This window comes from Bacillus xiamenensis, from assembly GCF_001857925.1.
In the GTDB taxonomy this organism is placed as follows: domain Bacteria; phylum Bacillota; class Bacilli; order Bacillales; family Bacillaceae; genus Bacillus; species Bacillus xiamenensis.
Genome location: NZ_CP017786.1, coordinates 173015 through 403700, shown reverse-complemented (window position 1 = coordinate 403700; position 230686 = coordinate 173015). Strand labels below are relative to the sequence as shown.

Annotated in this window: 240 protein-coding genes, 1 pseudogene, 6 riboswitches and 1 other annotated feature (2 of these 248 cut by a window edge); of the genes and pseudogenes, 188 read left to right on the top strand and 53 right to left on the bottom strand. The window is 40.9% G+C overall.

What is annotated here, in order from left to right:
- The 5 genes from proB to BK049_RS01955 form a co-directional block, all read left to right on the top strand.
- On the top strand, positions 1 to 151 hold the final stretch of the coding sequence (gene proB, locus BK049_RS01975) for a glutamate 5-kinase (RefSeq protein WP_071169173.1). It extends 947 nt beyond the left edge of the window; the window shows 151 of its 1098 coding nt (coding positions 948–1098); the start codon falls outside the window, past its left edge; it ends in the stop codon at positions 149 to 151.
- A 12-nt stretch (positions 152 to 163) separates the two neighbouring features.
- Positions 164 to 1411: a glutamate-5-semialdehyde dehydrogenase gene (locus BK049_RS01970; RefSeq protein WP_008359427.1), complete on the top strand. Its 1248-nt coding sequence runs from the start codon at positions 164 to 166 to the stop codon at positions 1409 to 1411.
- 125 nt (positions 1412 to 1536) lie between these two features.
- Positions 1537 to 2673, top strand: a complete 1137-nt coding sequence (locus BK049_RS01965; RefSeq protein WP_008359430.1) for a Rap family tetratricopeptide repeat protein — start codon at positions 1537 to 1539, stop codon at positions 2671 to 2673.
- The gene (locus tag BK049_RS01960) at positions 2663 to 2797 is read left to right on the top strand and encodes a phosphatase (RefSeq protein ID WP_071167732.1); all 135 of its coding nucleotides are present in this window, start codon (positions 2663 to 2665) and stop codon (positions 2795 to 2797) included. Before BK049_RS01965 ends, BK049_RS01960 begins: the two co-directional genes overlap by 11 nt.
- Positions 2798 to 2982: 185 nt before the next feature.
- Positions 2983 to 3411, top strand: a complete 429-nt coding sequence (locus BK049_RS01955; RefSeq protein WP_008359435.1) for an organic hydroperoxide resistance protein — start codon at positions 2983 to 2985, stop codon at positions 3409 to 3411.
- Between the two features lie 32 nt (positions 3412 to 3443).
- On the opposite strand, the gene BK049_RS01950 is transcribed toward BK049_RS01955, so the two are convergent.
- Positions 3444 to 3890, bottom strand: coding sequence for a MarR family winged helix-turn-helix transcriptional regulator (locus BK049_RS01950; RefSeq protein ID WP_008359437.1), 447 nt, complete (start codon positions 3888 to 3890; stop codon positions 3444 to 3446).
- A gap of 160 nt (positions 3891 to 4050) precedes the next feature.
- Between BK049_RS01950 and ohrB the strand changes: the two genes are divergently transcribed.
- On the top strand, positions 4051 to 4470 hold the full coding sequence (gene ohrB / locus BK049_RS01945; protein ID WP_008359439.1) for an organic hydroperoxide resistance protein OhrB: 420 nt from the start codon (positions 4051 to 4053) through the stop codon (positions 4468 to 4470).
- Between the two features lie 83 nt (positions 4471 to 4553).
- Here the strand turns inward: ohrB and guaD are convergent, their stop codons facing one another.
- The 3 genes from guaD to BK049_RS01930 form a co-directional block, all read right to left on the bottom strand.
- Positions 4554 to 5024, bottom strand: coding sequence for a guanine deaminase (gene guaD, locus BK049_RS01940; RefSeq protein ID WP_071167731.1), 471 nt, complete (start codon positions 5022 to 5024; stop codon positions 4554 to 4556).
- A gap of 140 nt (positions 5025 to 5164) precedes the next feature.
- A complete protein-coding gene (metE, locus tag BK049_RS01935) occupies positions 5165 to 7453 on the bottom strand; it encodes a 5-methyltetrahydropteroyltriglutamate--homocysteine S-methyltransferase (RefSeq protein WP_071167730.1) in 2289 nt (762 codons plus the stop codon).
- Between the two features lie 152 nt (positions 7454 to 7605).
- Positions 7606 to 7798, bottom strand: a riboswitch (cobalamin riboswitch).
- Between the two features lie 112 nt (positions 7799 to 7910).
- Positions 7911 to 8870 (bottom strand): S8 family peptidase, encoded by a 960-nt coding sequence (locus BK049_RS01930; protein ID WP_008359446.1) that lies wholly within the window; start codon positions 8868 to 8870, stop codon positions 7911 to 7913.
- A gap of 514 nt (positions 8871 to 9384) precedes the next feature.
- Between BK049_RS01930 and BK049_RS01925 the strand changes: the two genes are divergently transcribed.
- From BK049_RS01925 to BK049_RS01900, 7 genes are all read left to right on the top strand, one after another.
- Entirely contained in the window at positions 9385 to 10071 is a 687-nt protein-coding gene (locus BK049_RS01925; protein WP_008359448.1) for a response regulator transcription factor, read from the top strand.
- Positions 10072 to 10074: 3 nt separating this feature from the next.
- A complete protein-coding gene (locus BK049_RS01920; RefSeq protein ID WP_071167729.1) occupies positions 10075 to 11424 on the top strand; it encodes a sensor histidine kinase in 1350 nt (449 codons plus the stop codon).
- A 66-nt stretch (positions 11425 to 11490) separates the two neighbouring features.
- Positions 11491 to 12180, top strand: coding sequence for a PepSY domain-containing protein (locus tag BK049_RS01915; protein ID WP_071167728.1), 690 nt, complete (start codon positions 11491 to 11493; stop codon positions 12178 to 12180).
- A 93-nt stretch (positions 12181 to 12273) separates the two neighbouring features.
- Positions 12274 to 12792 (top strand): PepSY domain-containing protein, encoded by a 519-nt coding sequence (locus BK049_RS01910; RefSeq protein ID WP_071167727.1) that lies wholly within the window; start codon positions 12274 to 12276, stop codon positions 12790 to 12792.
- A 75-nt stretch (positions 12793 to 12867) separates the two neighbouring features.
- On the top strand, positions 12868 to 13011 hold the full coding sequence (locus BK049_RS19455; protein WP_167358852.1) for a hypothetical protein: 144 nt from the start codon (positions 12868 to 12870) through the stop codon (positions 13009 to 13011).
- A 292-nt stretch (positions 13012 to 13303) separates the two neighbouring features.
- Positions 13304 to 13467: riboswitch (M-box (ykoK) riboswitch) on the top strand.
- A gap of 209 nt (positions 13468 to 13676) precedes the next feature.
- Positions 13677 to 15035 carry a magnesium transporter gene (gene mgtE / locus BK049_RS01905; RefSeq protein ID WP_071167726.1) on the top strand — a complete coding sequence of 453 codons (1359 nt, stop codon included), beginning with the start codon at positions 13677 to 13679 and terminating at the stop codon, positions 15033 to 15035.
- Positions 15036 to 15136: 101 nt separating this feature from the next.
- On the top strand, positions 15137 to 15535 hold the full coding sequence (locus tag BK049_RS01900) for a metal ABC transporter substrate-binding protein (RefSeq protein WP_071167725.1): 399 nt from the start codon (positions 15137 to 15139) through the stop codon (positions 15533 to 15535).
- A 33-nt stretch (positions 15536 to 15568) separates the two neighbouring features.
- Here the strand turns inward: BK049_RS01900 and BK049_RS01895 are convergent, their stop codons facing one another.
- Entirely contained in the window at positions 15569 to 15898 is a 330-nt protein-coding gene (locus BK049_RS01895; protein ID WP_008361347.1) for a MerR family transcriptional regulator, read from the bottom strand.
- Positions 15899 to 16090: 192 nt separating this feature from the next.
- Between BK049_RS01895 and BK049_RS19450 the strand changes: the two genes are divergently transcribed.
- The 3 genes from BK049_RS19450 to BK049_RS01885 all read left to right on the top strand — a co-directional run bounded on the left by BK049_RS19450 (position 16091) and on the right by BK049_RS01885 (position 17274).
- Positions 16091 to 16246: a hypothetical protein gene (locus tag BK049_RS19450; protein WP_008346151.1), complete on the top strand. Its 156-nt coding sequence runs from the start codon at positions 16091 to 16093 to the stop codon at positions 16244 to 16246.
- A gap of 38 nt (positions 16247 to 16284) precedes the next feature.
- Complete coding sequence (locus tag BK049_RS01890; protein ID WP_071167724.1) at positions 16285 to 16449, top strand: stress protein; 165 nt, start codon at positions 16285 to 16287, stop codon at positions 16447 to 16449.
- A gap of 360 nt (positions 16450 to 16809) precedes the next feature.
- Positions 16810 to 17274, top strand: a complete 465-nt coding sequence (locus BK049_RS01885; protein WP_145939385.1) for a MarR family winged helix-turn-helix transcriptional regulator — start codon at positions 16810 to 16812, stop codon at positions 17272 to 17274.
- A 68-nt stretch (positions 17275 to 17342) separates the two neighbouring features.
- Here the strand turns inward: BK049_RS01885 and BK049_RS01880 are convergent, their stop codons facing one another.
- Entirely contained in the window at positions 17343 to 19766 is a 2424-nt protein-coding gene (locus BK049_RS01880; RefSeq protein WP_071167723.1) for a bifunctional diguanylate cyclase/phosphodiesterase, read from the bottom strand.
- Between the two features lie 247 nt (positions 19767 to 20013).
- Between BK049_RS01880 and BK049_RS01875 the strand changes: the two genes are divergently transcribed.
- The 4 genes from BK049_RS01875 (at position 20014) to BK049_RS01860 (ending at position 23859) form a co-directional block, all read left to right on the top strand.
- A complete protein-coding gene (locus BK049_RS01875; RefSeq protein ID WP_071167722.1) occupies positions 20014 to 20628 on the top strand; it encodes a DedA family protein in 615 nt (204 codons plus the stop codon).
- 77 nt (positions 20629 to 20705) lie between these two features.
- A riboswitch (yybP-ykoY riboswitch) is annotated at positions 20706 to 20875 on the top strand.
- Between the two features lie 31 nt (positions 20876 to 20906).
- The gene (locus tag BK049_RS01870) at positions 20907 to 21698 is read left to right on the top strand and encodes a TerC family protein (RefSeq protein WP_008361360.1); all 792 of its coding nucleotides are present in this window, start codon (positions 20907 to 20909) and stop codon (positions 21696 to 21698) included.
- Positions 21699 to 21913: 215 nt separating this feature from the next.
- Entirely contained in the window at positions 21914 to 22669 is a 756-nt protein-coding gene (gene sigI / locus BK049_RS01865) for an RNA polymerase sigma factor SigI (RefSeq protein ID WP_071167721.1), read from the top strand.
- Entirely contained in the window at positions 22666 to 23859 is a 1194-nt protein-coding gene (locus tag BK049_RS01860; protein WP_071167720.1) for an anti-sigma factor domain-containing protein, read from the top strand. The genes sigI and BK049_RS01860 overlap by 4 nt, the downstream gene beginning before the upstream one ends.
- Positions 23860 to 23897: 38 nt before the next feature.
- Here the strand turns inward: BK049_RS01860 and BK049_RS01855 are convergent, their stop codons facing one another.
- Both BK049_RS01855 and BK049_RS01850 read right to left on the bottom strand, forming a co-directional pair.
- A complete protein-coding gene (locus BK049_RS01855) occupies positions 23898 to 24092 on the bottom strand; it encodes an alpha/beta-type small acid-soluble spore protein (RefSeq protein WP_008361366.1) in 195 nt (64 codons plus the stop codon).
- A gap of 126 nt (positions 24093 to 24218) precedes the next feature.
- A complete protein-coding gene (locus tag BK049_RS01850; protein ID WP_008361368.1) occupies positions 24219 to 24935 on the bottom strand; it encodes a DUF1836 domain-containing protein in 717 nt (238 codons plus the stop codon).
- A gap of 278 nt (positions 24936 to 25213) precedes the next feature.
- On the opposite strand from BK049_RS01850, the gene htpX reads away from it, so the two are divergent.
- The 5 genes from htpX (at position 25214) to BK049_RS01830 (ending at position 28566) form a co-directional block, all read left to right on the top strand.
- On the top strand, positions 25214 to 26113 hold the full coding sequence (gene htpX, locus BK049_RS01845) for a protease HtpX (RefSeq protein ID WP_008361370.1): 900 nt from the start codon (positions 25214 to 25216) through the stop codon (positions 26111 to 26113).
- A 144-nt stretch (positions 26114 to 26257) separates the two neighbouring features.
- Complete coding sequence (locus tag BK049_RS01840) at positions 26258 to 27604, top strand: TrkH family potassium uptake protein (protein WP_071167719.1); 1347 nt, start codon at positions 26258 to 26260, stop codon at positions 27602 to 27604.
- Positions 27605 to 27701: 97 nt separating this feature from the next.
- On the top strand, positions 27702 to 28220 hold the full coding sequence (locus BK049_RS01835; RefSeq protein ID WP_008361375.1) for a DUF421 domain-containing protein: 519 nt from the start codon (positions 27702 to 27704) through the stop codon (positions 28218 to 28220).
- 6 nt (positions 28221 to 28226) lie between these two features.
- A complete protein-coding gene (locus tag BK049_RS19445; protein WP_008361377.1) occupies positions 28227 to 28391 on the top strand; it encodes a hypothetical protein in 165 nt (54 codons plus the stop codon).
- Positions 28384 to 28566 (top strand): hypothetical protein, encoded by a 183-nt coding sequence (locus tag BK049_RS01830; protein WP_071167718.1) that lies wholly within the window; start codon positions 28384 to 28386, stop codon positions 28564 to 28566. The genes BK049_RS19445 and BK049_RS01830 overlap by 8 nt, the downstream gene beginning before the upstream one ends.
- A 194-nt stretch (positions 28567 to 28760) precedes the next feature.
- Here the strand turns inward: BK049_RS01830 and BK049_RS01825 are convergent, their stop codons facing one another.
- Entirely contained in the window at positions 28761 to 29780 is a 1020-nt protein-coding gene (locus tag BK049_RS01825; RefSeq protein ID WP_071167717.1) for an acyltransferase family protein, read from the bottom strand.
- A 293-nt stretch (positions 29781 to 30073) separates the two neighbouring features.
- Here BK049_RS01825 and BK049_RS01820 point away from each other — a divergent pair, with 293 nt between their 5' ends.
- The 3 genes from BK049_RS01820 to BK049_RS19930 all read left to right on the top strand — a co-directional run bounded on the left by BK049_RS01820 (position 30074) and on the right by BK049_RS19930 (position 33001).
- Complete coding sequence (locus BK049_RS01820) at positions 30074 to 32284, top strand: PAS domain-containing sensor histidine kinase (RefSeq protein ID WP_008361470.1); 2211 nt, start codon at positions 30074 to 30076, stop codon at positions 32282 to 32284.
- A 1-nt stretch (position 32285) separates the two neighbouring features.
- Positions 32286 to 32777: a methylated-DNA--[protein]-cysteine S-methyltransferase gene (locus BK049_RS01815; protein WP_008361472.1), complete on the top strand. Its 492-nt coding sequence runs from the start codon at positions 32286 to 32288 to the stop codon at positions 32775 to 32777.
- Between the two features lie 89 nt (positions 32778 to 32866).
- Positions 32867 to 33001, top strand: a complete 135-nt coding sequence (locus tag BK049_RS19930; RefSeq protein ID WP_264431089.1) for a hypothetical protein — start codon at positions 32867 to 32869, stop codon at positions 32999 to 33001.
- A 24-nt stretch (positions 33002 to 33025) separates the two neighbouring features.
- Here BK049_RS19930 and mtnA read toward each other — a convergent pair whose 3' ends face one another.
- Positions 33026 to 34087, bottom strand: a complete 1062-nt coding sequence (mtnA, locus tag BK049_RS01810) for an S-methyl-5-thioribose-1-phosphate isomerase (protein WP_008361474.1) — start codon at positions 34085 to 34087, stop codon at positions 33026 to 33028.
- Between the two features lie 6 nt (positions 34088 to 34093).
- Positions 34094 to 35287, bottom strand: a complete 1194-nt coding sequence (gene mtnK / locus BK049_RS01805) for an S-methyl-5-thioribose kinase (RefSeq protein WP_071167716.1) — start codon at positions 35285 to 35287, stop codon at positions 34094 to 34096.
- A gap of 80 nt (positions 35288 to 35367) precedes the next feature.
- Positions 35368 to 35525: riboswitch (SAM riboswitch) on the bottom strand.
- 164 nt (positions 35526 to 35689) lie between these two features.
- Here mtnK and BK049_RS01800 point away from each other — a divergent pair.
- From BK049_RS01800 to BK049_RS01775, 6 genes are all read left to right on the top strand, one after another.
- On the top strand, positions 35690 to 36880 hold the full coding sequence (locus tag BK049_RS01800; RefSeq protein WP_071167715.1) for a pyridoxal phosphate-dependent aminotransferase: 1191 nt from the start codon (positions 35690 to 35692) through the stop codon (positions 36878 to 36880).
- Between the two features lie 44 nt (positions 36881 to 36924).
- Positions 36925 to 37026: riboswitch (SAM riboswitch) on the top strand.
- 99 nt (positions 37027 to 37125) lie between these two features.
- Complete coding sequence (gene mtnW, locus BK049_RS01795) at positions 37126 to 38343, top strand: 2,3-diketo-5-methylthiopentyl-1-phosphate enolase (protein WP_071167714.1); 1218 nt, start codon at positions 37126 to 37128, stop codon at positions 38341 to 38343.
- Positions 38344 to 39039 (top strand): 2-hydroxy-3-keto-5-methylthiopentenyl-1-phosphate phosphatase, encoded by a 696-nt coding sequence (locus tag BK049_RS01790; RefSeq protein WP_071167713.1) that lies wholly within the window; start codon positions 38344 to 38346, stop codon positions 39037 to 39039.
- Positions 39003 to 39641 carry a methylthioribulose 1-phosphate dehydratase gene (locus BK049_RS01785; RefSeq protein WP_071167712.1) on the top strand — a complete coding sequence of 213 codons (639 nt, stop codon included), beginning with the start codon at positions 39003 to 39005 and terminating at the stop codon, positions 39639 to 39641. Before BK049_RS01790 ends, BK049_RS01785 begins: the two co-directional genes overlap by 37 nt.
- 16 nt (positions 39642 to 39657) lie before the next feature.
- Positions 39658 to 40188 (top strand): 1,2-dihydroxy-3-keto-5-methylthiopentene dioxygenase, encoded by a 531-nt coding sequence (locus BK049_RS01780; protein WP_008361485.1) that lies wholly within the window; start codon positions 39658 to 39660, stop codon positions 40186 to 40188.
- A 298-nt stretch (positions 40189 to 40486) separates the two neighbouring features.
- The gene (locus BK049_RS01775; RefSeq protein WP_008361487.1) at positions 40487 to 40729 is read left to right on the top strand and encodes an aspartyl-phosphate phosphatase Spo0E family protein; all 243 of its coding nucleotides are present in this window, start codon (positions 40487 to 40489) and stop codon (positions 40727 to 40729) included.
- Between the two features lie 50 nt (positions 40730 to 40779).
- Here the strand turns inward: BK049_RS01775 and BK049_RS01770 are convergent, their stop codons facing one another.
- Positions 40780 to 42279, bottom strand: coding sequence for a sporulation kinase KinD (locus BK049_RS01770; RefSeq protein WP_071167711.1), 1500 nt, complete (start codon positions 42277 to 42279; stop codon positions 40780 to 40782).
- A 241-nt stretch (positions 42280 to 42520) separates the two neighbouring features.
- Between BK049_RS01770 and mhqR the strand changes: the two genes are divergently transcribed.
- Entirely contained in the window at positions 42521 to 42976 is a 456-nt protein-coding gene (gene mhqR, locus BK049_RS01765; protein ID WP_003211701.1) for a MarR family transcriptional regulator MhqR, read from the top strand.
- 232 nt (positions 42977 to 43208) lie between these two features.
- On the opposite strand, the gene motB is transcribed toward mhqR, so the two are convergent.
- The 4 genes from motB to BK049_RS01745 all read right to left on the bottom strand — a co-directional run bounded on the left by motB (position 43209) and on the right by BK049_RS01745 (position 47239).
- A complete protein-coding gene (gene motB / locus BK049_RS01760) occupies positions 43209 to 43973 on the bottom strand; it encodes a flagellar motor protein MotB (protein ID WP_071167710.1) in 765 nt (254 codons plus the stop codon).
- Positions 43966 to 44760 carry a flagellar motor stator protein MotA gene (motA, locus tag BK049_RS01755; RefSeq protein WP_008361746.1) on the bottom strand — a complete coding sequence of 265 codons (795 nt, stop codon included), beginning with the start codon at positions 44758 to 44760 and terminating at the stop codon, positions 43966 to 43968. The genes motB and motA overlap by 8 nt, the downstream gene beginning before the upstream one ends.
- Before the next feature lie 147 nt (positions 44761 to 44907).
- Complete coding sequence (locus BK049_RS01750; protein ID WP_008361747.1) at positions 44908 to 45105, bottom strand: hypothetical protein; 198 nt, start codon at positions 45103 to 45105, stop codon at positions 44908 to 44910.
- 31 nt (positions 45106 to 45136) lie between these two features.
- Complete coding sequence (locus tag BK049_RS01745) at positions 45137 to 47239, bottom strand: ATP-dependent Clp protease ATP-binding subunit (RefSeq protein ID WP_008361749.1); 2103 nt, start codon at positions 47237 to 47239, stop codon at positions 45137 to 45139.
- 245 nt (positions 47240 to 47484) lie between these two features.
- Here BK049_RS01745 and BK049_RS01740 point away from each other — a divergent pair, with 245 nt between their 5' ends.
- The 6 genes from BK049_RS01740 to BK049_RS01710 all read left to right on the top strand — a co-directional run bounded on the left by BK049_RS01740 (position 47485) and on the right by BK049_RS01710 (position 51619).
- Complete coding sequence (locus BK049_RS01740) at positions 47485 to 48528, top strand: YkvI family membrane protein (RefSeq protein ID WP_008361751.1); 1044 nt, start codon at positions 47485 to 47487, stop codon at positions 48526 to 48528.
- A 71-nt stretch (positions 48529 to 48599) separates the two neighbouring features.
- Positions 48600 to 48644: riboswitch (PreQ1 riboswitch) on the top strand.
- Between the two features lie 159 nt (positions 48645 to 48803).
- Entirely contained in the window at positions 48804 to 49460 is a 657-nt protein-coding gene (queC, locus tag BK049_RS01735; RefSeq protein WP_071167709.1) for a 7-cyano-7-deazaguanine synthase QueC, read from the top strand.
- Positions 49461 to 49898 (top strand): 6-carboxytetrahydropterin synthase QueD, encoded by a 438-nt coding sequence (queD, locus tag BK049_RS01730; RefSeq protein ID WP_071167708.1) that lies wholly within the window; start codon positions 49461 to 49463, stop codon positions 49896 to 49898.
- A complete protein-coding gene (gene queE, locus BK049_RS01725; RefSeq protein WP_008361757.1) occupies positions 49895 to 50626 on the top strand; it encodes a 7-carboxy-7-deazaguanine synthase QueE in 732 nt (243 codons plus the stop codon). Before queD ends, queE begins: the two co-directional genes overlap by 4 nt.
- Before the next feature lie 15 nt (positions 50627 to 50641).
- Positions 50642 to 51139, top strand: a complete 498-nt coding sequence (gene queF, locus BK049_RS01720; RefSeq protein ID WP_003211403.1) for a preQ(1) synthase — start codon at positions 50642 to 50644, stop codon at positions 51137 to 51139.
- Between the two features lie 261 nt (positions 51140 to 51400).
- Positions 51401 to 51619 (top strand): hypothetical protein, encoded by a 219-nt coding sequence (locus BK049_RS01710; RefSeq protein ID WP_071167706.1) that lies wholly within the window; start codon positions 51401 to 51403, stop codon positions 51617 to 51619.
- 124 nt (positions 51620 to 51743) lie between these two features.
- Here the strand turns inward: BK049_RS01710 and BK049_RS01705 are convergent, their stop codons facing one another.
- Positions 51744 to 51932 (bottom strand): YkvS family protein, encoded by a 189-nt coding sequence (locus BK049_RS01705; protein ID WP_003211747.1) that lies wholly within the window; start codon positions 51930 to 51932, stop codon positions 51744 to 51746.
- 156 nt (positions 51933 to 52088) lie between these two features.
- Here BK049_RS01705 and BK049_RS01700 point away from each other — a divergent pair, with 156 nt between their 5' ends.
- The 6 genes from BK049_RS01700 (at position 52089) to BK049_RS01675 (ending at position 58828) form a co-directional block, all read left to right on the top strand.
- Positions 52089 to 52283 carry a hypothetical protein gene (locus BK049_RS01700; protein WP_008361762.1) on the top strand — a complete coding sequence of 65 codons (195 nt, stop codon included), beginning with the start codon at positions 52089 to 52091 and terminating at the stop codon, positions 52281 to 52283.
- Between the two features lie 307 nt (positions 52284 to 52590).
- Entirely contained in the window at positions 52591 to 53253 is a 663-nt protein-coding gene (locus BK049_RS01695; protein WP_071167705.1) for a cell wall hydrolase, read from the top strand.
- Between the two features lie 300 nt (positions 53254 to 53553).
- On the top strand, positions 53554 to 54870 hold the full coding sequence (locus tag BK049_RS01690; RefSeq protein WP_008361162.1) for a polysaccharide biosynthesis protein: 1317 nt from the start codon (positions 53554 to 53556) through the stop codon (positions 54868 to 54870).
- Between the two features lie 54 nt (positions 54871 to 54924).
- Positions 54925 to 55413, top strand: a complete 489-nt coding sequence (stoA, locus tag BK049_RS01685) for an endospore biogenesis thiol-disulfide oxidoreductase StoA (protein ID WP_008361164.1) — start codon at positions 54925 to 54927, stop codon at positions 55411 to 55413.
- 296 nt (positions 55414 to 55709) lie between these two features.
- The gene (locus tag BK049_RS01680) at positions 55710 to 57629 is read left to right on the top strand and encodes a heavy metal translocating P-type ATPase (RefSeq protein ID WP_071167704.1); all 1920 of its coding nucleotides are present in this window, start codon (positions 55710 to 55712) and stop codon (positions 57627 to 57629) included.
- Between the two features lie 104 nt (positions 57630 to 57733).
- Positions 57734 to 58828: a M24 family metallopeptidase gene (locus BK049_RS01675; protein WP_071167703.1), complete on the top strand. Its 1095-nt coding sequence runs from the start codon at positions 57734 to 57736 to the stop codon at positions 58826 to 58828.
- A gap of 55 nt (positions 58829 to 58883) precedes the next feature.
- On the opposite strand, the gene BK049_RS19440 is transcribed toward BK049_RS01675, so the two are convergent.
- Complete coding sequence (locus BK049_RS19440; protein WP_167358851.1) at positions 58884 to 59027, bottom strand: hypothetical protein; 144 nt, start codon at positions 59025 to 59027, stop codon at positions 58884 to 58886.
- 93 nt (positions 59028 to 59120) lie between these two features.
- On the opposite strand from BK049_RS19440, the gene BK049_RS01670 reads away from it, so the two are divergent.
- From BK049_RS01670 to BK049_RS01625, 11 genes and pseudogenes are all read left to right on the top strand, one after another.
- Complete coding sequence (locus BK049_RS01670; protein WP_071167702.1) at positions 59121 to 60110, top strand: LacI family DNA-binding transcriptional regulator; 990 nt, start codon at positions 59121 to 59123, stop codon at positions 60108 to 60110.
- A 55-nt stretch (positions 60111 to 60165) separates the two neighbouring features.
- On the top strand, positions 60166 to 61020 hold the full coding sequence (gene glcT / locus BK049_RS01665) for a glucose PTS transporter transcription antiterminator GlcT (RefSeq protein WP_034739792.1): 855 nt from the start codon (positions 60166 to 60168) through the stop codon (positions 61018 to 61020).
- Positions 61021 to 61222: 202 nt separating this feature from the next.
- Positions 61223 to 63322: a glucose-specific PTS transporter subunit IIBC gene (gene ptsG / locus BK049_RS01660; RefSeq protein ID WP_008361175.1), complete on the top strand. Its 2100-nt coding sequence runs from the start codon at positions 61223 to 61225 to the stop codon at positions 63320 to 63322.
- 93 nt (positions 63323 to 63415) lie between these two features.
- Positions 63416 to 63682, top strand: a complete 267-nt coding sequence (locus BK049_RS01655; RefSeq protein ID WP_003211078.1) for a phosphocarrier protein HPr — start codon at positions 63416 to 63418, stop codon at positions 63680 to 63682.
- Positions 63682 to 65400: a phosphoenolpyruvate--protein phosphotransferase gene (ptsP, locus tag BK049_RS01650; RefSeq protein ID WP_008361177.1), complete on the top strand. Its 1719-nt coding sequence runs from the start codon at positions 63682 to 63684 to the stop codon at positions 65398 to 65400. The genes BK049_RS01655 and ptsP overlap by 1 nt, the downstream gene beginning before the upstream one ends.
- Positions 65401 to 65513: 113 nt before the next feature.
- A complete protein-coding gene (locus tag BK049_RS01645) occupies positions 65514 to 65741 on the top strand; it encodes a transcriptional regulator SplA domain-containing protein (protein WP_008361179.1) in 228 nt (75 codons plus the stop codon).
- A gap of 82 nt (positions 65742 to 65823) precedes the next feature.
- Complete coding sequence (splB, locus tag BK049_RS01640; RefSeq protein ID WP_008361181.1) at positions 65824 to 66852, top strand: spore photoproduct lyase; 1029 nt, start codon at positions 65824 to 65826, stop codon at positions 66850 to 66852.
- Between the two features lie 115 nt (positions 66853 to 66967).
- Positions 66968 to 67990: pseudogene (locus tag BK049_RS20060) on the top strand (HAMP domain-containing protein); the annotation flags it as partial.
- Positions 67982 to 68929: a methyl-accepting chemotaxis protein gene (locus BK049_RS20055; protein ID WP_425304332.1), complete on the top strand. Its 948-nt coding sequence runs from the start codon at positions 67982 to 67984 to the stop codon at positions 68927 to 68929. The pseudogene BK049_RS20060 and the gene BK049_RS20055, both read left to right, overlap by 9 nt.
- Positions 68930 to 69002: 73 nt before the next feature.
- The gene (locus tag BK049_RS01630; protein WP_071167700.1) at positions 69003 to 69788 is read left to right on the top strand and encodes an SDR family oxidoreductase; all 786 of its coding nucleotides are present in this window, start codon (positions 69003 to 69005) and stop codon (positions 69786 to 69788) included.
- Between the two features lie 13 nt (positions 69789 to 69801).
- Positions 69802 to 70674 carry an NAD(P)-dependent oxidoreductase gene (locus BK049_RS01625; protein WP_071167699.1) on the top strand — a complete coding sequence of 291 codons (873 nt, stop codon included), beginning with the start codon at positions 69802 to 69804 and terminating at the stop codon, positions 70672 to 70674.
- Positions 70675 to 70910: 236 nt separating this feature from the next.
- Here BK049_RS01625 and BK049_RS01620 read toward each other — a convergent pair whose 3' ends face one another.
- A complete protein-coding gene (locus BK049_RS01620; RefSeq protein ID WP_008356857.1) occupies positions 70911 to 71711 on the bottom strand; it encodes a CAP domain-containing protein in 801 nt (266 codons plus the stop codon).
- 337 nt (positions 71712 to 72048) lie between these two features.
- Here BK049_RS01620 and BK049_RS01615 point away from each other — a divergent pair, with 337 nt between their 5' ends.
- Complete coding sequence (locus BK049_RS01615; protein ID WP_071167698.1) at positions 72049 to 74172, top strand: peptidoglycan D,D-transpeptidase FtsI family protein; 2124 nt, start codon at positions 72049 to 72051, stop codon at positions 74170 to 74172.
- 156 nt (positions 74173 to 74328) lie between these two features.
- Positions 74329 to 76158, top strand: coding sequence for a PAS domain-containing sensor histidine kinase (locus tag BK049_RS01610; protein ID WP_071167697.1), 1830 nt, complete (start codon positions 74329 to 74331; stop codon positions 76156 to 76158).
- Between the two features lie 24 nt (positions 76159 to 76182).
- Here the strand turns inward: BK049_RS01610 and BK049_RS01605 are convergent, their stop codons facing one another.
- Positions 76183 to 77355, bottom strand: coding sequence for an aminotransferase A (locus BK049_RS01605; RefSeq protein WP_071167696.1), 1173 nt, complete (start codon positions 77353 to 77355; stop codon positions 76183 to 76185).
- Positions 77356 to 77649: 294 nt separating this feature from the next.
- On the opposite strand from BK049_RS01605, the gene BK049_RS01600 reads away from it, so the two are divergent.
- Positions 77650 to 78534: a cation diffusion facilitator family transporter gene (locus BK049_RS01600; protein WP_071167695.1), complete on the top strand. Its 885-nt coding sequence runs from the start codon at positions 77650 to 77652 to the stop codon at positions 78532 to 78534.
- A 64-nt stretch (positions 78535 to 78598) separates the two neighbouring features.
- Here the strand turns inward: BK049_RS01600 and BK049_RS19435 are convergent, their stop codons facing one another.
- The gene (locus BK049_RS19435) at positions 78599 to 78751 is read right to left on the bottom strand and encodes a hypothetical protein (protein ID WP_008356868.1); all 153 of its coding nucleotides are present in this window, start codon (positions 78749 to 78751) and stop codon (positions 78599 to 78601) included.
- Positions 78752 to 79052: 301 nt separating this feature from the next.
- On the opposite strand from BK049_RS19435, the gene BK049_RS01595 reads away from it, so the two are divergent.
- From BK049_RS01595 to BK049_RS01585, 3 genes are all read left to right on the top strand, one after another.
- Positions 79053 to 79592 carry an RDD family protein gene (locus tag BK049_RS01595; RefSeq protein ID WP_008356870.1) on the top strand — a complete coding sequence of 180 codons (540 nt, stop codon included), beginning with the start codon at positions 79053 to 79055 and terminating at the stop codon, positions 79590 to 79592.
- 126 nt (positions 79593 to 79718) lie between these two features.
- Positions 79719 to 81029 (top strand): MFS transporter, encoded by a 1311-nt coding sequence (locus BK049_RS01590; RefSeq protein ID WP_071167694.1) that lies wholly within the window; start codon positions 79719 to 79721, stop codon positions 81027 to 81029.
- 73 nt (positions 81030 to 81102) lie between these two features.
- On the top strand, positions 81103 to 82011 hold the full coding sequence (locus tag BK049_RS01585) for a chemotaxis protein (RefSeq protein WP_008356874.1): 909 nt from the start codon (positions 81103 to 81105) through the stop codon (positions 82009 to 82011).
- A gap of 35 nt (positions 82012 to 82046) precedes the next feature.
- Here the strand turns inward: BK049_RS01585 and BK049_RS01580 are convergent, their stop codons facing one another.
- From BK049_RS01580 to BK049_RS01570, 3 genes are all read right to left on the bottom strand, one after another.
- Complete coding sequence (locus BK049_RS01580) at positions 82047 to 82508, bottom strand: YkyB family protein (protein WP_008356877.1); 462 nt, start codon at positions 82506 to 82508, stop codon at positions 82047 to 82049.
- A gap of 361 nt (positions 82509 to 82869) precedes the next feature.
- Positions 82870 to 83235, bottom strand: a complete 366-nt coding sequence (locus BK049_RS20050; protein WP_071167693.1) for an HAD family hydrolase — start codon at positions 83233 to 83235, stop codon at positions 82870 to 82872.
- Between the two features lie 222 nt (positions 83236 to 83457).
- Entirely contained in the window at positions 83458 to 83670 is a 213-nt protein-coding gene (locus tag BK049_RS01570) for a hypothetical protein (protein WP_244887362.1), read from the bottom strand.
- Positions 83671 to 84104: 434 nt separating this feature from the next.
- On the opposite strand from BK049_RS01570, the gene BK049_RS01565 reads away from it, so the two are divergent.
- Complete coding sequence (locus BK049_RS01565) at positions 84105 to 85238, top strand: Rap family tetratricopeptide repeat protein (protein ID WP_071167692.1); 1134 nt, start codon at positions 84105 to 84107, stop codon at positions 85236 to 85238.
- Positions 85239 to 85585: 347 nt separating this feature from the next.
- Here BK049_RS01565 and BK049_RS19430 read toward each other — a convergent pair whose 3' ends face one another.
- The 5 genes from BK049_RS19430 to BK049_RS01545 all read right to left on the bottom strand — a co-directional run bounded on the left by BK049_RS19430 (position 85586) and on the right by BK049_RS01545 (position 89739).
- Entirely contained in the window at positions 85586 to 85744 is a 159-nt protein-coding gene (locus BK049_RS19430; protein WP_157292634.1) for a hypothetical protein, read from the bottom strand.
- 530 nt (positions 85745 to 86274) lie between these two features.
- Positions 86275 to 86490 carry a hypothetical protein gene (locus BK049_RS01560; protein WP_008356886.1) on the bottom strand — a complete coding sequence of 72 codons (216 nt, stop codon included), beginning with the start codon at positions 86488 to 86490 and terminating at the stop codon, positions 86275 to 86277.
- A gap of 386 nt (positions 86491 to 86876) precedes the next feature.
- Entirely contained in the window at positions 86877 to 88154 is a 1278-nt protein-coding gene (locus BK049_RS01555; RefSeq protein ID WP_008356889.1) for an MFS transporter, read from the bottom strand.
- A 73-nt stretch (positions 88155 to 88227) separates the two neighbouring features.
- Positions 88228 to 88725, bottom strand: coding sequence for a L,D-transpeptidase family protein (locus BK049_RS01550; RefSeq protein ID WP_008356892.1), 498 nt, complete (start codon positions 88723 to 88725; stop codon positions 88228 to 88230).
- A 156-nt stretch (positions 88726 to 88881) separates the two neighbouring features.
- Positions 88882 to 89739: a metallophosphoesterase gene (locus BK049_RS01545; RefSeq protein WP_071167691.1), complete on the bottom strand. Its 858-nt coding sequence runs from the start codon at positions 89737 to 89739 to the stop codon at positions 88882 to 88884.
- 145 nt (positions 89740 to 89884) lie between these two features.
- Here BK049_RS01545 and fadH point away from each other — a divergent pair, with 145 nt between their 5' ends.
- The 15 genes from fadH (at position 89885) to BK049_RS01470 (ending at position 100954) form a co-directional block, all read left to right on the top strand.
- Entirely contained in the window at positions 89885 to 90649 is a 765-nt protein-coding gene (gene fadH / locus BK049_RS01540; protein WP_008356896.1) for a 2,4-dienoyl-CoA reductase, read from the top strand.
- Between the two features lie 64 nt (positions 90650 to 90713).
- The gene (locus BK049_RS01535) at positions 90714 to 91934 is read left to right on the top strand and encodes an EAL domain-containing protein (protein ID WP_071169172.1); all 1221 of its coding nucleotides are present in this window, start codon (positions 90714 to 90716) and stop codon (positions 91932 to 91934) included.
- A gap of 261 nt (positions 91935 to 92195) precedes the next feature.
- Entirely contained in the window at positions 92196 to 93092 is an 897-nt protein-coding gene (locus BK049_RS01530; protein ID WP_071167690.1) for a manganese catalase family protein, read from the top strand.
- A gap of 186 nt (positions 93093 to 93278) precedes the next feature.
- Positions 93279 to 93521, top strand: coding sequence for a YkuJ family protein (locus BK049_RS01525; protein ID WP_003212254.1), 243 nt, complete (start codon positions 93279 to 93281; stop codon positions 93519 to 93521).
- A 139-nt stretch (positions 93522 to 93660) separates the two neighbouring features.
- Positions 93661 to 94176 (top strand): ribonuclease H-like YkuK family protein, encoded by a 516-nt coding sequence (locus tag BK049_RS01520; RefSeq protein ID WP_071167689.1) that lies wholly within the window; start codon positions 93661 to 93663, stop codon positions 94174 to 94176.
- A 149-nt stretch (positions 94177 to 94325) separates the two neighbouring features.
- On the top strand, positions 94326 to 94517 hold the full coding sequence (gene abbA, locus BK049_RS01515) for an antirepressor AbbA (protein ID WP_003210802.1): 192 nt from the start codon (positions 94326 to 94328) through the stop codon (positions 94515 to 94517).
- 146 nt (positions 94518 to 94663) lie between these two features.
- A complete protein-coding gene (cbpB, locus tag BK049_RS01510) occupies positions 94664 to 95107 on the top strand; it encodes a cyclic-di-AMP-binding protein CbpB (RefSeq protein WP_008356907.1) in 444 nt (147 codons plus the stop codon).
- 96 nt (positions 95108 to 95203) lie between these two features.
- Entirely contained in the window at positions 95204 to 96085 is an 882-nt protein-coding gene (locus BK049_RS01505) for a transcriptional regulator CcpC (protein WP_071167688.1), read from the top strand.
- A gap of 101 nt (positions 96086 to 96186) precedes the next feature.
- Positions 96187 to 96612: a DUF4275 family protein gene (locus tag BK049_RS01500; RefSeq protein WP_071169171.1), complete on the top strand. Its 426-nt coding sequence runs from the start codon at positions 96187 to 96189 to the stop codon at positions 96610 to 96612.
- A 181-nt stretch (positions 96613 to 96793) separates the two neighbouring features.
- A complete protein-coding gene (locus tag BK049_RS01495; RefSeq protein ID WP_008356912.1) occupies positions 96794 to 97270 on the top strand; it encodes a flavodoxin in 477 nt (158 codons plus the stop codon).
- Positions 97260 to 98153 (top strand): WD40/YVTN/BNR-like repeat-containing protein, encoded by an 894-nt coding sequence (locus BK049_RS01490; protein WP_071167687.1) that lies wholly within the window; start codon positions 97260 to 97262, stop codon positions 98151 to 98153. Before BK049_RS01495 ends, BK049_RS01490 begins: the two co-directional genes overlap by 11 nt.
- Positions 98154 to 98202: 49 nt before the next feature.
- Positions 98203 to 98628, top strand: coding sequence for a flavodoxin (locus BK049_RS01485; RefSeq protein WP_034738594.1), 426 nt, complete (start codon positions 98203 to 98205; stop codon positions 98626 to 98628).
- A gap of 109 nt (positions 98629 to 98737) precedes the next feature.
- Entirely contained in the window at positions 98738 to 99448 is a 711-nt protein-coding gene (dapD, locus tag BK049_RS01480; protein WP_008356921.1) for a 2,3,4,5-tetrahydropyridine-2,6-dicarboxylate N-acetyltransferase, read from the top strand.
- Between the two features lie 37 nt (positions 99449 to 99485).
- Positions 99486 to 100661 (top strand): N-acetyldiaminopimelate deacetylase, encoded by a 1176-nt coding sequence (locus tag BK049_RS01475; protein WP_071169170.1) that lies wholly within the window; start codon positions 99486 to 99488, stop codon positions 100659 to 100661.
- A 50-nt stretch (positions 100662 to 100711) separates the two neighbouring features.
- The gene (locus BK049_RS01470) at positions 100712 to 100954 is read left to right on the top strand and encodes a YkuS family protein (protein ID WP_071167686.1); all 243 of its coding nucleotides are present in this window, start codon (positions 100712 to 100714) and stop codon (positions 100952 to 100954) included.
- Between the two features lie 21 nt (positions 100955 to 100975).
- On the opposite strand, the gene BK049_RS01465 is transcribed toward BK049_RS01470, so the two are convergent.
- Complete coding sequence (locus tag BK049_RS01465; protein WP_008356927.1) at positions 100976 to 101785, bottom strand: mechanosensitive ion channel family protein; 810 nt, start codon at positions 101783 to 101785, stop codon at positions 100976 to 100978.
- 272 nt (positions 101786 to 102057) lie between these two features.
- Here BK049_RS01465 and ahpA point away from each other — a divergent pair, with 272 nt between their 5' ends.
- The 3 genes from ahpA to rok all read left to right on the top strand — a co-directional run bounded on the left by ahpA (position 102058) and on the right by rok (position 104402).
- Positions 102058 to 102600 (top strand): biofilm-specific peroxidase AhpA, encoded by a 543-nt coding sequence (gene ahpA / locus BK049_RS01460; RefSeq protein ID WP_008356930.1) that lies wholly within the window; start codon positions 102058 to 102060, stop codon positions 102598 to 102600.
- 280 nt (positions 102601 to 102880) lie between these two features.
- Positions 102881 to 103339 (top strand): TlpA disulfide reductase family protein, encoded by a 459-nt coding sequence (locus BK049_RS01455; RefSeq protein ID WP_008356933.1) that lies wholly within the window; start codon positions 102881 to 102883, stop codon positions 103337 to 103339.
- Between the two features lie 481 nt (positions 103340 to 103820).
- Positions 103821 to 104402, top strand: coding sequence for a transcriptional regulator Rok (rok, locus tag BK049_RS01450; RefSeq protein WP_008356936.1), 582 nt, complete (start codon positions 103821 to 103823; stop codon positions 104400 to 104402).
- A gap of 62 nt (positions 104403 to 104464) precedes the next feature.
- Here the strand turns inward: rok and BK049_RS01445 are convergent, their stop codons facing one another.
- The gene (locus BK049_RS01445) at positions 104465 to 105382 is read right to left on the bottom strand and encodes a sigmaE regulated sporulation protein (protein WP_071167685.1); all 918 of its coding nucleotides are present in this window, start codon (positions 105380 to 105382) and stop codon (positions 104465 to 104467) included.
- Positions 105383 to 105464: 82 nt separating this feature from the next.
- On the opposite strand from BK049_RS01445, the gene BK049_RS01440 reads away from it, so the two are divergent.
- The 6 genes from BK049_RS01440 to moaD are packed head-to-tail and all read left to right on the top strand — an operon-like array spanning position 105465 to position 109599.
- Positions 105465 to 106046, top strand: coding sequence for a molybdenum cofactor guanylyltransferase (locus BK049_RS01440; RefSeq protein ID WP_071167684.1), 582 nt, complete (start codon positions 105465 to 105467; stop codon positions 106044 to 106046).
- 29 nt (positions 106047 to 106075) lie between these two features.
- A complete protein-coding gene (locus BK049_RS01435; RefSeq protein ID WP_071167683.1) occupies positions 106076 to 107092 on the top strand; it encodes a thiazole biosynthesis adenylyltransferase ThiF in 1017 nt (338 codons plus the stop codon).
- Positions 107093 to 107101: 9 nt separating this feature from the next.
- Positions 107102 to 108376 carry a molybdopterin molybdotransferase MoeA gene (locus BK049_RS01430; RefSeq protein WP_071167682.1) on the top strand — a complete coding sequence of 425 codons (1275 nt, stop codon included), beginning with the start codon at positions 107102 to 107104 and terminating at the stop codon, positions 108374 to 108376.
- Positions 108358 to 108882 carry a molybdopterin-guanine dinucleotide biosynthesis protein B gene (gene mobB / locus BK049_RS01425; protein ID WP_008356945.1) on the top strand — a complete coding sequence of 175 codons (525 nt, stop codon included), beginning with the start codon at positions 108358 to 108360 and terminating at the stop codon, positions 108880 to 108882. The genes BK049_RS01430 and mobB overlap by 19 nt, the downstream gene beginning before the upstream one ends.
- Complete coding sequence (locus tag BK049_RS01420) at positions 108879 to 109373, top strand: molybdenum cofactor biosynthesis protein MoaE (RefSeq protein ID WP_008356946.1); 495 nt, start codon at positions 108879 to 108881, stop codon at positions 109371 to 109373. The genes mobB and BK049_RS01420 overlap by 4 nt, the downstream gene beginning before the upstream one ends.
- Positions 109366 to 109599, top strand: a complete 234-nt coding sequence (gene moaD / locus BK049_RS01415) for a molybdopterin converting factor subunit 1 (protein ID WP_008356948.1) — start codon at positions 109366 to 109368, stop codon at positions 109597 to 109599. Before BK049_RS01420 ends, moaD begins: the two co-directional genes overlap by 8 nt.
- Before the next feature lie 46 nt (positions 109600 to 109645).
- On the opposite strand, the gene BK049_RS01410 is transcribed toward moaD, so the two are convergent.
- Complete coding sequence (locus tag BK049_RS01410) at positions 109646 to 110023, bottom strand: Rok-like winged helix domain-containing protein (protein ID WP_071167681.1); 378 nt, start codon at positions 110021 to 110023, stop codon at positions 109646 to 109648.
- A gap of 519 nt (positions 110024 to 110542) precedes the next feature.
- Between BK049_RS01410 and yknW the strand changes: the two genes are divergently transcribed.
- From yknW to lepB, 8 genes are all read left to right on the top strand, one after another.
- Complete coding sequence (gene yknW, locus BK049_RS01405) at positions 110543 to 111169, top strand: YknW family membrane protein (RefSeq protein WP_008356952.1); 627 nt, start codon at positions 110543 to 110545, stop codon at positions 111167 to 111169.
- Positions 111170 to 111178: 9 nt separating this feature from the next.
- Positions 111179 to 112288 (top strand): efflux RND transporter periplasmic adaptor subunit, encoded by a 1110-nt coding sequence (locus tag BK049_RS01400; protein WP_071167680.1) that lies wholly within the window; start codon positions 111179 to 111181, stop codon positions 112286 to 112288.
- Positions 112285 to 112986: an ABC transporter ATP-binding protein gene (locus tag BK049_RS01395; RefSeq protein WP_008356956.1), complete on the top strand. Its 702-nt coding sequence runs from the start codon at positions 112285 to 112287 to the stop codon at positions 112984 to 112986. Before BK049_RS01400 ends, BK049_RS01395 begins: the two co-directional genes overlap by 4 nt.
- The gene (locus BK049_RS01390; protein WP_008356958.1) at positions 112973 to 114166 is read left to right on the top strand and encodes an ABC transporter permease; all 1194 of its coding nucleotides are present in this window, start codon (positions 112973 to 112975) and stop codon (positions 114164 to 114166) included. The genes BK049_RS01395 and BK049_RS01390 overlap by 14 nt, the downstream gene beginning before the upstream one ends.
- A gap of 349 nt (positions 114167 to 114515) precedes the next feature.
- Positions 114516 to 115271, top strand: coding sequence for a DeoR/GlpR family DNA-binding transcription regulator (locus BK049_RS01385; RefSeq protein WP_071167679.1), 756 nt, complete (start codon positions 114516 to 114518; stop codon positions 115269 to 115271).
- Complete coding sequence (gene pfkB, locus BK049_RS01380; protein WP_071167678.1) at positions 115268 to 116179, top strand: 1-phosphofructokinase; 912 nt, start codon at positions 115268 to 115270, stop codon at positions 116177 to 116179. Before BK049_RS01385 ends, pfkB begins: the two co-directional genes overlap by 4 nt.
- A gap of 13 nt (positions 116180 to 116192) precedes the next feature.
- Positions 116193 to 118082: a PTS fructose transporter subunit IIABC gene (locus BK049_RS01375; protein WP_071167677.1), complete on the top strand. Its 1890-nt coding sequence runs from the start codon at positions 116193 to 116195 to the stop codon at positions 118080 to 118082.
- 210 nt (positions 118083 to 118292) lie between these two features.
- Entirely contained in the window at positions 118293 to 118865 is a 573-nt protein-coding gene (lepB, locus tag BK049_RS01370) for a signal peptidase I (RefSeq protein WP_034738595.1), read from the top strand.
- Between the two features lie 63 nt (positions 118866 to 118928).
- Here lepB and BK049_RS01365 read toward each other — a convergent pair whose 3' ends face one another.
- A complete protein-coding gene (locus BK049_RS01365) occupies positions 118929 to 119204 on the bottom strand; it encodes a hypothetical protein (RefSeq protein ID WP_008345136.1) in 276 nt (91 codons plus the stop codon).
- A 144-nt stretch (positions 119205 to 119348) separates the two neighbouring features.
- On the opposite strand from BK049_RS01365, the gene BK049_RS01360 reads away from it, so the two are divergent.
- Positions 119349 to 120968 carry an ABC-F family ATP-binding cassette domain-containing protein gene (locus BK049_RS01360; protein ID WP_008356968.1) on the top strand — a complete coding sequence of 540 codons (1620 nt, stop codon included), beginning with the start codon at positions 119349 to 119351 and terminating at the stop codon, positions 120966 to 120968.
- Positions 120969 to 121005: 37 nt separating this feature from the next.
- On the opposite strand, the gene BK049_RS01355 is transcribed toward BK049_RS01360, so the two are convergent.
- The 3 genes from BK049_RS01355 to mreBH all read right to left on the bottom strand — a co-directional run bounded on the left by BK049_RS01355 (position 121006) and on the right by mreBH (position 123558).
- Positions 121006 to 122238, bottom strand: coding sequence for an aminopeptidase (locus BK049_RS01355; RefSeq protein ID WP_071167676.1), 1233 nt, complete (start codon positions 122236 to 122238; stop codon positions 121006 to 121008).
- Positions 122239 to 122344: 106 nt separating this feature from the next.
- Positions 122345 to 122476 (bottom strand): protein YkpC, encoded by a 132-nt coding sequence (locus BK049_RS19425; protein WP_008356975.1) that lies wholly within the window; start codon positions 122474 to 122476, stop codon positions 122345 to 122347.
- Positions 122477 to 122550: 74 nt separating this feature from the next.
- Complete coding sequence (gene mreBH, locus BK049_RS01350) at positions 122551 to 123558, bottom strand: rod-share determining protein MreBH (RefSeq protein WP_008356978.1); 1008 nt, start codon at positions 123556 to 123558, stop codon at positions 122551 to 122553.
- 276 nt (positions 123559 to 123834) lie between these two features.
- On the opposite strand from mreBH, the gene BK049_RS01345 reads away from it, so the two are divergent.
- The 5 genes from BK049_RS01345 to ade all read left to right on the top strand — a co-directional run bounded on the left by BK049_RS01345 (position 123835) and on the right by ade (position 129104).
- Entirely contained in the window at positions 123835 to 124113 is a 279-nt protein-coding gene (locus tag BK049_RS01345; protein ID WP_008356980.1) for a transcriptional regulator AbhA, read from the top strand.
- A gap of 147 nt (positions 124114 to 124260) precedes the next feature.
- Entirely contained in the window at positions 124261 to 125556 is a 1296-nt protein-coding gene (locus BK049_RS01340) for an ATP-binding protein (RefSeq protein WP_008356982.1), read from the top strand.
- Positions 125557 to 125574: 18 nt separating this feature from the next.
- Positions 125575 to 126408 carry a gamma-glutamylcyclotransferase family protein gene (locus BK049_RS01335; RefSeq protein WP_008356984.1) on the top strand — a complete coding sequence of 278 codons (834 nt, stop codon included), beginning with the start codon at positions 125575 to 125577 and terminating at the stop codon, positions 126406 to 126408.
- Positions 126409 to 126445: 37 nt separating this feature from the next.
- Positions 126446 to 127114 carry a potassium channel family protein gene (locus BK049_RS01330; protein WP_008356985.1) on the top strand — a complete coding sequence of 223 codons (669 nt, stop codon included), beginning with the start codon at positions 126446 to 126448 and terminating at the stop codon, positions 127112 to 127114.
- A 259-nt stretch (positions 127115 to 127373) separates the two neighbouring features.
- The gene (ade, locus tag BK049_RS01325; protein ID WP_071167675.1) at positions 127374 to 129104 is read left to right on the top strand and encodes an adenine deaminase; all 1731 of its coding nucleotides are present in this window, start codon (positions 127374 to 127376) and stop codon (positions 129102 to 129104) included.
- Between the two features lie 105 nt (positions 129105 to 129209).
- Here the strand turns inward: ade and rnjA are convergent, their stop codons facing one another.
- Together rnjA and BK049_RS01315 are read right to left on the bottom strand one after the other, a co-directional pair.
- Positions 129210 to 130877 (bottom strand): ribonuclease J1, encoded by a 1668-nt coding sequence (gene rnjA, locus BK049_RS01320; RefSeq protein WP_008345116.1) that lies wholly within the window; start codon positions 130875 to 130877, stop codon positions 129210 to 129212.
- 5 nt (positions 130878 to 130882) lie between these two features.
- On the bottom strand, positions 130883 to 131092 hold the full coding sequence (locus BK049_RS01315) for a DNA-dependent RNA polymerase subunit epsilon (RefSeq protein WP_008356990.1): 210 nt from the start codon (positions 131090 to 131092) through the stop codon (positions 130883 to 130885).
- Between the two features lie 394 nt (positions 131093 to 131486).
- On the opposite strand from BK049_RS01315, the gene BK049_RS01310 reads away from it, so the two are divergent.
- Positions 131487 to 132266 carry a Cof-type HAD-IIB family hydrolase gene (locus BK049_RS01310; RefSeq protein ID WP_071167674.1) on the top strand — a complete coding sequence of 260 codons (780 nt, stop codon included), beginning with the start codon at positions 131487 to 131489 and terminating at the stop codon, positions 132264 to 132266.
- 38 nt (positions 132267 to 132304) lie between these two features.
- Here the strand turns inward: BK049_RS01310 and def are convergent, their stop codons facing one another.
- Together def and BK049_RS01300 are read right to left on the bottom strand one after the other, a co-directional pair.
- Positions 132305 to 132862 (bottom strand): peptide deformylase, encoded by a 558-nt coding sequence (gene def, locus BK049_RS01305; RefSeq protein WP_008356994.1) that lies wholly within the window; start codon positions 132860 to 132862, stop codon positions 132305 to 132307.
- A gap of 112 nt (positions 132863 to 132974) precedes the next feature.
- Positions 132975 to 133148 carry a YjcZ family sporulation protein gene (locus tag BK049_RS01300; protein ID WP_117590933.1) on the bottom strand — a complete coding sequence of 58 codons (174 nt, stop codon included), beginning with the start codon at positions 133146 to 133148 and terminating at the stop codon, positions 132975 to 132977.
- A gap of 234 nt (positions 133149 to 133382) precedes the next feature.
- Between BK049_RS01300 and BK049_RS01295 the strand changes: the two genes are divergently transcribed.
- The 5 genes from BK049_RS01295 to lpdA all read left to right on the top strand — a co-directional run bounded on the left by BK049_RS01295 (position 133383) and on the right by lpdA (position 139416).
- Positions 133383 to 134048 carry a YkyA family protein gene (locus BK049_RS01295; protein ID WP_071167673.1) on the top strand — a complete coding sequence of 222 codons (666 nt, stop codon included), beginning with the start codon at positions 133383 to 133385 and terminating at the stop codon, positions 134046 to 134048.
- Between the two features lie 408 nt (positions 134049 to 134456).
- Positions 134457 to 135572, top strand: a complete 1116-nt coding sequence (gene pdhA, locus BK049_RS01290; RefSeq protein ID WP_008361877.1) for a pyruvate dehydrogenase (acetyl-transferring) E1 component subunit alpha — start codon at positions 134457 to 134459, stop codon at positions 135570 to 135572.
- Positions 135573 to 135575: 3 nt separating this feature from the next.
- A complete protein-coding gene (pdhB, locus tag BK049_RS01285; protein ID WP_008361876.1) occupies positions 135576 to 136553 on the top strand; it encodes a pyruvate dehydrogenase complex E1 component subunit beta in 978 nt (325 codons plus the stop codon).
- Between the two features lie 108 nt (positions 136554 to 136661).
- Complete coding sequence (locus BK049_RS01280; protein ID WP_071167672.1) at positions 136662 to 137999, top strand: dihydrolipoamide acetyltransferase family protein; 1338 nt, start codon at positions 136662 to 136664, stop codon at positions 137997 to 137999.
- 4 nt (positions 138000 to 138003) lie between these two features.
- Entirely contained in the window at positions 138004 to 139416 is a 1413-nt protein-coding gene (lpdA, locus tag BK049_RS01275; RefSeq protein ID WP_008361871.1) for a dihydrolipoyl dehydrogenase, read from the top strand.
- Positions 139417 to 139751: 335 nt separating this feature from the next.
- Here lpdA and BK049_RS01270 read toward each other — a convergent pair whose 3' ends face one another.
- Positions 139752 to 140150 carry a hypothetical protein gene (locus tag BK049_RS01270; protein ID WP_237739242.1) on the bottom strand — a complete coding sequence of 133 codons (399 nt, stop codon included), beginning with the start codon at positions 140148 to 140150 and terminating at the stop codon, positions 139752 to 139754.
- Positions 140151 to 140448: 298 nt separating this feature from the next.
- Here BK049_RS01270 and BK049_RS18645 point away from each other — a divergent pair, with 298 nt between their 5' ends.
- Positions 140449 to 140568, top strand: a complete 120-nt coding sequence (locus BK049_RS18645; protein WP_003212464.1) for a GapA-binding peptide SR1P — start codon at positions 140449 to 140451, stop codon at positions 140566 to 140568.
- A 43-nt stretch (positions 140569 to 140611) separates the two neighbouring features.
- On the opposite strand, the gene BK049_RS01265 is transcribed toward BK049_RS18645, so the two are convergent.
- The gene (locus tag BK049_RS01265) at positions 140612 to 142084 is read right to left on the bottom strand and encodes an aminotransferase class I/II-fold pyridoxal phosphate-dependent enzyme (RefSeq protein WP_008361867.1); all 1473 of its coding nucleotides are present in this window, start codon (positions 142082 to 142084) and stop codon (positions 140612 to 140614) included.
- Between the two features lie 190 nt (positions 142085 to 142274).
- On the opposite strand from BK049_RS01265, the gene BK049_RS01260 reads away from it, so the two are divergent.
- Positions 142275 to 142544 carry a UPF0223 family protein gene (locus BK049_RS01260; protein WP_008361865.1) on the top strand — a complete coding sequence of 90 codons (270 nt, stop codon included), beginning with the start codon at positions 142275 to 142277 and terminating at the stop codon, positions 142542 to 142544.
- Between the two features lie 228 nt (positions 142545 to 142772).
- Here BK049_RS01260 and BK049_RS01255 read toward each other — a convergent pair whose 3' ends face one another.
- Positions 142773 to 143408: a DUF1054 domain-containing protein gene (locus BK049_RS01255; RefSeq protein WP_008354772.1), complete on the bottom strand. Its 636-nt coding sequence runs from the start codon at positions 143406 to 143408 to the stop codon at positions 142773 to 142775.
- 288 nt (positions 143409 to 143696) lie between these two features.
- Between BK049_RS01255 and BK049_RS01250 the strand changes: the two genes are divergently transcribed.
- Together BK049_RS01250 and BK049_RS01245 are read left to right on the top strand one after the other, a co-directional pair.
- On the top strand, positions 143697 to 143885 hold the full coding sequence (locus BK049_RS01250) for a hypothetical protein (protein WP_008354770.1): 189 nt from the start codon (positions 143697 to 143699) through the stop codon (positions 143883 to 143885).
- A 132-nt stretch (positions 143886 to 144017) separates the two neighbouring features.
- Positions 144018 to 144824, top strand: a complete 807-nt coding sequence (locus tag BK049_RS01245) for an inositol monophosphatase family protein (protein ID WP_071167671.1) — start codon at positions 144018 to 144020, stop codon at positions 144822 to 144824.
- A 576-nt stretch (positions 144825 to 145400) separates the two neighbouring features.
- Here BK049_RS01245 and BK049_RS01240 read toward each other — a convergent pair.
- Both BK049_RS01240 and BK049_RS01235 read right to left on the bottom strand, forming a co-directional pair.
- A complete protein-coding gene (locus tag BK049_RS01240; protein WP_008354767.1) occupies positions 145401 to 146036 on the bottom strand; it encodes a hypothetical protein in 636 nt (211 codons plus the stop codon).
- 274 nt (positions 146037 to 146310) lie between these two features.
- Positions 146311 to 146490 (bottom strand): DUF5325 family protein, encoded by a 180-nt coding sequence (locus BK049_RS01235; protein ID WP_008354764.1) that lies wholly within the window; start codon positions 146488 to 146490, stop codon positions 146311 to 146313.
- 113 nt (positions 146491 to 146603) lie between these two features.
- On the opposite strand from BK049_RS01235, the gene typA reads away from it, so the two are divergent.
- Positions 146604 to 148442: a translational GTPase TypA gene (gene typA / locus BK049_RS01230; RefSeq protein WP_008354762.1), complete on the top strand. Its 1839-nt coding sequence runs from the start codon at positions 146604 to 146606 to the stop codon at positions 148440 to 148442.
- Between the two features lie 97 nt (positions 148443 to 148539).
- On the top strand, positions 148540 to 148821 hold the full coding sequence (locus BK049_RS01225; protein WP_051009092.1) for a YlaH-like family protein: 282 nt from the start codon (positions 148540 to 148542) through the stop codon (positions 148819 to 148821).
- 30 nt (positions 148822 to 148851) lie between these two features.
- On the opposite strand, the gene BK049_RS01220 is transcribed toward BK049_RS01225, so the two are convergent.
- On the bottom strand, positions 148852 to 149082 hold the full coding sequence (locus tag BK049_RS01220) for a YlaI family protein (RefSeq protein WP_008354758.1): 231 nt from the start codon (positions 149080 to 149082) through the stop codon (positions 148852 to 148854).
- A 103-nt stretch (positions 149083 to 149185) separates the two neighbouring features.
- Positions 149186 to 149803: a YhcN/YlaJ family sporulation lipoprotein gene (locus BK049_RS01215; RefSeq protein WP_008354755.1), complete on the bottom strand. Its 618-nt coding sequence runs from the start codon at positions 149801 to 149803 to the stop codon at positions 149186 to 149188.
- A gap of 140 nt (positions 149804 to 149943) precedes the next feature.
- Here BK049_RS01215 and BK049_RS01210 point away from each other — a divergent pair, with 140 nt between their 5' ends.
- Entirely contained in the window at positions 149944 to 151266 is a 1323-nt protein-coding gene (locus BK049_RS01210; protein WP_034738124.1) for a PhoH family protein, read from the top strand.
- Between the two features lie 15 nt (positions 151267 to 151281).
- Here the strand turns inward: BK049_RS01210 and BK049_RS01205 are convergent, their stop codons facing one another.
- Positions 151282 to 151764: a hypothetical protein gene (locus BK049_RS01205; RefSeq protein WP_071167670.1), complete on the bottom strand. Its 483-nt coding sequence runs from the start codon at positions 151762 to 151764 to the stop codon at positions 151282 to 151284.
- 120 nt (positions 151765 to 151884) lie between these two features.
- On the opposite strand from BK049_RS01205, the gene glsA reads away from it, so the two are divergent.
- From glsA to BK049_RS01180, 5 genes are all read left to right on the top strand, one after another.
- Positions 151885 to 152814: a glutaminase A gene (glsA, locus tag BK049_RS01200; protein WP_008354749.1), complete on the top strand. Its 930-nt coding sequence runs from the start codon at positions 151885 to 151887 to the stop codon at positions 152812 to 152814.
- A gap of 122 nt (positions 152815 to 152936) precedes the next feature.
- Positions 152937 to 153218: an Fpa/YlaN family protein gene (locus BK049_RS01195; RefSeq protein ID WP_008354747.1), complete on the top strand. Its 282-nt coding sequence runs from the start codon at positions 152937 to 152939 to the stop codon at positions 153216 to 153218.
- Between the two features lie 206 nt (positions 153219 to 153424).
- Positions 153425 to 154636: a putative lipid II flippase FtsW gene (ftsW, locus tag BK049_RS01190; RefSeq protein ID WP_008354745.1), complete on the top strand. Its 1212-nt coding sequence runs from the start codon at positions 153425 to 153427 to the stop codon at positions 154634 to 154636.
- A 79-nt stretch (positions 154637 to 154715) separates the two neighbouring features.
- Positions 154716 to 158162, top strand: coding sequence for a pyruvate carboxylase (pyc, locus tag BK049_RS01185; RefSeq protein WP_071167669.1), 3447 nt, complete (start codon positions 154716 to 154718; stop codon positions 158160 to 158162).
- A gap of 99 nt (positions 158163 to 158261) precedes the next feature.
- On the top strand, positions 158262 to 159695 hold the full coding sequence (locus BK049_RS01180) for a cryptochrome/photolyase family protein (RefSeq protein WP_071167668.1): 1434 nt from the start codon (positions 158262 to 158264) through the stop codon (positions 159693 to 159695).
- Positions 159696 to 159732: 37 nt separating this feature from the next.
- On the opposite strand, the gene BK049_RS01175 is transcribed toward BK049_RS01180, so the two are convergent.
- Positions 159733 to 160656 (bottom strand): COX15/CtaA family protein, encoded by a 924-nt coding sequence (locus tag BK049_RS01175; RefSeq protein ID WP_008354740.1) that lies wholly within the window; start codon positions 160654 to 160656, stop codon positions 159733 to 159735.
- A 550-nt stretch (positions 160657 to 161206) separates the two neighbouring features.
- Between BK049_RS01175 and cyoE the strand changes: the two genes are divergently transcribed.
- The 6 genes from cyoE to ctaG all read left to right on the top strand — a co-directional run bounded on the left by cyoE (position 161207) and on the right by ctaG (position 167394).
- On the top strand, positions 161207 to 162124 hold the full coding sequence (gene cyoE / locus BK049_RS01170; protein WP_008354737.1) for a heme o synthase: 918 nt from the start codon (positions 161207 to 161209) through the stop codon (positions 162122 to 162124).
- A gap of 279 nt (positions 162125 to 162403) precedes the next feature.
- Entirely contained in the window at positions 162404 to 163471 is a 1068-nt protein-coding gene (coxB, locus tag BK049_RS01165; RefSeq protein WP_071167667.1) for a cytochrome c oxidase subunit II, read from the top strand.
- A 190-nt stretch (positions 163472 to 163661) separates the two neighbouring features.
- Positions 163662 to 165533, top strand: coding sequence for a cytochrome c oxidase subunit I (gene ctaD, locus BK049_RS01160; RefSeq protein ID WP_034738121.1), 1872 nt, complete (start codon positions 163662 to 163664; stop codon positions 165531 to 165533).
- On the top strand, positions 165533 to 166153 hold the full coding sequence (gene ctaE / locus BK049_RS01155; protein WP_008354731.1) for a cytochrome c oxidase subunit III: 621 nt from the start codon (positions 165533 to 165535) through the stop codon (positions 166151 to 166153). The genes ctaD and ctaE overlap by 1 nt, the downstream gene beginning before the upstream one ends.
- Positions 166154 to 166155: 2 nt before the next feature.
- Positions 166156 to 166485 carry a cytochrome c oxidase subunit IVB gene (gene ctaF / locus BK049_RS01150; RefSeq protein ID WP_003211520.1) on the top strand — a complete coding sequence of 110 codons (330 nt, stop codon included), beginning with the start codon at positions 166156 to 166158 and terminating at the stop codon, positions 166483 to 166485.
- A gap of 30 nt (positions 166486 to 166515) precedes the next feature.
- A complete protein-coding gene (ctaG, locus tag BK049_RS01145; RefSeq protein WP_071167666.1) occupies positions 166516 to 167394 on the top strand; it encodes a cytochrome c oxidase assembly factor CtaG in 879 nt (292 codons plus the stop codon).
- Positions 167395 to 167478: 84 nt separating this feature from the next.
- On the opposite strand, the gene BK049_RS01140 is transcribed toward ctaG, so the two are convergent.
- Positions 167479 to 167844 carry a YugN family protein gene (locus tag BK049_RS01140; RefSeq protein ID WP_071167665.1) on the bottom strand — a complete coding sequence of 122 codons (366 nt, stop codon included), beginning with the start codon at positions 167842 to 167844 and terminating at the stop codon, positions 167479 to 167481.
- A gap of 161 nt (positions 167845 to 168005) precedes the next feature.
- Between BK049_RS01140 and BK049_RS01135 the strand changes: the two genes are divergently transcribed.
- From BK049_RS01135 to coaD, 9 genes are all read left to right on the top strand, one after another.
- Positions 168006 to 168428: a CBS domain-containing protein gene (locus BK049_RS01135; protein ID WP_034738137.1), complete on the top strand. Its 423-nt coding sequence runs from the start codon at positions 168006 to 168008 to the stop codon at positions 168426 to 168428.
- A gap of 121 nt (positions 168429 to 168549) precedes the next feature.
- On the top strand, positions 168550 to 169593 hold the full coding sequence (locus BK049_RS01130) for a CAP domain-containing protein (RefSeq protein WP_008354724.1): 1044 nt from the start codon (positions 168550 to 168552) through the stop codon (positions 169591 to 169593).
- A gap of 110 nt (positions 169594 to 169703) precedes the next feature.
- Complete coding sequence (locus BK049_RS01125; RefSeq protein ID WP_008354722.1) at positions 169704 to 170123, top strand: YlbD family protein; 420 nt, start codon at positions 169704 to 169706, stop codon at positions 170121 to 170123.
- A 19-nt stretch (positions 170124 to 170142) separates the two neighbouring features.
- Positions 170143 to 170391, top strand: coding sequence for a YlbE-like family protein (locus BK049_RS01120; RefSeq protein WP_008354720.1), 249 nt, complete (start codon positions 170143 to 170145; stop codon positions 170389 to 170391).
- 72 nt (positions 170392 to 170463) lie between these two features.
- Entirely contained in the window at positions 170464 to 170871 is a 408-nt protein-coding gene (locus tag BK049_RS01115) for a hypothetical protein (RefSeq protein WP_008354719.1), read from the top strand.
- A gap of 57 nt (positions 170872 to 170928) precedes the next feature.
- Entirely contained in the window at positions 170929 to 171378 is a 450-nt protein-coding gene (ricF, locus tag BK049_RS01110) for a regulatory iron-sulfur-containing complex subunit RicF (RefSeq protein WP_008354717.1), read from the top strand.
- A gap of 65 nt (positions 171379 to 171443) precedes the next feature.
- The gene (locus BK049_RS01105; protein WP_003212137.1) at positions 171444 to 171716 is read left to right on the top strand and encodes a YlbG family protein; all 273 of its coding nucleotides are present in this window, start codon (positions 171444 to 171446) and stop codon (positions 171714 to 171716) included.
- A 281-nt stretch (positions 171717 to 171997) separates the two neighbouring features.
- Entirely contained in the window at positions 171998 to 172585 is a 588-nt protein-coding gene (rsmD, locus tag BK049_RS01100) for a 16S rRNA (guanine(966)-N(2))-methyltransferase RsmD (protein ID WP_412096186.1), read from the top strand.
- 4 nt (positions 172586 to 172589) lie between these two features.
- Positions 172590 to 173072, top strand: a complete 483-nt coding sequence (gene coaD, locus BK049_RS01095) for a pantetheine-phosphate adenylyltransferase (protein ID WP_008354711.1) — start codon at positions 172590 to 172592, stop codon at positions 173070 to 173072.
- A 13-nt stretch (positions 173073 to 173085) separates the two neighbouring features.
- Here the strand turns inward: coaD and ylbJ are convergent, their stop codons facing one another.
- The gene (ylbJ, locus tag BK049_RS01090) at positions 173086 to 174294 is read right to left on the bottom strand and encodes a sporulation integral membrane protein YlbJ (RefSeq protein WP_008354710.1); all 1209 of its coding nucleotides are present in this window, start codon (positions 174292 to 174294) and stop codon (positions 173086 to 173088) included.
- A 158-nt stretch (positions 174295 to 174452) separates the two neighbouring features.
- Between ylbJ and BK049_RS01085 the strand changes: the two genes are divergently transcribed.
- Both BK049_RS01085 and BK049_RS01080 read left to right on the top strand, forming a co-directional pair.
- Positions 174453 to 175232 (top strand): patatin-like phospholipase family protein, encoded by a 780-nt coding sequence (locus BK049_RS01085; RefSeq protein ID WP_008354707.1) that lies wholly within the window; start codon positions 174453 to 174455, stop codon positions 175230 to 175232.
- A gap of 4 nt (positions 175233 to 175236) precedes the next feature.
- Positions 175237 to 176265: a SepM family pheromone-processing serine protease gene (locus BK049_RS01080; RefSeq protein ID WP_071167664.1), complete on the top strand. Its 1029-nt coding sequence runs from the start codon at positions 175237 to 175239 to the stop codon at positions 176263 to 176265.
- A gap of 82 nt (positions 176266 to 176347) precedes the next feature.
- On the opposite strand, the gene BK049_RS01075 is transcribed toward BK049_RS01080, so the two are convergent.
- A complete protein-coding gene (locus BK049_RS01075) occupies positions 176348 to 177595 on the bottom strand; it encodes a nucleotidyltransferase (protein WP_071167663.1) in 1248 nt (415 codons plus the stop codon).
- A 205-nt stretch (positions 177596 to 177800) separates the two neighbouring features.
- Here BK049_RS01075 and BK049_RS01070 point away from each other — a divergent pair, with 205 nt between their 5' ends.
- The 3 genes from BK049_RS01070 to gerR all read left to right on the top strand — a co-directional run bounded on the left by BK049_RS01070 (position 177801) and on the right by gerR (position 179192).
- Positions 177801 to 178319 carry a YceD family protein gene (locus BK049_RS01070; protein WP_071167662.1) on the top strand — a complete coding sequence of 173 codons (519 nt, stop codon included), beginning with the start codon at positions 177801 to 177803 and terminating at the stop codon, positions 178317 to 178319.
- Between the two features lie 21 nt (positions 178320 to 178340).
- Positions 178341 to 178514: a 50S ribosomal protein L32 gene (gene rpmF, locus BK049_RS01065; protein WP_008354700.1), complete on the top strand. Its 174-nt coding sequence runs from the start codon at positions 178341 to 178343 to the stop codon at positions 178512 to 178514.
- 138 nt (positions 178515 to 178652) lie between these two features.
- On the top strand, positions 178653 to 179192 hold the full coding sequence (gene gerR / locus BK049_RS01060; protein ID WP_071167661.1) for a sporulation-specific transcriptional regulator GerR: 540 nt from the start codon (positions 178653 to 178655) through the stop codon (positions 179190 to 179192).
- A 47-nt stretch (positions 179193 to 179239) separates the two neighbouring features.
- Here the strand turns inward: gerR and BK049_RS01055 are convergent, their stop codons facing one another.
- A complete protein-coding gene (locus BK049_RS01055; protein ID WP_008354696.1) occupies positions 179240 to 179719 on the bottom strand; it encodes an N-acetyltransferase in 480 nt (159 codons plus the stop codon).
- A gap of 208 nt (positions 179720 to 179927) precedes the next feature.
- Between BK049_RS01055 and BK049_RS01050 the strand changes: the two genes are divergently transcribed.
- From BK049_RS01050 to carB, 47 genes are all read left to right on the top strand, one after another.
- On the top strand, positions 179928 to 180827 hold the full coding sequence (locus tag BK049_RS01050) for a 2-dehydropantoate 2-reductase (protein WP_071167660.1): 900 nt from the start codon (positions 179928 to 179930) through the stop codon (positions 180825 to 180827).
- Positions 180828 to 180892: 65 nt separating this feature from the next.
- Entirely contained in the window at positions 180893 to 182512 is a 1620-nt protein-coding gene (gene bshC / locus BK049_RS01045; protein WP_071167659.1) for a bacillithiol biosynthesis cysteine-adding enzyme BshC, read from the top strand.
- Positions 182513 to 182639: 127 nt separating this feature from the next.
- On the top strand, positions 182640 to 183071 hold the full coding sequence (gene mraZ / locus BK049_RS01040; RefSeq protein WP_008354691.1) for a division/cell wall cluster transcriptional repressor MraZ: 432 nt from the start codon (positions 182640 to 182642) through the stop codon (positions 183069 to 183071).
- A gap of 66 nt (positions 183072 to 183137) precedes the next feature.
- Positions 183138 to 184070 (top strand): 16S rRNA (cytosine(1402)-N(4))-methyltransferase RsmH, encoded by a 933-nt coding sequence (rsmH, locus tag BK049_RS01035; RefSeq protein WP_071167658.1) that lies wholly within the window; start codon positions 183138 to 183140, stop codon positions 184068 to 184070.
- A 36-nt stretch (positions 184071 to 184106) separates the two neighbouring features.
- Complete coding sequence (ftsL, locus tag BK049_RS01030; protein WP_008354688.1) at positions 184107 to 184454, top strand: cell division protein FtsL; 348 nt, start codon at positions 184107 to 184109, stop codon at positions 184452 to 184454.
- 7 nt (positions 184455 to 184461) lie between these two features.
- Positions 184462 to 186612, top strand: a complete 2151-nt coding sequence (locus BK049_RS01025; protein WP_071169169.1) for a penicillin-binding protein — start codon at positions 184462 to 184464, stop codon at positions 186610 to 186612.
- Positions 186613 to 186736: 124 nt separating this feature from the next.
- On the top strand, positions 186737 to 188656 hold the full coding sequence (locus BK049_RS01020; protein WP_008354685.1) for a stage V sporulation protein D: 1920 nt from the start codon (positions 186737 to 186739) through the stop codon (positions 188654 to 188656).
- 211 nt (positions 188657 to 188867) lie between these two features.
- Complete coding sequence (locus BK049_RS01015; protein WP_071167657.1) at positions 188868 to 190343, top strand: UDP-N-acetylmuramoyl-L-alanyl-D-glutamate--2,6-diaminopimelate ligase; 1476 nt, start codon at positions 188868 to 188870, stop codon at positions 190341 to 190343.
- Positions 190344 to 190478: 135 nt separating this feature from the next.
- Positions 190479 to 191453 carry a phospho-N-acetylmuramoyl-pentapeptide-transferase gene (mraY, locus tag BK049_RS01010; protein ID WP_008354681.1) on the top strand — a complete coding sequence of 325 codons (975 nt, stop codon included), beginning with the start codon at positions 190479 to 190481 and terminating at the stop codon, positions 191451 to 191453.
- A gap of 9 nt (positions 191454 to 191462) precedes the next feature.
- Positions 191463 to 192809, top strand: coding sequence for a UDP-N-acetylmuramoyl-L-alanine--D-glutamate ligase (gene murD, locus BK049_RS01005; RefSeq protein WP_051009091.1), 1347 nt, complete (start codon positions 191463 to 191465; stop codon positions 192807 to 192809).
- A gap of 60 nt (positions 192810 to 192869) precedes the next feature.
- The gene (gene spoVE / locus BK049_RS01000; protein WP_008354677.1) at positions 192870 to 193970 is read left to right on the top strand and encodes a stage V sporulation protein E; all 1101 of its coding nucleotides are present in this window, start codon (positions 192870 to 192872) and stop codon (positions 193968 to 193970) included.
- A 198-nt stretch (positions 193971 to 194168) separates the two neighbouring features.
- A complete protein-coding gene (gene murG, locus BK049_RS00995) occupies positions 194169 to 195263 on the top strand; it encodes an undecaprenyldiphospho-muramoylpentapeptide beta-N-acetylglucosaminyltransferase (protein WP_071167656.1) in 1095 nt (364 codons plus the stop codon).
- 31 nt (positions 195264 to 195294) lie between these two features.
- Positions 195295 to 196206 carry a UDP-N-acetylmuramate dehydrogenase gene (murB, locus tag BK049_RS00990; protein WP_008354672.1) on the top strand — a complete coding sequence of 304 codons (912 nt, stop codon included), beginning with the start codon at positions 195295 to 195297 and terminating at the stop codon, positions 196204 to 196206.
- Between the two features lie 131 nt (positions 196207 to 196337).
- Positions 196338 to 197117 (top strand): cell division protein FtsQ/DivIB, encoded by a 780-nt coding sequence (locus tag BK049_RS00985; RefSeq protein WP_008354671.1) that lies wholly within the window; start codon positions 196338 to 196340, stop codon positions 197115 to 197117.
- Positions 197114 to 197803, top strand: coding sequence for a DUF881 domain-containing protein (locus BK049_RS00980; protein ID WP_008354670.1), 690 nt, complete (start codon positions 197114 to 197116; stop codon positions 197801 to 197803). The genes BK049_RS00985 and BK049_RS00980 overlap by 4 nt, the downstream gene beginning before the upstream one ends.
- A 20-nt stretch (positions 197804 to 197823) precedes the next feature.
- Entirely contained in the window at positions 197824 to 198549 is a 726-nt protein-coding gene (locus BK049_RS00975) for a DUF881 domain-containing protein (protein WP_071167655.1), read from the top strand.
- On the top strand, positions 198549 to 198917 hold the full coding sequence (locus BK049_RS00970) for a small basic family protein (RefSeq protein WP_003210988.1): 369 nt from the start codon (positions 198549 to 198551) through the stop codon (positions 198915 to 198917). The genes BK049_RS00975 and BK049_RS00970 overlap by 1 nt, the downstream gene beginning before the upstream one ends.
- Before the next feature lie 159 nt (positions 198918 to 199076).
- Positions 199077 to 200399: a cell division protein FtsA gene (ftsA, locus tag BK049_RS00965; protein WP_008354665.1), complete on the top strand. Its 1323-nt coding sequence runs from the start codon at positions 199077 to 199079 to the stop codon at positions 200397 to 200399.
- A 33-nt stretch (positions 200400 to 200432) separates the two neighbouring features.
- Positions 200433 to 201578: a cell division protein FtsZ gene (gene ftsZ, locus BK049_RS00960; RefSeq protein ID WP_071167654.1), complete on the top strand. Its 1146-nt coding sequence runs from the start codon at positions 200433 to 200435 to the stop codon at positions 201576 to 201578.
- Between the two features lie 302 nt (positions 201579 to 201880).
- A complete protein-coding gene (locus tag BK049_RS00955; RefSeq protein ID WP_071167653.1) occupies positions 201881 to 206197 on the top strand; it encodes a S8 family peptidase in 4317 nt (1438 codons plus the stop codon).
- 250 nt (positions 206198 to 206447) lie between these two features.
- Complete coding sequence (gene spoIIGA, locus BK049_RS00950; protein WP_008354660.1) at positions 206448 to 207377, top strand: sigma-E processing peptidase SpoIIGA; 930 nt, start codon at positions 206448 to 206450, stop codon at positions 207375 to 207377.
- A gap of 58 nt (positions 207378 to 207435) precedes the next feature.
- A complete protein-coding gene (sigE, locus tag BK049_RS00945; RefSeq protein ID WP_008354658.1) occupies positions 207436 to 208155 on the top strand; it encodes an RNA polymerase sporulation sigma factor SigE in 720 nt (239 codons plus the stop codon).
- A 143-nt stretch (positions 208156 to 208298) separates the two neighbouring features.
- Positions 208299 to 209078 carry an RNA polymerase sporulation sigma factor SigG gene (gene sigG, locus BK049_RS00940; RefSeq protein WP_008354657.1) on the top strand — a complete coding sequence of 260 codons (780 nt, stop codon included), beginning with the start codon at positions 208299 to 208301 and terminating at the stop codon, positions 209076 to 209078.
- Positions 209079 to 209229: 151 nt separating this feature from the next.
- Positions 209230 to 210168 carry a sugar-binding transcriptional regulator gene (locus BK049_RS00935; RefSeq protein ID WP_008354654.1) on the top strand — a complete coding sequence of 313 codons (939 nt, stop codon included), beginning with the start codon at positions 209230 to 209232 and terminating at the stop codon, positions 210166 to 210168.
- 243 nt (positions 210169 to 210411) lie between these two features.
- Complete coding sequence (locus BK049_RS00930; RefSeq protein ID WP_008354651.1) at positions 210412 to 211656, top strand: NAD(P)H-dependent oxidoreductase; 1245 nt, start codon at positions 210412 to 210414, stop codon at positions 211654 to 211656.
- A 12-nt stretch (positions 211657 to 211668) separates the two neighbouring features.
- The gene (locus tag BK049_RS00925; RefSeq protein WP_008354650.1) at positions 211669 to 212100 is read left to right on the top strand and encodes a transcriptional regulator GutM; all 432 of its coding nucleotides are present in this window, start codon (positions 211669 to 211671) and stop codon (positions 212098 to 212100) included.
- Positions 212101 to 212118: 18 nt separating this feature from the next.
- Positions 212119 to 212649, top strand: a complete 531-nt coding sequence (gene srlA, locus BK049_RS00920; RefSeq protein WP_003210918.1) for a PTS glucitol/sorbitol transporter subunit IIC — start codon at positions 212119 to 212121, stop codon at positions 212647 to 212649.
- A 13-nt stretch (positions 212650 to 212662) separates the two neighbouring features.
- Positions 212663 to 213673 (top strand): PTS glucitol/sorbitol transporter subunit IIB, encoded by a 1011-nt coding sequence (gene srlE, locus BK049_RS00915; protein WP_008354647.1) that lies wholly within the window; start codon positions 212663 to 212665, stop codon positions 213671 to 213673.
- A 26-nt stretch (positions 213674 to 213699) separates the two neighbouring features.
- Positions 213700 to 214056, top strand: a complete 357-nt coding sequence (locus BK049_RS00910) for a PTS glucitol/sorbitol transporter subunit IIA (RefSeq protein ID WP_008354645.1) — start codon at positions 213700 to 213702, stop codon at positions 214054 to 214056.
- 131 nt (positions 214057 to 214187) lie between these two features.
- Positions 214188 to 214964: an ABC transporter ATP-binding protein gene (locus BK049_RS00905; RefSeq protein WP_071167652.1), complete on the top strand. Its 777-nt coding sequence runs from the start codon at positions 214188 to 214190 to the stop codon at positions 214962 to 214964.
- Between the two features lie 79 nt (positions 214965 to 215043).
- The gene (locus BK049_RS00900; protein WP_008344958.1) at positions 215044 to 215280 is read left to right on the top strand and encodes a YlmC/YmxH family sporulation protein; all 237 of its coding nucleotides are present in this window, start codon (positions 215044 to 215046) and stop codon (positions 215278 to 215280) included.
- Positions 215281 to 215492: 212 nt separating this feature from the next.
- Positions 215493 to 216356: a peptidoglycan editing factor PgeF gene (gene pgeF, locus BK049_RS00895; protein ID WP_034738110.1), complete on the top strand. Its 864-nt coding sequence runs from the start codon at positions 215493 to 215495 to the stop codon at positions 216354 to 216356.
- A 6-nt stretch (positions 216357 to 216362) separates the two neighbouring features.
- Entirely contained in the window at positions 216363 to 217052 is a 690-nt protein-coding gene (locus BK049_RS00890) for a YggS family pyridoxal phosphate-dependent enzyme (RefSeq protein WP_071169168.1), read from the top strand.
- Position 217053: 1 nt separating this feature from the next.
- Entirely contained in the window at positions 217054 to 217512 is a 459-nt protein-coding gene (sepF, locus tag BK049_RS00885) for a cell division protein SepF (protein ID WP_008354638.1), read from the top strand.
- Between the two features lie 6 nt (positions 217513 to 217518).
- Positions 217519 to 217800 carry a YggT family protein gene (locus BK049_RS00880; RefSeq protein ID WP_008354636.1) on the top strand — a complete coding sequence of 94 codons (282 nt, stop codon included), beginning with the start codon at positions 217519 to 217521 and terminating at the stop codon, positions 217798 to 217800.
- Positions 217801 to 217853: 53 nt separating this feature from the next.
- Positions 217854 to 218630 (top strand): YlmH family RNA-binding protein, encoded by a 777-nt coding sequence (locus BK049_RS00875; protein WP_008354634.1) that lies wholly within the window; start codon positions 217854 to 217856, stop codon positions 218628 to 218630.
- Positions 218631 to 218656: 26 nt separating this feature from the next.
- Positions 218657 to 219151 (top strand): DivIVA domain-containing protein, encoded by a 495-nt coding sequence (locus BK049_RS00870; protein WP_008354632.1) that lies wholly within the window; start codon positions 218657 to 218659, stop codon positions 219149 to 219151.
- 59 nt (positions 219152 to 219210) lie between these two features.
- Positions 219211 to 219448 (top strand) — a binding site (T-box leader).
- Between the two features lie 59 nt (positions 219449 to 219507).
- The gene (gene ileS / locus BK049_RS00865; RefSeq protein WP_008354630.1) at positions 219508 to 222273 is read left to right on the top strand and encodes an isoleucine--tRNA ligase; all 2766 of its coding nucleotides are present in this window, start codon (positions 219508 to 219510) and stop codon (positions 222271 to 222273) included.
- A 160-nt stretch (positions 222274 to 222433) separates the two neighbouring features.
- Complete coding sequence (locus BK049_RS00860) at positions 222434 to 222808, top strand: TraR/DksA family transcriptional regulator (RefSeq protein WP_008354628.1); 375 nt, start codon at positions 222434 to 222436, stop codon at positions 222806 to 222808.
- 94 nt (positions 222809 to 222902) lie between these two features.
- Entirely contained in the window at positions 222903 to 223370 is a 468-nt protein-coding gene (lspA, locus tag BK049_RS00855; RefSeq protein ID WP_008354626.1) for a signal peptidase II, read from the top strand.
- Positions 223367 to 224281, top strand: a complete 915-nt coding sequence (locus tag BK049_RS00850; protein ID WP_008354624.1) for an RluA family pseudouridine synthase — start codon at positions 223367 to 223369, stop codon at positions 224279 to 224281. Before lspA ends, BK049_RS00850 begins: the two co-directional genes overlap by 4 nt.
- A gap of 170 nt (positions 224282 to 224451) precedes the next feature.
- Positions 224452 to 224994: a bifunctional pyr operon transcriptional regulator/uracil phosphoribosyltransferase PyrR gene (gene pyrR, locus BK049_RS00845; RefSeq protein ID WP_008354622.1), complete on the top strand. Its 543-nt coding sequence runs from the start codon at positions 224452 to 224454 to the stop codon at positions 224992 to 224994.
- A gap of 155 nt (positions 224995 to 225149) precedes the next feature.
- Positions 225150 to 226478: a uracil-xanthine permease family protein gene (locus BK049_RS00840; RefSeq protein ID WP_008354620.1), complete on the top strand. Its 1329-nt coding sequence runs from the start codon at positions 225150 to 225152 to the stop codon at positions 226476 to 226478.
- A 130-nt stretch (positions 226479 to 226608) separates the two neighbouring features.
- Positions 226609 to 227532 carry an aspartate carbamoyltransferase catalytic subunit gene (locus BK049_RS00835; RefSeq protein WP_008354618.1) on the top strand — a complete coding sequence of 308 codons (924 nt, stop codon included), beginning with the start codon at positions 226609 to 226611 and terminating at the stop codon, positions 227530 to 227532.
- Positions 227516 to 228802: a dihydroorotase gene (locus BK049_RS00830; protein WP_008354616.1), complete on the top strand. Its 1287-nt coding sequence runs from the start codon at positions 227516 to 227518 to the stop codon at positions 228800 to 228802. Before BK049_RS00835 ends, BK049_RS00830 begins: the two co-directional genes overlap by 17 nt.
- On the top strand, positions 228799 to 229893 hold the full coding sequence (locus BK049_RS00825) for a carbamoyl phosphate synthase small subunit (RefSeq protein WP_071167651.1): 1095 nt from the start codon (positions 228799 to 228801) through the stop codon (positions 229891 to 229893). The genes BK049_RS00830 and BK049_RS00825 overlap by 4 nt, the downstream gene beginning before the upstream one ends.
- Positions 229878 to 230686, top strand: the 5' portion of a protein-coding gene (gene carB / locus BK049_RS00820; protein WP_071167650.1) for a carbamoyl-phosphate synthase (glutamine-hydrolyzing) large subunit. 2407 nt of this gene lie beyond the right edge of the window; the window shows 809 of its 3216 coding nt (coding positions 1–809); its start codon is at positions 229878 to 229880; the stop codon falls past the right edge of the window. The genes BK049_RS00825 and carB overlap by 16 nt, the downstream gene beginning before the upstream one ends.

Here is a 230686-nt window from a genome sequence, read left to right as displayed (position 1 = left end):
CGTCGGTCCGAACGGGTTAGTTGGTAAGGGACAAACATTGTACGCATCTGATGAGCTTCTTGACATTAAAGGGATGCGTAGTGATGAGCTTTCTCATGAGAGACCTGAGGTTATTCACCGAGATCACTGGGTACAGCATGTACAAAACTGAGGAGGGAATACGATGAATGAAGTTCTTGAAAAAGCAAAAAAGGCAAGTGCAGCCAAAGATCAACTGCTATTAAAAACGACTGAACAAAAGAATGCGGCTTTAGACGCTATTGCAAAAGCATTAAAAGCATCGTCAGCTTTCTTAATTGAGGAGAACGAAAAGGATGTTCAGGCAGCTGTAGACAAGCAGTTTACTCCATCTGTTATTGATAGAATTACATTAACAGAAGAGAGGATTGAAGCGATTGCAGACGCTACGTTTCAACTGATTGAGCTCAAAGATCCAATTGGGGAAACATTAGAAACCATTCAAAAAGAAAACGGACTTTTGATCGAAAAGGTACGAGTGCCTCTTGGAACGGTTGGTATGATTTACGAAGCAAGACCAAACGTGACAGTAGATGCTGCGACCCTTTGCTTAAAAACGGGAAATGCTGTCATCCTAAGAGGAAGTTCATCGGCGATTCATAGTAATAAAGCGATTGTGAAGGTCATCCATGAAGCGCTTCATACGACGGATATTCCTGTAGACAGTGTACAACTGATTGAAGATACAGGCCGTGAAACGGCTAAAACTCTGTTCACTTTAAATGACTACCTAGATGTCCTGATTCCACGCGGCGGGAAACATTTAATTGATCTTGTTGTGAGAGAGTCTACTGTTCCAGTGCTTGAGACGGGTGCAGGGAATTGTCATATTTTCATTGATGAGACAGCTCAAAAAGAGATGGCTGAACAGATTGTTCTGAATGCGAAAACACAAAGACCATCTGTTTGTAATGCCATTGAGAGCATTGTGATTCATGAAACATGGGCAAAAAAACACGGCGCTTCGTTATTTGAAGCACTTCAAACAAACGGGGTAGAGATACGAGGCGATGAAACTGTATGTGCGATTACTCCTAGCGCAACTCCAGCGACGACAGCTGACTTTGAAACGGAATTTTTAGCGCCAATTGTCAGTGTTAAAATCGTAGAGAACATAGATGAGGCAATCCAGCACATTCAAACATACAGCTCTAAGCATTCTGAAGCGATCATTACGGAAAATGATCAGCATGCGTCACTTTTCTTAACCGCCGTCGACGCTGCCGCTGTGTATCATAATGCGTCAACCCGATTTACAGACGGTTTTGAATTTGGTTACGGAGCGGAAATAGGCATTAGTACACAAAAATTGCATGCGAGAGGACCAATGGGTCTGCCGGCCTTAACCTCTGAAAAGTTTGTCATTCGTGGTCAAGGACAAATAAGAGAATAACCCATCTAAAAGAGAGTCTTGTCACACGAGACTCTCTTTTTCCTTTCATTTTTTGTATTTCTTCGGTCAAGTATGATAAAATATGGTAATGTTTTATATTATGAGAAGATTGGAGAAGGCAACGTATGGCGAAAATCATTCCCTCTTCGGATATTGGAGTGAAAATCAACAAGTGGTATGAATTAATCCGCAGATTTGATTCAGAACAAGCAGAACAGTTAAAGCAGGAAATTCGCACCTCTCTTGACTCAATGGAAGAAGATCAGAATTTGCTTCTCTATTTTTCTTTAATGGAATTCAGGCATGAGGTCATGCTCGATTATGTGAAGCCATTAAAGGAAGGAAAGCTTCGCGCCAACTTTTCCGAGCTTTCGAAAGAAATAGATGAGCACCAAACGCATGTCACAGGCATGCTGGAATACTACTATCATTTCTTCAGAGGCATGTATGAGTTTGACCGGAGAGAGTACATTGCGGCCATATCGTCATATCAAAAGGCAGAGCACAAGCTTTCTTTTGTATCCGACGATATTGAACGTGCAGAATTTCATTTTAAAATGTCAGAAATATATTATCACATGAAACAAACACACATTTCGATGCACCATGCCAAACTAGCGCTGGATGTCTATATTCAGCACGAACTATATGCGCTTCGCACCATTCAGTGTGAATTTATTGTAGCCGGTAATTATGATGATATGAGAAGGCATGAAAAGGCATTACCACATCTAGAAAGAGCACTTGCGAGATCAAGAGACTTTCAGAATGTGCGTTTTATTGCTTCTTCTTTGTTTAATATGGGCAACAGCTATTACAGAATGGGAGATTTGAACCGCGCACTCGACTTAATGAAAGAATCCATCTTATTATTTGATCAAAACCAACCCGATCATCTTCGTCGATCGATAGACCCTCTTTATACAGCCGCTCAGATATTATACAAACAAGGTAAACACGATGAAGCATTATACTACAGAGAAGAATGTATGAAGCGAGCACAAGCTCTGCAGGATGATATTCATATTCAAAAGACCATATTTCTTGAAGCATTGTACTTAAGACAAGACGCCGACCATATTAAACGTATTTTCCATTTTTTAGAGTCTTCTTATGCATATCCTGATATAGAGGAGTTGGCATTAGACACCGCGAAGTATTATAATGAAATGGAGGATTATGAAAAATCTTCCATGTTCTATAGAGAAGCGGAACATGCTCGAATCTATATTCAGAGAGGGGATTGTTTATATGAATTTTAAAAAATGGGCAGTCGTCTGTACAAGCATCACGATCATGGCATTATGGGTGGCATCAGCTAATACCGACCCAGATAACAGAAACCATACGCTAGAAAAACCGAATCCGCAGCATATCACGATCTAAAAGCAGCCCTTTTCATAGGGCTTTTTTTATTGCCTTGACTGATCTTACATCACCATGCGCTGGACACTCATAAAAATAAAAAATGGAGGAAAGATGAAGATGAGTGTTTTTCATTGACTCTTGAATTTAGATTGTGTACAATTCAATTGTAGAAAATATTATTGAAGAGAAAGAGGGTTATATTCATGTCAGACGTTTTATTTACTGCAACGGTATCAGCTGTAGGGGGAAGAGAAGGAAAGGTTGTTTCAACAGATGGTGTACTAGAGCATGATGTGGCAATGCCAGGAACGCCAAGAGCAAAAAAACTTGAAAAAGCAACAAATCCAGAGCAATTATTTGCAGCAGGCTATTCTGCATGTTTTGATTCAGCCCTTCAAATGGTAGCAAGACAAGAGCGTGTCCGTTTTGAAAGTGAAGTAACGGCACATGTGAGCTTAGTCAAAGATAGTGCAGATGGCGGTTTCAAACTAGGCGTCAAATTAGAAGTCAAAGGAACAGGAATCGAGCAATCAGCACTAGATGAACTGGTTCATAAAGCACACGGCGTATGCCCGTATTCAAAAGCAACACAAGGAAACATCGAAGTAGAAGTAGTAGCTGTCGCACAATAATGGACATGATAAAAGGCTGAGGGAAGATTCCCTCAGCCTTTTGGTTGTGTTAATTTTTGCAAAAGCTCATGCAAGGAGGCGCGCAGTGCTTTTAGCTCTTCTTCTGATCTGCCTGTCCCAGACAGCATACGAAATGGAATCGCAGTGGCCTTCTCTTTTAGCTGTTCTCCGTATTCAGTTAAACGAATGTGTACAGAACGCTCATCCTCCTTCGAACGTTCGCGGATGATCAAACCGTTTTGTTCCATCCGTTTAAGCATGGGCGTGAGTGTACCAGAGTCTAAATACAAAAGCTCCCCCATTGTTTTCACATTTAGTGTCTTGTGCTCCCATAATAAAAGCAGTGCCAAATATTGCGGGTAAGTGATGTTTAACTCTTCTAATAACGGTTTATACTGCTTTGTCATTTCTCTTGAACTTGCATATAACAAGAAACAAAGCTGATTTTCCAGCTTCATATGTTCGAATTCATTTGTCATGTCTGTCACCAACTATTTTTGTCATACTTATCATTGTATAAGATTTTCTTCCTTTTTAAAATAAATACAGACAAAAAATGAAAAATTCTTTCATGTGCGATAAATGTTTGAAGGATGGATAGAACGTGAAAGGTATAAGTAGAAAAAGGAGGAGATGAAGATGAAACCATTATTTACAGCTAAAGTAAAAGCGCAGCATGGAAGAGCTGGACATGTTCGTTCTGAAGATGGTGTGCTGGATCATCAGATTGTCATGCCAAACGCAAAAAAAGATGGAGAGACTGGCACGAATCCAGAGCAATTATTTGCAGCTGGCTATGCAGCCTGCTTCGGAGGAGCCCTTGAGCAAGTAGCCAAGAAGCAAGGGGTAGAGATTGAATCAGAAGTAGAGGGACATGTCAGTCTATTAAAAGATGAAAGTGATGGAGGCTTTAAACTTGGTGTGAAGCTGATTGTTTCCGCTAAAGGCCTGGACCATGACAAAGTGAAAGAGCTTGTCGAGGCTGCGCATGCATTCTGTCCATATTCAAAAGCAACAAGAGGGAACATCGAAGTAGAGCTTGAAGTAGCTGAGTCATAAAAAGAAGAAAAGGACTAAAATCAAGTTCATTTTAGTCCTTCGTCAACAGTCTTAGACACCTGCTGTACAGCAGGTATCTTTTTTTAATATTCTTTCTTTTTGTCGTATGATTCCCACGCTTCAAATGGCGCAAGGGTTTTTTGAATTGTCAGCTGGTAAAATGGAATGTTTCTTGATTCGTATTCCTTGTTGATTTCTTCATAAATAAATGAGTCATCAAAACCAGAAGTTGCTGCATCCTGATGTCCAGCTGCAAAATACACTGCTTTTGGTCTAGCCCAGTAGATAGCGCCGAGGCACATCGGGCAAGGCTCACAGCTTGTATATAAAATACAATCTTCTAATTGGTATGTATGTAGAGTTTGGCATGCCTTTCGAATGGCTGTGACTTCTGCATGTGCGGTTGGATCATTACTTGTTGTGACATTGTTGCTTCCCTCTGCGATAATCTGACCATCCTTGACAATGACTGCTCCAAAAGGGCCGCCAGTACCGCTGTTGACTCCTTCTACTGCAAGATCAATTGCACGTTGTAAAAAAGCTTCGTGATTCATTGTCTTCCTCCCTTTGTTCGACTGACTTCTCTAGTATAAACGAATCATACTAGAAAAGAAATCATCCTAGTAGATGATCGAACAGGGCAATATACGGATATAAAAACCCCTGCTATATTCAGCAGGGGAGAGGAATGTCATTATGCATGCTGCGCCAGCTTTTTACGAGCCAATTGAGCGGCTGTGACCATGTTTTTCAAAGCAGCAATGGTTTCAGGCTCTTGTCTTGTTTTTAGACCACAGTCAGGGTTGACCCAGAAGCGGTCAGTTGGACAAACTTTCAGCGCATCATCAATGATTTGACTCATTTCCTCAACAGATGGTACGCGCGGGCTATGGATGTCATATACCCCAAGTCCAAGTCCTTTTAAGTACGGGTGTTTTTCTAAATAATCAAGGAATCCGCCATGACTGCGTGAGTGCTCAATGGTGATGACATCGGCATCAAGGTCTTCAATCGTATCAACAATATCCTCGAAGTTACTGTAGCACATATGTGTATGAATTTGCGTTTCATTTTGAACAGAAGATGTCGATAAACGGAAGGACTCTGCTGCCCAGTTTAAATATTCTGCCCAATCACTCTCTTTTAAAGGAAGACCTTCTCTTAATGCAGGCTCATCCACTTGAATGACTTGAATACCTGCTTCCTCTAACGCTTCTACCTCTTTACGCAAAGCGAAAGCGATTTGGAAGGCAATGTCTTTCCGGGAGATATCTGTTCTTGGGAAAGACCAGTTTAAGATGGTGACAGGACCTGTCAGCATTCCTTTGACCTTTTTCTCTGTTAAGCTTTGAGCGTAAACCGTTTCTTTCACTGTCATTGGCTCTATAAATTCGACATCTCCATAAATGATTGGCGGCTTCACGCAGCGTGATCCATAAGATTGTACCCAAGCAAATTTCGTAAAGGCAAATCCGGCTAGCTTTTCACCAAAGTATTCAACCATGTCTGTACGTTCAAATTCTCCATGAACGAGTACATCCAGGCCAATCTCTTCTTGAATATCAATCCATCTTTTTGTTTCTTTCTTAATAAACTCATCATATTCAGCATCTGTCCATTCGTTTTTGCGCCATTTTTGACGAGCGCTGCGCACCTCAGCGGACTGAGGAAAGCTACCAATTGTTGTGGTTGGAAGAAGCGGGAGTTCAAGAGATTCGTTTTGGATGCGAAGGCGATCTTCAAAGGCCACAGGACGTTTAAAATCTTTAGGTGACAGATTGTTTCGTTCTGCTGTCAGATCCGCATTTGTCCCTTTGGCGAATTCTTTTAAGGTAAGAAGCGCTTCACTTGCTTCATGAATGTCTGCATCAATGGCAGCCGCTCCTTTTGTTAAACCTTCTTTTAATAGTGTTAATTCAGCCAGTTTTTCAGTTGCATAAGAAAGTCCGTTTAATAGTTTTTCTTCAAGCTGTTCGCTTGGGTGCTTTGCAACTGGTACATGTAGCAAGCTGCTTGATGGCTGCAGCCACACTTCTTTTGGCTGAACATCAGCAATCACCTCAGAAATAAATGACAATCTTTCCCCTAAGTCTGATCTCCAAATATTTCTTCCGTCAATGATGCCAGCTGCTAAAATTTTATCTTTCGGGAAGCCATGCTTTTTCACTTGTTCAAGGTTGCGTCCTTGATCATGGACAAAATCAAGACCGATAGCTTCAACTGGGTACGTGACAAGTTCTTCATAGGCATCCACTGAGTCGAAGTATGTTTGAAGAAGTACGTTTAAGGCAGGTACAGCTTCTTTAATCGTTTGATAGATGGCTTTCACTGCTTTCACGTCTTCACTGGAAGCTGTGACTAAAGCAGGCTCATCAATTTGAACCCATTTCACACCGGCTTCTTCAAGTTCTTTTAAAACCTGAATATAAAGCGGCACAAGACGCTGCTCGATCTCTTTTACTTCATTGGCTTCATAGCCTTTAGAAAGAGAAACAAATGTATAAAGGCCAAGAACGACAGGTTTTGTTTCAACACCAAACGCCTTTTTCACCTTTTCGTAAGCTTCAAGCGGTTTGTTGTGTGTGAGTTTGAATTCCGTGCTTTTTTCGTATTCTGGAACGATGTAGTGATAGTTTGTATTAAACCATTTTGTCATTTCACTTGAGACAGCATCTTTTGTTCCTCTAGCCATCGCAAAGTATGTATCTAGCGGGTCTTTCAAACTGCGGAAGCGCTCTGGAATCCAATTGAACATAACAGCAGTATCCAGCACGTGATCATAGAAGGTGAAGTCTCCAGAAGGAACAACATCAATTTGTTGGTCAATTTGAGTTTTAATAGCGGTTAGAAATTGTTCATCCAGTGTGCTTAAGAGAGTTTCACGGTCGGTTTGTCCTTTCCAATAAGACTCAAGTGCTTTTTTCCATTCTCTGTTTAAACCAATTCGCGGAAAACCTAGATTACTTGTTTTAACAATTGTCAATTCCAATTCCTCCTCTAAAATATAAAAAGACATTTACACTCATGATCAAGATTGATGAGGGAAAATGTCTGGTTTAAAAAGACAAAATGTGTGTGCGAAAGAAGGCGTGAGTATCACTGACGCTTTTCCGACATCTCCTATCAACCGTAGGGGTTTGATGTGATAGAGCGGCTGGTATCCTGGCTCGCGAATCTGCAAGCCTTTCATCCTTCCCGTCTTCATGACAGTGGATTACAAAAGAAAAGCTCTCCTCACTTACAGTGGCGGGACCGCGCCGGATTTTCACCGGTCTTCCCAATTAAAATTCGACGTGTGATCGAATTACCGACTCTCAAACTATGAATTTATTGTGTTCGATTATATAACGTTCACTTCATTTCGTCAAAGTAAATTTTGAATAATTTTAATTAAAAAAATCCCGAGAAAATTCTATCTTTTCTCAGGACCTATCATGAAGCTATAGAGACAAAAGTTCTGCTTCCAATGTTTTCTCAAGGAGCACATCAGGCGCAGTTAAATATAAAAACCCGTTTCCTACAAGGGTTTTCGATTGTTTCAGAGGGAGGGTTCTTCTCACGAGCTGAGCATATACCTCAGGTTCTGTCAATTTACGCTGGAATGCTTCCTCTTCGGCATTTTTAATAATGGCGAGTGCACCGCTCACATGAGGGGCAGCCATGGAAGTGCCTGTTAGTCTTCCGTATTTATGGTTAGGAAGAGTGGATAAAATATCTTCTCCTGGAGCGACGAGGTCGATTTCTTTATTCGCATTGGAAAATTCAGAGGATTCTCTTGCAAGAGAGACAGAGCCGACGGCAATGACCTCATTGTATGCAGCTGGGTAGGAGAACTCTTCAGTACGCTCGTCTCCGTCACCTTCATTTCCTGCTGCGCAGACAACAAGCACACCGCTATTTACCGCATGTTGAATGGCTTTTTGCAGGGCTGGTTCATTGCTTGGACCTCCAAGAGACATGGAGATAATATCAACTTTTTGCTCAACCGCATAGTTGATGCCATTAATGATCCATTCGTATTTCCCGCTGCCATTTTCTCCGCCGAGGACTTTCACGATCAGCAGCTTGGCCTCTGGGGCAACACCTAAAATGCCGCCATTTTGATCCGTTGCTGCAATCGTTCCTGCTACGTGGGTACCATGCCCATTGTAGTCTTTCACCTTCTCAGCATCTCCATTGTCATCATCGGTAAAGTTCTTGCCACCGATAATCTGATCTTTTAAATCGGGATGCTCCGTGTCGCAACCTGTATCAAGGACAGCAATGGTTATGCCTTTTCCTTTGAAGCCGCTTGACCAAAGTTCGGGTGCTTTAATCTCCTGAATACTTTCTGGCGTCTCTTTCGCTTCCATCACATTGGCTTTTACTTCATACGGAATTAAGCGAATTTCACCTTTCATAAGAAAGCCCTCCTTATTTTGTTTTCAAAGTAGATTCAGGTTGCGTAATGTTATTGTATAAAACAAACTTTTGACCGAAAAGGGTCAATTGTAATCATTTTTCAAATCATCAAATTATTCATATGTTCGCAGTTCTCCTCGCTTCTTGCCGAAAGAAGTCACCTTTTGAAGAAAACTCTTGATATCATATGAAAAAGGAGGAAATGCTGCATAGTGAGCTTGCCCCTGTTCAAATAAAAATGGGTGAAAAGAACTAAAAAAGACAGTCCTGTTTAACAACAAAAATGAATGGATAGGAGAGTTATGAGGAGAAGGAGAACGAGTGTAAATATTTTTCTCCAAAAACATTTCACTCTCTAGTATTTGCTTTATGAACCGTTAGGTGAACAAAAGACTCATCATGATCTTTTTTTGGGGGAAAAATAAGATGTGAAGATTGTGACTGTTCCAAACGTGAAAGGCAACATATAATAATGGAAAGACAAGCTTGCCTTTTTAGATAGGAGAGATAGAGATGAACAAAGGGAAGATACTCGTAATCGAAGATGAAAAGAAAATAGCAAGAGTGCTGTCACTTGAACTTGAATATGAAGGGTATGAGGTGACAGTCAAAGATACAGGCATGAACGGACTTCAGGCTCTTGAAGAAGATAGCTTCGATTTGGTGCTTCTTGACGTCATGCTTCCAGAATTAAGCGGTCTTGAAGTGCTGAGAAGGGTTCGAAAGACGAATACAGAAACACCCATTATTTTAATTACAGCAAGAGGGAGTGTTCCTGATAAGGTAAGCGGCCTTGATCTTGGAGCAAATGATTATATTACAAAGCCTTTTGATATAGAAGAATTATTAGCACGAATTCGTGCGCAGCTAAGATTTAATAGCAGTGCGCAAGAAGAAAAGGAAATTGAGCTCAGCATAGCAGATCTGACGGTCAATGAGAAAACAAGAGAAATCCAAAGAGGCGGTCAAATGCTGGAGCTGACACCGAGAGAATATGACCTGCTTGTCCATTTGCTAAAACATCAGCAGCAAGTGCTCACAAGAGATCAGCTGTTAACAGCTGTTTGGGGCTTTGATTATTTCGGTGATACGAACGTGGTCGATGTCTATATCCGTTATTTAAGGAAAAAAGTCGATTACCCATTTGAAAAACAGTTGATTCACACAGTGAGAGGTGTGGGTTATGTGATGAAAGGATAAAGCATGAGATTAAAAAATAAGATCCAGCTTTATACGTCGTTGTCCTTGTTTTTAATGGTGCTGCTGTTTCATACAGCGATTTATTTTATTTTTTCAATGACCTTGACGCAAAAAGATATGTCTCGGCTTTCTGAGGTGGCTGAAAATATTGCGATTGCGTTAAAAAAGTCAGAAGAAGAAGGCCTTCCTTCTTCGGAGCTGCTAAAAGCATATCTGCCTCAAAATGGCATGATCCGTGTTGTGACAGAAAAGGACGAATCGAAGCTGACCGTCACAAAGGAATCAACATTTAGCTCACTGCCCTTTACATACGAATCTGGTCAGACAGCAAAAATAAAAGATTACAACAAGCATATGATTGCATTCGCCGCTATTCCCGTCATTTGGACAAACGGGGAGATTGTGTCGCTTCAAGTATATGAAGAAATCGAAAATACAGAAGAAAACTTGGCATTATTAAAAATGATATTAATCGCTGCTGGCGTTTTGTTTATTGTGCTTTCTTATTTTGCAGGTCACATTTTAACCAAACAAATCGTCCGCCCAATTAGTCGAATGACCAATACGATGAAGGCAAGTATGAGAGAAAAGGCGTTTAAACGAATTGAATTAACAGGTGATTCAAAGGATGAATTATATCAAATGGGTCAAACCTTTAATGAAATGTCCGAAATTCTTGAGAAGCATTATGAGAAAGAGCAGCAATTCTTACACGATGCCTCTCATGAATTGAAAACACCAATCACTGTTATTATGAGCTACAGCAACTTACTTAAACGCTGGGGACAAACACGACCAGAGGTCATAGAAGAATCCTCTCAAGCCATTCATGATGAAGCGAAAAAAATGAAAAGGCTGACAGATCAATTGCTCACACTTGCGAAAAGTGGACAGCCGCTTTATTTGGACATGAAGCCGGTTGATCTTGGTCATTTGTGCAAGCAAATATGTCATACACTTGAAGTGGCCACCAATCGGACCATTCAATCTCATGTGCAAACAAAACATCCGCTGATCGCTGAAGGGGATGAAGAGAAAATCAAACAGCTTTTGACCATCTTGATTGACAATGCGATCAAATATAGTGCAGAGCCAGTTGATGTGATTTGCGGGCAGGCAGGAGACAAGCCGTTTATTTCAGTTGTTGATAAAGGAATTGGCATAAAAGAAGAGGATCTGCCGAAAATCTTTGACCGCTTTTTCCGCGTGGATGAAGCGAGAAACAGTGAGACGGGTGGAACCGGACTTGGTCTGTCAATTGCGAAGCAAATTGCTGAAGAGCATGGGGCCAAGCTAGAGGTAGACAGCCGTATCGGCGAAGGAACAACCATAACCATTCTTTTTCAGAAATAAATAGGTCTTTTCTCATCAATTTCTCATTTCCTCCTTATAAAATAGGAAATAGGAAGGAGGCGCTGCATGTCTAAAAAATCAAAAATGGTGCTTGCGCTCGCAGGATGTCTTATCATTCTTGCGGCCTTTGCAATGCTCATGATTCAAACCATTGATCAAAAAATATTAAGCGAAGCAGAAATCAAAAAAATCATCGCGAAAGATTACAATGGAAACATCACACATATTGATCTCATCAACAATAAAAAGGACTATACATTGACGCTGGAAAATTCAAATGGCATCTATCAAATCATTGCATCTTCCGCAAGCGGTCAAATGAAAGAAATCAAACAATTAAAAAGCTATCAAAAACCAAATGAAAAAAATGCTGAACTTCAAGCAGAAGAAGCGGCAGTGAAAAAAGTGAATGGAACTGTGATTCAAAAGAAAGAAAAAGCCGATCGTTTTACCTTTACGATTCAATCAAAGAAAGAACTGTATCAAGTCGAGGTAGATAAAAAAACGTTTAAGGTGATAGAAGCAGAAAAGAAAAAGCCGACTTCTAAAGAAAAGAAGCTGACAAAAATCACAGTAGAGGAAGCCATTCAAATTGCTGTAAAAGAAGTAGGCGGGACAGTAGATGATGCAGATCTTGAAACATTCAGCGGAATGCTCGTGTTTGAGGTAGAGCTAGATTTGCCTGACGGAAGAGAGGCAGAGGTGCTTGTGAACGCCTATACAGGAGACATTGAAGGCATTACGTACGAAAACTAATCCATTTCTCATGATTTTCTCATGTTTCTTTCCTTCCTTTATCATCTTGTTTATTTAAGATAAAGAAGAAATCAAACAGAGGAGGAAATGAACATGATGAAAAAAGTACTAGTAGCGACAGCATTAACAGGAACTCTTGTCGCAGGTGGTTTCACCCTTCAAGCGCAAAATACAAATCAAACGGCAAATGCCGAACAAATGGTGCAAAAAAAATCATCGTTTGTCTCAAAGAAACAAGCTGAAAAAGCAGCATTAAAAGTGGTGAAAGGCTACGTAGACGATGTGGATCTTGAGCGTAAAAAAGGAAAATGGGTGTATGAGGTCGAGATTAAAAAAGGCGGCTTTGAATATAAAGTATATGTCGATGCAAAAACAGGAAAAGCGCTGAATGATCCAGTCAAAGAAAAGAAACAAAATGTGAAAATCACCAAAAAACAGGCTGAACAAATTGCCCTTGCAAAAGTAAAAGGCACAGTCACAGATTCAGATTTAGATAAAGAAAATGGTGTGTACATCTATGAAATTGAAATCACGACACCAAGCGGCGAAGAAGTCGATTTTGAGATTTCCGCTAAAACAGGCAAAATCCTGAAGCAAGAATGGGATGATTAAAGAAGATCGAACCTTACACTTTCATGTGTAAGGTTTTTTCATTGGGACAAACTACTGGAAAGGAGGCGAGAGAATATGATGAAGAAAAAAGAAGAAGAGCAGACGATGGACCGCGCGGAATATGTTCCGCATCCTGATGGAGAAGGATATGCTTTGTTTTTGCATGATTCCTTTCATCTCCTCTCCCAAGAGGATATGAATCAGCCAAAAGAGGAATAAAAGATATGGCAACGTGTAGACAAACCCTCGCATTCTTTGTCAGTCCTGCGTGCCGGTGCTCACGAATGTCAAATTCGCTCCGCGCCGGTACTCGTTCTTCCTAGACTGCAAAGGTTTTCAGGTCACGCTAAAAAAGGACTAAAATAAAGTTCATTTTAGCCCTTTTTTAGCAAAGAGCGATGGTCAACGTCTATCGCTCTTTTTTTGAAAAGTAAGCGAATACATGACGAGACTTGGCATCTTGCTTATTGACATCATTCCGCTTTTTCTGTAATCTCATTGTGTTAACAATATGAGACTTCGTTAGGTGAGGCTCCTGTATGGAGATACGCTGCTGCCCAAAAATGTCCAAAGACGCCAATGGGTCAACAGAAATCATCGACATAAGGTGATTTTTAATGCAGCTGGTTTTGTCCTATGCCATACAGTGCTAAAGCTCTACGATTGAAGGAGTAAGTGTTTATTTTGTCATGCTTACAAAGCGCCTTCATTCGGTTGAAGGTGCTTTTTTATGAGAAAAGGAGGTGTGGGGATGGATCATCCCGATTCGAGACACATAGAGAATATGTCAAAAGATCAGATTGACGCATCAGATAGAGGAGATCCTGACCCCCCGCACATTCTAAGGGATTCGGGTATCTCCTGACTTTGGGGAGGTAACAGCGATGATACAGAACATTACGTACGATGAACTCATTTTAAGAATTATTATTTTATTAAGAGACGGCAAACGCAAAGAATTTAAAAACATTATGGAAGAGCTTCAGCCTTATGATATGGCCTATTTATTTAAAGAGCTTCCAGAAAAGCATCGCGGCCGCTTCTTGCATTTTTTAACAGTCGATGATGTGACGGAAATGATGGGCGAGCTTGAGCGTGAATATCAAGAGATCGTCCTTGAAAAAGTAGGGAAAGACAAAGCCACCTTCGTCACAAACAAAATGGATAACGATGACTTAGCCAACTTGTTTGATGAAATGGATGACGAGCTAAAAGAACAGCTGCTGTCAAACATGGAAGCCGAGGAATCAAAGGCCGTACAGCTTCTCATGAATTATCCTGCTGAGACAGCAGGGCGTATCATGACCAACCGGTACGTATGGATTCCTCAGCATTATACGGTTCAGGATGCTGTTGTGAAGCTGAAAAGCTTTGCCGAAATTGCCGAATCCATCAACTACCTCTATGTCATTAATGATCAAAAACAGCTTGTGGGCGTCCTCTCATACCGTGACCTAATTTTAGGTGAACCGGATGAAAAGGTGCAGGATCTCATGTTTACAAGAGTGATTGCTGTCGGAGCGTTTCAAGACCAGGAAGAAATCGCAAAGCTCATTGAACGATATGATTTCCTTGCCATTCCTGTTGTAGAAGAGAATAATGTCCTTGTTGGGATTGTCACCGTTGATGATATTATTGATGTCGTCATTCAAGAGGCAGGAGAAGACTATGAGAAATTCGCTGCCTCTGGTAAAGATATTACGTTTGACACGCCGGCATTTGTTGCGGCATACCGACGTCTTCCTTGGCTCATCTTGCTTTTATTCATCGGGCTGATTTCAGGCAGTATCTTAAATTATTTTGAAGATACCCTTCAGCAAGTCGTTGCTCTTGCTTTCTTCATGCCGATGATTGCAGGTATGACAGGGAATACTGGTACACAGTCTCTAGCGGTGGTCATTCGAGGACTTTCAAAAGAGAAATTAACGAAAAAAACCATTATGCGGCTTATTTTTAGAGAGCTGAGAACAAGTATTTACATTGGAATTGTTTGTTCAGTCATTATTACCGTCGTTGCGATGGTGTGGCAGGGCAATGTGGTTTTAGGCTTTGTTGTCGGTTCCTCACTCCTTGCAACACTCATTATCGGTACAATGGCAGGTACGGTAGTGCCTATTATTTTACACAGATTAAACGTGGACCCAGCTATTGCATCTGGGCCGCTGATTACAACATTAAATGATATTTTATCACTGCTGATCTATTTTGGAATTGCGACAGCATTCCTTCATACGCTTATGTAGCAAAAAGACTGTAAAACATGTCGTTTTACAGTCTTTTTTCAATAAAGATTGCATATAGCGCTTCCATCCTTTACATTTTAAGGAGAAGGTGGGAGAGATACATGAAGAAATGGGGATTCATGTTGATGTGCGTTCTTTTGCTTAGTGCATGTCAAAGGGAAGACGAGGGGAAAGACAGAAGGCTGGTGGCTGCAGAGCATATGCTTGAAGCCATCACCGAAGGAAATAAAAGAAAAATAGAGAACGTCTATGTCGAAGGGGCGGTCCCAAGCCCGAGTGACATTCTCAAATCGAAAAAGGAATGGGGCATTGAGTCGCTTTCCTATGAAGATTTTCAAATGGAAGAAGCCAGTATTCACGTCTTTCATGCGAATTATGAAGATGTAGAAACTGGAGAGAAAAAGGCACTTGCCTTTCGTGTAAAAGAAGATCCTGAAAGAGGCGGTGTGATTATTGACTTCGTAGGGATCGTTGAAGGGTCTGACGCTTCATCTAAATAAAAAGAATCGTTCAAAAGAGCGATTCTTTTTTGTTTATCGATTTTTATACCGAAAGTGTGCATTGATCTGTCCTTCCAACATTTTTTTCTTAAATTGCCCGCTTTTTAATGCTTGTTCTTTTTTCTTCATGTCTTTTAAAATTTCTGCTGTCTGCACACCATCTTCCCGTTTATTGGCGATATCCATTAAACGTTCTACATCAGAAAAAGAATATTTCCGCGTGCCTCTTGTTGAGCGCTGGGGGTAGATGAGTTTACGTTCCTCGTAATATCGGATTTGCCTGACGGAAAGTCCTGTTAATTCGCTGACAATCCCGATTGAAATGACTTTTTTATCTTTATAAGATACATCTTCCTGCGTCATATACTCACCCCTGCAAGTCTTTTTTTCATATTATATAGAACGGAAAGTAAAAAAACCTAACGTTTGTTAGAAAATATAACACAAAAATGAAAAAAACGAAAAAAGTATGGCAGGAAACTTAACAGTGAGCGTGCAATCCATCTTACAAGTAAATATGATAATGAGGAGAAGAATGAGGAGGAGGAGCACATGATGGAGAAAACACAAATCATCCGTATGGCAAAAGAAATCATCGCATTAGATGTGAAGAGGGACGAATTGCTGGAGCAGTTCATGCAGGCTGCGGGTCAGAATGCACATGCTCTTCTAAGAGCCGTACAAAATGATTTGTATAAAAAGTCTTCATAAGCACCCGATCCATTTCCATTGATAGGAGGGGAGATGTCGTGCGGCGTATATTAAAAGAAGCGTTAGCAAAAGAAAGGCATTATTATACGAAGCAGCTTTGCTCACTCGGGGAGTATAGCCCTGATATGACAAAGAACATGACAATTAGTGACTTAAAAAAAGAGTATCATTTCTTTTTCAACAAAACAGACCGTTATCTGTAAAAAATCCCTTAAAATGTGCGTGTGTCACATGAAGGGTTCTTTTTTTGCGTGTTAAATATTATAGCAATATTGAATTTTGTAGAAATTTGACGAATGAATTGCAAGAAAATAAAGAGTCTTTACAGATTATGTTAAAACTTGTCGCAATTTGATGGTTTGCTGAAAAAGCTTTTTTTCGAGATGATTGTGAAAAATAAGAAGGATTTTAAAAGTTTATATCGAAAACTTATACATAACACGAATGGAGTCACTTATGTGGTTGAAAGGGTTTTCAAAAACGTACTTCTATTTTTTACGAAAGGCTCCAACTGCACCGCAAGAAAGCCTTGAAGTTAAAAAAATATTATAAGAGGTAGATATGTGATGAGACTATCGTTTAATGAAGAAGAAGTAGAACGTTCAATGACGCTTTACAAGGTTTTTGCAAGAGCATTTAAAAGCGTATCCGAACACAGTATTAGAGACAGCAAGGAGCATGGATTTAATCCAACTGAGTTTGCCGTTCTTGAATTGCTGTATACGAGAGGTGCTCAAAAGCTTCAGCAAATCGGCTCAAGACTTCTGCTTGTCAGCGGGAATGTGACGTATGTAATTGACAAGCTAGAACGCAATGGTTTCATTGAAAGAGAACAAGACCCTAAGGATAAACGGTCGGTTTATGCCCATTTAACGGAAAAAGGGCGCAGTTATCTCGATAAGATTTACCCGATCCATTCGCTTCGAATTGCGCGGGCATTTTCTGGCCTCTCGCGTGAAGAACAGGAGCAGTTGATTAGTCTGCTGAAAAAAGCAGGTATTCACAGTCAGCATTTGTTATTTAGATAAAAGGAAAAGATGCCCTGGCAGGCACCTTTCAGATGATTGACAAAGGGCTAAGCCCTTTGTCTTCTTTTTTATGTGTCCAGCTGATGTGCAGGGTAGGCGATAAATTTTTCAATATCGCTTGCTGGAAGCGGCTTGGCATAATAAAAGCCTTGTAAGTCGTCACAGCCCTGCGTAGATAAAAGCTGCGCTTGTGCAAAGGTTTCAACACCTTCTGCAATGACATCTAGAGATAGCTGGTGCCCCATTGCAATAATAGCCCCTGTGATTTGCTCAGACTTTGAATCGCTCAAAATATCCTCGATAAATGATTTATCAATTTTCAGGCGGTGAATCGGCAAATCCTTCAAATAGCTTAAAGAGCTGTGGCCTGTACCAAAATCATCAATACTAATGCGAACGCCAAGCTGCTTCAAAGACGTTAGGACCTGTTTTGACTGCTTGATGTTGTCCATTGTCATACTTTCTGTCACTTCAAGCTCAAGCAGTGACGGTTTAAGGTCATATTTTTTCAGCGTCAGCTTGATCAAATCAATTAAGTCTTCGGAGTTGAACTGTTTAGCAGATAAATTCACCGCTACAGGAATCTTCAATTCGTTGTCATACCATATTTTTGCCTGCTTACATGCGGTATCAATGACCCATCTCCCAATATCAATGATAAGGCCAGATTCCTCAGCTAGTTCAATGAAAGCCTCAGGTGATTTTAGAGAGCCGTCTGGCGCTTTCATTCTTAAAAGGGCTTCAACCCCTGTCATTTGTCTTGTTTTGGCACTCACTTGCGGCTGATAATGAAGCACAAACTGCTCTCTTTGAATGGCATCTCTTAACTCGAGTTCCCGATTTAATCTGTCCTCACTAGATCTTTCCATTGATTCAGTGAAAAATTCATAGCGGCTTTGTTTATTCTTTTTCGATAAGTACATCGCCATATCGGCTTTTCTCATGAGTTCCATGCCATCTTTGCCATTTTGCGGAGAGATGGCGATTCCGATACTAATGGATGTAATGAGCTGATGGTTTTGGATGAAAAAAGGACGTTCAAATTGGCGGATGATATTTTTCGAAAGCTGTTCAATTTGATACGTATCCCCCTTCATGTGAGTGAAAATCATTAAAAATTCATCCCCGCCAAGTCTTGCAATAAAGCCATTGTCCGGTAAACATTGTGTGAGTCTGTTTGCGGCGGCTTTCAAAAGCAGGTCCCCTATGTTATGACCGAGTGCATCATTAATAATTTTAAACCGATTTAAATCAAGAAATAGAACAGCCGTTGAGGTTCTTGTCTCTTCTTGAGCGGATAGAACATCATTTAAATAATTGATCCCGTGACGGCGGTTAGGCAGTTCAGTTAACGCATCATAATGTGCCATCACATGAATTTCTTTTTCAGCAATCCGCTGCTGCGTTAAATCCTTTAAAACAAGATAAATGCTGTCAAGCGTATTGTTAACGTGTACAGGTATGTAAGTGACATGAAAATAATAAAAACGATCTGCTGCTTTCAATTCTGCTTCGCGTGTAATGGCCTTTTTTGACTGGCGAATAAAATCTTCCCACATCTCAGTCGGCATCACGTATTGACTCACATCATCGCCAATCCAAGAATTGCATATCTTTAAAATTTGTTTGCCTGAGTCATTAGCAGATAGTACTTTTCGATCGACAGATAACACAATAATGCCATCTATATTGTGTTTGATGAGCGATTGAAACCGCTGCTCATTTTCCTTTAGCTTATCTGATTGAGTCATGATTCGGTGATCAATATAAGCGCCAAAAATCATGAGCGTTTGGACGATAAGTGTCATCAAACCGATGAAAATGGACAGGCTGAATGGTGACATTTCAAGAGAACCACCAGCAGCGATCTGACCCTCTGAATGAAAAAACATCGTCGATGCCGCCATGCCGGTATAATGCATGCCCGCAATGGCAACGCCCATCATGAGTGCACCAGCTATTTTTAACAGCTGATCCTCCCGTTTTCTTCCATATTTATGAAGCCGAAAAAAAAGATTTAATGAAAAGAATGAAGCGAGCGCAGCAATAAAAAACGAAAGGAAAAAGAGAAATGGATCATAGCTGATGGTAACATTGGCCATTGATTCCATTCCGAGATAATGCATGCTGCAAATAGCCGAACCCATCGTGATTGAACTTATGAGCAGTCTTCTTGTGGAGAGCAGCCGCTGAATACATATTGAAAAAGCGATTAAAGAGCCGATAAAAGAGGCTAAAATCGATAAAATGAGTAAGGGCGTTTCATAGGTGATGCCAGATCGCATGTGGAAGGCCATCATGCCGATAAAATGCATCGACCATATTCCCATTCCCATGATCATCGAACCAATGATCAGCCATACTTTTTTCTTTGCACCGCTTGACTGAATCATTCGCCCCGCTAATTGAAGAGCTGAGTAGGAGGCGACAGCGGCGACAGCGACTGACAGACAGACAAGCCATCCGTTGTAGCTTCCAGTTAAATGTGTCATGTAAGAAAACCTCCTGTATCTAAAAACAGACATATACTTCATATATCGGATCGGATGGTCACTGTGTTCACTTTTCCTTCACTTAAAAAGGACAATCAGTATTTTTTCCCCTCATTTTTTATAGTAAAATCAAATTTAATGTAAAAAAACAATGAAAAGTGAATCGTTTTCTAGGTTTGCTTCGTTTAATAGGTGGCACGGTTTTATCAGCGGTATAGCCTGTCAAACTGATTATGTGTGAAAGGGATTGATAAACATCGAAGATTTTATTATTTCTTTAGCTGATGCCTTTAAAAATTTGTCATACTTTGGCATCTTCCTTGCATTATGCATTGAGTTTGTTCCTGCTGAAGTGGTTTTGCCTCTTGCGGGCTACTGGGTCTCAAAAGGGGACATGACCTTCATCGGTGTTGTGGCTGCCGGTTCCATTGGCGGTGTCGTTGGCCCCTTGACTTTGTACTGGTTAGGACGTTACGGCGGCAGACCCTTTTTAAATAAATATGGGAAGTACTTTTTTGTAAAACCTGAGTCACTTGATAAATCGGATGCTTTTTTTGAAAAGCATGGCGGATTTGTTGCGTTTAGCGGCCGGTTTATTCCAGGCGTCAGAACCCTTATTTCTATCCCGTGCGGTATTGCGAAAATGAATGTGTGGACGTTTTGCCTGTATACGTTTTTGGCCATTACGCCGATTACATGTGTGTACGTGTATCTTGGTTTGATGCTCGGGGAGAACTGGAAAGAGGTTGGGGCGATATTGGATCAATATCTGCTGCCGATTGGAATCGGTGTTGTCGTATTGTTTGTTCTTTACGTGTGGCTAAAACGAAGAAAACGAAATACAGAAACGCCAACTGCTTAATCACGAGATGGAGATAAGAGTCACCAGTTGACAATCCAGTGTCTGTTGATTAAGATATAAGTAATCTAAATATTCTTAATCCCACCAAAGGGGAGTAGCGTCCGGTATCAACTGGAAACAAAGTCGTCATTACATGGAATGATATTCCATCGGCTTTGTTGGCATGATTACATATCACATGTCTAGCAAGACCTTTGCCATTACAGGCAAAGGTCTTTTTTGCATTCATAAGCCTTTGTCTGTTGTGGGACAATAGATAAAAACAAGGAGGAATGATGATGGATGCAGCAATTATTTTAGAGTACGGGTGGGTTCTTCTCGTATTGATTGGATTAGAAGGGATTTTAGCAGCTGATAATGCGCTAGTCATGGCTGTGATGGTCAAACACCTTCCAGAAAAGCAAAGAAAAAAGGCGTTGTTTTACGGACTTGCGGGAGCGTTTGTCATGCGATTTGGTTCCCTGTTTCTGATTTCGTTTTTAGTGGATGTGTGGCAAGTTCAAGCCATTGGCGCAATTTATCTTCTTTATATTTCCATTCATCATATTTTAAAATCGCACGTATTTAAGAAAAAGGATACAGATACAAATATGAAACAAAGCGGCTTCTGGGCAACAGTCGTGAAAGTCGAGCTGGCCGACATTGCTTTTGCAGTAGACTCCATTTTAGCAGCCGTTGCTTTAGCTGTGACACTGCCGAAAACAGGTCTCCCGCAAATTGGCGGACTTGATGGCGGTCAATTTATCGTCATTCTTTTAGGCGGTATTATCGGTTTGATTATCATGAGATTTGCCGCAACTGTATTTGTGAAACTGCTCAAAACAAGACCAAGCCTAGAAACTGCCGCATTTGTCATTGTCGGATGGGTTGGCGTGAAGCTGACGCTCTATACACTTTCTCATCCAGCCATTGGTGTCGTGTCCTCTCATTTCATCCATTCAACATTATGGAAAATCATTTTCTGGACGGTCCTTCTCGCGATTGCAGCTTTTGGCTGGTTTTTATCAAGTCCATCAAGAAAAGATGGTCAACAAAACGAGGAAAAACAAGAGGTGAGGCTGGAAGAGTAGGTTTTTTGAAAGAAATATCATTTCATTTTCATAACACATATATTACAAAAAAGGGGGAGATACCCCCTTATTTCTTTGCTTTTAAACGAAACGTTGTAAAGTAGATAAAGAAATACATGTCATAATTGAGTAACAGGAAATGAATTCCTCATTTCTTCCTTTGCGCTTCCCTCATAAATTAGCTATCATAAATGAGTAATATAGGGAGAACTGAGGTGAAACCATTGCTTAGCCTTTTGTTTAAAAAAGGAAAGAAAAAGCAAACATTAGAGCAGTCGGCTATCAATATCCAACAGGGAGATACCGAACTGCAAAATGCATTAATAGAGCAATACAAACCATTTGTCGCTAAGACGGTTTCATCCGTTTGTAAACGATATATAGATGAAAAAGATGATGAATTCAGCGTAGGCTTAATTGCCTTTAATGAAGCGATAGAAAAATATTCTGCCGAAAAAGGGAACTCACTCCTTGCTTTTGCGGAGTTAATTATTAAAAGAAAAGTGATCGACTATATTCGAAAAGAAGCAAGAAATGCACCAACGGTTCAAATGGACCTTCAAGAAAGTGAGAATGGGGAATACTCTCAAAGTATGATTGAAGCAGAGCTTTCTGCAAATGAATATAGGCGTTTAATTGAACAAGAACATAGAAGAGAAGAGATTGAACATTTTAAAGAACGATTGAAAGTATATGGCCTTACATTTCAAGAGCTGCTTGAGCATTCGCCAAAGCATGCAGATGCAAGGCAAAATGCCATTAAAGTGGCTTATACACTCGTTGAGAACGACGAGTTGAGAACCATTTTGTTTCAGAAAAAACAATTACCCGTCAAACAGCTGGAAAAGCTCGTGGAAGTCAGCCGCAAAACGATTGAGAGAAATAGAAAATATATCATTGCGATGGCGATCATTATGACAGGTGATTATGTGTATTTGAAAGATTACCTTAAAGGGGTGCTTAATTCATGAGAAGAGGCATTATAGTAGAGAAAAACAAAAAATATGTCACACTGCTGACCCCTGATGGACAATTTCTGCGGACGAAGTATGAACAGCAAGACTATGAAATCGGTCAAGAGGTGACATTTCCGAATGAATCACGTCTCGAAAGAAAAAGAGCCGGTTTCTTTGACCTGCTCCGTTTACGTCCATTAAATGCAGGAATTCTATCAATTGCAGCGATTATTGTCGTGATCTTCACTATGATGCCATCTTTCTCAAGTCAAAAAGCTTATGCATATATGACGATTGACATTAACCCAAGCTTTGAGCTGAAACTCGATCACCATTATCAAGTGATCGGTGTGACTCCGCTGAATAAAGATGCGAAGCAAGTGCTGGCCAGTATGGAAAATTTAGAAAAAGCCGACATGAGTAAAGTTGTGCAGAAAATTATAGATGATTGTGATAAAAAAGGATACGTCAACCATTCTAAACCGATCTATATTTCCACTGTTTATGAAAACAAGCAGGATCATACATATAAAACAAACGTAAAAAGTAAAATTAGCACCATCTCGGGGGAATACCAAAAGCGCAATTATAAGCTGGAAACGGTAGAAGGTGACCTGGAAACAAGAGAAAAAGCACAAAAAGCAGGTATGTCTACAGGTACATATATTCGAAATCAAGAAATGCAAGACAATGAACAAGAGGACGTTAAGAAAGATGAGAACACAGCAGATGATGATGAGGCTGTCAAAGAAGACGAACCTGGCCATGCTGATGAAGATCAAGCAGATCAAGATAAAAAAGAAGACATAAAGTCAGACGTTAGCGATGAGATCCAGTCAGATCAAAAGGCTCTTGAAGGCGACGACAAAGAGCAGACAGAAGTAGAGAGGGAAGAGCAAGGGTCTGTTCAAAAACCTCACCAAACAAGTCCAAATGATGAAAACAAGGTTAAAAAGGAAAAGGAAGAAAAAGGCCGCCCTTTTGAAAAAGACAAAGAGCAAAAAAAAAATCACTCGACTGATTCTGATGAAAAAAAGCAACCGAACGGCACATCACGTGATGATACAGAAAAACACGTAAAAAAAAACAACAGCGGTCAGAAGCGTCCATACGGTGAACGTAAAAGCGATGACGTCAAACAACAAGAAAAAAATACAACGCCCTCTTACCGTGAGAACCGAGATGAGCCCACATACGAACAATAAAAAACGCCAGAATAGATCCGGCGTATTTCACCATGTCTTTATTTAGTTGAATTGCCCATTTGAGATTGAGCCTGCTGGACGAGTCTTTTTGTTATTTCGCCGCCAACAGAACCGTTTGCACGTGCGACTGTATCTGAACCGAGATTCACGCCAAATTCTTGAGCGATCTCGTATTTAAATTGATCTAAAGCTTGTTCTACTCCAGGAACAAGAAGTTGATTTCGATTTGCCATGTTGTTTTCCTCCTTTCACCTCATGTTTGTTATGCCTTCTTATTTTGAAAAAAACGGCTGGCAATTATGCTGGCAATTGCTGCACAAAAAAAGCCGAGGTGATCTAGAGGTCACCTCGGCTTTCATTTAAGCCTTTTTCAGCTGAAGCGTATTAAACATCATTTCTTGCGCTGTGCTCTGCAAGTGAGAAGTGAAGACAGAGAAGACGGTAGAACTGATAATACCTTTAATTAATTGCCACTGATTCTTCGTCAATTCTGTAAACTCTTCACGGAGCTTGTCTGTCTGTTCTTCTGTCATTTCTCGTAAATTCGTTTCCTTTAATGGGAAATGTGTATGGTGATAAATAAAATCAAGGACGTGCGCATATGCTTCATAAAAACGGATAGGGCTGATAATATCATCCGATCGATCTGTGATCGTATTAAATAAGGCAGATAAGATCATGCGAATGGTATCAAAGTCAAAAACTGATTTTAAATCCCTGACAATTAATAAAATAACGACCTGATCAATGGAGTACTTCTTGCCAAGCTCTGGATGGCCGATCATATCTTTAATATCGCGCTTGATCCAGTTCTGAATGGCTGTCGATTTAAGAGAAGTGAGCTCACACAGGTTGCCAAGCTCAACAATTTCATTCGTTGAAAGTCCGTGCTCTGCTTTTTGCTTCCGCCGTTCGAGCTTCTCAAAAAACGGAGGGATTTTTAATTCATCATATTCATGATCCTTGTCGTTTTTTACAGATAAATTCAAAAGCTGAAGCGGAGTCAGATCTCCCTCTCCTTTTAGAGAATACAGAAGTCTCGTCATGTCAATTCTCGTTAATTTAAAAGTCACCATGTTCCACCTCATTTGTACGTCAAAAACGTGATTATTGATCTAATTCAACATCATAATCTCTTTTTGTTGAAAATGCAAAATAAACTAAAACAAGGGCAGAACGTCACAATTTGTTCACTTTTCAACAATCGCAAGTAGCGTAATTATTGAAGTGACGGGGGTTAAGTCATTATGATAAACATAGAAAACGATTCCTTTTCCCTTGCAATTTGAGACGTTTATTTTTATAATTTTATTAATAAGTTCAAATGAACTTAATATGACAGCGGAGGTTATGTATGGGTAAAAGAATATTTCTGTTTATATTAACGAACATTCTTGTTATCACTACGATTGGTATTGTTCTATCGGTTATTAGTGCAGCAACTGGTGTTGGTTCTTATATAGGAGCAGACGGAAGACTTAATATCATGTATCTTCTTGTATTCAGTGCAGTTGTCGGTTTTGTCGGCTCATTTATGTCACTTGCGATGTCACGCTGGATGGCAAAAATGATGATGGGTGTGCGTGTGTTAAACCCAGAAAAGGATTCATTAACTTATGATGAGCAGCAGCTTGTTGACCGCGTGCACAGATTATCAAGAGCAGCAGGCCTTTCTAAAATGCCTGAGGTTGGTATTTATCAATCATCTGAAGTAAATGCTTTTGCGACAGGTCCTTCTAAGAGAAGATCACTTGTTGCTGTATCAACTGGATTGCTGCATGAAATGGATGATGCAGCGGTTGAAGGTGTTATCGCACACGAAGTCGCTCACGTTGCAAACGGTGACATGGTCACAATGACGTTACTGCAAGGAATTGTCAACACGTTTGTTGTCTTCCTTTCAAGAATTGCGGCATGGATCGCAAGTCGATTCGTTTCACGTGAAGAGCTTGTGCCGGTTGTTCATTTTATCGCTGTGATCGTCTTCCAAATCATTTTCTCTATCTTAGGAAGCCTTGTCGTGTTTGCATACTCTAGACATCGTGAATTCCATGCAGACCGCGGCGGTGCGGACCTTGCAGGGAAAGATAAAATGATTCATGCGCTTCGCTCACTTGAGGCGTATACGTCAAGAATCAAAGATGATGACCAAACAGCTGTTGCTACACTAAAAATCAGTGGTAAAAGAAAAGCTTCACTTTTCTCAACACACCCTGATTTAAACGAAAGAATCAGAAGATTAGAAGCAAAATAAGAAAGATCAAAAGACATTCTTTGACAGGATGTCTTTTTTCTTTTTGATGAAAAAGAAAATAAAGCATAAAATATCTTTAAAATCATGTTTCTTTTCATTAAAATGATAAAGTATTCGAAAAGAAAGATAAAAGAAGGAATAACAATGAATCCAATAAAAAAACTAATTGACCGGCTGTCGGCTTTCCAGCTGATCGCCCTTTACTATTTTCTCGCTGTGACTGTGTCGTTTATTCTGCTTAGTCTGCCAGTGGCTCATCAAGACGGGGTAAAGTGGACATTTATTGATGCACTCTTTACAGCTGTGAGTGCTGTCAGTGTCACAGGATTGACCGTTGTCGATACCTCACAAACATTTAGTGTGACTGGGATGTGGATCCTTGCATTTGTTTTGCAAATCGGGGGCATCGGCATTATGACCCTTGGCACCTTCGTATGGCTGGTTATGCGAAAAAGGATCGGGATTAAAGAAAGAAAACTTATTATGGCAGACCAAAACCAAAGCAATTTATCAGGAATTGTAAAACTAATGAAGCAGGTCTTATATTTAATTTTGCTGATAGAGTTTGTAGGCGGTCTGATTTTAAGTATGTATTTTCTAAAGTATTACGACGTGGAAGGAGCCTTCTTACATGGCTTCTTCTCAAGCATTAGTGCGACAACCAATGGAGGCTTTGATATTACAGGGAATTCGTTAATTCCTTATAAGGATGACTATTTCGTACAATTTATTACGATGCTGCTCATCATTTTTGGCGCCATCGGCTTTCCGGTACTGGTCGAAGTAAAGGATTATTTAATCAATCAGGACCGAAAGCATGCATCGTTTTCCCTGTTTACGAAAATTACAACGATTACGTTTGGGGGACTTGTCGTTGTCGGGGCCATTGGAATGTATGCACTGGAGGCTCGTTTTACCTTTCTAGGAAAGAGCTGGCATGAGATTTTGTTTTATTCTTTGTTTCAATCAACGGCAACAAGAAGTGGTGGACTGACCACGTTAGATATTACACAGCTGACAGAACCGACGCTGTTATTTCTCTGTATGCTCATGTTTATCGGAGCCTCTCCAAGCTCGGTTGGGGGCGGGATTCGGACAACCACATTTGCCCTTAATTTACTTGCCTTGTTTCATTTTGCACGAGGAAATAAGTCCATTAAAATCTTTAAAAGAGAGCTTCACCAAGCGGATATTAATAAATCTCTTATGGTGACGATGATGGCCTTTATTTTAGTGTTTGGCGCCACGTTTCTGTTAAGTTTATCAGAGCATAATACGCTTCTTGAAAATTTATTTGAAGTTTGTTCTGCCTTCGGAACAACTGGGCTGTCGCTCGGCATTACTTCTGATCTGACTGTATTTGGAAAGTGTATTATTATGGTGGTCATGTTTATTGGACGGATTGGAATTCCAAGCTTTTTATATTTAATTGGCCGGAGAGAAAGTGAAGCCAATTATCATTATCCGAAAGAGCGTGTGATCATCGGCTAGCCAGCATTCCTACTGAATGCTGGTTTTTTATTTCCATTATATAACTGGCTAAATTGCGCGTGATGTTCGCAATCTATAGATAAGAGGTGAACGAGACGTGCTGGATGTGTTATGGAAAGCGATTGTTATGCTGCTAGTTGGAACCTTGCTGCTAAGAATAGCAGGGCCGAAATCCATTAGTCAATTGACGGTACAACAAACCGTTATTATGATTTCGATTGGGTCGATTATTATCCAACCCTTCATAGAACATAATTTACTTGAGACCATCTATGCAGCCGCCATTTTTATTGTGGCACTTGTGGTCATGGAAAAGTTGTCAATCCAATTTGATTTCTTTGAAAAATTGGTTTCAGGGAAGTCTGTGGTGATATTACAGGATGGAGAAATGCTTGATCACAAGCTGAAAAAAACGCGGCTTACAAGGGATCAATTCAAAATGCGCTTAAAGCAGCAGGGCATCACAGATATCTGCAGTCTCAAAAAAGCCACGCTAGAAGCTAATGGGCAAATCGGCTATGAATTAAAACCTGAAGAAAAACCAGTAACAGTCAGGGAAATGAAAGAGATGTTTGACCAATTAAAAGAAGAATTAAACATGCCAAAAAAGGACTGATTTCAGATGAAAAGAAAAGCAGCGAAAAATGAAGCACTAACAAATAATATGACGCCTACAGAAAGCATGGCGCATGATCAAGGCCAAACCCAATATGACGAGCAATCAAAAGATCGTCAGGCGAACCGAAATTCTCACCAAGGGAAACAAGGGGGAGCATCTCGTGACTAAAAAGCATGTGAAAAGCAAGGATATGAAAGATCATAAAAAACCGATGAACCCAGATATTTTAGAAGAAGAATTTGGCAGCGAGCTGGGAGATGTAAACAGCAGCAAATGGATCGAGACCCTTATGAAGCCTAAAAAAGATGCGGAATGTCATACTGAACAACAGAACAAGGAATAGAAAAAAACGCTCCTCATAGGGATCAGCGTGTAGACAAACGCTCGCATTCTTTGTCAGTCCTGCGGGTCGGTGCTCGTCCTTCCTAGACTTCAAAGGTTTTCATGTCACGCTGAAAAAAAGACAAAGGGCTCAAATAAAGTTCATTTTAGCCCTTTGTCAACAATCTGAACGCTCCTCATAGGGATCGTTTTTTTCTATTTGATATAGCTGTTTTGTCTGCCAGTGACCGTTCGCATCAGGTTGGTCATTTTGAGCTCGATGACTGGCTGTGCAACAGTTTTAACAAATGTACTAGACAGGGTAAAGGTTAAGAGGATCGTCAGCAGCAAGAGCAGCAATACACTTGCCGTATTGAGCGCCCAATCATCAAACCAAGTCGTTCTTAAAAGCTTAATCGCAAAGCCATGTAATAAATAGACATATAACGTTCTCGTGCCCCATTTCGTAAAGAAGAACCGGCGTGTTGGGACTAGCGCAAAGAAACTAAAGGTAGCAGCAAATGCAAGTAAATACCATGCCATTCGTTTCATAGCTGCAACGAGTCCTTCATCTCCAAGGGAAGAGTACGACTGGGACCCAAATAAGAAGGAATAATCGAATTCATAAAAATAGCAAAACATGAACACGGCCATCAGCACAAGAAGTGCGGTCACTTTTCCTTGACTTGTTCGAATGAATTCAAAGTGCTGTCTCTTTAAATAAAAGCCCGCCAAAAACATAGGCAAAAAGACAAGCGTACGCGATAAGCTAAGTGTATTGCTTATGCTGTCCACGTAACCAGCAAGTATGGCAATTGATAAACTGACGATCATCGCCCAGTGGAACGGCAGCTTTGAAAAAGGAATGAGCAGCAAATTCCAAAAAAATAAGCTAATTAAAAACCATAAAGACCATTGTGGATCCATCGGATTTAAGTTAGACATGCTTTGATCCTGTAAGAAATAATAATACACAGAATAGATGACCTGGAAAATCAAATAGGGGATGATCAGCTTAACGGCAACTTTTTTCATAAAACCTGGTTTTCTAAAGCCTTTTGCAAAGAAGCCGGAAACCAATATAAAAGCCGGCATATGGAATGTATAAATAAACTTGTATAAGTAGAGCATCCAATCATTATCATGAATGAATGACCGTAACAAATGACCAAAAACAACTAGAAAAATCAGAAGAAATTTCGCATTATCAAAATAACTATCTCGTGAGGATGCCATAACATCACCTTTCCTGCTTCGTTTCAAACATAAACGTTCTATGTGCACTATTCCCTCATTTGCCCCATTTTAAAATACATTTCGGCTCCTTTCTCTATTTGATGTGAAATTGTAGAACGGTTGTAAAAGAAGCGTAAGAAAAGAGAATCATGATACAATCGTGTCATCCAAATGAAACAAACTGAACAAACCTCGTGTAAAAAGTTATCTTTTTTTATGAGTCGAATGAAGGAACAATGAAAATATTGTAGAAATATTGTAGAGGAATGAGGCTGGAAAAGGAGTGTAAGAGAATGACTGAAACGCTCGATGGCAAACAAGTAGCTGCCGCAGAAGATATCAGAAAATTAGAAAAAGAGAACGAATATTTACGAAATGAATTAATGCAGCAGAAGATGCTGTTAAATAAGACGTTAGATGCCATTTTTATATTTGATCAGCACCTCAACATTATCCAAGCCAACGAAGCGACGTGCAGGCTTGTACAGACACCGAAAGAAGACCTCCTCAACAAATCCGTTCTAGATTTCTTATACGGCATCCCCAAAAACAAAATTGAATGCTCACTTGAGATTTTTTTTCGAAAAGGAACATTAAAACGAGAGATCTCCATTCAGCTTGAAAATGGAGAGACAAAATATATTGAATTTATGGCAGAGCATGATGCAGTAAATCAACAATATTTTGTGGTCATGCGTGATATTTCTTCAAAGAAAATATTAGAGCGAGAACGTTCAATGAATGAGCAGTTGTTCAAAGATTTGTTTGATCGAGCGATTGATGGTATGGTCATTTTTGATCAAGATGGCTGTATGATTGACGCCAATCACTCCTTTTGTCAGAGCTTTGAACTTCAAAAGACAGATTTAACAGACCGCTATTTAAATGAATTTGTTGAACAAGAGAATCTTCCAGCCCTGCATCAGCTGTTAACGTCACTGAAAGAAACGGGGAAAGCAAAGGGAGAGCTGCCTGTTACCCTTCAATCTGGGAGGCATAAATTATTTGAACTGACCATTACATCAAATGTGATGAGCGGTTTTTATATGTCCATCATGCGTGATATTACAGAAAAACGATTAATGGAAGAAAAGCTGCTAAAAAGTGAAGAACGTTTTAGAGAAATATTCGAAAATGCGATGGATGCGATCATCATCTGGGCGGATGATGGAGAAATTGTAAGGGCCAATGAATCAGCCTGCCGAATCTTTGAATTACCAATGCATCAGCTGATTGGCAAGAATCTCATCGACTTTCTAGTCAAATCTGATAGAAGATACCGGCCTACAAGAAGGCGATATATGAGGAATCTTGAGATAAGAGAAGAACTCCTTTTTAGAATGGCGAATGGCCAATTTAAAGAGCTTGAATTCACTTCAAAGCATGCGGTATTAGAAGGACAGCACTTAACCATTTTACGTAATGTCAGTGACAGAAAACGAATGGAAGAAGAGTTGCGAGAAAGTGAGCTCAAATTCCGTAAAGTATTTAATGGCTCAATGGATGGCATTGTTCTTTTCGATAATCAATACCGAATTATTGATGTGAACCCTTCTGCAAGCGAACTGCTTGGACTACATGATGATCATTTAACGGAAATGAATCTTTTTCATATCCTTGCGCCCTATCAAATTGAGAATTTGGCACAGCCAGCTCAGGCGATGTCGTTAGATGAGATGGACAATGAAGTGCCATTTGTGCTGAACCATCCAGATCAGCGCATCTTGGAATTTTCCTTTAAACGTAATATTATTCATAATATGAATTTGGCGATCTTTAGAGATGTGACCGAACGCAAGGAATTAGAAGATCGGGTGAGGAAATCAGATACGCTTCATGTGGTCGGAGAGCTTGCTGCTGGAATTGCGCATGAAATTAGAAATCCAATGACGGCTTTAAAAGGCTTCATTCAGCTCTTGAAAGGGAACATTGAAGGTGAGTATTCGCTCTATTTCAATGTCATCACATCAGAGCTAAAAAGAATCGAATCGATCATTACAGAATTTTTAATTTTGGCGAAGCCGCAAGCCATCGTGTATGAAGAAAAAGATGTGGTGCAAATTGTAAAAGACACGATGGATCTTCTTCACGCACAGGCCAATCTTGGCAATGTGCAAATGCACCTGAATGTATTGGATGATATTCCGCTCATCTACTGTGAACAAAACCAATTAAAGCAGGTGTTTATTAACATTTTAAAAAATGCGATTGAAGTGATGCCTCGGAAAGGAAATGTATATGTGAGCATTAAGCGGAAGGGCGAGGAGCATATTGTCATCTCCCTTCGTGATGAAGGCTGCGGCATGGCAGAGGATAAACTAAAGCGTCTCGGAGAACCATTTTATACAACAAAGGAAAGAGGGACTGGACTTGGCTTAATGGTCAGTTATAAAATTATTGAAGAGCACCAAGGAACGATTGAAGTAGAAAGTGAAGAAGGCGTGGGGACAGTGTTCCATCTCACGCTTCCACTCAGGCAGCAGAAACAAGAAGGGGAGCTTTAATGTGTATTATACAGTCTATAGCGCACCAATCGGGGCATTATACATACTAGAGAAAGACGGTGTCATCATCGAAGTGATGTTTGATGATGAGCCGTTTTTGGCCAAAAAGCAGGCAGCGCATCTAAAAAAAGAGGATACGTCTGTATTACGAGAAGCAAAAAAACAGCTTGATGAGTATTTTAAAGGCGATCGTAAAGGATTCGATCTTCCTCTCAAACAAGCAGGCTCTCCATTTCAAGAGCAAGTGTGGGAGGCACTTTCCGCTATTCCGTATGGTGAATCAAAAAGCTATGCAGATATTGCAGAAGCGATCGGCAATCCAAAGGCAGTCAGAGCCATTGGACAAGCCAACAGGCGTAATGCCTTGCCTATTTTCATTCCGTGTCACCGGGTCATTGGAAAAGACCGGTCTCTAACGGGGTACGCAGGGACAAAGACGGAAATGAAAGCGGCCCTGCTAGAATTAGAAGGCATCCCATTTGTTCAAAAATAAACCGATTGACCTGTTCCAAATGTTTGGTGAGCGACATATCCTTTTATTAAGCTAAAAAAGTTGGTTGAGGGAAAAAGGAGGCCGCTGGCATGTTTTGGGGCAAAAAGAATAAAACGTACGCCGTCACATCACTATGTGTCAAAATGAACGTGTTGACAGAGGAACAGAAAAAAGACATATTAGCCAAAACGATTGGAACAAAAAAGCGCGATGCTCTTAAATGATAAGAACACGGCGCTTTTGTTATATCAGCGTGAAATGCTTTCAGAGAATAGCGCATCAATCTCTTCTGTATAGTTGGAAGTGATGATGCCTTTTTCTGTAATGATGCCTGAAATGAGATGGTGGGGAGTGACGTCAAAGGCCGGATTAAATACCTGAACATCAGGAGGCGCAATTTGGATACCGTTTAATTCCTTTACTTCCTGCGGGTCACGTTCTTCAATCGGAATATCTGCCCCGTCCAGTGTCGACACATCAAAGGTCGAAAGAGGTGCTGCCACAAAAAATGGAATTTGAAAGTGTTTAGCCAAAACAGCTAGACCTAGCGTTCCAATTTTATTTGCTGTATCACCATTTCTAGCGATTCGATCTGCCCCAACAATGACAGCAGAAATTTGTTTTTCTTTCATCGTATGGGCGGCCATGTTATCTGTGATGAGTGTCACATCTACACCGCCCTGCATCAATTCCCATGTCGTCAGGCGAGCGCCTTGAAGGACAGGGCGTGTTTCACATGCATAAATGTGAAGGTCGAGGTTTTTCTTTTTGGCTAAATAAAAGGGAGCAAGCGCTGTTCCGTACCGGCTCGTTGCAATGGAGCCTGCGTTACAAATGGTCATAATTCGATCACCAGATTTAAAGAGCTGGAGAGCATTTTGACCGATTTGACGGCATGTTTCTTCATCTTCGATTTGAATTTGAATGGCTTCATGGACAAGGTCTGTTTTGGCAGCATTCACCGAAGCAGCACGTTCAATACGCTGAAAAAGCCGTTCTAATGCCCAGGCGAGGTTCACAGCGGTTGGACGGGCACTGTTTAAATATTCTTTTAGACGGGCGACTTCTTGTTTAAACACATCAATGTCCTCTGTATCAATCTCTTGGGCACTAAGCGCCAGCCCAAATGCCGCTGTAATGCCTATAGCAGGTGCTCCGCGTACTTTTAACGTCACAATTGCATCATACACATCTTCTTTTGTATATAAATGCTCAAACACGGTTTCAGCCGGTAATTTTTGCTGATTCAAAATGTTGATACGGTTTTCTTCCCATTCGACGGAACGGGGAACTTCAAATTCTTTAGACAAAACTCGTCACTCCTTTACAGTTTGCTGGAATAATGCGACGAGGTCAGACGCTGTTTCCACTGCATGATATTGTTTGATGAATGTTTTTCCGAGCGTAATTGCTACTTTTTTCTGATGAAGCCTTCTCGAATGTGATGGAATTGCATCAAGATCAGCCGCATTAGCAAGACCGATGGTTCGGCGAACAAGCTCACAGCCGGCAAAGCCTGCCGCTTCTTTTAAAATACGCTCTAAGGTTGCTTCCAAAAAGCTGTCCGATACACTATACGCTTCAATGCTGTCTTCTTTCCAGGCTTTTGTGAATACTTCTTTGAATGTTGCCCACACATTGACGACATGGTCAAAAAGATGCTGCTGCATCTGTTCATTCTCATGAGATAAAGCATTTATGAAGAGATTGGCTATAAAGTGACCGATATCGAATCCAAATGGACCGTAAAAAGCGAATTCTGGATCAATGATTTTCGTTTCCGTTTCGTTTGCAAAAATACTTCCTGAATGAAGATCGCCATGAACCAGTGTTTCAGCCGATGTTAAGAAGATATGCTTTAGCTCTGCTGCTTTTGCTTGCAGTTCAAGGTCAGCCCACAGCGCTTTTGCCTCTTCTTTTAATTCCTCTTCGAAGTCATTTGTTTCACTATCAAAGAAAGGATCTGTGAAGACGAGTTTTTCTGTGATGTCACAGAGATCAGGGTTCGTAAACTGCTTCACGAATTGTTTTTTAATTTTAGGATTTGTGGCAAAGTCAGATGTGTAAAATAACGTTTTGCCTAAAAATTCACCGACATGATCTGATAAATACGGATAATGTTTTCCGGCAATTAGCCCTTTTCTGACGATTTCAAGGTGTGATAGATCCTCCATTGCTGTCACCGCAAGAGCTGTATCTGAATAATAGACTTCTGGTACAAGGTGCGGTACATATTCTGACTGCTTGATGAGTGCTGCACTTTCGATTCTTGCGCGGTCTAATGTGAGAGGCCAGCTTTCCCCAACGACCTTTGCATAGGGAAGAGCTTGCTTAATAATCAGCCCTTTTTCGCGTTTGTGATCAAAAATATGAAAGACGTAATTTAAATTCCCGTCACCGATTTCGGTACATGTCAAATGACTGCTTTCTTGGATTAATCCAAGTCTAATGGCCAGTGCGACTGCCGAACTCTCTGTTAATTCTTCATATGATGCCGTAAGTGTAACCAATTGCTTCCCCTCCAAATCATATAAAAAAGCCTCTTTCTCCTGAGAGAAAGAGGCTTGATCGCGTGTATGCTCGAAGCCTCTCTTATCTCTCAGCACATACGTCTGATGGAATTAGCACCGTGCCCTATAAGACAATTGTCTTGGCGCTGTACTTGCTGCGCCCCACTTCACAGTGGTATTAACGGTCGGTTGCTGTTGGGGTCAAAAGGCCAAATCCCTCGCCCAACTCTCGATAAGAGAAATCAATATGTAATTGTTTCATGTCTGCATGCATTTCTTAATTTAAGATATTATCAGAGCCACGCATCACATGTCAATCTTTTTTCAAAATTGCTTTACAATTCATAAAACAATCCATTACAGTGATTGTATTGTCACGTAACTTGAATAGAAGGTGAAGAAATGGAATTCCAGCAATCAGATGTATTGAAACAATTACCGAAACAGTTTTTTGCGTCGCTTGTTCAAAAAGTGCAGAAAAAAGTGAAGGAAGGGGCAGATGTCATTAATTTAGGCCAGGGAAATCCTGATCAGCCCACCCCGCCGCATATTGTAAAAGCGATGCAAGAAGCGGTAGCAAAGCCCGAAAATCATCAATATTCCTCATTTCGCGGAACGGCAAAACTAAAAAAGGCAGCCGCAGTTTTTTACGAAAGAGAATATGGCGTCTCACTTGATCCGAAGACGGAAATTGCCATCTTATTTGGGGGGAAAGCGGGACTAGTCGAGCTACCGCAATGCTTACTTAATCCAGGTGATACGCTGCTTGTCCCAGATCCAGGTTATCCTGATTACTGGTCGGGTGCCGTGCTTGCTGGAGCTCACATGGTGACCATGCCGCTTCTTGAAAAAAATAATTTTTTACCTGACTACAATCGACTGTCTGAGGATGATAAGAAAAAGGCAAAATTGATGTACTTAAATTACCCAAATAATCCTACTGGTGCGACTGCAAGCCGGACTTTTTTTGAGGAAACTGTTACGTTTGCGAATGAACACAAAATGTGTGTTGTGCATGATTTTGCTTATGGAGGCATTGGATTTGACGGCGAAAAGCCGATCAGCTTTCTGCAAATAGATGGGGCGAAAGAGACTGGCATTGAAATTTACACATTGTCCAAAACGTATAATATGGCCGGCTGGAGAGTCGGTTTTGCAGTAGGGAATGCCTCTGTCATCGAAGCCATTGAGCTTTATCAGGATCATCTGTTTGTGTCGCTGTTTAAAGCGACTCAAGATGCTGCGGCGGAAGCACTTTTAAGCGATCAAACGTGTGTACGGGTGCAAAATGACCGGTACGAAAAAAGGCGGAACACTTGGATTCATGCATGTAAAGAGATTGGATGGGACGTAAGCGCACCAAAGGGATCATTTTTTGCCTGGTTAAAGGTGCCTGAAGGGTATACATCTGAAACCTTTTCTGATGTATTATTAGAGAAAGCACATGTTGTCGTTGCGCCGGGAAATGGCTTTGGCGCTCACGGTGAAGGCTATGTCAGAGTCGGTCTTTTAACAAGTGAGGAGCGGTTAAAAGAAGCCGCTGAACGCATCGCTGCATTGCAGCTGTTTGAAAAAAAGCCATTGACAACGTAAAAAAATGGTGCGATAATTCAGGCAATATTTAAGAAAATTGAATATTCTTATCAAGAGTAGGCAGAGGGACTAGCCCAATGAAGCCCGGCAACCGACTTCCATGAAGCACGGTGCTAATTCTTGCAGCAAGCGCTGAGAGATAAGATTCGGATGAATGAGACGAAACCTCTTTAATGCGCTGACAAAGCACTTAAAGAGGTTTTTTTACTGACCATATACAGGACGCAATCGAAAGGGGATTCCTAGTGAGTGAATTACTGGCAACATACGTATTAACACATCGAGCGGATGAACAAATAGACCGAAAAGCGGAGCAGATCGCACTTGGATTAACGGTCGGATCATGGACGGACTTGCCGCAGCTCAAAAAGGAGCAGCTGAAGAAACATAAAGGCCGCGTGGTGAGCGTAAAGGAAAAGGCTGCCGCAGTTGATGGCTTGTATCAATCAGAGGTGACAATTGCTTATCCTGAGGCTAACTTTTCAGCTGATCTACCCGCCGTTTTAACGACGATTTTCGGAAAGCTTTCACTAGATGGGAAAGTAAAGCTTGTTGACATCGCATTTTCAGAAGGGTTTAAAAGAAGTCTGCCTGGACCGGCATTTGGAATTGAGGGGATACGAAAGAAGGTAAATGTGTTTGATCGACCGCTGTTGATGAGTATTTTTAAAGGCGTGATCGGCCGTGATATGGCGGATTTAAAAGAACAGCTCCGTTTACAGGCTTTAGGTGGTGTTGACTTCATCAAAGATGACGAGATTTTATTTGAAAGTCCATTAGCCCCCTTTGAAGACCGAATCAAAGAAGGAAAAAAGATATTAAAAGAAACATATGAACAGACAGGACATCGCACGCTGTACGCAGTTAATTTAACTGGCAGAACCTTTGACCTGAAAGATCGAGCAAGAAAGGCAGCTGAACTCGGAGCTGATGCGCTTTTATTCAACGTCTTTGCCTATGGACTTGATGTGATGCAAAGCTTAGCTGAGGACCCAGAGATTCCATTGCCGATCATGGCACATCCAGCAGTGAGCGGCGCATTTACATCTTCTCCTGATTATGGATTCTCGCATTCTCTTCTTTTAGGCAAATTAAATCGTTATGCTGGCGCTGATTTAAGTCTTTTTCCCTCTCCTTATGGGTCAGTTGCACTTCCGAAAAATGATGCCCATGGTATCTATGAAGCTTGCGTGAAAGAAGATGCGGTTCAAAAAACGTTCCCTGTCCCATCAGCAGGCATTCATCCTGGAATGGTTCCGGTATTGATCAAAGATTTTGGACGCGATCATGTGATTAACGCAGGTGGAGGAATTCACGGACATCCGCGGGGAGCCATCGGCGGCGGAAAGGCATTTCGCTCTATCATAGATGCGGTGATCAAAGAAGAATCCATCCAAGAACAAGCATCATCTTGCCAAGACTTAAAAGCAGCACTTGATCTTTGGGGAAGGGTAGCAGAATAAATGAAAAAACCAATTGTATGTTGTGATTTTGATGGAACGATTACGAAAAATGATAATATCATCCGCATCATGAAGCACTTTGCCCCAAGTGAATGGACGAAGCTGAAGGAGGGTGTTCTGTCAAAAGAGATCACGATTCAAGAAGGCGTCGGACAGATGTTTCAATTACTGACGAGTGATCAGAAGGATGCCATTCAGTCGTTTATTTTAGAAGATACAGAGATTCGGGAAGGATTCGAACAATTTGTCGATTATGTCAAAAAAGCAGACATTCCTTTTTATGTTTTAAGCGGCGGTATGGACTTTTTTGTCTATCCAATACTCGAAGGCATTGTAGATCAAGAGAAGATTTATTGCAATCATGCATCATTTAAAGAAGACCATATTCAAGTTGAATGGCCGCATGCCTGCGATTCAGAGTGTCACAATGGCTGTGGCTGCTGCAAACCTTCGATTATTCGAGAGCTGACGAAGGAAGATGACTTCATTATCATGATTGGAGATTCAGTCACTGACGTTGAGGCAGCAAAACATGCAGATCTCACGTTTGCGCGTGACTATTTACTGAATGAATGTAAAGAGCTTGGACTCGTGCATAAAGAGTATGAAACTTTCATTGATCTAAAAGCGCAATTTGTTCAAATAAAGGAAGTGAAGGAATGGGAGACGCAAAGAGTAAACGCTGGCAGGAGCTAGCAGACATCAAACGTGAACTGGCACAAAGAGACTGGTTTTACGGAACAAGCGGCAATCTATCGATTAAAGTGTCGGATGATCCAATCACGTTTTTGGTGACGGCAAGCGGCAAAGATAAACGAAAAGAAACAGACGAAGATTTTGTACTTGTGAATGCAGCAGGTCAGCCTGATGATCCGAATCAGCCGCTTAGACCTTCAGCTGAAACACTGCTTCATACATACGTGTATGAGCGGACGAAAGCAGGCTGCTGTCTTCATGTCCACACAATTGATAATAATGTCATGTCTGAGCTGTATGGGGATAAAGGAGACATTCGTTTTAAAGGCAACGAAATCATCAAAGCCCTTGGTTATTGGGAAGAGGATGCTGAAGTGGTTCTTCCCATTATTGAAAACCCAGCTCATATTCCGCATCTTGCAGAACAATTTGCAACGCACTTGACAGAAGGGGCGGAATCCGGTGCAGTCCTCATTCGTAATCATGGCATCACCGTTTGGGGGAAAACAGCATTTGAAGCAAAACGAGTCTTAGAGGCTTATGAATTTTTATTTAGCTATCATTTGAAATTAGCGCTTTATCAAAAGCAGCTGGTCAGATAAAAAGGAGGAAAAACATATGGCGACAATTTATATTCATAATGAAGAAAACACGTTACTTGAGAACGAACAAGAGGTAGCAGCGTATTTAGAACAACAAGGGGTCATTTATGAGCATTGGGATATTGAAAAATTACCAAATCGATTATCAGAAAAGTATGATTTAACAGATGATGAAAAAGAAGAAATTTTAACTGTTTTCCAAGAGGAAATTCAAAGTATATCTGAACGAAGAGGGTACAAAGCGCAGGATGTGATTTCATTATCAGATGCGACACCAAATCTTGATGAACTGCTCCAAAACTTTAAACGTGAGCACCATCATACAGATGACGAAGTAAGATTTATCGTGAGTGGTCATGGAATCTTTGCTATTCAAGGCAAAGATGGCATCTTTTTTGATGTAAGATTGAATCCAGGAGATTTAATTTCTGTGCCTCCGAATATTCGTCACTACTTTACACTTCAAGAAGATCGTAAAGTAGTCGCAGTTCGCATATTTGTCACAACTGAGGGCTGGGTACCGATTTACGAGGAAGAAACGGTTTAATAGAAGGAGCTGATCATTCGCACGGGCGGAAGATCAGCTTTTTTTAGGAAAAAAGACATAAAATGAGAGAGAAAATAGTTGATTTTGGTCTTCTGCATAGGATAAAATTCTGTTTAATCAATGTGTCAGTCCTGTCCAAATTTGAAGTTTACCCCCAGATATGATTGGGTAAAAGGTCTTTAGACTGTAAAAAATTAAATAAAATAAGCATATTTAATTTAATTTACAAATAAAGTATAATTTTGGTGTCGGATCATTTAGAGCGTAGACAGACGAATTCATTGCGGGAGCTGAGATCATGAATATTTATATACGGAAAGAACAGCTGTTGATGTCAATTGATGAAAAGAGAAAACAAATGGTAGAAGCGGCTCAAGTAGAAGGGTATACAGGTGAGACGACAATTAAATATAGTCAAGAACTGGACAACTTGATGAATGAGTATCAGCACCTTCTTTTTCATGAAAAACAGTCTGTTGCATCCTTTCATGACCTTGTGTCTCAAATGAGTCTCCTGTCTGTGAATCGTCCCTCTTATTGACATGTAAAAACCGGTCTTGCATAAGCAAAACCGGCATCATGTCTCAATGATTAGTGTGCGGAAGGAAGCGTGATGATCACGGTTGTTCCTTTATTCATTTCGCTTTGAATATCAATTGTTCCGCCATACATCGAAATGATTCGTTTACACACAACAAGCCCAAGACCTGTTCCTTTTTCCTTCGTTGTAATAAAAGGGAGGAAGATATGTTTTAGCATTTCTTCTGGTATGCCTTCCCCTGTATCTTTCACTTTAATGATGACCTGTTCTTTTTCAGCCTCAATCACAATCTTCAAATGACCGCCGTTTGGCATCGCTTCTAATGAGTTTTTCGCTACATTTAATACGACTTGTTTAATGTGATCCTTCGTGCAATACACGCCAACATCTTGAATGGTGTTGATTTGCAAATCAACCTCGACATTATAAAGATTCGCCTCAGAAAAAACGATTGGCATGATCTCACTTATAATTTCTTTCACCGAATTATTTTGCCACTTTTCTGCCGTTGGTTTTCCTAACACAAGAAACTCACTGACGATTTGATTAATCCGTTTAATTTCTTCCTCTATGACAGAAAAATAGAGCTGATCTTCTTCTGAACGATACTTCTTTTGCAAAAGCTGGATAAACCCGCTGATGCCTGTTAATGGGTTGCGAATTTCGTGAGCCGTACTTGCTGCGAGTGTGCCAATTAATTCAAGCTTCTGTGCTTCATTTTGATGGCGTTCCTGCTGGGTTTGGCGTCTTAAAATGATATATTGGACTAGCGTGAATAAAATATTTAATAGAATAAATGCACTGGATAAAGGAAACAGCATCACTGACAGCACTTCACTTGTTGTCGCACGCTGCGGAAAAACCTCAAGCTTCCAGCTGTTTTCATCTAAATATGTAGACACGGTGCTGCCACTTTCAGATGCTGGCTGCGGACCACTCGTAAACACAACGTGTCCATTTTGATTCAGCATCTTAAAATGAAGCTCTGGGTTCAATACATTCATAATATTTTTTAAATAATCAATTTGAATAGCGGCGACTAGTACATTGGTGACTTCTTCATCTTCATTCAAAACAGGGACACAAATGGAGAGAATCCGCTGATTTGTAATACGGCTTACATAATTATCTGTAATGACGGTTTGCTTTGTGACTTGAATGCGCTTAAAGTAATCTCTGAATGAAAGGTTGATTTTTTCTTTTAGCGGTGTGGTACTGGCTGTTACATTTCCTTTTTTGTCTAGGAGATACAGGCCTGAAAAACGAGGTTCTTGTTTATAGATTTTCTCTAGGATGTTTTGTACTTTTTTCGTCTCAAGCGGCTGGTCAAATCCCATGGCAAGGGAAGTTAATCTCGCCTCTGTTTCACTTATTAAATAATTCATTTGGTTTTTGTGAATATTTAACATAAGTGTAGCAGTTTGTTTGTTTTTTAAATCGATTTTTTCAGTTTCTTTTTCGTAGATAAAATAACTAATGATTAGGGTTGGAATCATGACCAAAATAAGGTACAGCTTGATCTTCTTCCAAAGCCCTTTCAATATACTCATCATTCATCGCTCCAACGTATTACCTAATATACTCATCATTCATCGCTCCAACGTATTACCTAATAGACTTATTATAGCATTGAACCTATCTTTATTACGATGACTTGTGTGATTTTTAAAAAATTAGGTGATTCGTTCTGGTCTCATTTTCATGCTAAAGGTAGATCAAGATGTTGACATTTTACTTATTGTTTATTAATGTCACATTAGTAGGTTGCATTTCATAAAGGATGATAAAAAAATGGAAAATCATAATGTTGAGAAATCTTTGAAATTATTTATTGTATTATCACGAGCCTATCGCTCCATTAATCATCACATGAACAAACATATTGTGAAGCACGGTCTGAATCCGACTGAATTTGCTGTACTAGAATTGCTATATCATAAAGGTGATCAGCCGCTTCAGCAAATCGGTGATAAGATCTTACTTGCAAGCGGAAGCATCACGTATGTGGTTGATAAATTGGAGAAAAAAGAACTCCTAAGTCGAAAAGCTTGTGCAGAAGACCGCAGGGTGACATTTGCGCATATTACAGAGCAGGGACGAGCTTTGCTTGATGACATCTTCCCTGATCATGCGAAAGAAATTCATGAGATGATCAGTGTGCTCAGTGAAGAAGAAAAGGATGCCTGCATCGATATGCTCAAACATGTAGGGCTGCGTGCCAAGCATTTATATGATCATAAAGAATAAACACATAAAAAAGGAAGCCGCTGGCTTCCTTTCAGCGTGTAGGCAAACCCTCGCATTCTTTGTCAGTCCTGCGTGCCGGTGCTCACGAATGTTAAATTCGCTCCGCTCCGGTACTCGTCCTTCCTAGACTGCAAAGGTTTTCAGTTCACGCTGTAAAGAAGACAAAGGGCTAAAATAAAATTCATTTTAGCCCTTTGTCAACAATCTGAAAGGAAGCCGCTGGCTTCCTTTTTTATTTTGATTTTTTCTCAATTGGTAAAATAAGTACTTCCACGCGTCTGTTTTTACTTCTGCCTTCCGCTGTATCGTTTGAGGCGATCGGTTTGAATTCGCCGTAACCTTTTGTACTAAAGTTCTCTTGATTTAGATCTTTGTTCTCAAGCAAAATATTTAAAAAGTTGACCGCACGAATGGCGCTTAAATACCAGTTTGATTCAAATTCTGAATTTCGAATAGGCACATTATCTGTATGTCCGCTAATGACGATGTCACGAGCGGGATTAATGACGAGCAGTTTTGAAATTTCTTTTGCTAACGGGACATCCTGCGGGCGGATAACCGCTCGCCCAGAATCAAAGAAGATGCTGTCTTCAATCGTAATGAGCAGGCCTTCATCCGTCAGCTTTGTTTCGAGCTTTGAGCCAAGCTTTTTCTCTGCAATGAACGAATCGACTTGCTTTTTGACCTTTGTTAAAACCGCTTGATCTCGAGCTTTTGCTTTCGCTTCTTCATCATCTTCTGCTGATTCTTCCGTTTGATCGCTGTTTTCAGTTTCCTCTGTGCTCTCCAGGCTTGATTGGTCCATCACGCCGGTGCCGCCAGTAAAAACAACATTAAAAGACTTGGCCATCTGTTCATATTTTGCCACATCAATAGAACTTGAGGCAAAGAGCACAATGAATAGGGCGAGAAGAAGCGTCAGAAGATCGGCATAAGGGATCAGCCAAGACTCATCTACATGGTCATCATGATCATGTTGTTTCCGTTTCCTAGCCATTCTGTTTTTCTCCTTCTTCAATGACAAGATTTGCTCGTTCTTTAGCTGGTAAGTACATGAGAAGCTTTTGTTCAATGACCTTTGGAGACTGACCTTCAAGGACAGAAAGAATACCTTCAATCATGATGAGACGAAGCTTTACTTCTTCCTTTGATTTACGCTTCAGCTTGTTGGCAAATGGATGCCATAAAACATACCCTGTAAAAATCCCAAGCAAAGTGGCAACGAAGGCAGCGCTGATCGCATGTCCAAGTGCTTCAATATCTCCCATGTTTGCAAGTGCGGCAATGAGTCCGACAACGGCGCCAAGTACACCAAGCGTTGGAGCATAGGTGCCTGCTTGTGTAAAGATAAGTGCACCTGACTGATGTCTCTCCGACATTGCATCGACTTCTTCTGTTAATACGTCTCGAATAAATTCTGCACTTTGACCATCTACTGCCATGCTTAAACCGTTCTTTAGAAAATCGTCATCGACTTCCTCAAGATTTGCCTCTAATGCCAAAAGACCTTCACGACGAGCAATTTGTGCCCAGTTTGAAAATAGAGGAATCATTTCTTGTATCGTTGGCAGCTTGCTGTCTTTGAAAATTTTGCCGAATAATTTTGGTGTTTTCTTAATTTCAGTAGATGGGAAGGCAATGACAACAGCTGAAATTGTCCCAACAACAATGATTAAAATAGCCGCCGGGTTGATAAGAGCGGTTAGACTCACACCTTTCAAAACCATACCGACACTTAGTGCAATAAATGCTAAAATAATACCAATTAACGATGTTTTGTCCATTATCTCACCAAATCCTTTAACTATCTTTTTCTATAGTTAATATCGGTGTGTTCCAGAAGGGTTTTAGTCAGAATATCAAATTAAGACAGTTTCTGTGAAGAAATTTTGACGAAAACGCTTTCTTTAAGACATAAAGAAGAAACTCCCTCATAGATAAAGGGAGTTTTCAACTTGATTTGTTTGATCTGTTTCATCTAAGAGCAGTTCTTTTAATTTTTCTTCATGGATGATTTTGATTAGATCGTAGCTCCAATTCATCATGTGATCCACCTCTTTTTCTTTTATCGTAAAGGAAAAGAGGCGGAGGAGCGTCAGCATGCAGGTGGAATTTAGCCACTGCACCATGATGGAGCTGCTCCTCCTTCTTAGGGTGTACTTATCCCTTTCTCACAACAATTTCGTCATGTTCAACATCGACTGTAAATCCAGAAAGATGTTCTTCTTCAAGTAAGATGTCCGTCATTTGATCTTCGACATGCTCTTGAATCGTTCTCCGTAATGGACGAGCACCAAATGCAGGGTGGTATCCAAGCTCTGCGATTTTTTCTTTCGCTTCGTTTGTGACGTGAACTGTTAGATTTTGTTCTTTTAGCTGCTCAGCTAGTTCTTGAAGCAAAAGATCAACAATTTTAACTAAATCGTCTTTGTCTAATGAGTTAAACTGAATGATGCTGTCAAAACGGTTCAAGAACTCAGGTTTGAAATAGGCGCTGAGTGAATCAATCAGTGATTGTTCCTCAATGGCTTCTTCCTTGTCAGACTGGAAGCCGACTTTCACCGTTTTATCTGTGCTGCCTGCGTTACTTGTCATGATGATGACTGTGTCTTTAAAGCTGACTGTTCTGCCCTGGCTGTCTGTTAGACGGCCATCCTCCATGATTTGAAGGAACATGTGCTGGACATCAGGGTGCGCTTTTTCGATTTCATCGAGCAAAATGATGCTATATGGTTTTCTGCGAACCTTTTCAGTCAGTTGTCCTGCTTCGTCATGACCAACGTATCCAGGAGGAGAACCGATGATTTTGGATACAGAGTGTTTCTCCATATATTCACTCATGTCCAAACGAATGATCGCGTCTTTTGAGCCAAATAATTCTTCCGCTAATGTTTTGGACAATTCGGTTTTACCGACGCCTGTCGGTCCAACGAAAAGGAAGGAGCCTGTTGGTCTATGTTTCGATTTTAAACCGGCTCTACTTCTTTTGACGGCTTTTGCTACTTTTTCAACCGCATGTTCCTGACCAATGACTCGTGCTTTTAAGCGGACGTCGATTTCTTTCATTTTTGTTTGTTCGTCTGCTTGCAGTTTGCCAACCGGGATTCCTGTTTTTTGTTCTACAATGGACTGGATATCCTCAGCTGTGACGACATGCTTTTTGTCATCTGATTTGTTTTGAAGTCTCGCTTCTATCGCTTCTTCTTCATCCCTGAGCTTCGCTGCCTTTTCATATTGTTCTTCTTTTAAAGCAGCTTGTTTTTCAGCGGCAATTTGGGCAAGACGGTTTGTTAATTCATCTTCACTTGCTGCATCAAGAGAGAGGTTCGCTTTTGAACCCGCTTCATCCATTAAATCAATGGCTTTATCTGGCAAGTGGCGGTCTTGAATATACCGCGAAGATAACTGAACGCATGCCTTAATGGCTTCGTCAGAATAAGTGACGCCATGATAGGCCTCATACTTATCTTGAATGCCTTTTAATATCTCAATCGCTTCATCTTGTGTTGGCTCATGAACCATGACTGGCTGGAAGCGTCGTTCAAGTGCGGCATCTTTTTCAATTTGACGATACTCTTTTAATGTAGTCGCACCGACTAGCTGCAGCTCGCCTCGTGCAAGGGCTGGTTTTAAAATATTTCCGGCATCCATTGATCCTTCTGCAGACCCTGCGCCTACAAGAAGATGGATTTCATCTACGAATAAGATGACATTTTTACGGCTTTTCAATTCGTTGATTAATTGCTTCATTCGTTCCTCAAATTGTCCGCGTACACCTGTGTTCGCCACAAGTGAGGAGACATCTAATAAATAGATTTGTTTGTTCTTTAATTTATTTGGTACATCGCCACTTGCAATTTTTAGTGCAAGTCCTTCGGCAATAGCTGTTTTACCAACACCAGGTTCACCAATGAGGACAGGATTGTTTTTATTTCTTCTATTTAAAATCTCAATGACTCTTGCGACTTCTTCATCACGGCCAATGACTGGATCAATCAGGCCAGCATTTGCGCCATCAGTTAAGTTTTGGCCAAGTTCATCGAGTAAGCCTTTTTGTTTAGGCTGCTCCCCGATTGGGGCATGTCCTGTTGGCTGAGAAAAGAATGAATGTCCTCCGAACAGGCTAGGTCCCATTTTCATTTTTGACTGCTCCATCAAAGAGGTGTAGCAGTCCTCACATAAAACCATTTGGCTGCGGGACGAATTCACTTGCATATTCAGGCGAATAGTCGCCTCATTTACTTGACATTGTTGACAACGCATTTGCCATGACCTCCTTAAAAATAAAGTTTGACTTTATTTGACCAATGAAAGTTAAATAAAATGGTCCGTTGTTTGACCATCTTTGACTATAGTATACTCTGACCTATTTTGACTTTCAACTGTTTTGCTCAAAGTTTGATAAAAAATCCTTTTTTGCATTTAATCATGGTTTGTCCTTCTTTTCAAGGAACTTGTCTCATAGGATAAAAAAGAGACAATCGAAAGTGTGGGTGCGGAGGGGTCAAATGAAACGTTCAAATGAATCCGCTTTTCAGCTTGCCTTTGTATATGTGGGAACAGTGGTTGGAGCTGGGTTTGCGACAGGAAAAGAAATCGTTGAATTTTTTGTTCGTTTTGGCTGGATTGGACTAATTGGTATTTTGATTAGCGGCGCTATTTTTACTGGCCTTGGCGCAAAAATGATGCTCATCTCGAAACGAATGAAAGCTTCATCTTATCAAGATATGAATCGCTTTTTATTTGGAGCAGCAGCGAGTCGATATATAAATGTCGTCATGTTTTTTATTTTACTGGGTGTGACCTCAGTGATGATTTCTGGTGCAGGCGCTATTTTTGAAGAACAGCTTGGCATATCGAAGGAATATGGTGTTTTCTTAACGATTATACTGAGCGTCATTGTCCTTTTTAAAGGGTCAAAAGGGGTATTTGGTGTCAACGTTCTCGTCGTCCCGATGCTTATTTTCTTTTCATTCATTGTGTTTTTTGATTCATTTGTGTTTACTAGCGTCGAAAGTCACGTTCTTGCGCTGCAAATGGGAGAGGGCGAATGGGTGCTGTCTGCAATTTCATACGGCGCTTTTAATTTAGCGCTGTCTCAAGCCGTATTAGTGCCGGTTGCAAATGAAATGACGTCAGAGGCTGTGATTAAAAAGGGAGCGGTGCTTGGCGGCAGCATGCTGACACTCATTCTCATTGCCTGCTTTTTATCCCTTTCTTCATTAGATATGCTGGAGGCGTATGATATTCCAATGGCTCAGGTGGTGTATCAAGTAGCAAACTCCATACATCTCATCTATTTATTTGTGATCTTCGGCGAAGTCTTTACATCCGTCATAGGGAATCTATATGGACTCGAAAGACAAGTGAGTGTGTATATCCGAATGAATAGTCTCTATACAATATCTCTTATTCTGATCTGCTGCTATGTGATCAGTAAAATTGGATACGGTACACTCATTTCAACGGTTTACCCCATTTTCGGCTATGTCAGCATCTTTTTCATCCTCTTTCTTTGCCTGAAAAAAATGCCTGCATCCTTTCATCAGTAAAGAAGGGATAGCCTGTATAAAAAATATGTGGTACACTATCCTCTGTGAAAATTGAACAAAAATCCGTGAAGACGGGAGAGGTTCTAGCAAAACCCTCTATAAAAAACTAAGGACTTGCCGTATCCTTGGATGTGGCATTTTTTATTTTTTATGGCTGGGACACCTCATACACATGTAAAGGTGTCTTTTCTTTTGAGAAAAATAGGGGTTGTGAGGAGCCTTTCAGATGCAGCTTTGTACGATTGTACTCATCTGTAAAAGGAGGAAAATAAAAAATGAGAAATGAAAAAGCGGTCGTTGTCTTTAGCGGGGGACAGGACAGTACGACATGTTTATTATGGGCACTTCAACAATTTAAAGAGGTTGAAACAGTAACCTTTCATTATAATCAGCGTCATCAAGAAGAAATTGATGTCGCCAAAAGAATTGCTGACAAGCTAGGTGTGAAAAATCATCTATTAGATATGTCGCTTTTAAATCAGCTAGCACCTAATGCTTTAACAAGAGATGACATTGCTATTGAGGAAAAAGAGGGCGAGCTGCCATCCACATTTGTTCCTGGGAGGAACTTAGTGTTCTTATCCTTTGCTTCTATTCTTGCGTATCAAATCGGAGCAAGACATATTATCACAGGTGTGTGTGAGACAGACTTTAGTGGTTACCCGGATTGCCGAGATGAGTTTGTGAAATCTTGCAACGTTACGGTGAATTTGGCAATGGAAAAACCATTTGTGATTCATACGCCGCTCATGTGGCTCAATAAAGCAGAAACGTGGAAGCTGGCAGATGATCTGAATGCGCTAGACTTTGTGAAAAATGAAACGCTCACTTGCTATAATGGCATCATTTCTGACGGCTGCGGGGAATGTCCTGCATGTAAGCTTCGGAAAAATGGCTATGATACTTATATGAAAATGAAGGAGGCAAACTAAATGCTTTCTGAAATCTATCCACAGACAGATCACCCATTTTCATTTGAATTGAATAAAGATATGCATCTATCGGCAGCCCATTTCATTCCAAGAGAAGAGGCTGGTGCATGCAGCCGCGTACATGGTCATACGTATACGATCAATATCACGATTGCGGGAGACGATCTAGATGAGTCAGGTTTCCTTGTCAATTTCAGCACGCTGAAAAAGCTCATTCATGGGCAGTACGACCATACACTGCTCAATGACCATGAAGAATTTTCATCAAACGATCCATACGCTATGCCAACCACTGAGGTTGTTGCAAAGACTGTGTATGACAAAGTGGCGGCGTATTTAACGACCTTAGCGAACAAACCGGTATGTGTTCAGGTTTTTGTCAGAGAGACACCAACTAGCTATTGCATTTACCGTCCGAAACGAGTTGAGCTCAAGTGACTAAAGCGATTCCTGTATTAGAAATCTTTGGTCCGACCATTCAAGGAGAAGGAATGGTCATTGGTCAAAAAACCATGTTTGTCAGAACAGCGGGCTGTGACTACTCTTGCAGCTGGTGCGATTCATCATTTACATGGGATGGATCAGCCAAGCATGATATCCAGTGGCTTCAAGCAGAGGACATTGTAAAAGAGCTGAAGAAAATAGGCGGTGAGGCTTTTTCTCATGTCACCATTTCAGGAGGGAATCCTGCGCTTTTAAAGCAAATGGAAACCCTCATTGATCTTCTCCATGAAGAAGGGATTGATACGGCACTGGAAACGCAAGGAACGATGTATCAAGATTGGTTTTTGAAGATTGATGATTTAACGATTTCTCCAAAGCCGCCAAGCTCGAAGATGAAAACCGATTTCACGAAACTAACACGTATCATTGATGAACTGAAAAACGGAAACAGATTGCAGCATGCAAGCCTGAAGGTCGTGATCTTTGATGATCAAGATCTAGCCTATGCGAAGGATGTTCATGCGAAATACCCAGAGCTTCCTTTTTATTTGCAGGTTGGAAATGATGATACGACGACAGCTGATGATGCTTACCTATTAACGCATTTATTAAAGAAATATGAAGCGCTTGTAGATCAAGTGGCGCAAGATCCAGATTTGAATCGTGTGAGAGTCTTACCGCAGCTGCACACGTTATTGTGGGGAAATAAACGAGGCGTATAGAAAGGAAGAGACAAAATGACGACAAGAAAACCTGAAGAATTAGAAGGTGTCACTTTACTAGGTAATCAAGGGACGAATTATTTGTTTGACTATGCACCACAAGTGCTTGAAACGTTCCCGAATAAACATACAAATAGAGATTATTTTGTGAAATTCAATTGCCCGGAATTCACTTCACTTTGTCCGCAAACAGGGCAGCCAGATTTTGCGACGGTTTATATCAGCTATATTCCCAATGAAATCATGGTCGAAAGTAAATCGTTAAAATTATATTTGTTCAGCTTCCGTAACCATGGTGACTTCCATGAGGATTGTATGAATATTATCATGAACGATCTGATTGAATTAATGGACCCAAGATATATTGAAGTATGGGGAAAATTCACACCAAGAGGCGGTATTTCGATTGACCCGTATACGAACTACGGAAAACCTGGGACAAAGTATGAAGAAATGGCATCTTATCGTATGATGAATCATGATATGTATCCAGAAACGATTGACAATCGCTAATTAATAGGAAAAGACATGCCGGATGACATGTCTTTTTTTAGTGGAAATGAGCTGATGAGGAAACATAAAAAAGAGAAGAGTCATGTCACTCTTCTCATACCAATAGGAATAGAACTTGCTAGGACGGCTGGGGGCTACCAGCTCGTAAATATATTATATACGACAGAACGTATGTTTGTAAAGGTAAATCGTGCTTTTTTTGCTTATCCCATTTGCTTTGAGATAAAATAAGAGCAACGAGTGAAAACGGAGGCGTTTGGGTTGGAAAACAAAGAAGACAAAACAGAGAAGCTGCTCATGGAATTAAGAGAAGAGCTTCACATGCTTGAACATCAAAATAAGGAACGGTATAAATGGAGTGCCTCCACATTGCTTGGGGTGATTGCCCTTTTAATTGATAAAGGAGTGATCACACCTGAAGAAGTTGAAATGTACAAAACAAAAGCGGAAATGCAAACCTTTCACGCGCAAAAAGACTGATGCCCTTTCACTTGGTTGTCAGCCTTTTTCATATGTGATGGTAAAAGAGAGCAAAGCTGTCAAACGAGGGCAGCTTTGCTTCGTATATCCTTATGTAACGATAGCCAGAATTGAGGATTGCAAATTAATGTACGGAGTCTTTGATGATTTTATAGTTTTTATGATTAACGACTGTTAGTGAATCCAGTTCTAAATCTCTATAGTTGTCCATAATGGTAACATCTACAATGACAGAGTTTTCATTTACTTTTTCAACTACACCTGTTAAACCATTTCTAAATTCGATCACATTTCCAATTTTTGCAATCTTCAACCGATCCCTCTCCTTTAAAAACAGATTTCATTCCCTATTAAAAAGTATTTTGCAATATTTTCATACCAATGTAAAGGATAAAGACGTTTTTGTTTCGTTTTCATTAAACGAATGGTATATTTAATAGTTGATCATGGCTGAAAAGGAGCGGTTTTTTTGACTGAAGAACAAATCCACACAATACTAGAATCATTACGGAATGGAACGGAAAAACAAGTGACCATTCAAAAGGATGATTTTTTAACGTTTCGTTCTGTTTTGGTCAATCAAGATGATTTTAAACAGTTTCGCGGAATTGCCAAGCACGGTGGAGATGTTATTTTTGAATATCTTAAAGAAGCAAGAAGCTGAAGCTTTTTCTCATGGATGAGAGAAAGCTTTTTATTTTTGGTTCTTTTGTCACACTTCAAACCAGCCTGATACATATGATAAGAAAATGTAATAATCCATAATCAGGAGTATAAGGATGATTATAGGCTGAAAAAGGACTCTTTTAAGCGCTAACATTTCCATTTCATGCGTATTTCAACTAGGACATGCCATTTAATGACGGAATTTGGACAGGCATGCAAATCTTTGTGCGTGAAAATAGAAGAGGCTCTTGTTAGAGTGGACAAGTATCTTACGGCCTACATTGATTATAGGAGGAATGAGGCGAATGATTAAAATTCATACTGCTCTTTTTGCCATCCTTATGCTCATCTCAGCGGTGAAGATGGACAATATACAAGAGCAGCAAGGCACATTAAGTCAAAAACTTGGACAAGCACCTGTGAAGCATCAGCTTTCATATATAGATCAAGATGAAAAGCATACCGTGATCCCGGCATTTTCAGAGGAGAAACATCAGCAGGAAGTGAAAATGCTAAGCACGACAACAGAAAAAAAGGCACCAAAACCGAAGCCGAAGAAAAAGGAACATGCTAAAACGGCAAAGCCAGCAAGCTCAAAAAATCAAGCGCGTTATTCTAATGAAGAAATGGACTTGCTTTCTCGATTGGTACATGCTGAAGCGAAAGGTGAATCTTACGCTGGGAAAAAAGCTGTAGCAAGTGTCGTCTTAAACAGAGTGGAACATGGCTCTTTTCCTGACAGTGTCAGAGGAGTCATTTATCAGCGAAATGCCTTCCAGCCGGTTTCAAATGGCAGTATCAATGATAAGCCAGATCAAGATTCGGTAAAAGCTGTGAAGCAAGTTGTAAAAGAAGATGACAGAACGACAAAGGCGATTTATTTTTATAATCCAAAAACGGCGACAGATCACTGGATTCGTTCCCGTAAAATTGTAGAACGCATCGGCCGTCACGTATTTGCAGTGTAAAAAAGCAGCGATCAATAGATTGTTGACAAAGGGCTAAAATGAACTTTATTTTAGCCCTTTGTCTTCTTTTCAGCGTGAGCTGAAAACCTTTGCAGTCTAGGAAGGACGAGTACCGGAGCGGAGCGAATTTGACATTCGTGAGCACCGGCGCGCAGGACTGACACCGAATGCGAGGGTTTGTCTACACGCTGAGCAGCGATCAATAGGTCGCTGCTTTTTTTGTCTCCAATTATCAAAATATTTTCAGGACTTGTCTCATAGAATGTGAAAAGAATTTGCTTTTAGACAAGGGGAGGCTACATGAATCGATTTGTAAAAGGGGTCATTCTGCTATCTGTCGCAGCTTTTATTGCGGAGTGTATCGAGTTCTTAGTCAATATGATTTTAGCGAGAGAGCTTGGAGAGCATGGAATGGGTCTTTATATGAGCATCCTTCCAATCATCATGCTTGTACTAGTGATTGCCAGCTTAGAGCTACCAGTCTCCATCTCTAAATTCATTGCCGAATCGCACGAGCGGTTACACAAAAGTATGCTGCGCCATGCGTTTAAAATGACGCTTGTGGTGACATGTACAACTACGGGAATCGCAGCGATTGTCCTTCCTTTCATTCCTGTGTTTCAGTCGTATCATCCATTAATGAAAGGCTTGGTTTTGTCACTCATTCCCATTATCGCGTTTACTTCCATTGCACGCGGCTATTTTATGGGCAAGCAGCAAATGGGCAGAATTGCCCTAGCGAATATGCTGAAAAAAACGATCCAGCTCATCTGCTTGTTTTTGTTTTTTCATTGGTATTCGTTTGGTATCGAAACAGCGGTGCTGATTGCGATTGGGGTCATCGTTGCAAGTGATCTTGTCGTCTTTATCTATCTATACTCCCAATACATCATGGCAAAAAATGCTGTGAATGTCCGGTCTGTTGAACTAAGAGGGATTGACGTAAGAAAGCGATTGTTAGCTGTCTCCATTCCGACAACTGGCATGCGCATTTTTCATGCGATTGCCAATGCAGTTGAACCATTTTTAATCAAAGGGGCCCTTGTGGCAGCCGGTATTTCTGGAACACTGGCTGTTGATCATTACGGAATGCTTGCGGGTGTAGCGATGTCCATCGGTTTTTTCCCGGCATTTATCGCACATTCCATTATGATTGTGATGATTCCGAATGTATCTGAAGCCTATGCCTTAGGGCAGTATGATCTCGTGAAAAAACGTGTAAGGCAAGCGATTCTCATTACGTTTGGGTATGGGGTGCCGGCAGTGATGATCATGTATTACTTCGCCTACCCGCTCGCGCAGCTCTTTTTTGACTCGCCGCAAGCAGCCGTCTATCTACAGCTGCTCTGGCCGTATTTTTTATGCCACCTGTTTGTGATGCCGTTTCAAGCGTGTTTAATCGGAATGGGGCTGATGAAAGATGTGTTCCTACATAATATATGGGTGCATGTCGTCTCGTTTTCTATGGTGTATTTCCTCGGGTCAATGGAATCTTTGAATATGATGGGGGTCATCTTAGGCATGAATACGGGAATGCTGCTATTGACGGCTCTTCATTATGCAACCATATGTAAAGAGCTTGGCGTTTCCATGTTTCTCACAGTGAAAAAAGCATGAATGTCATCTTCAGCTAGAGGGCAAGCTATAAGAAAACGCGGAAGGAAGATGATGATGAATCGTAAATATCTACCTGCCAATCTTCTGATAATGACCCTTCTTCTATTTCTGATGAACGTAGAGGCAGAAGCGAAAGAGCCTGTGATGGCGCCGAGGATAGAGGCTCCTGCCTTAACGGGGGAGATGCAGATGGTTCCGGCGAAAGGGAAACGAACGATCCTGCATTTTTGGACAACATGGTGCCCGTCCTGCAAAATGGAGCTGCCAGCCTTTGAGCAGATCGTGAAAGAAAATCAGAGTGATGTTGATATACTGACGGTTAATTTACTGGGTGCTGAGCAAAGTAAACATGCCGTCGCCCAATTTGTGAAAGATAGAAAATTTACATTTCCGATTGTGCTGGATGAGCGCGGTGAAATGATGAAGAAATATCAAATTATCACGATTCCTACTACCTTTTTGATCAATGAAAAAGGAGAAGTAGTCAAAAACCATGTAGGCCCAATGACGAAAAAACAAATCAAAGAGTGGACAAATTCATAGAGAAAATCCTTTCTGTAAAGAACCAATGGTCAAACCTTTGGTTCTTTTTTTGTGTTCGATTGACTCTTAGCTGAATAAAATGTGCTCAGATGAGGAAGGAATGGACGGTATCAATAATGATAATTATTATCAAAAAGAAATTATAATAATTATTAATTGAAAATTAATCAGAACCTGTTATAATGAGTTACAGACCTATAAAAAGCTTGAAATAGCAAAGAAAAATAGATGAAAAACGGAACGGGTAACGATTGATAATGTGAAAATCATTATCAATTAGAGAGGAGAAAACAATCATGAATGAGAATACAGTACTTTATCAAACGACAAATCAAAAGGAATCAACATCGCTCTTTCACAAATGGGCACAGCACGGAGAATTAATGGCAGCAGGTATCTCGGGGATTCTCATCTTGATTGGATGGTTTCTAAAGGATGAAAGCATGTGGAGTATTCCACTTTTCATTCTTGCTTTTGTCATTGGCGGTTTTGCAAAGGCGAAGGAAGGAATCGAAGAAACCATTTCATCTAAAACATTGAATGTTGAACTTTTAATGATTTTTGCAGCGATAGGCTCAGCGATTATTGGATACTGGGCGGAGGGCGCCATCTTAATTTTTATTTTCTCGCTCAGCGGTGCGCTAGAAACATACACATCAAATAAAAGCAAGAAAGATTTAACGGCATTAATGAGTATCGCCCCAGATGAAGCCACTTTCATTGAAGAAGATGGCACCACCATCCAAGTGGCTGCTTCTTCACTAACGCCAGGCGATCGTATTTTAATCAAAGCTGGCGAACGTATTGCAGCAGATGGTGTGATCATAAGCGGAAGAACAAGTGTGGACGAATCTGCACTGACTGGTGAATCGGTTCCACAGGAAAAAGGACAAGGGGAAGATGTGTTTGCAGGAACTGTGAACTTAAATGGTTCATTAACAGTAGAAGTCACGAAACATAATGAAGAAACGCTTTTCCATAAAATCATTAAGCTTGTCGAGTCTGCACAGGAAAGTGTTTCGCCGAGCCAAGCCTTTATTGAAAAATTTGAAGGTGCATACGTAAAAGGTGTGCTAATCACTGTTGCTATGTTAATGTTCCTGCCTCATTTTGTACTTGGCTGGAGTATGAGTGAGACATTCTATCGTGCGATGGTGTTTATGGTGGTTGCCTCACCTTGTGCACTCGTTGCGTCTATTATGCCAGCAGCTCTTTCACTGATCTCAAACGGCGCAAGAAACGGTATGCTTGTGAAAGGAAGTGTCTTTTTAGAGAAGCTCGGCACAAGCACGATGATTGCATTTGATAAAACGGGCACGATTACAAGCGGAAAGCCAGCAGTTGAAAAAGTGATCATGGCAAAAGAGCAAGATGAATCGACCTTTTATCAGGCGCTCTATCAAATTGAAAGTCAGTCAAACCATCCATTAGCTAAAGCAATTTCTGATATGGCAAAAGAGCACCAAACGGAGCGGTCAGCTCATGTCACCATTGAAGAAACGTCTGGTTTTGGTGTGAAGGCACAATTGAACGGAGACACATGGCGTATTGGAAAGAAAGATTTTGCCGGAAAAGCTTCAATGGATCGTGAAATTGAAGAGGCTGGTGATGTTCTTTCAGCACAAGGATATACAGTTGTCTATGTTCAAAAAAATCAAGAAGTCGTCGGCTGCCTTGGTCTAAAGGATCAAATCAGACCAGAAGCCAAAAAAATGATCCAGGAGCTAAACGATTTAGGTATCCAAACGGTCATGCTGACAGGAGATCAGCAAAAAACCGCTGAAGCGATTGCAGAGGAAGCCGGTATCCAAACCGTTGTCGCTGAATGCCTTCCAGATGAGAAGGTCCATGAAGTCAATCAATTAAAAAAACAAGGTAATTCTATCATTATGGTAGGAGACGGGATTAATGATGCACCTGCACTCGCCACAGCAGATGTTGGGGTGGCGATGGGCGGAGGGACAGACGTTGCATTAGAAACGGCAGATCTCATTTTAATGAAAAATAATTTAAACAACCTGACAAAGATGATCCGTCTTTCAAGAAAAATGAATCGAATCATTAAACAAAACATCATCTTTTCATTAACTGTGATCTGTCTATTAATTTGTGCGAATTTCTTACAAGTTCTTGATTTACCTTTTGGTGTGATTGGACATGAAGGCAGTACAATTTTGGTTATTTTAAATGGCCTGCGTCTGCTTCGTGCCTCTTAAGCAAATTATCAAGGCGCACTGGCTTTATGTCAGTGCGCTTTTGTGCGAAATACAGTAAAAGCTGATACAATAGATCAGTAGTTAAACGTGTAAGGAGGATCACGATGAACCGAATGAATCACTTGTCTTCTTGGCTAAAGGAAAAAGACATTCAAGGTGCATTTATACATACAAAGGAAAATGTGTTCTATCTATCTGGATACTTCACAGAACCGCACGAAAGAGTGATGGGTCTGTTTGTTTTTCAAGAGGCAGACCCATTTTTCATTTTGCCTAAAATGGAAATGGAGCAGGCGAAGAATGCAGGATGGCATGGAGAGATCATTGGATATGAAGATCATGAAAACCCATTTGATTTCATGCAAAAGGCCATAGAAAAACGAGGTGTACGGACGACTCGTCTGGCGATTGAAAAAGAATCAATTCCTCTGCAACGAGCAGAGCAGCTCCAAGCTGTCACGCGGGCAGAAACATTCGTCCGGGCAGAAGATGTGCTAAACCAGTTAAGGCTGATAAAGGACGAAGCTGAAATTGCGACACTGAAAAAAGCCGCTCAATTGGCAGATGAAGGGGTCAAAATTGGCGTCAATGCCTTAAAAGAAGGGATCACAGAAACAGAGGTTCTTGCTGTCATCGAATATGAACTAAAGAAAAAAGGCATCCAAGGCATGTCCTTTTCAACAATGGTTCTCTTTGGAGAAAAATCAGGCGAACCTCACGGAAATCCAGGACAGGCAGCCTTAAAAAAAGGCGATTTTGTATTATTTGACCTTGGTGTGATCGTAGATGGATATTGTTCAGACATTACAAGAACCTTCATCTATCAAGAAGCGTCTGAAAAACAAAAGGATATTTACAACACCGTCTTAAAAGCAGAAATGGCAGCACTTGAAATGAGCCAGCCAGGTGTGAGAATTGGCGATCTTGATTTAAAAGCAAGAGGGCTGATCACAGAAGCGGGATATGGCGAATATTTCCCGCACCGCCTTGGACACGGACTGGGGATTTCTGTTCATGAGTTTCCTTCTATGAGCCAAGCAAACGATGACCTTCTGCAAGAAGGAATGGTCTATACGATTGAGCCGGGTATTTATGTACCAGGAGTCGGCGGAGTTAGAATTGAAGATGATGTTCTGATTACAGCAGATGGGCCAGTCACCTTGACCAAGTATCCAAAAGAGCTGACGATCATCAAGTAATGAAAAAAAATCACGATGAACGTCCAAGCCTTGGAAGCGTCATCGTGATTTTTTGTCACTCTTTCAGGTCCTTATCAACAAAAAAATCATCAATTGATTGAAACGGTTTGATTTGAAATTCTTTTCCTAAAGGTTTTAGTGCGAAGCGAGCAGACAACAAAACCGTCATACATAAGATGATCCATATGATGATCCCCATCTTGAATCCCCCTTTCCATCCAGTGATTTGTTCAGCTCGCATACATCTTAAAGTATGAAACGCTTACCATATCAAGAGAAAGTAGGAGAAAAAATGCCAAACATAAGGGAGATTGCGAAAAGAGCGGGCGTATCTGTGACCACCGTATCACGTGTGATGAACCATCATCCTTATGTCAAAGAAGAAAAACGAGAACGTGTACTTCGTGCGATGAAAGATCTCAAGTATACAAGGAATATTCAGGCTGTTCATTTAGCAAAGGGTTATTCGAATATGATTGGGATCGTTCTCCCGACGATTGATCACGCCTATTTCAGCGGACTTGTCACAGGTATAGCGGAGAAGGCACAGGCATGCGGTATGCATTTTGCCTTGTTTCAAACCGGATATGACCCATTAAAGGAAAAAGAGGCTTTAATGAGTTTAAAGGAGCAGCGTGTGGATGGTTTGATCTTTTGCTCAAATGCGCTAAGTGATCAGGAAATTTTAAAGTGGCAGGAATTTGGCCCTATCATTTTTTGTCACCCTACCCCGCATCATGAATGTTCATCAGTGTCGATTGCACATGATCAAGCTTTTAAGGAAGGACTTGAACATTTAGCGGCATGCGGTCATCAGCGAATCGCCATCGCTCTTGCCAGAATAGAGGGAACAAATAGCCAAACACGCCTTCATGTGTATCAAGAGATGATGCGATCACTTGGGCAGGACATTGATGAGGAATGGATCGTTGAAGGAAAACTGACCCTGTTTGATGGAAAACAATTATTCACAGAATGGCAGGAGATGAAAAATCGTCCTACAGCCTTACTTATCACAAATGACGACGTATCAGCGGGCTTTTTATTAGAAGCACAGCGCCATCATATAAAAGTAGGGGAATCACCAGCAATACTCGGCTTTCAAAACGAACAATTGAGTGAAGCGCTAGGGATTTCCAGCATCGAAATTCCAATCAAACGAATGGGACAGGAAGCATTCGATTTGTTCCACCTGTCGTTAAAAGGAGAAGCACCAGAAAAAAGAGTGCTGCCATTTCGGCTCATTGAACGGACAACCACTGTTTTAAAAAACAATCGTTGACGCATGTTTCATCTGTTTTGTACGATAAAAGGGATTGAATAAGAAGGAGGTGGGGATGTTCATGGAATCCTTCACCGTTGATAAAGCGTTAAATAATAATGTCATCATCGCAAGACACCCTTCTTTGGGCGAAGTGGTTCTGATTGGAAAAGGAATCGGCTTCGGAAAAAAATCGGGTGATATTCTCGATCAAGCCGCATTTGAGAAAATGTTTGTACTTAAAAATACAAAAGAACAAACAGAGTACAAACAATTGCTGCATCATATTGATGAGGACATAATCGAGCTTGCCAATGACGTCATTTATCATATACGAGAAAAAATGGGGCATCGCTTAAATGAGCATATTCATATTGCGCTGACAGATCATATTGCCTTTAGCTTTAAGCGGGTCAAACAAGGCTATGATATCACCAACCCTTTTATGCTTGAGACGAAATCCTTATACCCAAAAGAATACGAGGTAGCAAAGGAAGTCGTTGAACTAATTAATGCGCGGCCAGATGTTGAAACAAAGTTGCCAGAAGGAGAGATTGGATTTATTGCGCTCCATATTCACTCTGCTCTAACGAATCGGCCGTTGTCTGAGGTGAACCGTCATTCGCAGCTCATTACACAAATGGTCCAAGTCATAGAAGATTCATTTCATATGAAAGTAGACAGAGAAAGTATTCATTATTTACGCTTATTGCGCCATATCACGTTTTCGATTGAGCGTATTAAACGGGAAGAATCATTAGAGGAACCAGAAAAGTTGCTTCATCTATTGAAAAATGAATATCCTTTATGCTACAATACTGCTTGGAAAATGATCAAAATTTTGCAACATGCATTGAAAAAGCCTGTACATGATGCAGAAGCTGTCTATTTGACCCTTCACCTGTACAGATTGACGAATAAAATTTCATAGTTTCCGTGAAACGTGTAACTGATTCGATCAGGCATGAGTGACTTAAGGTAAATACAGGATAAGATCCTGTTATTTGCGCAACCTTATATCACCATGCCTTTTTTCGTGTTTGAAAGTGAAATGTAAACGGTTAATTATGAAATATACGTCAGCACGCGATTGAAATGTATGTTGTAAGCGAAAACAAAAGGAGGTTCAACCAGTGTTTAAATCACTTTTTGGTGTGTTGCAAAAAATTGGACGAGCACTTATGCTTCCAGTTGCGATTCTTCCTGCTGCTGGTATTTTACTAGCACTTGGAAATGCGATGCAAAATCCGCAGCTGATTGATGTGGCTCAATTTTTAAGCAATGATACAATTCAGCTTATTGCAAGCGTCATGGAGAATGCAGGGAACATTGTCTTCTCGAATCTTCCGCTCCTCTTTGCTGTAGGGGTTGCCATCGGTCTTGCCAATGGAGACGGTGTGGCAGGGATTGCCGCAATTATCGGTTATCTCGTTATGAACGTGACGATGAGTGCCGTATTAATGGCCAACGGTTCTATTCCATCCGATTCAATCAAATTGGCTAAGTTCTTTAAGGAAAGTCATCCAGCATATGTTAATATGCTCGGCATACCGACCTTGTCTACCGGCGTGTTTGGCGGGATTATTGTCGGGGTATTAGCCGCTTATATGTTTAATAAATTTTACAAAATTGAGCTCCCGCAATATCTTGGCTTCTTTGCTGGTAAGCGTTTTGTTCCAATCGTTACGTCTATTTCAGCACTTATTTTAGGGCTTTTGATGCTCGTCATTTGGCCGCCAATCCAAGGTGCATTGAACTCATTTTCAACAGGACTGCTTGCAGCGAATGAGCCGCTGGCTGCCTTTGTATTCGGTGTCATTGAACGCTCACTCATTCCGTTTGGTCTGCACCACATATTCTACGCACCATTCTGGTATGAATTTTTTAGCTATAAGAGCTTATCAGGAGATATTATCCGTGGTGACCAGCGCATTTTCATGGCGCAAATCAAAGATGGTGTTCAGCTGACAGCCGGGACATTCATGACAGGGAAATATCCGTTCATGATGTTTGGACTTCCAGCAGCAGCACTTGCGATTTATCATGAAGCAAAGCCGAAAAATAAAAAGCTTGTAGCTGGAATTATGGGTTCAGCAGCTCTGACTTCTTTCTTAACAGGGATTACAGAACCGCTTGAATTCTCATTCTTGTTCGTCGCACCCGTATTATTTGCGATCCACTGTGTATTTGCTGGATTATCCTTTATGATAATGGATATTCTAAACGTGAAAATCGGGATGACCTTCTCAGGAGGGTTGATCGACTTCTTCTTATTCGGTATCTTGCCAAACAGAACGGCTTGGTGGCTTGTGATTCCAGTCGGTCTTGTGCTTGCTGTTATTTATTACTTCGGATTTAGATTTGCGATTCGCAAATTTAATCTGAAAACACCCGGACGCGAGGATGAAGCGGCTGATGGTGCAGGCGATGCTCAGTCTGGAAAAGGTGATGATTTGCCTTATGAAATTCTAGAAGCGATGGGTGACCAAGAGAACATTAAACACCTAGATGCTTGTATTACGCGTTTACGTGTGACGGTAAATGATCAGAAGAAAGTAGACAAAGATCGTTTGAAAAAACTTGGCGCTTCAGGTGTCCTAGAAGTAGGAAATAACATTCAGGCAATCTTTGGCCCGCGCTCTGATAATTTAAAAACACAGATGCAAGACATTATTGCAGGCCGCACGCCTCGTCCAGCGAAAGACCCTTCTGCAAAAGAAGAAGTCAGCCAGCAGGTAGAAGAAGTCATTGCAAAGCCGCTTCAAAACGAGCATGGGGAAGAAATATTTGCTTCACCAATTACAGGGGAGCTTCATCCAATTACAGATGTACCAGATCAAGTATTCTCAGGGAAAATGATGGGTGACGGTTTTGCCATCTTGCCAAAAGAGGGAACGGTGGTTTCACCGGTAAAAGGGAAAATCTTAAATGTGTTCCCAACGAAGCACGCCATTGGCCTCCAGTCTGATGGTGGACTTGAAATCTTGATTCACTTCGGTATTGATACAGTCAGCCTCAAAGGAGAAGGATTTGAAGCATTTGTACAAGAGGGAGATCAAGTAGAAATCGGTCAAAAACTCTTAGAGGTTGATATTGATAAAATTAAGTCAGAAGTACCATCTTTGATGACTCCAATTGTATTTACAAACTTAAGTGAAGGACAATTTATTGACCTTCAAGAAACCGGTGAAATCAAAGCTGGTCAAGAAAACATCATGAAAATTTCAAAATAATTTTCATAACTGCCGTTCTTGTTAGATGACAAGCTCGGCAGTATGATATAATATTGTGGATGTATGAATTGTATAAAAAGGAGATTGATAAAAATGGCTCAACAAACATTCAAAGTAACTGCAGATTCTGGAATTCACGCACGTCCTGCAACAGTTCTTGTACAAACTGCTAGTAAATATGATGCTGATATCAACTTAGAATATAATGGTAAAACAGTGAACCTGAAATCTATTATGGGTGTAATGTCTCTAGGAATTGCGAAAGGTGCTACTATCACAATCTCTGCTTCTGGTTCTGATGAAAATGATGCACTTGCTGCACTAAAAGACACAATGAAAAGTGAAGGCCTAGGCGAGTAATGCAACAACTGAAAGGAATCGGTGCTTCAGCAGGCGTTGCGATTGCAAAAGCATATCGTCTGGAAGAACCAGATTTAACAGTTCACCAAAAAGACATCAACGATCCAGAGACAGAAGTGAAACGCTTTGAAGAAGCAATTCATGTTTCAAAACAAGAACTTGAAGCAATTAAAGAACATGCGCTAAAAGAGCTTGGCCAAGATAAAGCAGATATTTTTTCTGCACACCTTCTTGTGTTAAGTGATCCAGAGCTGCTAAACCCAGTAAAGGATAAAATCAAATCGGATAAAGTAAATGCTGAATTTGCTTTAAAAGAAACAGCAACGATGTTTGTCACAATGTTCGAAGCTATGGACAATGAGTACATGAAGGAACGTGCAGCGGATATTCGCGACGTAACAAAACGTGTCACTGGTCATTTGCTAGGCGTTGACATTCCAAACCCAAGTATGATTTCTGAAGAAGTCATTATCATTGCTGAAGATTTAACACCTTCTGATACAGCTCAGCTGAACAGACAATTCGTCAAAGGGTTTGCGACAGATATCGGTGGTCGTACGTCTCACTCAGCGATCATGGCAAGATCAATGGAGATTCCAGCAGTAGTTGGGACAAAAGAAGCAACAAAAACGGTAAAAAACAATGATCTGATCATTGTAGATGGTATTAGCGGAGACGTCATCATTCAGCCTTCTGAAGATGAAGTGAAAGCGTATCAAAAAAAGCATGAAGACTACTTAGCTCAAAAAGCTGAATGGGCGAAACTTGTTGACCAGCCAACGGTGACAAAAGACGGCGTTCACGTAGAGCTGGCTGCGAATATTGGAACACCAGAAGATGTAAAAGGTGTACTTGAAAATGGTGGCGAAGCAGTCGGATTGTACCGTACAGAATTTTTATACATGGGCAGAGATCAGCTTCCTACAGAAGAAGAGCAGTTCGATGCGTATAAAACCGTTTTAGAGAAGATGGAAGGGAAAGCAGTGGTTGTCCGCACACTTGATATTGGCGGCGATAAAGAGCTTCCTTACTTGCAACTTCCAAAAGAAATGAACCCGTTCCTTGGCTATAGAGCGATCCGCCTTTGCCTAGAAGAGCAGGAGATTTTCAGAACACAACTACGCGCATTACTTCGTGCAAGTACATATGGAAACCTGAAAATCATGTTCCCTATGATCGCGACGTTAACAGAATTTAGAGAAGCAAAAGCCATTTTACTTGAAGAAAAAGAAGCATTGGTTGCTGGTGGTACAGATGTATCTGATTCCATTGAAATCGGAATGATGGTGGAAATTCCATCAACAGCTGTTATCGCAGATCAATTTGCAAAAGAAGTAGATTTCTTCAGTATTGGAACAAATGATTTGATTCAATACACAATGGCTGCTGATCGAATGAACGAACGAGTGTCTTATCTTTATCAGCCATACAATCCAGCCATTTTACGCCTGATTACGCTTGTGATTGAAGCAGCGCATAAAGAAGGTAAATGGGTTGGCATGTGCGGTGAGATGGCAGGAGATGAAATCGCAATCCCGCTTCTACTTGGATTAGGATTAGATGAATTCTCAATGAGCGCCACATCCATTCTTCCAGCAAGAACGCAGTTAAGCAAGCTTTCTAAGGAAGAAGCGGCATCATTTAAAGAGCATATCTTATCACTTAGCACAACAGAAGAAGTTGTTGAATTCGTGAAGAAAACGTTTCAACACAACTAGGTGATCAAACCAGGCAGGTAAAACTGTCTGGTTTTTTTGTCGAATTTTATCATAACGAGTCATATCGAGTGAAGACAAGGGCATCCTAAAATAAAAAAATGGAGGTGACCAGCTTGTCTTTCTCAAACTATAAGCCAGGTGATCAAGTATACGTGATTTATCGAAATCCACATGCAGCAAATGTGGCACAAATTAAAGAAGCGGAAATTGTATCACATCCATACAACGAACAAGAACTTGCGCTATTTCTACTTGAAACATATCATCCATTAGCCCCTGATGATGCCGTATTTCCAACCTATGAAGAAGCAGAAGCCCTTTATCAAGATCTGTTTGAATAAGGGAAGATTTTAGAAAGGATAAAAGCCATCCTGAGAGGTTATAGTATCGGTATGAACCTATAAAGGGAAGGATGTGCTAAATATGATCAAACCTTTCGTCCCTCAGCTTGTTTATATTGAACCTCGAGCGCTGGAATACCCTTTAGGACAAGAGCTGAAGGAAAAATTCGAAGGTATGGGAATTGAAATAAGAGAAACAACGTCACACAATCAGGTGAGAAATATTCCGGGTAAAAATGACCTGCAAAAGTACCGTAATGCAAAATCAACGCTTGTCATTGGTGTGAGAAAAACATTAAAATTCGATACGTCTAAACCATCCGCTGAGTATGCCATTCCGTTTGCGACAGGATGTATGGGTCACTGCCATTATTGCTACCTGCAAACAACGATGGGAAGTAAACCGTACATTCGAACGTACGTCAATGTAGAAGAAATATTAGATCAGGCGGAACAATACATGAACGAGCGTGCCCCGGATATCACCCGATTTGAAGCTTCATGTACATCTGACATCGTCGGAATTGACCATTTGACACATACACTAAAGCGGGCCATAGAATACTTCGGACAGACTGATCTTGGCAAACTTCGATTTGTCACTAAATTTCATCATGTCGATCATCTATTAGATGCTAAGCATAATGGACGAACAAGATTCCGCTTTAGCATTAACGCAGATTATGTCATTAAGTATTTCGAACCCGGGACATCCCCCCTTGATCAGCGAATTGAAGCGGCTGTGAAGGTAGCAAAAGCCGGCTATCCACTTGGATTTATTATTGCCCCAATTTACATTCATGAAGGCTGGCAAGAGGGTTATAAGGTGCTTTTTGAAAAGCTCGATGCAGCTCTTCCAGAAGATGTGAGACAGGATATCACCTTTGAAATGATTCAGCACCGTTTTACAAAACCAGCGAAGCGCGTCATCCAAAAAAACTATCCGAAAACAAAATTAGAATTAGATGAAGAAAAAAGAAGATACAAATGGGGTCGATATGGAATTGGAAAATATATCTACCAAAAAGATGAAGAACAAGAACTAAGGCAGACGTTAGAATCATATATCGAACAGTACTTTCCGTCTGCAAAAATTGAATATTTTACTTAAAACAAGTCATTATGGCTTGTTTTTTCTATTTAAATTTTCTTGCAACTATTGAAGGCGGTATCATTTTTGCCGATATAGACAGTAAGATGCGAAAGTAGGATGTAGGGGTGATGAGATGTTTAAAAAACTTCAAATGAGGATAGCTGTATTTATCTCAGTTATATTAATTTTAACTGTCATTGCGGTTCAAGTAGGTTCCAATGTCGTATTAAGACCACTCATTGAACGAGATGCAAAAACAACCACAGCAGCAACGGCAGAAAGCATGAGAGACATCATAGCACTAAAGCTTGATAATTACGGTGATGCAATTAACAAACTGGCAACAAGTACACTTACTAAGGATTTTGTACAGAAACAAACAAAGCAAACACTGGCATTTGAAAACGATGAATTAAAAGGCTTGCAGGAGCAGGACGACCTCATTTCACTTGCCTATATTGGAACAACAGATGGCAAAATGTTTGCCTTCCCGGAGTCTGACTTTGGTGAAGGATATGACCCATCTAAACGAGATTGGTTTATTCAATCGGCTGAAAAGCCTGATGAGGTTTTATGGACAGATCCATATATTGATAAAGCAACAAATGAAATGGTCGTCTCAGCTACGAAGGCGATCGTACGAAATGGAAAGGTCCTAGGAGTTGCTGGATTAGACTTGAAACTGTCTTCCATTCAGTCCTATATCAATGATCAAAAGATTCCTTACATGGGTACCGCCTTCTTAGTTGACGGTACAGGGACGATTTTGGCACATCCAACAGCACAGGGGAAAAATATTTCAAAAGTCACTTCTGTGAAAAAGGCAATCGACAATTCAGGCATTGATGATAAAAATGAACTAACGGTCATCTCTAAAATAAAAGAAGCGAGTTGGACAATAGGGGTTAGCTTTGAGAAAAAGAAACTGCTTTGGATTACAGAACAGATGAATCAGACAAGTATCATCATATCTATCATTGCTATTATACTGGCCATGATTCTAAGCTTTTTATTGGCTAGAAGCATTACAACACCAATTAAACGGCTTATCGAGCATGTTCGTAAAGTGTCTGAAGGCGATTTAACGAGCTCGCTTGAAACGAAGTCCAAGGATGAGATAGGTTTCCTCACGAAGAACTTTAATCAAATGACAGAGGGAATCAGAGAGTTGATTGAAAAAGTGAAAGGTGCTTCAGATCAGGTGATGAAATCAGCTGATGAAGTGACGCAAATTTCAAACGAGACCTTGCTATCTAGTGAACAGATTGCAACTGCCATTCAAGAGGTAGCGGCAGGGGCGACTAAGCAGGCATCAGAAGCTGAAACCATTAATGAGAAATCAGAGCATTTGTATGAAAAAGTTCGTCATATGGGTGAGCTTGCTTCGCAAATGCAGACCAACTCAAAATCTTCGGAAGATGCAAGCTATAGAGGACTTGACGCTCTTGGTCTGCTCGTCCAAAAATCAACACAAGCAAATGAAGAGTCGAAGAAGGTAGAGCAAATGCTGCTTGACCTTGAGCATAAAACGAAAAATATTGAAAACGTCGTAACGGCGATCTCTGAAATCTCAGATCAAACGAACTTACTTGCACTGAATGCAAGCATTGAAGCAGCGAGAGCAGGAGAAAGCGGGCGAGGCTTCGCTGTTGTCGCAGAAGAAGTAAGAAAGCTTGCCGAACAATCTGCGCAATCAACAAAACACATTAGTGAAACCGTCAAACTCATTCAAGATGAATCGAAGAAAGCCGCTGAAGCCATGACAGCAGCGAGCAAAATGAATGAGGAACAAGGTGATGCGATCAACGCGACAGGCGAGGCACTCAGCAGCATCACAATGGAAATGCAATCACTTGTCGGCTCTATTGACAGCATTCATACACAAATCAATGAAATGACTGAAGAACAGCAAAAAATGAATGACTCCATTCAAAGTATTGCTGCAATTTCAGAAGAATCTGCGGCTTCAGCTGAAGAAGTGCATGCTTCGACAGACGAACAAGTACAAGCTTTAGAAAGAACGAAAGCATCAACAGAAATGCTGAACGAATCGAGTCAAGCGCTGCGTCAGGCAATCGATCGGTTTAAGCTGTAATAGAACGGAAAAGAACCTTGGTATGAGCAAGGTTCTTTTTGTGTGATAAAATGTGAAAAGAGGAGGTGCCAACATGGATGTCAATCTATCAGGAAAAAAAGCACTGGTTGCAGCAAGCAGTCAAGGAATTGGAAAAGCCATTGCCTTTGCTTTAGCAAAAGAGGGAGCAGATGTGATGCTTTCGGGAAGGCATGAGCAGACGCTAAAAGAAACAGTCAAAGAATTGTCCCCACTTGTAAGAGGGCATTTCACTTATCAAGTATGTGATGTATCTGACGCCGAGCAAATTAAAGCGCTTGTTACAGCAGCAGCTGGTGATGAAAAATGTCTTGATATTCTTGTGAACAATACAGGCGGCCCTCAAACAGGTACGCTTGAAACCTTAACGGATGAAGATTGGATGGAATCATTTCAGCTTCATTTACTCAGCTATATCCGGCTATTAAAAGAAGCCCTACCTTATTTGAAAAAACGAGGTGCACGAGTGTTAAATATTGCATCTATGTCGGTCAAAGAACCGATCCCAGGCTTGATGCTGTCGAATACATTCAGACCGGCAATTGCCGGCTGGACAAAAGCAGCCGCCCAGGAGCTTGCCAAAGATGGCATTTTGATCAATACCTTAGGTCCTGGGAAAATTGAAACAGAACGCGTCAAACAGTTGGACAAGTACCGTGCACAAACGGAGAACCAATCGATTGAAGAGATCAAAGCACAGGCAGAGCGTGCGATACCGCTTGGCCGTTACGGACAGCCAGAGGAATTTGCGACATATGCGGCTTTTCTTTTATCTGAAGCCAATACATATATGACAGGTCAAACACTTATCATTGATGGTGGATTGACAAAGTCTCTTTAAGGAGGAAGACGTGATGACACAAATCAAAACAGTTGGTTTTATTGGAATCGGTGTGATGGGACATAGTATGGCAGGGCATTTAATGGATGCAGGCTATGAGGTTCTCGTTTATACAAGAACAAAAGCAAAGGCAGATGCATTGGTTCAAAAAGGTGCTGCATGGAAATCGTCAGTAAAGGATATCGCCAAAAATGCGGATGCTGTCATCACAATGGTCGGATATCCATCAGATGTGGAAGAGGTGTATTTAGGGGAAGATGGGCTTGTGGCACATGCTGCGCCTGGTACCTATCTCATTGATATGACCACATCGAAGCCTCAGCTGGCCAAAGAGATTGCAGAGAAAGCGAAGGAAAAAGGATTATTTGCGTTAGATGCGCCGGTTTCTGGCGGAGACATAGGAGCCAAAAATGGCACGCTGGCCATTATGATTGGCGGAGAAAAAGCAGCCTATGAAGCGTGCCTGCCGCTATTTCAGCAAATGGGCGAAAACATTCAATACCAAGGACCAGCAGGAAGTGGTCAGCATACAAAAATGTGTAACCAAATCGCTATCGCAGCAGGTATGGTAGGTGTCGCAGAGGCAATGGCCTATGCGGAAAAATCAGGGCTTGATCCAGAGCAGGTACTTAAAAGCATCACAACAGGAGCGGCTGGCAGCTGGTCTTTGTCAAACCTTGCGCCAAGAATGCTAAAAGGTGATTTCGAGCCAGGTTTTTATGTGAAGCATTTTATTAAGGATATGGGCATTGCACTCGAGGAAGCAGAGCTGATGGGACAAGAGATGCCAGGTTTGTCACTTGCAAAATCTCTTTATGAAAGGCTTCGTGAAGAAGGCGAAGAAAACAGCGGAACACAGAGCATTTATAAATTATGGGTGAAATAAAAAACCTATCCCATGTAGGGACAGGCCAGCGTGTAGACAAACCCTCGCATTCTCCCGCAGTCCTGCGTGCCGGTGCTCACGAATGTTAAATTCGCTCCGCGCCGGTACTCGTCCTTCCTAGACTGCAAAGGTTTTCAGGTCACGCTGAAAAGAAGACAAAGGACTAAAATAAAGTTCATTTTAGCCCTTTGTCCACAATCTGACCTGTCCCATGTAGGGACAGGCTTTTTTTATGATTATTTTCCGATGAATTGCTGCGTCCAGTAGTTACCAGATTTCACATAACCAACACCGATATGTGTATAATTTTTGTTTAAAATGTTCGCTCTGTGGCCTTCACTGTTCATCCAAGCTGTGACCACTTCTTGAGGTGATTTCTGGCCTTGGGCAATGTTTTCACCTGCTGTTTTGTATGTGATACCGAATGTCTTCATTTGATCGAATGGAGATCCGTAAGTCGGGCTTGTATGAGAGAAATAGTTTTTATCTTTCATATCTTGTGATTTAGCACGAGCCGATTTGCTTAATGCTGAATCGACAGAAAGCGCCTTTAACCCTTGTTTTGCACGCTCTTTGTTTGTTAACTCAACGACTTCTTGTTCAAATGCATTTAAGCTGCTGTCCGCTTTTGTTGCAGTTGTGTCTTTTTGATCCGCTTTTGTGCTGCTGTTGTTCGTTGTGTTTTGTTTTGCTGGAGTGCTTGGTTTAGAAGCAGCTGGTTTTTTCACTGATTCTTGTTTTTGTTCATTTTTTGCTTTGTTTACTTCTTTGACCACTTTTGTACCAGTAACAGGTTGACCGCTTTTGATCAGCTTGTTTAATAGAGCTTCGATCTCTTTTTGGTCAGACTTGCTTAGCTTGTTTACATCTGAAGAGATATGTAATTTTGCAGCTAATGTATGAAGATCAATGGCTTGATGCTGTACGTTTATCACTTGTTTCAGGTTAAGCTCCTTCGCATCAGCCGAATGTCCTCCAGTGAACGTGATCAATGCAGCAGCTGTTAGTGCTGAAAAAAAGAATGATTTCTTCTTCATCTTGTAACTCCTCCTAAAATCTTTGTTTTGTTTTCTCACAGAAAATCATAACATGGACTTTTTGTTAAAAACGTACCAGCATCCTCCATTGACAAAGTGTGTTTGTCATTTTTGTTAAAATCATAGAAAGAGTCTCTTGATATCAATGGATAGAGAATTCTTCCATTTAATGAAAACGACATAAACATTCCAATATTTTAAAGTGTTAGTATATTTTTTTGCAGAATAGGGATTGACAGCTTTTTTTCACTGGTTTCGCTGTAACAACTATTACAAAAGTGTTACAATAATGAGTGGTAATTGTAAAAGATTGAAAGGATGAGAGGAGCTTACATAAGTGGGAGAGAAACAGCATCAAGGTGCTGCCGAGCAGAAAAAAATCAAGCGCCGGAACGCCTGGAGAATTAATCTCTTTTTCTTCGCTGTATTTAGTTTATTTGCTGGACTTGTGATCAAGCTTGGTGTGCTGCAGATCGTCAATGGTGAGGATTATAAAAAGCAAGCAAATCGAACAGAGGTCAAAACAGCATCATACCCGTCTCCAAGAGGAAAAATGTATGACACGAGAGGAAGAGTCGTCGTTGATAACGAAAGTGTACCTGCCATCGTTTATACATCAGAAACCGGTGTGAAAGCGGAGGATAAGATTAAGGTAGCAAGAAAACTTGCGACTTATATAAAAATGGATACTGACTTTTTGAGAGAGCGCGACATTCGGGATTTTTGGCTGGCCAGCCACCCGGAAGAAGCAGAGAAGCTTATTTCAAAGGCAGAAAAAAAGGATATTCATGCAAAAGACGTCTATCCGCTTCAAGTGGAGCGTGTGCCAAAGAAAGAAGTAAAGGCCATTGAAAACGATGCGACCGAAAAAGCGGTTGCAGCCATCTACCGAAGATTTACAGGCGGATATGCCTTTGAGCCGCAAATTGTTAAAGCAATGGACCCAAACGAAAAGAAAAAAGGGGACGAAAAAGTTGCTTTACTCGATGAAACAAAAGAATCAAAACAGACATCATCAGTGAGTTTGACATATGAAGAAATCTCACTTGTGTCAGAGCATCTTGATGAACTGCCTGGTGTCAATGTCATCAATGACTGGACAAGAAAATATCCGTATGAAAAAACCCTTTATAATGTCCTTGGCGGTGTGACGACACCAGAGCAAGGGATTATAAAAGAACGTGAAGATTACTATATGGCAAGAGGCTACTCGCGAAATGACCGGGTAGGAAAGAGCTATTTAGAATATCAATATGAGGATTTCTTAAATCCAGAAAAAGCAACCGTCCAATATACACAGGTCGGCGGAAAGCTGCTTGATGAAATCAAGCGGACAGAAGGGCGAAGAGGATTTGATCTTGCACTGACATTTGATATGGAACTGCAAAAGGAAGTCGATAAGATCGTTGAATCAGAGCTGAGATCCGCTAGTGCAAGAAACTATATGATGGACCGGGCATTTGTTGTGATGATGGACCCGAACACAGGCGATATTCTCGCCATGTCAGGAAAGAAAATGGACGGCAGAGATGTCACCGATTATGCGATTGGTACATTTACCACCCAGTACGAAATGGGCTCTGTTGTCAAAGGAGCCACTGTCCTCTCTGGCTATCAGGACGGGATGTCACACAATCAATCGTACATGGATACACCGCTCTACTTTGCAGGAAATGGAAAACCAAAGAAATCATACAACAATCTTGGCTGGGTTAATGATCTACGAGCGCTCCAAAAAAGTTCAAACGTCTATATGTTCCATGTAGCGATGAGAATGGCAGGTATCACCTACCAAAAGAATGGACCATTGCCAGCAAGACCTGAACACTTACAAAAAATGAGAAACTACTATGCGCAATTCGGCCTTGGCGTGAAAACAGGGATCGACTTGCCGCAGGAATCAAGCGGAATGCAGACGCATCCTAAGACAGTTGGCGGACTCTTGCTTGATGAAGCGATTGGCCAGTATGACACGTATACACCGCTTCAAGTCGCACAATACATGTCAACCATCGCCAATGGAGGCAACCGCGTTCAGCCAAGAGTGGTGAAAAGCGTTCACCTTCCAACGAATAAGGAAGAAGTAGGCCCTGTTGTGAAAAAATATGAGCCGAAGGTGCTGAACACCATTAACAACTCAAAAGCAGATATTGACCGCGTTAAAATGGGATTGAAAATGGTGACATCTGCTGGCGGGACTGCTGCTGGACGGTTTGGTCAGCATGATGTCGCAGGAAAAACGGGTACAGCCCAAACCTTCTACTATGGCGCTAACCGCAGCTGGTGGGGAAATGCCACGTACAACTTAACCTTTGGCGGATACTATCCTTCTTCTAATCCAAAGGTAGCTTTTAGTGTCGTGACACCTTATGTAACCGATAAAGATCCTGTGATCAAAACCATTCCGAGTAAAATTGTTGATAAGTACGTTGAACTACAAAAGAAATATGAAAAAGAATAAACAGCAGGGAGCACAGCTAGAGAAAGTGCTCCCTTTTTGCTGAAAATATGGACGTTTCACACGAGTTTGGAAGGAAAATACGGTTTTTCTAGCGAATCCTTTTTATACATCAAACTAAGGACAACCCTAAAAAAATAAAAGGAGGGTCGGACGACGATGGAACAAAAAATGAAAGATTCGAATCAGCTGTACTCGAATATTGACTTACATGCCGTTCTTTCTTCTAATGGCCGCTTTCTCTATATTTCTTCCAATTGTAAGCAGCTTTTGCTTTATGAACAAAAGGATTTACTAGGATGTTTTTTGAAAGACTTTGTTCATACAGAAGATCAATTTCTCGTCGAAAGCTATTTCTATAATCAGCACATGCTAGAGATGTGCCACTTTAGACTGCTTAGAAGTGATCTTACAGCTGTTTGGGTAGAAGCAAGCATTGATTTTGTTGCTTGTGATGGTTTAAACAACGAATTAAGTAGAGAAATGATCCTGAAAATGAGGGTGCTGGACGCTGAGCCACAAAAAGCAGCATTACAAACAAAAACAGAAGTGTCCGAACAGTCGTTAGGCAGTCTGCCGGCTTTCCAAGATGTCAGTGAAGCTGAACATTTGGTTGCCATGCTGCCAAATCCGTTATGTATTACGGCGCTTGGAAAAATTGTATATGCGAACGATGCGATGCTGGAATTAATGGGTGTATGCACAAGAGATGAAATGATCGGCAAGTCTGCGTTTGACTTTATTGCCGAGGAATACCATGACATTGTCAAAAGCCGAATTAAAAGGCTTCAGCAAGGTCTTCCAGTCGGAATGATTGAACAAATATGGAAGCGAAAAGATGGGAGTACCGTTCATATTGAGGTGAAGTCATCGCCTGCGATCTATCAAAATCAACGGGCAGAGCTTTTGCTCTTAGTGGACATCTCATCGCGCAAAAAATTCCAAACCGTTCTTCAAAAAAGCAGAGAGCGGTATCAGCTGCTTATCCAAAATTCAATTGATACAATTGCGGTCATCCATGATCATAAATGGGTGTTTATGAATGAATCGGGCATTAAATTATTTGAAGCCGAACATTACGATAAATTAATCGGAAAGGATATCTTTCATCAAATCCATTCATGTGATCAGCAAAAAGTCAAAAAGAGCTTATCTCGTATTATTGAAAGAGCATCAGATTCTGAGATAGTGACGATGAGCTGCCATACGTTTAAACACCGGCTGATTTATACAGAAATGGTTTGTATTCCGACTACATTTTTTGGTGAAACAGCTGTTCAAATTATTTTAAGAGATATATCTGAACGAAAACAAACAGAAGAACTCATGCTGCGCTCTGAAAAATTATCAATTGCGGGTCAATTGGCGGCGGGCATTGCACATGAAATAAGGAACCCGTTAACAGCGATCAAGGGCTTTTTACAGCTGATTAAACCAAAAACAAAAGACCGTGATCAATATTTTGAGATTGTCTTCTCTGAGCTGAGCCGAATTGAAATTATCTTAAGTGAGCTGTTAATGCTCGCCAAGCCGCAGCAAACAGCATCAATGCAGACGCTTGATTTGAAAAAAATCATTAGCGAAGTCACCGCTCTGCTGGAAACACAGGCCAACTTAAATGGAATTTTGATGAACACAAGTGATATCGAGGAGAATCTCCTGATGAATGGGGATCAAAATCAGCTCAAGCAGGTGTTTATCAACTTAATCAAAAATGCCGTAGAATCCATGCCGGACGGAGGAAGGGTAGACATTAAGGCCAAAGCAGAAAGAGATGGAATACTTGTCACGATTAAAGACGAAGGGGTCGGCATTCCTGAATCAGTGATGAAGCGGATAGGTGAGCCCTTTTTAACCACAAAAGAAAAAGGCACAGGACTAGGGCTTATGGTGACATTTAATATTTTAGAAAATCACAACGGGACGATCCGTGTGGATAGTCAGCCTGAGAAGGGGACCGTGTTTCACATCATGTTTCCAGCAAAATAAAAACAACGGCAAGAGAGCCGTTGTTTATCCGTCTGTTGAGCGTATGGCCCGTTTTTCAAGTACAAATTGTTCTAGACGGTCAAGTCCTTCTTTTAGCGTTTCAAGTGAATATGCATAGGAAAGGCGCACATATCCTTCGCCGAGTGGAGAGAAAGCAGAACCAGGTACGACAGCAAGTCTTGTTCGTTCTAACAGCTCCATGCAAAAATCAAATGAACTCATTCCAAACGATTCAATGGATGGAAAAATATAAAAAGCGCCTGATGGCTTAATGACCGGAAGCCCCATAGAAATGAGCCGATCATATACATAATCGAGTCTTTTCTTATATTGCTCTCGCATAATGAGTGCATCATCCACACCATTTGTTACAGCTTCAAGTGCCGCCTTTTGTGAGACAGCCGAGGCACAAGACACGTTATATTGATGTACTTTTAATACATGTTTAGCAATAGGAGCTGAAGCAAATAAAAAGCCGATTCTCCATCCGGTCATGCTGTGAGATTTTGACAACCCATTGATCACAATCGTCTGTTCCTTTAAAAAAGAGGCAATGGAATGATGCGGCCGATCAAATGTCAGCTCACTATAAATTTCATCAGATAGAATAAAAATATCCTTTCCTTCAAGAAGCTGGGCAATTTCTTTCAGTTCTTCCTCTAACAGAGTGACACCAGTAGGATTTGAAGGATACGGCAGGACAACACACTTTGTCTTTTCCGTTAATGCTTCCTCAATCAGCTTGGCATTTAATTTAAAGCCAGCATTCGTTGTGTCGATATGCACGGGCACCGCGCCGCACATTCGAATGATCGGTTCATAGCCAGGGTAAACCGGACCAGGCAGGATGACCTCATCGCCCTCAGTCAAAATGGTCCGAAACGCGGCATCAATTGCCTGACTCGCACCTGTAGTGACAATGATTTCTGACTCTGCATCATAATCAAGATGGACTTTCTTCTTGATATATTGCTGGACGGCTTGTCTAAGCTCTAGAAAACCAGCATTATGAGTATACGAGGTGAAATTCTCGTCAATCGCTGTTTTGGCAGCAGTTTTGACATGATGCGGCGTATAAAAATCGGGCTGACCTATGGTCAATGAAACGACATCCTCATATGAAGATACGAGATTTGAAAATGTTCGAATGCCTGAAATTTCAATATCCTTTACTCTTGGATTCAGCAAATGCTCCATTTCTCATCACCTTAAAAATTTATGTTTTTATCCTATTTTACCATTCACTGCATAAATGTCACCTGTGGAAAGGCTTCGGATATCGTTATATGTAGTCTATTCTCCTATCCATCACAGCATGAGTGATATATGAAGAAAGAGCAACATTTATTATAGCGTAACCTGCTCGGAAAATACAGCTCTGCTTAAGATGATTAGAATAAGGCAAAACGGTATAAACTGAAAGAACGCGAGAAACAAGTCATGGGAATTGCCTTCACAGACAAACGATCTCCTAAAGGAGGACGATAATAGATGGAACAATCAGCAAAGACATCGAAAATAGCCTTTCTATCCGTAATTAGTAATACGTTTGTTGTGGTCCTTAAAATCATTGTAGGACTGTTAACTGGATCTGTTGCGGTTTTATCAGAAGCCATTCATTCCTTTCTCGATTTAATGGCCTCTTTTATTGCATTTATCTCTGTTCGTATTTCAAGAAAGCCAGCAGACGCCAAACATCCTTATGGTCATGGGAAAGTTGAAAATATTTCTGGTACCATTGAGACCTTGTTGATCTTTGTGGCTGGGATTTGGATCATTTATGAGTGTGTTCATAAATTAATGCATCCAGAGCCTGTTAAACTGCCGGTACTTGGTATTGTGGTCATGCTGATCGGGGCACTTATCAATTTTGTTGTGTCGAGAGTTGTGAACAAAGAGGCAGAGCGAGTACATTCTGTTGCTATGAAATCGAATGCGCTGCATCTTTTAACAGATGTTTATACTTCGTTAGGGGTGGCATTTAGTTTATTACTGGTTGCATTAACAGACTGGTATTTCCTTGATCCAATCATCGGAATGGTTCTTGCCCTCTTTATTATGCGTGAAGCGTTTAAACTCATGAAAGAAGCCTTCCCGCCGCTTGTCGATGCACGATTAACACCAGAGGAAGAACAATCGATAGAGGATATTATTCAAACATTCAGCCAAGAATTTATTGAATATCATGACTTTCGAACAAGACGATCTGGTGCAGAAGAATATATTGATTTCCATTTGATTGTTCATGGGAAAACAACCATCGAAGATGTTCATCAATTATGTGATCGAATTGAAGAGAACATTCAGCAGAAGTTTCCACATGCGCAAATCTTTATTCATGTAGAACCTGAAACGGAAAGAAGCACGCAAACATAAAAAAGGCGATCAACCTACTCTCAGGTTGAATCGCCTTTTTTTATGTTTCATCTATGAAATGAAATCAATATCCATAAGCAGTATCGTAATCTTCATACCAAGAGATATAAGCGGCGTCTTCATCTGACAAACCATGCTTCATGTCTAAAAAATCAGCTTCGCAAATATCTTCAATCACAGTCATTTCGTTGTTCTTTAATAGTACGACAGTTCCCATCATGAACACCTTTCTTTAAAAAATCCTTGACTATTGTACCATGTGAAACGTGATTGTCAACAGAAGAATCGAAGCAAAACGAAAATATCACAAAATGTTAAAAAATCAGGAGGTAAAAGAACTAGAAATACCATGATTTTCACAAATTTTCAGTATTTATTCATATAAACGGAACTTGAAAAACTAATCTGAAATTCATGTAAAAGTGTAAGGCTTCATTGATCTTGCTATATTCATCAGATATAATAACGTATGATTATAAGAAATTTATAGAAAACATACATAATAAAGGAGAAATAGGATGGAAACAAACATTTCAGAAGCACCCATTCAAGAAAAAAAGCATCCCGAACTAGCAGGAGTGGGTTATCGTTTTCTTGCTCATCTTTTGGACGGGGTCATTATCAGTGTACCGTATTCAATCATCATGTTTATTTTGGCAACACTCTTTTTTGTCTTAAGCCCTGAGGCAGCAGCTATGATGTATGATGACAGCTATTACTACTCGACAACCGTGATGACGGATGAAGAATGGGCAGTCATTATGGGACTTATCGTTTTCTACGCAGCAGCGATCTTAATCGGTATTTTAGTGACTTGGCTTTATTATGCGTTGATGGAAACATCAAAGCTGCAAGGAACTCTTGGTAAGATGGCTCTTGGGATCAAAGTGACAAAAGTAACAGGCGAAAAAGTAACATTCGGACGCGCTACAGGCCGATTTTTTGCAAAAGGCTTCTTGTCTCCAATCTTATGTATTGGCTACATCATTGCCTTTTTCACAGAAAAAAAACAAGCACTTCACGATTTGATGGCAAGTACCATTGTAGTGAAGAAATAATGAAAAGAAGCACCTCTTTTGTTTTGTAAGGGGTGCTTTTTGTATAGATCGCTTGTATGGAAGAAGGAAACGTCACATAAAGTAGAATGATAGATAAAAATAAGGCAGGGAAGGGAGTCAAGTATATTGAGAAGAGAGAAAAAGACCGTTCAAAAAAAGGGGGCAGGCTTTGGACTGTTTTTAACAGCACCTGTGCTGGCCTGGGCGCTTTATGATTTTGCAAATACAATATTTTCATCCAATATGATCACCATTTTCTTCCCGTTCTACTTGCAGGAAACAATAGGGAACAGTGCGAGAATGGACCAGATCGCCAGTACATTTATTTCATATGCGAATGCACTCGCAAGCTTTTTTCTCGTGATTTTTACGCCCTTATACGGTGTACTGATTGATCGAACGGGAAAAAAGAAGCGTTATATTACGGTGTTTACCCTGATTTGTATTGCCTGTACGTTTTTGATGGGAATCTTTGCTGGGATTGATTTTTCAAGCGAATGGTTTGGTCTGCCTGTCTCCTTATTAGTAGTGGTTACCTTGTTTGTCATCGCTAAATTTTTCTATCACTCTAGTCTTGTTTTTTATGACACCATTTTGCCCGATCTTGGGACAAAGGATGAAATACCACTTATTTCTGGTTTCGGTATTGCCGTTGGCTACTTAGGTACACTTGTTGGCCTTTCTGTTTATTTACTTGTAGGAAATGACCAGTTTCATGAAGCTTTTATTCCGACAGCACTTTTATTCTTTCTCTTTTTTCTCCCCTTTCTCTTTTTTGTGAAAGATCCTCATCCGCTGCCACAGCAAGAGAAGAAGGCGTCTTTTTTTAGCGGATATAAAGAGATTATTCAAACGTTTAAAGAGATGAAGCAATACAAGCCGGCCTTTATTTTTATGATCGCCTTCTTTTTTATGAATGATGCCTTACAGACAGCGATTGCAATGATGGCTGTCTATGCCAAAATCATCATTGGCTTTACCGCTGGACAATTTATTTTGCTTTATCTTGTATCCACGATTTCAAGTATCATTGGCTCCTTTCTATTTGGATATATCACAAAGGCCATCGGGGCAAAGCGATCGATTACAGTCGTGTATGTCATTTTAATTGTGGCACTGATTTTAGCTGTCACAGCCTCGGCCGAATGGGTCTTCTGGGTAGCGGGCAGTTTATTTGGGATTTCACTTGGCGCAAGCTGGGGGGCATCGCGCATACTGATTATCGAGCTGACACCTAAGGAAAAACGAGGGCAATTCTTTGGCCTCTTTGCGTTTTCGGGGAAGGTGTCTTCCATTGTCGGTCCTATCATTTATGGCTCTGTCACACTGCTGTTTGCAGAACACGGGAATCTCGCAAGTCGTCTTGCACTGGGGTCTTTACTTATCCTTGCAGCCATAGGACTTATCATTCATCAATTCGTGCGAGAGAAAGCGTAAAGAAACGTCAACTTTTTACCCATGCTGCCGATATAAAAAGTACAATCTTATATTGAAGAATAGAGGGATTTCCGTGGCTTTAAACAAACAAGAAATTTTACTTGACTCTGGTACAAATGAATTGGAAATTGTAAAGTTTGAAATTGGTTCAAATCAATTCGGCATTAATGTCATGAAAGTAAGAGAAATCATTCAGCCAGTTGAGGTGACAGTTGTACCGCACTCTCATCAAGATGTAGAAGGTATGATTAGTTTACGAGGCGAGATTTTACCAGTCATCAATCTATTTTCCTTTTTTAATGTCGAGTCAGATCAGTCAGAACAAGAGAAATATATTGTGACTGAATTCAACCAACGGAAGTTTGTGTTCCACACAGGAACGGTGTCACAAATTCACCGCGTCAGCTGGGAAGAGATTGAAAAGCCAACTGCACTCAATCAAGGAATGGACCGTCATTTAACAGGGATCATTAAGCTTGATGGAAAAATGATTTTCCTTCCAGATTACGAAAAAATCATTTATGATATTGAATCTGCTTCCGGAGTGGATACGTACCATATGTTTGACGGTGAAAAAGACGAGAGAAGAACAGGGAAGAAGCTTTATGTCGTTGAAGATTCTCCGCTTCTCATGCGTTTATTAACGAATGAATTAACCGAAGCAGGCTATAAAAACATTGTCACCTTCGAGGATGGCAAACAGGCATATGATCATGTCATGGATCTTGTTAGCAAAGGCATCAGTGTCACAGATGAAATTGATATGATTATTACAGATATCGAAATGCCAAAAATGGATGGTCATCGATTAACAAAACTGCTCAAGGACAATCCTTTGACACAGTCCATCCCGATTCTCATTTTCTCTTCTTTAATCACTGAAGACCTGCGGCATAAAGGAGAAACCATCGGTGCAGATGATCAAATTAGTAAACCAGAAATTCACCAGTTGATTGAAAAGGTAGACCAGTTTATTATCTAAAGAGAAAACCACTCGCTCTGAGTGGTTTTTTCTGTTTAAAAATAACTTTCTCCTAGTCGTTTGAAGACGGGCTTTGTATAATGTGATTTTTGTTTTGTGGCGGCGGGTTTTTCTTTTAAACCGACATACGTTTGAAGTATTTGTTTTGCTCGATTTAATGACATATTCGCTTTTGGGTTGCGATATGATTGATTTAAATTGCCTAAGTGTGGCAAAAATTCGAAGTCTTCTTTGGTTGGTGGCAGATGAAAATAATAATCTCCAATTTCAATCAGCACGTCGGACTGTTGTTGACTATATTTGGGATTATTAGAGAAATGTAGGCCCACTTTTCTTCCTTTACCTTCTTGCAATAGTTTTTGCAGCGCACGTTTTTTTAAAAGATAAAGAAACTTGGGATTTGGTGCGGTTTTAGCATGGCGGTTAACAGTATAAATGGCTTTTGCGATGTTTTCTGCTGTAGGTTCTATGTCTTTAGTATGAGCATAATCGTCCATTTTTTCTCTCCTTTGTCTTTCGTCTTCCTGTGCTTAGTATAAATTATACGTTTTTATTAGTAAATTGCAAATAGGGTTGTTGTAAAAAGAAAACCTTTGGTATAAAGGAGTTAGGGGGGATTAAAAAATTTAATGTTTTAGAATCCCCCCAAATGATAAATTCATAGCCTTTACAAAAACTTCAACTGATTCTATTTATATTTCTTCGAAAGATAGCGATATATGTCATTCATCATTTGAGGGTATTTTATAGACGATCAGCAATTACTTTAACTGGTCTTCTTTTGCTTATCAGTATAGTCGCATGAGTGTCTCTTAAAACATGAACGCTCATTTTCTTTAGATTTTGATTCTCGACAACTTACAGCATAATGATGTGAGTTAGGTGATCTAGTTTTTCATTTGTCCGACTAATGAATATGTAATCTTCTTCTTTTAAAGGATGACCTAAGGGAAGCTTTAACTCTTTACACCATTTGCATTTACAAAGCCTTTCAAATAAGTAACATGATGATTTTTTAATATTTTGAAGATAATCTATGAGTGTTTTTTCTTCAAAAATAACTGTAGAAACAATTTCTCCCTTGGAGGCAATGATAGAGCCATTTCCACCAATCATCGGATATTGATGAAAGCGCTCATGTAAGACGGGTAGTAAATTACGTATCGGTCTTGCAGAAGCAAATATAACTTCATGACCTTTATATACTAAATCTTCTAGTGCCAATAATATTTTTTAGAAACAGGTTTTCCTTTAAAACCAATAGTACCATCTAGATCAAATACAAATTTCATTCTGTGCCATTCCCATTAGGTTTAATGTTTGCATTATATCAATTATCGGATAAATAGTAGAAGAAAGCGGAAGCGGTCAAATGTTCCATCTCATGCATGGTCTTGCTACCGGTGAAATTTATGTACCAAAGACAAAGTAGCATTGGAAAAGCGATTAAAATAATAAGGGCAGGCATTTCGCCTGCTCATCTTTTAAATCATTTTCAAGAAATGCTATATCTTTCTTGTATCTTTCAATTGTTTCTTCAATAGCTGCCTTCATTACCCGAGAATATCCTTTATCTTCTTCTTGTGATTGTTCCTTTTTCAATTCTTCTATATCTTCATTCAACAACTTAATTGCATGTTGCTTCTGCTCTTTATTCATATAATTTTAGATTTTCCTCATGCCAATCATCCTTTTCATTGAATTTAATATACGAATATCAATAAATTCAGTATATATTGCCACATATAAAGGGGGTGGTAAAATGAATGAATTTATATATAAGTTACTTATTGTTTCGTTAGCAACTTTACTATTAGTATCAACTTTGTTGCCGACTCCATCATGAGCCACAACTCCTAATCATGATCAGGAGACTATGGTATCACAAAAATACAGTCGTTAAAGAGTCTAGCGGATGAAACGGAAATAGAAGCCCCTATTATCCCAACTTGATCAGCGCAAGTGATTGCATATGCTGTCTATTATGCGATTAACTCTTTCTTGTTTTTATTGCGGTTTCTTTTCGGTGTGGAATTATTCGGAAAATGATAATATATGTCATTATAGGGGATAGTAAGGAAGGGGTAGGGTCTATGGAGAAAGTGCTTTCTTCTCATGTCGGCTTGAAAATCAATGAATGGTATTACCATATTCAAAGATTTAACGTGCCGGATGCCGAAGCATATAAAGAAGAAATTAAATCTTTGCTCGATAATATGGAGGAAAACCAGGACTTATTGTTATATTTCTCACTCATGGAATTCCGACATAAATTAATGTTAGATTATTTGAAACCATTGGAAAATGGAAAAGAGCGTGCCAACTTTAGAGAATTAGCAATGAAGATCAAAAAGGATCAAGAGAAGTTAACAGGACTACTTGAATATTATTTTAATTTTTTCTACGGCATGTACGAAATTGAAAATTATGAATACCTCAACGCCATTACCTTCTACAAACGAGCAGAAAAGAAATTATCCTTAGTAAGTGACGATATTGAACGTGCCGAGTTTAATTACAAGATGGCTGAAATCTATTACCACATGAAACAAAACCACATGTCTATGCACCATATCGCCCAAGCAATGGATTGTTACAAAGAAAAAGATACTTATACTGTTAGGCAGATACAGTGTTCTTTTGTTATTGGATTAAATTATATTGATATGGGTTGCCCCGAAAAAGCCTCACCACATTTTATAAACGCCTTAGAAAAAGCAACGGAAAGCGATACCAAAAGATTAGAAGGATCAGCTCTATATAATTTGGGATTAAGTTATTTCCACAACGATGAAATTGCTGATGCAATCAAATATTTTAATGATTCGATCAACGCTTTTAAAGAACGAGGTTATGAGCATTTTAACAGAATACTTGATCCTTTAAGTATGCTTGTAAGATCATATTTTCATGAAAAGGAAAACGATCTCGGCATATACGCCCTTAACCAGGGAATAGAATTGGCTAAAAAATTAAATGATGATGTGATGCTTAAAGTGTTCACATTCTATAAGGCGCTTTATGTGAAAGATGATTATGATAAAGTGTTGAGTGATATCGAATATTTAACCGAAAAAGTCATGTACGCAATTCTTGAAGAATTATCGAAAGATGCAGCTAGAAGGTATAACGAAGTAGGAGATAAAGACAAGGCGTCGAATTTTTATGAGAAGATTCTTTATTTCCAAAGATTAATAAGAAGGAGCGATTGCCTTTATGAAATTTAAGTCATTGATCGCAAGCATTATAATTGTTGGAACATTAGGTGCAATCGGTTATTTTGCACTAACACAAAATCATGATGAAGCAATAAGAGGTCATACATCCAGTATCGGTTATGATAAATTCCATTAGAAAAAGCCCTTTTCGGGGGCTTCTTTTTTATTTGGACAGCCATTCCTTTTTCTCTTTATCCCATGTGACATAAGATTTCTAAAGGCTTTTCTTATAGATTGTTCGTCTTTACCGGTTTTTAGTTTTTAGGTCCTCCATTGTGGGAAACTTACTCATATTATAGATGATCCTGTATAGCTTCCTCTCAAGATCATTCATGAAATCACCACCTTGGACTATCTTATTTGAATATCTTTTTCACTAGCTTCTTGGATGCTTTACCTGCTGCCCGTCGCATGATCCGTTTTCCGATTGTTCCTTTTTGAACAGCGTTGACGTCATCCAAGTATTTTGATGTTTTATAAAGGAATGATCTTATTTTGTTTATATTCATTTTCATTTTACGCTCCTTTTACGTCTGTCCTTTTGAAACTCCTCCCAAAAGAATCCTATCATATAGTTGACTTTAGAAAGGTGAAAATTAAGTGAATAAGAGGAAGGTTGTCATGTGAAACGTATGTTTGGTAAAGTGTTAGATTTTTATTAGTAAATGGCAAATAGGGTTATTGTAAAAAGCCATATATGATGATTTTGAAACGTGGCTGGATTCCAAGTGCAAGAAACACGATCATATAACAGTCAGTATGCTTCATCTCGCTGTTTCAGATGGAAAGAATAATAGATTGGCAGAGTGTAAGTAGTAGGTGCAAAAGGGAGGGAGAGCATGTCAAAAGTCGTTTATTTGTTTGCTGTCCTTATCAGCTGAGTAAGTGCTGATAAATATACACAAAGTGAACTATCATACCTTGATAACTACCTATTTAAATAAATGGGTAGTTTCTCAATGTGTTTTATTTGTTCATCCATTGCACGTATAAAATCGACCATATGCAAGACAACAGGGTCGAACATATGGCTTAAAATCATGGACTATTTCGTATGACAAGAATAAGCGCAATAAAAACAACCGTTAAAATCTGTTTCGTTCGTCATTTTTTTGGCTTCTTCCATGGCGCTTTCACCATTCATGTGCAGACCAATCAACGTACGGCTTGCTGCATCACCTAAAAATGCGCAGTCTTCTGTATGTACAACGTATTGTCCATGATCATTTTTTGTATGAATAAAATAATAACTTTTTAGCATACCCCTCACCTCCAACCTGACTATCCTACTATAAAACTTCCAAAGATGTAAAGGTTTTTTGTTGAAAATGTTTTGATTTTACACATATTCCTTTTATTTCATAATGAGTTAAGAGATATGGAAATCTAAGTGAGAGTCAATGTGAAAATGAAGTTTGTCGAATAAAGGCATTCTAACGCCTTGATGGTTTGGGTGTTGGGGGATAGTGTATGTAGTACATGTCTGCCCATTTGTCCTGTTCTGCGCTTGCTCATCTTTTTTTAAGCATTTTTGCCGGTGAAAGAATGACTCATTTCGATTAGCAGAAAAATAGCGTCCTTCACGCGAAGGACGCCGCAATCATGATAAAAGGATGTTCTCAAGAAGAAAATCCTTTATTGGTATATTTATTGAACTCCCTGGCCCTTTAATTCACGCTGCACGTCTAAGTCGGCAGCCTCTCTGCTGAACTTCGGCAATGTAATGAAGTAAAAAAGGAAGACGAGTAAAATAATGATGCCCATTCCGTAATAAATATAAGAAACATTTGTGATCAGCTTTGGAAATAGGACGGCAATTAAACCTAGCGTCATTGATTGTGCAAACATGGTGAGCGGATCAACCCATCCTGATACGCGGCCCATTAGGCGAGGATGGACAATTCTCGGCAGCCAGCCTCCTATGACAATGTTGACTGGACCAATGCATGTACCAATGACAAATGATGTGACATAAAATAACCATAGTGAATGGGTAGAACCAAGGACAAAAATAAGAATGCCGGCAACCAGAATTGGAATCGACATGAGGTATTGCATTTTTACCTTTTTAGCAAGAACAGAACCCAATAAGCTTCCAACAAGAAGCCCTGCACCGATTGCAATTGTAAAGAAGGATGTATGCAGCTCAAAGTGATCTGGTGAAAGCCCGTATTTCATCGTAAACATTGGAAGAACGGCAAATGCGCCATTGACTAGACCGAAAACAAAGAAGCCAAAAATTAAAGAAGCCAGTAATTTATTTTTTAAAATATAAAGAATACCTTCTTTAAAATCTTTCAGAGAAGTTTTAATGGTCATGCCTCTCCACCCGGCTTGTCCATTTGGCTGACGTGCTTCCATTGGAATGTTGCATGATCGAATAAGAATACCTGAAATAATAAAACTGACCAAATCAATGGTAATAGCACCATGAAGTCCAATCGTCTTATACATAATGGCACCTATACCAACACCAAATACCATAAACAGACTAAATAGCATTTGATTTAAACCAGCTGCTTTTGCATATTGATCTTTATTTAAGATGGCCTGAACGAGAGAGGCTTCAGCTGGATAGAAGAACTTCGTAATGGCACTTCGTATAAACAAGATCAAGAAAATAAGCGGCAGTGAATTAAAATAAATGACGATAAATAAAACGATTGTCAGCCCAGCTCGTATCCAATCACAATTCTCTGCGACTTTTTTACGATCAAAACGGTCAGCGACCACACCGACCATAAAAAAGACAAAGACCGTAGGCAGTGAATACATGAGCTCTGCCAATGTGGCGTAGGCGGGCTGATGACTAAAATGGTCGAGCAAATAAAAGGCAAACGCCATATTGCCTACTGTTGTCCCCATTTGCGAGGCAAGTGCTGCAAAAAAGAGACGAACAAAATTTCTGTTTTTAAAAATATCCATAAATACGCTCCTTAACCTGAAGATCCCACTTTCTATCATATAAAATTTTAACCATTCATACAATTGATTTCTCCTACTGGCTAATGGTCACAGGTGTTCCATTTGGAACGAGTGAAGCAAGTTCGAGGACATTCTGATTATACATACGAATGCACCCTCTAGACACAGCTTTACCAATTGAAGACGGGTTATTCGTCCCGTGGATGCCGTAATGAACTTTCGAAAGGCTCAGCCAATAGACGCCAAAGGGACCTCCTGGGTTTGGTTGTCTGTTGACAATATAATAAGAGCCTGTCGGGGTCATATTCAAAATTCTTCCTGTTGCAATCGGGTACGAGCGTATGAGTTGTGATCCAGAAAACAGAACGAGACGCTTCGTTGAAATTGAAACGGATATGCGGTAAGGGATGGTACTTGGATCCGGCAGCCCGGGAATGATGATGATCTCATTTTGTTCTGGTTCACGAGATTCAAGTGACGGGTTTGCAGCCTTTAAGGCATCTGTTGTTGTTCGGAAATCAAGTGCTATAGAAGCAAGTGTTTCTCCACTTTTCACCGTGTATCGCAGCACGAAGGACACTCCTTTTGTTCAAATAAAAGAAGCCGTGATGCCCGTCATTCAATATACAATATGGACGGAATCAGGCCCAGTAAGGTTTCTCCTAACATTTGTCATGAGAACGATCTTTATTTATACATATGCTGATCAAGGCGATTTGGCTTCTGTTTACACTCGAGAGGTTAAGGTGAGAAAGGTGATCTCAGGTTTGGCTAAAAATCGCAGCGGCATTCTGGTTGTCCCAAGTCCACGGTTGACATAGATACGGTGCTGATAGCTGCCGTATAACCCTTCGACATATGTATGCCCATAAGGTGCTGTGAGAATCGGTCCATAGAAAGGAAGCTGTATTTGACCGCCATGCGTATGTCCTGAAAGCTGCAAGTTAATCGGTGTTGTTTTGAGCTCTAGTGCGGCATCAGGCTCATGTACAAGCAGTAAAGTAAATAGGTCAGAGGAAACTTCCCGTTTGATGAGGTCGTAATCAGGCACATTCATCATGAGGTCATCCAGTGTAGCGAGCTGAATGTGCGCACCTTCTTTTTCTAAAAGAAACACTTCATTTTTACATAATGTAAATCCGCAAGCTTCCATCGTTTTCTCATATACATCAATGCCAAATGGCCCGTAGTCATGATTTCCGCATATCGCCATCTTTCCAAACGGAGCATCAAGCTTAGACAAATAGGCTCTGGCTTTTTCATGTTCTTCAATAGATGACTGAAAATCAACAAGGTCACCTGTGAACACAATGAGATCCGGAGATTCAGTATTGATCTTTTGGACGATGGACTCTAAATCTTCAGCGGGAAATGTATCACTTAAATGAACATCACTAAATTGCGCAATTTTAAACTGATCAAATGAAGCTGGAAGCTGAGCATCATGAATGGTCAGTGATACGGCATCGATCATGCGCGGCTCAATGTACCGCGCGTAACCATACCCAAAGGTCGTGGTCAAAAAACCGAGAATACTCAATCCAGCTGCTCCTTTTAAAAACTGTCTACGTGAAAGTTGCTTCATATAAGATAAGACTCCTTTAAAAATAAAATTAAGTATAGCATGATATTTGATCAAACTCCCATATGGTGCATGGAGGGGAAATCATGATATGATAGAAAAAACAATGAATGAATAGTCATTCAAATTCATCAAAGGGGGAGAACAAATGACGAAGCAAACAGTGATTGTCACAGGAGGATCAAGCGGAATGGGGAAGGCGATGGCCACTCATTTGGCACTTGGGGGCTGGAATGTTGTGATGACTGGAAGAACAGAAGAGACGCTTGAAGCAACCGCAAATGAAATCAAACAGAAAGGCGGCTCTGTCGCTTATTTCCAAATGGATGTGCGAAATCCAGATGATGCTGACCAAATGGTGAAGTTTGCGGTAGATACATTTGGCGGTGTGGATGCGCTTATCAACAACGCAGCGGGGAACTTTTTGGTTCCGGCGGAAAAGCTGTCTCCAAACGGATGGAAAGCGGTCATTGATATTGTGCTAAATGGTACATTTTTTTGCAGCCACGCGGTGGGCAATTATTGGATTCGTCAAAAGAAAAGCGGGAGTATGATCAACATGGTCGCCACATATGCATGGGGTGCTGGTGTAGGTGTGGCGCATTCAGCAGCAGCAAAGGCGGGTGTTCTGTCACTGACCCGCACGCTTGCGGTGGAATGGGGAAAACAATATCGAATTCGCGTGAATGCTATCGCACCAGGGCCAATTGAGAGAACAGGCGGTGCTGATAAACTGTGGGAATCTGAAGAGGCTGCACAAAGAACTTTAGATAGTGTGCCTCTCGGCAGACTTGGCACGCCAGAAGAAATTGCAGAGCTTGCGAGTTTCTTATTATCAGACCATGCATCTTATATTAATGGCGATTGTATCACGATGGATGGGGGACAGTGGCTTAACCGATCACCATTTTGAATGACCGTGTATGACCTGCTTTTGATATGGTATAATCACACAAAGAGAGAAGCAGGTGATGAAAATGGTCGATCCATTGGATATTTTAACGAATATTGAAGATGTTTTCCCGCACTATCAAGCGATCTTCAGTGCGGAAGAACAAAAAGTGATAGGCTATGAGATTCTAGGAAGAATGAAGCTTGAGTCGGGAACGGTTAGTCTAGGCTCCTTCTTTACGGATTCATCTATTCCTGACGAATATAAACTTGAAGTAGATCAAAAAGTACTGAGTCAAGCGCTTGATCTCTTCACAGCGGCGGATGAAGATTTGCTCATTTTTATTAATCATGATGCCAATGTCCTCATGCTTGACCATGGCGAAAGTTTTTTAGAACTTTTAAAGGAATATGAAGCAAGAGGCATTCAACTCAACCGGTTTGTCATTGAAATTACTGAACATACGTTTAGCGGCGACATTGAGCAGCTTTACCATACGTTAACGTATTATCGTACATATGGAATCAAAATCGCCGTATCTAATATAGGAAAAGAAAGCAGTAACCTTGACAGGATTGCCCTGCTTTCACCCGATCTATTAAAAATTGATTTACAGGCCTTAAAGGCTTCCTCTCCTTCCCCTTCCTATGAATATGTCTTATACAGCATTTCACTGCTTGCGAGAAAAATAGGAGCGGCTTTAATTTATGAGGACATTGAGGCAAATTTTCAGCTGCAGTATGCATGGAGAAACGGCGGGCGATATTTTCAAGGCTTCTATCTTCATGAGCCTGCGGCAGAACTAATTGACCGTAACAAACGAAAAGATCAGCTTAGAGAAGAGTTTCAACAATTTATTGCCCATGAGAAAAAGAAACTTCAAGCTGTCTATGAGCATTCTGAAACATTTTATAAGCGAATTCATCAAGCTGTCAGTACATTAAAAAAATCATGCAGTACAAATGATGAACTCATTCAAAAACTGGCACTCGAACTAACAGATTGCAGCTTTCGAATTTATATGTGTAATGAGGAAGGATTTCAAATCACTGGGAATGTATTTAAGAAAGATAAAGAATGGTTGTTTCAGCCGGAGTATATAGAGAAAAACTGGAGCTGGCGTCCTTATTTCCTAGCGAATATTCTTCAAATGAGAATTAGTGGAAAAGGATTTTTCAGCGATATTTACAGTGATTTAGAAACTGGAGAGCGAATCCGTACGTTTTCCTATCCGTTAGAAGAAGACGTATATTTGTTTATAGACCTCCCGTATGCTTATCTATATGAGCAAGATGGATTAATTTAAAAGCAGCCTTCATGGCTGTTTTTTAAAATAGAAAAAAGAAATAAAAAATGGTTGACAATGAAACTGATAATCATTATCATTTAGTTATAGAGAGAAGCTACTCTCTGTTCCCCAACCCCTCTATCAGATCAAGATCCAAAAAACTTGGCGCTACCCCCGCCAAGTTTTTTTTGCGTTTTAATCTTTCCCTTCATGCATAGGACATCCCAATTCATCCATACATCTTAAGTGATGATAGTTAGACAGTAGGAGGGAAAAGCCATGATCAAACGCGACAAGCGGCTGCTGATTGATTTGCCAATGCCAGATCACCCAGATGCAAATGGTGCAGCTGCTGTGCAAGAATTACTGGGCGGGAAATTTGGTGAAATGTCCACATTAAATAATTACATGTTTCAGTCCTTTAACTTTAGGGGAAAACGAAAACTCAAACCGTTTTATGACCTCGTATCAAGTATTACAGCTGAAGAATTTGGTCATGTAGAGCTTGTGACAACCGCTGTCAATCTCATGATTACAGGAACCACTCATGGGGGAGATCCAGATACAACACCGATGAAAGCAGCTGTTGATAAACGAAATACACAGCATTTTATCCAAACCGCACAAACAGGCTATCCGTTTGATTCAATGGCAAAACCATGGACAGGAGAGAATGTGTTTTCAAGTGGTAACCTGATTCTTGATCTTCTTCATAATTTCTTCCTTGAGTGCGGAGCTCGTACACATAAAATGCGTGTATATGAAATGACGGATCACCCTACAGCAAGAGAGATGATCGGTTATTTACTTGTAAGGGGAGGCGTGCATGTGGTGGCGTATGCAAAAGCTCTTGAGGTAGCCACAGGAGTAGATGTAGGGAAAATGCTGCCGATTCCAAACCTCGACAATAAATACTTTGATTCTGCCAGAAAGTTTGAAGAGCAAAATGTTCATACAAAACTGTATACATTTAGTGATACGGATTACAAGGATATCAATCTGATTTGGAAAGGCAGCCACCCAATTGATGGAAAGCCGCTGACAGTCATTGAGGGCACCCCAAAAGGGGCACCTGTACCAGATTATAGAGATTTGCCGGAAGAGTTTGCGCCGGGTATTTCAAAAGAGGATTTTGACGAAATCGCCAAACGGCTGATGAGATCGGCAGGTATATAAAAAACAGGATGAATGAGATGAGAAAAAAAGACTCAAAATAAAAAAACAGATTCTTTTTCTTTTTTTGAATTCAAGAGGAAAAATATCATCTGAGAACACTTTATGGTATGATGCTTTGTAGGACTTGTGTATAATCAATACGGGGTTCATCTTGAGTTGTTTTTTTGAAAGGAGTCTTTTTTTAGAATGTCACAATTAATGGGTATTATTACAAGGCTGCAAAGTCTTCAAGAGACAGCAGAAGCTGCAAATGAGCCGGCACAGCGTTATTTTGAAGTGAACGGTGAGAAAATCTGTAGTGTTAAGTATTTCGAAAAGAATCAAACGTTTGAATTGACTGTTTTTCAACAAGGGGATAAGCCAAACACTTTCCCATTTGACAACATTGATATGATTTCGATTGAGATTTTTGAGCTTTTACAATCCTAAGCTGAATCGTATGAAATGTTTTTTCTGAGGATTCCTTCGTTTATTTCGGAAGCATACACTTCATAGGTGATGGACAAATGGAAGATGATCATTCAGCGCATTGTTCGGATAAGAGACCATTAAAAAGGAGTTCCTTTCTGTGAGCGATTCTTTTTTCTTTCATCTATCTGAAGATCAGTTAGCGTTTTCTGATGTCGTCATGAGAATGAAAGACTTTATTCGAAAAGATCCGAAATCTGTCTATGTGTTATCAATTGGTACGGACTCTCAGGTTCATCAGAATGTCACAACATTTATGACTGCAATTCATCTTCACCGGATTGGCAAAGGAGCGTGGGGCTGTCTCACACAACACGTGATGAACAGACCTGTGCAAAGTCTTAGAGAAAAAATTTCATTAGAAACAGCGTTTAGCCAAAAGGTATGCGCAGACATCCTGGAGGGACCTTTAACAGAACTGATGGATTTGCTTCTTCCGTTTGCTGAGGAAGGGGCAGACCTTCGTTTTGAAGCTCATCTAGATATTGGCAAAAAAGGAAGTACGAAAGAGCTGATTCAGGAAATGACCGGAATGATCACAGCTATGGGAATTGAAGCAAAAATAAAACCCGACTCATATGCAGCATTTTGCTACGCCAATCGATACACAAAATAAATTCCGTCATTTTTCTCCAAACCTTGTCGAAACATGCGGTTGACGATTCGATTCTAGTTCCTTATTCTAGCTGTATAGAGAGGAAGCAGACATTCAAACGCCTGCTAATCAATATAAAAGCATATATGAAACAGGGGGCCTGATGTTGAATGAGCGTCATCGAAAATCGTTTTAATGAAGAAGAGAAAAAGCTATTATTAAACGTATTACTGAATCAGGAATATGCTGTCGAATTACTAAGCAGTGAGATCAATGATATAGAATGTGGAACAAAAAATGTGGACGACAATACGTATAAGCAATTGATCACATTGTATGACAGAGTAAGGTTTGAGAATTAATATCGGTTAAACATTCTATTAGATACTCTACGCTGAGTATCTTTTTTATGCAGAAAAAAATCTTTCGACAAATTTCGTTTTAGTTTATGCTTAATATGAAAAGGGAATGGATGATTGATGATCGAGAGAAAAGGGGTCGAAGAAACATGATAGAGATAGAACCGACTCAATTGCTTGAGTCAACAGTAGCCGAACATATGATTGATGCAGATAAAGTGGCACATGTTCAAATTGGAAATAATCTTGAGCATGCCCTATTGGTCCTGACAAAAACAGGATATACAGCCATACCAGTATTAGATGCTTCTTATCATCTTCATGGGTTAATTGGAACAAATATGATCATGGATAAAATCTTTGGTTTAGAACGAATTGAATTCGAAAAACTCGACCAATTGAAGGTAGAAGAGGTCATGCTAACAGATATTCCAAGACTGAAAACGACTGATCCAGTGCTGAAAGGCGTTCACTCTGTGACGAATAATGGATTTGTTTGTGTAGAGAATGAGGAGCAAGTGTTTGAAGGGATTTTTACTCGACGTGTTGTATTAAAGCGCTTAAATGAGGTCATTCATTCCGCAAAAAAATGAGCTGCAGCCCAGCTTATTTTTTTTGCCTTCATAAGCTATTATTTATATAATGACCATATCGAATAAGAAAAACTTATCAAGAGAAGGAGGGTGCTCATGCAGCTTCAAGAGTTACATATGCTTGTTGTCCTAAGTGAAGAATTAAATATGAGAAAGGCATCAGAGCGGCTCTTTGTCTCACAGCCTGCATTATCTCAAAGGCTGCAAACGATCGAAAAGGAATGGGGAACCAAAATCTTTTTTCGTTCACAAAAAGGACTCACTGTGACTTCAGCAGGTGAACAGATTATTCAATTTGCTAAAGAAGTCACGACGGAGCAGGATCGAGTGAGGGAGAGAATTGATGAGCTTGAAGGGGAGATTCACGGTACGCTCAAGCTTGCCGTTGCATCCATTATTGGTCAGCACTGGCTGCCAAAGGTATTAAAGCGGTATGTCGAAAAATATCCAAATGCCAAAGTGTCCCTTGTGACCGGCTGGAGCAGTGAAATGCTCAAAAGCTTGTATGAAGACCATGTGCACATTGGGATTATTCGCGGAAACCCTGATTGGAAAGGTACAAAGGAATATTTGATGACCGATCATTTATATTTAGTCGATTCTGTGATCAAGGACGTCGATGAGTTAATCGAGACAGAACGCCCGTTTATTCAATTTAAAAGCGACAGCACCTATTATCAAGAAATCCAGCACTGGTGGCATCAAAAGTTTAAAGTCTCGCCAAAGCAGACGATTCTTGTGGACCAAATTGAGACATGTAAACAAATGGCTTATCATGGCATCGGCTACGCCATTTTGCCTTCTGTCACCTTGTATGACCATGAAAAAAGTGTTCATAAAACACCGCTCGTTGACGTAAATGGAGAACAAATCGGGCGTGACACATGGCTTTTGGGATATGAAGCATCTTTTCAGTTAAAGCAGGTCCAAGCATTTGTTGGTGTGGTAAAAGAAATGCTTGAAAGCGAGGATGTGTAAGTACCTTCTGGAAGATGAGGGGAATCAAACGTACTGGCCTGAATTGAATGTTGAATAGATTTGGCTGGTTATCATTCTACGGAAAGAAAGCAGATCACATGATGAGAAATAAACAAAGCAAGAAGATCGACATACCGAAGTGGGGAAAATATTTACGAGGGAGATGGTGTGAACGTTTTGCAAGCCATCTTTCATTAGAAGAACAAAAAGAGATTGGGATGGATGGTTTTCTATGGCACCTATGCAGCTGGGAAAAGGTTGAGTGCCTTGAAAAAGATGAAGCGATCAACGCATTTCTTCATCAAACAAAGCATAAATGTACCATTTTTTATCAATTTGTGGATGAAGCATATCTTTTTGAAAACGCTAGTGCACTCTCAATGAATGATGTACCGTATAAAAAGGATGATATGGATTACAGCGATATGTATGTCATGGATTGGGATGAACACTGGACATTTGTGATGACGCACGAAACCGCTTGTGGTCCATATTTTATTCAGACACATAAAACGAGTGAATCATAAAGCAATGAAATCTTGATCATTTGAGAACCGCCTTCCAATTGGAATGAGCGGTTTTTTTGTGGATTATTGTGATGTGAAACAATGTCTTTTCATAAAAACATTTGACAATGAAAATCATTATCATTTAAAGTGTACATATAATAATTGAAAATGATTATCATTTAGATGAGGTGACCAATAGATGAAAGCGCTAATTGCATTTGCGAGTATGTCTGGCAATACGGAAGATATAGCAGCGATCTTAAAACAAACGCTTGAAGGAAAAGGGATAGAAACAGAGATGATGGAATTTGACGATACGAGCGCAGAAGATCTTTCTTCATACGATTATGTATTGATCGGCTCTTACACATGGGGTGATGGTGATTTGCCTTATGAAGCTGAGGATTTTTATGAAGAGGTCTCAACTCTTGAACTTAGTGGCATCAAAGCGGCGGTATTTGGATCAGGTGATTACAGTTATCCGAAGTTTTGCGAGGCTGTCCATACATTCCATGACATGCTGAAATCAACAGGTGCATCCGTATTTCCTGAAACATTGAAAATGGAACTTGCGCCAGATACAGATGAGGATGTGGCGTGCTGCGAGGAGTTTGCAACGAGTTTCTTAACGTGGGCAGCTTTGTCTGAGAAAAGAGCTGAACATCATGTTTCATAAAGGTGCAACGGCCGTTGCTGCATCTAAAAGTGGCGGATACTTTGTAGCGGTCAAACGAGAAGGTATTTTTCACTACAGTGTTGAGAGCGGCTGGCAGCAACTGTTTAAGCTCAAGCATAAAATCCACGCCATTAGCTATATTGGTCCTTATTTGTTTGGTGTTGGTGAAAATGGAACAGTCATCCGATCAGGAGATGAGGGCAATACATGGGCGATATCATCATTTCCAACAAATGCAGTCGTTTGGTCTATTACAGGGCGCAAAGATGGTTTTGTGTTTGCACACGGAAAGCACAGCATTTATGTGTCAACTGATTTCGGGATTTCCTGGGAAATTATGAAGCCATTTGCTCATGTGAATCAGCCTCCAGTGATTCGTTCGTTATGTATAGCAGGTGATCACCTTTATATTGGAACGCAGATTCATGAGGTGCACGGAGGCATATGGGTGTATGACTTGCAGAGTGAACAGGTTTTTCTGCTAAACAGAGAAGAGCACCGAATGACAGCGTCTATGCTGTTTTGTCAGAAGCATCTTCTTGTCTGTGCATTAGGCTCTAAAAAAGGCAAAAAAGGATCTGTTCAAATTTTAGACTTACATACAAATGTTCTTCATGATATTCAATCACAAGCCTTTGCTAGAGAGGAATCATTTTTGGATGTGTCAGAGGATAATGGCATCATTTATGTGACTACCTCACAGGACGAACACGGATATTCTAAAGTGTACCAGCTCGATATAGAGCAAAAAGAGCTCAAATGGTTTGACACGATCAAAGGACACGGTCTTCGTGTCGCCAATCAAAAAGAAAATTTTTTCTGTGCAGGATTATATGAAAGTAAGTTTGTCAGGCCTTATGAGGAGCCTGCGCTGATTCATTAATAAGGAGGAAGAAAAAGTGACGGAAAAGGTTTTATTGGTGTATGCCACGATGTCAGGAAATACAGAAGCAATGGCTGATTTAATTGAAAAGGGATTAACGGAAGCAGGAGCTAGCGTGGACCGGCATGAAGCGATGGATATTGATGCTGAACTTCTTCAGGATTACTCGTACATTATGTTAGGTGCATATACATGGGGAGATGGTGATCTTCCAGATGATTTTATTGATTTATATGAAGAAATGGATGAGCTGGATTTGACGGGTAAAGCATTCGCAGTATTCGGTTCTGGAGATACATCATATGAACATTTCTGCGGAGCTGTTGACTTAATTGAAGAAAAGGTAAAGGAGTTAGGCGGTGAAATTGTCCTCCCATCCGTAAAAATTGAGCTGAATCCAGAAGGAGAGGAAGAAGAGGAACTGATTTCTTTTGGCAAACAATTTGTTCTTCTTCACCAGCAAGAAGCTGGATAATGGAGCCCGCTTGTTTTATTTGCCAATATGGAGACGATTCTTTCACTTGTCATTAAAACTCTCCTTTGATACAGTAATGAAGTATAAATTAAGAGGAGGACATACATACATGAAACAAATGGATGCGAATGAAATTATTTCATTTATTCAAAATAGTACAAAATCAACACCTGTTAAAGTCTATATCAAAGGGGACTTAGAAGGTATTGAATTTGGTGAACATGCAAAAACATTCATCACAGGTAGCACAGGTGTTGTCTTCGGTGAGTGGAGCGAAATTCAAGTAGCTCTAGAATCAAACAAAGACAAAATTGAAGATGTTGTTGTGGAAAATGACCGCCGCAACTCTGCGATTCCTATGTTAGATTTAAAAAATATTAAAGCACGTATTGAACCAGGTGCCATCATTCGTGATCAAGTTGAGATCGGTGATAATGCCGTCATCATGATGGGTGCATCTATTAACATCGGTTCAGTCATCGGAGAAGGTACGATGATTGATATGAACGTGGTTCTTGGCGGTCGTGCGACAGTAGGTAAGAACTGTCATATCGGTGCTGGATCTGTTCTTGCAGGTGTCATTGAGCCACCTTCTGCTAAACCAGTTGTCGTAGAAGATGACGTTGTCATCGGTGCGAACGCTGTTGTTTTAGAAGGTGTGACAATTGGAAAAGGTGCGGTTGTAGCAGCTGGTGCGATCGTTGTAAATGATGTGGAGCCTTACACAGTTGTAGCAGGAACACCTGCAAAGAAAATCAAAGACATTGATGAAAAAACAAAAGGTAAGACTGAAATCAAACAAGAACTGCGTCAGCTTTAATTTTTACCATTCGCAGCTGAAGACATAGACGTGGATGATGTATCCACGTCTTATTCGTATAGAGGAAAGGAAGCGAGTGCACTTGTTAAATCTTGAGCAATTAATATCCATTCGAAGAGATTTGCACCAAATTCCTGAGCTTGGTTTCCAAGAGTTCAAAACACAAGCTTATCTCATTGAGCATCTCAAATCGTATCCAAAAGATCGAATTGACATGGAAACATGGCGGACTGGACTCTTTGTGAAAGTGAAGGGGACAAACCCAGCGCGCGTATTTGCTTATCGCGCAGATATGGACGGCCTGTCTATTCCAGAGGAAACTGGCTATTCATTTCAATCTGTACATGAGGGGAAAATGCATGCGTGTGGACATGATTTTCATATGACCATTGCCCTTGGTATCATTGATTATTTTGTTCATCACCCAATCAAAGAAGATATACTCTTTCTTTTTCAACCGGCAGAAGAAGGACCTGGCGGAGCTGAACCGATGCTTGCAAGTGATGTCTTGAAAAAATGGACGCCAGACTTTATTACAGCGCTGCATATTGCACCTGAATATCCAGTCGGAACGATTGCAACAAAACCGGGTCTACTATTTGCCAATACGAGTGAACTAGTGATTGATTTAGAAGGAAAAGGCGGACATGCCGCTTATCCTCATTTAGCGAACGATATGGTTGTGGCAGCAAGTGCACTTGTAGGCCAGCTGCAATCTGTCATTTCACGTAATGTGGATCCTCTAGATAGTGCAGTGATTACAATCGGCACAATTTCAGGAGGAACCGCTCAAAACATCATTGCACAACACGCGAAACTGGATGGAACCATTCGCACGCTCTCACCAGAGTCGATGGAAAAGGTGAGAAAACGAATTGAAGCACTAGCAAAAGGAATTGAGATAGGCTACGAATGCAAAGCAACAGTCCGTTACCCTTCATCCTATTACGAAGTGGACAATTCAAAGGATATGACAGAAGAATTTATGTCATATGTCGCCGAAGAAGGACTTGCGAATGTGATTGAATGCAGAGAAGCCATGACAGGAGAAGATTTTGGCTACATGCTGAAAAAATACCCTGGATTCATGTTTTGGTTAGGGGTAGATTCACCGTATGGGCTGCATCATGCAAAGCTGACACCTGATGAAAAGGCTATTGAAACGGCTGTGAATGTCATGACGGCCTATTTCAAAAAGCAAGCGGGTGAATGAATAATCGAGCCACCTCCTGTACACCTTATGAACAGGAGGTGTTCTTGATTATGACAAGAATTGGTGTAGAACCATCTTTATCCGATGTGGAAGAACTTTTGAAGCAAAAAGGGTATGATGTCGTACGTATTCAAAATGAACAGCAAATGGATCAGTGTGACTGCTATGTGGTCACTGGACTAGATTCAAATGTTCTTGGCATTTCAGACACAACGACAAAGGCATCTGTCATTACAGCGTCAGGTATGACAGATGATGAAATTTGTCAAGAAGTAAAACAGCGTGTTCAATAAAACACAAAAAGAACCGGGAGATTATGATCCTGGTTCTTTTTGCTCTTTTTCTAGATCGAGTACTTCTTTCATTTTTTTGCGTAAGATTCGTTCTACCCGCCATTGCTCCATTGTTTCAGTTTTCGCAATGATACGCAGCACGAGAGAAGAGGAACCGAATGCTTCCACTCCAACAACTTGAGGTCCTTCGATGATTTGAGGTGTTTCTTCCCGCACTTCATCACAGGCTGCTTGCAAGGTTGTGATCATCTGATCCACATTCTCATCTGGAGATAATTCGATATCAACGAGTGCCTGCATCGTTCCCCTTGAATGATTGCTTACATTGAGTATACTTCGATTTGGAATGAAATGAAGAGTACCATCAAAGCTTCTTAGCTGCGTTGTTCTAAGTCCGATTTGTTCTACGATCCCATCAAAGCCTGCAACCGTAATATACTCGCCGACATCAAATTGTTTTTCTAACAGAATAAAAAATCCAGTCACAATATCACTGACTAATCCCTGTGCGCCAAATCCAATCGCAAGTCCAATGACACCTGCGCCAGCTAGTAAAGCGGTTGGATTATAATGAAATAGGTCAAGGATCATGACAACTAGAATAAAAATCAATAAGTAGGCGAAGATATTTAACGTAAGACTTTGCAGTGTCTGAGCTCTTGATAAAGAGACGTCATGCTTGTTAGAGAATTTTTCGTAGGCGCGCTTAATCATCTTGTTTCCTACGGCTCTTACGACAAAATAAATCACAAAAATAGCGATTAATTTTAACAAAATCATACTGCTATTGAGGATGATGGAAATCCAATCTACTTGTTCAAATGCTTTCATGATTTTCAAAACCTTTCTATGTATGCGCTAAAAGAGAAGCTAATCATTTGTTCCCTTATGCAAGTCATGTTAAACTTTTATTAGTTGCAGCGATAGATTGTGACAGGGCGTTAATTAAATTTATTATTAATTAATATTGACTAAAAATCGCTTAAGTATTATAATTATGTTTGTGAAGTTATTAACTAAATGAGAATTCAACCTTTTGATTCTCATTTTATATACAGCTAAGAAGTCTGTATAAAGATATTATTTTATGGAGGGATTTACATATGGCAGAGCGTTTTGTAGGAAAACAAGCTCCACGTTTTGAAATGGAAGCAGTACTTGCTAACAAGGAATTTGGTAAAGTTAGTTTAGAGGAAAACATGAAGAATGACAAATGGACAGTTCTTTTCTTCTATCCAATGGATTTCACATTTGTTTGCCCAACTGAAATTACAGCAATGAGCGATCGTTATGATGAGTTCGAAGACTTAGATGCAGAAATCATTGGTGTATCTACTGATACAATTCATACGCATTTAGCTTGGATCAACACAGATCGTAAAGACAATGGTCTTGGTCAATTAAAATACCCGCTAGCTGCTGACACAAACCACACAGTATCTAGAGAATACGGCGTTTTAATTGAAGAAGAAGGAATCGCACTTCGCGGTCTATTCATTATTAACCCAGAAGGCGAACTTCAATACCAAACAGTATTCCACAACAATATCGGTCGTGATGTAGATGAGACATTACGTGTTCTTCAAGCATTACAAACTGGTGGACTTTGCCCAGCGAACTGGAAACCTGGTCAAAAAACACTTTAATTGATAGCTGAAGAAACAGAAGGGTCTAACTGATGTTAGACCTCAGATTGTTGACAAAGGGCTAAAATGATCTTAATTTTAGCCCTTTGTCTTCTTTTCAGCGTGACCTGAAAACCTTTGCAGTCTAGGAAGGACGAGTACCGGAGCGGAGCGAATTTGACATTCGTGAGCACCTGCACGCAGGACTGACAAAGAATGCGAGGGTTTATCTACACGCTGGGGTCTAACTGATGTTAGACCTTTTTGTTTCGACACATACAATGGATGGAGGCGCTTCAAAATGAAATTACGTCAACCGATGCCAGAACTAACTGGTGCAAAAGAATGGTTAAATGGAGAAGTAACGAGAGAAGAATTGATTGGTGATAAACCAACATTGATCCACTTCTGGTCAGTTAGCTGTCATCTTTGTAAAGAGGCGATGCCGCAAGTGAATCAATTCCGTGATCAATACAAGGATCAACTAAACGTTGTCGCAGTTCATATGCCGCGTTCAGAGGATGATCTAGATCTAGATAAAATCAAAGAGGTCGCACAGGAGCATGAAATCACACAGCCTATCTTTGTGGACAGTGAACATAAACTAACAGAAGCATTTGAAAACGAATATGTACCAGCTTATTATGTATTTGATAAAACAGGTGCTTTACGTCACTTCCAAGCTGGCGGAAGCGGTATGAAAATGCTTGAAAAACGTGTCAACCGAGTTCTTTCTGAGTCTGAAAAGGCTGCAGAATAGGCTTTCCCCCCATGATTGGGGGTTTTTTCATGGGAAAAACAGGAGACATATGAGACTGGACGAATGTGATTGTATCTGTTCTTCCTAGGAAAAGAGAAAATGAGGGACGCCATTAAAAAATATTCCCTTAATAAAAAAGGTATATTGACCTATTTACATTTTTGTTTTGAAATGAAGATGTAAAAATTTTAACTTTTTACGATTCAGAACGTTTTTGCACAAAAGAAATTTCAGTTTGATAAATAACTATATAAATCAAGTAGTTTAAGTGTTTATTCAAATTTTTTACAATTTTTTAGTGTTTGTCAAAAGCCTACAGTGGCAATGAAATGGGTGCCGATTTTTCTTCTTTGGCAAAATTTTAGTTGAAAATACCTATCTGATAGCAAACTGTAAAACGATAAAAAAATAGTTGATAAAATTAGTTTTCTAATCTAATATTTACTATAGAATATTTTTTATATGATGAGGGGGAAGTCCATTGTTTAATGAGAGGGAAGCGTTACGTTTACGATTGGAACAATTAAACGAAGCAGAAGTAAAGGTCATCCGTGAATATCAAATTGAACGAGATGCGATTTATGCAAAATTAAGAGAATTAGACCGTCAAGGGACAGGTCTAGTAACAGATACAAAAAAAGAAGTGCGTACAGAGAGAAAACCGGATTCATTACCTGTATTAGCTGAGCTTGCTGCACAAGAAATGAGAAGCTACCAGCAGCCTTCGCAATCGCAATCAACTGTTACATCATCTTTAGGAACAGGTCAGCTAAATGGTGCACCTGTAGGTATTCCTGAAGGATCTACAAGACGAAGAAGAGGCACAGCTCGACCTGGTTCAAAGGCAGCTAAGCTTCGTGAAGCTGCGATCAAAACGTTAAAGCGACATAATGCGGCGATTAAAAGCTCCGAGCTTCAAAAAGAGATTGAAAAAGAGAGCGGTCTTGAAATTCCAAATATGACAACGTTTATGCAAAGCTTAATTAAAATGTACCCTGAAGTGAAGAAGCCTTATCGCGGACAGTATATTTTAGAAGGCGACATTCAAACAGAAGACGAATAAATAAAAAAGAAACTGCTGAGCGTAAACGCCAGCAGTTTTTTCTTTCTTATATCAAGAACGGATCACTTTTTTTGATCAACTGTATAGACATACTTTCGCTCCTTAGGCATGTTGTCACGCTGCTTTTTAAATCTGTCAATCTTCACTGTCATGACCTCGCCATTACGCTGCACTGCATCCACTTGTGCCTGGAGCGATTCTACTTGTTCGTTTAGTTTCTTCAAAATAGGTTCGATTTCTTCCGTTGTTTGCAGCGTGTGATCTTGTGAAAATGGCTGCGGATTTGTTTGAGCAGACTGGTCAATATCAGCAAAGTGGGAGGCGATCCATTCTTCGCTTTCTGCTAGCTGTTTTTGATAGCTTGTGAGCGTTTCATAAAAAATCGCTTCTTTTGCTTTTTCGATGTGCAGCAATTTTTCTTGTGTTTCATAAAAACGCTGCTGAAGATGTCTGACGCCTTCTTGTAATAAATGGAGCTCTGCTTTTTTATCGCCAAGAGTTTGCTGCAGCTTTTCAATCACAGCCGATAAAGTATTTCCTTTTTTCTCCTCTTTTGCAAGACGTTTATCTTGATCTAGTAACCGGTTGTTTAATTGCTGAGACATTTCCTTATATTTTACAACCTTCAAATGCAATCGGTGCTTTTCTTCTGTTTCCTTTCTTCGATGGTAGGTTTCCTTTTGCAGCATTTCATGGAGAAGGACAATTTTATGTAATAATTCGGATTTGCTACAGGAGAGATCTTGTATTTTAGAGGCTGCATCGTTTTGATCAATGGTCATTTCATCCAATTGTTGTTTTAATTGAGTGAAATCCTTTTTCATCTCATGATATTCTTGAGTTAACTTTTTATTTTTAGAATACGTATACGTGGACTGTAAATCAGAAATCATTTGTTGATATTTGGCAGTTTCAGCTTTTAAATATAAATTCTCTTGAGATAGATCATGGAAAAGGGGAGAAGCATGGCGCCGGTTCATAGGTAGACCCTCCTTATTCATGTTACCAATAAAGTATGCAAAATGAGTGCGATTAGAACAACCATATCAAAGGGGTGAGATGATGAGCGTAGTGAATGTGATACTAGCTGGAGGAGCTTCCAGACGTTTTGGAGAGCCAAAGGCAAGTTATTTGTATCAGGGGAAACCACTGTATGAGCATGTTAAAAAGCAGCTTTTAAATGAGCAAATCATCGTCATCAGTCATCCAAATCTTCTGCCTTTTTTCAAAGAAAGAGGTGAACAAGCTGTCTGGTTAGATGATGAACAGGTCCGCGGAAATGGACCGCTTGCAGGAATATATACCGCTATGCAAAAACAAGAAGCGGAGTGGTATTTGGTGACGGCATGTGATATGCCTTTTATACGAAAAGAGACAGCGGAGGCATTATCGTCCTATTGCAATGAGCATGTAGATGCCGTTGTCCCGCTTGTACAGGGAAGGTTACAGCCTTTATTTGCGCTTTATCACCGCCGCTGTCTGCCGTTTATTCAGACATGTATCAAAGAGAATCAATTAGCCATCAAAGATTTGCTTAAAAAACTTAGCGTCTGCGTTGTTACCGAGGACGAACTGAAAGCGGAAGCAAATGAATTTCATAATATCAATAAAAGAAGCGATTTAACTGAAAACGGTATGATATGATACATAAAAACGATGAGGAGAGAACAATATTGAACGAGCGATATTCAAGACAAATTTTGTTCCCTCCGGTAGGGGAAAAAGGCCAGCAGGCGCTTTGTGAAAGTCATGTCCTGATCGTTGGCGCCGGTGCACTTGGAACTGCTTCTGCTGAAGGACTTGTCCGGTCTGGAATTGGCACTTTGACGATTGTAGACCGTGATTATGTAGAATTCTCAAATTTACAGCGGCAGCAGCTGTACACAGAACATGATGCAAAGGCGCATGTGCCTAAAGCGGCTGCGGCCAAAAAACGTCTGCAAGAAATCAATCATGAAGTGATCATACACGCCCTTATTGAGGATGCAGGGGTGGAACTGTTAAGGCCGTTATTTCAGAGAGCAGATATCGTTATTGATGCGACAGATAATTTTGAGACAAGAATGGTGATGAATGATTTATCATTAGAAACGAATACCCCTTGGATTTACGGTGCCTGCGTGAGCAGTCAAGGGATGTATATGACCATTCTGCCGGATAGAACCCCTTGCTTATCATGTGTATTTAAAGCAATGCCTGCCGGGGGATTAACGTGTGATACTGCAGGAATTATTTCCCCCGCTGTTCAAATGGTTTCGGCTTATCAGCAAACGGAGGCGCTGAAATATTTAACAGGGCATGAAGAGCAAATGGAGAAGAAGTTTGTCACATTTGATTTATGGCAATTATCTTCGTTTAAAATGGATTTATCTCGAACGAAGCAGGAGGATTGTCCATCTTGCGGTACAAACAGAACCTATCCATATTTGGATGAACAGCGTAAAAAAACGGCGGTTCTGTGCGGGCGTGACACAGTCCAAATCATATCAAAGGATTTAGAGAATCTTTCGTTTCAGCATGTGAAAGAGCGTCTGTCACCTATTTGTGAGGTGGAAGTGAACGATTTTTTAATCCATATACGCTATGAAACGTATCGTCTTGTCTTTTTTAAAGGAGGACGTGTATTAATTCATGGGACAAATGATGAAAAAGCAGCGAATTCATTACTAGCAAGACTGCTAGGCATATAGGAGTGAGATGTGATGGAAAGACGACAGCCAATTCCAGTAGAAGAGGCCATACAGAAAGTCTGCCAATTTCAAAAGCATGGACAAGTTGAATGGGTTCCTTTAAAGGACAGCCTTGGAAGAATGATTGCAGAGGATATTTTAGCAGACCATGATGTTCCTGCCTTTGACCGTTCTCCGTACGATGGCTTTGCTCTTCGGGCAGAAGATACGAAAGAAGCATCAAAAGAGCACCCTGTTGAATTTGAGGTGATTGATCATATTGGGGCAGGGATTGTTTCGGAAAAAACGATCGGTCCTTTTCAAGCTATTCGCATTATGACAGGAGCAAAGATTCCAAATGGAGCGAATGTCGTCATCATGATTGAACTGACGAAGACCTTTGAGAAAGATGGGAAATCATTTATGTCACTTAAAAGACCTCTGCATAAGGGGGACAATATTTCTCGTCAAGGAGAAGAGACGCTCAAAGGGAAAGTGATGGTTGAAAAAGGGACAAAAGTAACCCCAGGCGTCACGGCCATTTTGGCGACGTTCGGGTATGCGGTTGTGCCAGTCGTCAAAAAACCAGTGATTGGCATCATCTCAACAGGCACAGAGCTTCTGCAAGTAAGTGATGCAATGGTGGATGGGAAAATTCGAAACAGTAATCTAAGTATGGTCTACGCCCAGGTGCTTGAAGCTGGAGGAGAGCCGCTTGATTTAGGCGGTGTATCCGATGATTTCGATCTAAGCTATCAAGCAGTAAAATCAGCTATAAGCAAAGTAGACATGCTGATCACAACAGGCGGTGTATCAGTGGGTGATTTTGACTTTTTACCTGCTATTTATGAAAAGCTAGGGGCAAAGGTGTTGTTTAATAAAGTGGCCATGAGACCTGGAAGTGTGACAACTGTTGCTGCGCTGCCAAATGGTCAATTGCTGTATGGGCTGTCAGGAAATCCTGCTGCTTGTTTTGTTGGCTTTGAACTATTTGTGAAACCTATGATCAATCAATGGTGCTTGAAAGTGAATCCATATCCTGTTTTTGCTGAGGCAACGCTGACACATGATTTCCCAAAAGCCAATCCCTTCACCCGATTTGTCAGGGCAGCACATCAATTCACTGGCAGTCAGTTGAGTGTAACGCCAACAGGTCTTGATAAATCAAGCGCGGTGACCTCTATTGCGGATGCTGACTGTTTCATCGTTCTGCCTGGAGGAACAAGAGGTTTTAGGGCGGGTGATCAGGTCAAAGTTTTGCTGTTTCAGCACGAAGGCGGTGCCCCATGCTGGACACCAAATTAAACATATTACAAGTGGTCGGCTATCAAAACAGCGGCAAAACCACGCTGATCGAAAAGATATGTCAGCTGGCTGATCAAGAGGGATTGAAGCTGGGCTGTTTCAAACATCACGGACATGGCGGGAAACCAGACCGTCAGTTCAAAGAAAAAGATACGGATCGATATGTTCGAGCGGGAGCGTTTGCCGCAGGTGTGGAGGGAGAAGGTGAATTTCACTTTTCAATGAAGCACATGACGTTAGAGCAGCTGCTCAACATGTGTAAACATCTCCCGTTAGATGCTGTCCTGATAGAAGGATACAAACAAGCGCCTTACCGTAAAATCGTTTGTGTAAAGAACGAACAGGAGCTCATCGACCTTTCAACACTTTCTCATATACAAGCAGCCATTTATGTTGATCAAGAGATACAATTAACCGAGAATTACCCGTTTCCTGTGTTTTCAGCATTTGACCAGTGCGGGATGACATTTGCTTTTCACTTATTGAAGGGAGGCAGACTCGCATGAATGATGAGCTTTTTAACATAACAAAAAAGCCGATTGATGTGAATGAATTGATTCAGCATGTGACAAGACGAAAAGCGGGCGCAATTACGACGTTTATCGGGACGGTACGCGAGTGGACAAATGGTAAAAAAACGCTGCGTTTAACCTATGAAGCATACATACCAATGGCCGAAAGCATGTTGAGGCAAATTGGACAAGAAATCAAGAAGCGCTGGCCTGATACTGAAGCGGCCATTGTTCATCGAATTGGAACACTTGACATATCTGACATTGCAGTCGCAATAGCTGTGTCATCTCCTCATAGAAAAGCTGCGTACGAAGCCAATGAATACGCTATTGAACGAATCAAGGAAATCGTTCCAATTTGGAAAAAAGAATACTGGGAAGATGGAGAGGCCTGGATAGGTGATCAGCTTGAAACCGTTTCTTATCCTGAAGGAAAACCTAGTGATCTTCAACTTAACGAGAAAGAAGGTAATCGGCATGATTAGCGTATTATTGTTCGCCGGCCTTGCTGAGAAGGCCGGTAAACAACAAATCATCATTCAAAAAGATCAAACAACGGTTGATGAGATTAAAATAGAATTACAGGAGGTATATGGTGTTGATACTGCACAGAACGTAATGGTTGCAGTCAACGAAATATATACGAGGGAAAATGCTGAGGTGCGTAGCGGGGACACTGTTGCACTCATTCCTCCTGTAAGTGGTGGATAATAGATATTAGAGGATTTGGTTATGGCCAGCGGCTGTAACCAATTTTTTATGTGTGAAAAGCTTGAAGAGGTACTTGGGTATGATCTTCGTAAATAAAACATCCCCGTCGTGCTTTTGAAATGTGAGGATCGAGCTGCTGAATGAGATCATACAATTCACTGATTCGTCTCACATTAAAATCTGTTCGGGCTTGAAGCTGTTCTTTTAATTCTTTTGTGCTTACGATGCTTCCCTTTTTCTCTTTAATAATATCTACACATCTTGCCGCGTAGTATATTTTGTCGTTAGAAGGTCTGCTCTCTTTCATATCTAGCAATTTGAGTTCGTGATAAATCTTTTCTCTCTCCTTTCGAAAGTATTGCCATGCTTCTTGTTCCTTTTCATACAGTAAAATCAATTGCATTTTCAATTTTTCTCTTAACATTCACTTGACTCCATTTCCACTATCATTTAACCTACCTCTATTTTACATTATATGAAAAAATAACATTCGATCAAGTAATATCCTTTTATTTTTATTTTTTTAATATGAAAGTATTGATACTAAAGACTCACTCGTTCTATAAAAGGCGCTAAACATAGCCCTATAAAGCCGGGACTCATCGGGATTACTAGGAGTATTTTAACAAAAAATTGCTGTGTCTACCTGGGACCATCCCAATGCAAAGGAAAAGGATATTTATTCCGAAAGGCATGTTATTTACTTGATAAAAGGTTTTTAGGTAAGTAAAAGCATGATTTTTTGATATGAATATGGTCTGATCAAGGTGTCCTTTGGAGGATGTCGTTCATGAAAATAGAATAATAGATACCATCCTATTTCAATGGAAATAAAGAAAATCAATTGATCCATCACTTATTGGCAATCTTTTGCTAAAATAGAATTAGCAAGGGAATAAATGAATGTTTACATACTTACTTCATATGGAGAGGATGTCATCAGATGAAAGAAACATTAAACAAGCCTACGATCATAGGCGTGAGCACAAGGCCAGCAGAGCATTTAAAAAGAGTGTGGGAAAATCCAGTCGTGTGGTGGCCATTATGCTGCGTACTTGTATTGACAGTCATTGTCACTTATTTATCTGAACTCGTAAATGCTGGATTGTGGGCGGATTTAAGCCTGCCGCTACCTATTGTGTATGTGACGACACTTATTGGTCTTATTCTGGGGATTGTCATCAACGCTGCAATCTATAAGTTTATCGTTTTTTTAGCAAAAGGAGATGCGTCGTTTCGGCAGATGTTTTCAGGTGTGCTGTACATCACACCTATTACGATCATAGGAACGATGATTTCTCATTTGGCAGTCATCTTTTTCCATGTTCCAAAGGACATAACTGTCACGTCATTAAACGCACTCATTCACCTATCAGGTCCATGGCATGCCGTGTTAGCCAATATTGATCTGTTTGTCATTTGGAATCTCGTTTTAACAGGCTTTTTATTTATCAAAGTCGGCCGTATTTCGCCAAAAATATCTTGGATCATTGTGGGCGTTTTTTATGCACTATCTTTAATCTTTCAATATGTCGGAACGGCAATCAACATGTCTGTAAGCTGGGGGTAGAGTGTATTTATGAGAAAGAAAATCATCGTTGGATCCATTTTCATTATTGTGATTGGTTTATTTATTGGATTTAACATTGCAAAGAATCAGTCGAAGCCTGCTTCTTCGGCAGCAACATTTAAAACAGTTAAACTCACGCCAAAAGAAATCATCTCGACTGTGATGACACCTGGGACACTGTCATTCTCTGAGGAGCAGTTCATTTATGGCGAAGAGGAAAAAGGAAAACTGAAAGAGATTACTGTGAAAGAAGGAGAAAAGGTAAAGGCAGGGACTCCTCTTCTTACATATGAAAATAAGGAACTCGAGCTTGAAGAACAGCAGCAGGCTCTAGCGGCTGAATCAAGCTCACTCAAACTCAAACAATTGCAAAATAGACTCAACGAATTAAATGAACAGCAAGGAGGCGAGGCGGGCTCCAATTCGAAAAACGAGCGAGAGCAGCTTGAGTTGGAATTGAAAGCCGCTGAATTAGAGCAAAAACAAGCTGAGCTGAACCAAGAAAAAGTAAAGACACAAATAGAAGACTTAACGATACATAGCAAGATTGAAGGAACAGTGATATCTGTAGAACAAGAGGCTGGAGCAGGGAAGCTGGAAGAGAGACAGCCGATAATTCATATTGGTAATGAGAAAAAAATGATCGTGCGAGGTTTAATCTCTGAGTATGACGCTATTAAAGTCAAAAAGAAACAAACAGTAAAGGTAACGTCTGATGTCATTCGCGGAAAGAGCTGGCAAGGAGTCGTGAAAAAAGTAGGGGCTGTTCCTGCCCAGGCAACATCCGAAACAACGGCGGGCGATCAAACTGTGCAATATCCGGTCGAAATTGAAATAAAGGGAAAAAAACCTGATGCAAAACCAGGCTTTAAAATGATCATGGAAATTGAAACAGACAAGCGCCAAGCCCTAATGATTCCTGAAACAGCTGTGAAAAAAGAGAAAGATGGGTCATACGTTTATGTCGTTGAAAAGAATGTACTAAAGAAAGTAAAAGTGGCATTAGGGGAAACGTCAGGACATGATCTTGAAGTGACAAAAGGTTTAACGAAAGAGGATCAAATCATTGCAGAACCATCAGATGACATGTATGACGGAATGGAAGTGAATGCTGAATGATTCAGCTTTCAAACGTGACGAAAAGCTATGAGGTGGCACAAGAGTCATTTGATGTATTGAGTAAGATTGACCTTGTCATTGGAAAGGGAGAGTATATGTCGATCATGGGGCCGTCGGGCTCTGGGAAGTCGACGCTAATGAATATCATCGGATGTTTGGACCGCCCAACCTCAGGGCAGTACCATTTTCAAGGCAGAGAGCTGTCAGTAGCAAAGGATCAAGAGCTTGCAGTGATTCGAAATCAATCCATTGGATTTGTTTTTCAGCAATTTCACTTGCTGCCTAGATTAAATGCGAGGCGTAATGTAGAACTTCCGATGATCTACGCTGGAATCAGTCAAAAGGAAAGAAAAGAACGTGCGGAAATGGCACTTGAAAAGGTTGGCTTGGCTGATCGAATGAAACATATGCCAAGCGAGTTATCAGGAGGTCAAAAGCAAAGAGTGGCCATTGCACGGGCGATTGTCAATGAGCCTCAGCTCATTTTAGCTGATGAACCAACAGGCGCTCTTGACTCAAAAACAAGCTTCTCGATTATGGAACAGTTTACACAGCTGAATGAGGATGGGACAACGGTTGTGCTTGTCACTCATGAAGAAGAAATCGCTGCGTATACAAACCGGACGGTCGTTGTGAGAGATGGCCGCCTCGCTCACGATAGATTGACACAAGGGGACGCTATGAATGAAACTCTTTGAAAATATCAAAATAGCGCTGAATTCTGTCCTAGCACATAAATTACGTTCTGTTTTAACGATGCTTGGGATCATTATTGGTGTTGGATCGGTCATTGCCGTCGTTGCCATCGGTCAAGGCGGTGAGCAAATGTTGAAAGAATCGATTTCAGGTCCAAATAATACCATTGATATGACATATACGCCTTCTGATGAAGAATTAAATGCAAATCCAAATGCTTTATTCGAAGCCTCATTTACTGAAGAAGACATACAAAGTATCAAGACAATGAGCGGGGTAAAACAGGTGGCCTCCTCAACTGCACAAGGAATGCAATTGAGATTTCAGGATACGACGGTTGATGCGACAGTTACCGGTATTAATGAAGGTTATACGAATGTACATTCACTGGAGATAGCAGAAGGACAGGACTTACGTGATATTGATTTTCGAAGCGGCAGAAGGGCAGCCGTCATTTCAGAAGGTGTAAAAAAAGAACTATTTAACGGACAGAATGCCATTGGCGAAATGATTTGGATGAACGGACAGCCAGTTGAAGTGATCGGCGTAATAGCAAAGCAGAAAGGGATGTTTTCATTTGATATGAATGAAATCTATGTCCCATTTGCTTTGCTTACAACTGTATTTGGTTTAAATGAATACGACAAGTTGTCTATTCAAGTCGCACACGCTGATCAAATGAAAGAAGTAGGAAAGAATGCCGCTGCACGATTAAATGAAAATCACCATACAGAAGATGCTTACGAAATGATCAATATGGAAGAAATTGCAGCAGGCATCGGCCAAATTACAACTGTGATGACAACGATTATTGGCTCTATTGCTGGTATCTCATTACTTGTCGGCGGCATAGGTGTCATGAATATTATGCTTGTATCTGTGACAGAGAGGACAAGAGAAATTGGAATTCGGAAGGCTCTTGGGGCAACCCGGCCTCAAATACTCGTCCAGTTTTTAATCGAGTCTGTCGTTTTAACGCTGATCGGCGGTGTGATCGGGATTGCCCTCGGCTTAGGCGGTGCATCGCTTGTGTCATTTTTTGCAGGCTGGCCGTCTCTTGTCTCGTGGGAAGTGGTATGTGGCGGTGTCCTGTTTAGTATGCTCATTGGCATTATGTTTGGGCTGATTCCTGCCAATAAAGCAGCAAGACTTGATCCTATTGAATCCCTCAGGTATGAATGATACTGAACGCGTCTTTCAAAGACGCCGCCAAGAAGATAAGTTGGATATAAATAGCGAGATATTTCGCCTTACATCCGCCGCCTGAAGCCTTTATGCAAATCGCATAAAGGCTTTTTTTAGATCTATTGAATGAAATGAAAAATGATAGAAATGCTAATATCATGACTTTCATCTCAATGTCACATATTTTTCAGTTTACAAATGGTACATATAAAGGTAAGATGACCATTGTGAAAGATTTTGATAGTTATTGAATGTATTTGATTGTTTTGTATTGATAATGTTGAAAAAAGCGATTACAATAAAGGTGCGCGCAAAATGAATACGTTTTCAAAAGGGGGTGTTTTCAATGTTAACACCAGAAAGACATCAACTCATTATCGACTATTTAGAAGAAAACGATGTCATCAAAATACAGGACTTAACGATTATGACGGATGCGTCTGAATCTACAATTAGAAGAGATTTATCAGCCCTCGAAGAAAAAGGCTTTCTCAAAAGAGTTCATGGAGGAGCAGCTAAAATATCTAGTATCCGTCTTGAACCAGATGTATTTGAGAAAGCTGCCAAAAACCTTCATGAAAAGTCATTGATTGCAGAGGCAGCAGCGTCTCTTTTGAAACAAGGCGATTGTATATACTTAGATGCTGGTACGACAACACAGCAAATGATTGAATTTATTGATCCAGATCAAGATATTGTTGTGGTGACAAACGGTGTCATGCACATTGAAGCACTCATGAGAAAAGGTATTCCTTTTTACCTGATAGGCGGATCAGTGAAACATCGAACAGGGGCCATGGTGGGAGCCGCAGCTTTGACAGCTATGGAAAATTACCGTTTTGACAAAAGCTTTGTTGGGACGAACGGCATTCATCCCGAGGCGGGGTTTACAACACCTGATCCAGAAGAAGCGCTCATTAAAAAAAGAGCCATGAAGCAGGCGAAAAAAACCTATATCTTATCAGATGCCTCAAAGTTTGGCGAAATATCGTTTTCAGCCTTTGCTAGTTTACAGGAAGCCACCATTATCACAAACGACGCAAAAGAGGATTCATTCGATAATTACCATGAAAAAACGGTTATAAAGGTAGTGAAAACATGATTTATACAGTTACTTTAAACCCATCAGTTGATTACATCGTACACGTGGAGGATTTCGCTGTCGGCGGTTTAAATCGTTCAACCTATGACAAAAAATATCCAGGTGGTAAAGGAATCAATGTCTCAAGGCTTCTAAAACGTCACGGTGTTGAATCAAAAGCACTCGGATTTATTGGCGGATTCACAGGCAAATATATTCAAGACTTTTTACAAAACGAACAATTACAAACAGCCTTTCACGAGGTGTCAGAAGATACACGCATTAATGTGAAACTAAAAACAGGTGAAGAAACAGAAATCAACGGGCTCGGTCCAAATATTACTGAAGCACAATTTGAGTCGTTTCTCTCCCAATTTACTTCATTGGCTGAAGGCGACGTTGTTGTATTAGCAGGCAGCATTCCTTCCTCGCTGCCTCATAACACATACGAGCGTATTGCTGGGGTATGTGCGCAGCAAGGAGTAAGAGTTGTACTTGATATTTCTGGGGAAGCCTTAAAAAAAGCAGCAGATATGAAACCGTTCTTAATGAAACCAAACCATCATGAGTTAGGTGACATGTTTGAAACGAGTATTTCATCTGCAGAAGAAGCCATTCCTTATGGGAAAAAGCTGTTAGAACAAGGTGCTGAACATGTCATTGTATCCATGGCAGGAGATGGCGCTCTCTTATTCAGTCAGGAAGGGATTTTTCAGTCCAATGTTCCAAAAGGCACGCTGATCAACTCAGTTGGTGCGGGGGATTCAGTCGTTGCAGGATTCTTAGCCGGCGTTGCTAAAGGTCTTTCAATTGAAGAATCATTTAAGCTTGGCGTCACATCAGGAAGCGCTACCGCTTTTTCTGAGGAGCTTGGTACAAAAGAGCTTGTCGATACACTATTGCCACAAGTAAAAGTCACACGCATTTAAAGGAGGAGTCATCATGAAAATTACAGAACTACTCACGAAGCAAACAATTAAGCTTCAATTAGACAGTCAGCAAAAAGAAGCCGTTATTGAAGAGCTGGTCACTGTATTAGATACAGCTGGTAAATTGCATGATAAAGAAGGCTACAAAGAAGCCGTTGTCAATCGTGAAAAACAGAGCTCTACAGGAATTGGTGAAGGAATTGCCATTCCTCACGCTAAAACAGCAAGTGTGAAAGAGCCTGCCATTGCATTTGGCCGTTCAACAGCTGGTGTAGATTATGAATCATTAGACGGACAGCCAAGTCATCTTGTCTTTATGATCGCAGCAACTGAAGGCGCAAACAATACACATTTAGAAGCACTTTCTCGTTTATCGACACTTCTTATGCGCGAAGAAATCCGAAAGCAGCTGCTTGAAGCGGCTACTGAAGATGACATCATTGATATCATCAATACGCATGACAAGGATGAAGAAGAAGAGGAAGTCAAAGAGGAGCCGGCTGCATCAGGAAAACCTGCTAAAATTTTAGCAGTGACAGCTTGCCCAACAGGTATTGCGCATACATTTATGGCAGCAGATGCGTTGAAAGAAAAAGCAAAAGAAATGGGCGTTGACATTAAAGTTGAGACAAACGGCTCTAGTGGAATTAAACATGCCCTTACAGCAAAAGAAATTGAAGAAGCACCAGCCATCATTGTGGCAGCTGATAAGCAAGTTGAAATGGAACGCTTTAAAGGCAAACATGTCATTGAAGTACCGGTGACAGCTGGAATTCGCCGTCCGCAAGAATTGATCGAAAAAGCCATTAATCAAGATGCGCCGATTTATAAAGGCTCAGGCGGCAGTTCTTCAAAAGACGAAAATGAATCATCGGTCAAAGGAAGAAGTGGATTTTATAAGCACTTAATGAGCGGTGTCAGCAACATGCTTCCGTTTGTTGTTGGGGGCGGTATCCTCGTTGCGATTTCATTCTTCTGGGGAATTAAGTCAGCAGATCCTAATGACCCTTCTTTCAATTCATTCGCCGCTGTATTAAAAGGGATTGGTGGAGATAATGCACTTGCCTTAATCGTTGCTGTATTAGCTGGATTTATCGCAATGAGTATTGCAGATCGTCCAGGTTTTGCACCAGGTATGGTTGGCGGATTCATGGCCTCTGCCGCAGGTGCAGGATTCTTAGGCGGACTGATTGCTGGTTTCCTTGCTGGTTACATCGTGGTGCTCCTGAAGAAGGTCTTCACATTCGTACCGCAGTCGCTCGATGGCATTAAACCAGTTCTGCTCTATCCATTGTTTGGTATTTTCTTTACAGGCATTATCATGCATTACATTGTCAACACACCTGTTAAAATGGTGATGGACGGATTAACACATTGGCTTGAAACATTAGGTACTGGAAACCTTGTATTAATGGGCATTATTTTAGCTGGTATGATGGCGATTGATATGGGTGGCCCAATTAACAAAGCGGCCTATACATTTGGTCTTGCCATGATTGCTGCTGGCAACTATGCACCGCACGCTGCTATTATGGCAGGCGGAATGGTGCCGCCGCTAGGTATTGCTCTTGCGACAACGATCTTTAGAAGCAAATTCTCAAAACGTGACCGCGAAGCAGGTATTACATGCTACTTCATGGGAGCTGCTTTCATCACTGAAGGGGCCATCCCGTTTGCAGCAGCCGATCCTCTGCGCGTGATTCCTTCAGCTGTGATTGGCGCAGCAGTTGCTGGCGGATTAACAGAATTCTTTAGAGTCACGCTTCCTGCACCGCACGGCGGACTATTCGTTTTCTGGGTGACAAATCATCCAATTCTTTATATCATCAGCATCTTAATCGGTGCGATTGTAACAGCGCTTTTACTTGGTATTTTGAAAAAACCAGTCAAACAAGAGGCGTAAAGAGAAGAGAAGCATCGTGAATAGCGGTGCTTCTTTTTGTTTAAACTTCAGCAAATTAGGAAAAAATATCTAATTAGATGGTTGTCTTGTGAATTTTTAATGGACATGTGATAAAGTAAAGTTATTCAATTCACGTTTCAAGTCTTTTAGCAGAAAGTCTTAGGAGGAAGCAGTATTTTGAACGAAGAAAACAAACAAAACGAAAATGACATTCAATCTGATGCGAAGCAAGCCAAACCAAAGAAGAAAAGTTCACTGTTTGAATGGATCAAAGCCATTTTGATTGCACTTGCACTCGTCCTCGTCATCCGTACGTTTATTTTTGAGCCGTATGTGGTGGAAGGAGAATCAATGGAACCAACCCTTCATGATGGGGAAAAATTATTTGTTAACAAAACCATCAACTATCTCGGTGGAGTCAAACGCGGGGACATTGTGATTATTAATGGAAAAGACGGTCAGAAAATTCATTATGTCAAACGATTGATTGGTCTTCCAGGTGACACAATCGAAATGAAGGATGATACGCTTTACATTAATGGTAAAAAAGTAGATGAGCCTTATTTAAAAGAGAACAAGGCGCACGCTAAAGAGTATGAAGTGCATTTAACAGGGGATTTTGGTCCAGTCAAAGTACCGAAAAACGATTACTTTGTGATGGGGGACAACAGACTTAATTCTATGGATAGTCGAAATGGACTCGGACTCATTGAAAAGGATCGTATTGTCGGGACATCGGAATTTGTTTTCTTCCCATTTGGCGACATTCGAAAAACACAATAAATACACCCTTCTCAAGACGTGAGAAAGGTGTTTCAAAGGACGACCCTTCATGAAGGGTCGTTTTTAATTTGGTGTGAGCATCGTGACAATGATGACAATGGCTAAAACAGAAGCGAATACAGATCCTGTAATCGCCAACACAGAACGGAATAATCCGATTTTCACATTGTCTTTTCCACGCTTTTGTAAAAAGCGTTTTGAAAAGATGTGGACCAGTGTGTAAATGAGGACAAGCCCAATATAAAGACCAAAATCCCTCGCGTTAAAGCCTGTTGCCGATAAATAAATGCCCATAAAGAAAATCAATAAACAATATTCCATGAGTGTGAGTAATCTCAAATCGCTCGAACTCCTCCAATCAAATCATTCTCACTTATTATACCATATTGGACAAAAAGCCTTTGTTCTTAGCGAGAGACGTTTCTATCAATCGTTATTCATGTTATACTTCATAATGATGAATGAGTGATGGAGGATTAATAAATGATTGCAGTGAATAATGTTAGTTTGCGATTTGCTGATCGTAAATTATTTGAAGAAGTAAATATTAAGTTCACGCCTGGCAACTGCTACGGACTAATTGGTGCCAACGGAGCTGGTAAATCAACGTTCCTAAAGATTCTTTCTGGAGAAATTGAGGCTCAAACGGGCGATGTTCATATGAGTCCTGGGGAACGTTTAGCGATTTTAAAACAGAATCACTTTGAATACGAAGAGTTTGAAGTGTTAAAGGTCGTCATGATGGGTCATAAACGTCTATATGATGTGATGCAGGAAAAAGATGCGATCTATATGAAGCCAGATTTCTCAGATGAAGATGGAATTCGTGCAGCAGAGCTTGAAGGTGAATTCGCTGAGTTAAACGGATGGGAAGCAGAAAGTGAAGCCGCGATCCTATTAAAAGGTCTTGGCATTCCAGAGAGCCTACAATCGAAGAAAATGTCTGAGCTTGGCGGTTCTGAAAAGGTTAAAGTATTACTAGCTCAAGCCTTATTCGGTAAACCTGACGTTCTTCTTCTTGATGAGCCAACGAACCACTTGGACTTACAAGCGATTCAGTGGCTGGAAGAGTTCCTCATTAACTTTGAAAATACCGTGATTGTCGTATCGCATGATCGTCACTTCTTAAACAAAGTATGTACTCATATTGCGGATCTTGACTTCGGAAAAATCCAAGTGTATGTCGGTAACTATGATTTTTGGTATGAGTCCAGCCAATTGGCACTAAAACTAAGCCAGGATGCAAATAAGAAAAAAGAAGAACAAATTAAGCAGCTTCAAGAATTCGTTGCTCGGTTCAGTGCGAACGCTTCTAAATCGAAGCAAGCGACGTCAAGAAAGAAATTGCTTGATAAGATCTCGTTAGATGACATTAAGCCGTCTTCACGTAAATATCCATATGTTCATTTTGCGCCAGAGCGTGAAATCGGGAATGATGTCCTTCAAGTAGAAGGCCTGTCAAAAACGATTGACGGTGTAAAGGTACTGGATAACGTCAGCTTTATCATGAATCGTGAGGATAAAATTGCGTTCTTAAGCCGTCATGAGCTGGCTGTCTCGACGTTATTTAAAATCCTTGCTGGTGAAATGGAACCAGACAGCGGGACATTTAAATGGGGTGTTACTACGTCTCAAGCCTTTTTCCCGAAAGACAACAGTGAATATTTTGAAGGAAGCGATTTAGATCTTGTGGATTGGCTTCGTCAATATTCTCCTAATGATCAAAGTGAAAGCTTCTTGCGCGGCTTCTTAGGCCGTATGCTGTTTTCTGGGGAAGAAGTGAAGAAAAAAGCAAGCGTCTTATCAGGAGGAGAAAAGGTTCGCTGTATGTTATCGAAAATGATGCTCTCTGGAGCGAATATTCTGCTGTTAGACGAGCCGACGAACCATTTAGACCTAGAGTCCATCACGGCGCTGAATAACGGTCTCATGAGCTTTAAAGGGGCTATGCTCTTCTCATCTCATGACCATCAGTTTGTTGAAACCGTTGCAAACCGTATTATCGAAGTGACGCCAAATGGCATCGTTGATAAACAAACAACATATGATGAATTCTTGGCAGATCAAGACATTCAAAAAAGACTTCAAGAGCTTTATGCATAATGAAGAAAAGACATCCGCATGTGGATGTCTTTTTTATTTAAATAGCCCAGTTTCCATTACGGAAAATCGGTTCACGTTTACCATCTTTTGTGATCCCATCAATATTCATTTCCTTTGAACCAATCATGAAATCGACGTGTGTAATACTGCTGTTCACACCCGCTGCGTCTAATTCCTCTCGTTTCATCTCTTTACCGCCTTCGATATTAAATGCATAACCGCTGCCGATGGCAAGGTGGTTGGATGCATTTTCATCGTAAAGTGTATTGTAATAGAGAATATTTGAGTTGGAAATCGGTGAATCATCAGGTACGAGGGCAACCTCACCTAAATAATGAGAGCCTTCATCTGTTTCAATCAAAGAAGTTAAAATGTCTTCGCCTTCTTTTGCTTTCACATCAATAATACGGCCATTTTCAAAGGTTAATGTAAAATCATCAATGATGTTTCCGGCATAGCTGAGCGGCTTTGTGCTTGAGACCGTCCCGTTTACGCCGTCTTTTTTAGGGACAGTAAATACTTCTTCTGTTGGCATATTGGCCATAAATGATACACCGCGTTCACTTACACTGCCGGCGCCTACCCAAATATGCTGTTCAGGAAGCTCGATCGTTAAATCTGTACCTGGCGCTTCATAGTGCAGCTTGTGGTAATGACGTTCATTTAAGACGGTTACTTTTTCATTTAGTGACTCATCATGCTTTTTCCATGCTTCAACTGGATCTGGCTGATCAGCACGGGCGACTTTAAAGATTTGTTCCCATAATAAAGAGACAGCCTCTTCATCTGTATGCTCAGGAAAAATCTTTTTCGCCCAATCTTTTGACGCAGCACCTACGACCGTCCAAGCGACTTTGTCAGATTGAACGTATTGACGATATGTATGAAGTGCTGAACCAGCAGCTTTTTGCTGTGCAGCAATTTTTTTCGAGTCAATGCCACGCAGAAGATCGGGGCTTTCTGACAAGATGGTAATAAAAGCACCACCGCGTTTTGCGATGGTTTCCATCATTTGTGCTTCCCATTCTGGGAATTGCTCAAAAACATCTTGTGGGGCATGTTCATATTTTAACCGGGTGAGAACACCATCACTCCAGCGGATATGTACGTTTTTCGCTCCGCGCTTATACGCATGTTTTGCCACAAGGCGGACAAGGTCCACAGATTCAGTAAACGCAGATACGACCACTTCTTGACCATTTTGAACATTCACACCGACTTCAACGATGGTCTTTGCATATTGATCTAGTTGTTTTTCGAATGAACTCATAAAAAACCCTCCTTTAGTCATGTTCATCATATCAGATTTAAGACCGAAAAGGAAAATGGGGAGCCGCTTTGAAGCAAAATAAAAAAGCCGCTTTCGTGCGGCTTTTTTAGCGGTTCAGTTGTTTCACAGGCTGTGCATTAGAAGGGGGCATATGTGAAAACGACAAGCTCATTCCTCCTAAAATAATACCGGTTAAAATGACTGTGACAACGACCCGTTTACTTAAATCAAGCAACATGTTCTTCCTCCTTCACGTTTATCCATTCCTCACAATATGATCGAAATGATGAAAAAAGAAGTAGGACAGGAAGATTATTTTAACGTTTTTTGCAATTTGTGAATGACTTCTAATGAACGGCCCGTTCCGATTGCGACAGATTCAAGTGGATTTGCTGCAATGTGAACTGGAACGACAATCTCTTGAGAGAGCCATTCTTGAATCCCGTTTAACAGTGCACCCCCGCCAGTTAGAATCACGCCGCGGTCTACGATATCACCACTGAGCTCTGGAGGGCTGTCCTCTAATGTGGCACGGATCGCCTCTAATATATGAAGAAGTGATTCACGCATAGCGCCTTGAATTTCATGAGATTCAAGTGTAATCGTTTTTGGGAGGCCTGTGACAAGGTCGCGTCCACGTACTTCTAATGATTCAGGCTCATGCTCAATGAGTCCATAACCGATTTCTATTTTCACTTGCTCAGCAGTCCGCTCACCGATCAGTAGATTATATTTCTTTCTCACAAATGTAATGATATCTTCATCCAGCTGATCGCCGCCAATTCGAATCGAATGACAAGAGACAACGCCGCCAAATGAAATGATCGCCACTTCTGTTGTTCCTCCGCCAATATCGACAACGACGTTTGCAACAGGCTCGTCTACCGGTAGATCAGCACCGATGGCAGCTGCGACAGGTTCTTCAATTAAATGCACATGCTTTGCCCCGCAATTCTTGACAGCATCGCTGATTGCGCGGCGCTCGACAGCGGTTGAACCAGAAGGTGTACATACAACAACGGTCGGTTTTCTAAAGGTAAACCCGATATTTTTTCCTGCTTTTTTCATAATTTGTTTGAGTAAATCTGTGGTCATATCATAATCAGCGATGACACCGTCTTTCATCGGACGGATCGCCATAATTTTCCCAGGTGTTTTCCCAATCATCTCTTTTGCTTCTGATCCGACTGCAAGAACAGTTTTTGTTTCTGTGTCTACTGCCACGACGGATGGTTCATTTAAAATGATTCCCTTGTTTTTACTATAAACCAATATGTTAGCTGTTCCCAAATCAATTCCAATTTCGGCATGTTGAAACATGTTTTCACCCAATCTCTATTTTTGCTGTTTTAAACAATTTTACATTTAAAAGTTCAAAGGATAGATGTCATTTGTGGGGGTTTGTGATCACCTTGAAATGAATCTGTAAAATTCAAGTCTCATTTTGACAATCACAATAAATTTTACCTTTGATTTTTCGGTTATGAAAAAAATTTTTAAAGAGGAGAAACCTTTTAAAAATCTCTTACGTCTACGATATATCAATTGGTGAAAAACAGATTGATCTTGAGCTAACGAAAGAAAGAGGGAACGAATTTGAAATCTATCGGAGTCGTAAGAAAAGTAGATGAACTAGGACGTATTGTGATGCCAATCGAATTGAGAAGAGCACTTGATATCGCTATTAAAGACAGTATGGAATTTTTTATAGATGGAGATAAAATCGTCTTGAAAAAATATCAGCCTCAAGGCGTTTGTCTCATGACGGGTGAGATTACTTCAGAGAACCATGAATATGGAAATGGTGCCATTACATTAAGCGCTGAAGGCGCAGAACTACTGCTAAAAGAGCTTCAAGAGGCCCTTCAACAGTAAATAAAAATAGCCTGCTCTCTTCCTTTGTGATGAGAACAGGCTATTTTTTTTCTGCAAAAAGTTCCTTAAAAATGCCCCATCTCCCTCAAAAAACAAGTGGAAAATGGTACAATTGACAAAGAATCTCAGGGCGGCAGGTGGAATCATTTGAACAAAACATACCAAGTACGGATCCTGTTATCTGTTCTTGCATTTCTATTAATCTTAAGCTGGGATTTCTTTTATTATCTCGGCGGCTATCAAATTAATTGGCCGCTCGATCTAGCCTTTACAATCGCTGTTTTAGCTGGTATTTGGGTCGTCTCAGGCTATGTAGACCGGTTAAATTTACTTGTGTCAGATTTAAACAAACGAGAAAAAGAAGCACACGAACTAACAGAGCGGCTGAATCGAATAACAGATAACTTGCAAGAAATCGTTTTTGAAACAAATGAAAAAGGTCAAATCATTTTTTTAAATCAAGCATGGAAACACATGATGGGGTACGACATAGAGGAATGTCTAGGTACGATGTATAATCAGTACTTTGATCAAGAGGAACATGTCGTCCAGCATTTGTTATCTGTGATAAAAGAGCATAAGGATGAGGGACGGGTTGAACTGCAGCTTGTTCATAAAGATGGAAGAAAAGTATGGGGAGATGTTCATTATAAGCTTTATTTTGATGAGCAGAACCAGTTTACTGGAGGCATTGGAACGGTTGCTGATATCACGAAACAAAAGCAGGCAAAGCTCGAGCTTGAAAGGTCCAATCAGCAATTGCAAATGCAGGCACAAAAGCTGGCAGTGGCAGGACAAATAGCCGCTGGGATTGCCCATGAAGTCAGAAATCCGCTAACCTCAGTAAACGGCTTTTTGCAGCTGATGAAAACACAATACCCTGAACGAACCGATTACTTTGATATCATCTTTTCTGAAATTAAACGGATTGACTTTGTTTTAAGTGAGCTGCTTGTATTAGCCAAGCCTCAATCGGTCCATTTTCAAGAAGTACAGCTTCATGATTTGCTAGAGCAGGTCATTACCCTACTAAACACAAATGCCGTTCTTTCGAATATTGACCTTAAACAGCCATTTAAAAAGAAGGATGCTGGAGCCATATTAGCAGACGCCAATCAAATGAAACAGCTGTTCATTAACTTAATCAAGAATGCAATAGAGGCGATGCCTGAAGGCGGCAGCATATACATATCAACAGAAAAAGTCATGAATGAGTGGAAAATCACGATTCAAGATGAAGGAAAAGGGATGTCTGAAGATGACATTCAGAAAATATACGATCCTTTCTTCTCTACGAAAAAAGAAGGAACTGGACTTGGTTTAACAATCTGTGCGACGATTTTAAAAGATCATCATGGAAGAATGGATGTAAAGAGTGAACTCAGAAAAGGGACAGCTTTTCATATTTATTTACCTGTGTATCAAAAAAGCAGGCAGCAGTAAGGCGAGAGGGATGTGATGATGATGAAGACGTTATTTGTATATGGGACACTTTTAAAGCACGAAAAGGACCACGAGACATTCATGAAAGAAAGCAGTCTATTCGCAACGTCTGCTTGGATCAAAGGGAGGCTGTACGATACAGGTGCAGGATACCCAGTGTGTGTTGTCTCTGAACATTATGCAGTATACGGAGAATTGTATGAGGTAAGCGATGAAACGTTGAATAAGATAGGTGAGCTAGAGGAAGGGTATGACAAGCAGGAAATAGATGTCATGACAGATCAGGGTCAGATACAAGCCATTGCATATACAGTAGGTGAGCAGAAGGCATCAGGACTAAAGGAGATTGAGAGCGGCTACTGGAAGGAATACAAGCTGTGGCAGCGCAAGCCGTCATCCTTTTATTATTTTGCCTACGGTTCCTGTATGGATGATGCAAGGTTTAAGCTTGCCAAAGTCGATCATTATTTCAAACAGATCATCGGCGGTGGTGCACTTGATCGTTTTACCACTAGATTTACACTCGTGCGGCCTGATGGATCAAGAGCCGATATGGTAGAAGACGGCGGAGAAACAGAGGGTGTTCTATACGAGGTGCCTTTTGATGCTATTCGTTATTTGTACAAGCGAGAAGGTGTTTATGAAGGTACGTATCGCCCAGCCTTTGTCGATGTCACGATAGGTGATCAAGTCTATCAGGACTGCTTAACCTTTCTCGTCTTAAAAAAGAATGAAGAAATTGCTCCTCCCGCTCATTATCGAAGTGAAATCGAAAAAGGAGCAGACCTTTACTTAAGTGAAGCGTTCCGTAAAAAAATTCGGTCGCATATGGATTCATTAATCAAACCGTAGTAAAATGCATGGTAAGTGATATAAAAGGAGTCTGAACATGAAAAAGGAATATGCAGTCATTGGTCTTGGGCGCTTTGGCGGAAGTATTTGCAAGGCGCTGAGCGAAGAAGGACTTGAAGTCATGGCCATGGATATGAATGAAGATCGTGTGAACGAATACGCTAAAATTGCGTCACATGCGGTGATTGGTGATTCGACGGATGAATCTGTCCTAAAAAATCTAGGCATTCGTAATTTCGATCATGTCATCGTGGCGATTGGAGAGAACATTCAAGCAAGTATTTTAACAACAATTATGCTGAAAGAGCTTGGCGTCAAAATGGTCACAGTGAAAGCTCAAAATGACTACCATGAAAAAGTACTTAACAAAATTGGGGCAGATCGCATTGTTCATCCAGAGCGAGACATGGGCAGACGGATTGCACATAAAATCATTTCCAACAACGTGCTCGATTATCTCGAGCTGTCAGATGAGTACAGTCTTATTGAAATCGTCGCAAACAGCAGACTAGCTGGGCATTCCCTTTTAGATCTCGACATTCGTGCAAGGTACGGGATTAATATTGTAGCAATTAAGCGCGGGAAAGAAGTCATTGTTTCACCGCTTGCAGATGAAATGATTCAAAAAGAAGATATCCTTATCGTCATTGGATCAGTAGCAGATATTGGACGCTTTGAAAAACGAGAAATGCAGAACGAATATTAAACACTCCGGCGGGGTGTTTTTTTATATGGATATGTACACCTCGGGCGGACAATGAAGAGGAGAAAGCTTTGCAGAAAAGCTGTTTTTCGTCTGACCACCAGCAAAAAGAACCGTCGTTATTTTTCATGCAATTATCACTATTCAGAAATAAAAATCAATCCTCTGATATGGCTGATTTTCTCTAAATGTCATTGACTGGGCACACAGATTCGTTTACGATAAGAAACATTATATTGTTTACTCGGAGGAGGCAGTGTCGTTGGATAAGGAGCTTTTCAGACATCAAATTGAGGTCGCTGCAAAGAGAAAAAAAGCAGCCCTCGTGATTAAACATGCGAAGGTCATGGACGTGTTTAACCAGGAATGGATAGACGCTGATGTCGCTGTAGAAAATGGAAAAATAGTAGGGATTGGAGAGTACGAGGGAGAGAGGGAACTGGATGCAGCAGGTCAAATGCTTGTTCCTGGTTTTATTGATGGTCACGTTCATATCGAGTCCTCCATGGTGACCCCTGCTGAATTCTCCAAAGCTGTTGTTCCTCACGGTGTGACAACTGTCGTAACAGACCCGCATGAAATTGCCAATGTGTCAGGTGTTGCAGGTATCCGTTTTATGCTCGAAGAAGCGAGAAAAGCTGCTTTAAATATATATTTCATGCTGCCATCCTGTGTACCAGCAGTCAGCTTTGAACGATCAGGTGCTACGCTAAAAGCGAAAGATTTAAAGCCTCTTTATGAGGAGAAAGAAGTGCTTGGTCTTGCCGAAGTCATGGATTATGTCGGAGTGGAGCAGGCGGAAGAAGATATGCTTCAAAAGCTGCTCGATGCTCAACATGAAGATAAATTGATTGATGGCCACCTAGCAGGCTTAACGGACCGATTAATTAACGTGTACCGGACAGCCAATGTGCAAACAGATCATGAGGTAACAACGGCTCAGGAAGCCCTTGAACGTGTAAAACGAGGCATGTATGTCATGCTGAGAGAAGGGTCTGTCGCCAAAAACGTGAAAAACGTCTTACCCGCTGTTAATGAAAAGAATGCGAGACGCTTTTTCTTTTGTACCGATGATAAACATCTAGATGATTTACTGGCGCAAGGAAGTATTGATGAACAAGTACGTATGTCCATCAAAGAAGGATTGGACCCCTTTTTAGCGTATCAAATGGGCAGTTTAAACGCAGCAGAATGTTTTGACCTCAAAACAAAGGGAGCGATTGCACCAGGCTTTGATGCTGATTTTATGCTTATTTCTGACTTGAATAAGGTGGATATCACAAGCGTCTTTATTGCTGGAGAATTGGTCTCCGAGCATGGAGAATATCAACCGCGTGTCGACAAGGTCACGCCAAATCCTTCATTAATGAAATCGGTACATGCAGTGGACGTTCAAGATAAAAATCTTGCACTGCCTATCAGAGACCATCAAAAGATGAACGTCATTCGCATTATTCCAAATCAGCTTGAAACGAAATTAGAACAAGTATCTCCATCTAATCTCAATGGACAATTCACTAGTGATACAGATCGAGATGTATTAAAAATGGTGCTTGTCGAACGTCATCAAGGTCTTTCTGAAATTGGAGTAGGTATTGTCAGCGGCTTTGGCTTGAAAAATGGTGCGATTGCAACAACGGTGGCGCATGATTCGCATAACTTAATTGCCGTTGGTACAAATGATGCTGACATGATCAAAGCGATTGAGACGTTAAAAGAAGTAGGGGGCGGTTTGACCGTTGTGAAGGGCGGCCAGCCGCTTCATACGCTTCCATTGCCGATCTCGGGCTTATTATCAGATCAACCTGCGCATGCGGTGAATGAAAGTCTTCATGCACTCCATGAAGCGTTAAATGCAACAGGATTTTCTTTAGATTTTAATCCGTTTTTGACCCTGTCTTTCTTGGCACTTCCAGTCATTCCTGATGTGAAAATGACAACAAAAGGATTGTTCGATGTGAGAAGCTTTCAGCATCTACCGATTCAATCATAAAACAATGACTAAACCCGCATGTAGATGGTCTATATGCGGGTTTTTCATATATTTGAACATAAAAAAAGAGACACAGCCAGTTGGCATGTGTCTCTTTACTTGTTATTACACTTCCATAATGATCGGTAAGATCATTGGGCGGCGTCTTGTTTTTTCATATAGGAAAGGTGCAAGTGTGTCAGTAATTTCGTTTTTAATTTCTGACCATTGTGTCGTCTTGCGTTCCATTACTTTTTCAAGATGCTTTGAAATTAAATCTTGCGCGTCATTAATGAGGTCTCCAGATTCTCTCATGTAGACAAAACCTCTTGAGATCAAATCAGGACCAGCAGAAATTTTGAATTCTTTCATGTCCATGCTGACCACAACAATGACAAGACCTTCTTCTGAAAGAATGCGGCGGTCTCTTAACACGATGTTACCGATATCGCCAATCCCGCTACCGTCAATATACACGTTGCCTGATGGAATTTTTCCAGCGACACTTGCTTCGTCACCTTTCAGTGCAAGAACTTCACCGTTATCCATGATAAAGCAGTTTTCCTCAGGGATTCCGCAATCATTTGCCAATTTAATATGCGTTTTTTGCATGCGGTATTCACCGTGAATCGGCATGAAGAATTTTGGTTTAATTAAACGGAGCATCAGCTTCTGCTCTTCTTGTCCGCCGTGTCCGGATGTATGAATATTATTCAGTGAGCCATGAATAACCTCAGCCCCAGCACGATAAAGCTGGTTAATGGTACGGCTTACGCTAATATTGTTACCTGGGATCGGTGAAGATGAGAAGACAACAGTGTCTCCAGGATTAATGGAAATTTGGCGGTGTGTACCGTTCGCAATACGAGAAAGAGCTGCCATCGGTTCACCCTGACTTCCAGTACAAAGAATGGTCACTTTGTTTGCTGGAAGGCGGTTGATTTCATTGTGTTCAATGAACGTGTTTTTTGGACATTTGATATAGCCGAGCTCTTGTCCAATATCAATGGCAGACTCCATACTGCGCCCAAACACAGCGACTTTTCGGCCGTTGGCAACAGCGGACTCAATCACCTGTTGAAGTCTGTGAATGTTTGATGCAAATGTGGCAAAAATAATACGTCCATCTACTTTTCTAAAGATGTCATCAATGCTTTCTCCTACACGTCTTTCAGACATCGTAAATTCTGGAATTTCACTGTTTGTACTGTCAGATAGAAGGCAAAGGACGCCCTCTTTCCCGATCTCCGCCATTTTCGTTAAATTGGCAGGCTCGCCAACAGGAGTAAAGTCAAACTTGAAATCACCTGTATGTACGATGTTACCAGGAGGTGTCTTCACAACAATTCCATAAGAATCTGGAATACTATGCGTCGTTCTAAAGAAAGACACAGCTGTTTTTCTAAATTTAATTGTATCTTCTTCTTCAAAGATGTGAAGTTTTGTCTGTCTTAATAGACCATGCTCTTCCAATTTGTTACGAAGTAGGCCGATTGCGAGTTTGCCTCCGTAAACTGGAATATTCACTTGCTTGAGAAGGTAAGGGATACCGCCGATGTGGTCTTCATGTCCGTGAGTAATGAAAAGACCTTTGATTTTATCTTCGTTTTTAACTAAATACGTATAGTCAGGGATGACGTAATCAATTCCAAGAAGCTCATCTTCAGGGAACTTAATACCAGCATCAATTAAAATGATTTCATCTTGAAATTGAACGCCATACGTGTTTTTACCGATCTCGCCTAAACCGCCGAGCGCAAAAACTGCCGCCTGATCGTTTTTTACAAATTTCATTCCTCTCATAGCTCCAATACTTTAAAATTTTCACTTTCTCGTTCATAGTCTAAAAAAGCACCGTCTACAGGCTGAATGAATTCAATATTGTAGTTATGTTTTTTCAACTTATTGCGTACGTCTCTTTCAGAAACCGCTTCAACGTATAGTGAATCTGTGTGTTCTCTTACAGGTACCTCAGTCGTACTTGCCTGAAAAAATACCTTATATATCATCCAAATCTCTCCTTAAATACCGTATGTTACACTCGCTTATTCTATTATATTAAAAAAACGCGCATAAGAAAAGTCTCAGAGAAAAAAGGACCTTCAGCAAATGTGCGGAAGATCCCTTTAAGCAATCGATTTTTTACGAAGCATGTCCTTCCATTGTCTTCGAATTTTCTTACGCAGACGACGAAGCATCGTGGATCGCCTCCTTTCGGTATGAGTATAACTAGGCAGTATGTTCCGTTCTCTCTGTATACTTGTATTATATGATGTTTCCACTAAATGTTACATGGGTATATGTGGGAAATGGGCGTTTTAAGAGGAAGTGGTTTCGTTAGTGGAAATCTTTCTGTATGATGAAGGGGAGAAGGGATACATAACAAGTGACAGGAGACGAGATATGAAGAAAAAAGTCATCTTTTTTGATATCGACGGTACTTTATATGACCATGATAAAAAAATACCTGAATCAACGAAGCGAGCTGTTCGTTTATTAAAAGAAAAAGGGCATCATCTATTCATTGCATCTGGCCGCTCGCCTTTTCTGATTCAGCCTGTTTTAGAAGAATTAGGGCTTGGCTCATTTATTGCGTATAACGGTCAATATGTCATGCACGAGGGAGACGTCATTTACAGGAATCCGCTCAAACAGGAGCTCATGGAAAAAATTTATGAAACAGCGGATCACCATGATCACCCGCTTGTTTTCATGGGAGAAGAAACGATGAAGGCGTCTGTGCCGAACCATCCGTTTATCCATGAAGGGATTGGCACCTTGAAAACAGAGCATCCCGAGCATGATTTGTCTTTCTTTAAAGAACATGATATTTATCAGATGCTGTTATTTTGTAAAGCAGAAGAGGAAGATCAATACGAGGCGTTTCGTGAAGAAATTGACCTTGTCAGGTGGCATGAGGTGTCTACCGATGTGCTGCCAAAAGGTGGATCAAAGGCTGAAGGAATAAAACGAGTGATGGAAAGACTGTCTTACGATCAAAAGGACACCGTTGCCTTTGGAGACGGGCTGAACGATAGAGAAATGATTTCGTTTGTTGGAACTGGTGTTGCTATGGGGAATGCCGTAAATGAATTAAAGCAATTAGCTGATTTTGTCACCAAACCTGTAGATGAAGGCGGCATATTTCACGCCTTGACCGAATTAGGCCTTATTGAAGAATAAAAAAGAAGACCCGCTTGATGGATGGGTCTTCTTTTCATTTATGATCTGCCGATTGCAACAGCGTTGTCTGGCTCGGCGAATGGATGATCCTTTTGAATATGATCATAAAACATAATGCCGTTTAAATGATCAATTTCATGCTGAAAAACGATGGCCGGGAACCCTTTTAGGCGGATATCAATCTCTTCACCTTCAAGTGTTGTGCCTTTCACCCTGATTTTTTCATAACGCGGGACAAATCCAGGGATGGCCTCATCAACAGATAAGCAGCCTTCTCCAGTGGCTAAATAAGCTCTTTTGACTGAATGACTGACAATACGAGGGTTGAATAGGGCATAGCTGTAAAGCTCTCCATCTTCGTCCTCACAGTGAACAGCGATCATTCGTTTACTGATATTGATTTGTGGAGCTGCTAAGCCAACACCGGGTCTGAGTCCATATTTTTCAGCAATGTCTGCATCCTGACTATTCTTGACAAATTCGATCATGTCCGCTAATTGCTGTTTTTCTTCCTCTGTTGGCGGGAGTTCAACCGCTTCAGCTGTTTGTCTTAAGACGGGGTGCCCGTCTCGCACGATATCATCCATGGTAATCACAAAACTTCACTCCTATTTCCTTTGTATGTAAAGTATATAAAATGATACACAACATATGCAATGAAATAAAGAAGACCGGTCGCATGAGACCGGTCAGAGGCTTATTCAGCCATTAGCAGCAGCCACCGCCGCCTAAGAATGCTGCACCAACAATGATCAATAGAATGAATAGGACGACGATTAAAGCAAATGTACGTCCACCACCGTAACCGTACCCGCCACCATAACTTGGATAGCAACAGCCGCCACCGTATCCGTAACCGTACCCGCCGTATCCACCATACATACTTCCATGACTATAATTAGACATACTTTTGACCTCCTTTGGAAATACACTCGGCCTCTCATAAGTGAAGGCGAAGCGTGTAATATAAACTATGTATGAATGCACTATTTGTATAGTCATGAGCCTAGAGCATGAAAAAAATCTTCTCCCCCCTCAAAAGGACAGATTCTATCCTTGTCATAAACGCCCTGAAAAATTATAGTGGTATGTGGAGATATAAAGGGGGACCTTGTAATGAAACAGATGAAAAGCATAAAAGCAGGTGCTGCTTTAGCGGGGATATGTACCCTCTTGCTTACGGGGTGCGGAGGCCAAAATCCGTTTCATGAGATGCAAGACGCCATGACGAAAATGAGCGAAAAAGAGGCATCCTTTCAAAAAGAACAAGGCACACTGCAAAGCTATGAGGAAAAAGAACAGCAGTTATATGAAAAAATGATACAAACAACAAAGGACCATCCAAAAACAGTATCTAGTCTGTCTGATCAAGCATTGGCATCAGCTGCGAAGCGTAAAGAACATTTGAAAACAGAAAAAGAGAGCATGGAAAAGGCGAAAAAAGAATTTGAAGCGGTAAAGGAATCCGCGAGCCGGATAAAAGATGAAGAAGTAAAAGCCAAAGCAGATCAAACCGTCCAATCCATTCAAAAAAGGTATGCATCGTATGATCAGCTGTACCGTGAGTATCAAAAGGCGCTGAAACAAGACAAGCATTTGTACCAATCCTTAAAAAAGAAAGACTTAGGATATCAAGAGCTGAAATCCAAACTAAAATCAGTGAATCGTTCATACAGCAAAGTCAGAAAAGAAAGTAAGAAGTTCAATCAATATACAGATCAATTGAACGAACATAAACAGGCTTTATACAGAGCGGCATACCAAGGGTCAAAAAAGAGCTGAAAATAGCTCTTTTTTTATTTTTCGACAAAAACAAACATTTGCTATTGTAGTACAGTAGCGCACTCTATACTAGTACAGATTGTACTGTTTGTTAAACAGATTGATACAGTTCGTAATAAAAAGTAAAGCGAATACATTTATTTAGATAAAGCCGTTAAATCAATTGACGGACTATTTTTCTTGTTGTAAACTATTCCTTGTTAACAGAAGTTGTATTAGTTTTTTGTGAACTATCGTTAATACAGTTAGAAGAACTCAAAAGCAAGCGATCATCTAATGTTTCGACAACGATCTTTGTGGCTATTATATACAGGAGTCATATGAGCATTTTGGGTTATCCTATATCTGTATGTATAAATGGATTCACGACAAATTGACTGTTAAAAGAAAGGAAGAGGTGACTTTAGAATGGCTGCAAAAACAAAAAAAGCAATTGTTGATAGCAAAAAGCAATTTGATGCCATCAAAAAGCAGTTTGAAACGTTCCAAATTTTAAACGAAAAAGGCGAAGTCGTAAACGAAGCGGCAATGCCGGATCTTTCAGATGACCAATTAAAAGAATTAATGCGCCGTATGGTGTTTACACGTGTATTAGATCAACGTTCAATTTCATTGAACCGTCAAGGACGTCTTGGCTTCTATGCGCCAACAGCTGGACAAGAAGCTTCTCAGCTTGCAACTCACTTTGCACTTGAGAAAGAAGATTTTATTCTTCCAGGATATCGTGATGTTCCACAATTAATCTGGCACGGTCTTCCACTAACAAAAGCTTTCTTGTTCTCTCGTGGACACTTTGTTGGGAACCAAATGCCTGAAGATGTGAATGCACTTTCCCCGCAAATCATTATCGGTGCACAAATCATTCAAGCTGCTGGTGTAGCTCTTGGTTTGAAAAAGCGCGGCAAAAAAGCTGTTGCAATTACTTACACTGGTGATGGCGGAGCTTCACAAGGTGATTTCTATGAAGGTATTAACTTTGCAGGGGCTTACAAAGCGCCAGCGATTTTTGTTGTCCAAAACAACAGATATGCGATCTCTACACCTGTTGAAAAGCAATCTGCTGCACAAACGATTGCACAAAAAGCAGCTGCAGCTGGTATCGTAGGCGTACAAGTTGACGGTATGGATGCATTAGCTGTATATGCAGCAACTGCTGAAGCTCGTGAGCGTGCTGTCAATGGTGAAGGTCCAACATTAATCGAAACTCTTACATTCCGTTACGGCCCACATACAATGGCTGGTGACGATCCAACAAGATATCGTACAAAAGAAGATGAAAACGAGTGGGAGCAAAAAGATCCATTGGTACGCTACCGCAAATTCTTGGAAAACAAAGGCCTATGGTCTGAAGAAGAAGAGAATAAAGTCATCGAAGATGCAAAAGAACAAATCAAACAAGCAATCAAAGAAGCTGACGAACAGCCTAAGCAGAAAGTCACTGACTTGATTGAAAACATGTACGAAGTGAAACCATTCAACTTAGTTGAACAGCTTGAAATTTACAAACAGAAGGAGTCGAAGTAAGCCATGGCGCAAATGACAATGATTCAAGCGATCACTGATGCGTTACGCACAGAACTGAAAAATGACGAAAACGTTCTCGTTTTCGGAGAAGACGTTGGTGTAAACGGCGGCGTATTCCGTGCGACTGAAGGATTGCAAAAAGAGTTTGGTGAGGATCGCGTATTCGATACTCCACTAGCTGAATCTGGTATTGGCGGTCTTGCAATTGGCCTTGGACTACAAGAATTCCGCCCAGTAATGGAAATTCAATTCTTCGGATTCGTTTACGAAGTATTAGATTCTATTTCTGGACAAATGGCTCGTATGCGTTACCGTTCTGGCGGACGCTGGCATTCTCCAGTGACAATCCGTTCTCCATTCGGCGGAGGGGTTCATACACCTGAGCTTCACGCTGACAGCTTAGAAGGTCTTGTAGCACAGCAGCCTGGTATCAAGGTTGTTATTCCTTCAACACCTTACGATGCAAAAGGACTATTAATTTCTGCCATCCGTGACAACGATCCGGTTGTGTTCCTTGAGCATATGAAACTATATCGTTCTTTCCGTCAGGAAGTTCCTGAGGAAGAGTATACAATTGAAATCGGTAAAGCTGACGTGAAACGTGAAGGTTCTGACCTTTCCATCATCACTTACGGTGCAATGGTTCACGAATCACTTAAAGCTGCTGAAGAACTCGAAAAAGAAGGCGTTTCTGCTGAAGTCATCGACCTTCGTACAGTAAGCCCGCTTGATATTGAAACAATCATCGCTTCTGTTGAAAAAACAGGACGTGCGATCGTTGTTCAAGAAGCACAAAAACAAGCTGGTATTGCTGCAAACGTAGTAGCTGAAATCAATGACAGAGCAATCCTTAGCCTAGAAGCACCAGTACTTCGTGTAGCTGCACCTGATACTGTATTTGCTTTCTCTCAAGCTGAGAGCGTATGGCTTCCAAACCATAAAGACGTGCTTGAAACAGCTAAAAAAGTGCTTGAATTTTAATTAAATGATAGAGGGGAAAAGAATTTATTTCTCTTCCCCTTTATCAATTACATGATCGTGTAATGATGACACAACAAGGGTTCAACAAAATCTAGGAGGCGAAAAACAGTGGCATTTGAATTTAAACTTCCGGACATCGGAGAAGGTATCCACGAAGGTGAGATCGTTAAGTGGTTCGTAAAACCAAACGACGAAATCAATGAAGATGATGTTTTAGCAGAGGTACAAAATGATAAAGCAGTTGTAGAAATTCCTTCACCTGTTAAAGGAAAAGTATTAGAATTAAAAGTTGAAGAGGGAACAGTTGCAACTGTAGGACAAACAATCATTACGTTTGATGCACCTGGTTACGAAAATCTTCAATTTAAAGGCAGCGAAGAAGAAGGCGAAGCAAAAACTGAAGCTCAAGTACAAGGTACTGCTGAAGCTGGTAACGAGCCTGAAAAGAAAGAAGTTGCTCAAGAAGCAGCAGCAGCAACTGGTGCAGGCGCACAAGAGCAAGTAGATGCTGATCCAAACAAACGCGTAATTGCTATGCCATCTGTACGTAAATATGCTCGTGAAAAAGGCGTTGAAATTTACAAAGTTGCAGGTACTGGTAAAAATGGCCGCGTGCTAAAAGAAGATATTGACAGCTTCGTTAATGGTGGTTCTGCAGCTCAAGAAGCAGCACCTCAAGCAGCTGAAAGTGCGAAAGAAGAAGCAGCTCCAAAAGCGGCAGCAGCTCCAGTTCTAGAAGGAGAATTCCCAGAAACTCGCGAGAAAATGAGCGGAATCCGTAAAGCAATCGCGAAAGCAATGGTGAACTCTAAGCATACAGCTCCTCACGTAACATTAATGGATGAAGTTGATGTCACAAACCTTGTAGCACATCGTAAGCAATTCAAACAAGTTGCAGCTGATCAAGGAATCAAGTTAACTTACTTGCCTTACGTTGTAAAAGCTCTAACTTCTGCTTTGAAAAAGTACCCAGTACTTAACACTTCTATTGATGATAAAACAGATGAAGTTGTTCAAAAGCATTACTACAACATCGGAATTGCAGCTGACACTGAAAAAGGCTTGCTTGTTCCAGTTGTGAAAAATGCAGATCGCAAAGCAATTTTCGAAGTATCTAACGAAATCAACGAGCTTGCAACAAAAGCACGCGAAGGTAAATTGGCTCCAGCTGAAATGAAAGGTGCATCTTGCACAATCACAAACATCGGTTCTGCTGGTGGACAATGGTTTACTCCAGTCATCAACCACCCAGAAGTAGCGATCCTTGGTATTGGCCGTATCGCTGAAAAAGCGATTGTTCGTGATGGCGAAATCGTTGCAGCTCCAGTCTTAGCTCTTTCCCTAAGCTTCGACCACCGTATGATTGATGGAGCTACTGCGCAAAATGCCCTGAACCACATCAAGCGTTTATTGAATGATCCACAATTAATTTTAATGGAGGCGTAATTTCATGGTAGTAGGAGATTTCCCAATCGAAACTGATACTCTTGTCATCGGTGCAGGTCCTGGTGGGTATGTAGCTGCTATTCGCGCTGCACAACTTGGACAAAAAGTAACAATCGTTGAAAAAGGAACGCTTGGCGGCGTATGTCTAAACGTCGGCTGTATCCCTTCAAAAGCATTGATTAATGCGGGACATCGTTTCGAGAATGCAAAGCATTCTGAAGACATGGGTATCAAAGCTGAAAACGTAACAGTTGATTTCACAAAAGTTCAAGAGTGGAAAGCTTCTGTTGTGAACAAATTAACAGGTGGAGTTCAAGGTCTTCTTAAAGGAAACAAAGTAGACATCGTAAAAGGTGAAGCTTATTTCGTAGACAGTAACTCTGTACGTGTAATGGATGAGAATTCAGCACAGACTTACACTTTCAAAAATGCAATTCTTGCAACTGGATCTCGTCCAATTGAATTGCCTGCATTTAAATACACTGACCGTGTCATCAACTCAACTGGTGCTTTAGCGCTTAAAGAAGTACCTAAGAAGTTAGTTGTGATCGGTGGTGGATACATCGGTACTGAGCTTGGGACTGCTTATGCAAACTTTGGAACAGAAGTTGTCATCCTTGAAGGTGGAGACGAAATCCTTCCAGGTTTCGAAAAGCAAATGAGCTCTTTAGTGAAACGTAACCTGAAGAAAAAAGGAAACGTTGAAATCCATACAAACGCTCTTGCAAAAGGTGTTGAAGAAACATCTGACGGTGTCACTGTTACTTTCGAAGTAAAAGGTGAAGAAAAAACTGTCGATGCTGACTACGTACTTGTAACAGTTGGTCGTCGTCCAAATACTGATGAGCTTGGTCTTGAGCAAGCAGGTGTTGAATTGACAGACCGCGGAGTTGTCAAAACTGACAAACAATGCCGTACAAACGTACCAAACATCTATGCAATTGGTGACATCGTTGATGGCCCGCCGCTTGCACACAAAGCATCTTACGAAGGTAAAATTGCAGCTGAAGCAATCGCTGGAGAGCCAGCTGAAATTGATTACCTTGGTATTCCTGCTGTTGTATTCTCTGAGCCAGAACTTGCAACTGTTGGATACACTGAAGCACAAGCGAAAGAAGAAGGAATCGAAATCGTTGCAGCGAAATTCCCATTCGCAGCTAACGGACGTGCACTTTCTCTTGACGCAACGGATGGCTTCATGAAAATGATCACTCGTAAAGAGGATGGTCTAGTGATCGGAGCACAAATCGCAGGTGTTGGCGCGTCTGATATGATTTCAGAGCTTAGCCTTGCAATCGAAGCTGGTGTGACGGCTGAAGATATCGCAATGACAATTCACGCTCACCCAACTTTAGGTGAAATTACAATGGAAACGGCTGAAGTAGCAATCGGAAGCCCAATCCATATCGTAAAATAATAAACGTAGAAACCCTCTCCAAAAGGAGAGGGTTTCAGATTGTTGACAAAGGGCCAAAATGATCTTTATTTTAGCCCTTTGTCCTCTTTTTAGTGTGACATGAAAACCTTTGCAGTCTAGGAAGGACGAGTACCGGCGCGGAGCGAATTTGAGATTCGTGAGCACTGGCACGCAGGACTGACAAAGAATGCGAGGGTTTGTCTACACGCTGAATCCTCTCCAAAAGGAGAGGGTTTTTTTATGTATACCTATAACCATCCCTAAAACAGAAAATCCCTCATGAGCAGAGGGATTTTTTCATAAGGATATATATATGCAAATGCAAGGTCGAATCGTTAATTTGTATTCACTCGGTCTAATGCTTGGCATAGAGGTGATAAGATATCCTCTTTACTTCGGACATTTCCTTCAACCTTCACAATGACTTTTTCATTATTGACTAGTAATATAGCTGGCAATTCATCTACTTCATTTTTCCAGCCTTTTCGATCTTCTTTGACAATCATCTTTGACATTTCCTTCGGATACTGATTTTTTAAGTCGAGCACTGCATCATAATAAGGACTTTCTTTATCAAGGTTTTCTGCATCAGTAAAAAAGAGAATTCTCGGTTTTTGAATATGACTGACCTGATCTGTCTGGTTTGGTATGATATACGCAAATGAGCATGAACTAAGTAGAAAGAGCATAGGGAATATAATGAGAAGGGGCCTCATAAAATTCAATCTATTCACCTCAAAATCCTTTGGGGTTGTACCAACATTTTTAGGAGCTGATTACCTGTTAGTCACTCTAGTGTATCATGTCTTTTTTGACAATTTTCGATTGTTACTCAATTGTTACAGAATTGATATGAAGCAAAATACAATTGAAACGTTCCCTCAATATGATAAGGAAAGAGCATATAGTTATAAAAAATGATTAATTATGTCATACAATTAACCGTTGACAACTTAAATGTGACATCATATTATAGAGATAAGAAATAGATAAAACGCTTTCAAACTATGAGTGAAGAAAAGGGGAATGTACGTGGGTACAATTATTTGTCAAGATTGCAATGAAACCATTGATCAATTTGAGAATGAAAAAGTGACAACACTTTATGGAACATGTGGTCACTGTCATTGCTGTGATGAAGCCTCTGAATAAATAAAAAAGCATGCAGCTCCATTTGGGGCTGCATGTTTCTTTTTTATAAAATCGGTTTTTGTTCCTTAATGACGCGGATCATGTCTAGTGTTGAATCTTCAGGTCCTTGCACAGGAAGACCAATTTCAATATTTTTAAAGACATACGAGATATTTTCTTCTGTGATAATTTCACCCGGTATAAAAATGGGAATGCCTGGCGGGTACACCATGACGAATTCTGCAATAATACGGCCAGCCGCTTCTTTAAATGGAACGACCTCCGTTGTTGCGTAAAAAGCATCACGCGGTGTCATGGCAAGAGACGGGATCTCAGGCAGTAACACTTCTGTTACCGCTTGTTTGCGGCCTTCAAGCGCAGAGGCTGCGGCAATCTCCTCCATAGCCGTTACAAGAGTATCAATCGTCTCATCAGAATCTCCAGGAGTTACGATACATAAAATGTTGTACAGGTCCGAGAGTTCCACTTCAATTCGGTAGCTTTCTCTCAGCCATTTTTCAACATCATGTCCATTTAGCCCAAGGTCTTTAATCGAGATAATTAGTTTCGTTGGGTCATAATCGTAAGTAGAAGCTGAACCGAGAATTTCTTCACCAATACAAGTAATCCCATCAATTTTATTCAAACGGCTTCTCGCTGATTCCGCTAAACGAATGGCTTCATCTGCAAGTGCCTTTCCTTCAGTGGCTAATCGCTTTCTAGCGACATCAAGTGACGCTAAGAGCAAATAAGAAGTGGACGTTGTTGTCAGCATGCTCAAAATGGATTGTACACGATCCTTTGAAATAAGCCCTTCCTTCATATTTAAAATAGAGCTTTGGGTAAGGGAGCCGCCAAGTTTATGGACACTTGTTGCCGCCATATCGGCACCCGCCTGCATCGCAGATAACGGAAGCTCATCGTGAAAATGTATGTGAACACCGTGTGCTTCATCCACAAGGACAGGTACATCAAATGAATGGGCAATTTCTACGATTGTTTTTAAATCAGCTGAAATGCCAAAATACGTTGGGTTAATCACAAGCAGCCCTTTTGCATCTGGGTGTTCAGTCAGTGCTTTTTTAGCTGACTCTGGCGTAATGCCATGTGAGATGCCAAGCTCTTTGTCGATGTCTGGGTGAATAAAAACAGGCACTGCACCAGAAAATACAATGGCAGACATAATCGACTTATGGACGTTACGCGGAACAATGATTTTATCCCCGGGTCCACAGACAGTCATCACCATTGTCATAATCGCGCCGCTTGTTCCTTGAATGGAGAAAAACGTATGGTCAGCACCGAATGCTTCTGCTGCGAGCTCTTGTGCGTCTTTGATCATCCCTCGAGGTGAATGTAAATCATCAAGAGGTTCTATATTAATAAGGTCAATGCTTAATGCATTGTCTCCAATGAATGCTCTAAATTCAGGATCCATTCCGGCTCCTTTTTTATGGCCTGGAATGTGAAATTGGACTGGATTGCTTGAAGCATGTTTTTTTAGTCCAGTGTATAAGGGTGTATCATGTTGTGACAATTGCTTTCCCACCTTCATCGAAATACCTGCTATTATTATACCAATAACAGCAGATTTCATTGCATAAAACAAAAGAATTATATTATGAACTGATCGGAATGTAAAGCATAAAATCGATCGGTTTCTGATCAAACTGATGCTATAATAAAAGTTCAAATAAGAAATGCGTGTTAAAGTGAGGGACAAGTAAATGGAATATCAATATCCAATGGATGTCGACTGGACAACTGAGGAAAAAATGGCGGTCATTTCGTTTTTTCAAGCGGTTGAAAAAGCATATGAAAAGGGAATCGCCAAGCAAGAGCTATTAAAGGCTTATCAACAATTTAAAAAAGTTGTGCCATCGAAAGCTGAGGAAAAGACGCATTGTGCGGCGTTTGAAAAGGGAAGCGGGTATTCCCCTTATCGCACAGTGAAAAGTGCCAGAGAGGCAGAAGAAACAACGCTAATACGTATGTGAAAAAACGAGCCGACATAGGCTCGTTTTAGCGTGTAGACAAACCCTCGCATTCTTTGTCAGTCCTGCGTGCCGGTGCTCACGAATGTCAAATTCGCTCCGCGCCGGTACTCATCCTTCCTAGACTGCAAAGGTTTTCATGTCACACTAAAAAGAGGACAAAGGGCTAAAATCAAGATCATTTTAGCCCTTTGTCAATAATCTGAAACGAGCCGACATAGGCTCATTTTTTTATACGGATTCTTTTTGTGTAAAGCGGTATAGATAAGTTAACGTTCGGAAGGCATGTTCGATCTTTGATAGGAATTCTTCATTATTCATTTGAACGACCTCTTCTCGGGGCAGTTGGATGCCGCAAAGGAGCTCCGCTTTCTTGACGGTTTGAACACGTTCAAACAGTGTTTTCAGCTGTTCAGCATCAAGTTCGCTGTGACGGAGTACATCTGGTTTCATATGATCTTTAGACCAAACAAAGTCTTGCGGAATCTTCTTTTGAATCGTGTCCAGCTCTTTTTCGAATAATTGCCCATACTCACCTTTCACTGGAGATTCATAAATGAGCGCAAACCATACAAATACATGAGTTTTCCAAAGCCCAATTTGAAAATGAGGGAGCTTTTTATACCCTCGTTTGCTGTTTGCAAAAGCAACCCACGTATCATTTGGCGGGTTGACTGATCTTCTCGCATGCTTTGCGACGTGAACAAACATTTCGTCTCCTGTAATAGAAGAAAGAAGCGGTGCAAAATGTTCACCAAGTGCCTCAAGCTTTGGTCGGACTCTTTCTTTTAATACGGTCATCCGTTCATCTAACCCGTCAACTGTAAATGTTTCAAAATCTTCATCTCTAAAACGCATCTCAGCCATGTTATGCCTCCTGTATCTTTTCGTTGATCATATTTTATCATAGCTTGGGTCAAGCTCAAAAAAAGATGCACCGCCAGGTCAAAGTTGACGGAGGACAGGGTGCCGGAGTTTAAACATATCGAATTTGTGGTACATAACAAATAGGTAAAGACACAATTTTCAGAATGTCGTTGCGGTTATGCGATCGCTTCATACGATATAAGCAAGAACCAATTCTCTTATGAATTGAATTTTTTATCAATGAAAACTGACAAGGAATGAATCATTCTCTGGAAGGGGCGTTGACCAATGAAGCAAATCGTGAAGCCTGGGTATAGACAAGAGAAGAAGAATCGCATCGCTGTGTGGAGATTAGAGGTTGACTATGAGCTTTCTACGCTTCATGAAGCCATCGAGCAAAAAGATGATATCCAAATTGAACGCAGCAAACGAAAGCTTGAGCGCCTAAGAAAAGAATGGGAGCAGCTCCAAGGGTAAAACAAGGGGAGGTAAAAACGAACCAAGTCATCGGTTCGTTTTTGTATGAAGCTGCTTTTTTCTTGCTTTTACGTACATAATATCAGTATGCTAATACAAATAGGTCTACATAGAAAAGAGGTTTACAGTCTGATGACAAACTGGGTGGAAATTGACCGTCTTGCAAAGCTTTGGGTGAAAGAAGCGGGAGGCCGCATTAAGGCATCCATGCAGGAAGGTCTATCAATTGAAACAAAATCAAATCCAAATGATCTTGTCACAAACATCGATAAAGAAACAGAACGTTTCTTCATTGAAAAGATTCAGTCGACATTTTCAGATCATCACATTTTAGGAGAAGAGGGCCAAGGGGAAGAGGTGACCTCTCTTGACGGGATTGTCTGGATCATAGATCCAATTGATGGCACAATGAACTTTGTCCATCAAAAACGAAATTTTGCCATTTCAATTGGGATATTTGAAAATGGTGTGGGGAAGATTGGTCTTATTTATGACGTCATTCATGACGAACTCTATCATGCGGTCAAAGGAGAAGGGGCCTACATGAATGATATCTTACTTCCGCCTTTAAAAGATATTGCCATTGAAAAGGCCATTGTTGGTATTAACCCGACATGGGCGATTGAAAGCCCGCATTTTGACGCCAAGCCATTTGCCCGTCTCGTACGCGACGTCAGAGGGACACGAACGATCGGATCAGCTGCGCTTGAGCTTGCTTATATTGCAAGCGGCAGAAGTGACGCATATGTCACGTTAAGGCTTGCGCCGTGGGATTATGCGGCCGGCTGTGTGCTCTTGGACGAGGTAGGGGCTGTTTATTCAAACATTCACGGTGAACCACTCACCTTCCTAGATAAAAATAGCATTGTTGCCGGAAATCGATCCATTTGTGAAAAAATCTTGCATGATTACATAAAAGGAAGCGGAAATAAAAGATAAAACAAACCATCACTTCATTCTAATGGAGTGATGGTTTTGTTTGATATAAAACTTTTTGATAAGAGAAATGTCCATACGATTGAAACTTTAAATTGATGTTAAGGCTTGTGAACAGATGTTTGATTTGCTTAGTGAGGTATCCTCTGATTTTATTTCAAGTGAATACAACAAAACATTCCAAAAAGATTAAATAGAATGTCCTCAAATTAAGAGGCATTCAAGGGCTATCTTAGAAATCGCAAGTGAAAGCACTTTTCTTTAAGTTAGATGAGAGTTGAAATGAACGATACATTGGGTGGAGTTTAAAGTGAGTGATGAATGAATCCTCTATATAGAAGGAGCTAGTGAATAAACAAGTATATTGACATGTGAAAATGTTATCATCTTTATCGAGAAACGAAAGGGACGATTCCTCTCATGAAGATGCTGGATGACCATGGATCAAAAAAGAAAGTTCGAAATGCGCTACTATAGAAAGCTGTTATTACGGGCGGGTATCGTATACGTTATCATGCTCATTATATATTGGATAAAATAAAGAACCCCCATCTGGATGAACCAGATAGGGGGCTAAGATTAGCTTAATTTTTCTTTAGCCATTTGAACGGCATCAAAGAAAGTTTTAAGTTGGTCTTGAGGGAATTTTTTGATTAATTGGTTTAAAACCATTAATTCAGTAGAGCTGAACCCAAGACTTTTTGCGATTTTTTGATCAATGACAACATTTCCTTTTTTGTCAAGAACGATAGCGTCTCCAGCAAGATCAGCAAGTCTGATCGCTGAGTTGAAAAACTTTTCAAATTTAGTCGCTTCTTCTTGAGTAAGACCAAGTTCAACAGCTTTCTTAGCATCAAATACTAACTTTCCTTTTTCGTTTTTAGAGATACTTTCACTGAAAACGATTGTAAGAACAGCTGCACGATCTAAGAATTTCTCAGCAGCAGCAGCTTCTTCTTCAGTAAGACCAAGCTCAACAGCTTTCTTAGCATCGAATGTGTAAGTATTGTCTTCCTCGATAAATGAATTAACGAGGATACTAATAACACGCTCGTTCTTCTCCAATAAATCTTTAATAATTTGTTGCTGCTCAAAAGGAATCCCTTTGAAAGTTGCAGCACTTGCTTGCCCAGGAGCTACTGTTGTGAAAGTAAAAATGATAGCTAAAGCGAAAAATACAACAGAGCTGAGCGATTTGCTCAAAAACTTCTTCATGCTTCTTTTCTCTCCCTTTTCTGTTAAATTTTGTTGCAAGAACAGCATACCATGAGAAACTTTGTGGAAGAATAGGAAAAATGTAACTTTATGTTTGAATTTGGAGAACTATAAAAGTTCTTGTCGAAAAATGAGAGGGGGCAGTTTGCTTATATTTGCCAAGTCTATATGATATTTTCAGTTGGATTACTCGGACTTCATAGGTGGTTGGTCTTGATTTCATCCAAAATAAAAAGCCTTCTACATGTAGAATGTAAAAGGCTTTTGATAAATTTTATGATGGTACGTTTAATTTTCTTTTTAATGTAAATCCTGTACCCATGAAAATCATGGCAAACACAATACTTAGACATGTGCCCAGTACGTTTTTTTCTGCAACAGATACCCCAATAAACGCCATACTGACGACTGCAAGTAATGCACATAATAATAGAAGCCATTTGATTTGTTTCATTTGTCTCCATCCCTTTTTTTAGAGTTAATATAAGTTTACAGAAAAACGATCGGCATTTAAAGGGGATTGTGATATAATATGAAAGTTATCTAATTATTTTAGGAGATGAAAATGTGAAACTTCGAAAAGACCTTCGCAACATCGCAATTATTGCCCACGTTGACCATGGTAAAACGACGCTTGTTGACCAATTGCTCCATCAAGCTGGTACTTTCCGTGCGAATGAAAATATCGCTGAGAGAGCCATGGATTCAAATGATTTAGAGCGAGAACGCGGTATTACAATTTTAGCTAAAAATACTGCGATCCATTATAAAGATACACGCATTAATATTTTAGATACACCAGGACACGCCGATTTCGGTGGTGAAGTTGAGCGTATCATGAAAATGGTAGATGGTGTACTTCTCGTTGTGGATGCATATGAAGGCTGTATGCCTCAAACACGCTTTGTGCTGAAAAAAGCACTTGAGCAAAACTTAACACCAATTGTTGTTGTGAATAAAATTGACCGTGACTTTGCACGTCCTGCTGAAGTTGTCGATGAAGTCATTGACTTGTTCATTGAACTGGATGCAACAGAAGAACAGCTTGAATTCCCAGTTGTGTATGCATCAGCAATCAATGGTACAGCAAGTAACGATGCAAGCAAGCAAGATGAAAACATGGAATCGCTGTTTGAAGCGATTGTCAACCACATTCCAAGCCCAATCGACAACCATGAAGAGCCGCTTCAATTCCAAGTGGCACTACTTGATTACAATGATTATGTTGGAAGAATTGGAATCGGCCGTGTATTCAGAGGAACCATGCAGGTTGGCCAGCAAGTTGCTCTAATGAAAGTAGATGGAAGTGTGAAACAATTCCGTGTGACGAAGATTTTTGGTTTCCAAGGGTTAAAACGAGTGGAAATTAACGAAGCGAAAGCTGGAGATCTTGTCGCTGTATCTGGTATGGAAGACATCAACGTCGGTGAAACAGTTTGCCCGGTAGAACACCAAGAGGCACTGCCGATCCTTCGTATTGATGAGCCGACACTTCAAATGACATTTGTTGTCAATAACAGCCCGTTTGCAGGCCGTGAAGGAAAATACGTGACATCACGTAAAATCGAAGAGCGTCTAGAGCAGCAGCTTCAAACAGACGTAAGTCTTCGAGTAGATCCAACGAGTTCACCTGATGCTTGGGTTGTATCTGGACGCGGGGAGCTCCACTTATCGATTCTGATTGAGAATATGAGACGTGAAGGATTTGAACTGCAAGTATCGAAGCCAGAAGTTATTGTAAAAGAAGTGGATGGTGTTCGATGTGAGCCTGTAGAACGTGTTCAAATTGATGTGCCAGAAGAGCATACTGGCTCTGTCATGGAATCAATGGGCGCAAGAAAAGGTGAAATGATTGACATGATCAATAATGGTAATGGTCAAGTTCGCCTGATCTTTACAGTTCCATCACGTGGTCTAATTGGATATACAACTGAATTTCTTTCATTAACTCGTGGTTTTGGTATCTTGAACCATACATTTGACAGCTACCAGCCAATGCAGTCTGGTCAAGTCGGCGGACGCCGTCAAGGTGTACTTGTTTCAATGGAAACAGGTAAAGCGACTGCTTACGGAATCCAAGGCGTTGAAGAGCGCGGTGTGATCTTCGTTGAGCCAGGTACTGAAGTATATCAAGGAATGATTGTTGGTGAGCACAACCGAGAAAACGATCTTGTGGTCAACGTGAGCCGTATGAAACAACAAACAAACGTACGTTCAGCGACAAAAGATCAAACGGTTAGTATGAAAAAACCACGTATTATGTCACTTGAGGAATCTCTTGAGTACTTAAATGAAGACGAATACTGTGAGGTTACACCTGAATCTATCCGTCTAAGAAAGAAAATCTTAGATAAAAACGAACGTGAGAAAGCAGCGAAGAAGAAAAAGCTAGCAGGATTATCTTAAACCCATGAAGAATTAAAAAAGATAGAACCCTGAAAGATAAGGGGAGGGAATCTTTTTGAATGATCAGGAAGTAAGTGAGAATCTATCCTTTTTCGCGATGCTCTTTCGTGTCGATGAAAACCCGCAAACAGGGATGTGGCTCCTGTATGGCACCATCCTTGTTTTAGCGATTATTGTTTTTAAGCTCGGCTTTGCTAGACGCTTACCGATTTTAAAAGCGCTCGTCATTTATTTGTTTTTGATTTTTGGCTGCACGTTCCTCACCTTTCTAGGAATCTTCTTGCCAGTAGCAGAAGGCCTAGTTGTGGCAGCTGCCATTTTAATTATTTATAAAATAAGGCTGCATCGTGCGAAAAAAGAAGGAACAGTGAGTACGTAAAAAAGACCTGAACATGTGTCAGGTCTTTTTTTATGTCTTTTGTTCTTTTTTTTCTTTTTTCTTCTTTTTATCTTTCGTCGCAGGATCTTGATAAAGAGAGAATCTGCCGGTTTTGATGCGTGCTTCTGTCTTTACTTTAATTCTTTCTTGGCAGTCATCGCACATATATGTATGAATCGGTCGATTTCTTAAACGCTTAGCAACGAGTGTATCATCATCAATGGTTTCAAGCTTTTCACATAATGAGCACTTCACTCTCATCATTTTCACCTCACTTTAATGCATTTATTATAGCATGTTTTCTAATCCACTTGAAATCAGTAGAGAAAACGGCTTATATCCCAGGAGATATAAGCCGTTTTCATTATTTTTTCTGATTCATATGATGGTTTGATTGATCATTTTGATTTTTTTCTAACTGCTTTTGATCTTGTTGTTTGAGCTGATCATTCGGCTCATTTGTTGGATCTGTTTCGTTACGGTCGATTTCATTTCGAGGCATCTCTGGCATAACGCGCCCAACAATGGCTGCCAGTTCATCCATAATCCCGCTTACGGGACGGCCTGCTTGAATTTCCTTGCCCATTTCCTTTAAACGGCTCACTGTATCTGGATCAGCGACCACAACAGCATTCGCACCATCTGGATCATTCTTCAGTGCTTTAGCAACTGAATATTTAATGGTTTCTACTTTGCTTCTATCTAAATCATCCTTTACATCAATGCCGACGACAGCATAGCGGCCGATTACGATGGCTGTAGCATCATTTACATCTGCTACGTGCTCAGTCACATTCACTAGATGCTGCGCCACATCTGTTGATGGGCGGGCTTGATCGGGGTTTTTCTTGGATGAGTCTGATACGCGTACTAAGTGCTGGTTTCCGTTTTGCTGGTCTTGAGCCAAAGGCTTCTCCTGGTGCTGGCAAGCGCCTAAAAAAAGAATGGTTTGAATCATGAATAATGTAAAAAATAGTCGCATGTGTATTCCCTCCTTCACAAACTGCATGATTTATTTTATTGTTGAATTAACCTTCTAACTTTATTCATGAAAACATATATTTTAACAATCGTTTTTGGAAAGACAAAGATGAATGAAACCCCGATCAGGAGGCGAAGGACCTGAGTAAAATTTATGTATTAGACACAAATGTGTTATTACAGGATCCGAATTCAATCTTTTCATTTGAAGACAACGAGGTTGTGATTCCGGCCGTTGTGTTAGAAGAAGTAGACTCTAAAAAAAGATATATGGACGAGGTTGGGCAAAATGCACGGCGCGTCTCACGTTTAATTGACGGATTGAGATCTAAAGGAAAACTACATGAAAAAATCACGCTGGAGTCAAAAGGAACGCTGCGTATTGAACTGAACCACCGCTCTTTCCACGAACTTCAAGAAATTTTCATCGAAAAAACAAACGATAATCGAATTTTGGCTGTTGCAAAGAATTTGAGCTTAGAGGAAGAAACAAAGCCGCATGGCCGGCCGGTGATTTTGGTCAGCAAGGATGTCTTAGTTCGGGTAAAAGCGGATGCGATTGGTCTGCAAGCAGAGGATTTCTTAAGTGATCGTGTGCTGCAAAACGAAGACATTGATAACGGCTATCATGAGCTCTATCTTCCAACTGAGCAGTTGAATACATTCTATAAGCAAAATCAATTACCTATAAAAGACGTCACCAATGCCCGGTTAAATCCGCATCAATTTGTCATTATGAAGGGAAATGAAGGCGGTTCTGCTGTGGGCATGCTTGATCAAAAAGCAGAATATGTCAAGCGGCTCATTTATGACCAAGAACATATTTGGGGAATTCGCTCAAAAAATGTCCAGCAAACGATGGCGCTAGAGCTGCTTTTACGCCGCGATATTCCGCTTGTGACACTTATCGGAAAAGCGGGAACAGGCAAAACGCTACTTGCACTCGCTGCTGGATTAATGCAAACAGAGGACCTCGGGATGTTTAAAAAGCTCATCGTGGCCCGCTCTATTGTTCCTGTCGGGAAGGACCTCGGCTACTTGCCAGGCGAAAAAGAAGAGAAGCTCAGACCATGGATGCAGCCGATCTATGACAACCTGGAATTTTTATTTAATACAAAAAAACCTGGGGAACTCGATGCGATCTTAGCGGGGATCGGTTCAATCCAAGTGGAAGCTTTAACGTATATTCGCGGGAGAAGTATTCCGGATCAATTTATCATCATAGACGAGGCGCAAAATTTAACAAAGCACGAGGTGAAAACGTTATTAACACGAGTCGGAGAGGGTAGTAAAATTGTGCTGATGGGAGATCCAGAGCAGATTGATCACCCTTATTTAGACAGCTTCAATAATGGGCTCACATATGTCATTGAGCGCTTTAAAGGCCAGCAAATATCTGGACATGTCAAGCTTGTCAAAGGAGAAAGGTCTGGACTTGCACAGCTTGCAGCTGATTTGTTATAGTCCAGACCCGCCATCTTATGTAATGATTAACTCTTTGACTCCTTTAATTGGTTGAGTGATGTTGGACTGATCCGCGAAATAGACGTGGATTGGTCCTTTTTCTGTGATAGGCTTTCCGTTTTGACTGAAATGGGCAATGCTTTCCATCGCCTTAGCGAGAGGCGCAGCAATCGTTTCTGTTTCTGTGACAAATTCACACGTCTTCGCTTCTTCAAACGGTTCTGCATTTTTCAGCATGTCGCCAAGCTTCATACCAAAGCTGCCTGTGACGAGTCTTTCTTTTTCATACTTCTTCTCTGTTTTTAATGTAGGCGGAAGTGTTTGACCTTCTCTTATGACCCGCTCTTGATCAAGCTCGTGATCCAGCTGAGCCTCTGCACTTGCTGCACCTTTCTTAAAAAATGAATCCATTAAAAACTTGCGGTCATCAAAAATCCATACACTTGGATCAATGGTGATCTTGTACCGTACGTTCCCCTTGATTTGAATAATGCTCATGTTCAAGACAACCCCTTTCCACCTTAAATTATAGAAGTTTTCACATGCTTTGTCACTTTCATAAACATGCATCTCCTTGTACACACTAATCTTACATGAAAGTGAGGGAGGATATTGAGCATGGCATGTCGTGACAATGAAGAACTTCAGCGATTTGTAGAAGAAGCAAAAAAAGTAGCCAAAGATGGCAAAGTAGCATCCTATATTCCTGCTCTCGGTAAAGCGGATCAGACGGATTTATCTGTGGCTGTTTATCATGTAAGTAATACTTGCCACTCAGCAGGGGATGTTGATAAACGGTTCACCTTGCAAAGTATTTCGAAAGTATTAGCTCTGGCACTCGTGCTCTCAGAAGAAGGGCCCAAAAAAGTGTTTCAATATGTTGGCCAAGAACCGACAGGCGATCCATTTAATTCGATGATTAAGCTTGAGACAGCAAGCCCCAATAAGCCGCTCAATCCAATGATTAATGCAGGAGCGCTGGCCGTCACAAGTTTAATAAGAGGTGCAACGCCGCAAGATCAGCTCAACCGCTTGCTCGCTTTTATTAGAGAGCTTGCCAATGACAAAAGCATTACATACTGCAAAGAAACAGCCGCATCCGAATTTGATACATCAATGATTAACCGAGCCATGTGCTATTATATGAAGCAATATCATATCATTAAGGGAAATGTAGAAGATGTCATGGACGTTTACACGAAACAGTGTGCCATCGTGATGAACAGCTTGGATTTGGCGAAAGTGGCTTGTGTTTTTTCATTAGACGGCAGGCACCCAGAGACTGGGAAGCAAATCCTTTCAAAAGATGTCGCTAGAATTTGTAAAACCTTTATGGTCACTTGCGGAATGTACAATGCAAGCGGAGAATTTGCCATTAACATTGGAATTCCCGCCAAAAGCGGTGTTTCAGGTGGTATTATGGGGGCAGCGCCATATGATTTTGGTATAGGTATTTTCGGACCTGCTCTGGATGAAAAAGGGAATAGTATTGCGGGTATTAAGCTGCTTGAGCTCATGAGTGAAAAATATGAGATGAGTATCTTTTAATGACGAATGGCTTCTTTTTATTTTTACAAAGCGAACTGTACAAATCTGCTTGCAATTTTGGGCGTTTCGCTTTATGATAAATAGAAGAATTAGGTACTCGCCTGGGGAACGGAGGGATACTTTTGGCGTCAGAAATTTTAGTCGATCATCGGCAAAAAGCACTGGCTTTATTAAAATTGGATGCAGATAAAATTTTAAAATTGATCCAAGTGCAAATGGACAACTTAACGATGCCGCAATGTCCTCTTTATGAAGAGGTTTTAGATACTCAAATGTTCGGATTATCGAGAGAAATTGATTTCGCTGTCCGGCTTGGATTAGTTGATCAACATGAAGGCAAGAAACTACTCGATAAGCTTGAGAGAGAGCTTTCCGCACTTCATGATGCGTTCACAAGAAAATAATGATTGAAAACTCAAACTTCCACCACATAAGTTTGAGTTTTTTTGTCCGCCATTTTATTTTGATTGATGGCAAACGGACTTGATTCTCTCATGAAAGACGAACAATATAAAAGAGGTAAAACGAGATCAAACGGAGAAAATGTAGTAGAATAAGAACAGCTAAGAGGATATACAACAGTAGAAATAGACGTTAGGAAGAGGATTATATGTTAAAGAGAATGCTAAGATCGTATGACTACTCATTATTGTTCGCCATTATATTAATTAGCGCATTCGGTTTGGTGATGGTGTATAGCTCAAGTATGATTACTTCTGTTATCAGATATGATGCCGCTCCAGATAATTTTTTCAAGAAACAGCTTTTATTTATGATTGTCGGGGCGGTCATCTTAATCTTTACAGCCCTCATTCCGTATCAGCTGCTCTTAAATAAAAAGTTCCAAATTGTGATGCTTTTGCTAGCTGTGTTTTCTCTGATTTATGTGTACTTTGGCGGTCACATTGCAGGGAATGCCAGAAGCTGGATCAAATTAGGCCCTTTTAGTCTGCAGCCAGCGGAATTCGTAAAAATCGTCGTCATTATTTATCTTGCTGCTGTCTATGCCAAAAAGCAGCATTATATTGATCATATTTTAAGAGGAGTTACACCTCCAATTGTGGTTGTCTCCATCCTATGCGGATTTATTATTTTACAGCCAGACTACGGGACAGCTTTTATCATCGGCATGATTGCCCTGGCGATGATTTTATGCTCAGGCTTTAGCGGTAAAACGCTTGCGAAACTGTTAGCTCTATTTAGTGCAGTGATGGTCGTTGTGACGCCGTTTATTATTCTTTTTTGGGATAAAATTTTCACGCAGAATCGTCTTGGACGTTTTGAGAGTTTCCAAGATCCATTTAAAGATGCAGGCGCTTCTGGGCACCAATTGATTAATTCATATTATGCGATTGGATCAGGCGGCTTTTTTGGTCTTGGTCTTGGAGAGAGTGTTCAAAAGTATGGGTACCTTCCAGAGCCTCATACAGACTTTATCATGGCGATCATATCGGAAGAGCTTGGCTTTTTCGGTGTATTTTTTGTTATTGCTCTGCTTGGCTTCATTGTCGTGAAAGGTTTTTATATTGCAAGAAAGTGTGAAGATCCGTTTGGAAGTTTGCTTGCAATAGGAATATCTTCAATGATTGCGATTCAAACGTGTATTAATTTGGGCGGTGTTTCAGGACTTATTCCAATTACTGGGGTCACACTTCCGTTTATCAGCTACGGTGGGTCCTCTATTATTTTACTGAGTGGATGTATGGGAATATTGCTGAATATCAGCATGTTCACTGAATATAAAGAGCGTTATAAAAAGAAAAAATCAATCAGCAAACCATCGATTCAAAAAAGTGGAATGCAGAAAACTTCGAATCTTTAGAAAACAAAAGTGTACAGTTTTCATTTCTTCCTTTATTATAGAGTACATATAAAATTTTAAGGGATATGGAGGAGTGAGAATGTCACAGAGAACAATTCAAAAGGTTCTAGTTGCAAACAGAGGGGAAATCGCTATCAGAGTCTTTAGAGCCTGTACGGAGCTCAATTTACGTACAGTAGCCATTTACTCCAAAGAAGACTCAGGTTCTTATCATCGCTATAAAGCGGATGAAGCATATCTAGTTGGAGAAGGGAAAAAGCCGATTGATGCCTACCTTGACATCGAGGGGATCATCGAAATTGCAAAACGAAATGACGTGGATGCGATTCATCCAGGATACGGATTTTTATCCGAAAACATTCATTTTGCAAGACGATGCGAAGAGGAAGGCATCCAGTTTATCGGTCCAACTTCTCAGCACTTAGATATGTTTGGAGATAAAGTAAAGGCAAGAGATGAAGCGAAAAAAGCTGGAATTCCAGTCATTCCAGGAAGTGACGGGCCAGTTGGTTCGATCAAAGAAGTCGAAACATTCGGTGAAGAATACGGTTACCCGTTTATCATTAAAGCTTCACTTGGAGGCGGCGGCCGAGGTATGCGGATTGTCAGATCGAAAGAGGAGCTAAGTGAAGCCTATGACCGTGCAAAGTCAGAAGCGAAAGCTGCTTTTGGAAATGACGAAGTATACGTTGAAAAGCTGATTGAAAATCCGAAACATATTGAAGTGCAGGTGATTGGGGATAATCACGGCAATATCATTCATTTATATGAGCGTGACTGCTCTGTTCAAAGGCGTCATCAAAAAGTCATTGAGGTTGCACCAAGTGTGTCACTTTCAAAGCAATTACGTGAAGACATCTGCGAAGCGGCTGTTCAGCTGGCGCGAAATGTGTCGTATATCAATGCCGGGACTGTAGAATTCCTAGTCGCCAATGGCGAGTTTTATTTTATTGAAGTCAATCCAAGGATACAGGTCGAGCATACAATCACAGAAATGATCACAGGTGTCGATATCGTTCAAACCCAAATTCTTGTTGCTAAGGGATATGACCTACATAGCAAGGAAGTCGGTATACCAAAACAAGAAGATATCTTTACACATGGATATGCCATTCAATCAAGGGTGACAACGGAAGATCCTTTGAATGACTTTATGCCGGACACAGGAAAAATTATGGCTTACCGTTCAGGCGGCGGATTTGGTGTACGTCTTGATACAGGGAATAGCTTCCAAGGTGCGGTCATTACACCTTATTACGATTCACTTTTGGTCAAGCTGTCCACGTGGGCTCTTACATTTGAGCAAGCTGCTGCTAAAATGGTTCGAAATTTACAAGAATTCAGGATTCGCGGCATTAAAACCAACATCCCATTTCTTGAAAACGTCGCAAAGCATGAGAAGTTTCTAAAAGGGGAATATGATACATCATTTATCGATTCAACACCAGAGCTATTTAACTTCCCTAAGCAAAAAGACCGCGGAACAAAAATGTTAACTTATATTGGCAACGTTACCATTAACGGGTTCCCGGGTATTTCCGAAAAAAAGAAACCTCATTTTGACAAACCAAATGTACCGAAGCTGCCTGTCCATCAAGAGATTCCGTCTGGAACAAAACAATTGTTAGACACGCATGGACCTGAGGGGCTCGCCAATTGGGTAAAAGATCAAAGCGGCGTCCTTTTAACAGATACAACCTTTAGAGATGCACATCAATCTTTGCTTGCGACACGCTTTAGAACACATGACTTAAAGAAAATTGCCCAGCCAACAGCCGGATTATGGCCAGAGCTGTTTAGTATGGAAATGTGGGGCGGTGCTACATTTGATGTGGCGTATCGTTTCTTGAAAGAAGATCCTTGGGAAAGGTTGAAAGAACTTCGTCAAGAAGTGCCAAATACCTTGTTCCAAATGCTTTTAAGATCATCGAATGCTGTCGGATATACAAACTATGCGGACAATGTGATTCAAGCATTTGTCAAGGAATCAGCAGAGGCGGGCATTGACGTGTTCCGTATTTTCGATAGCTTAAACTGGGTCAAGGGCATGACGCTTGCCATTGATTCTGTTCGTGAATCAGGCAAAGTCGCCGAGGCAGCCATTTGTTATACGGGAGATATTCTTGATCCATCACGTCCGAAGTATGATCTGACCTACTATGTCTCTCTTGCAAAGGAACTTGAATCCGCAGGTGCTCATATTTTAGGCATTAAAGATATGGCGGGATTACTGAAACCGCAGGCAGCTTACGAGCTTGTATCTGCTTTAAAAGACGAGCTCACCATTCCAATCCACCTTCATACACACGATACGAGTGGAAATGGACTATTCACCTATGCAAGAGCGATCGACGCAGGTGTTGATATTGTTGATGTTGCGGTCAGTTCGATGGCGGGCCTTACATCACAGCCAAGTGCAAGCTCATTATATTATGCATTAGATGGACATGAAAGAAAGCCAGAAATGAATGTCAAAGCGGTAGAACGTCTTTCTCAATACTGGGATTCTGTCAGAAAATATTATCATGAGTTTGAGAGCGGTATGAATTCACCGCATACAGAAATTTATGAGCATGAAATGCCTGGCGGCCAGTATAGTAACCTGCAGCAGCAGGCGAAAGGTGTCGGCCTTGGCGACCGCTGGAATGAAGTGAAAGAAATGTACAGACGTGTGAATGACATGTTTGGTGATATTGTCAAGGTCACACCTTCCTCTAAAGTGGTCGGAGACATGGCGCTTTATATGGTGCAAAATGATTTGACAGAAGAGGATGTCTACGAAAAAGGAGCAACACTGGACTTCCCAGATTCTGTTGTTGAATTATTTAAAGGCTATTTAGGACAGCCGCATGGCGGATTCCCAGAAAAACTGCAAAAACTGATTTTAAAAGGGGAAGAGCCGATCACTGTAAGACCTGGTGAGAAGCTCGAGCCAGTGGACTTTGAAGAAATTAAAAAGCAGTTCAAAGAATCACATGATCTAACGTTGACAGAACGAGATGCCATTGCCTATGCCTTATATCCGAAAGTCTTTTCTGAGTTTGTTCAAACAGCAGAAAGCTATGGGGATATCTCCGTTCTTGATACACCAACGTTCTTCTACGGGATGAGACTTGGTGAAGAGATTGAGGTAGAAATTGAAAAAGGAAAAACCCTCATTGTCAAACTGGTGTCTATTGGAGAACCGAATCCAGATGCTACAAGAGTCCTTTACTTTGAGCTGAATGGACAGCCGCGTGAAGTGGTGATTAAGGATGAGAGCATTAAATCCTCTGTTCAAGAAAAAATGAAGGCGGATCGCTCAAATCCAAATCACATTGCTGCTTCAATGCCTGGCACTGTCATCAAAGTGCTTGTTGAAAAAGGACAAAAAATTTCACAAGGTGAGCATCTGATGATCAATGAAGCCATGAAAATGGAAACAACGGTACAAGCACCATTCTCTGCAGTCGTGGATGAAATTCATGTCACGAATGGAGAGCCGATTCAAACCGGTGATCTGCTGATTGTTTTAAAACCTGAATAATGAGAGAGACACATCCATCGCGATGTGTCTTTTTTTGAGCGCATTAAAATGTGCAGTGATCTGCAGGAGTGATTAAACTATAGGATGAGGTGAAGAACGTTGGAAATTGTCTTGATATGGTTTCGCCGAGATATGCGATTGGATGATCATACGGCCTTATCAAAAGCGATCACATACGCAAAAAAACATCAGTACCCATTATTTGCTTTTTATCATCTAGATCCATTTTTTACGGAGATGGAGCTGGATTTAAACAACGAACATTTCTTTCAAAACTTGGCTCATTTCGTCAAGGAAGCGAGAGAATCTCAAGTTTATGTTCACCTTTTCCATGATGATGTCTTGTCTGCCTTTCAGCAGATCATGGATGTTTATGACATCAAAGCCGTCTTTTTTAATGAAGATCAAGTAGGAAACGGTCACAGGCGAGATAATCAAGTGACCGATTTTTTAGAAGACAAGGGCATTCATGTGTCAAAGTGGCAAGATACCCACCTTCATGGGGCAAGAGATATTCTGAAAGCGGATGGATCTCATTATCAAGTGTTTACTCCATACTATCAATCATGGCGGAAGCAAGAGAAGCAGCCTGTGATAAAAGTTGACAAAACATTCTTCTCTAGCGGGCATACGATTTGTAACGAGTCACTTTCGCAAAAAGGAGATGATAAATTAAGAGGCATCATCAAGAGGTGCGCAAGGAAATTTGATCAAATTGGCTCAGACAAAGCGATGAACACGCTCCATACCTTTATTCAAAAGAGGCTGACGCATTATCATAAGAAACGGGATATTCCGTCTGTTTTCGGAACGAGCAAACTGTCTCGGTTCTTAAAAACAGGGACAATCTCTATCCGAACGGTCTTTCATGCTATTAATGAGGAAGCCCTTTATGAAGATGAGGGCAGGGAAACATTTATTAAAGAGCTGGCGTGGCGTGATTTTTATCATATGATTTTTGCGCATTATCCAAAGATGAAACAAAAAGAAATCAATCCTTCTTTTGAAGGGATCAAATGGAATGAAGATGAGGCACTTTTTGAAGCTTGGTGCAAAGGAGAAACAGGCTTTCCGCTCGTTGATGCGGGGATGAGGCAGTTAAATGAAGAAGGCTGGATGCATAACCGCTTGAGAATGGTGACGGCTTCATTTTTAACAAAGGATTATTTGATCGATTGGAGAAAGGGCGAGGCGTACTTTGCGAAAAAACTCGTAGATTATGATGAGGCTTCGAATATCGGAGGATTTCAGTGGGCAGCCTCTGTCGGAACAGACGCCGTGCCGTACTTCCGTATTTTTAACCCCACGACTCAGTCAAAGCGATTTGATTCAAGCGGCGAATATATTAGAAGATATGTACCAGAGCTGAAGCATGTGGATGAAAAATGGATTCACGAACCGAGTAAAATGCCTATAGATGAACAAATGAAGTCGGGATGCGTAATAGGGGATACCTATCCTCTGCCTACAGTTGATCATCAAGAAAGACGCAAGAAAGCCATTTCTCTATTCGAAGAAGCAAAAGGTCAATAAAAAAATTCCCCTTTCGTATGAAAGGGGGATTTATCTTTTACCTGAATGGCTCTTTGTTTTCATATTTAAACCGCGCAATGAGTAAGCAGAAGTAGCATAAGACACCAAACAAACAAGAAATAAAGAAGGAATGAGCAAGCGCATAACCTAGTGCAAGCTGAGAATAAACAGACATGATACCTGAAATCGCTTGAAGTGTAATCAGAATGGCTGAAATGATCCATCCGTAATACAGCTGCTTCTGTTCTTTATAATGTTTAATGGCATGGAACATAGCGACAAATATCCAGACGAATAAAAGAAGGGCTGCTGCTCGGTGAGACATTTGAACCCACTGATTGAAATACGCTGGAAGTGCGCCGTCTTTTGAACAAAACGGGAAGACAGAGCAGGCAAGACTTGATTTTGTATGTCTCACATAGGCACCTGTATACACGACAATATACGTATATGTGATCAACCCATAAATATGGAACTGCATTCTTTTGCCGATATAAAGCGGCTTCACAAGTTTTGTTTCAGATCTGGTTGCTTCAAACACAAGAAGCGCAAGCAATAAGACGGAAGCAAAAGAAATGAGTGAAATACCGAAGTGCAGTGCCATGACAAGTGCGTTAGAACCAAACACGACTGCGAGTGCCCCTAACAGCGCTTGAAGCAGTAAGAATATAATGGACATGATGACCAAAAATTTGGTTTCACGGAATACTGGACTAATTTTTTTCCAGCATAAGACCGCCAGTGCCAGTACAAGAATGGTGGACACTCCTGTTGACATGCGGTGGCTCCATTCAATGATGGAAGCAGGGTTCATTTCAGGGAAGAAACGACCGTGGCAAAGGGGCCACTGTCGACCGCAGCCAAGACCCGAGCCGGTTTTTGTGACAAGCGCACCGCCAATCAGAACGATCAGCATCACAAACGTTGTGACAACGCTCAATAGCCTTAAAGCAAATTTCATCAAATGATTTCACCTTCTCTAAAAAACTTCTGAATATAACAGATGGTTGACAAAGGGCTAACAAGACCTTTGCCTTCTTTTCAGCGTCATAGACAACCTTTGCAGTCTAGAAAGGGCGAGTACCGGAGCGTAATGACATGGATGAGCACCGGCACGCAGGACTGCGGGCGCATGCGAGGGTTTGTCTACACGCTGATACATGAAAACCTCACATGCTTTCAAGTTTAAGCCAAATGCGTGTTCTGTTGCAATTCATAATGACCAAAGTTCACAAAAAAATGATATGTTAGTTCACAAAGTTTACAGATTTAGAGTGCTTGATCTTTCTTTGACAGTCTGATAGAAATAGAGGAGAGAATATTTCATTTTGCACTGCCTTCTAAAACGCACATCCTCATAAATTCACGAAAAGTTCACAAATAACTTCAAGTTTGTCGTTTATTATTTAATAGGATGTTTTTTTACAGCTCTTTATCTTGTATGATAGAGTTGTAACGATTTTACGTTTTATTCGTTCGTTTGAAGGTTTGGGCAAGGGAGGTTATACACATTGGCAAATTCCAAAACAGCTGTAGATGCAGCTATTCATGGACAAATAGAAGAAACAACAGCTTTGAAAGATTTTCTTGCACTAATTAAAATGGGCATCGTCAATTCCAATTTCATTACAACATTTACTGGAATGTGGCTTGCTTTTTATTTTACAGATATGAGTTTCCTTGGGAATCTTGATATTGTTCTGTTCACAATGATTGGTTCTTCTCTTATTATTGCCGGTTCATGCGCCATTAATAACGCGTTTGACCGTGATATTGATATACTAATGGAAAGAACAAAAACAAGACCGACGGTGACAGGTAAAATTCAGCCGGGGCAAGCGTATGCATTTGGCATTTTGCTTGTCGTACTTGGACTCATTATGCTTCTGATGACAACCGTTACATCAGCAGTGATTGGATTTATTGGTGTCTTTACTTATGCAGTTCTATACACGATGTGGTCTAAACGCCATTACACCATCAATACAGTCATTGGGAGTGTATCAGGTGCAGTTCCGCCATTAATTGGCTGGACAGCTGTTACAGGCACAATCGACACAACGGCTTGGGTCCTGTTTATGATTATGTTCATCTGGCAAATCCCGCACTTCTTGTCACTTGCGATTAAGAAAACGGAGGATTACCGCAAAGCAGGTATTCCAATGCTTCCAGTCGTCTATGGCTTTGAAGTCACAAAACGCCAAATTATCATTTGGACAGCATGTCTTCTCCCGCTTCCATTTTTCTTAAGTGGATTAGGGTGGCCGATTGTCGCACTTGGCACATTGCTGAACATTGGATGGCTGGTGATTGGTCTTATGGGCTTTAAAATGAAAGACATCATGAAGTGGTCAACACTCATGTTCGTTTATTCATTAAACTACTTAACCATCTTTTTCGTTGCGATGATTATTATTACACTATTCTAGAGTGAAATACACTTTGATCACATCAAAACAATGGCTATATCTTATAACACAACATTTTCTTACAACTATGAAAGCCGCCTGATATTCTGTTCTATTTAGGCGGCTTTCTGTTTATACATAGATGGTATTTTGAGTAAAAACATCATTTTTTTATGAAAAGAGGAAATGTAAGTGCTTTTATAAGGGGCGGGGGTTATTGATGGGTGAAAGGTGATTTTATAAATAAGAGGTAAAAAGCGAAAGGCAAAGGAGATCAAGCAAAAGGGGTTGGGACAAATTATGATAAGAAAATGGCGTGTTTATTCACTGTTTCTCTTACTGACGATCGTTTTGGCCGGCTGCGGTGAACCATACTTATCAACACTCAAACCAGTTGGGGAAGTAGCAGATAAACAGTTTTTCCTAACGGTACTGAGTACACTTATTATGGTTCTTGTCGTCATTGTTGTATCGATCATTTTCTTTTACGTCATCATTAAATTCAAACGTTCTAAAGTGGGAGAAGATACGATTCCAAAACAGGTGGAAGGGAACCGCAACCTAGAAATTACGTGGACAGCGATTCCAATTCTTCTACTCATTATTCTCGTTGTACCTGTTGTGACATACACGCTTGAGCTAGGGGATACAAGCGCTATGGATAAGAAAAAACGAGATCCTGAAAAGACACTTGTTGTGAATGTAAGAGCCAGCTTATATTGGTGGGAATTTGAATACCCTGATTATGGGATTGTCACAAGTCAGGAATTGATTGTACCGACTGACCAAAAGGTATACTTTAAGCTGAAAGCATCTGATGTGAAACACTCTTTTTGGGTTCCATCGGCTGGGGGTAAAATTGATACAAATACAGACAACGAAAACAAGTTTTATTTAACCTTTGACTCAAAACGAACGAAAAATGCTGGAGAGTATTTCTACGGGAAATGTGCGGAGCTTTGCGGCCCTTCACATGCTTTAATGGACTTTAAAGTTAAAACGCTTTCTCAGGATGAGTTTTTAGGGTGGACGAAAAAGATGGCGGATTATCAAAAGCCTTCATCTACATCAGATTTGGCCCTTGAGGGTGAAAAGCTCTTTAAAGAGAAAAACTGCTTAAGCTGTCATGCGGTAGAGCCTAGTGATGAACGGCCGGAGGCGGCAAGGACGGCTCCAAACCTTGCAACCTTCGGAGAGCGGACAAAAGTAGCTGGGATCAAAGACATGAACAAAGAAAATGTCAAGGCTTGGCTGAAAAATCCAGAGAGCTTTAAACCAGGCAATAAGATGACAGGGACGTACCCTAAATTAAATGACTCAGAAGCGAATGCACTCTACGAGTATTTAAAAGGTCTGAAAATCGAGTGATGTCTTGAACAGCCTTTGAAGCTGTGCACGTTCAAAAGGGTATGTGATCTATGTGAAGTTTTTGTTAAGAGCTCCCGAATAAGTCTCTACATCCAAGAAATAGTCATCTGTCAGACACAGTCTGTTTGAGAGATCGTGAAGATAGACATTGATATGAAAAGGGGCAAATGGGAGATAAGAGGGGGATTTCATGGTGAATACAATAGCTAAAAAGCGGGGGTTTGGCGCTGTCTTATGGGATTACTTGACGACGGTTGACCACAAAAAAATTGCCGTACTGTATTTAGTGGCAGGGGGATTTTTCTTTTTGGTTGGCGGTCTGGAAGCAATGTTTATCCGTATTCAGCTAGCCATCCCAGAAAATGATTTTGTAAGTGCAGGGGTTTACAATGAAATCATGACCATGCATGGAACGACGATGATTTTCCTTGCAGCAATGCCGCTTTTATTTGCATTAATGAATGCGGTTGTACCAATTCAAATTGGTGCACGTGACGTAGCATTTCCGTTTGTGAATTCACTAGGTTTTTGGCTCTTCTTTTTCGGAGGGATTTTCTTAAACCTTGGCTGGTTTATGGGCGGGTCACCTGATGCGGGCTGGACTGCCTATGCGTCGCTCACGCTGAATTCAGAAGGGCATGGCATGGATTTCTATATTTTAGGCTTGCAGATAGCGGGTATTGGAACGCTGATTGCCGGTATTAACTTTCTTGTGACGATTATTAATATGAGAGCACCTGGCATGACGTATATGAGAATGCCGCTCTTTACCTGGACGACATTTGTTGCATCTGCACTGATTTTATTCGCATTCCCGCCGCTCACAGCAGGGCTTGCGATGCTGATGCTTGATCGAATGTTTGATACGAGCTTTTTCAATCCAGAGCTCGGAGGGAATACGATCATCTGGGAGCATTTGTTCTGGATTTTCGGACACCCGGAAGTATATATCTTGATTCTGCCGGCATTTGGAATCTTCTCTGAGATCATTCCTGTGTTTGCAAGAAAAAGATTGTTTGGTTATTCATCCATGGTATTTGCCACTGTATTGATTGGTTTCCTTGGGTTCATGGTATGGGCGCATCACATGTTTACAACGGGACTTGGACCAATTGCAAATGCGATCTTTGCCGTAGCCACGATGGCAATTGCAGTGCCAACAGGAATCAAAGTATTCAACTGGCTGCTCACTATCTGGGGCGGTAATGTGAAGTTTACAACGCCAATGCTGTATTCTGTTGCGTTCATTCCGTCGTTCTTACTTGGCGGGGTAACCGGGATCATGCTTGCAGCAGCAGCAGCTGATTATCAGTTCCATGATACGTACTTTGTTGTGGCGCATTTCCACTACGTCATTATCGGTGGGGTGGTATTCGGAATTTTAGCAGGTGTGCATTATTGGTGGCCGAAAATGTTTGGGAAATTACTGAATGAGAAACTTGGAAAAATTGGCTTTGTGTTCTTTTTCATCGGTTTCCATTTAACGTTCTTTATCCAGCATTTCCTCGGCTTATGGGGCATGCCGCGCCGGGTATTTACGTTCCTGCCGGGACAGGGTCTCGAGCTTGGGAATTTGATCAGTTCAATTGGGGCACTGTTTATGTTTGTGGCAGTCGTGATTATGCTCATTAACGTCATCTGGACAACGGCAAAAGGAGAGCGGGTGTCGAGCGATCCTTGGGGAGATGGAAGAACCCTTGAATGGGCAGTCACTTCACCTCCGCCAGAATATAACTTTAAGCAGCTACCGCTTGTACGAGGCCTTGATCCATTATGGATTGAGAAAATGGATGGTAGAAAAGGAATGACAGCATCTGAACCGCTCGATGATATTCACATGCCGAATAATTCCATCTTGCCTATCATTATCTCATTCGGTCTATTTGTGTCAGCGTTTGGTTTCATGTATCGTCAAGAGCACGACTGGGGTCTTCCAGTGATTTTCATTGGTCTTGGCATCACATTTACGACCATGCTGGTCAGGTCTCTTAAAGATGATCATGGATACCATATTCACAAAGAAGATTTGACGGATGACGATGATAAAGGGGTGAAAGCATAATGGAACCACAAAAAATGACAGCGGAAACCTTTCCGGCTTCTCCAGAGAAAGCCACGTTAGAAGGAAAGAATAAGTTCGTCGGGTTCTGGTTGTTTCTTGGGGGAGAAACCGTCCTGTTCGCATCTTTGTTCGCCACTTACTTGGCGCTGAAAAATTCGAATGCAGGCGGAGCAAAAACAACCGAAATGTTTGACCTCACACTTGTCTTTATTGCCACAATGCTCCTGTTAACGAGTAGTTTAACGAGTGTGTATGCCATGTATCATATGAAAAACTTTGCCTTTAAAAAAATGCAGCTTTGGCTCGGTGTCACTGTTCTTTTAGGTGCTGGATTTTTAGGGGTTGAAATTTATGAGTTTTATCACTATGTGCATGCGTATGAATTTACCATTACCAGCTCTGCACTTGGCTCTTCCTTCTATACACTTGTAGGAACACACGGAGCTCACGTTGCATTCGGGCTTTGCTGGATCACCGCTCTTATGATTCGGAATATGAGACGCGGACTCGATTTATACAATGCACCAAAATATTATGTGGCAAGCCTTTATTGGCATTTCATTGATGTTGTGTGGGTCTTCATCTTTACCGTTGTATATTTAATGGGAATGGTGGGATAAGAATGGGAAATAAAAACACAAATCAGTCCAAAGTCGATCTTGTCTATCGTAAAAAGAAAAATGCCGAAGAAATGAAGCATCAGCTCATTTCTTTCGGCTTGATGATTGGTTTAACGTTTGTTGCCTTTTTAACGATCGCCTCTGAAGACGTCGGAAATTGGTTCGCAGTCCCTTTTATTTTACTGCTTGCAGTCATTCAGGTGGCCTTCCAGCTTTATTATTTTATGCACATGAACCAAAAAGGGCATGAAACACCCGCGTTGTTTCTTTACTCAGGTGTGTTTGTCGCGTTTATTACCGTTTTAGCCTTTTTGACCATTATTTGGTGGTAAGCCCGCTTTGCCCTTGAAGGAGGCGCAGCAATGGAAAACTTGGAGATATTCGGATTCCGGGCTTTATGGAGTCCTTACTATTTGATATGTATTGTGGTTGCAGCTGCTTTTTATTTGCTTCTTGTGACAAAGGGAAAGCACCGTGCGACGGTGAAAGAGAAAACGCTGTTTCTGACTGGGCTTGTTTTGTTATATGCAGTGAAGGGCAGTCCGATTGATTTAATGGGGCATATTATGTTCAGTGCACATATGGCGCAAATGGCTGTGCTCTATTTAGTCATCCCGCCGCTTCTGATCACAGGTTTACCTGCTGCGATTTGGGAGCGGATCATTCAGACGCGAGGCATTCAGGCTGTTTTTCGTTTGTTTTCCAAGCCTTTGATTGCCCTCCTTGGATTTAACGGATTGTTTTCGCTGTATCATATTCCGCTTGTGTTTGATTTTGTTAAAACCGATCCGTTTTATCATGCATTGATGACAGTTGTTATCTTTATCGCTGCCTTTTTCATGTGGTGGCCGCTTGTCCATAAAGTCCAAAGTCAGCCGCAGATCACGGGTATTTTAAAGCTGGGGTATATTATGGCAGATGGTATTTTAATGACACCTGCCTGTGCACTCATTATGTTTAGTGAGGCACCTATCTATGCGACCTATTCAGATGCCGGCGCATGGATTCAAGCACTTCATCTATGTGTGCCAAGTGATATGCTCACAGGACTTGCGCTCACTGGCCCTGACATGTTTCATACGTTGCCGCTGCTAGAAGATCAGCAGCTAGGCGCTATTTTAATGAAAATTATTCAGGAGATTGTATACGGCTCGATTCTTGCTGTTGTTTTCTTTGACTGGGCAAGAAAGGAAAGAGCGAAAGATGCCGTACCAGATGGGCTCATTCCGAAATATGAATAAATAAAAAGCACAGCCAGAGGGGCTGTGCTTCCAGATTGTTGACAAAGGGCTAAAATGATCTTGATTTTAGCCCTTTGTCTTCTTTTATGCTTCAGCAGTCATAGATTCTAGTTTTTCTTTCAATTGGTTCAGCGTTTTTTTGCTTGATTGAATAAGAGATTTAGGGAAGTCTTCGCCTTCTCCATATTCAACACCGTGCGGATAGTAGTGTTTTCCAAGTAAAGGTGTCAGTAGTTGGATGTGTGCTTTTTTGGAGCCGACATCTCCTTCTGTGGCGTATCCGGAGATTCGTAAATAAAATGTTCCCTCTACCATCTTGTACTTCTTGTCGTACGTCACGCGTTCATAATCCCATTGATCGGCTCGTACAAATCCTTCACTTTCCATAATAAAATCCAATTTATTTAAGTCAGCTGATACCTCTTCAATTCCCGTTCCTTCAAACTTCACCCAAAACCCCTCCTTATAAAAATTCCCTTTACTGACAATCATAGTATGAAAGCGTTAAACTTTCAACTGTGAAAGGTATGTTCTTTTATAAGCTGGTTACAGTAATAAAGAAAATAACGGATGGAGGAATCAACGTGAAAACGAAAAAAATCAAAGATATCATGACGAAAAAAGTAGTGACTTGCCAAAAGGACGATAATGCCTACGAAGCGGCAGTCAAAATGAGAGATGCTGACATCGGTGCCATTCCAGTAGTTGATGGAGATCAGCTCGTTGGCATTGTAACAGACCGTGACCTTGTACTGCGAGGCATTGCTGAGAAAAAGCCAAATTCACAGGAAATTGACGCACTGATGACAAAGGAAGTATTGACAGCTGAAGAAGATGCCACGCTAGAAGAAATCGTACGGTTGATGTCCGAACATCAGCTTCGCCGTATCCCCGTTGTCAAAAACGGAGCACTAACGGGAATCGTTGCCCTTGGAGATTTATCAGTCGAAGATTTATCGAATGATCGTGCGGGAGATGCGCTGACGGAAATCTCTCAACAGGATCAAGATCATGGACAAGGATTTCTTCACTAGAGGGGCATATTTTAAATTCGTGTTAAATAGGCTGTATTGTCGTTGATAAATGGCGCAAGTTTTGTTTAAATGACAGTAGAAGGTACTTTTTGTACCTTGCCAATTTAACGGAGGTGTTTATTTGAAAACTGTGCTTAAAACACTCTTCATCCTCCTGATTATATCTGGAACGTATGTTCTGTTTATTCAATATGGATCTTCACCAGAAAAAGATAACAGCAATGAGCCGAAGGTGTCTAATGAAGAAACATCTAGCGATAAGCCGATCAATATCCCTAAAAAGGGCCTCATGTCCTTTATGGGGAAGTCTTCAAACGAAGTGCTTAAACAGCTGGGAGAACCAGATCGCATTGATCCTTCCGCATATGATTATGACTGGTGGATATACAACCAATCGAAGAAACACTATATTCAAGTAGGGGTAAAGGACAGTAAAGTGGTGACCTTGTTTGCAACTGGGGATGGCCTGAATGTTGAACCATTTAAAATCGGTCAAGCCACGAGTGAAGTATTTAAAAAGACACAAATCGCTCCTTACATTCATGTAGAGGATGAGCAAAATTCATATCGCTTTGAATTCTCAGAAGATGATATGAACACAAGGCCGACGGTGAAAGTGGGAGATGATGTGTATGTCCAGCTCTATATGGATAAGTTTGAAGGCACCCTTTCGAGCATCAGAGCCTTTAACGCAGATACATTTGTGAAACAAAAGCCATATGAAGTCGTTTACCGAGGTCAATTGATTGAGCCTGACGCCATCTCGGGTGAAAAGTGGAAAGATATTGAAGCTTCCAGTCAAAAACAAATTTTTGATATGACCAATATTATCCGGCATAAGTACAAACTGCCGACCTTAAAGTGGGATGATGAAACGTCTGAAGTGGCATTTATGCATAGTGAGGACATGAAAGAGAATCACTATTTTTCCCATGACTCTAAAAAGTACGGGACGCTAAAAGACCGGTTAGAAAGAGGCGAAGTCACATTTCAGCTTGCTGGGGAAAACATTGCCTATAATTATGTAGACGGCCCTGCAGCCGTAGAAGGCTGGCTGAATAGTGAAGGTCACCGGAAGGCGCTATTAAATCAGGATTATACGCACCTTGGCGTCGGTGTGAAAGAAAAGTACTATACACAAAACTTCATTAAGAAAACGTCTTAACACTCAAACAGCTGCGCAATCATCGCGGCTGTTTTTTTATGAAAAAGAGGCTCACCAAAACAGATGCTGGTGTATATAGTATAGTAGGCATTTGTATGGGGGGTGAGGATATGACAAATAAACAAAAGCAAACATCCATTGATGAATTTAAACAGTTCGTCAGACGCCATCCGAAATTAATTCAAGAAGTGCAGACGCAAGAAAAAAGCTGGCAAAGCTTATACGAGAATTGGGTCATGTTTGGTGAGGAAGATGAGATGTGGTCTCCTTACCGTCAAGAACCATCTGAAGAAGGAAAAGAAAAAAAAGATAAAGCCACTAAGAAAAGTGAACCAGGAAAAGCAGATTTTATGTCTAAAATGGTTTCTGCTGTGAAAAAAATGGACGCTGATCAAATGAATGAACAGATTAACAAAATGAGCCAGTCTATTTCCTCTTTACAAAGCTTACTCGGCCAATTTTCATCAAATGGTTCAAAAAAAGGTTCATCTGGAGGCAGCCAGCACCCATTCTCCTTCAGGAAAGATTAATGGAAAGGGGATGCTTTTGGTGCGGAGAGAAGTACAGGAGTTTGTCATGGCCGAAGAGGATCGAATCAAATTCATCAGGCAACGTCCGCTCTGGTACAGACAGCTGACGCGGCATCCTGAAAATCTAAATTCCTTTGAATTAGATAAAATGAACTTTTACGAAAAAACCATTCCTCATCGTGTGAGTCAGTTGAGCAATAGTGTCCAAATGGCTGAAATGATGATTCAGATGTTTCAAGCAATGCGCAATCAAAATGGAGCCGGGTGAGGCTTTTTTGAGTTGATTAAGATGTCTATTTCATGAGCATCCTATGAAAGTAGACGAAAGGAGAATCAGATCATGAAATGGATGCTGTCAATATGCGCATTGCTTTTTCTTGTCACCGGGTGTCAAAGTCAACATGAAAAAGAGCAAGTAACGAAGCAGGAACAAGCAGTACCAGTCTTACAGCAGACGCAAAGTGAAATGAAGCAGCAAGGCTTTTTAAAATACAAAGTGCAGGGATCGGTGGTCTATATAGAAAGTACACTTCAAGATGTTCATCTTGAGCCTTCTCCCTTAAGAAAGGATCAGAAGACAGGGTATTTTACTGTATATGTAGACGGGAAACGTGCGGGCAATGAGTATACTGCTGCGTTTGTGGTCAAGCATCTTTCAAAGGGAAAGCATAAAATGACCGTTGTGCTGAATTCTCGTCACCCCGAATATAAGCAGAAAAGAGAAACATGGGATGTATTTGTCATGTAAAAGCATTTTCTGATCCATAGGTTTCATGGTAAACTATGTATTGGAGGTGCAACATTTATGTATGCGACAATCGAATCTGTGGAGCTCCAAGAGCAAGCAAATCAATTGGCTGCCATGATTCTTCAGTCGGAGGAGGCTGAACATTACCGCAACTGCTTTAAGCGTCTCCAGCAAGACGAAGAAGCCCAACAAATTATTGCCCATTTTACAAAAGTAAAAGAGCAATATGAGGATGTGCAGCGGTTCGGCAAATACCATCCGGACTATAGAACGATCTCAAAAGAAATGCGTGAGGTCAAAAGAAAGCTAGATCTTCACGATACAGTGGTTGATTTCAAAAAAGCAGAAACAGCGATTCAATCCATCCTAGATGAGATTAGTATTGAAATCGGTCAAGCTGTATCAGCATATATTAAAGTTCCAACAGGGAACCCATATTTTGATGGTCTATCATCATGCGGCGGTGGCTGTGGATCAGGAGGCAGCTGTGGCTGTAAAGTATCTTGACGAGACTTGAACGTCTCGTCTTTTACATAATGAACGGGAAGAATTGAAAAGCGGCAGGTGAAAAGATGGAAACCAAACGTCAAGGGATGGTTGTTTGGCTGCATTCATTGAAGCAGTCAAAAGCGCTAAGAAAATTTGGGAATGTTCACTATATTTCAAGGAAAATGAAATATGCAGTGATTTATTGTGATATGAATGATCTCGAGCGCCACATGGCAAAGCTCAGTTCATTGCCATTTGTGAAACGTGTTGAGCCTTCATATAAACCTTTTATTAAATTAGAGTACGAATCCAAATTGGACAAAGCAAAAGAGTATGATTATAAGGTGGGCTTTTAAAGACACAAAAAAATCCCCGCGGCATCACCCGCGGGGTCCTTCTATTCTTAATGATTCATTAAGGAGAAGGCAAAGGGAGAGGAGAAACCGGAGGAAGAACTTATGGGGAAACGTAAGTCTTCTCCGCGGTTGGCAACAGCACCACATCAGATGCTGTTACAAGTAGTATGACCCTGCGTCCTCTCATATATACATAGAAAATGAATGGAATTCCGTGCATTGTCCCATGTGGAGTGGATGTGGTAAGATAATGTTGAATTTTTGTCATGAGACAATAACCAATAGATGTAAGTAGAAAAAGTGGTGGGAAAATGAGAGTCATCTCTGGAACGAGAAAAGGCCGCTCGCTTAAAGCGGTACCAGGTCAATCAACAAGACCGACAACAGATAAAGTCAAAGAATCCATTTTTAATATGATTGGTCCTTATTTTGATGGCGGATGGGCCCTTGATTTATTTGCTGGAAGCGGTGGTTTAGGAATTGAAGCGCTTTCCAGAGGATTCGATCATTGTATATTTGTTGATCGAGATATGAAGGCGATTCAGACGATTAAAGGTAATCTGAATCAATTGTCGCTGATGGATCAAAGTGAAGTATTTCGAAATGATGCAAACCGTGCACTCGCAGCTGTAGTGAAACGAGAAGAATCCTTTCAAGCCATCTTTCTTGATCCGCCGTATAAAGATCAAAAGCTCAAAGCACTTCTTGATATGATTGATGAACATTCCCTATTAGCGGATGATGGCGTCATTGTGTGTGAGCACGATAAAGACGTTACGCTGCCAGAGGAAGCTGGACAACTTCACATCACAAGACAGGAACTGTACGGATTGACTGGCATTACGATCTATAGAAAGCGGGGAAATTAAAGCAATGGGGAATATAGCTGTTTGTCCGGGTAGCTTCGATCCAGTCACATTGGGCCATTTGGATATTATCAAAAGAGGGGCAAAGATCTTTGATGAAGTGTATGTATGCGTCCTAAACAACTCATCAAAAAAACCGTTATTTACGGTTGAAGAACGGTGTGAGCTTATTCGCCAAGCGACAAAGGATCTGCCAAATATCAAAGTAGAATCCTTTCATGGGCTACTTGTCGATTATGCGGAACAGAAAGAAGCCAAAGTCATCTTACGCGGACTCAGAGCGGTGACGGACTTTGAATATGAGATGCAAGGTACATCAATGAATAAAGTGTTAAATGATGACATTGAAACGTTTTTCATGATGACGAATAATCAATACTCCTTCTTAAGCTCAAGCATTGTCAAAGAAGTAGCGAAATATCATGGATCAGTCAAAGAGCTTGTACCAAAAGAGGTAGAAGCCGCGCTGAAAGAAAAATTTAATGGATGAGTGCACACTGCACTCATCCATTTTTTAGTTTTTGATAATATAAAGCAATATACACGATCAAGCTGACCAACGTGATAAGAGGGCCGGCTGCCACAAGCTGATTCCACAGCGTACTGCTGAATATGACGACTTGCTGGCCTGCTTCAGAGGCTGCTGCTGGAAGAGCCATGTCTGATCGAGATACATAAAGTGGTTTGAATAATAAGAAGGCGAAGACAGCCGCATACATTCCATGGAGCAATCGGGCGAAGAAAAAAGGTTTGAAACGTATATCTGTTGCCGCCAAAATGCCTGCTACCTGAGCTTGAACAGAGAACCCGCTGAATCCTAAAATAAAGCTGACCACAATGGTTTTAGCGAGAAGAGTGACTTCCTGTGAACCCGTCAGCTGACTTCCTAAAGTGATCTCAAATAAACCTGCAATCATAGCAAGATTTAATTCTGGCGGAAGGTGCATCGTTTGCAGCATATAACCGATGCCCACGGAGAGAAGGTCGGTCACATGAACAACTGCCAGCATTTTGCTAAAGACGGAAAATAAAATAATAAAGCCGCCAATCATAAAGAGTGTTTGAACGGACGACATGACAGCATCGCTTAAAATTTGGCCAAGCGGTCTTTTCTCTGCGAGTCTTGCTGTATGAAGCGCACTGAATGCCTCTTTTATTGGTGGGAATAAACATCCTTTCCGGCTTCTAAGGTGTGCATCGTGCCGCGCTTTATATCCCCGCATCGTCACACCGACCGCTAGATTCCCTAAATAATGTGCACAGGCTAAGACAATGCCTAAAGCAGGGTGATGAAAAAAACCAACCGCCACCGCTCCAAAAATAAACAATGGATTCGAAGAATTTGTAAATGAAACAAGGCGCTCTGCTTCAATTCTCGTCAATTGTCCTTCCTGCCTGAGCCGCGTCGTCAATTTAGCGCCAGAAGGAAAGCCTGAGGCCATCCCCATCGCTAGGACAAACCCGCCTACACCTGGCACTCGAAAGATGGGGCGCATAAATGGTTCTAATAATACCCCGACAAATCTAACAATCCCGAAGCTAATTAATAACTCGGACAAAATAAAAAAAGGAAGCAACGATGGAAATACAACCTCCCACCACATTGCAAGTCCATTTTTCGACGCTTGCAAAGAGGCTTGTGGGTGTGTAATCACAGTGGCTGTTAAAAAGATAAAAAAAGCAGCGATGAACAGTGTGTTCCATTTTTTCATGGAGGTTTCGCCCCTTGCCGTTATAATCTATTGGCGAGCTCGTGATCAAAGAAAAAGAGAAACTAGCCGAGCCTGTCTTCTATTACTATACGAGTAGAAGGGGCATGTTTAGACCTATAGATTCGTATATATGCATAGAAAGAGGAGGGTGGATTTACATGAAGCGACCGACCATCGGGCTTGCGCTGGGCTCCGGGGGTGCCAGGGGGCTGGCGCATATCGGAGTTTTATCTAGTCTTGAGAAACAAGGAATTCAGGTGGATATGATCGCCGGAAGCAGTATTGGCGCACTTGTTGGAAGCTTTTATGCGGCAGGACAAGACGTAGAAAAAATGAAAAAACTTGCACTTGTCTTCAGAAGAAAGTATTATGCTGACTATACACTGCCAAAAATCGGTCTTTTAAAAGGAAATCGAATTTTGCAGTTGATCCACACGTTTACATATGGGAAAAAAATCGAGGAATTGCGAATGCCTCTTGCGATTGTCGCCTGTGACCTCGGGACAGGGGAGAAGGTTGTGTTCAAAGAAGGGTCTGTCTCACAAGCAGTCAGAGCAAGCATTAGCATTCCAGGTGTGTTTGTTCCGCATGAAATAGGCGGCAGACAATTGGTAGATGGAGCGGTAGTTGACCGCATTCCTGTTTCTGTTTTAAAAGAGATGGGGGCAGACCTCGTTATCGCCTCTGATGTATCAAGGGTGAAAAAAACAGAAAAGGCGACGAGATTATCGGATGTCATTATGCAAAGCTTGGACATCCTTCAAAATGAATTGGTTCGTCACCAAACCATTCACGCAGATCTCATGATCCGGCCGAAGCTTGAAACATTTAGCTCTAGTGCGTTTACACAGGTGCAAGAGATGATTGAAGCAGGTGAGCTCGCCGCCGATCAACTAAAAGGTAAACTGAAAGATGTCATTGATAAATGGGAGTGTTAATCGAATGAAAAAATTGAATATTCGCTGGCTCAGCTTTTTTGTGGTTGTTCTTGTATTATTTGGCTTAACCTTTGTCAAACTGCCTTACTATATCACAAAGCCAGGTGATGCAACAGAGATTGCTCCGCATATTCAAGTGGACGGAGGATATAGCGAGAAGGGCAGCTTCTCTCTTATGACCATTAAAGTAGGTCCAGCAAATCCATATACGTATTTGCTTGCAAAAATGAACAAGTATGACGAGATCGTCCCAGAAGAAAACATTAAAGCGGACGGAGAGTCAGATGAGGATTATATGAAACGACAGCTTCAGCTGATGAAAAGCTCTCAAGAAAACGCGATGATTGCAGCTTATACAAAAGCAGGGAAAAAAGTGGACTATACGTTTAACGGGGTGTATGCGAGCTATGTGATGAAAGGGATGCCCGCATATGGCAAGATTCAAGTTGGCGACAAGATCAAAAGCGTCGATGGTCAAACGTATGATTCTGCAGATAAAATGGTTTCATATATCAGCAGTAAAAAAGCAGGCACAACGGTCCGTTTTGTACTCGAACGAAATGGCAAAGAAATTACACAGAAAATAACGTTGAAACGATTTAAAGAAGACCCAAAACGAGTTGGAATTGGTGTATCACTATTTACAGACCGTCATGTGAAAGTGTCACCCTCTGTGAAGGTGGACATCGAAAACATTGGCGGTCCATCGGCAGGTTTAATGATGTCACTTGAAATATATAACCAGCTGACAAAAGAAGACGAAACACATGGCTATGCGATAGCGGGAACTGGAACGATTGACGCCGATGGTACAGTCGGACCGATTGGCGGGATTGATCAAAAAGTCGTAGCAGCCGATAAAGCAGGGAAAGACATCTTCTTTGCACCAAACGAGAAAGGTGATCCAAACTCTGACTATAAAAATGCCGTCAAAACAGCAAAAGAGATTAAAAGTGATATGAAAATCGTTCCGGTCGATACTATGCAGGATGCACTGGACTATTTAAACACATTAAAAGAGAAAGCATCATAAAAAAAGAGCGTCCCCAAGGGCTGCTCTAAAATTGTTGACAAAGGGCTAAAATGATCTTTATTTTAGCCCTTTGTCTTCTTTTCTATCGAGATTGAAACAGACCGCTTTCTTCGTCATATCGAATGGGTGATGTTTTAAACTCTGCTGACGCTAATTCCGTTTGCATTGGTTCACTGATGGGAAGGCTGAAGACGCGGGAAGCACGAATATCAAGATGAAGTGCGGGATGTGAAAAAGAAGACAATTTACTCACAAGCGGTACGTCCAACTCTTTTTTCACAAGAGACAAATATTGCTGCCCTTTCTTTGACATACCGAGTAAACGAATATAAGGCGCTTTTTTCTCCTCCAGCAGCTGATGCATCGTCTTTTTCTTCACGTTCATTAACAGATGTGTATTCATCCGCTGTAACCTAGTCCACGTATATCGTTTTGTTTTCACAAGTGATAGATATTCCTCATAGGAGGACGCATGTGTGATCGCCTTTTGCATGCGGTGCTCAATGCCTTCTTCAATTTCATAGATGTCCTCTAGTTCACTCGTATCCATTGTATAAAAGACATGTTTCAAGAAACGAAAATAGGCTTCTTGCGTATGTAAAAGACCGTATGAAGCATGATAGTCGTGTAATTGCTTTAAAGTAGCGTCCGGGAGATAAGGCATGACCGCTTCAAATGAACCTTGTTCTTTTAAGGCTTTTCGAATACTTGTTGCGCTTGCGATTTTCTGGTTTTCAGGCAGCTCTTCATCATGGTAATCAGATGCAATTCTTTGAGAGGTGTAAGGCTGCATGTGAGGGGATCTCTCTAAGATGGCTTTTACATAATGAAAGCCTAGAATATTATTTGGTTTAGACAAATCCAGTAAGAGACATGAATCAATGGCTTCTTGAAACGCACCGGCTGCTGCTGCCGGATAACTAAGGCCTTCTTTTACCTTTTCTTTTGTTAAAAGGTCGATTTCTTCCTTTTTCTCATGCCAAGCGTGTGCTGTGCGCTCAAATGCTTTGATATCTCCATCCTCACTCCCAAAAAAAAGAGATCGGCATTTTAAAGCATCTAGGATGGATACAGCGCCATTTGCAAAGGTTTCTGCCTTTTGTACGGCATAGATGTATGGAAGCTCACACATAATGTCCACACCGTTTTCTAGGGCCATTTTTGTGCGTGCCCATTTTGAGACGATGGCAGGCTCCCCGCGCTGGAGGAACGAACCGCTCATAACGGCAATGGCAACATCTGAGGAGGTTTGTTTTTTCGCCTGGCGAACATGATAGGCATGTCCATAATGAAATGGGTTGTACTCGACAATGACTCCTACTGCTTTCAATAGATGTTCCGCCTTTCTTGCTTGGTTAAATGGTCTATGCTACAGTAGCATAAGGGAAAAATGAAGCCCATTTTTTTCAGTGTAGGCATTCTAGGAACTGATGTCAAACAACCCTCTGACATCATATAGGACTGTAAAGAAAAAATATTGACAAATAGCATGATGAAAGCTATAATCATGTTTGTTGCTCTTAGAGGTGATACAATTGAAATGGACAGTTTATCAGTTACATCAAAAAGCTAAAAACAGCTTCGATTTTCATGAGACGGTTGACTTAAATGAACTTACTAGCCTTCATTCAGATATACGTCGTATTTCACCAATAGAGGTGAAAGGGACTGGAGTGATCGAATCAAAGCAAGTCGCATTTGATTTAACCATCACAGGTGAAATGACATTGCCTTGTTCAAGAACGCTTGTTGATGTAAATTATCCATTTGCGATTTCAACAAAAGAACTATTTGTACTTCATAAGACAGACGATATAGAAAATGAAGATGTGTCCGTTGTTGAGGACGATATCATTGACTTAACGCCTATAGTCAAGGAAGAAATCCTTCTGGAAGTGCCGATGCAAATCTTTTGCGACCAAACAGACGCAAAAGGTGCTGCGCCACAGGAAGGGAATGACTGGGCGGTCATTTCGGAAGATGCACATCAAAACCGAATTGATCCTCGTCTGGAAGGCTTGAAGAAGCTCTTAGAAGAAAATAATGAATCTTAACTCTTTAAGGAGGTGGGAATAATGGCTGTACCTTTTAGAAGAACTTCTAAAATGAAAAAAAGATTGCGTCGTACGCATTTCAAACTACAAGTACCTGGTATGGTAGCTTGCCCAGAATGCGGTGAAATGAAAATTTCTCATCGTGTCTGCAAATCTTGCGGAACATACAAAGGCAAAGACGTAAAAAGCAACTAATTCATCAAAAAAGCGTGAGGGAATCTTCCCTTGCGTTTTTTTATTTTGTCTATTTTTTAGCTTTTCTCTCCTGCAAATAGTCTACCTACTCTAGTAAGCGCATATGATATGGTATTCAGATTCAGGGGGGATGATCAATTGACGATTACAAGACAGGACGCATGGACACAAGATGAAGATTTGCTTTTAGCAGAAGTTGTCTTAAGGCATATCCGAGATGGCGGGACCCAGCTTTCCGCATTTGAAGAGGTTGGGAAAGCATTGTCAAGAACAGCGGCAGCGTGTGGATTCAGGTGGAACTCTTACGTCAGAAAGCAGTATCAGGCAGGCATTGAGCTTGCGAAAAAACAGCGCAAAGAACTGCGTAAAAAGATTGGAATTCATTCCTCAGGCATACCGCAGCATGCGATCACGATAGAGGAGAAAGCTTCTTCTGATCAGACTGAATTGACGCTTCGAGAGGTGATTCAGTTTTTAGAGCAGCTTGAGAAAGAACCGGCGGGTCCCGCTTATTTACGCGAAGAACTTAAGGGGGCACAACATCAATTAAAGTCGCTCACCGAAGAAAATGAACAATTGAAGCGGCAATTGAAAATGACAGAGGAAGATTACAGGGCACTCATAGGAATTGTTGAAAGAGTCAAACAGAATATCAGCTTAAAAGACTACGCCAAATAGAAAAACGCCCCTCATAGATAAAAGGAGGGGCGTTTTGTCATCAATCATTAAGCGGATTCACCTGTATTCTTTCGGATATGTGCGGGTTCCCAAATGAGTGGATTTTCCCCTTTATCGCGTTCCATATCATATTTCACTGCTTCAAATCCCATTTTTTCCCAAAAACCAGCAGATTTGACACGTGGATTCGTTCGAATCGGAAGTCCGAAAGATTTTGCGAACTCAACAAGTGCTTCTCCGTACCCTTTGCGCTGATACCCTGGCAGCACTTCTAGCTTCCACAGCTCTAAATAATCATGATTATGGTCAAAATACGTATTCGTCGAGCCATCCACTTGATAGAGGCTCATACGTGCCACAAGCTTATCTCCAAAGTAAATTCCGTAAAATGGAGAATTGCTGTCATTTTCAATCATATTACTTTCAAGGTCTTCAAGCATTGAAAGTTCTTGTATGCCATATTCCTTAAATTGTTTAAATTCCTCTAACGTTTTGTAGTTAATTAGAAGGCGTTTCACTTGTGTCATACGATCTTCCCCCTTACACACATAATGTCGACAGTGATGTCATTGAAGGCGTTTTCATCCCATCCGCCTAAAAAGTTTTTACACTTATTATTATAGTTTTTAAATTAAAAAAATTCAATCATGGCGCGTCACCGGTTTTTTGCATCGAGACACGAAACTGGTAAAATAGCTGATATGATGAAGTAAATAGAAAAGGGAAGTGCGGCAGTTGAAAATTGGAATCATTGGCGGCGGTGCGATTGGTCTGCTTTGTGCCAGTTATTTATCACAGCATCATGAGATCACTCTCTTTACAAGAAGAAAAGAACAGGCAGAAGAAATTCGAGCATTAGGCATTGAACGAATGACGGGACGAGAAACATGTAAGACAGTTGTTGATGCACAGACAGGGGTAAAAGGACTGTTTGATTTACTCATTGTGACGGTGAAATATCATCAGTTGCAAGGTGTGCTGGATGAACTATCGGCACTGCCTCGCCAAAAGATCTTATTTTTGCAGAACGGAATGGCCCACCTAATGGATTTAAAGAAATGGAACACGCCACATTCGTTATATATTGGTGTGGTAGAGCACGGTGCGATGAAGGTGTCAGATCACGCAGTGAACCATACAGGCATTGGTGTCATAAAGTGGGGGGCATTTCTTCATGAGGATATAGCAGAGATGAGTGATGAGCTGAAGAAGACAGCTGCTCATTTTCAGATGATCTATACGGATGAATGGAAAAAGGTGCTGGAGGAAAAACTGCTTGTCAATGTTTGCATTAATCCGCTGACGGCTTTATTACATGTGAAAAACGGGGAGCTTATGTCCAACCCTTCATATGAACACATGATGAAATGCGCATTTGAAGAAGCGGTTTCCATTCTAGGCTTGTCTGAAAAAGAGCGGCTCTGGGCTCATGTGATGTCTATTTGTCATCAAACGGCCGGCAATCAATCGTCGATGCTTCAAGATATCGTCAAAGGCCGCCAAACCGAACGAGAAGCGATCGTTGGCTATCTTTTAAAAAATGCTCAAGCTCAAGAGATGGCGGCGCCATATCTCACTTTCTTCAATAGAAGCTTGGAAGTATTGGAAAAAAAGCAAACAAAATCTTTTGAGTGAGCTCATTTACATGCTATACTTTTTTCGGTAAACTAACTATTTATTGTAGAAAGGAAGTTCTAAACATGCAATTGACTGAACTTTCCATCCGAAGTCAGAATTTATTCATACGTGATTATATAGAAGAAAAAAAAGAGATGACTGCTTTTTTTGATTATGATATACATTCTGAGCACACATGGAAAAAAAGATACGACGATCTCATGGAAAGGAGCTTCCCGCGCGAGGCTTTAGCTGATTATATGAGCGCATATCACGCGAAGTTTGAATCGGCAGCGATGCGTCAGAACATTGAGAAGATCCGTGATGAACGGAGTGTCATGGTGGTTGGAGGGCAGCAGGCAGGCCTATTAACAGGTCCGCTTTATACCATACATAAGATGATATCCATTATTCAGTTTGCAAAAGAAAAAGAATCAGAGCTTGGTGTTCCTGTGATTCCGGTCTTTTGGGTCGCTGGTGAAGATCATGATGTCGATGAAATTAATTTTGTGTACACGTCTGGCGAAAAAGGTCCAGTCAAACAAAAGCTGCCTTTACATAACGTCAAAAAATCGGCTGCGAAAAGAACATCTCTCCATCAAGAGAAAACAGAGAAGTGGCTTCGAGATGTATTTTCAACCTATGAGGAATCTGCTTACACAAACGATTTGTTTGATCAACTTCTTCGATGTTTACGCAAATCAGACACATTTACGGATTTCTTTGAATGGATTATTTGCGACCTGTTTGAAGAAGATGGGCTGCTGTTATTGAATTCAGGAGACTTCGGCGTCAAACCGCTTGAGCGTACGTTATTCAAACAAATAATTGAGTCAAGTGATGCGATCACAACGCGGTTAAATGAAAAGCAGGCTGCTATGAAGCAAGCTGGGTATCAGCCGATTATTGAAGCGGGTGACCACCAGGCCAACCTGTTTTACGAATACGATGAGGAGCGTTTCCTAATTGAAAAAGAGCAGCACCAGTTTTCTGTACCTGAAGTGGGCCTTACTTGGACAAAAGATGAGCTTTTGCAGGAAGTGGAGGAGCACCCAGAACGGTTCAGCAATAATGTGGTGACACGTCCATTGATGCAGGAAACCCTTCTTCCAACCCTTGCTTTTATGGCTGGACATGGTGAAGTGAACTATTGGGGTGAGCTGAAAGGAATCTTTGAGCACTTTGACATCAAAATGGCACCTGTTCTTCCGAGGCTGCACGTCACCATTCTCGAAAGGCACATTGACAAGAAGCTGCCGGTAAGAGAATTGTCGGTAGAAGAAGTGCTGACAAATGGTGTGAAAGAAAAGAAGGATGCACACTTTCAGCAAAGTCTTCCAGACAGCTTTGTTCAATCGGTTGATCACGCCAAACGTGAATTAGCGAATGTTCATGAGGCAATCAGACAAGAAGCACTAAAGATTGAACCGAGCTTTGAACAGTTGCTAGATAAAAATGCCAAATTTATTGAAGACCAGCTTCAGTTTGTTTATCAAAAGGTGGCGAAGCGTGTGGAAGAGAAGGAAGGATACATCCTTCGCGACTTTGAACGGATTGAAAATAGTTTAAAACCACTTAATGCACCACAAGAAAGAATTTGGAATATCATGTACTTTTTAAACAAATATGGTCCGGAATTCTTCAAAACATTCAAAAATATGCCATTTTCATTTCAAAACAAGCAGCAAATTGTCAAACTTTGAAATAAAGTTTTAATGAACCCTGACTAGTTCAGGGTTTTTTTTTATGTAGAAACAGTGTAAAATAGGTTTTGTGGAGAGAAGTGGTGGATAGTGGAGAGTAAGGGTGAGAAAGCGGGGCCTGATTGTCATGTTCATGGGTGAATACCAACATACGATTGATACAAAAGGGCGCATGATCATCCCTGCTAAATTTAGAGACGGTCTCGGAGAACAGTTTGTGCTCACGAGAGGGCTTGATCAATGTTTATTTGGCTACCCTATGAGTGAGTGGAAACAAATTGAAGAGAAACTCAAAGCACTACCGCTGACGAAAAAAGATGCACGTGCGTTTACCCGGTTTTTCTTTTCTGGCGCAGTCGAATGTGAGCTGGACAAGCAGGGGCGCATTAACATCGCTTCTAACCTACTCCAATATGCAAAACTCGAAAAAGAATGTGTGGTCATCGGCGTTTCAAATCGAATTGAGTTGTGGAGTAAGTCGATCTGGGAACAATATACAGAAGAGCAAGAAGATTCTTTTGCTGAAATTGCTGAAAACATGATTGGATTTGATATATAATAATCCCTTGTGCAGCAAGCTTTCTACACATTCATTTCTATTTGAAAAAGGTGGGACCATAACATCATGTTTCAACATGAGACAGTATTATTAAAAGAAACAGTAGACGGTTTAAACGTCAAAGAAGACGGTACATATGTGGACTGCACGCTAGGCGGCGCAGGTCATAGCTCATATTTACTATCTCAATTATCAGAAAAAGGTACATTAATTGGATTTGACCAAGACGATGCTGCACTGGATCATGCACGAAAGAAGCTCGCGGATGCAAAAGCGAACATTCTTTTTATAAAAAGCAACTTCCGATATTTAAAAGAACGTCTGAATGAACAAGGCATTACAAGCGTAGACGGTGTGATTTTTGATCTTGGGGTTTCATCTCCTCAGCTCGACACACCAGAAAGAGGCTTTAGTTATCACCATGATGCACCTCTTGACATGCGAATGGATCAAACCGCTGCTTTGTCGGCAAAACAAGTGGTGAATGAATGGCCATTTGAAGATCTAGTTCGGATTTTCTACAAATATGGGGAAGAAAAATTCAGCAAGCAAATCGCACGCAAAATTGAAGAAGCCAGAAAAAAAGCGCCAATTGAAACAACGGGTGAGCTTGTCGACATTATCAAAGAAGGAATTCCCGCACCTGCAAGGCGAACTGGCGGACATCCAGCGAAAAGGGTGTTTCAAGCGATCCGAATTGCCGTAAATGACGAATTGAAAGTATTTGAAGAAGCACTAGAACAAGCAATAGAGTTACTCAATCCGAAGGGGAGAATTTCTGTTATTACATTCCATTCACTTGAAGACCGGATTTGTAAAAGTACATTTAAAGAAATGTCTTCTCTTCCAGAACTACCGCACGGACTACCAGTGATTCCAGAAGGACTTGAACCAAAACTGAAGCTGATCACGAGAAAACCAATCGTTGCATCAGAACAAGAGCTGGAACATAACAACCGTGCCCGTTCAGCGAAGCTCCGAATTGCAGAAAAAAAGTAATTGACACCATAGATGATGATAAAAAGGAGGTTTCTTATGAGTAATTTGGCTTATCAAAGAGAGATAAAGCAACATCAAACAGAGCGGCAAGGCCAATCGGTTGTCATTAGAAGAAGAGGTTCTATTACACTTGGTGAAAAAATCTTACTTGTCATGTTTGTCATGGCTCTTATGTGCAGCTCCATCCTTATCATTTCTAAAGCCTTTGCTGTCTATCAAGCAAATATCGAAGTACAGAAATTAGAACAGCAAGTGTCTTTAGAATCGAAAAAAATCACTGAGCTACAAAAGCAAAAAGATTTACTAAGTGAACCAGAAAGAATCATTGAAGCCGCTAAAAAAGCAGGCTTAAGTATATCGAAAGATGTGAAGAAGGTCGATTAACATGGCGATGCCTAAAAAGAATAAAATGATGAACAGAGGCGCGGCAATTGCGAGTATTTGCTTCGCCCTGTTTTTCTTTATCATCCTTGCACGTTTTATTTATATTCAGGTTACTGGAACAGTAGATGGACAAGTGTTAGCCGCAAAAGCAAATGAACAATATCAATCGAAGAAAACACTTGAAGCCAAAAGAGGGTCCATTTTAGATCGAAATGGAAATGTGATTGCAGAGGACACATCTGTTTATAAGCTCATTGCAATCCTGAGCAAGAAAATGACAGTCGATCTTAAGCATCCGATGCATGTCGTTGACAAAGAAAAGACAGCAAAAGAGCTGTCAAAAGTCATTGATATGAGCGAAAGTGAAATTTTAAAGCGCTTGAATACAAAGGGCGCGTTCCAAGTCGAGTTTGGTAAAGCCGGAAAGGATATTAGCTTTTCAACAAAGGAAAAAATTGAAAAGCTAAAGCTTCCTGGAATCGCATTTGAAAAGGACACGAAGCGCTATTATCCAAACGGCATGTTTGCTTCGAACTTAATTGGTTATGCCAGATTAGATGAAGCAACCAAGGATATGTCAGGTGCGATGGGTCTTGAAAAGGCTCTGAATAAATATTTGAGAGAAAAAGACGGCTATGTGACGTATAACAGTGACAGAAGCGGATGGGCGCTTCCGAATAGCAAAGAAGACATTGTCGCCCCGAAAGACGGGAAAAACGTCACGCTGACCATCGATCAAAAAATTCAGGCATTTCTTGAAGAAAGTATGACGCAGGTCGCTAAAAAATATAAGCCGAAGAAAATCATTGCGACAGTCGTTGATCCGAAAACAGGAAAAGTTCTCGCGATGGGACAGCGCCCAAGCTTTAATTTAAATGAACTGGACATTACGAATTATAACAATGATGTCATTTCATATGCATTTGAACCAGGTTCAACGATGAAAATCTTTACACTTGCTGCTGCGATTGAGGAAGGAGTATATCAAGGCAGTGAAAAGTATCAATCGGGAACTTATAAAGTAGGCGGCGGTCTTGTAAGAGACCATAACAACGGAAATGGCTGGGGGAAAATTGATTTTCATGAAGGTGTTCTTCGTTCTTCAAACGTTGCCTTTGCGAAACTGGCAAAGGAGAAGCTTGGCTTCACGAGGTACGAACAATACTTGCAAAAATTCCATTTCTATGACAAAACGGGAATAGACTTGCCGAACGAAGCGTCTAGTAAAATCAATTTTAGATACGAATATGACAAAGCATCGACGGCTTATGGTCAAGCGTCTGCGATTACACCAATTCAGCAAATTGAAGCGGCGACAGCGATTGCAAACGGCGGAACGATGATGAAGCCATATGTCATTGATCATATTACAGACCCGAACACAAACAAAACGATTTTACAGCACGAACCAACAGTAGCAGGAAAACCGATTTCCTCTCAGACAGCCAAACAAGTTCGTGACATTTTAGGTGAGGTTGTTTCTTCGAAAATTGGGACAGGTCAGCCATATCAAATCAAAGGCTTTGACGTCGCCGGAAAAACAGGAACAGGACAAATTGGCGGTGCCGGCGGTTACCTCAAAGGCCGAAATGATTACGTCTATTCGTTTATGGGAATGGCACCAAAAGATGATCCGAAGCTGCTTGTTTATGTGGCAGTACAGCAGCCTCAGCTATCTGAAACGCAAACAGGCTCTGCCCCTGTTTCGGAAATCTTCAACCCTGTAATGAAAAATAGTTTGCTCTATTTAAATATCGCACCAACAAAAACAGACGATAAAAAATCAAGCAAACAAAAAGTAAAACAAGAAACAATGCCTTCATTCCTAGATTTAGAAGTGAAGCAGGCAGAAACCGAAGCCAAAAACAAAAACTTAACGCCTGTTGTCATCGGTGATGGTCTATCCATTAAACGCCAGTGGCCGAATGCAGGCTCTGAATTCTCTGAAAGCCAGAAAGTCTTTTTGAAAACAGCAGGAAAAACCATTAAAATGCCTGATATGACGGGCTGGTCAAGAAGGGAAGTACTGCAATATGCGTCCATTTCTGGTGTGCATATTGAAACAAGCGGACAAGGATATGCTGTCAAACAAAGCGTCAAGAGTGGAGCGGAGATTTCAGATCAAGTCGTCACCGTGACATTTAAAAGTCCAAATTAACGGAACAACCTAGCAAATCATTTGCTAGGTTTTCTTTTATTCCAGCAAATGGGACGAGATCGTTCTACAAAAAGGCGGGCTTGCATATGATGAAAACAAGCCATATGTAAGGAGTGAACCGGGCGTGCGAGTGTCAAGTGTAACAGTGAGAAAACGATTGCTTTTCGTGCTGCTGTTTGGGGTGATCATTTTTTTCATCATAGATACTAGATTAGGATATGTACAATTTATTATGGGTGAGAAGCTGACAAGCTTAGCGAAAGATTCATGGAGCCGTAATCTCCCTTTTGAGCCGGAACGAGGAGATATTTTGGATCGAAATGGTGTAGAGCTGGCGACGAACAAAAGTGCTCCCTCTATTTTAGTTGTACCGCGGCAGATCAAAGACCCAGCAGAAACAAGCAAAAAGCTGGCAGCAGTGCTGAATATGTCGGAGGAGAAAGCGTACAAGCACGTCACCAAGAAAACATCAATAGAGCGAATTTCTCCAGAGGGCAGAAAAGTATCTCATGAAAAGGCAAAAGAGGTAAGAGAGCTTGATTTAGATGGGGTCTATGTGGCAGAAGACAGCATCAGACATTACCCTTTTGGAAGTTTCTTGTCCCATGTTTTGGGCTTTGCTGGAATTGATAATCAAGGGTTGCTTGGACTTGAAGCTTACTATGATGATGACTTAAAAGGTGAAAAAGGATCTGTGAAATTCTATTCCGATGCAAAGGGACAGAAAATGCCAGATGAAGCAGATGATTATACACCGCCTAAAGATGGACTTGATATGAAATTAACGGTCGATTCGAAAGTGCAAACCATTATTGAACGAGAATTAGATAATGCGCAGGCAAAATATAACCCAGATGGCATGATCGCCATTGCCATGAACCCGAAAAATGGTGAGGTACTGGGGATGTCAAGCAGGCCTGATTTTGATCCAGCTGACTACCAATCTGTTGATCCAAAAGTGTTTAACCGAAATTTACCGGTGTGGAGCACATATGAACCAGGATCAACGTTTAAAATCATTACGCTGGCAGCAGCATTAGAAGAAAACAAAGTGAATTTAAAACGTGACCACTTTTTTGACAGTGGCTCTGTGACAGTTGATGGCGCAAGGCTCAGATGCTGGAAAAAAGGAGGACATGGGTCACAGTCGTTTTTAGAAGTGGTACAAAACTCCTGTAACCCAGGCTTCGTCGAGCTAGGCGATCGTCTTGGAAAAGATCAATTATTTTCTTATATTAAAGATTTCGGATTTGGTCAAAAAACAGGAATCGATCTTCAAGGGGAGGGAAGAGGAATTTTGTTCCCGCTTGATCGTGTAGGTCCTGTAGAGCAGGCAACAACTGCCTTTGGTCAAGGTGTATCCGTTACGCCGATCCAACAAGTGGCCGCAGTAGCTGCTGCGGTAAATGGCGGGACGCTTTACACACCTTATATTGCAAAAGAATGGATAGATCCGATTACAAAAGAGGTCGTCAAAAAGCAATCACCGATTGCCAAAAAGAAAGTCATTTCAGCTGAGACGTCAAAAGAAATCAGATATGCTCTTGAAAGTGTAGTGGCTCAAGGAACTGGCCGGAATGCTTTCGTTGAAGGATACCGGGTCGGCGGGAAAACAGGAACGGCACAGAAAGTAAAAGACGGGAAGTACATGGAAAATAACCACATCGTGTCGTTTATCGGGTTTGCACCTGCTGATGACCCAAGCATCGTTGTGTACGTTGCAGTGGATAACCCAAAAGGAACCATCCAATTTGGTGGTACAGTGGCAGCACCAATTGTCGGCCATATTATGCGAGACAGCCTGCCTGAAATGGGTGTAAAAAAAAGAAAGGGACAAATCGAAAAGAAGTATCAGTGGCTGGACACAAAAACCATTGAAGTACCGAATCTTGTAGGAGGATCTGTTTCTGATCTTGAATCACTCCTGATTAATTTAAAGATCGACGCTTCTGGATCTGGCAGCAAAGTGGTGAAGCAATCGCCTGCGGCCGGAACAAAGGTCAAAGAAGGCTCAACGATCCGATTATACTTAAACGATGAATAATAAAGAATGAACAGAGGGTAGCCGCACTCATTCGGCTGCCTCTTTTTGTTGAAAGAGAAGGGTCGCTATCAAAAAAGAGCACAAAGTGTGTTTTTTCCAAGAGAAACTTAAGGAATACGCTGGATGTATCCTTTTTTTTACGATAAAATATAGACTGTGTGTTTTTTTCACAAGACATGCACTTGAACGAATTTGAGAGGTTTGATATGAAATGAAATTACAACAACTCCTTACATACTTTAAAAGTGAAAACAACGAATTAATAAATGAAAACCCTGAAATCACTTCTATTGAAATGGATTCAAGAGAAGTGAAAAGTGGGAGTCTCTTTGTCTGTATAAAAGGCTATACAGTAGATGGACATGATTACGCTGAAAAAGCGGTGAAAAGCGGGGCTGCAGCGATTGTGGCAGAACGCCCACTTAACATAACAGAGGTACCAGTCATTATTGTAAAACACTCTCAAAGAGCACTTGCAAGAATGGCTGATGCCTTTTATGGACAGCCAACTCATAAGCTGCATCTAATCGGTATCACAGGAACAAACGGGAAAACGTCAACAACACACATGGTCGAACAAATGATGAGAAAAGCCGAAAAGAAAACAGGCTTAATTGGGACGATGTATATGAAGGTGAATGATGACATTCTCGACGTCAAAAATACAACACCTGAGAGCGTCACTCTTCAAAAGACTTTTAAACAGATGCTTGATCATGATGTAGATACGGCTATTATGGAAGTATCTTCGCATGCTTTGCAGATGGGCCGTGTTCATGGCTGTGATTATGATATTGCTGTTTTTACAAATCTCAGTCAAGATCATCTGGATTACCACAACACAATGGAAGAATATAAACATGCAAAAAGCTTACTATTCTCCCAGCTTGGGAGTGCCTTTCAGCACGATAAGCCGAAGCATGCCATTTTAAATGCAGATGATGAAGTTTCAAGTTATTTTGAAAAAGTCACAGCTGCTGAAATCACGACGTATGGCATAGAGCAAGATGCAGATGTAATGGCAAAGAACATTCAAATCAACCCAAAGGGAACACAATTTGATTTGATCACTCCAATCGGCACAAAAAATGTGACAGTTGCCCTTATTGGGAAGTTCAATGTGTATAACATTCTGGCTACTGTATCAGTAGGGATCGTATCCGGCTTAACGTTTGAAACGATTGTCAGTGCAATTGAAGATCTTGAGGGAGTCAAAGGACGCTTTGAACTTGTGAACTGTGACCAAGACTTCCCTGTCATCATTGATTACGCGCATACACCTGACAGTTTAGAGAATGTACTCACAACGTGTAGAGAATTAACGGAAGGTAGAATTTTCTGTGTGATCGGCTGCGGCGGGGACCGTGATAAAACCAAGCGCCCACAGATGGCTCAAATCGCTGTGAAATATGCAGATGAGCCTGTATTTACATCAGATAACCCAAGAAGTGAAGACCCATCAGCTATTTTAAAAGACATGGAAAATGGAGTACCAGAAGCGTATTACCATAGCTTTGTGAATCGGAAACAAGCCATCTTTTTTGCCATTGCCAATGCGAAAAAAGGCGATACAGTCTTAATAGCGGGAAAAGGTCATGAGACGTACCAAATTATTGGCGATCAAGTCTATGACTTTGATGATGCAAAGGTTGCAATGGACGCTATTTTAGATCTAAACAAATCTTAAAATGATGAAAAGAGTGTAATGAAATGAAGCATTTTGTACAAAAACAACATATGAAAGTCACGAATGAATATCATAATAATGAATGCTATTTTCTGACGGGAAACGGCTTTGGAAATTCGGAAGGAGTAAAGAACAATGCTTGAACAGGTGATATTGTTTACAATCATAATGGGATTTTTAATCAGTGTTCTTTTATCCCCGATTTTTATTCCGTTTTTAAGAAGACTTAAATTTGGTCAAAGTATTAGAGAAGAAGGCCCGCAGTCTCACCAAAAGAAATCAGGTACTCCGACAATGGGCGGAATTATGATCATCTTTTCTATTACAATTACAACGATTGTGATGATCAACAAATTCTCTGAAATTAGTCCGGAAATGTTTTTACTGTTATTTGTTACCCTTGGCTACGGTTTATTAGGATTTTTAGATGATTATATTAAAGTAGCGATGAAACGAAATCTTGGATTAACGTCGAAACAGAAATTGATTGGTCAAATTGTGATTGCTGTGATTTTTTATGCAGTCTTCCATTATTACCAGTTTGCAACGACGATACGTATTCCAGGAACAGATGTCAGCTTTGACTTAGGGTGGGCATATTTTATCCTCGTCATTTTCATGCTTGTCGGTGGTTCTAATGCAGTCAACTTAACAGATGGACTAGATGGTCTATTATCTGGAACAGCTGCTATTGCATTTGGAGCTTTTGCTATACTGGCTTGGAATCAATCACAGTATGATGTGGCAATCTTTTCAGTAGCAGTAGCTGGAGCAGTCCTTGGTTTCCTTGTCTTTAACGCACATCCTGCAAAAGTATTTATGGGAGATACAGGATCACTTGCTTTAGGAGGGGCCATTGTAGCTATTGCGATTTTAACGAAACTTGAAATGTTACTTGTCATTATTGGAGGAGTGTTTGTTGTTGAAACGTTATCTGTTATCCTTCAAGTCATCTCCTTTAAAACAACGGGAAAAAGAATCTTTAAGATGAGCCCGCTTCACCACCATTATGAGTTAGTTGGCTGGTCTGAGTGGAGAGTGGTTGTCACCTTCTGGACAGCTGGTTTGTTACTTGCTGTTTTAGGAATTTACATTGAGGTGTGGTTATAATTGAATAAGATGCAAATGTTAAAAAACGAACATGTACTAGTACTAGGCCTTGCAAAAAGCGGATATGCGGCAGCCTCAATTCTTCACGAACACGGAATAAACGTGACGGTAAATGATCAAAAGCCTTTTGAAGAGAATGATCCTGCTCAGTTACTTTCTGAAAAAGGGATTGATGTCATTTGTGGCAGTCATCCTCTTCGTATGTTCGATGATAAAGAAATTACAATTTTAATTAAAAATCCTGGAATTCCTTATGAGAATGTAATGGTTCAAGAGGCAATTCGCCGAAAGATTCCAGTTTGGACTGAGATAGAGTTAGCTTATCATTTGACCTCATCTCCATTTATCGGGATTACCGGATCGAATGGGAAAACGACGACCACTACATTGATTTATGAAATGCTGAAAAAAGACAGCCAGAAAACATTGGTAGCAGGTAATATAGGCACGGTTGCTAGTGAAGTTGCTGCTAATGCAGCAGGCGATGAATGGATCGTGACTGAGCTTTCTTCATTTCAGTTAATGGGAACTGTGGAATTTAGACCCAAAATCAGCTTAATATTAAATATTTTTGACGCACATTTAGACTATCACCACACTCGTGAAGAATACGAAAAAGCAAAACAGAAAGTGTATGCACATCAACAAGAAGATGACATCGCTGTGATCAACCTAGATGATCCATCTGTTGTCAAACTAGCAGAATGTTCAAAGGCGAAAAAAGTGTTTTTCTCAGTAAAAGAGCCAGTAGAACATGGTGCTTTTATTAAAAACGGTGCTATCTATTATATGAATGAACATATCATTGACCTCAAGGAAGTTGTCCTTCCTGGTGAGCATAATCAAGAAAATATTTTAGCAGCTATTTGTGTTGTGAAAAGTGCAGGCTGCTCAAACGAAGCGATTGCCAATGTTCTCACCACATTTAGCGGGGTGAAGCATCGTTTGCAGTTTGTGGATACAATTCAAAGTAGGAAATTTTATAATGATAGTAAAGCGACCAATATACTGGCAACAAGTAAAGCTTTGTCAGCCTTTAAGCAGCCGACCATTTTACTGGCAGGCGGACTCGACCGAGGCAATGAATTTGATGAATTGAAACCTTTTATGAAGAATGTGAAAGGAATTATCACATTTGGTGAGACTGCACCTAAGTTTGTGAAGCTTGGTGAAGAGCTGGGAATACATCACGTAAAACATGTCGATAATGTTGAACAAGCAGTACCTGCGGCGTTTAGCATATCTGAAGAAGAAGACGTGATTTTATTGTCTCCGGCTTGTGCAAGCTGGGATCAGCATAAAACATTTGAAGAACGTGGAGACATGTTTGTAAACGCCGTGCATATGCTTAAATAAGGGCTTGTCTCTCAATATGACTGACAGCCCAAATGAAATTATGCTTGGGGTGTCGGTCTCTTGACGAATAAGAAAACTTCTCCGGATTTTTTGCTTGTTGTCATTACGTTACTTTTATTGACGATTGGTTTAATTATGGTGTACAGCGCAAGTGCTGTGTGGGCATCGTATAAATTTGATGATTCGTTTTATTTTGCAAAAAGACAGCTTTTGTTTGCCGGAATCGGAGTTATCGCGATGTTTTTCATTATGCGAGTTGATTATTGGACGTGGCGGACTTGGTCAAAGATATTGATTGCTGTTTGTTTTCTACTCCTCATGCTCGTACTGATCCCAGGTGTCGGTATGGAGAGAAATGGATCAAGAAGCTGGATCGGTGTCGGTGCGTTTAGTATTCAGCCCTCTGAATTTATGAAGCTTGCGATGATTGCGTTTCTTGCAAAATTCTTATCTGAAAAGCAAAAGAATATCACGTCCTTCCGTAAAGGGTTTGCCCCAGCATTAGGCATTGTGTTTTCTGCATTTGCCATCATTATGCTGCAGCCGGACCTGGGAACAGGAACGGTTATGGTTGGAACTTGTATTATTATGATATTTGTTTCAGGTGCGAGAATCGCTCACTTTATCTTTCTCGGTCTTTTAGGGCTCAGCGGATTTGCTGCACTTGTCTTATCAGCACCCTATCGAATAAAACGAATTACTTCATATTTAAATCCCTGGGAAGATCCACTAGGCAGCGGTTTTCAAATTATTCAATCCTTATACGCTGTTGGCCCAGGCGGTCTGTTCGGAATGGGGCTAGGTCAAAGCAGACAAAAATTCTTCTATTTGCCGGAGCCTCAAACAGACTTTATCTTTGCAATATTGTCTGAAGAACTTGGCTTTATAGGTGGATCGCTCATTTTGCTTCTCTTTAGTGTTCTATTATGGAGAGGTATACGAATAGCACTTGGTGCACCAGACTTATATGGAAGTTTCTTAGCAGTCGGCATCATTTCAATGGTTGCCATTCAAGTAATGATTAATATCGCAGTTGTCACCGGTCTAATTCCTGTGACGGGTATCACACTCCCATTCTTAAGTTATGGCGGCTCATCACTGACCTTAATGCTGATGGCAATTGGCGTACTTTTGAATGTAAGTAGGTACGCTAGATATTAATTTGCTGCTTATTCATGAAACCATATAGACTTTTAATTTGCAAAAGTATAAAAAAATGATTTGAAGAGTGAAAATGGCAGTTTCTGTTTCAAAAACATGATGTTTGACTCTTCTTTACAGGTTTTAACGGAGCCCTGTTGTTTAAAACAGGGTTTATACTTTGTTCAGAGCAGAAAAAAATTGAGGGGAAATGGTATAATGCGTATAGTAATCAGTGGAGGCGGAACAGGCGGACATATATATCCGGCTCTAGCTTTTATGAAAGAAGTGAAAAAACTGCATCCTGATGTAGAATTTTTATATATTGGTACTGAGAATGGACTTGAAAAGAAAATTGTAGAAAGAGAAAATATCCCTTTCAAGTCAATAGAAATCACAGGTTTTAAAAGAAAGCTTTCTTTTGATAATGTAAAAACGGTGATGAGATTTCTAAAGGGAGTTCAGAAAAGCAAATCTTATTTAAAAGAGTTTAAGCCAGATGCTGTTATTGGAACAGGTGGTTATGTGTGTGGTCCTGTCGTTTATGCGGCTTCTAAGCTGAAAATCCCGACCATTATTCACGAACAAAATAGCCTGCCAGGCATCACAAATAAGTTTTTGGCGAGATATGTTCAAAAAGTAGCCATCTGTTTTGAAGAAGCAAAGGCACATTTTCCTTCTGAAAAGGTTGTTTTTACGGGAAACCCAAGGGCCTCTGAAGTCGTCTCTATTAAAGAGGGGAAATCTCTTAAAGAGTTTGGGCTAGATGAGCAGAAAAAAACGGTTCTTATTTTTGGCGGGAGCAGAGGTGCAGCGCCAATCAATAAAGCAGTCATTGAGATGCAAGATGAATTAAAGAAAAAGAACTACCAGCTTTTATATATTACTGGCGAGGTTCATTATGAAAAAGTCATGAATGAATTAAAGGAAAAAGGTGCAGCACCGAATATGGTTACAAAGCCTTTCTTGCATCAAATGCCGGAGTACCTGAAATCGATTGATGTCATTGTTGCAAGAGCGGGAGCCACAACGATTGCTGAAGTGACAGCTCTTGGAATTCCAACAATCTTCATTCCAAGTCCATACGTGACAGCAAATCATCAGGAAATTAATGCGAGATCACTCGAAAAACATGATGCTGCTATCGTTTTAAGAGAATCAGAGCTTTCTGGAGATCGTTTGCTGCATGCAATTGATGAAATTGCAGGTAATGAAGAAAGACTAAATCAAATGAGCCGTCTAACGAAAGAACTCGGAGTGCCAGATGCGGCGGCACGTTTATATAATGTGTTAAAAGAAATTACGACTTCATGATTCAATGATATGAGGTAAGGCGGAGGGTAATATGGAGAACTTGAAGAATGAATTATTAGAAGCGCAAGTTGGTAAAGTACTTGAAAATGAACCGCTTGCAAATCATACGACAATGAAAATAGGCGGGCCGGCAGATCTATTCATCATTCCAAAAGATGTCGACGCAGTCAAAACAATTATGGATCTGGTGAGAAAACATCACGTAGATTGGACGGTTATAGGGAGAGGGTCCAATTTACTTGTACTTGATAAAGGAATTCGCGGTGTAGTTCTGAAGCTGGGCGCTGGGCTTGATCATTTAACTGTAAATGGCGAAGAAATTACAGTTGGCGGAGGCTATTCCGTTGTACGACTCGCAACGTCTCTTAGTAAGCAAGGTCTTTCAGGATTGGAATTTGCAGCGGGTATACCAGGTTCTATCGGTGGTGCTGTTTATATGAATGCAGGGGCACATGGATCTGACATCAGCAAAATTCTTGTGAAAGCTAGAGTCTTATTTGAAGATGGAACCATCGAGTGGTTAACAAATGAGCAAATGAACTTTAGCTATCGCACTTCTGTACTTCAAAAGAAACGTCCTGGTATTGTTCTTGAAGCAGTGTTCAAGCTCAAGCAGGACGAACGCGAAAAAATCACAAAGCAAATGCAGCAAAATAAAGACTATCGCAAGGAAACGCAACCTTATAATAAACCATGCGCCGGTAGTATTTTTCGAAATCCATTACCAGAATATGCAGGACAGCTTGTAGAAAAGGCGAATCTAAAAGGGTATCAGATTGGCGGAGCAAGAATTTCCGATATGCATGGAAACTTTATTGTCAACGCTGGTGGCGCCAAAGCTCAAGATGTGCTGGACTTAATTCAGTACATTCAAAAGAAAATCAAAGATGACTACAATGTAGATATGCATACAGAAGTAGAAATTATTGGTGAAGCAAATTAAAGGTTACCTTTTATGAATGCTGGCTTCACAGAAAAACAAACGGCATGAAAGAATGCCGTTTGTTTTCTAATCAAAATAAAGAATGATCCAAAGGTGCGGACAAGCAGCTTTGAATGAGGTGAAGAGTATATATGCGGCCTGATCATGAAAATGAAAAGATCGTCAATATAGAAGAGCGAATCCCTAAAATTAAAGAACAAAGAAAGCAGAAAGCGAATCGGAGATTAATTTCTTTTATCCTGCTGTTTTTTATCATGATTTTAATTATTGTTTATTTGCAAACACCAATCAGTAAAATTTCTTCTCTAACGATTACAGGTAATGAACATGTACCAACAAAACAGCTCGTGAAACTTTCAAAAATTAAAGAAGGCGAGACAGAGTTTTGGAATTTAAATAAAGATTTGACAGCAGACCATATTAAGCAAAATAAACTGATTAAAAGTGTCAGTATTAAAAAACATTTCCCAAATAAGGTCAGTATTGCTGTAAAAGAATATGCAAATATTGCATATCTTCAAAAGGGGAATTTTTATTATGAGCTTCTTGAAAATGGGACAGCCTTACCAGATGAAGTCACGCCAAGTGATGCAGGACCTATTTTTGTTGATTGGGACAACAAAGAGAAGTTGAAGCAAACAGTTAGATCTTTGAATCAACTGCCAGCTTCTATTCAGGAACTCATCTCAGAAGTATATTATGTGCCGACAAGTTCAAATCAGTGGCTCGTTAAATTTTATATGAATGACGGAAACACCGTCCTTGCATCTATTAAAACATTCGCAGATAAAATGACAACCTATCCGGCTATTGTCAAAGAACTTTCGTCATCTGAGAAAGGTACTATTCATATGGAAGTCGCTACGTATTTTGAAGCGTTTAAATCTAAGAAAAAGGAAGATGAACGTTGAGAGGCAAAACAGTCATTTTCTCAATTGTAATGCTTGTTCTTGGGTTTCTGATTTCTTTTTCATACCAATATACAAAGCAGCATAAAGCAGATGTCAGTCGAACAGAACAATGGAAAAAAGAATATTCTTTGAAAAGTCAGCTGACAAAGCAAGAAAAGGCGAATCATAAACTTGAAAAAGAACTTTATCGTCTTCAATCAAAGGTTCAAGTAACAGAGTCCAGTTTAAAAAATGAAAAAGAGCAGTTCTTTAATGTTTTGGAAGATGTTGAGAAATACAGAATGTTTACAGGAGAAATAGGAGTAAAAGGGAAAGGGGTAAAAGTATCCCTTGAAGATGCATCTTATATCCCAAGTGGACAAAATGTCAATAATTACATTGTGCATGAGAGTCACATTTTCCATGTGATAAACGAACTATTTATATCAGGGGCATCTGCTGTAGCCATTAACGGACAAAGAATCACCCACCAATCATACATACATTGTAACGGCCCAGTCGTCACAGTTGACGGCATTCAGCATCCAGCACCATTTGTCATTTCTGCTATTGGTGATCCAGCTGTGTTAATACCTGCATTAAATATTGCAGGCGGAGTGGTTGATCAGCTGACAAGTGATCATATTTCCCTGACGATTGAAAAAAAGGATATTCGTATGAATCCTCTTTTACGAAATAAAGATTAAAAGTGAAAAGGTGAGTGGTGTTGAGGAAAAAGAAGCCATTACTTAGTTTGACAGTCCTGATGGTGATATTTGGCATCATGGTCTCCATCCAATTTAACTCTTTACAAAAGCCTAAAATTCGTGATACTCGCGACGTTTGGGAATTAAGAGAGGATTTATCCGCATCTAAAAGTAAAGAATTGGATTTACTGAAAGAAATTGATAAATATGATGAAATGCTAAAGAAGTATAGTAATCATGAAGATCAATCAAAAGAAGCACAATTAACAAAAACGTTGAAGGATTTAAAAGAAAAAGCTGGTTTTACAGAGGTAACGGGAAAAGGTATTGAAGTTGAAATTACTCAGCTTTTTTCAAAAGATCTTACCGGAGAAGAAGTTAAAAATATACCGCCGGATCTTCTGAAAAAATTAATTAACGAAGTCAATATGTTTGGGGCAAAACATATGTCCATTAATGACCACCGGGTGATTAATACAAGTGTCATTCGAGATATTAATGGTACGACGAAAATGGATGGCTACAGTATAGATGGTGATACAGTCAGTATTAAGATCATCAGTCAGCAGGCAGACAAACTATACAGCCGTTTAAATGTATCAGATATTGGCGATTTGTTCGCTCAGGAAAATTTCAGCTTGAGTATTAGCCAGCCAAAAGACAAAATTCATTTAAAAGCATATGACGGTACAATTCAATTAAACGAATTGAAGCCTCTTGACGATGTAAAGGAGGGAAAATCTTAATGTGGCTTCCTGTACTTGGTTTAATCATAGGAGTTGCGATCGGTTTCTTAACAAATTTTACGATACCGAATGAGTATTCTAACTATCTTTCCCTCGCTGTACTTGCTGCGCTTGATACATTAATTGGTGGAATCAGGGCACATCTGCAAGGGGCTTACGATGAACTAGTGTTTGTATCAGGCTTTTTCTTTAATATTATACTCGCAATAAGTTTAGCTTTTCTGGGCGTCCATCTTGGTGTAGACTTGTATTTAGTCGGAATGTTTGCATTCGGCGTTAGATTATTTCAAAATATAGCCGTTATTCGAAGAATTCTACTAACAAAATGGACAATTTCTAGAGAAAAAAAGAAAAAAAGTGAGTCATAAAAAAGGATATACATATGATGTAACGAATATTTTCAGTAATCCTAATAATAAATGTTGATTTTTTAAGTTTTGTTACACACTTGTAAAAACACATGCATTGTATTGTTGTTCAGCAAATAATAGAATAGAAAGTATTGATATGTGAGGAGGTGCCATAGAATGAACAACAATGAAATTTACGTCAGCCTTGACATCGGTACATCCAATATAAAAGTTATCGTCGGAGAAATGGCGGATGATTCGCTTAACATTATAGGTGTTGGAAATGTCCCTTCAGAGGGGTTAAAAAAAGGATCGATTGTTGATATAGATGAGACAGTTCATTCTATTAGACAAGCATTTGAACAGGCTGAGAGAATGGTAGGTTTTCCTTTACAAAAGGCGATTGTCGGAATTAACGGAAACCACATTCATATTCAGAATACGAGCGGCGTGGTCGCAGTGTCTAGTGAAAACAAAGAAATACATGCTGAAGATGTGAGACGTGTCTTGGATGCTGCACAGGTAGTATCTATTCCTCAAGAACATCTCGTAATAGACGTCATTCCGAGACAATTTATTGTCGACGGAAGAGATGAGATCACAGATCCGAAAAAAATGCTTGGTGTTCGGCTAGAGGTGGATGGATCGTTAATTACAGGCTCTAAAACGATTCTACATAACTGGCTCCGATGTGTAGAGCGAGCTGGAATTGAAATTATGGATATATGTCTGCAGCCACTTGCATCGGGATCAGCAGCGTTATCGAAAGATGAAAAAAATCTAGGGGTAGCTCTTGTCGATATTGGCGGAGGGTCTACTACGATTTCCGTATTTGAAAACGGGCATCTCTATTCTACTCACAGTATCCCTTTGGGCGGAGAGAACATTACAAAAGACTTGTCTATAGGACTTAGAACTTCCACTGAAGAAGCTGAACGAATCAAAAAACAATTTGGACATGCGTTCTATGATGAGGCATCGTCTGAGGAAACTTTTGAAGTTTCCGTCATCGGTACTGACCAAAAACAGACGTATACACAACTTGAAGCGGCCAATATCATTGAAGCACGGCTGGAAGAGATTCTGCTCTTTGTGGCAGAGGAGTTAAGAAATATGGGTGTCCATGATTTGCCTGGCGGATTTGTTCTAACAGGTGGACAGGCAGCTATACCAGGCATCCTTTCTCTAGCACAAACCGTCTTGCAAAACAATGTGAGAATCGCAAGTCCTAATTATATTGGGGTGAGAGAGCCTCAATATATGACAGGAGTAGGGTTAATCCACTTTGCTTATCGCAATGCAAAGATTCAGGGCAGACAGGTTGGATTCCAAATGCCGGATGAAGCGTTTCATGAAGTAGGCGCGTCCATGGAGCCGGTTTCTTCTACATCACAAGTAAAAGAAGCTCAGCCAAGACCGAAAGTAAAACAAAAAGTACAACAAGAGACAAATAAAAAACCGGGCAAAATGAAAAAACTATTTAATATGTTCTGGGAATAGAATTAGATTTTCGACGGATTAGGAGGATTCAGCATGTTGGAGTTTGAAACAAATATAGACGGCCTAGCATCAATTAAAGTAATCGGAGTAGGTGGAGGCGGAAATAACGCAGTCAACCGAATGATCGAAAATGACGTACAGGGTGTCGATTTTATTGCAGTGAATACAGATGCACAGGCGTTAAATCTATCAAAAGCAGAAACAAAAATGCAAATCGGTGCTAAGCTGACAAGAGGGCTTGGAGCAGGTGCGAATCCTGAGGTCGGTAAAAAAGCTGCTGAAGAAAGCAAAGAACAAATTGAAGAAGTATTAAAAGGCGCTGACATGGTCTTTGTGACAGCTGGTATGGGCGGTGGAACTGGTACGGGAGCTGCACCTGTCATTGCGAAAATCGCAAAAGATTCTGGGGCATTGACAGTAGGAGTCGTTACTCGTCCTTTCACATTTGAAGGAAGAAAGCGTCAGCTTCAAGCAGTTGAAGGTATCGCTTCTATGAAAGAAGCGGTTGATACATTAATCGTGATTCCAAACGATCGCTTGCTTGAAATTGTTGATAAAAACACGCCAATGCTTGAAGCATTCCGTGCAGCAGACAATGTGTTAAGACAAGGTGTGCAAGGGATCTCAGATTTAATTGCCACACCTGGTTTAATTAACCTTGACTTTGCTGATGTGAAAACAATCATGTCGAATAAAGGTTCAGCTCTTATGGGAATTGGCGTTGCAACAGGTGAAAACCGTGCAGCTGAGGCAGCGAAAAAAGCCATTTCTTCACCACTTCTTGAAACGGCGATTGATGGGGCACAAGGTGTCATCATGAATATTACGGGTGGAACGAACCTAAGCCTTTATGAAGTACAAGAAGCAGCTGATATTGTGGCATCCGCTTCTGATGAAGATGTCAACATGATCTTTGGATCAGTGATTAATGATAACTTGAAGGATGAAATTGTGGTCACAGTGATCGCTACCGGTTTTATTGAGCAAGAGCCGGAAGTGACAAAACCTCAAAGAAATCCATTAGGACAAGGATTAAAGCAAAATCAATCCATTCCACAAAAGCGTGAAGTCAAACGTGAGGAACATCAGCAAACATCATCACAGCCAAGACAACATACACAATCAAGTGATGATACACTGGATATCCCAACGTTCTTACGTAACCGCAACAAACGTTAATCAAGCACGACGACTCATCCCCTTCCATTGGAAGGGGATTTTTTTATGTCTAAATATAGAAGGAACCAGTGTTCATCTGATAGAAAAGTCTTGGAATTGTATGAATCATTGTATCTATCGTATGTGCTTTGACTTATATAGATTAAGTCGAAAGAATCATTTTTGTTTTCCTTTACAAAAAACGACAAAATGTTGACCTTTATTTGACTACATTAAATAGAACACCATGAATCTTGTCATGATGAAAAAGAAGGGGGGATCCGGATACACACGGTTTGGCCATTTGAGGAGGAGGGATTTTATTGAAAGTGAAATTTCGCAAAACCGCCGTCTATCGTTTGATGAGTCTTTTGGTGATTGGTACCTTAACGATGACAAGCTTTGGGATGGTTCAAGCAAAATCGACTTCTACCTCATATCAGGAGGAAGCTGTTTCCTCTAAGACAACAAAAGCAAAGATTTCTTCTAGATTAATGAAGCAGTTTCAACAGGAAGACAAGGTGACCTTTTTAGTCAAAATGAAGGCACAAACAAATGCGCAAAAAGTAGCGAAAGAAGCTGTGTCAAAAGCCAAAAAGCAGAAATTAACAGCTGCTAAAACGCAGTATACAAAAAGGTCAGCCGTTGTATCTGAGCTGAGAGCAACATCTCATGAAACGCAGCAAGCACTGCTAGCGTATTTACAAAAGGAACAAAAGAACAAGCAAGTGAAAGATATTCATTCCTACTATATTGTGAATGGTCTAGCTGTTACGGGAACGAAAGAGGTCATGGAAAAGGTCGCTTCTTTTCCAGAAGTAGATCAAGTGCTGCCGAATGAGACACGTCAAATTCATCGTCCTGTTGATTTGAAGAGTTCGAAGCAAAACAAACAAATCAAAGCAATCGATGGAATTGAGTGGAATATTTCTCAAGTTCATGCACCAGAAGCGTGGGCTTTAGGCTATGACGGTACTGGTACAGTTGTTGCAAGTATTGATACAGGTGTGGAATGGGATCACCCTGCTTTAAAAGAAAAATACCGCGGGTTTGATCCGTCTCGTCCAAATGAACCATCTCATGAATTAAATTGGTACGATGCAACGACAGGATCTGAGGCCCCATACGATGACTTAGAGCATGGGACACATGTGACAGGAACAATGGTTGGCTCTGAGCCAGATGGAAAGAATCAAATCGGGGTCGCACCGGGAGCAAAATGGATCGCAGTGAAAGCTTTCTCAGAAGATGGCGGGACAGATGCTGATCTGTTAGATGCAGGTGAGTGGATTTTAGCACCGAAGGATAAGGATGGAAATCCGCATCCAGAAAAGGCACCCGATGTCGTGAATAATTCTTGGGGCGGTGGGCCAGGTCTTGATGATTGGTATAAAGATGTGGTCAACGCCTGGAGAGCAGCGGACATCTTTCCGGAGTTTTCAGCTGGCAATACCGATGTATTTAATCCGGGGGGCGAGGGATCAATCGCAAATCCCGCTAACTACCCAGAAGCCTTTGCAACAGGTGCAACAGATCAGGACAACAAGCTAGGGTCTTTCTCACTGCAAGGTCCTTCTCCATATGGCGTAATGAAACCAGATATTGCTGCGCCAGGTGTAAACATTCGTTCTTCGATCCCAGGAAAAGGGTATGAAGGCGGGTGGAATGGCACCTCAATGGCAGGTCCGCATGTCTCAGCTGTTGTGGCACTTCTTCGCCAAGTGCAATCAGATCTTTCTGTTGATGAGATTGAGCAAGTTCTCATGGATACAGCGAAGCCGCTGACAGATCAGCAGTTTCCAGAATCCCCTAACAATGGCTATGGGGCAGGACTAGTTGATGCAAGAGAAGCGATTACCGCATTAACCGATGGAATTGGTACGATTGAAGGTCAGGTAACAAAAGAGGGGGAAGATACAGAGCCGCCTGTTTTTTCACATAAAGGACCGAATGAAATCTTTGCTGCAACGCCAACACCACTGACGATCACAGCGGAAGATGAAGTAGCTGTGACAAATGTATCCTTGATCTACCAAGTGGATCAAGGTGAATGGGAGACGCTCCAAGCCAACCGAACGGATGGAAATCATTTAAAAGGAACCTATGTGGTCCAGCTTCCTGAACTTGAGGGTGAGAACGTCACTTATCGCTGGATTGTGAAGGATTTTGGAGAAAATGAAGCGGCATCAGACCCTTATACGCTCCCGATTCGAACATCCATTACTACGGGGTACACGCAAGATTTTGAAGCGTGGCCAAGCGGATGGTTCAGTGGTGGAACAAAAGATCCGTGGCAGTGGGGAACACCGACCACAGGTCCGAAACAAGCATTTACGGGGCAACATGTTTATGCCACAAACTTAGACAGTCCTTATGAAAATCAAACCGACGCCGCTTTATTGATGCCGCTAATTGCTGTACCAGAGTCTGGTTCTTCCTATTTACAATATCAATATTGGCATGATCTTGAAGCCAATTATGACTATGTGCATGTCCATGTCCAGCCTGAGGGGGAAGAGGCTGTTCAAGTAGCAGCCTATACAGGAAAAACAAATGCATGGACAGCAGGTGAGGTAGATCTATCTGCTTATCAAGGTCAAAAGGTGAGAGTCATTTTTCAGCTAAGAACGGATGGCAGTGTCACAAAAGATGGTTTTTATTTAGATGATGTGAACATCACAGATCAAGCATTGCCTCAAAAAGCAAAGAAACAACTTGGCGTGATCAAAAAAGAAAAGTCTGCAAGCCAAAATAAGAAATCAGTCAATCCGAAAAGTGCAAAGCCTGCTAAAGTAAAAGAAAAACATACACATATGAAAAAAGATAAAAGTCTAGATGGACCCTCCGTTAAGGCGCTTCCTATGAAGGCACAAATCAGTGTTCTGGAAAGCGGGAAATCAACTTACACTGATGAAGCGACAGGGAGATATCAGCTTTCTCAAGGAGCGGGTGAATGGACAGTGAAGGCTGAAGCGTACGGCTTTGAATCACGTACCCAAAAAGTCAGCGTTTCATCAAATGAAAAAGCCGAAGCGAATTTCTCCTTACAGCCACTTGCGAAACGAACGATATCTGGTACGGTTGTCAATGAAGCAACAGGTGACAAAGTAAAGAATGCTACTGTTTATCTTGTAGAGGACGCCAAAATTGCGCCGGTGACAACAGATGAATCCGGTCAATTTTCTCTACAAGCGTTAAGCGGCGTCTATACAGTCAAAGTGTTTGCGAAAGGTTTTAAAGGATATTCGTTTACAGCGGATGTCACAGAAAAGCCGTTTGAAAAGTCAGTGAAACTTGAGCCTTTTATTGGCGTTCCTGGAGAGATTGGCTACGATGATGGAACGGCCGAAAATGCGCGGGCTTTCTACGATCCTGGCAATGGCTGGGCTGTGAAGTTTTCACTGGAAAAGGGAAAGAAACAAGCACAAGTCACAGGCGGTCTTTTCCGTTTCTGGACATCAGAATGGCCAGCACCTGGAGGCAATGAATTTGCCGTTGAAGTGTATGATGCTTCAGGGAAAGGTGGAGCACCGGGTGAGAAAATCGCAGGACCACTAAAAGCAAATGCACTGCGTAATGGTGAATGGACAAAAGTAGATTTAGAAGATCAAGCCATTACAGTGGATGGAGATTTCTATCTTGTCTACATTCAAACGAAAAAGAATACGGAATCTCCTGGGCTTGCAACAGATGAAGATGGGCCAAATGCTGAAAGAAGCTGGCAGCTGACGAGCGGTGCCTTTTCTCCTTCTCCAAAAGAAGAGGGGAATTATATGATTCGTGCACTCGTGAACTATGAAGCTGATGTGCCAGAGATTACATCTCCAAAGACGGGAACAATCACAAATAAAGGTGAATTGGAGATTGAAGGCACAGCTTCTCCTGGACTTGATGTGGCCATTTATCAAGACGATGAAGAGGTCGCCAAAGTCAAAGCTGGTTCGTCGGGTATTTTTAAAGAAAATGTATCTGTTTCAAGCGGGGAGCATGTGTTTACGGCAGCGACTGTAACAGATAAAGGCTCAACGAAACAGTCCAAACCGGTCAAGGTGATCATTGATCAAACTGCGCCGAGTTTGACCATTGATACACCGAAAAAAGGTGAAAAAACCAATAGAGAATCGCTCACCGTAGAAGGAAAAGTGGCGGACGATCATCTTGATCAAGTCACGGTCAACGGAAAGAAAGCGACAGTCAAAGATGGGAAATATGCTGCAAGAGTGTTGCTTGAGAACGGGGAAAATACAATAAAAGTGATAGCGAAAGATGCGGCTGGAAACAAAACAACTAAAAAAGTCGACATTGATGTCCAGTACGACGCGCCTGTCATTTCTAAGCTGACCCCAAAAGAGGATAGCACACTATCATCAGGTGAATCTGTTAAAATTTCATTTGAAAGCAGGGAAAAGCTAGAAGCAACTTTTGTCATTCATATGCCGCTGACCAATGCTAGATCAAGTCTTCAAAACACAACCGAGCTGCCGATTCGTGAAGTGGCACCGGGAACATATGAAGGCTACTGGACGGCAACATCTGCTGCAAAAGCAAAAGGTGCAGTGATTGAAGTCATTGTAAAAGATGAGTATGGAAATGTTACAAGGGAAAAGGCAGCAGGAAAATTAACCATCAATGAAAAATAATCATCAGCAAAAGACACGACTCTTCAGAGCGTGTCTTTTTTGTCGTGAACCATCGGCTCAACACTTGTCCGAGAAATCGTTCTTTGTTCCCTCACATTCATTCCTCGACAAAAACAATAACAATCCACCAAAAGTTCTCTATCATCCCCAACAAGAATTGACAGACTTCCATCTTATGACTGTTTTATACTGGTACAAACAAGTGCAAGTACTGCTTTTGATTCTTTGTTTCAGATGAAAGGAGCAGAAGGTGGTCATTTATTTAGATGTGATTTGGCTGTTAAACTTTTGTTTTGATCTATTGCTGCTCTTACTCACGGCATTTATTCTCAAACGACAAGTGAAAAAAAGGCGATATATGTTAGGAGCTCTCATTGGATCGAGTATTGTTCTCTTGCTCTTTACACCGTTTGCAATGATTGTGTCGCACCCTTTAGGCAAACTACTCTTTTCAATCTTGATCGTGCTTGGAACATTTGGTTTTCAAAGATTTCGTTCCTTTTTTCAAAATCTGTTTGCTTTTTACTTTGTCACATTTTTGATGGGAGGAGGCATGATCGGAGTTCATTCGTTCTTGCAGACAAACACAGTCATTCAAGATGGACTGCTTATTTCACGAAATGATGGATTTGGTGATCCTATTAGCTGGCTTTTTGTTCTTACCGGTTTCCCAGCCATTTGGCTGTTTTCAAAGAAAAGATTAGGAGAGGTTGGTGCGAAAAAAAGACAGCATGATGAACAAGTGCTTGTCGAGATCTACATTCAGGGAGAGACAATCCGTTTAAATGGACTCGTTGATTCTGGCAATCAGCTGTATGATCCTATAACGAAAACGCCTGTCATGATCGTCCAGCTCGATCAGTTAACGTCTATTTGCGGAGAGCCATTTATCGAACAAATGAAACAGTCTCATCCTGTGGAAGTGATGCAAAAGCTTGATGATCGTTTCCCGCTGCTTGATCGTTTAAGACTTGTTCCATATCGTGCAGTTGGGCATGATCATGGGTTTCTACTATGCATAAAACCAGATACGGTCGTCCTTTATACAAAAACACATATGATTCAGCCAGCTAAGTGCTTTGTTGGGATCAGTCTAAGCCGATTATCAGCAGATCAGGAATTTCAATCGATCATTCATCCTGATCTGTTAGACGGGAAAATCATACAAGGGGTGTCGTAGTTTTTGATGATGTCTTTTATCTTACGAGGTCAACTTGATATTTAGAAGGGAGAAGAAGATGAAAAAATTAAAATTTAAACTCACTTACTACTGGTATAAACTCCTCATGAAGCTAGGGCTAAAGAGTGATGAAATTTATTATATTGGCGGGAGTGAGGCACTGCCGCCGCCATTATCAAAGGATGAAGAACAAGAATTGCTTGTCAAATTACCAAGAGGTGATCAAACGGCAAGAGCCATCCTAATTGAAAGAAACTTGCGGCTAGTGGTCTATATCGCAAGAAAATTTGAAAACACAGGCATTAATATTGAGGATTTAATTAGTATTGGAACCATAGGACTCATTAAGGCAGTGAATACATTTAATCCGGAAAAAAAGATCAAGCTTGCAACATATGCCTCCAGATGTATTGAAAATGAGATTTTGATGTATTTGCGCCGGAATAATAAAACCCGTTCAGAAGTATCGTTTGATGAGCCGCTTAATATTGACTGGGACGGAAATGAATTGCTTTTATCAGATGTACTTGGGACAGATGATGATATTATCACCCGAGATATTGAAGCAAATGTCGATAAAAAATTACTGAAAAAAGCGTTAGAACAATTAAACGATCGTGAAAAACAGATCATGGAACTGAGATTCGGTTTAGTTGGCGGTGAAGAAAAAACCCAAAAAGATGTTGCCGACATGCTCGGGATTTCTCAGTCCTATATTTCAAGACTCGAAAAAAGAATTATTAAACGATTGCAAAAAGAATTTAATAAAATGGTCTAGAAATTTTTTTTTGAAAGCTCTATCCCTGCGCTGTCAAAGGGATCTCCATTTTCCCGCATGTTTCTTGTGATCGCTCGTGCATATTTTTCCATCCCACGGAGATACTGAACTTTGTACAACAGCTCCTGTAGGGAGGGAAAAAAGTGTCCAGAAATAAAGTGGAAATCTGCGGAGTCGACACGTCCAAACTGCCTGTTCTGAAAAACGACGAGATGAGAAAATTATTCAGACAGCTGCAAGATGAAGGTGACGATACAGCAAGAGAAAAGCTAGTCAATGGCAATTTGCGGTTGGTTTTAAGTGTGATTCAGCGTTTTAACAACAGAGGCGAGTATGTTGATGATCTCTTCCAAGTAGGCTGTATCGGATTAATGAAATCAATTGATAATTTTGATCTAAGCCACAATGTCAGATTTTCAACTTATGCGGTCCCTATGATCATAGGAGAAATCCGTCGATACTTGCGTGATAACAACCCAATTCGGGTGTCTCGTTCACTAAGAGATATTGCCTATAAGGCGCTTCAAGTCCGTGAGAGACTGATTAGTGAGACAAGCAAGGAGCCAACGGCAGAAGACATTGCGAAAGTGTTAGAAGTCCCTCATGAGGAAATTGTCTTTGCCCTAGATGCGATTCAAGATCCTGTCTCTTTGTTTGAACCGATCTATAATGACGGAGGAGATCCGATTTATGTGATGGATCAAATTAGTGATGAGCGGAACAAAGATACACAATGGGTGGAAGAATTGGCCTTAAAAGAGGGAATGCGCAGATTGAATGATCGAGAAAAAATGATTCTTCGCAAACGCTTCTTCCAAGGTAAAACACAAATGGAAGTGGCTGAAGAAATCGGAATTTCTCAAGCGCAAGTATCAAGGCTTGAAAAAGCAGCCATCAAACAAATGAATAAAAACATTTATTAAAGCCGCCGCTTGATGTGCGGCTTTTTTCATTCTCCTTAGAGAACATCTCTCTAGTATTGACTCGGTTATTTTTTTCATTTAATCTGTCTTTAACAAATGTTATTTCAAATATCATTTGTTAGGGAACAGATCAGCGGAAAGAAGGGTTATTATGACATTCCATGATGAAAGAAGGCTGCTCATAAAGGTTGCGCATATGTATTATGAAGAAGGCGCCACTCAATCTAAAATTGCAGAAGCTGTGGGAGTTAGCCGTTCGCTCATATCGAAATATTTGGCAAAAGCACGTGAAGCAGGAATCGTGGAAATCATTATTCATGATGAAGTCAATCAACAATATGGGTCGTTAGAAAGAAAAATAGAGCGAAAATACGGACTACGAGAAGTCGTATGCGTTGAATCTCTCAGCCAAGAAACAACAAAAAGCAGGATCGGAGCTGCGGCTGCGGGCTTTTTATTAAAGGTCATGAAGGATGGACAGGTCATCGGCTTTTCCTCAGGGACAACGCTGCATGAAATGGCGAAAGCGATTACATCTGTTCAACATTTTCCATCTGTCACATTTGTTCCGCTTGTCGGAGGTGTCGGGAATGAAGATGTAGATATCCACGCCAATTACATTATTGGCAGATGTTCTGAAGCACTCAAATCAAAATGTGAGTTTTTACATGTTCCTGTCATGCTTGATACGAAAGAAGCGAAAGAAGTGTTGATTAGGCAGCCGTCGATTAAAAAAGTCATTAAACTTGGAGAATCTTCAAATATTGCCGTTGTAGGAATTGGCGGGGTTCCGCAGCATTCAACAATGGTGAAATCCTACATGACAAGCGGTGAGGAGGATATCCTCGAAGCGAAGGATGTAGCTGGTGACATTTGTTATAACTTTATTGATCATAAAGGCGAGGTGTATCCGCATCCGTGGAACGACCGAGTGATGGGAATCAGCCCGAAAAAGCTGAAAGAGATCCCGCTTGTTATTGGTGTCGCTGGAGGAGAAGAAAAAATTGAAGCGATAAGGGCGGTATTAGAAGGTGGATTAATTCATGTATTAATTACGGATGAACAAACTGGAGATGCCTTATTAAAGTAACTACCTAAGCCGATTAGGTAGTTTTTTTGAGTCTTTAGACTCAAAAAGATTGAAAAATTTATCGATTTTAGCTTGACACAAAGTTGACACATCATATAAACTAAGTTCATAACAAATGATAAATAAAATAACAAATGTTACAAGAAACAGATTTTTGTTAATTTTTATAACATTTGTTAAAAGTTTCAGATTATTTTTCAAGTAATCTATTGTGAAGCAAGCAAACCTGAAAGGATGATTTAGATGTCAATTTACCAGCAGTTGTTAGCACGAGAACGCAGCGGAGATCCGATCAAAGTAGGGATTATTGGGGCAGGCCAAATGGGGTTTGGACTCATTTCACAAATTTCTAACATTCCAGGCATGATTGTTGCAGGCGTTTGTGACATTCACCTTGATGCAGCTGAGAAGGCAGCAAACTTTTACAAGCAGCATGCGAAGCCTCATCAAATGGTCGTCACAAATGATTACAGAGAAGTGATTCAATCAGATTTCGTGGAAGTCGTTGTAGATGCAACAGGTGTTCCAGAGGTCGGAGCAAACATTTCTTTGGAAGCGCTTAATTCAAAAAAACATCTCGTTCTTTTAAATGTGGAAGTCGATATTACCATCGGTTTGGTGATGCATAAATTATTTACGAATGCAGGACTTGTTTACTCTGGATCAGCTGGAGACGAACCAGCAGCAACGCTAGAACTATATGAATTTGCAAAAACAATGGGGCTTGAAGTATTGGTTGCGGGGAAAGGTAAGAACAATCCATTCTTCCCAGAAGCAAACCCAGATACGTGTAAAGCAGAAGCAGATAGTAAACATATGAGTGCTCATATGCTGGCTGCGTTCCAGGACGGAACAAAAACAATGGCAGAAATGAATCTGTTAAGCAATGCGACAGGACTTTTGCCTGATAAAGTGGGCATGCACGGAGTAGAAGCGAATTTAGAAAATGTAGCAAATAAATTAAATCAAAAACAGCAAGGCGGCGTACTGGATAACTTCGGAGTCGTTGAATATGTAAACGGTCTAGCACCAGGCGTATTTGTTATCGTCAAGAGTGAGCTTGAGCCAGTAGATGAAGAGCTTCGCTACTTAAAAGTTGGAAAAGGTCCTCACTACACGCTCTATCGTCCTTTCCACTTAGCGAGTCTTGAAACACCAGTCACGATCGCAAAAGCAGTCTTACAACATGATTCTTCTATTCACCCAATTGGCGTACCAGTATCAGAAACGGTTGCTGTTGCGAAAAGAGACATTAAAGCTGGAGAAACACTTGACGGCATTGGCGGATACTCCGTAAGAGGTGTACTTGAAACACATCAAGACATGAAAACGAATGGTCACATTCCAATTGGCTTAATCAGCGGAAAAGTGGTAGCGAAAAAAGATATCAAACTAGGACAATTCCTATCTCATGATGATGTAGAACTGGATTCAAATACAACGGTCTGGAAGCTGCGTTCATTACAAGATCACTTATTTCAATCATAAGGACGTGAGGCTATGGAAAAATTAGCAATCGTACTTTGTATCATTCTCATTGTGCAATATGGTTTATCGTTTATTCAAATCAAGTACTACCGCAAGAGCATGGATTCCCTTATTGATGACTATAAAGGGAAGCAGGGCTATCACTTGTTTTCAGGAATGGAGCGGCGCAAATTTGGTCCTGGGGCCATTGCGCTCATCATTGTCGATGAATCGTACATCATTCAAAAGTGTCATGTGCTTGGCGGCGTCTCGATCTTATCTAAATTTAAGGAACTGCCTTCATATGAAGGAAAACATGTAGGGGCTGTGCTAGATGAGCACCACATGATGAAGCAAACATTGAAAAAGCGCAAAAGGGGACCAGCTGTCATGCAAGCACTTTCCATGGCAGCGGAACAAGCGCTTGTCTCGATTTCTAAAAAAAATATAACAAATGTGAACTAAAGAAAGGGGAGATGAAACATGGAATGGATTCAATGGTTTGGAGAGCACTTTATCGGAATGTTTGAAGCCGGCGGAAAGCAATTCATGGGTCTTGTTACAGGTATCGTTCCAACGCTTGTTGTGTTACTTACTTTCACTTATGCTGTCATGAAGTTTATTGGAGAAGAGCGAGTGAATAGAGCCATTCAGTTTGCAGCGAAATATACCATTTTGCGCTATACGTTAATGCCGATCTTATCCGTTCTTATTTTGACAAACCCAATGGCTTATACGTTTGGCCGCTTCTTACCTGAAAAACAAAAACCAGCATTCTATGATTCAGCTGTTTCATTTGTTCATCCGGTGACATCACTGTTCCCGTATGCCAATGCAGGAGAACTATTTGTCTACTTAGGAATTGCGAACGGGATTAAAGAAGCAGGATATTCTATGTCAGAGCTTGCTGTTCGTTACTTCTTAGTCGGGATCGTTGTCATTTTACTTCGCGGAATCATTACTGAATGGATCACAAAGTATTTAGCAGGAAAAATGAAAGCGAATTCACAATAGGGGAGGGTTAGACATGACAAACCACAAAGTATTTGTTGCAAAAGGTGCTGGCGGATGGGGAAAAGGCTTAGTGCTTGAACCAACCGGTAAAAGAAGAAAGGTCGTTTCCATTACAGGGGGAGGCATTCACCCAGTTGCACGTAAAATTGCAGAAATGACAGGGACAGAAGCATGTGATGGCTTTAAAAACTCTATTCCAGAAGATGAAATGATGTGTGTTGTCATTGACTGCGGAGGAACTGCTCGAATCGGACTTTATCCAATGAAGCGCATTCCAACTGTAGATGTGCTGGCATCCTCTCCTTCTGGACCGCTTGCCAAACATATTACAGAAGATATTTTCGTATCAGGCGTAACGGAAAAAGATATTTCCTTTGCGGAAGCATCTGATGGTGAACCGGTAGCAGAAGGTCAAGAAAGCAGTGAATCGATTGATAAAGAGAACTTCAAAGAAACGTATTCAAAGCTAAAACAGGAAAATATCGAACGTCAAGAATCAGGTAATTTCTTGATGAGATTCTCAAGAGGAATCGGGAAAGTAACCGGCACATTCTATCAGGCTGGCCGTGACTCTGTTGATATGCTTTTGAAAAATATTATCCCATTCATGGCTTTTGTCAGTATGTTAATTGGAATTATCAATTATACAAAAATCGGTGATCTGATTGCTCATTTCCTATCACCTTTGGCAGGATCTCTATGGGGGCTCTTACTGCTCGTTGTGGTCTGTACATTGCCGTTCCTATCACCTGTCTTAGGACCTGGGGCAGTCATTGCACAAGTCATCGGTGTTCTCATTGGTAGTCAAATCGCACTAGGTAACATTCCACCTCAATTTGCCCTTCCAGCACTATTTGCGATCAACGGTCAAGTAGGGTGTGACTTTATCCCAGTTGGACTATCACTTGGTGAAGCGAAGCCTGAAACGGTACAATATGGGGTACCAGCTGTTTTGTATAGCCGTCTGATTACAGGGGTTCTATCTGTTGTGATCGCATACGTTGCCAGCTTCGGTATGTATTAAACGTATTAAAGGAGGAATCGAGATACATGGTAACACAATCTGTTGTAAAAGAAATTGGGATATTAGTCCCGCAGTTTAAAGAAGATAAGCTGATTGTTTTATTTGGACCAGCAGCGCCGCAGGAATTAAAGGATATGTCGGTCATTCATGAGTTCGAACATGTAGAAGAAGAGCCACTGAAATTAGGCGGAACCATTCAAGTGGGCGACCAAACGTACACCATTACTGCACTTGGCAATAAAGCAAATGACAACTTTAAGGAGCTCGGCCATATTTCGATCTACTTCCAAGAGCCGTTTGATGAAGTCTTACCGGGAGCTGTTTTTGCATCACCACACACGTTTCCTGATATAAAAGAAGGCGTACGAATTGAAATTTCGTAACCACGCAAAAAAAGCTGTTCCTCTATAGGAGCAGCTTTTTTTGCGTGAGGTTTACCGAATGGGACATTTGCGATATGCTGTAGACATTCATTATTTTTATATTCAGAATTTTCATTCAGGGGGAAAAGATTGTGTCACTGGATTTAAAGGATGTTTCTTTAAAGCGAAATGGAAAATGGCTGCTGCGTTCTATTGACTGGCAGGTAAAAAAACAGGAACACTGGGTGCTTTATGGATTAAATGGTGCGGGAAAAACCGCTTTATTAAATATGCTCTGCTCGTATTATTTTCCAACGTCAGGTGAGATGACGGTGCTGGGACATGTGTTTGGCAAGGATGCTCTTGGTGAAACATTACGGAAGAAAATTGGCCTTATCTCTGCAGGACTTGAAAAGAAACTGCACGGAGACGACAATGCATTTGAAATTGTTCTGAGCGGAGCATTTGCTTCTATTGGGCTTTATGAAACACCGACAGACGATATGAGAGAGAAAGCAATTGATCTTTTAAAAGCGTTTGGGTCATTCAAATATGCCAATCGGACTTATGAAACCCTCTCACAAGGAGAGAAACAAAAAGTACTGATTGCGAGGGCTTTAATGAATGATCCGGAGCTCCTGATCTTAGATGAACCTGTGACAGGTCTTGATTTTTTAGCAAGGGAACAAGTGCTGGAGACGATCTCACTCATTGCATCAAAGCCTGATGCACCCACATTGCTTTATACGACCCATCACGCAGAAGAGATTCTCCCGATTTTTCAGCACACCTTATTATTAAAAGAAGGTACTGTTTTTCATAAAGGGGAAACAAAGCAGATGATGACAAGTGACTTGCTTTCTTCCTTTTTTGAATGTCCAGTCGAAGTCATGTGGCAAAACGGCCGTCCTCACTTAAGTAAATTGTAGATAAGAGAAACTATTGGTCTGCTTCCCTGCTTTTCCATCATACATATTATAGTAGAAAACGAAAGGCGGGGAAGGACAGATGATCAGTATTTCTGAATTCCAAATCAAAGATGTCGTCGATGTGTCCAGCGGAAAAAAATTAGGTACCATTGGAGACATTGATATCAATGTCACAAGCGGTAAAATACAGGCGATTATCATTGGAGGGACAGGTAAAATGATGGGATTTTTCGGAAAAGAGGAGGAAATGATCGTCCCATGGCGAAATATAGTAAAAATTGGCGAAGATGTGATACTTGTCCGGTTGTCTTCTTAATTCGTATAAACTCCGCAACAAATGATTCCATTTTTCCTTAAAACGAGCTCTCCATTCTCAGCAATCAATGTCTTTTTCGGGTAAAAAGATTACGTTTTCATATCAATTTGAAAAAAAACCTGTAGAAAGGGCACATTTGAGTGTAATATTTAATGAATCCCACTAACTGTCTATGCATGTCTTGTGGTAAAATAGGAGCGATATAAAGAGAGATGAATGAAAGGTGGGAGGCCGCTTTGATAGACAAATATGACCCCTTTCAGCAGACATCATCTTATGCAATGACCATTTATGATTGGACGAACATGGTATGTTCTGGTAAAAAGGTATTGGCCGGATTTACGACAAAAAATGGCGGATTCAGCCTTTCTCCATATCAATCAATGAACACTGGACTCCATGTAGGAGATGATGCTTCTAGTGTCCAAATGAATCGTCAGGCCATAGCAGATGCGATTGCTGTGCCGCTCTCTCATTGGGTGTTTGCTGACCAAACACACGAGGATCGCATCATGAAAGTTACGAAGGAGCAAAGGGGAAGAGGAAGTCTTCAGTATGATGAGGCACTCTCTAGAACAGACGGCTTATACACCTCTGAACCAAACATCATGCTCGCTCTTTGTTTCGCTGACTGTGTTCCGCTTTATTTTCTAGCACCGCAAAATGGCCTGATAGGAACAGCTCATGCCGGCTGGAAAGGAACCGTCAAGCAAATTGGCGCCAACATGGTTGATGCATGGGTTCACCAAGAAGGTGCCGAAGCCAATCACATACAAGTCGTCATTGGACCATCCATTGGCAGCTGCTGCTACATAGTAGATGATGTTGTCATAGATCAGGTGAAAAAGCTTCCTTTTTCAACAGAGGATGTGTATTCCGAAATGTCACAAGGACAATACAAAATAGACTTAAAAACATTAAACAAAAACGTATTGCTTCATGCAGGAATAAAAGAAGAAAACATACATGTCAGTTCGATGTGCACAAGCTGCAATGATCAGCTTTTCTTCTCACACCGGCGTGATCAAGGGAAAACAGGACGTATGATGTCTTTTGTCGGGTTTAAGGAGGCATAAGTGCAATTGAATGTACGAGAGAATCTCAGACAAATAAATGAACAAATCAACGAAGCATGTAAAAGAGCAGGTAGAAATCCAGCTGATGTATCGGTCGTCGCTGTCACAAAATATGTCTCGATTGAACGAGCATTAGAAGCCAAGGAAGCCGGAATTTTGCACTTTGGTGAAAATCGTGACCAAGGGTTACTTGAAAAGCAGGCGGCGATAACCGATGAAAACATTAACTGGCACTTCATCGGCAGTTTACAGACACGAAAAGTGAAATCTGTCATTCAGACAATTGACTACTTACATTCGCTCGACAGAATGTCTCTGGCGAATGAAATCGAAAAAAGAGCGGATCGCACGGTTCGCTGCTTTGTACAGGTGAACACATCACTTGAGGAGTCAAAGCACGGCTTAAAAAGCGAAGACGTGATTCCATTTGTCAAACAGCTCGCTGATTTCAAACATATTGAAATTGCTGGACTGATGACGATGGCTCCTTTCACAGATGATCACACTGTGATACGAAACTGTTTTAAAACATTAAAAAACCTTCAGCAAGAGGTAAAACAACTGAACCAAGTAAATGCACCTTGTCAGCATTTATCGATGGGCATGTCAAACGATTTTGAAATCGCAATTGAAGAAGGTGCGACATTTGTTCGGATTGGCTCTTCACTTGTTGGAAATGAAACAGGAGGTGCGTGACATGAGCATAAAAAATAAGTTTAAAAGCTTTTTCACACTCGACGATGAAGAGTATGAGTATGAATACATTGATGAAGAAAGAGAACCAGCACAAGAAGAAAAAAATATGAAAGATAAAGCGGCATTTCAAGAGCGTCCTCAGGCAGGAAAACAAAATGTCGTCAGCTTGCAAAGCGTGCAGAAATCCTCTAAAGTGGTGTTAAGTGAGCCGCGTGTTTATGCAGAGGCGCAGGAGATTGCCGACCATATTAAAAACAGACGTGCAGTCGTCGTCAATTTGCAGCGCATTCAGCACGATCAAGCAAAGCGAATCATCGACTTCTTAAGCGGAACCGTTTATGCAATCGGTGGAGATATCCAGCGTATTGGCTCGAATATATTCCTCTGCACTCCTGATAATGTGGATGTATCTGGCACAATATCAGAACTTTTGACAGAGGAAGAACCTCAGAGGTGGTAAATCATAGTGATTCTAAATTTTATTTTTAATATTTTGGGTACGGTATTAACGATTTACTCATTCGCGATTATTATTTACATTTTTATGTCATGGGTGCCTTCTGCAAGAGAAACAGCAATTGGCCGCTTCTTGGCAAACATTTGCGAACCGTATTTAGAACCATTTCGTAAAATCATTCCGCCAATTGGCATGATTGACATCTCGCCAATTGTGGCATTGCTTGTGATTCGTTTTGCATCATCTTATGGACTAACTGGTCTTTATAATATGATTGTACGATTCATGTAAACAGGCTGCCGGGCTTGGCGCTGCCAGGCTCTTTTACATAAAAGGGGAACAAAATGAGCGATATTTATCAACATTTTAGAAAAGACGAACAGCCATTTGTCGATCAAGTGTTAGGCTGGAAAAAAATCGCACTCGACCAATATCGATTGAAATTAACGGACTTTCTGGACCCGCGTGAGCAATTTATTACCCAGTCCGTGATCCAGCATTCTGATGAACTCGGCATCATGTTTTTTGGCGGGTATGAGAAAGCGGAGCGCAAAAGAGCCCTCATCTATCCAGATTATTTAGAACCGTCTATTCAGGACTTTGAGCTGTCTTATTTTCAGGTGAACTATGCGAAAAAGTTTATTTCCATTGAACACCCGAAGCTTCTTGGCTCACTGATTGGGACAGGCCTGAAGCGTCAAAAATTCGGTGATTTGTTATTTTTAGACGATGATGTAAAGTTTATTTGTACAAGCGATGTCGCCGATTTTGTTCGGGCGCAGCTAACGCATGTCGGCAGAGCATCCGTTTCATTAGAAGAAATTAGCCAGACAGATATAAAACCGGTCATCAGCAAGACCGACATCAAAGAAGATACCATTTCTTCATTGCGGCTTGACGCTGTATGTGCTGCTGTCAGCCGTCAGTCTCGGCAAAAAGCACAGCTTTTGGTCAAAAATGGCCTTGTGAAAGTCAACTGGAAAGTCACTGAGGACCCATCCTTTACAATTGGTGAAGGCGATCAGCTCTCTGTGAGGGGATTTGGCCGCTTTAGCTTAAAAACAATTGATGGGAAGACAAAAAAAGATAAATTCAAAGTAACATTTGAGCTTCTGACATAACGAACTTGAATCTGGAGGTGGCGAGGTTGCCATTAACACCTAATGATATTCATAATAAAACGTTCACAAAAAGTTTTCGCGGCTATGACGAAGATGAAGTAAATGAGTTTTTAAGCCAAGTACGTAAAGATTACGAAATCGTGCTTCGCAAAAAGAACGAGCTTGAAGACAAAGTCAATGAGCTTGATGAAAGACTAAGTCATTTTGCAACAATCGAAGAAACATTAAACAAATCAATTCTTGTTGCACAGGAAGCAGCAGAAGACGTGAAACGCCATTCTGACAAAGAAGCAAAACTGATTATTCGTGAAGCAGAGAAAAATGCTGACCGCATTATCAACGAAGCGTTATCAAAATCAAGAAAGATTGCGATGGAAATCGAAGAGCTGAAGAAACAATCAAAAGTCTTTAGAACTCGTTTCCAAATGCTGATTGAAGCTCAGCTTGATCTGCTGAAAAATGATGATTGGGATCATTTGCTTGAATATGAAGTAGATGCTGTCTTTGACGAAAAAGAATAAGCGCATCATCTTGACATGACGTGCTCATGTTGCATATAATACCATCATAAATTAACAAGAGATAAACGTTTGAAAGGGACACTCGCAGCGGTTACATGCGTAATAAAGCGAATCAGGGATGGTGGAAGCCTGACATTACGAGACGCTGCAATGAGATCACCCCTTTAGTTCCTTTTCTGAAATGGACCAGTAAGAAAAGGCGTCTAATCACGTTACGATTTTAGAGTGGATAAGCGGCTGTTTTATAGCGCTTATCTAAAAGGGTGGTACCGCGAGACAAGCCTTCTCGTCCCTTATGGGATGAGAGGGCTTTTTTTATTGTTTTTTAATCAGAATTTGCATGTGGAGGAATGGGTATGAACTACAAAGACACCTTATTAATGCCGAAAACAGATTTCCCAATGAGAGGGAACTTGCCAAACAAAGAGCCTGAAATCCAAGAGAAGTGGGCAGAAAAAGACATCTATCAAATGGTCTTAGAGCGGACAAAGGGACGCCCGACCTTTATTTTGCATGATGGACCTCCATATGCGAATGGTGACATCCATATGGGACACGCACTTAATAAAATCCTAAAAGATTTTATTGTTCGTTTTAAATCAATGAATGGATTCCATGCACCGTATGTGCCGGGCTGGGATACACATGGCTTACCGATTGAAACAGCCCTTACGAAAAATAAAAAAGTCAAACGAAAAGAAATGTCTACAGCAGAATTCCGTAAACTATGTGAGGAGTATGCTTGGAAACAAATCGAAGGTCAGCGCAATCAGTTTAAACGTTTGGGCGTAAGAGCAGATTGGGACAATCCATATGTGACATTAAAGCCTGAATACGAAGCGCAGCAAATTCTTGTCTTTGGTGAAATGGCGAAAAGAGGCTATATTTACAAAGGTCTTAAACCTGTTAACTGGTCTCCTTCAAGTGAGTCAGCCCTTGCTGAAGCGGAAATTGAATATAAGGACAAACGCTCACCATCTATTTACGTATCATTTAAAGTGAAAGATGGCAAAGGTGTACTTGAAAACGGCGAACAGTTCATCATCTGGACGACAACACCTTGGACGCTTCCTGCAAACCTTGGCATTTGCGTTCATCCAAACCTAGAATACAGTGTGCTCCAAGTTGGTACGGAGCGATATGTTGTCGCATCTGAGCTCGCTGAACAAGTGGCAAAAACACTTGGCTTTGACGATTACGAAGTTGTTAAAACACTAAAAGGAAAAGAATTAGACACCATTGTTGCAGAGCACCCGATTTACGGCAGAGACTCTCTTGTGATGCTTGGCGATCACGTCACAACAGATGCAGGAACAGGCTGTGTTCACACAGCGCCAGGTCACGGGGAAGATGACTTTATTGTCGGTATGAAATACGGTCTTGAGGTGCTATGTCCAGTAGATGAAAAAGGTGTCATGACAGAAGAAGCACCTGGTTTTGAAGGACTATTCTACGAGGATGCCAATAAAGCCGTCACAGAGCAGCTTGAAGCAAAAGGCGCCCTGAAAAAGCTCGACTTTATCACGCACTCTTATCCACATGACTGGAGAACGAAAAAGCCAACGATTTATCGTGCGACAGCTCAGTGGTTTGCTTCGATTAAAGATTTCAGAGAAGCGCTATTAGACAATATTAAAGAAACGAAATGGGTTCCAGCTTGGGGCGAAACACGCCTATTCAACATGGTGCGTGACAGAGGTGACTGGTGCATTTCAAGACAGCGTGTATGGGGCGTTCCAATTCCGGTCTTCTATGCGGAAAATGGTGAGCCGATCATCACGGACGAAACAATTCAGCATGTATCTCAATTATTTAGAGAGCATGGCTCAAATATTTGGTTTGAAAAAGAAGCGAAAGAATTATTGCCTGAAGGCTTTACACATCCAGGCAGCCCGAACGGCGAATTTACAAAAGAGCAGGACATCATGGATGTATGGTTTGATTCCGGTTCTTCTCACCAAGCGGTTTTAGAAGAACGAGATGATCTTGTTCGTCCGGCAGACCTTTACCTTGAAGGCTCTGACCAATATCGCGGCTGGTTTAACTCATCTTTATCTACAGCAGTTGCAGTCACTGGAAAAGCACCATATAAAGGTGTTCTCAGCCATGGCTTCACGCTTGATAAAGAAGGCCGCAAAATGAGTAAATCATTAGGCAATACAATTGATCCGACGAAGGTTGCAAAGCAGCTCGGTGCGGAGATCCTTAGACTTTGGGTGTCTTCTGTTAACTATCAGGCCGATCATCCAGTGTCTGATGATATTTTAAAACAAGTAGCAGAAGTATATCGTAAAATCCGTAACACTTTCCGCTTCCTGCATGGTAACCTTTTTGACTTTGATCCAGCAGTCAATGCGGTGCCAGTTGAAGAGCTTCGTGAAGTGGATCAATATATCCTGATCAAATTAAATAAATTGATCAATAAAGTGAAAAAAGCATATGACGACTACGAATTTTCTGTTGTGTATCATGCCATTCACAATTTCTGTACGATTGAGTTAAGCTCATTCTATCTCGATTTTGCAAAAGATGTGGTGTACATTGAGCATGCGAATCATCCGGACCGCCGCAGCATGCAAACGGTCTTCTACGAAACATTAATGGCGTTAGTGAAGCTGACTGCACCAATTCTTCCGCACACAGCAGATGAATTATGGAGCCACTTAAGCTTTGTTGAAGAGCCAAGTGTTCAGTTAACGGATATGCCAGAAGGTGTAACTGTTCCTCAAGCGGAAGCGACGGAAACGAAGTTTGACCGCTTTATGGAAGTACGTGATGATGTGCTGAAAGCACTGGAAATTGCGCGTAATGAGAAAGTCATCGGACGTTCACTTGAAGCCAGTGTGACACTTTATGCGACAGATGAAGTGAAGCAGCTTCTTGCATCCATTAAAGAAGATGTGAAGCAGCTCTTCATCATCTCAGAATTAACGGTAGAAGATGAGCAGCTTGCAGACGCATCAGCGCCTCAATACACATCAGGACGTATTGTGGTTCAAAAAGCAGAAGGAGAACTGTGCGAACGTTCTCGCATTATTTCAAAGGATGTTGGTGCAAATCCGAAATACCCAACATTGTCGCTGAAAAATGCTGAAATCGTGGAGAAATATTACCAGAATTAACAGTGTGACATCACCAACTAGCGCCCCGTATATAGCGGGGCGCTTTCTATTTTGCGAAAATGACAGCGTTTAGAACGAAAGGAAAAATCTTATGGCTTTAAAGTAAGCAGGCGGGGCAACAATATGATTATCACGAGAGGGCAGGAGTTGAAACAGCGACATGAATGGCGATCTAGACACGATTTACATGGAACTCCTTCAAATGAAAGAAGAATTGCAATCTAAGCTGTTTGAATATGCATCATTTCGTTCACCCGCTGAACATGTCACGTTTAATCAAGCGAAAACCACAACGCTTCTTTATCATATAAAAGAAGAACTGCAAGATGTGTCGCTCGCTATTGCAAAAATTGAACAAGGAACCTATGGCATATGTGAGGCGACAGGTCAACCCATCCCGCTTGAACAAATGAGTATTCTTCCGACAGCCCGTACGACTGACGATTTTTTATATCATAAGCAATACGAGAAAAAAGCATTCACCCCTTATCCTCACGAATCAAACGATTCTCATTTTGAAGCCTTCCACATGTAGGGAGGTTTTTGTCTGTCAACTAAAGTTTCTTTACTCCTTCCTGTTTTCTTGATAAAATGCTTAAAGATCAAAGTATGAAGTTGGAGGAACGTGTGTGTTCTATTACATAATCGCATTCTTTATCATTTGTTTAGATCAATTAACAAAATGGCTCATTGTCAAGAATATGATGCTCGGAGATTCTATTCCAGTCATTGATGGGTTCTTTTATATCACGTCCCACCGAAATTCAGGAGCCGCATGGGGAATTCTCCAAGGGCAAATGTGGTTTTTCTATGTCATCACACTCGTTGTTATTGCAGGAATTATCTACTACTTGCAAAAGCATGGACAAAAGGACAAACTGCTTGGCGTTGCACTGGCTTTAATGCTTGGCGGAGCGATTGGAAACTTTATCGACCGTATTTTCCGTCAGGAAGTGGTGGATTTTGCTCATTTCGTATTTGGGGATTATCATTATCCAATCTTTAATATTGCAGATTCTTCTCTATGTGTAGGGGTAATTCTGCTCTTCATTCAAATGCTGTTAGATGGAAAGAAAAATAAGGAGTCAACTACATGAATCAAGTAAACATTGCCGTTTCAGAAGAACAAACGAGTGAACGGCTCGATAAATTTTTAAGCACAACAGAACCGGAATGGTCAAGAAGCCAAGTCCAGCAGTGGGTAAAGGACGGGCTGATCGAAGTAAACGGGAAACATGTCAAAGCGAATTACAAAGTGCAAGCTGGAGACCAAATCAAGGTGGAGATTCCAGATCCAGAAGCACTTAATGTAGAAGCAGAATCAATGGATCTTGATATTTATTATGAGGATGCAGATGTGCTAGTGGTGAATAAACCAAGAGGAATGGTCGTTCATCCAGCACCAGGTCATGTGTCAGGGACGCTTGTGAATGGACTTATGGCACATTGTAATGACCTATCAGGCATTAATGGCGTGATGAGACCTGGCATTGTCCACCGAATTGATAAAGATACGTCTGGGCTTTTAATGGTCGCTAAAAATGATTTGGCGCACGAGTCACTTGTGAATCAGTTAGTGGCTAAAACCGTCACTAGAAAATATACAGCTGTTGTCCACGGTATCATCCAGCACGACACAGGGACCATTGATGCACCAATTGGCAGAGACAAAAAAGACCGCCAAAGCATGACAGTCACAAAAGAAAACGCAAAACAGGCAGTCACTCACTTTGATGTCATTGAACGCTTTAAAGATTTCACGGTTGTTGAATGCCGTCTTGAAACAGGACGAACACACCAAATTCGTGTTCATATGAAATATATTGGCTATCCTCTTGCAGGAGACCCGAAGTATGGCCCAAGAAAAACCGTTGATTTCAATGGCCAGCTGCTGCATGCAGGTGTGTTAGGATTTGATCATCCTAGAACAGGAGAATACATGGAATTCACAGCACCAATTCCAGCTGATATGCGGGGCTTTATCGATTCATTAAGAAATAACGATTGACAGGCCGTTCTTTTTTTGAAATAATAAACGAAGAAATTGAGATTCTTTAAAACAGTCCAGAGAGGCTGAGAAGGATAACGGATCAATTTGTGCACGTGTATGCACAAATGAACGCCCCTCTCTGCCCTTTGCAGAAGGGGCTTTTTATTTGTCAAAAAGAGGTGTAAAAGATGGAACAAAAAGCAGTCATTCTTGATGAACAAGCGATTAGACGAGCGCTTACCCGTATCGCACATGAAATGATTGAGCGCAACAAAGGGATGAAGGATGTCATCCTTGCCGGGATCAAGACAAGAGGCATTCATCTTGCAAAGCGCCTTGCAGAGCGCATCGAGCAGATTGAAGGAAACCCAGTGATTGTGGGTGAACTTGATATTACGCTATACCGTGATGACCTGACAAAGAAGACAGACAATCAAGAACCGCTTGTCAAAGGTGCGGACATTCCAGCTGATATTAATGACAAAACATTGATTGTCGTGGATGATGTGCTGTTCACAGGGAGAACCGTCAGAGCGGCTATGGATGCGCTTGTAGATGTAGGCAGACCGTCTTCCATTCAGCTTGCTGTTCTCGTCGACCGGGGACACAGGGAGCTGCCGATTCGAGCGGATTATATCGGGAAAAACATCCCAACATCAAAAGCAGAGACCGTCATGGTTCAGCTCAATGAAGTAGATCAAAATGACCTTGTCGCTATATATGAAAAATAACCTTTTTAAATGCATTCCAGAGAGTTTGCAAAGAGGGCAATAACAGAGACACCGAGCACACGGCTAAAATGACGTGTACGGTTTTTCTAGGCCTCTTTGCGCATATTCGCAAAGAGGCTTTTTTAATGAAAAAGGACACATCTAGGAGGAAAATCATGAGTCAGCAAAAAGCCAATTTAGGCATTCGAGATATCCCAAAACCGTTCACATGGCTGTCACTAAGCTTGCAACATTTGTTTGCTATGTTTGGTGCAACCATTCTTGTACCAAAGATCATTGATATGAGTCCAGCCGTTGCGCTCATCTCAAGCGGAGTTGGAACCATTGTTTACTTAATTATCACAAGAGGACAAATACCAGCGTATCTTGGATCGTCCTTTGCTTTTATTGCCCCCATAGTGAATGTGAAAGCAACAGGCGGACCAGGAGCCGCAATGGTAGGTGCTTTCATGGCGGGTGTGGCTTATGCGCTCATTGCACTATTCATTAAATGGCTGGGCACAGGCTGGCTGATGAAGCTTCTGCCGCCGGTCGTCGTAGGACCAGTCATTATGGTCATCGGACTTGGATTAGCTGGAACAGCTGTCAACATGGCAATGTATGTAGACCCAAACGCAACCGAACATGTTTACAGTCTTAAGCATTTAATGGTCGCTGGTTTTACACTAGCTGTCACGATTATCAGCATGATCTTCCTCAGAGGATTCCTTAGCTTGATCCCAGTACTCATCGGCATTATCAGCGGCTACCTCTTTGCCTTAACACAAGGCATTGTGAACTTCCAGCCGGTCATTGACGCAAAATGGTTTGCTGTACCAGACTTCGTTGTCCCATTTGTCGACTATACACCTGCTGTGACCTTAAGCATACTCACAGTGATGGTGCCGGTTGCCTTTGTGACGATGTCTGAGCATATCGGCCACCAAGTGGTGCTAAGCAAAGTCGTGGGACAAGATTTTATTAAAAAACCGGGTCTTCACCGCTCCATTTTAGGAGACAGTGCAGCGACCATCTTCGCTTCACTTATTGGCGGACCTCCAACAACGACTTATGGGGAGAACATTGGCGTCCTTGCCATCACAAGAGTGTTCAGTATCTTCGTCATCGGCGGAGCAGCAGTGTTTGCGATCTGCTTCGGGTTTGTCGGGAAAATTTCAGCATTAATCAGTACAGTGCCGTCCGCGGTCATGGGAGGCGTTTCGTTCCTGCTCTTTGGAATCATTGCCTCAAGCGGCCTCAGAATTCTGATTGATCATAAAGTGAATTTTGAAGAAAAACGCAATCTCATTATCGCATCTGTCATCTTAGTCATCGGCATCGGCGGGGCATTCATTGAGGTGAAACAAATCAATCTTACGCTGTCTGGAATGGCACTCGCTGCCATTACCGGCGTTCTGTTAAACATGATTCTGCCGCATCAGAAGGCAGAAGAAGATGAGTCAAATGAATCGAATACAGAAAACCTTTTAAAAGAAGTCCAGTGAGGCTGACAAGGGTTCTAAATGGAGCAGAACGTGCGAAAGCGCCGCTGCTTCTTTTGGAGAACCCTAAGCTGCCGAGGCTTAGGGTTTTTTTGAACCTGAAAGTGATGAAAAACTAGAGGGGGAAGAAAAAATGAATGATCTATCGACAATGAGCAGCTTATCGAAGGAAGACATTTTAGAGCTGATTGAAGAAGCATCCGCACTGAAGAAGGGGAAACAGGAACATGGCTTAGCAGGTGAGTTTGTGGCGAACCTCTTCTTTGAACCAAGCACAAGAACACGCTTTAGCTTTGAAGTAGCGGAAAAGAAACTTGGCATGAATGTGCTAAATCTAGATGCGGCAAGTACTTCTGTTCAAAAGGGAGAGACGCTTTACGATACGGTGAAGACGCTGGAATCTATCGGTGTTAAGGCGTGTGTCATCCGGGACAGCACCGACGAATATTACAACGAGCTCATTGGGAAGGTAGGGATTCCGATCATCAATGCAGGAGATGGCTGCGGGCAGCATCCTACACAATCACTGCTGGATTTGATGACCATCTTCGAAGAGTTTGGCGGCTTCGAAGGTTTAACGGTTTCGATTCATGGCGATATCAAGCATAGCAGGGTGGCAAGATCGAATGCTGAAGTCCTCTCAAGGCTGGGAGCGACAGTACTCTTTTCAGGACCAGCCTCCTTCCGAGATGAACAAAACCCTCACGGCACGCATGTCGACGTGGAAGAAGCCATCAAACGCTCTGATGTGGTGATGCTGCTAAGAATCCAGCATGAAAGACACACAGAAAAAATGGGTAATGACAATTACTTGTCTACTTATGGATTAACAGTAGACAGAGCACGCAACATGAAAGAACGAGCCATTATTATGCATCCAGCACCAGTAAATAGAGGTGTTGAAATAGATGATTCATTAGTAGAGTCAAAACAGTCAAGGATTTTCAAACAAATGGAAAATGGTGTGTATATCCGAATGGCTGTGTTAAAAAGAGCTTTTCAAAAGAGCAGACTACATCAAAAAGGGAGAGATTCTGTCTATGTCATATCTCATTAAAAACGGTTTTATCTTATCGAGCACAGGGGAAAAAGTGCAGCAGGATATAAGGGTAGATGGAGAAGTGATTCAAGCAATTGGTCACTTAGAAAGAGAAGACGGAGAAGAGGTCATTGATGCAGCAGGTCTCTTTGTATCACCAGGTTTGATTGATCTTCATGTGCATTTAAGAGAGCCAGGCGGCGAGAAAAAGGAAACCATTGAAACAGGCTCTAAGGCAGCAGCAAGAGGCGGGTATACGACCATTGCAGCGATGCCGAATACACGGCCGGTTCCAGATACAAAAGAGCAAATGGAATGGCTCATGAACCGAATTGAAGAGACCTCATCTGTAAGAGTACTTCCATACGCCTCCATCACGACAAGACAAATTGGAGAAGAGCTGACGGATTTTGCAGCGTTAAAAGAAGCAGGTGCCTTTGCCTTTACAGATGACGGTGTTGGAATCCAAACAGCTGGCATGATGTACGAAGCGATGAAAAAGGCGGCGAGTCTTGATCGAGCGATTGTGGCGCACTGTGAAGATAATTCCCTCATTTATGGAGGATGCGTTCATGAAGGCGAATATTCAAAAGCAAATGGGTTAAACGGAATACCGTCAATTTGTGAATCGGTGCATATTGCAAGAGATGTTCTCTTAGCGGAAGCAGCGAATTGCCATTATCATGTCTGTCATATCAGTACGAAAGAATCAGTGCGAGTTGTGCGAGATGCAAAAAAAGCAGGCATTCGAGTGACGGCTGAGGTTTCACCGCATCACCTGCTTTTATGTGATGCAGACATCCCGGGTCTTGATACAAACTATAAAATGAATCCTCCGCTCAGAGGAGCAGAAGATCGCGAGGCACTCATCGAAGGGCTTTTAGATGGCACGATTGATTTCATCGCAACGGACCATGCGCCTCATACAGAAGAAGAAAAAAATGAAACCATGCAGCGAGCACCTTTTGGGATTGTAGGACTTGAAACAGCGTTCCCGCTTCTGTACACACGCTTTGTGAAAACAGGCGAATGGACATTAAAAGAACTCGTTGATTATATGACCATCAAACCAGCAGAAGCCTTTTCTCTTCCATACGGTAAGCTGGAAGAAGGTCAAACAGCTGATATCACACTCATTGATTTAAACAAAGAAATGGCAATTGATAAAAAAAGCTTCTTATCTAAAGGGCAAAATACACCGTTTGACAAATTGACTGTATCAGGATGGCCGGTCATGACACTTGCATCTGGGAAAGTCGTTTATCAAGAGGGGAGACTAGTAAAATGAAGAGACGCTTAGTGCTAGAAAACGGAACAGTATTCGAAGGAACAGGCTTTGGCAGCTTAGAATCGTCAGTGGGAGAAGTCGTCTTTAATACAGGGATGACAGGCTATCAAGAAATTTTGTCTGATCCATCGTACTGCGGACAAATTGTCACACTCACTTACCCTCTTATCGGCAACTATGGCATTAACCGTGATGATTTTGAATCGATCACACCGTTTGTGAAAGGGCTCATTGTAAAAGAACTTTGTGAAAAGCCCTCCAACTGGCGCTCTTCATATTCACTCGATGAGTATTTAAAAATGAAGCATATTCCGGGTCTTAGCGGAATTGATACACGCAAGCTGACAAGAATGATTCGAAGTGCAGGAACATTAAGAGGGGCTTTTGCAGGACCTGATGAACAAGTAGAAGACGTTGTGCGCCGCCTTCAAACCATGCAGCTGCCAACAGATCAAGTGAGTCAAGTATCTGTGAAAAATGCGTATCCAAGCCCAGGAAGAGGAAAAAGAATTGTGCTTGTCGATTTCGGTATGAAGCACGGTATTTTGCGAGAGCTCAATAAGCGTGACTGTGATGTCATTGTGGTGCCATACAATATTACGGCAGATGAAGTTTTACAGCTAAAACCAGACGGTATCATGCTTTCAAACGGACCTGGGGACCCAGTCGATGTACCAGAAGCGGTTGAAATGATTCAGCAGCTGATTGGGAAAGTACCACTCTTTGGTATCTGCCTCGGACACCAGTTATTCGCTCTTGCTTGCGGTGCAAGTACAGAAAAAATGAAATTTGGGCATAGAGGGTCCAATCACCCAGTCAAAGAACTAGCAACTGGCAAGGTGACCTTGACGTCTCAAAACCATGGCTATACGGTAAGTGCCATTAATGAAGACGTGCTAGAAGTCACACATATTGCGCTAAATGACAACACCATTGAAGGATTAAAACATAAAGAAGCACCGGCATTCACTGTCCAGTATCACCCAGAGGCATCACCGGGACCAGAAGATGCGAACTACTTATTTGACGAGTTCATGGAAATGATTCATACGATTGAGAAAGAAGGGGAAGAAGTATGCCAAAACGCGTAGACATCAAAAAGATTTTAGTCATTGGATCAGGTCCAATCATCATCGGTCAGGCAGCAGAGTTTGACTATGCAGGTACACAGGCTTGCTTAGCACTGAAAGAAGAAGGCTATGAAGTCGTTCTTGTGAACTCCAACCCTGCGACGATCATGACAGATACAGAAATGGCGGACAAGGTATACATCGAACCACTGACACCAGAATTTTTAACACGAATTATTCGAAAAGAACGGCCTGATGCGATTCTGCCGACACTTGGCGGTCAAACTGGACTGAACCTTGCTGTTGAATTATCAGATCTTGGCGTACTGGCTGAATGCGGCGTTGAAGTACTTGGAACAAAGCTCTCAGCTATTCAAAAAGCAGAGGACAGAGATTTATTCCGCAATCTGATGAATGAACTAAATGAACCTGTTCCAGAAAGTGAAATCATTCATAACCTTGATGAAGCGATGGCATTTACAAATCAAATCGGTTTCCCTGTCATTGTCAGACCGGCTTATACATTAGGCGGAACAGGCGGCGGAATTTGTACAAACGAGCAAGAACTAAAAGAAATCGTCGAGAATGGATTGAAGCTAAGCCCAGTCACACAATGCTTACTTGAAAAGAGTATTGCAGGCTTTAAAGAAATCGAATATGAGGTCATGCGTGATAGCGGTGACCATGCAATCGTTGTTTGTAACATGGAAAACTTTGATCCTGTCGGCATTCATACAGGTGACAGTATCGTTGTGGCGCCAAGCCAAACGTTAAGTGACCGTGAATATCAGCTGCTTCGCAATGTGTCACTCAA

Bases quoted from the DNA above. Each gene is read 5' to 3' on its own strand.
- BK049_RS01970 (WP_008359427.1), top strand. From the start codon at position 164: ATGAATGAAGTTCTTGAAAAAGCAAAAAAGGCAAGTGCAGCCAAAGAT.
- BK049_RS01965 (WP_008359430.1), top strand. From the start codon at position 1,537: ATGGCGAAAATCATTCCCTCTTCGGATATTGGAGTGAAAATCAACAAG.
- BK049_RS01960 (WP_071167732.1), top strand. From the start codon at position 2,663: ATGAATTTTAAAAAATGGGCAGTCGTCTGTACAAGCATCACGATCATG.
- BK049_RS01955 (WP_008359435.1), top strand. From the start codon at position 2,983: ATGTCAGACGTTTTATTTACTGCAACGGTATCAGCTGTAGGGGGAAGA.
- BK049_RS01950 (WP_008359437.1), bottom strand. From the start codon at position 3,890: ATGACAAATGAATTCGAACATATGAAGCTGGAAAATCAGCTTTGTTTC.
- ohrB (WP_008359439.1), top strand. From the start codon at position 4,051: ATGAAACCATTATTTACAGCTAAAGTAAAAGCGCAGCATGGAAGAGCT.
- guaD (WP_071167731.1), bottom strand. From the start codon at position 5,024: ATGAATCACGAAGCTTTTTTACAACGTGCAATTGATCTTGCAGTAGAA.
- BK049_RS01930 (WP_008359446.1), bottom strand. From the start codon at position 8,870: ATGAAAGGTGAAATTCGCTTAATTCCGTATGAAGTAAAAGCCAATGTG.
- BK049_RS01925 (WP_008359448.1), top strand. From the start codon at position 9,385: ATGAACAAAGGGAAGATACTCGTAATCGAAGATGAAAAGAAAATAGCA.
- BK049_RS01920 (WP_071167729.1), top strand. From the start codon at position 10,075: ATGAGATTAAAAAATAAGATCCAGCTTTATACGTCGTTGTCCTTGTTT.
- BK049_RS01915 (WP_071167728.1), top strand. From the start codon at position 11,491: ATGTCTAAAAAATCAAAAATGGTGCTTGCGCTCGCAGGATGTCTTATC.
- BK049_RS01910 (WP_071167727.1), top strand. From the start codon at position 12,274: ATGATGAAAAAAGTACTAGTAGCGACAGCATTAACAGGAACTCTTGTC.
- BK049_RS19455 (WP_167358852.1), top strand. From the start codon at position 12,868: ATGATGAAGAAAAAAGAAGAAGAGCAGACGATGGACCGCGCGGAATAT.
- mgtE (WP_071167726.1), top strand. From the start codon at position 13,677: ATGATACAGAACATTACGTACGATGAACTCATTTTAAGAATTATTATT.
- BK049_RS01900 (WP_071167725.1), top strand. From the start codon at position 15,137: ATGAAGAAATGGGGATTCATGTTGATGTGCGTTCTTTTGCTTAGTGCA.
- BK049_RS01895 (WP_008361347.1), bottom strand. From the start codon at position 15,898: ATGACGCAGGAAGATGTATCTTATAAAGATAAAAAAGTCATTTCAATC.
- BK049_RS19450 (WP_008346151.1), top strand. From the start codon at position 16,091: ATGGAGAAAACACAAATCATCCGTATGGCAAAAGAAATCATCGCATTA.
- BK049_RS01880 (WP_071167723.1), bottom strand. From the start codon at position 19,766: ATGACACATTTAACTGGAAGCTACAACGGATGGCTTGTCTGTCTGTCA.
- BK049_RS01870 (WP_008361360.1), top strand. From the start codon at position 20,907: ATGGATGCAGCAATTATTTTAGAGTACGGGTGGGTTCTTCTCGTATTG.
- BK049_RS01860 (WP_071167720.1), top strand. From the start codon at position 22,666: ATGAGAAGAGGCATTATAGTAGAGAAAAACAAAAAATATGTCACACTG.
- BK049_RS01855 (WP_008361366.1), bottom strand. From the start codon at position 24,092: ATGGCAAATCGAAATCAACTTCTTGTTCCTGGAGTAGAACAAGCTTTA.
- BK049_RS01850 (WP_008361368.1), bottom strand. From the start codon at position 24,935: ATGGTGACTTTTAAATTAACGAGAATTGACATGACGAGACTTCTGTAT.
- htpX (WP_008361370.1), top strand. From the start codon at position 25,214: ATGGGTAAAAGAATATTTCTGTTTATATTAACGAACATTCTTGTTATC.
- BK049_RS01840 (WP_071167719.1), top strand. From the start codon at position 26,258: ATGAATCCAATAAAAAAACTAATTGACCGGCTGTCGGCTTTCCAGCTG.
- BK049_RS19445 (WP_008361377.1), top strand. From the start codon at position 28,227: ATGAAAAGAAAAGCAGCGAAAAATGAAGCACTAACAAATAATATGACG.
- BK049_RS01825 (WP_071167717.1), bottom strand. From the start codon at position 29,780: ATGGCATCCTCACGAGATAGTTATTTTGATAATGCGAAATTTCTTCTG.
- BK049_RS01820 (WP_008361470.1), top strand. From the start codon at position 30,074: ATGACTGAAACGCTCGATGGCAAACAAGTAGCTGCCGCAGAAGATATC.
- BK049_RS19930 (WP_264431089.1), top strand. From the start codon at position 32,867: ATGTTTTGGGGCAAAAAGAATAAAACGTACGCCGTCACATCACTATGT.
- BK049_RS01800 (WP_071167715.1), top strand. From the start codon at position 35,690: ATGGAATTCCAGCAATCAGATGTATTGAAACAATTACCGAAACAGTTT.
- BK049_RS01790 (WP_071167713.1), top strand. From the start codon at position 38,344: ATGAAAAAACCAATTGTATGTTGTGATTTTGATGGAACGATTACGAAA.
- BK049_RS01785 (WP_071167712.1), top strand. From the start codon at position 39,003: ATGGGAGACGCAAAGAGTAAACGCTGGCAGGAGCTAGCAGACATCAAA.
- BK049_RS01780 (WP_008361485.1), top strand. From the start codon at position 39,658: ATGGCGACAATTTATATTCATAATGAAGAAAACACGTTACTTGAGAAC.
- BK049_RS01775 (WP_008361487.1), top strand. From the start codon at position 40,487: ATGAATATTTATATACGGAAAGAACAGCTGTTGATGTCAATTGATGAA.
- BK049_RS01770 (WP_071167711.1), bottom strand. From the start codon at position 42,279: ATGAGTATATTGAAAGGGCTTTGGAAGAAGATCAAGCTGTACCTTATT.
- mhqR (WP_003211701.1), top strand. From the start codon at position 42,521: ATGGAAAATCATAATGTTGAGAAATCTTTGAAATTATTTATTGTATTA.
- motB (WP_071167710.1), bottom strand. From the start codon at position 43,973: ATGGCTAGGAAACGGAAACAACATGATCATGATGACCATGTAGATGAG.
- motA (WP_008361746.1), bottom strand. From the start codon at position 44,760: ATGGACAAAACATCGTTAATTGGTATTATTTTAGCATTTATTGCACTA.
- BK049_RS01750 (WP_008361747.1), bottom strand. From the start codon at position 45,105: ATGGTGCAGTGGCTAAATTCCACCTGCATGCTGACGCTCCTCCGCCTC.
- BK049_RS01745 (WP_008361749.1), bottom strand. From the start codon at position 47,239: ATGCGTTGTCAACAATGTCAAGTAAATGAGGCGACTATTCGCCTGAAT.
- BK049_RS01740 (WP_008361751.1), top strand. From the start codon at position 47,485: ATGAAACGTTCAAATGAATCCGCTTTTCAGCTTGCCTTTGTATATGTG.
- queC (WP_071167709.1), top strand. From the start codon at position 48,804: ATGAGAAATGAAAAAGCGGTCGTTGTCTTTAGCGGGGGACAGGACAGT.
- queD (WP_071167708.1), top strand. From the start codon at position 49,461: ATGCTTTCTGAAATCTATCCACAGACAGATCACCCATTTTCATTTGAA.
- queF (WP_003211403.1), top strand. From the start codon at position 50,642: ATGACGACAAGAAAACCTGAAGAATTAGAAGGTGTCACTTTACTAGGT.
- BK049_RS01695 (WP_071167705.1), top strand. From the start codon at position 52,591: ATGATTAAAATTCATACTGCTCTTTTTGCCATCCTTATGCTCATCTCA.
- BK049_RS01690 (WP_008361162.1), top strand. From the start codon at position 53,554: ATGAATCGATTTGTAAAAGGGGTCATTCTGCTATCTGTCGCAGCTTTT.
- stoA (WP_008361164.1), top strand. From the start codon at position 54,925: ATGAATCGTAAATATCTACCTGCCAATCTTCTGATAATGACCCTTCTT.
- BK049_RS01680 (WP_071167704.1), top strand. From the start codon at position 55,710: ATGAATGAGAATACAGTACTTTATCAAACGACAAATCAAAAGGAATCA.
- BK049_RS01675 (WP_071167703.1), top strand. From the start codon at position 57,734: ATGAACCGAATGAATCACTTGTCTTCTTGGCTAAAGGAAAAAGACATT.
- BK049_RS19440 (WP_167358851.1), bottom strand. From the start codon at position 59,027: ATGGGGATCATCATATGGATCATCTTATGTATGACGGTTTTGTTGTCT.
- BK049_RS01670 (WP_071167702.1), top strand. From the start codon at position 59,121: ATGCCAAACATAAGGGAGATTGCGAAAAGAGCGGGCGTATCTGTGACC.
- glcT (WP_034739792.1), top strand. From the start codon at position 60,166: ATGTTCATGGAATCCTTCACCGTTGATAAAGCGTTAAATAATAATGTC.
- BK049_RS01655 (WP_003211078.1), top strand. From the start codon at position 63,416: ATGGCTCAACAAACATTCAAAGTAACTGCAGATTCTGGAATTCACGCA.
- ptsP (WP_008361177.1), top strand. From the start codon at position 63,682: ATGCAACAACTGAAAGGAATCGGTGCTTCAGCAGGCGTTGCGATTGCA.
- splB (WP_008361181.1), top strand. From the start codon at position 65,824: ATGATCAAACCTTTCGTCCCTCAGCTTGTTTATATTGAACCTCGAGCG.
- BK049_RS20055 (WP_425304332.1), top strand. From the start codon at position 67,982: ATGACAGAGGGAATCAGAGAGTTGATTGAAAAAGTGAAAGGTGCTTCA.
- BK049_RS01630 (WP_071167700.1), top strand. From the start codon at position 69,003: ATGGATGTCAATCTATCAGGAAAAAAAGCACTGGTTGCAGCAAGCAGT.
- BK049_RS01625 (WP_071167699.1), top strand. From the start codon at position 69,802: ATGACACAAATCAAAACAGTTGGTTTTATTGGAATCGGTGTGATGGGA.
- BK049_RS01620 (WP_008356857.1), bottom strand. From the start codon at position 71,711: ATGAAGAAGAAATCATTCTTTTTTTCAGCACTAACAGCTGCTGCATTG.
- BK049_RS01610 (WP_071167697.1), top strand. From the start codon at position 74,329: ATGGAACAAAAAATGAAAGATTCGAATCAGCTGTACTCGAATATTGAC.
- BK049_RS01605 (WP_071167696.1), bottom strand. From the start codon at position 77,355: ATGGAGCATTTGCTGAATCCAAGAGTAAAGGATATTGAAATTTCAGGC.
- BK049_RS01600 (WP_071167695.1), top strand. From the start codon at position 77,650: ATGGAACAATCAGCAAAGACATCGAAAATAGCCTTTCTATCCGTAATT.
- BK049_RS19435 (WP_008356868.1), bottom strand. From the start codon at position 78,751: ATGGGAACTGTCGTACTATTAAAGAACAACGAAATGACTGTGATTGAA.
- BK049_RS01595 (WP_008356870.1), top strand. From the start codon at position 79,053: ATGGAAACAAACATTTCAGAAGCACCCATTCAAGAAAAAAAGCATCCC.
- BK049_RS01580 (WP_008356877.1), bottom strand. From the start codon at position 82,508: ATGGACGATTATGCTCATACTAAAGACATAGAACCTACAGCAGAAAAC.
- BK049_RS01570 (WP_244887362.1), bottom strand. From the start codon at position 83,670: ATGAATAAAGAGCAGAAGCAACATGCAATTAAGTTGTTGAATGAAGAT.
- BK049_RS01565 (WP_071167692.1), top strand. From the start codon at position 84,105: ATGGAGAAAGTGCTTTCTTCTCATGTCGGCTTGAAAATCAATGAATGG.
- BK049_RS19430 (WP_157292634.1), bottom strand. From the start codon at position 85,744: ATGAAAATGAATATAAACAAAATAAGATCATTCCTTTATAAAACATCA.
- BK049_RS01560 (WP_008356886.1), bottom strand. From the start codon at position 86,490: ATGCTAAAAAGTTATTATTTTATTCATACAAAAAATGATCATGGACAA.
- BK049_RS01555 (WP_008356889.1), bottom strand. From the start codon at position 88,154: ATGGATATTTTTAAAAACAGAAATTTTGTTCGTCTCTTTTTTGCAGCA.
- BK049_RS01545 (WP_071167691.1), bottom strand. From the start codon at position 89,739: ATGAAGCAACTTTCACGTAGACAGTTTTTAAAAGGAGCAGCTGGATTG.
- fadH (WP_008356896.1), top strand. From the start codon at position 89,885: ATGACGAAGCAAACAGTGATTGTCACAGGAGGATCAAGCGGAATGGGG.
- BK049_RS01535 (WP_071169172.1), top strand. From the start codon at position 90,714: ATGGTCGATCCATTGGATATTTTAACGAATATTGAAGATGTTTTCCCG.
- BK049_RS01530 (WP_071167690.1), top strand. From the start codon at position 92,196: ATGATCAAACGCGACAAGCGGCTGCTGATTGATTTGCCAATGCCAGAT.
- BK049_RS01525 (WP_003212254.1), top strand. From the start codon at position 93,279: ATGTCACAATTAATGGGTATTATTACAAGGCTGCAAAGTCTTCAAGAG.
- abbA (WP_003210802.1), top strand. From the start codon at position 94,326: ATGAGCGTCATCGAAAATCGTTTTAATGAAGAAGAGAAAAAGCTATTA.
- cbpB (WP_008356907.1), top strand. From the start codon at position 94,664: ATGATAGAGATAGAACCGACTCAATTGCTTGAGTCAACAGTAGCCGAA.
- BK049_RS01505 (WP_071167688.1), top strand. From the start codon at position 95,204: ATGCAGCTTCAAGAGTTACATATGCTTGTTGTCCTAAGTGAAGAATTA.
- BK049_RS01500 (WP_071169171.1), top strand. From the start codon at position 96,187: ATGAGAAATAAACAAAGCAAGAAGATCGACATACCGAAGTGGGGAAAA.
- BK049_RS01495 (WP_008356912.1), top strand. From the start codon at position 96,794: ATGAAAGCGCTAATTGCATTTGCGAGTATGTCTGGCAATACGGAAGAT.
- BK049_RS01490 (WP_071167687.1), top strand. From the start codon at position 97,260: ATGTTTCATAAAGGTGCAACGGCCGTTGCTGCATCTAAAAGTGGCGGA.
- BK049_RS01485 (WP_034738594.1), top strand. From the start codon at position 98,203: ATGTCAGGAAATACAGAAGCAATGGCTGATTTAATTGAAAAGGGATTA.
- dapD (WP_008356921.1), top strand. From the start codon at position 98,738: ATGAAACAAATGGATGCGAATGAAATTATTTCATTTATTCAAAATAGT.
- BK049_RS01475 (WP_071169170.1), top strand. From the start codon at position 99,486: ATGTATCCACGTCTTATTCGTATAGAGGAAAGGAAGCGAGTGCACTTG.
- BK049_RS01470 (WP_071167686.1), top strand. From the start codon at position 100,712: ATGACAAGAATTGGTGTAGAACCATCTTTATCCGATGTGGAAGAACTT.
- BK049_RS01465 (WP_008356927.1), bottom strand. From the start codon at position 101,785: ATGAAAGCATTTGAACAAGTAGATTGGATTTCCATCATCCTCAATAGC.
- ahpA (WP_008356930.1), top strand. From the start codon at position 102,058: ATGGCAGAGCGTTTTGTAGGAAAACAAGCTCCACGTTTTGAAATGGAA.
- BK049_RS01455 (WP_008356933.1), top strand. From the start codon at position 102,881: ATGAAATTACGTCAACCGATGCCAGAACTAACTGGTGCAAAAGAATGG.
- BK049_RS01445 (WP_071167685.1), bottom strand. From the start codon at position 105,382: ATGAACCGGCGCCATGCTTCTCCCCTTTTCCATGATCTATCTCAAGAG.
- BK049_RS01440 (WP_071167684.1), top strand. From the start codon at position 105,465: ATGAGCGTAGTGAATGTGATACTAGCTGGAGGAGCTTCCAGACGTTTT.
- mobB (WP_008356945.1), top strand. From the start codon at position 108,358: ATGCTGGACACCAAATTAAACATATTACAAGTGGTCGGCTATCAAAAC.
- BK049_RS01420 (WP_008356946.1), top strand. From the start codon at position 108,879: ATGAATGATGAGCTTTTTAACATAACAAAAAAGCCGATTGATGTGAAT.
- moaD (WP_008356948.1), top strand. From the start codon at position 109,366: ATGATTAGCGTATTATTGTTCGCCGGCCTTGCTGAGAAGGCCGGTAAA.
- BK049_RS01410 (WP_071167681.1), bottom strand. From the start codon at position 110,023: ATGTTAAGAGAAAAATTGAAAATGCAATTGATTTTACTGTATGAAAAG.
- yknW (WP_008356952.1), top strand. From the start codon at position 110,543: ATGAAAGAAACATTAAACAAGCCTACGATCATAGGCGTGAGCACAAGG.
- BK049_RS01400 (WP_071167680.1), top strand. From the start codon at position 111,179: ATGAGAAAGAAAATCATCGTTGGATCCATTTTCATTATTGTGATTGGT.
- BK049_RS01395 (WP_008356956.1), top strand. From the start codon at position 112,285: ATGATTCAGCTTTCAAACGTGACGAAAAGCTATGAGGTGGCACAAGAG.
- BK049_RS01390 (WP_008356958.1), top strand. From the start codon at position 112,973: ATGAAACTCTTTGAAAATATCAAAATAGCGCTGAATTCTGTCCTAGCA.
- BK049_RS01385 (WP_071167679.1), top strand. From the start codon at position 114,516: ATGTTAACACCAGAAAGACATCAACTCATTATCGACTATTTAGAAGAA.
- pfkB (WP_071167678.1), top strand. From the start codon at position 115,268: ATGATTTATACAGTTACTTTAAACCCATCAGTTGATTACATCGTACAC.
- BK049_RS01375 (WP_071167677.1), top strand. From the start codon at position 116,193: ATGAAAATTACAGAACTACTCACGAAGCAAACAATTAAGCTTCAATTA.
- BK049_RS01360 (WP_008356968.1), top strand. From the start codon at position 119,349: ATGATTGCAGTGAATAATGTTAGTTTGCGATTTGCTGATCGTAAATTA.
- BK049_RS01355 (WP_071167676.1), bottom strand. From the start codon at position 122,238: ATGAGTTCATTCGAAAAACAACTAGATCAATATGCAAAGACCATCGTT.
- BK049_RS19425 (WP_008356975.1), bottom strand. From the start codon at position 122,476: ATGTTGCTTGATTTAAGTAAACGGGTCGTTGTCACAGTCATTTTAACC.
- mreBH (WP_008356978.1), bottom strand. From the start codon at position 123,558: ATGTTTCAACATGCCGAAATTGGAATTGATTTGGGAACAGCTAACATA.
- BK049_RS01335 (WP_008356984.1), top strand. From the start codon at position 125,575: ATGATGAAGACGTTATTTGTATATGGGACACTTTTAAAGCACGAAAAG.
- BK049_RS01330 (WP_008356985.1), top strand. From the start codon at position 126,446: ATGAAAAAGGAATATGCAGTCATTGGTCTTGGGCGCTTTGGCGGAAGT.
- rnjA (WP_008345116.1), bottom strand. From the start codon at position 130,877: ATGAAATTTGTAAAAAACGATCAGGCGGCAGTTTTTGCGCTCGGCGGT.
- BK049_RS01315 (WP_008356990.1), bottom strand. From the start codon at position 131,092: ATGATATATAAGGTATTTTTTCAGGCAAGTACGACTGAGGTACCTGTA.
- BK049_RS01310 (WP_071167674.1), top strand. From the start codon at position 131,487: ATGAAGAAAAAAGTCATCTTTTTTGATATCGACGGTACTTTATATGAC.
- BK049_RS01300 (WP_117590933.1), bottom strand. From the start codon at position 133,148: ATGTATGGTGGATACGGCGGGTACGGTTACGGATACGGTGGCGGCTGT.
- BK049_RS01295 (WP_071167673.1), top strand. From the start codon at position 133,383: ATGAAACAGATGAAAAGCATAAAAGCAGGTGCTGCTTTAGCGGGGATA.
- pdhA (WP_008361877.1), top strand. From the start codon at position 134,457: ATGGCTGCAAAAACAAAAAAAGCAATTGTTGATAGCAAAAAGCAATTT.
- pdhB (WP_008361876.1), top strand. From the start codon at position 135,576: ATGGCGCAAATGACAATGATTCAAGCGATCACTGATGCGTTACGCACA.
- lpdA (WP_008361871.1), top strand. From the start codon at position 138,004: ATGGTAGTAGGAGATTTCCCAATCGAAACTGATACTCTTGTCATCGGT.
- BK049_RS01260 (WP_008361865.1), top strand. From the start codon at position 142,275: ATGGAATATCAATATCCAATGGATGTCGACTGGACAACTGAGGAAAAA.
- BK049_RS01255 (WP_008354772.1), bottom strand. From the start codon at position 143,408: ATGGCTGAGATGCGTTTTAGAGATGAAGATTTTGAAACATTTACAGTT.
- BK049_RS01250 (WP_008354770.1), top strand. From the start codon at position 143,697: ATGAAGCAAATCGTGAAGCCTGGGTATAGACAAGAGAAGAAGAATCGC.
- BK049_RS01245 (WP_071167671.1), top strand. From the start codon at position 144,018: ATGACAAACTGGGTGGAAATTGACCGTCTTGCAAAGCTTTGGGTGAAA.
- BK049_RS01240 (WP_008354767.1), bottom strand. From the start codon at position 146,036: ATGAAGAAGTTTTTGAGCAAATCGCTCAGCTCTGTTGTATTTTTCGCT.
- BK049_RS01235 (WP_008354764.1), bottom strand. From the start codon at position 146,490: ATGAAACAAATCAAATGGCTTCTATTATTATGTGCATTACTTGCAGTC.
- BK049_RS01225 (WP_051009092.1), top strand. From the start codon at position 148,540: ATGCTCTTTCGTGTCGATGAAAACCCGCAAACAGGGATGTGGCTCCTG.
- BK049_RS01220 (WP_008354758.1), bottom strand. From the start codon at position 149,082: ATGAGAGTGAAGTGCTCATTATGTGAAAAGCTTGAAACCATTGATGAT.
- BK049_RS01215 (WP_008354755.1), bottom strand. From the start codon at position 149,803: ATGCGACTATTTTTTACATTATTCATGATTCAAACCATTCTTTTTTTA.
- BK049_RS01205 (WP_071167670.1), bottom strand. From the start codon at position 151,764: ATGAGCATTATTCAAATCAAGGGGAACGTACGGTACAAGATCACCATT.
- glsA (WP_008354749.1), top strand. From the start codon at position 151,885: ATGGCATGTCGTGACAATGAAGAACTTCAGCGATTTGTAGAAGAAGCA.
- ftsW (WP_008354745.1), top strand. From the start codon at position 153,425: ATGTTAAAGAGAATGCTAAGATCGTATGACTACTCATTATTGTTCGCC.
- pyc (WP_071167669.1), top strand. From the start codon at position 154,716: ATGTCACAGAGAACAATTCAAAAGGTTCTAGTTGCAAACAGAGGGGAA.
- BK049_RS01175 (WP_008354740.1), bottom strand. From the start codon at position 160,656: ATGAAATTTGCTTTAAGGCTATTGAGCGTTGTCACAACGTTTGTGATG.
- coxB (WP_071167667.1), top strand. From the start codon at position 162,404: ATGATAAGAAAATGGCGTGTTTATTCACTGTTTCTCTTACTGACGATC.
- ctaD (WP_034738121.1), top strand. From the start codon at position 163,662: ATGGTGAATACAATAGCTAAAAAGCGGGGGTTTGGCGCTGTCTTATGG.
- ctaE (WP_008354731.1), top strand. From the start codon at position 165,533: ATGGAACCACAAAAAATGACAGCGGAAACCTTTCCGGCTTCTCCAGAG.
- ctaF (WP_003211520.1), top strand. From the start codon at position 166,156: ATGGGAAATAAAAACACAAATCAGTCCAAAGTCGATCTTGTCTATCGT.
- ctaG (WP_071167666.1), top strand. From the start codon at position 166,516: ATGGAAAACTTGGAGATATTCGGATTCCGGGCTTTATGGAGTCCTTAC.
- BK049_RS01135 (WP_034738137.1), top strand. From the start codon at position 168,006: ATGACGAAAAAAGTAGTGACTTGCCAAAAGGACGATAATGCCTACGAA.
- BK049_RS01125 (WP_008354722.1), top strand. From the start codon at position 169,704: ATGACAAATAAACAAAAGCAAACATCCATTGATGAATTTAAACAGTTC.
- BK049_RS01115 (WP_008354719.1), top strand. From the start codon at position 170,464: ATGAAATGGATGCTGTCAATATGCGCATTGCTTTTTCTTGTCACCGGG.
- ricF (WP_008354717.1), top strand. From the start codon at position 170,929: ATGTATGCGACAATCGAATCTGTGGAGCTCCAAGAGCAAGCAAATCAA.
- BK049_RS01105 (WP_003212137.1), top strand. From the start codon at position 171,444: ATGGAAACCAAACGTCAAGGGATGGTTGTTTGGCTGCATTCATTGAAG.
- coaD (WP_008354711.1), top strand. From the start codon at position 172,590: ATGGGGAATATAGCTGTTTGTCCGGGTAGCTTCGATCCAGTCACATTG.
- ylbJ (WP_008354710.1), bottom strand. From the start codon at position 174,294: ATGAAAAAATGGAACACACTGTTCATCGCTGCTTTTTTTATCTTTTTA.
- BK049_RS01085 (WP_008354707.1), top strand. From the start codon at position 174,453: ATGAAGCGACCGACCATCGGGCTTGCGCTGGGCTCCGGGGGTGCCAGG.
- BK049_RS01080 (WP_071167664.1), top strand. From the start codon at position 175,237: ATGAAAAAATTGAATATTCGCTGGCTCAGCTTTTTTGTGGTTGTTCTT.
- rpmF (WP_008354700.1), top strand. From the start codon at position 178,341: ATGGCTGTACCTTTTAGAAGAACTTCTAAAATGAAAAAAAGATTGCGT.
- BK049_RS01055 (WP_008354696.1), bottom strand. From the start codon at position 179,719: ATGACACAAGTGAAACGCCTTCTAATTAACTACAAAACGTTAGAGGAA.
- bshC (WP_071167659.1), top strand. From the start codon at position 180,893: ATGCAATTGACTGAACTTTCCATCCGAAGTCAGAATTTATTCATACGT.
- mraZ (WP_008354691.1), top strand. From the start codon at position 182,640: ATGTTCATGGGTGAATACCAACATACGATTGATACAAAAGGGCGCATG.
- rsmH (WP_071167658.1), top strand. From the start codon at position 183,138: ATGTTTCAACATGAGACAGTATTATTAAAAGAAACAGTAGACGGTTTA.
- ftsL (WP_008354688.1), top strand. From the start codon at position 184,107: ATGAGTAATTTGGCTTATCAAAGAGAGATAAAGCAACATCAAACAGAG.
- BK049_RS01025 (WP_071169169.1), top strand. From the start codon at position 184,462: ATGCCTAAAAAGAATAAAATGATGAACAGAGGCGCGGCAATTGCGAGT.
- BK049_RS01015 (WP_071167657.1), top strand. From the start codon at position 188,868: ATGAAATTACAACAACTCCTTACATACTTTAAAAGTGAAAACAACGAA.
- mraY (WP_008354681.1), top strand. From the start codon at position 190,479: ATGCTTGAACAGGTGATATTGTTTACAATCATAATGGGATTTTTAATC.
- murD (WP_051009091.1), top strand. From the start codon at position 191,463: ATGCAAATGTTAAAAAACGAACATGTACTAGTACTAGGCCTTGCAAAA.
- murG (WP_071167656.1), top strand. From the start codon at position 194,169: ATGCGTATAGTAATCAGTGGAGGCGGAACAGGCGGACATATATATCCG.
- murB (WP_008354672.1), top strand. From the start codon at position 195,295: ATGGAGAACTTGAAGAATGAATTATTAGAAGCGCAAGTTGGTAAAGTA.
- BK049_RS00985 (WP_008354671.1), top strand. From the start codon at position 196,338: ATGCGGCCTGATCATGAAAATGAAAAGATCGTCAATATAGAAGAGCGA.
- BK049_RS00970 (WP_003210988.1), top strand. From the start codon at position 198,549: ATGTGGCTTCCTGTACTTGGTTTAATCATAGGAGTTGCGATCGGTTTC.
- ftsA (WP_008354665.1), top strand. From the start codon at position 199,077: ATGAACAACAATGAAATTTACGTCAGCCTTGACATCGGTACATCCAAT.
- ftsZ (WP_071167654.1), top strand. From the start codon at position 200,433: ATGTTGGAGTTTGAAACAAATATAGACGGCCTAGCATCAATTAAAGTA.
- sigE (WP_008354658.1), top strand. From the start codon at position 207,436: ATGAAAAAATTAAAATTTAAACTCACTTACTACTGGTATAAACTCCTC.
- BK049_RS00935 (WP_008354654.1), top strand. From the start codon at position 209,230: ATGACATTCCATGATGAAAGAAGGCTGCTCATAAAGGTTGCGCATATG.
- BK049_RS00930 (WP_008354651.1), top strand. From the start codon at position 210,412: ATGTCAATTTACCAGCAGTTGTTAGCACGAGAACGCAGCGGAGATCCG.
- BK049_RS00925 (WP_008354650.1), top strand. From the start codon at position 211,669: ATGGAAAAATTAGCAATCGTACTTTGTATCATTCTCATTGTGCAATAT.
- srlA (WP_003210918.1), top strand. From the start codon at position 212,119: ATGGAATGGATTCAATGGTTTGGAGAGCACTTTATCGGAATGTTTGAA.
- srlE (WP_008354647.1), top strand. From the start codon at position 212,663: ATGACAAACCACAAAGTATTTGTTGCAAAAGGTGCTGGCGGATGGGGA.
- BK049_RS00910 (WP_008354645.1), top strand. From the start codon at position 213,700: ATGGTAACACAATCTGTTGTAAAAGAAATTGGGATATTAGTCCCGCAG.
- BK049_RS00900 (WP_008344958.1), top strand. From the start codon at position 215,044: ATGATCAGTATTTCTGAATTCCAAATCAAAGATGTCGTCGATGTGTCC.
- pgeF (WP_034738110.1), top strand. From the start codon at position 215,493: ATGAATGAAAGGTGGGAGGCCGCTTTGATAGACAAATATGACCCCTTT.
- sepF (WP_008354638.1), top strand. From the start codon at position 217,054: ATGAGCATAAAAAATAAGTTTAAAAGCTTTTTCACACTCGACGATGAA.
- BK049_RS00875 (WP_008354634.1), top strand. From the start codon at position 217,854: ATGAGCGATATTTATCAACATTTTAGAAAAGACGAACAGCCATTTGTC.
- ileS (WP_008354630.1), top strand. From the start codon at position 219,508: ATGAACTACAAAGACACCTTATTAATGCCGAAAACAGATTTCCCAATG.
- BK049_RS00860 (WP_008354628.1), top strand. From the start codon at position 222,434: ATGAATGGCGATCTAGACACGATTTACATGGAACTCCTTCAAATGAAA.
- BK049_RS00850 (WP_008354624.1), top strand. From the start codon at position 223,367: ATGAATCAAGTAAACATTGCCGTTTCAGAAGAACAAACGAGTGAACGG.
- pyrR (WP_008354622.1), top strand. From the start codon at position 224,452: ATGGAACAAAAAGCAGTCATTCTTGATGAACAAGCGATTAGACGAGCG.
- BK049_RS00840 (WP_008354620.1), top strand. From the start codon at position 225,150: ATGAGTCAGCAAAAAGCCAATTTAGGCATTCGAGATATCCCAAAACCG.
- BK049_RS00835 (WP_008354618.1), top strand. From the start codon at position 226,609: ATGAATGATCTATCGACAATGAGCAGCTTATCGAAGGAAGACATTTTA.
- BK049_RS00830 (WP_008354616.1), top strand. From the start codon at position 227,516: ATGTCATATCTCATTAAAAACGGTTTTATCTTATCGAGCACAGGGGAA.
- BK049_RS00825 (WP_071167651.1), top strand. From the start codon at position 228,799: ATGAAGAGACGCTTAGTGCTAGAAAACGGAACAGTATTCGAAGGAACA.